The sequence below is a fragment of the Pseudomonas sp. 8BK genome (assembly GCF_902506475.1).
Taxonomy (GTDB): domain Bacteria; phylum Pseudomonadota; class Gammaproteobacteria; order Pseudomonadales; family Pseudomonadaceae; genus Aquipseudomonas; species Aquipseudomonas anguilliseptica.
In genome coordinates this window covers 3,842,937-4,064,042 of the sequence record NZ_LR733252.1, presented here as the reverse complement: position 1 = coordinate 4,064,042, position 221,106 = coordinate 3,842,937, and the positions used below count along the sequence as shown (strand labels likewise).

The following is a 221,106-nucleotide window of genomic DNA, read 5'->3' as shown; positions in this document are numbered from 1 at the left end:
TAGCAGCGGCTGCTGGTTAACCTGCAACTCCAGATCCACGCCGTTGAAATCGATGGCTCGGTCATTGGGGTTCTGTACCCGCAGTTTGATCGCGAAGCGCGCTTCCAGGCCTTCGCCAGGCAGAGGTTCGATACCGACCAGTTCGATGCGCAATGGGTCGTGTGGGGCCAGGGTGCTGCACGCAGCCAGGGTGAGCAGCAGGCTGACAAGCAGCGCGCGGGCAAGTGTGCGGTGAAGGGTGTTGGGCATGCTGGGTTTCCACTGCTGAGTAATCACAGAGTAGAAGACCCTGATACTGAGGCGATTACGCCGCAGCTGGGCAAATTAGCGCGAGAAAGGGTGTTGCGGGAGATGCCCGCCAGCCTGTAATCACTGGCGCTGGCGGGTTTTCAGCGGAATATCAGAAGTGCGCTTTTACCAGCAGGCTGGCGGTGTTCTGATCCGTCGCACCGACGAAGTTGTCGCTGACAAAACCGCTGTCTTCGATGCCGTACTTGTCCTTCCAGTAGTCATATTCGATGCCGACATACAGTTGCTTCTCGCCCCAGCTCATGGCCTTGCCCAGGTCGTACTTGATCTGTGGGTTGAAGTGCAGGTTGGCGTGGTAGCTCTTGTCGTTGTCCACCACCCAGTCCATAAAACCGTCGATCACGATATCGGATTTGCCCACTGGGATGGTGTAGCTCCACACCGGGGTGATCTGCCAGACGTTATCGCCGTCGCGCTTGCCATCGGTGGTGCGGTTGTAGAAATTCAGCGAGAAGTAGTCGAAACCGGGGATCGCCAGGTCAAACCCCGGGCCGATCAGGTAGGACTCGACATCGTCTTCACCGAATTCGTAGGTGGTGGCCAGCAGCACGTCCTTGATCGGGCCGAATTCCAGCTTGCTGTTGAACAGCTTGCCGAACGACAGGCGTGGTGAGAGCTCGCCGTAGAAGGTGTGGCCGTCGCCTGCGCCATTGGTGGCGTCGGTGTTGTACTTGATGGTGTCGACGAAGAAGAACAGGTCGCCGATAGCCCAACCACTGGCGTGCTCGAAGGTCACGGTCTGCTGGATTTCCGGGTCGATCTTGTAATCCTGGCCATATAGATAGGTCAGGCTGTTGTTCTGCCAGTGCAGCAGGTCACCCGCGACGGCCTGGCCGCCCGCCAGCAGCCCGCCCGCCAGGGCCAGAGAGGAAAGAGTACGGTTCATCGAGTGGTGCTCCCCAAAGTGCTGAATTATCGTTTTAAACCTGTCTGAGTGGTCAGGCTGTCGGAGCTTGAGCAAGAACAAGGCCAAGTCCTGCATTTGCCCACGACGCGACCACTAGAGCGCTGCGGGCGCGCACTCTAGTGCTTTCCAGGGGAATGTAAATACGCGGTATGCACTGATAACTGACCGGTTGGACAGTTTCGGCTTTAAGTTGGTGCGCCTGCTAGTTTTGTCGCGGCGTGGTGCTGATGGGGTGTTTGATCGGCTTGCGCGGTGGTTGTTTGAGCAGACGTAAGTCAGTGCTCATCAGCTACCGGTTCCAGGCTCTGCAGCACCACCTGCTCGAGCGAGTTGCTGAGTTCAGGCTGTGTGCCGGCCAGCTGACCGAGCAACTGCCACTGTTGGTCCAGCTCACTGTTGATTGCAAGCATTCGCTCGATCATCTTGTGCGCGGTGGCGTTTACGGCGCTGTCCTGGGTGTTGAGCAGTTCAAACGACATGGCGGTGATTGCGGCTGTCAAGTGGGTGAGGGTGCGCGTGGACAGGCTGAGCAACTCGGTCAATTGCGCTTCCTTGGCAGTCATGGTCATCTCCTTGTGAATCCTGTCTTGAGCTTAGCGCGACATTGTGTCGCCCGGCTATCCGCTCCGTCGCCTGAGTCCTGCCGTCGGGCTCTGTGCTCTATCTGTTTATCCCCCCGTGCCCGGTTGCGCTGATTGTCTGTGCACTCCGTCGGCCACTGCGCGGACAGTGGCCTGTTGTGCTTTGCTCAGTTAAGGCGTGAATAAGAGCCGTAGTGCAACCTTGTGTGCGTTTGGGTTGTACCTGTCGTCGGATGCTCTGTGTTTTTTAAAACGGGCGTTTTTCTGGTGCGGCAGGTGTTTTTTGCTAGAACCTTGCCAGTACTGGGTTTGCGTGAAGAAATAGCCGAATTACGGGCTGTTAGATGGCATAGATGGCCTTGGGTTTGTTTGGTTGCACCTAGTTGCACCTTGCGCCTTCTGAGGTTTACTCTCTCGCCAGATTTTTTGTGCCCCGCGACCCATGGCGGCCACCCCTCCGGGGCCGTTGCGGGCGACGTCAGAAATTGCTCCCGGCGCTTAGTTGCCGTGCTCCAGCTCATAACAGGACAAACCAATGGCCACCACTACCCTTGGCGTAAAGCTCGATGATGCAACCCGTGATCGCCTCAAGCAGGCGGCGCAGTCGATTGACCGCACGCCGCACTGGCTGATCAAGCAGGCGATCTTCAATTACCTGGAGCAGATTGAGGGTGGCCTGACCCCGGCCGAGCACTCCGGCCTGGCCGCTGTGGCGGGCGAAGAGGTGGTGGAAAACCTGACCGAGCAAGGCCTGCAGGTGTTCCTCGACTTCGCCGAAAGCATCCTTCCGCAATCGGTGTTGCGTGCGGCGATTACTGGTGCTTATCGCCGTCCGGAAACCGAAGCGGTACCAATGCTGCTGGAGCAGGCACGTCTGCCCAAGGACATGGCCGAAGCGAGCAACAAGCTGGCCATGGGCATTGCTGAGAAGCTGCGCAACCAGAAGAACGCTGGCGGCCGTCAGGGCCTGGTGCAGGGTTTGCTGCAGGAATTCTCGCTGTCGTCGCAGGAAGGTGTGGCATTGATGTGCCTGGCCGAAGCGCTGCTGCGTATCCCGGACAAGGCTACCCGTGACGCACTGATCCGCGACAAGATCAGCAACGGCAACTGGAGCCAGCACCTGGGTAACAGCCCGTCGATGTTCGTCAACGCCGCCTCCTGGGGCCTGTTGATCACCGGCAAACTGGTGGCCACGCACAACGAAGCCGGTCTGGTGACCTCGCTCAACCGCATTATCGGCAAGGGCGGCGAGCCGCTGATCCGCAAGGGCGTGGACATGTCCATGCGCCTGATGGGCGAGCAGTTCGTCACCGGCGAAACCATCGCCGAAGCCCTGGCCAATGCCACCAATATGGAAAGCAAAGGCTTCCGTTATTCCTACGACATGCTCGGTGAAGCCGCGTTGACCGATGAAGACGCCAAGCGCTACCTGGCGTCCTACGAGCAGGCCATCCACGCCATCGGCAAGGCCTCGCACGGGCGTGGCATCTACGAAGGTCCGGGTATTTCGATCAAGCTCTCCGCCCTGCATCCGCGCTACAGCCGCGCCCAGTACGAGCGGGTGATGGACGAGCTGTACCCGATCCTGCTGAGCCTGACCAAGCTGGCCAAGCAGTACGACATCGGCCTGAACATCGATGCCGAAGAAGCCGACCGTCTGGAAATCTCTCTCGATCTGCTCGAGCGTCTGTGCTTCGACCCGGCCCTGACCGGCTGGAACGGTATCGGCTTTGTCATCCAGGCCTACCAGAAGCGCTGCCCGTATGTGATCGACTACGTCATCGACCTGGCCAAGCGCAGCCGGCACCGTCTGATGATCCGTCTGGTAAAAGGCGCCTACTGGGACAGCGAGATCAAACGCGCCCAGGTCGAAGGCCTGGAAGGCTACCCGGTCTACACCCGCAAGCCGTACACCGATATTTCCTACATCGCCTGTGCGCGCAAGCTGCTGGCCGTGCCGGAGGCGATCTACCCGCAGTTCGCCACGCACAACGCCCACTCGTTGTCGGCCATTTACCAGTTGGCTGGGCAGAACTACTACCCCGGTCAGTACGAGTTCCAGTGCCTGCACGGCATGGGTGAGCCGCTTTACGAGCAGGTGGTGGGCAAGGTCGCCGATGGCAAGCTGAACCGTCCGTGCCGCATCTACGCACCGGTGGGCAGCCATGAAACCCTGCTGGCTTACCTGGTGCGTCGTCTGCTGGAAAACGGCGCGAACACCTCGTTCGTCAACCGCATCGCCGACCACAGCATCTCGATCAAGGACCTGGTGCTCGACCCCGTGCAGCAGATCGAGCAGATGGCCACCCAGGAAGGCGGCCTCGGTCTGCCGCACCCACGTATCGCTCTGCCGCGCGCCCTGTATGGCGAGGCACGGGTCAACTCCGAAGGCATCGACCTGGCCAACGAACACCGCCTGGGTTCGCTGTCTTCGGCGCTGCTGAGCAGCACCAACAGCGCTTACAAGGCCATGCCGCTGCTCGGCTGCGACACCCCTGAGCTGAGCGAAGCGCAGCCGGTACGCAACCCGGCGGATCACCGCGACATCGTTGGCCATGTGCATGAGGCCAGCGAGCAGGATGTGCGCTACGCCGTGCTTTGTGCGGTGTCCAGCGGGCAGATCTGGCAGTCGACCCTGCCGGCCGAGCGCGCCGCCGTGCTCGACCGCGCCGCCGATCAGATGGAAGCAGAAATGCAGCAGTTGATGGGCCTGCTGGTGCGTGAGTCCGGCAAGACCTTCGCCAACGCCATTGCCGAAGTGCGTGAGGCAGTGGACTTCCTGCGCTACTACGCGGCTCAGGCGCGCAATCATTTCAGCAATGACAGCCATCGCCCGCTGGGCCCGGTGGTGTGCATCAGCCCGTGGAACTTCCCGCTGGCAATCTTCAGTGGTCAGGTTGCCGCCGCGCTGGCTGCCGGTAACACCGTGTTGGCCAAGCCGGCTGAGCAGACTCCGCTGATCGCTGCGCAAGCCGTGCGCATCCTGCTTGAGGCCGGTGTGCCGAGTGGCGCCGTGCAGCTGCTACCGGGCCGTGGTGAAACCGTCGGCGCCGGCCTGATCGGCAATGAGCGAGTGCGTGGCGTGATGTTTACCGGCTCCACTGAAGTGGCCGGGATCATCCAGCGCAACCTCGCCGGGCGCCTGGATGCCCAGGGCCGCACCATTCCGCTGATCGCCGAAACCGGCGGCCTCAACAGCATGATCGTCGACTCCTCGGCGCTCACCGAGCAGGTGGTGGTCGACGTGGTCGCTTCGGCCTTCGACAGCGCCGGCCAGCGGTGCTCGGCCCTACGCGTACTGTGTGTGCAGGAGGACGTGGCGGATCGGGTGATCAACATGCTCAAGGGTGCCATGGCCGAATACAGCCTGGGCAACCCGGAGCGTTTGAGCACCGACATCGGCCCGGTGATCGACGCGGAAGCCAAGGGCAATATCGACCAGCACATCGAGAAGATGCGCGAGAAGGGTCGCAAGGTATTCCAGACTGCCCGCGCCGTGGGTGACGACATCAAACGCGGCACTTTTGTGCTGCCGACGCTGATCGAACTGGACAGCTTCGACGAGCTGCAGCGTGAGATTTTCGGTCCGGTGCTGCACGTGGTGCGCTACCCGCGTGCTGAGCTGGGCAAGTTGCTGCAGCAGATCAACGACAGCGGCTATGGTCTGACTCTCGGCGTGCACACGCGCATCGACGAAACCATCGCCCAGGTGGTCAACACCGCCAAGGTCGGCAACCTGTATGTAAACCGCAATATGGTCGGCGCTGTGGTCGGCGTGCAGCCGTTCGGCGGCGAAGGCCTGTCCGGCACCGGCCCGAAAGCCGGTGGCCCGCTGTATATGTACCGCCTGCTGGCGACGCGTCCGCAGGATGCCGTGGCCAAGCAGCTGCAGCAGGAAAGTGGCGAAATCCAGCGTCCTGCCGAACAGGCCAAGGTGATTCAGGCCCTGCAGGACTGGGCGGCCAAGCATGAGCCGAGCCTGAGTGCCCTGAGCGCGCAGTATGTTGAGCTGGCGCAGAGCGGCACCGTGCAGATGCTCAACGGCCCAACCGGTGAGCGCAACAGCTACAGCCTGCTGCCGCGTGAGCATGTGCTGTGCCTGGCGGATGAGCGCAGCGACCTGCTGGTGCAGCTGGCAGCGGCCTTGGCCGTGGGTTGCCAGGTGCTGTGGCAGGAAAGCGAGCTGACCCGCGAGCTGTTTGCTGCGCTGCCCAAGGCCGTGCAGCAACGCATCACCGTGCTTAGCCAGTGGAGCGAGAGCGACACGGTGTTCGACGCCATCCTGCATCACGGTGACTCCGATCAGCTGCGCGAAGTCTGCCAACTGGCGGCTCAGCGCCCAGGTGCAATCATTGGTGTGCATGGTCTGCACAAAGGTGAGACGGATATCCCGTTGGAGCGTCTGCTGATCGAACACGCCCTGAGCATCAACACCGCCGCAGCGGGCGGTAACGCCAGCCTGATGACCATCGGCTGACAGGTTCTACGAGCATCCCACCCTGACCGGTTCGCCGGCCGGGGGGGTTGGCAACACCGGCTCCACCCCCAGGCACCTTGCCCAGGTACCTGATGCTGCATTGCAGCGCCCGTCGTACATCCGGAAATGGAGGGTTACCCACCCGGTACGATGCGTTTCTTCCCCTCTGGCATTTCGATGCGCTGCGCTCGCCTACCCGGCGGCGCAGGAACGGAGCTACCCGCTCCGTTCCACATCGGCCGCCCGCCACATTCCCCACTCGAAATCAGGCGCGAATCCAGCGCTGCCGACTCCAGCTGCTTAATGCATCGACACCCAATACCAGCAGCAACATGGTGATGATCACCGTACTGGCTTGGGCTTCCTGAAACAGGCTGAGGCTGACATAGAGCATCTGCCCCAGGCCGCCAGCGCCGACGAAACCCAGCACGCTAGCCATGCGGATATTGTTTTCCCAGCGGTACAGGCAGTAGGCCAACAGTTGCGGCCACAGGTTGGGCAGGGTGCCGTAGCAGAACGCCGCGACCTGACTGCCGCCCTGCAGGCGAATGGCTTCGGCGGGTGCCGTGGGGGTGTTTTCCAGCGCTTCGGCAAACAGCCGGCCGAGTACCCCGGCGGTATGCAGGGCCAGGGCCAGGGTGCCGGCATTCGGCCCCAGCCCTGCGGCCAGCACCATCAGCGCGGCCCAGACCAGTTCGGGAATCGCCCGCAGGGCATTCAGCAGCAAACGCGCGGCGCTCTGCAGCGGCCAGCCGAAACGTCCGGCGGCGGGCAAGGCCAGCAGCAGGCCGAACACCGCCGCGAGCAGGGTGCCGATGGCTGACATGGCCAGGGTTTCCAGAGCGCCACGGCTGATGGCCGCCAGGTGCTCGGCGCTCAGGTCCGGGCTGAGAAAGCGCCGCACATAGCCGGCCATCTGCCCCAGGCTGTCGCCGCTGGTCAGCGTGACTAGATCAATGCCCAGGTAAATAAATGAAGCGATCACCGCTGCGCCGACACCAAGCAGCAACAACAGATTGATCAGTCGGTTCATGCCGGTCTCCCGCGCAGCACACGGCTGAGCTGGTCGGCCAGTAGCACCAGCAGCAGGAAGGTCAGCAGCATGCTGGCCACTTCACCGCCGGCGAACATGCGCAGCGACAGGTCGATCTGCTGGCCCAGGCCGCCGGCGCCGACAAAGCCCATCACCACCGAGGCGCGGATCGCGCATTCCCAGCGGTACACCGTGTAGGAGGTCAGCTCGGCCGCGGCATTTGGCAGGATGCCGTAGGCGAACGCCGCCAGCCGGCCACTGCCGGCCTGGAGCAGGGCGTGGGCTGGGCGCTGATCGACCGACTCGAAGATTTCCGCATAGACCTTGCCGAGCATGCCGCTGTAGGTAATGGCGATCGCCAGTACTCCGGCGGTGGGGCCGAGGCCGACGGCGCGGACGAACAGCAGGGCCCAGACGATTTCCGGCACGCTGCGCAGGAAGATCAGCAGGCCGCGCACCGGCCAGCGCAGCAGTTGCGCCAGTGGCTTCGGCCGCCCACCACGGGACGCGGCGGACAGCGACAGCGCGCGGCTGGCCAGCAGACTGGCTGGTATAGCCAGTAGCAGCGCCAGGGCCATGCCGGCGGTGGCGATGGCCAGGGTCTGCAGAGTGGCGTCGAGCAGTAACTGCAGAAAATCCGCGTCATGGGTCGGCGGCCAGAAGGCACCGACGAAACGGCCCATTTCGCTCTGGCTGTCAGCTTGCAGCAGCACGCCCAGGTCCAGTTCGCTGAGCTGGATGCCTGGCCATAGCAGGGCCAGCGCCAGCAGGGTGAGCAGCAGGCGGGGCAGGGCGGCCGGGTCGCGGGTGTCGCGGTTTAGCATCGCGGAATCTGCAGGCTCAGGGTCACGCTGGGCACGGGCGGCGAGAGCAGTTGCTCATTGGCATACAGGGCGTCGAGCTGCGCCTGATCGACCTCGTCGGCAGGGCGGTCGAAGAGAATCCGCCCGTCGCGCAGGCCGATGATGCGCGGGAAGTGCGCCAGGGCCAACTCCACCGCATGCAGGCTGGCGACCAGGGTTACAGCATGCTGTTCGGCATGCCGACACAACACGTTGAGGGTGTGTTCGGCCAGCACCGGATCCATGGCTGACACCGGCTCATCGGCCAGCAGCAACTCCGGTGCCTGGTACAGCACGCGGGCGATGCCGACGCGCTGCAATTGGCCGCCGGAAAGCTGCTGACACTGGGCGAACAGCTTGTCGGCCAGGTCCAGCTTGGCCAGCTCACGGCGTGCACCGGGGATATCCAGCGGGTGCAGCAGATTCAGCAGGCTTTTGCCCAACCCCCACTGGCCGAGCTTGCCGGCCAGCACCGCCGTCACGACGCGCTGGCGTGCCGGCAGTGGCGGCGCCTGATGCACCAGGCCGATGCGTGCGCGCAGGCGTTGGCGCTGGCGGCTGGACAGTTGCCACGGCTGCTCGCCGAGTACCTGCAGCTCGCCTCCACTGGGTTGCAGGGCAGTGGCCAGCAGGTTGAGCAGGCTCGACTTGCCGGCCCCGGACGGGCCGATGATGGCGACGCGCTCACCGGCGGCGATTTGCAAATCCACGCCGCTCAGGGCGTGGACTCCGTTACCGTGGCTGAGGCTGGCGCCGGACAGGCGCAGGCTCATTTCAGCAGGTCGGCGGCGCGCGCAGCGTCCTCGATGCCCTTGTAGTTCTCAGGCGAGGTTTCGATAAAGCGGCTGGCGGCCTGTAGATCGAGAATCGCCTTGTGTTCCGGGTTGGCCGGGTCGAGGGCGAGGAAGGCGGCCTTGATCTTCTCGGCCAGGTCCGGGTCGAGGGTGCCACGCACGGTCCAGTTGTAGTCGTAGTAAGTCGGGGTGGTGGCGAACACCTTGACCTTGTTGCTATCGACCTTGCCGCTGGCAACCAGCTTGTCCCACACACTGGCGTTGAGCACGCCACCATCGACCTTGCCGGCCTGCACCCAGGCGGCGGTGGCGTCATGTGCACCGGAGTAGCCGACGCGGCTGAAGTGGCTTTCCGGCTTGATACCGTCCTGCAGCATGAAATAGCGCGGCATCAGGCTGCCGGAGGTGGACGATACCGAGCCGAAAGCAAAGGTCTTGCCCTTGAGGTCGGCCAGGGAGGTCACGTCCGGGTTGGCGGTGATGAACTTGCTGGTGAACTGGGCATCCTGCTCGCGCTGTACCAGCGGAATGGCGTTGCCGGTCTTCAGGCGCACTTGCACGAAGGTGAAACCGCCGAGCCAGGCCAGGTCCAGGCGGTCGGTGGCCAGTGCTTCGACCACGGCCGGGTAGTCGGCGACCGGGGTGAACTCGACCTTCATACCCAGTTGCTGTTCCAGGTAGGCGCCCAGCGGTTTGAATTTGCGCAGCAGTTCGGTCGGTGCTTCGTCAGGAATGGCACTGACGCGGAGCACTTCGGCGGCGTGGGTCAGGTTGGTAGACAGGGAAAGGGCAAAGCCTGCGGCGAGCGCAAGGGTACGTTTGAGCATGAAGATTCTCCGGTTCAATAGCGGAAAAGGTTCGAAATGACAGGCCACGAGAACAAGTGGGCTGCGCGTAGTCAGGGTAGTCGACGTGGCGCGATTATATGGGGCGCCGTGTTAAAGGCCAGCTTTGCTAGAATCCGCGCCTGTTTCCGATTTGCCGAGAGCCTGGCCGATGAGCGAGCCGATCCGTTTGACCCAGTACAGCCACGGTGCCGGCTGCGGCTGCAAGATTTCGCCCAAGGTGCTGGAGGTGATCCTCGCCGGCAGCGGCGCGCAGAACCTCGACCCCAAGCTGTGGGTCGGCAATGCCTCGCGTGATGATGCAGCGGTGTATGCCCTGGACGGCGAGCGTGGGGTGGTGTCGACCACCGACTTCTTTATGCCGATTGTCGATGACCCCTATGACTTCGGCCGCATCGCCGCCACCAACGCGATCAGCGATATCTACGCCATGGGCGGCGATCCGCTGATGGCCATCGCAATCCTCGGCTGGCCGGTCAACCTGTTGCCGCCGGAAGTGGCTCGTGAAGTGATTCGTGGCGGTCGCGCTGTGTGCGACGAGGCCGGCATCCCGCTGGCCGGCGGGCATTCTATCGACGCCCCGGAGCCGATCTTCGGCCTGGCCGTCACCGGCGTGGTCAACAAGCAGCACATGAAGCGCAACGACAGCGCCACAGCCGGCTGCAAGTTGTACCTGAGCAAGCCGTTGGGCATCGGCATCCTCACCACCGCCGAGAAGAAGGCCAAGCTGCGTCCCGAGGATGTCGGCCTGGCGCGCGACTGGATGTGTACCCTGAACAAACCCGGTTCGCGCTTCGGCAAGATGGCCGGGGTTACCGCGATGACCGATGTCACCGGTTTCGGCTTGCTCGGCCACCTGGTTGAGATGGCCGATGGTGCCAATCTCACTGCCCAGCTCGACTACGCCGCCGTGCCGCGCCTGCCGGGGGTCGACTACTACCTGGCCGAGGGCTGCGTGCCGGGCGGCACCCTGCGCAACTTCGACAGCTACGGCGAGAAGATTGCGTCCATCAGCGACGCACAGCGTGACCTGCTGTGCGATCCGCAGACCAGCGGCGGCCTGCTGGTTGCGGTCACCCCTGAGGGCGAAGCAGAGTTTCTCGCCGTGGCCGCCGAGCTGGGCCTGAACCTGGCACCCATCGGCCGTTTGGCCCCGCGGCAGCGCTACGCGGTAGAGGTGCTCTGATGCGCGACAACACTGCCGACTACCGCGACATCTTCCTCAATGATCTGCCGATGATGGACGCCCGCGCGCCGGTCGAGTTCAGCAAGGGCGCCTTCCCCGGTGTGCTCAACCTGCCGCTGATGGATGACAGCGAGCGTCAGCGGGTCGGCACCTGCTACAAGCAGCATGGCCAGGAAGCCGCCATCACACTCGGTCATCAACTGGTCAGCGGTCAGGTCAAGGCCGAACGGGTTGCGGCCTGGGCGGCGTTTGCCAAGGCCAATCCACACGGCTATTTGTACTGCTTTCGCGGTGGCCTGCGCTCGCAGATCACCCAGCAATGGCTGGCGGAAGCCGGTATCGACTATCCACGGGTGATCGGCGGCTACAAGGCGATGCGCACCTTCCTGCTGGAAACCACCCAGCAGGCGGTGGCCGAGTGCGATTTCGTGATCCTCGGTGGCCTGACCGGCACCGGCAAGACCGACGTGTTGGTGCAGCTGGATAACAGCCTGGATCTGGAAGGCCACGCCAACCACCGTGGCTCCAGCTTCGGCAAACGCGCCAGCGGCCAGCCGGCGCAGATCGACTTCGAAAACCGTTTGGCCATTGATCTGCTCAAGCAGCGCGCCCGTGGCACCGAGCAGTTTGTGCTGGAAGACGAAGGGCGCATGGTCGGCAGTTGCACCGTGCCGCTGGCGCTGTACCAGGGCATGCAGCGATACCCGCTGGTGTGGCTGGAAGATGCCTTCGAGGACCGCGTCGAGCGCATCCTGCGCGATTACGTGGTCAACCTGTGCGCCGAATTTATCGCCCTGCACGGTGAGGAGGAGGGCTTTCGACTCTACGCCGAACGCTTGCTGCAAAGCCTGAGCAATATCCAGAAGCGCCTGGGCGGCGAGCGCTACCAGCGCCTGCTAGCCATAATGCAGACGGCGCTGGATGGACAGCGCAGCGGGGCGGTTGCACTGCACCGCGACTGGATTGCCGGATTACTGCGCGAGTACTACGACCCGATGTACGCCTACCAGCGCGAAAGCAAGGCGGCGCGCATCGAGTTTGCTGGCGACCAGGCGGCGGTCATCGCCTACCTGACGGAGCGCACGTCAGGCCGACACTGAACGGCATGCGCGGCTAGAGAGTCGGGGTTTTGCGTAACGGCAAACGGCAGCGCTCAACCTTCCACCAGGTGGGCAGTAGTTTGCGGACCGCCGGCTGGTTGAAGCGGTCATCAATCAGATAGACCACGCCCTGATCCTGGACCGTGCGAATTACTCGGCCAGCGGCCTGCACGACCTTTTGCAAACCCGGGTAGAGGTAGGTGTAGCCGTAGCCGTTGTTGCTGCCGAACATCAGCTCCATGCGCTGTTTGATTTCTTCATTGACCGGATTGATCTGCGGCAGGCCAAGGGTGGCGATAAAGGCGCCGATCAGCCGGTCGCCAGGCAGGTCGATGCCCTCGCCAAAGGCGCCGCCCAAAACGGCAAAACCGATGCCGCGACCATTACTGGAGAACCGATCGAGAAAGGCCTGGCGCTCGTTCTCATCCATCTGCCGTGACTGCTGCCAGGTCGGGATCTGCGGGTGCGCCATCTGCAGCTCCTGCAGCACGGCCTGCAGGTAGGTGTAACTGCTGAAGAAGGCCAGGTAGTTACCCGGTTTCTCCTTGTACTGGCGGGCAATCAGGGCGGCGATGGGGGCCAGCGAGAAGTCGCGATGGGCGTAGCGGGTGGACAGGTTGCTGACGGCCTGGACCTGCAGCTGCTCGGCGCTGAACGGCGACTCCACGTCGATCCAGGGTGTTTCCTCCGGCAGGCCGAGCAGGTCGGCGTAATAGTTCGCCGGGCTCAGGGTGGCGGAGAACAGCGTGCAGCTGTGCGCCTCGTCGAAGCGCGGGGCAAGAAACGGCGCAGGCACGATATTGCGGATGCACAGGGTGGACACCGGCTGACCGCTGCCCTCGTCGCGGCTGATATCGAACAGCGAGTGGGCGCCAAAGGCCTCGGCCAGGCGGCAGAACAGCATGGCATCCAGGTAGAAGTGCAGCAGCTCGGTGGCATTGCCCGCCGGCTGTTCGCTGAGGTGATCGGTGAGTGTGCTGACCGCCTTTTGCAGGGCCATGACGAACAGGTCCGGCGTGGTGGGGTACACCTGATACGCCACTTCCTGATCGCGTTCCAGCTGTCGCCAGTGCCGGCTGATACGCTCCAGCGGGGCCTTCATCACATTCGGCGCGATGCGCCGTACCGCTTCGAAACGCTGTTGATTGAGCTCGGCGGTGTACATGCCGCGCGCCCGCTCGATCAGGTTGTGCGCTTCGTCCACCAGCAGGGTGATGCGCCATTCATTGAGCAGCGTGAGGCCATACAGCAGGCCGCCCATGTCGAAGTAATAGTTGTAATCGCAGACCACCACATCGGCCCAGCGGCACAGCTCCTGGCTCAGGTAATAAGGACAGACATGATGCGCCACGGCGGTGGCGCGTACGCTGTCGTGGCTCAGCCATTGGCCTTCGAGTGCGGCCTGGCGGGCGGCGGGTAAGCGGTCGTAAAAGCCTTTGGCCAGCGGGCAGGAATCGCCATGGCAGGCTTTGTCAGGGTGTTCGCAGGCCTTGTCGCGCGCTACATGCTCCAGCACCCGTAGTGGCATCGCTTCTTCCTGGCTGCGCAGGGTGGCCAGCGCATCCAGCGCCAGGCGCCGGCCGGGTGTTTTTGCGGTAAGAAAAAACAACCGATCCAGCTGCTGCTCGGGAAAGGCCTTGAGCTGCGGAAACAGGGTGCCGAGGGTTTTACCAATGCCCGTGGTGGCCTGGGCCATCAGGCAGTGACCGTCACGCGCCGCGCGGTAGACCTGGTTGGCCAGCTGGCGTTGACCGCTGCGAAACTCGGCATGCGGAAAGCGCAGGCGCACCAGTGCCTCATCGCGCTGACGACGGTGCTCACGCTCGTACTCGGCCCAGCGGATATAGCGGCTGCATTGCTGCTCGAAAAACTCACGCAGCTCATCCGCTGTGGCGGTCAGGTGGAAGGCCGTTTCATGCTGGGTGATGACGTTGAAGTAGACCACCGCCAGATTGATCTCTGGCATGTCGCGCGCCTGGCAGAGCAGCCAGCCGTAGACTTTGGCCTGGGCCCAATGCAGCAGGCGATGGTTTTCCGGGATACGGCTGATATCGCCCCGGTGCGTCTTGATCTCCTCCAGCAGGTTTTCATCCAGGGCGTAACCGTCCGCGCGGCCGCGTACCTGCAGGCCCTGGTATACGCCACTCAATGGCAATTCGGCGCAGTAAGTCGGGCCGCGTCTGGCGACCACGATGGCGTGGCCGGTCATGCCTTCCTGAGCGGTGGGCGAGGGGGTAAAGCGCAAGTCGAGGTCGCCGACCTTGGCGGTGAACTCGCACAGCGCGCGCACCGCGACCTGATAGTTCATGCGTCTACCCATTGCACGTAGCAGACGTCCACCGGCATGCCGTGTTCGGCGCAGAAGGCCAGCCAGCGCCGCTGATTGTCCTGCAGGCGGTCGCCGGGGCCTTTTACTTCAATCATGCGGTAGCGCCGCTCGGCCGGCCAGAACTGGATCAGGTCCGGCATGCCGGTGCGGTTGGCTTTGATGTCCAGCAGCAGGCGTTTGAACCAGGCCCGCAGGTGTGCGGCGGGTAGGCAGTCGAGCGCTTGCTCCAGCAAGGTTTCGTCCAGCGCGGCCCAGAATACGAACGGCGACTGGATGCCGAATTTAGCCGCGTAGTTGTCACGGATCACCTGCTTGTATGCATCCGAGTCGAGGTGGGCCAGGCAGTTGGCAAACAACTCTTTGCGCTGGGTATGGAAGTCGGCACTGAACAGATCAACCGGGGCGGTGTGAAACGGGTGGAAGAACGCCCCTGGCACTGGCGCGAAGATGGCCTGCCAACAGAGCAGGCCGAACAGGCTGCAGATCAGGCTGTTCTCGACGTAATGCACCGGGGCGTCCGGTTCATGCAGATGGGCTTTGACGGCGAACTCGACACTCTGCGCCTCGGGACGTGGCAGGCATAGATCAATCCGCGCCGGCGCTATTGGCTTGGCTTTACCAGGCTGCGGTTGCCCAAGTTGACGGGCCAGTCGCGTTAACGCGCGTTCCACGGCCTGAGCTTCGGCATCATTTTCCGGTGCCTGGATGGCCTGCAGCGTCAGTTCATAAGCGTTTTCTGCGCGGCCCAGGCGCTCCAGTACGCGGATCTGCCGCAGGCGAGCGCCGACATAACGGCAGTCCGTGTAGAAAGCCAGCGCACCCTCCAGGTCAGCTTCACGCTCCAGCTGCTGGCCCATGCGGAATAACAGCTTGTTACGTCGCGCAGCCAGGAAGGGTGTATCGCAGTCGACTGCGCTGATCTGCTGCAGCACACTGGCAAGTGGCTCGCCGGCCTCGAACTGTTCACGGCTACGCTGCAGATGCAGGTAGCAGTCCACATCCGCACGGTGGCGGAAGGCCCGCGAGTCGGGCGTCAGCTCTACCCGCTCATAGCGAAAGATACCGAGCTCGGCGAGAACGAACTCGGACCAGTCCTGGCGTAGATTGCCGAAGAACATCAGGCGCAGACGCTCGCATAGCGCATCAATGGTCAAGGAGACAATCTGCTCCTCACTTGCAGGGCACCAGGCCGCAAAGGCGCGCGGCTCCTGGGACGTCTCGGTCAGTTGTGCCAGCAGTTCGCCTTTGTTCTGCGACTTTCTGGCGGTAGAACCTGCCAGGTGCTGGAGCACTTCATCCTTGCGTAGCAGCTTGAACAATTCCTCCAGGGAGAGTTCGGCGTCATGCCGCACCCAGCCCGCCTCAAGCAGCGACGTTGACGCCAGACGAGCACAACCGATTTCCTCGTAGCTCAACTTGCTCAGGCGAAAGTGGCTGCCCTTGCGCATGATCATGCGCACCAGTAGGGCCTGTGCGGGCGTTTCCATGGCGAAGAACTGCCGAACAAATTCATGCTCGGCTTCACTCAACAGATCGGCATAGCGCTCCTGCAGCCAGGTGAGGGCCTGACGAAAATTCGCCAGGTAGTAGAAGCGCGGATCGAGCTGCGACTGCATGGGCGTGCCGGTTGCGGTTGGCATACAGATACCTGCGTCTAACAAACAACAGGCGCGAAGGTAGGGCGCTGATGCACCGAACTTACAGAAGTTCAGGCACAAAAAAAGACGTCCGTGGACGTCTTTAGATGTTTATTTGGTGGGCCGGGGGGATTTGAACCCATTCCAAACACCACGCAATACGCCGCTGTAGTCCGCTAAACCAAGTAGATCAGAGGGTTACGAATTGCGCTATCCCGCATTGGTCGGCTTTGCCTTGCAGTGACTGTGACACTTTTGGGACTCCCTCATTTTCGCCGAGGTAATCGAACCCTCTTTTTCTGCCTGCGTTATCCCGCAAAGCCTTGCTATTCCTGGGCTCTAGCTGACTCATACCTGCTTTGATCCGCATTTCTTCGCTGTAATTTCGACACTTTTTCGACACGGTAGCTAGACAGTTCTGAGGCCGATCAGTAGCGTCTAGCCATTACGATGCCTTGGCTGGTTTGGTACGTGTCGCCTTTCGTGTTGCTTCTTCGCCTATCTGATTCGCGTTCTTCATTCGTGCATCTTTGTAAATATAGGGATTACAGCATGACACGGACCTTATCAGACACTTCCAAGTGTGGTATGCGACAGCAATGTCGTCTAATTAATAGTTAGGCACTAAAGGAAATGTATGTCACTAACCAAGGAAAATACTCTTTACGCCGTAAGTGGGCTCTCCGAAATAGAGCGCGTAACGGCACTTTCTTTCTTGCAGGGTGCCGTCTATTGCTGGTGTAAAAACCGGCCAGATGAGTGGTTCGCGTTGCGCGATCTAGTAGGAGGAGACAACACCCATTGGTCCGGTACCCCACTCATGCCGCTCTATGAGAAGCACAGCAACCTAAGTGACGCGCAAGCATTTGAGGCAGCAGCAAAGGACGTGGGATGGCTTCTCAAACACGTGGTTGTAAATGACATACGTGTCTTTGAAACAAAAAAGGCAGGTTTGGTTAGGCAATACAAATGGCAAAAATTTGTGCCAAATGCCTAACAAATGGTTCAAACCGTTCGCTTCGCTCACTGGGACGGGCTAAAGCCCGCCCCTTAACCAAACGTTATGCGTCAACCAGCGGTGTCCGTATTTGTAGTAGAATCGTCATAATTTTAATTTTAAGGATCGTTGCGTGAGTAAGAAGTCAGACTTTGAAAAAGCATTAAAAGAATTTGTAACTACCTTGCAAGGTTATATAAGCAGCGAAGATGGGCAATGGACAATAAAAGGATTTATAGACATATATAAGAATGTCTACACTATTTCCTCGGATACTAAAATTATTTCAAAAATACTTGAGATACATATCTTTCCAAAGCTCTTGGAACTTTCAGAGAAACATGGCTACAAAATAGTCCTCGCAGATCATCAGAACTACTATCCAGATATATCATTCGTTGATAATGAGAATGATTCTGTCAGGTTCGCAGTCGATTTTAAAACGTCATATCGTCTGCCAAGCAAGCCACATTTATGTAATGGATTTACATTGGGGTCTCATGGTAAATATTTTGAGGATAGGGCTAGCACAAAAAACATCCAGTTCCCCTATGGGACCTATTCTGGGCACTACTGCTTAGGGATCATATATGACAGAGTTGATTCTCGTGATATAGATGAGACTAAAATACACAATGTTGACTCACTAGCGTCTATTACGTCAGTGGTAGGCAACTTCAGCTTTTTCGTCGCTGAGAAGTGGCGAATAGCCAGCGACAAGAGTGGGAGTGGAAACACAGCAAATATTGGCAGTATAAACAATATTGCTGATATTTTCGAAGGGAAAGGAATGTTCTCCAAGCTCGGAGAACAGTGGTTTGATGATTATTGGATGAACTACAAAAAGATAACGGTTCCTGATGGTAAAGGCGGGACTAAGAAAATCACAAGTCTCAAAGAGTATGTCGCATACAGAAAAGGCGATGCATCTTTAATCGTGCCAAAACACAATGGCACACCTAAGAAGGTTAAGTAATGAAGGTTTCGGTGCCACCTATTAAATCGCAAGGAATTAAGACAAAGTTAGTTCCTTGGATCAAAAGTCTAGTTTCAGAAGAATTTAGGGGGCGGTGGATTGAGCCCTTTATGGGGACAGGCGTAGTTGCTTTCAATGTGGCGCCAGATAAAGCTTTGATGTGCGATACAAATCCTCACCTAATTAATTTCTATTCTGCTATTAAGTCAGGAGAAATTACACCTGAAATAGTCAGAAGCTATCTAGTTAAAGAGGGTGCATTGCTTCTAGAGAAGGGGGATGAGCATTATTACAGCGTTAGGGAACGATTTAATGAAAGCCACAACCCTTTAGATTTCCTTTTTGTAAATCGATCAGGCTTTAATGGGATGATTAGATTTAACCGGAAAGGAGGTTTTAATATTCCATTCTGTAAAAAGCCAAACCGTTTTGCTCAAGCATATGTCACTAAAATTGTAAATCAAGTGTCAAGTGTTGGCAAAGTAATCGCTGCTAAAGATTTTGATTTCAAGTGCCAATCTTTTGATCAGACTATTTTAGAGGCAAATGTTGGCGATATCATCTATTGCGATCCTCCGTATATAGATCGACATGTAGACTATTTTAATTCTTGGGATGAGTCACACGAAGTCTCTCTTTTTGAAGAGCTTTCTAAAGCACGTTGTGACTTTATACTATCGACATGGCATCACAATGATTATAGAAAGAATGAATATATAGAATCCCATTGGAATAAGTTTAATATTCTCACCAGGGAGCACTTTTATCATGTTGGCGGTAGTGAGAAAAATAGAAATCCAATGATGGAAGCAATAGTTACAACAATTGATACAAAGCTATATGAGTTTCCTGAGGCTGCAAAACAAGAACAGCTAACACTGCTTGAGTCAAAGTTTCACTAAAAAAGCGCATAACAAAGCGCTGCACTCGGATAAGTTTTCTGCTGCGTTCCAAATTTACCGGTGAGCGCGGCGTTACCTTCCGATCATTTCTAATCGCACTTGGCTCCATGTGCTCGGGCATACCAGCGTCTAGTCACTTCCTGGGTGATCGCTATCCCGCGTTGGGTTGGCTCAAGTTTCGGTTGGCTTCGTCGTAGTCAGGGCTGGTTTGCCCGATTTCTGGGGCGATCTGACCGCTTGATAGCCACAGTGCGTATTGCGGGTAGACCTTAACCAGCACATCTATCTCATCCGTGCTGACCCTTACCGCGCCTTTACTCACGCTCTTCCAGCGATCGTGATCGCCATTCCCCATTTCGCTGGCTTTCTTCGGCCCCAGCTTCTTAATCAATAAGCGTGCTCTATCGGCTGAGCTTGTCATATAGAAAACAATTTCACTTTGTTCGGGGGCAACTGTTGCCCTGTGGATCGCTGTGGGGATATATTTGCCCCGAGAGAAAATATTGCTCCGACTGATTCTCGGATTAATGCTGAATATAGTGGATTAAAGCTTATGGATACGGAAGGACTTGACCCTCAAAAGCTGCACGGTGCGCCACCTCTGATGCCCTGGCCAAAGTTCGCCGAGTGGATCGGCATGGGCGATGAGCCAATTGTTGTCCGCACCTGGGTGGAACGCGGCTACCTGCCTTCGAAGAAGGTGGGCAAACGCACCATGGTTAACGTCGTGCGGCTGGTGCAACAGCTGCTTGATGAGGAGTAAGGCACATGAGCCGAACAGATCCGCAATTCAAGCTGCGTGTGCCTCCCGCACTGCGCCTCCAGATCGAACAAGCCGCCCAGGCTACCCGCCGCTCTATGAACGCCGAAATGGTCGTGCGCTTGGAAGCCAGCTTTGCCAAGGAACAGCCCCTGCAGGAGAAACCTCATGATCAGTGACGACAGCCTAGACCTGTGCAGCGTGAAGACCTTCGCCGAGATGAGCGGCATATCCATCGAAGAGGCTATCGACTGGGTGGACAACGGCACCGTCCCGAGCATGCGGCTAGCCGACTTCCGCATGGTCAATCTGGCCCGCCTGCGTGACGACCTGCTCAAGGGTAAGACCACCTTCCAAGAGGGGGACTACAGCCATGTCTAGCCTCTACCCAGCTGTCGACGTAGCTACGGCGGCGTCTTATCTCGATAAGACCGTCCTGATGGAAATGTACTGGGAAGATGAGCCGGAAACGGTCTGGTACTGCGTACATATCGTCGGTGTAGTGCTGCCGATTGAGGGGTACTGTAACCAGGCTTATTTCATGGTGGTCAACTTCGCCAACGCGCGCCCCAGCCCCGATGAAATGTACTTCGCAGACATCCGCACCATTCGGGTAATACGGCACCGCGACCGGCATGGTTCCGGCAACGTACTGGGCCGTATTGCCCACCCTAACCAGGCAGGGTCAAGGGCCGCGCTCCCGGCTCGTCGGAACAGCTCCACCGTTCCGGCGAACGGAAGCACGGGCGCAGCGCACCCTTGACGCGGTGTGCCTATGAACAGCCTATCAGCGGGAGTATGGGGTAGCTTCTCCACCCCATGCTCCCGAGCCCTCGGCGGCAAGAGCGGGATGACAAGGGCAGCGCCCTTGGTGTGCTTCACCTTCGGCCATACCGCGCCCCCAGCCGCCCCGCGAAGTGCTGAGCGCCCCCACCTGCAAACTCTCCTGTTACTGATTCTGCTCACAGCCTGGTGCAGCTGGGTCGCCAGTCGTCCGCCCAACGACTCACGCCCCGTCCTGGCCATCGCCCAGGAACCCACCTGTCAGCATCTAGTAGATCAACAGCCCACAGTGCAAAGACCCAACCTGCAGAGCTGTGAAAAAAGCCTGGCGCGCGCTCGTGAGCGCCGGAGTGGCTCGGTTCAGAGCGAAGGCGCGAGCGACGCGCGCGCCTTGCGCTTTTTTGCGTATGCGCGAGGGACGAGCGCTGCGCAAAAAGCGCGGGCTGACGTCCCTGTAACACGTCAGATAACGACTTTAGAACTTCCGCAATAACTGGCATTAGGTGAAGAAATGACAATGGTAAAAGATCATCAGCGTTTGAATCTTCTGACTGCAGAGGATGACAAACACGGACGTCTGTTTGTTGATCCTGGCAACGTTACGTTCACCGACCTGTCAGGCGTTCGCCTGCTCCGTTGCGGCGTCGATACCGTGCGCCAGCTGTACAAAGGCCTGGTACGCCCGGAAGTCATGGCGCTGTTTGAAAACCCAGGCAGCATGGTTGATTTTGCCGGTCAGCGTTGGCACTCGGGCCGGGTAGGGCGCGACTCCGGGTATCAGTACAAGCTGCAGAATGCAGACCTGGGAATCATCCTTCTGGTGAAGAACTTCAACGCCAAGCTGGACTGCATCGGCCCGCATCTGAAAATCGAAGTGTCACCTCATGCAATCGACAGCCTTTCGCCTGAGCGCCTGCAGGATCGCTTAGATTTCTATGCATCACAGGTGATGACCCATCTGGAAATTAACCAGTGTGCTGTTCACCTGGCTCTCGACCTTCAAGGCTGGACGCCTCCAGATGACCTGGTTGCGCGTATGCACTGCAAAGCCAGAACGCACCGCGACATATCGGGCATAAACGAAATCAACTGGGCGTCTAAATCCAGCGTGTACGGCCGCGGTGAAACCTCGATGTTTGGCTCTGCCAGTGGCATCCAGCTGTGTATCTACAACAAGACCGAACAGGCCAAGGTGGCCGACAAGCTCGACTACTGGGAAAGCGTCTGGAAGCGCCGTGACAGCTTCGATGCTGCCGACCCAGACAACTACAACCCCGAGCAAACCGTATGGCGTGTAGAGCTGCGTTATCACCACTCGATCATCCAACAGTTCGCCAGCGGTTCCCTGGATGTGAAAACCGGGCAGATGATCGAAACCCGCTCGTTTGCAGCCTTTGCCGGGCATCTGGACGGCCTGTGGCGCTATGGGCTGGGGCAATTCAAGCTGTTGAGCCGACCGGGCTACTTTGCCCCCATCTGGACGCTTATACGCGATGACGTTCGGGTAGACCTGCCTGTCGATTCCCTGCTTGATGACACCGAATACAAGCGCTACTACAAGACTTCGCGGGGCTTCTCTGGCAAGAACGTGGAACTGTTCCTGGGAAACTTCGTAAGCCTGCTTGCAAGGGAGCGAGTGGGCGCAAAAAAGGCTTTCTTCACCCTAAAACAGTGGGACTGTTGGCCCGTTATACGGGATCACTACGCGGCAAAAGAAATGAGTGAGCGGGACCTGTTCCGGCACATCAAAAACCTGCTTGAGGAACGCCAGGTTAGATGGGGCAGGGCGGTATGAGTGTTAAACGGCGTGATGATGGCCGTTGGCTGGCAGATGTTCAGCCGATCCGTGGTCAACGCTTCCGCAAGCTCTTTGATACCAAGGGTGAAGCCCAGCGTTATGAGACCTTCATTCTGGCCAACAAAGCCAAGGATGCCGGCTGGAACCCCAAGGCATCAGATCGTCGCAAACTCTCGGAACTTGTGACGCTCTGGTATGACCTTCACGGTCACATGCTCAAGGATGGTCTACGTCGAAAGACCAGGCTCGATGCTATGTGCGTTCGGCTCCGTAACCCGGTAGCTGTCAAGCTTGATGCTTCGGTTTACGCCCATGATCGGCGTATACGCTCTGAAAACGGCACCAGTCCTAAGACCCTCAACAATGAGTTGGGCTACCTGCGTGCTGTGTTCAATGAGCTTCGCTGTCTTGGCCAGATCGATTACGCCAACCCATTGGAGCTGGTGAAGCCATTCCGCATTGATGAGCGTGAATTGTCCTGGCTCACAGATGATCAGGTAACCATTCTGCTCGATGCCATCCGCAAGCACTCGGACAACCCGCATGTCGAACCGATCACCCTGCTTTGCCTGGCAACTGGAGCGCGTTGGTCTGAGGCAGAAGGTTTAATCCCGGCTCGGTTGCGTAATGGTTCGGTGACTTACAGCAAGACCAAATCCAGCCGCGTCCGCACGGTGCCAATTGATCCGGCCCTGGAGACATTCATAAGGGAACACTGGAAGCGTTATGGCCCGTTCACTGGCTCAATCAGCTCGTTTCGTCGTGCCCTGGTTCGATCAGGAATCCAGCTACCGAAAGGCCAGGCCAGCCACGCGCTACGCCACACCTTCGCCAGCCACTTCATACAGAAGGGCGGCAACATCCTGACCCTTCAAAAGATCCTGGGTCACTCCAGCTTGGCTATGACCATGCGCTATTCGCATCTGGCTCCAGAGCATCTGGCGGAGGCGGTGAGGCTCAGCCCGTTGGTTGGGATAGGATTTGGACGTAACTCATTGGAATCCGAGGTAGACGAATAGGGCCGCGCCAATGGCGGTTATCGGGTACCTCAAACGGTACATCCTAATAAGCGATTTGATAGCTTCCCTATGTGGGTCGATAGGGCGTTTAGTAGTGAATGCGCTTAGCCGCCAAGTCATCTTCATGATTTTATAGCAATTCCTGACGTCTCTAAGAAGCAGGAAAGTAGTCAAAAGTCCTGTGGTCAATAGGGCGATTGACCTTGAAGTAGATGGCATCCAAGCAAAACTACTCTCTGTAGCGGCGAGGGCTAGCCCCACGCCAAATACCCATACGACCCATATGTTACGCGCTGGGACGAACCGCTGTATGGGCTTTAGCCAGCTATCAAGTTCTTCTAGCTTTGTTGGAAACCAGCCTCTAATTTTCGACTCGTCAACTGATAGCCGGCCATAGCTCTCCTTTTTCGATTGCCAGTGATGTGGCTGGGGTACGTCACTCATGTATTGGATGACGCGCTCGAAAATCATCGACCGATCTGTCCAGCGCTTACCGAGAATTATCCTCGTGTTGGCTGGTGCCTCTAGATGCCATCTGACTATTTGTGAGTCAGGTAGGCGAGAGCCGATAACCCTGAAGTTCAGATAGATTTTGCCCTCCCGGTAAGTGGCCCAGGACAGGAGTAGCCCATCTCTGTATTCAGGCTCGCGAGGGTCGCCATTGTCGTGAGTAACCACATAGGTTGGGTGTTCCGTCATGTTGCCGCTTCCGTTCTGGCAGGTGTGACACTTTCGGGACAGTCGACAAGTGTCGAAAGCAAAAAGCCCCGAAATTCCGAGGAAAATCAGGGCTTTAAGTGCTGCTATTTGGTGGAGCCGGGGGGATTTGAACCCCCGTCCGCCAGTTCTCCACTTTCGGTACTACATGCTTAGCCGTGTCTATTGAGTTAATCCGCAGCCGCCCGACGGGCAGGGTGCTTTGGACGAGTTGTGTAAGTTTTAGCCGCTTTGTCCACAACGTACTACGCGGCGATCCTGTTCTGCATGACAATCACTTCAGGTTTACAGGCATCCCCTAGTGATCGCTGGAGCCGAAGCTACCAGAAGGACTAGTCGCGCCGCTTACGCAGCGAGAGCGTAGCCCTCGTAGTTTTCGTCATTGGCAACTATAGAAAGTTGCAACAGTGGATTTACGACTTCTGTTACCAAGTCGGCATGCACCTAGAGCTTCGCTACCGGCGTCGAATCCTAATCGGCCCCAAAGCTTTTGCTGCTGGTACTGGGACGCGAGTTTACGCCAAAGGTTCCACAGCGTCGACCCGACAATTGCCTGGCGGACGCTGATTGAGCTTGCCGGCTATGATTGCATCCTGCACATTCGCTATGTCTTCTGGATGAGACCATCGTATGCCGCGCGCGTCGCGTTACCCTTTGCGTCAGTGGATCTGGCGCGCTTTTGTGCAGAGTGCCCTGATTCCGCTGATTCTGGTCGAGTCTGTGTTGATCACGGTGTACCTGCTGAGCAACGCGGCGATTCGCGATGCGCAGATCGAGCATTTGCAGCAGAGCGCGCTGGATGATCTGTCTGCGGCGGTGGCGCGTGAAGGTCAGGTGATTGATGGCCGCCTGCGATCGGTGGAGGTGCAGGTACAGATCTTCCGTGATGCTGCGCTCAATGCTCTGGATAACCATAGGTTTGAGCCCGACGCGCTAGAGCGCCAGCGCCATGCGCTGACTGAAGACGGCGTGTTCTACAGCCGCAGCGATGATGGCCGGGCGGCGTCCTTTTATGCCAACAGCACGCCGTTAGCCCAGCAGGATCACGCCAAGGCCCTGCGTCTGTCGCAGCTCGATCCTTTGATGCGTTCGATCCAGGCCGCCAACCCGCGCGTGGCGGCGGCCTATTTCAATACCTGGGACAGTTACAACCGCATCTACCCCTTCTTTATGACCCCCGAGCAGTATCCCCATGACATGGTGATACCCGATTACAACTTCTATTACCTGGCGGATGCCAAGCACAACCCTGAGCGCAAGGTGGCCTGGACCGATGTCTACCTTGATCCGGCAGGTATGGGCTGGATGATGTCGGCAGTGGCGCCGGTGTATCGCGGTGATTTCCTAGAAGGTGTGGTGGGCCTGGATATTACGGTCGGGCAGATGCTCGGTGAGATTGGCGAGCTGGATGTGCCCTGGCAGGGCTATGCCATGCTGGTCAGCCGCGACCACAACATCATGGCCTTGCCGGGTGCTGGCGAAGAGGATTTCGGCCTGCGTGAGCTGACCGAATACTCCTATGCCGAGGCGGTGCGCCGCGAGGTGCTCAAGCCTGAAGACTTCAGCCTGGGCAAGCGTGCCGAGATGCAGCCGCTGTTGCAGGCCATGGCGGCGGGGCAGAGCAATGTGCAGGAAGTGGTGCTGGGCGGTCGCAATCGGCTGATTGCCTGGAGTGAGATTCCGCAGACCGGCTGGCAACTGTTGCTGGTGGTGGATGAGGAGCACATCTTCAGCGAGACCAATCGCCTGGCCGAACGCTACCTGCATATCGGTTACCTGCTGATTGCTGGTCTGGCACTGTTCTATCTGCTGTTCTTTGCCCTGATGTGGCTGCGTTCGCGGCGCTTGAGTGAGCAGCTGGTACGGCCGATTGACGGGATTGTCGGGATGATGCGCGAGCTGGGTCAGGGCAACTATCAGCCCACTGCGCCGAGCAGCCAGATCCGTGAGCTGGTGAGCATGGCGGAGGCGGTGCAGCAGACCGGCGAGCAGTTGCAGGCCAGTGAAGCGCAGCGTGTGGCGGCGCAACGAATTCTCCAGCTGGTGCTGGAAAGCACTACGGAAAGCCTCTGGGAGGTCGACGCGGAGACGATGAGCATCACCCTCAGTGAGCGCTTCCTCCGGCGCTTTGGGCTGACTCACGCGAACATGAGTTTCAGTGAGTTCAACCAGCGCGTGCATCCCAATGATCTGGAGCGCATTCGCCATTTGCGTCAGCTGTTCGCCAGCAGTGGCGAGGACCGTTTCGAGGCGGAGTACCGCTACGCCGATGCGCTGGGTGACTACGTCTGGTTGCTCAGTCGCGGTAAGGTGCTGGAGCGTGATAGCGAGGGCCGCGCGCTGCGCGTGGCCGGCACCCATGTGGATATCACCCGGCTCAAGCAGGTGCAGGAAGACCTGCGCCGCGCCAGCCTGGATGCCCAGGCTGCAAGCCAGGCCAAGAGCCGCTTTCTGTCGAGCATGAGCCACGAGCTGCGCACGCCGCTCAATGCGATCTACGGCTTTGGTCAGTTGATCGAGATGGAGGCACAGGACAAGCCCGAGGCCAAGCTGGAGGCCGATTACGCCCGCGAGATCGTCAATGCCAGTCGCCATCTGACCTCGCTGGTGGACGATATTCTCGACCTGTCGAGCATCGAGAGCCGCCGTCAGCAGCTCAAGTTACAACCGGTGGAAGTCGGCGCGCTGCTGCATGGCTGCGCCGAGCTGGTACTGCCGGAAGTGCAGCAGCGTCAGTTGCAGCTGCAGGTACTGGCTGACGCCGACGCCGGTCTTTATGTGCAGGCAGATGTGCGCCGGGTGCGTCAGGTGGTGCTCAACCTGCTGTCCAACGCGATCAAGTACAACAGTCCGCAGGGGCTGATTCGCATGGGTTATGAGGTGCGCTCGAACTGTGTGCGTTTGTGGGTCGAAGACAACGGTGCGGGGATGACGGCCGAGCAGCAGGCCAATCTGTTCCAGCCGTTCCAGCGTCTGGGTCGGGAGAATTCCAGTATTCCTGGCACCGGTATTGGATTGGTGTTGTGTCGTGAACTGGCCACCTTGATGGCGGGCGAAATAGGCTTTAGCAGCAGCGCCGGTATGGGCAGCCGTTTCTGGATTGACCTGCCCGGCGCGGCGGCACCGGCAGCACCGGCTGTTGCCGATGTGCAGTCCATGTCGGCGCAGCCCAAGCAGCTGGCCGAGGTGCTGTGTGTGGAAGATCACCCGGCCTGCCTCAAGGTGGTTCAGGAAGCCTTGCGTGAGTTTGCCGAGGTGCGTGGCGCAGGTTCGGTGCAGCGGGCGCTGGCTGAACTGGAGCACTGTACGCCGACCCTGCTGTTGCTTGATCTGGATCTACCCGATGGCGACGGCATGCAGGTGCTGGATGCCATGCGCCTTAACCCTCGGTTGCAGGCGGTGCCGGTATTGGTGATCAGTGCGGCGGCAGATGAGGCGGTGTTTGCCGAAGCACGTCGGCGCGGCGCTCAGGCTTGCCTGGCCAAGCCGATTGATCTGGCTCAGGTGCGCCGAGTGGCGCTTAGTCTGTTAGGGCAGGCGCTTTAACCAGCGCCTTCTCGGCCTCTGTCTGGGCTATTCGCTGGCTTCGAGCAGTTGCAGCGCTTCGCCCAGAACCTTGACCGATTCGCTGTGGTTACCGGCCTTGTGCAGGGCTTCGCCTTCGGCGCGTAGCTGCTGCACTTGCGCGAGTACGGCGGCATCGCTCGGCGGGTCGGTTTTCAGCAAGCCATCGATCTTGGCCATATCCGCCGGGCAGTGCATGGCCCAGAGCGAAGTGCTGAGGAGTGCGGTAGCAAGGAAAGTGGCAAGACGGCGCATGGCATGGCTCCAGCGATGTAGGTAGGGCTTTCAGTATAGAAAGCCCTCACACGGCGACCGGGCCGTTGGTCACTCAAGACCTTGCGTGGCTGACCCGGTCCAGCAGATAGACCAGCCCGTGATAATCGATACCGCCGTGCTGGCTCAGACCAATTTCGCAGGTGCGGCTGGTGCTGATGCCTTCTTCGCAATATTGCACCGCTGACTTCAGGCTGCGCAGGGCGTGATCGTTCAGCTCGGGCGTGGTGAAGCCCTTATCGCCTGCGAAGCCGCAACAGTGAATGCCTTCCGGGATGACCACTTCTGAAGTGCAGCGACGGACGATATCAATCAGCCCCTGCGCCTCGCCCAGATGCTGGGTGCTGCAGGTGACATGCACGGCCACCGCTTTGTCCTGCGGAGTAATCGTCAACCTGTCGAGCAACTGCTCGCGGATAAATTTCACCGGGTCGTGCAGTTTCAGTCGGCTGTCCAGACCGTCCTGCATCAGCCGCAGGGTGCAGGGGCTGGTGTCGCAATAGATCGGGTCGAGGCCGCCACGGCTGGCCTTGAGCAGCGCGTCGATCAGCTCCTGCTTCTTGTGCTCGGCTTGTTCGGCATAGCCCTTGGAGGCAAACGGCTGGCCGCAGCAGAGGTTGTCCAGCTCATCCGGAAACACCACCTGAAAGCCGCCTTTCTCCAGCAGCGCGCGGGTCTTGTCGAGTAGCGGCATTTGCTCGGCATCGGTTGCCGCCGGGCCCATGGCGCGGGATACGCAGGCGGCCAGATAGACCACGCGTGGTCGGGTATCCGCCATTACGGCAGGCACTTGCAGGCGCTGTACCGCTTGCGGCATCGCTGGCGTCCACTGCGGTACGCGACCCTGGCTGGCCTTGCTCAGTGCCGCCGAAGTGCGACTGAGCAGGGGGGCACCCATGACCCTGCGCGCGCCGTTGGCCACGTGCAGCATCAGCCGTGCGCCCTGCAGGGCGCGGCGGAAGTTGTTGGCTAGCCAATCGGCGCTGCGCGGGCTGTTGGCGTCGCGGGCGCGCAGCTGGCGCACCAGGTCGCCGGTGTTGATGCCCACCGGGCAGCGCTGGGCGCACAGGCCGGTGGCGGCACAGGTGTCGATGCCCTGGTACTGGTAAGCCGTTTCCAGCTCAAAGGTATCGATGCCGGCGCGCTTTTTCGCCTGAATGTCGCGCCAGACCACAATGCGCTGGCGTGGGCTCAGGGTCAGCCCCTTGGACGGACAGACCGGTTCGCAGAAACCGCACTCGATGCACTTGTCGACGATCTCGTCGGCGGCCGGTAGCGGCTTGAGGTTTTTCAGGTGGATGTCGCGATCCTCGGAGAGGATCACATCCGGGTTGAGAATGCCCTGGGGGTCGAGTAGGCGCTTGATTTGCCACATCAGCTGGTAGGCATCCGCGCCCCATTCCAGCTCGACGAAGGGCGCCATATTGCGCCCGGTACCGTGCTCGGCCTTGAGCGAGCCGCCGAACTCCACCGCAACCAGTTGCGCCACGTCCTGCATAAAGGCTTCGTAGCGGGTCTTTTCGGCCTCGCTGTCAAAGCCCTGGGTGAAGACAAAGTGCAGGTTGCCCTCCAGGGCGTGGCCGAAGATGATCGCTTCGTCGTAGCCGTGTTTATCGAACAGCGCGAGCAGGCGATTGACGCCCTCGGCGAGCTGTTCGATGGGGAAGGTGACATCCTCGATAATCACCGTGGTGCCGGTCTGACGCACCGCGCCGACGGCGGGGAAGGTGTCCTTGCGGATCTTCCACAGCAGGTTGTAAACGGTCGGGTCTGCGCTGAAGTCCACCTGCTTTTCCAGGGGGAAGTCGGCGATGGACGCCATGATCAGTTGCAGCTGCTCGTGCAACAGGCTCTGGCTGGCAGCGCGGGATTCGATCAGCAGAGCGCAGGCGCTGTCCGACAGGCCCTTGACCCACTCCGGCATGCCAGGCTTGTTCTGCACCGAGCGCAGGCTGCGGCGGTCGAGTAATTCCACGGCTGACACCGGCTGCTGCTTGAGCAGCGTCACCGCACGGCAGCAGCTCTCCACATCGGGGAACACCAGCAAGGCGCTGGCCTTGTGCGGGTGGTCGGGCACGGTGTTGTAGGTTACCGCGCTGATAAAACCCAGGGTGCCTTCGGAGCCGACCAGCAGGTGGCTGAGGATATCCAGCGGCTGGTCGAAATCCACCAGGGCGTTGAGCGACAGGCCGGTGGTGTTTTTCAGCCGGTATTTGTGGCGAATCTTCGCCGCCAGCGCGCTGTTGGCGCGGGTCTGTTTGCCTAACTCGTTGAGCTGCGCGAGCAGGTCAGCATGAGTAGAAAAGAAGCGCGTGACGCTGAGCGGGTCTTCGGTGTCCAGCACCGTGCCGTCGGCCAGCACCAGGCGGATGCCGGCCAGTGTGTGGTAGCTGTTCTGCGCGGTGCCGCAGCACATGCCGCTGGCGTTGTTGGCGACGATGCCGCCGATTTTGCAGGCGTTGATCGACGCCGGGTCGGGACCGATCTTGCGCTGAAAGGGCGCCAGTACGGCATTCGCTTGAGCACCGATTACCCCCGGTTGCAGGCGGATCTGGCTGCCCTGGCCGCGGATTTCCCGGCCGTTCCAGTTATCGCCGAGCACGATCAGCAGCGAGTCGCTGATGGCCTGGCCGGACAGGCTGGTGCCGGCGGCGCGGAAGGTCACTGGCACTTGATGCGTGCTCGCCAGCTTAAGCAGATCGACCACCTCCAGTTCCGCCTCGACGCGCACCACCAGCTTGGGGATCAGCCGGTAGAAGCTGGCATCGGTGCCAAAGGCCAAGGTCGACAGCGGGTCGTCGAAACGCCGATCCGCAGGGATCAGGCGTTCGACGGCGGTGAGAAAGGCGCTAGGCAGGCTCATGCAGGCTCCATAGTTCGGTGCGGCGTCAGGGGCAGCGTCAGGACGCGGCGTGGTGCAGTTCGCGCACCAGCGAATCGGCCGTGATCTCGCTGATCGACTTGGCCCCGGTCAGCACCATGGCCACGCGCATTTCCTTCTCGATCAGCTCCAACAGGTTGCTTACCCCCGCGCCGCCGTCGGCGGCCAGGGCGTAGATAAAGGCGCGGCCGAGCATCACCGTGTCGGCGCCGAGGGCGATCATGCGCACCACGTCCAGACCGGTGCGAATGCCGGAGTCGGCGAGAATCGCCAGCTGGCCCTTCACCGCATCGGCAATCGCTGGCAGGGCGCGGGCGCTGGACATCACTCCATCCAGTTGGCGGCCGCCGTGGTTGGACACGACTATGCCGTCGGCGCCGAAGCTCACCGCGTCCTTGGCATCCTGCGGGTCGAGAATGCCCTTGATGACCATTGGGCCGTCCCAGAACTCACGAATCCATTCCAGGTCCTTCCAGCAAATCGAGGGGTCGAAGTTGTTGCCCAGCCAGCCGATATAGTCGGCCAGGCCCGTGGGGTTGCCCCGGTAGGCGGAGATATTGCCCAGGTCGTGGGGCTTGCCGAGCAGACCGACATCCCAGGCCCAGCTCGGGTGCATCATGGCTTGCAGCATTCGGCGCACAGGGGCATTCGGGCCGCTCATGCCAGAGTGGGCGTCGCGGTAGCGGGCGCCGGGTACGGGCATGTCCACGGTAAACACCAGGGTGGTCACGCCAGCAGCCTTGGCGCGCTCCAGGGCGTTTTTCATAAAGCCGCGGTCTTTCAGCACATAGAGCTGAAACCACATCGGCCGGTTGATGGCTGGCGCGACTTCTTCGATCGGGCACACCGACACGGTGGACAGGGTAAAGGGGATGCCCTTGGCGGCAGCCGCCTTGGCCGCTTGCACTTCACCGCGGCGGGCGTACATGCCGGTCAGGCCGACCGGGGCCAGGGCCACCGGCATGCTCAGGGTTTCATTGAACAGGCGGGTTTCCAGGCTCAGTTCCGACATATTGCGTAGCACACGCTGGCGCAGAGCAATGTCCGCCAGGTCGGCGACGTTGCGCTTGAGGGTGTGCTCGGCGTAGGCGCCGCCGTCGATGTAGTGAAACAGAAACGGCGGCAGCCGACGTTGGGCAGCGGCGCGGTAGTCGGTAGAGGCAGAAATGATCATGGAGTCACCCAAACAGGAAAAAGGGTTTGCAGCGAAACGCCAATGCGCGCCGCCCGAGCGGCGCGCATGCAGGCGTGTATCAACTCGCCATCAGTGGGTCGCTAACGCCCAGCACGTAAACGGCAAATAGCGCGATCAGGCCAGTAAACAGCACGTAGTACAGGGTAGGCCAGACGGTCTTGCGCAGGATGCTGCCTTCACGGCCCAGCAGGCCCACGGTGGCCGAAGCGGCGACGACGTTGTGGATCGCCACCATATTGCCGGCAGCGGCGCCGATCGCCTGCACCGCGACGATCAGCGCACTGGAGATCCCCAGGCTGCTGGCCACGCCGAACTGGAACTGACTAAACATCATGTTGCTGACGGTGTTGGAGCCGGCGATAAAGGCCCCCAGCGCGCCGACGCTCGGCGCCAGCAGCGGATAGATGCCGCCCACGCTGTCGGCTACCCAGCGCGCCATCAGGATCGGCATGCTCGACAGCTCGGCGGCGTTGACCCCGGAGTTGATCAGGATGCGCACCATCGGCACGGTAAACAGCAGCACAAAGCCGGCACTGAGCAGCACGCTGGACGATTCTTTTACCGCAGTACCCAGCTCGCGCAGTTTCATGCCGTGGAAGAAGAAGGTGGCGATGACCACGGTCACCAGAATCCCGCCCGGCAAGTACAGCGGCTGGAAGTTGGCGCCGATACCGGTTTCACCGAGCAGATCTGGGAAGTTCAGCATGACCGCTTTTAGCGCGGCGCTCACCTCGGGGAATACCCGGCTGATCACCAGCAGCACGCCAACAAGTACGTAAGGCAGCCAGGCGCGCAGGGCGCTCATCGGCTTGGCGGTGAGTTGGTCTAGCTTCATTTCTACGGTGCCCAGCCATTCGGCTGGCCATTTGTCCGCCGGGGCGAAATCCCAGGTGGTCTTGGGCAGCAGAAAGCCCATGCGCGCGGCGCTGGTGACAATCGCCAGACCAATCAAACCGCCGCCCAGCGACGGAAATTCCGGACCGAGAAATACGCCGGTCAGGGCGTAAGGGATGGTGAACGCCAGGCCGGCGAAGATGGCGAATGGCAGCACGGCAAAACCGGCTTTCCAGCTTTTTTCGGTGCCGAAGAAACGCGTCAGCATCAGCACCATCAGCAGCGGCATCACGGTGCCGACAATGGCGTGGATGATCGCCACTTCGCTGGTGATCAGCTGCAGAAACTGCGCCCAGGACGAACCCTGTTCAACCAGTTGCGCGCCTATGCTGGCCGAATCCAGGCCGGTGTTGACCCCGACGATGATCGGCGTACCCACCGCGCCGAAGGACACCGGCGTGCTTTGCACCAGCATGCCGAGCATTACTGCGGCCATGGCCGGGAAGCCGATGGCCACCAGCAGCGGCGCGGCGATGGCGGCGGGTGTGCCGAAACCGGACGCACCCTCGATAAAGCAGCCGAACAGCCAGGCGATGATGATCGCTTGGATGCGCCGGTCCGGGCTGATGGTGGCAAAACCTGCGCGAATTGCGGTGATGCCGCCGGAGTGCTTGAGGGTGTTGAGCAGCAGAATCGCGCCGAAGATGATCCACAGCAGGCCGAGGGTGATCAGCAAGCCTTGCACAGTGGAGGCGAGTACGCGGTTGAAGCTCATGTCCCAGGCAAACAGCGCGACGCCGGCGGTGAGCAGGTAGACCAGGGGCATGGCATGTTTGGCCGGCCAGCGCAGGCCGATCAGCAGAATGGCGGCCAGCAGGATGGGCGAAAACGCCAGTAGGGCAAGAAGACCTGTCGACATGCTGGTCTCTCCTTAACGCTGCGCGATGCGCATGGGTGAATGCGGGCGTGCATCGGGATGCAGCGTTGCGGCGGATATAAGCAATAGAGCCGGCATGGGGAGACCTCGTTGGATTCTTGGAATTGTTTTGTTTGGTTAATTGGTAATACCAATTTACAGGGCTGCGCGGTCAGGGTAAAAGTGCGGCCTCAGACCTGTCAATTAGCTGCCTTACGACTTTGGTCGTAAGGGTGCGCCTTGCTAGGCAGATGAGGCGGCGATAGGCTTGCCAGCAGCGGGCCGCAAAGGCCCATGGCAGGTGGTCAAACCAGTGGAGTGCGGGCTATGGAAGTGGGATCGGTGCGGCAGCGCCGTTTGTCGGACGATATCGTCAGTCAACTGGAAACCATGATCCTCGAAGGCACGCTCAAGGCTGGCGAACGCTTGCCCGCCGAGCGTGTGCTGGCCGAGCAATTCGGCGTCTCGCGGCCGTCGCTGCGTGAGGCGATCCAGAAGCTGGCGGCCAAGGGCCTGCTGGTCAGCCGGCATGGTGGCGGCAACTATGTGGCGGAAACCCTCGGCTCGACCTTTAGTGACCCGCTGCTGCATCTGCTGGAAAGCAACCCCGAAGCCCAGCGCGACCTGCTGGAGTTCCGCCACACCCTGGAAGGCTCCTGCGCCTTCTATGCCGCGCAGCGTGCCACCGAGCTGGACCGTCAGCGCCTGACCGAGGCTTTTGCCGCGCTGCAGGATTGCTACAGCCGCAGCGGCAAGGTGACCCGCGCCGAAGAGGGCGCCGCCGATGCCAACTTCCACCTGGCGATTGCCGAGGCCAGCCACAACGCCGTATTGCTGCACACCATTCGCGGGCTGTTCGACCTGCTCAAGCGCAACGTGGTGACCAATATCGGCGGCATGTACGCCCAGCGCGATGAAACCCGCGACATGCTGATCGAACAGCACCGCGCCCTGTATCAGGCGATTATCGAAGGCCGCGCCGAGGATGCCCGCGCGCTGTCCAACCGGCATATCGACTATGTGCAGGAGGTGTTGGCTGAAGTGCAGCTACAGGCGCGCCGCGAAGAGCGCGCCCTGCGTCGGGGTAGTACGCGCTAGTGTCTGGGCAGGCGCACCACGACTTCCAGGCCACCGAGGGGCGAGTCACCGAGGCTGATGCTGGCGCGGTGCAGTTCCACCACCCGTAGCACGATGGACAGGCCCAGCCCCGCGCCCTGACCGTCGCCAAGTCGATAGAAACGCTCGAAGAGTTTCTCCCGCTGCGCCTCATCCACGCCCGGGCCGCTGTCCTGCACGCGCAGGGTAATGGCGTCTGCCTGGGCGTCCAGCTGCACTTGAATGCGGCCGCCGTCTGGGGTGTATTGCACGGCATTGCTGATCAGGTTCTGCAGCAATGTGCCGAGGCTCGGGCCATCGGCGATCAGCTGATAATCCGCTGGCTCCAGAGCATCCAGATCGAGTTCCTGATGACGCGCCAGGGCCAGCGGGATCAGTTCTGCCAACTCGTTGCGCACAAACCCGAGCAGGTCCAGTTCGGCCATGGCCAGTTGCACCACGTTGGGATCCAGGCGCGCCAGGGTCAGCAGTTGCGCCACTACCCGGGTGGCGCGTTCGACACCGCTGCCGAGCTGACGCAGGGCATCGTTGCGGTCCTGCGGTTCCGGGGCTTCCAGGGCATTCTGGGCGTGGATGCGCAGCACCGCCAGCGGCGTGCGCAGCTCATGGGCGGCATCGGCGATAAAGCGCTTTTCCTGATCCAGCAGCTGGTTGACCTGCAGCAACAGGCGGTTGAGCGAGGCGCCCATGGGCTCCAGTTCCTGCGGCAGGAGGCCGAAGGTCAGTGGTGCGAGGTTGTCCGGCGCGCGTGCCTTGATCGATTCGGCCATGCGCTGCAATGGCCGCAGACCAAAACCCACGGCCAGCCAGAGCAGCAGGGCCAGTAGTGGCAGGCCGATCAGCAGTGGTTGCAGGGTGCGCCTGGCGATCTTGCCGGACAGCTCGCCGCGTACGTCTTCGCGCTCGCCCACCAGTACCCAGTGATGGTCGACGTTGTCGTGCAACACGAATACCCGCCAGCGGTGCTCACCGAGGGTCAGGGTGTGGTAGCCGCTGAGGTACTTGGCCAGGCGATTGAGGCGCTCACTCCGCGGCTGCTCGCCGGCCGGCAGGTTGAGGCCGAGCTGAGCGATCATCTCCAGCAGCAGGCCCTTGGGGGCACTGGCGGACTGGAATACCAGCTCGCCGTTGTCATCAAGCATCTGGAAGGCCAGCTTGCTTTCGTAGCTATGCCCGAGCAGGCCATCGAGGTTGCGTGGGCTGTTTTTCAGCAGCAGGGCTTCGTCCAGTGCTGCCTGCAGATCGCGACGCGAATCGGCCGACAGCTCGTGACGTACCAGGCCCATGAGCATGCGTGAGGTCTGCGCCAGCTGGGCGTCGAACAGCTCTTCCACTTCATGACTGGCATCGCTGTAGATCTTGTGGCTGATCAGCCCCAGGGAGATGCTCAGTAAGGACAGCAGCAGTACCAGCAAACGCGCGCGGATCGAGCGCAACATCTTCGGCATGTTATTTATCCACCAGGTAGCCGACGCCGCGCACGGTGCGGATCAGCTCGGGAAAGAACTTCTTGCGCAGGTGGTGCACGTGCACTTCCAGGGCGTTGCTTTCCAGCTCTTCATCCCAGCCATAGAGCGCCTGTTGCAACTTGTCGCGGGTCATCACCCGGCCCGGTTGGGCGAGTAATTCGTGCAGCAGGAGAAACTCCTTGCGCGGCAGATTGACCGGCTGGCCCTGATAGCTGACGGTCTGGCTGACCGGGTCAAGGCTGATGCCACGGTATTCCAGCGCCGGTTGCGGACGGTTGAAACTGCGCCGCAGCAGGGCACGCAGGCGCGCCTTGAGTTCGGCGACATCGAAGGGTTTGACCAGGTAATCGTCGGCACCGGCATCCAGCCCGGCGATGCGGTCACTGGTGGAGTCGCGGGCGGTCAATACCAGCACCGGCACCGGGTTGGCGGCGGCGCGCAGCTGCTTGAGCACCTGCAGGCCGTCCATGCGCGGCAGGCCAAGATCGAGGATTGTCAGCTCGAAACTCTCGCTGTTCAGGGCATGCAGCGCACTGCTGCCATCCTGCACCCAGTCGACGGTGTAACCCTCGGGTTTGAGGGCGGTGCGAATACCTTCGCCAAGTGCCTTGTCATCTTCGACCAGCAGAATGCGCATGCAGTAATTCCCGGTTTTTCCTATTCAAGCTCGCGCAGGCGAGATTAGTCCAGCTCGGCTTTGACCTTGGCCAGCAATGCTGCGATTTCCTCTTTGCGGCCGGCGTCTGCGGACAGACGAGCAGGCCGCGGCGGTGCTTGCAGGGCTTTCTCCAGTGCGGCGCGGGCTTCCTCGAAGCGTTTGGCGCGGGCCAGGTAGTCACCATAGAAGTAGTTGGGGTCGATACCATCCGGGTTGATCGCCAGCGCCTGTTTGAGCAGGGCTTCGGCTTTCTCGTCATCGCCAAAGCCCACCGGCCAGCCGGGCACCTGGTAATACAGGCTGCCGAGGCTGGTGTAGGCCGAGCCGGACAGTGCCTTGGGGTCTAGCGCCAGGCCCTGCTCCAGGCTGGCCTTGGCCTGCTTGACCAGACCCAGCGCCCCCAGGCCGCCCTTGGCGCCGGCATAGGTGCTGAGGATGATGCCGTTCCAGATCTGCAATTCGGCGGCGTTCGGCTCGGCGGCGACGGCGTGTTGCGCTTGCTCGCTGAGGCTGGCGAAGGCTTTTTCGCGTTGTTCCTTGGGCAGCTGATAGTTGATCTCGGCCCAGCGGTCTTGCAGGCTTTGCAGCTGCGCCTGGCCCTGTTCGCTGAGGGCAAAGCTGGGCAGGCTGGTGAGGCAGAGCAGGGCGCAGGTGGCGCTACGGATAAATTTCATGGGGTTTTCCTCTTAGGCTTTGCTGCGGGCAAAGCGCTGGATGATTGGCAGTTGTTTGCGCAGGGCCTGGTCGACCAGGCGCGGCAGCAGGCTGTTAAGACGTACGAAGAGCCGTTCCGGCCAGCCCAGGTAGCGCTCTTCTTCCTCGCGGCGAATGGCGGCCAGCAGTTGCTGGGCGACGCTGTGCGGGTCATCCATGGCGACGTTCAGCTCGTCATTCATGGCCACCACGTTGGCGGCGTTCATGCCGGTGCGGGTGGCGCGCGGGGCGAAGTAGAGAACCTTGACCTGGGTATCGGCCAGCTCGCGGCGCAGCGCTTCGGAGAAGCCGCGCAGGGCGAACTTGCTGGCGCAATAGGCGCTGAAGCCGGGGTAGCCGATGGAGCCGAAGGTCGAACCGAGGTTGACCACCAGCGCCCGGCCTTGTTGCTGCAGCAGCGGTAACAGACGGTGAGTCAGCTGCAGGGTGGCGGTGACGTTGAGTTCGATCAGCTCGGCGATGGCGCTTTCGTCATGCTGTTCGAGCAGGCCGAAGTGATTGACCCCGGCGGCATTGATCAGCGTATTGATGCCGCCGAAACGTTGCGCGGCAGCGACCACCGCCTCACGACCGCTGCGCTGGCGGATATCGGCAGCCACCACTGTGACCTTCCCGGTGTGGGCCTTGGCCAATGCCTGCAGGGTTTCCGGCTGGCGGCCGACCAGCAGCAGTTGGGCACCTTCGAGTAGCAGGGCGGCGACCAGTGCCTGGCCGATTCCGCCACTGGCGCCGGTGATCACGGCGCGGCATTCAGGAATGTTCATCGCTAGTCCTCAGGCACTCAGCGGCAGGCTGCGGAACATGTCGCCGTACAGGCGATAGACCACCTTGGCGGTGTGCACCACGGCCGCTTTGTCATCGTCGTTGTCGAGCTGGTTCATCAGTCTCTTGAAGAACTCGATATGTTCCAGATCCAGGCTGCCGTGGGAGCTCAGGTAGCTAAATGCCTTGTTCGGCAGCTGCAGCTTGTCCTGAATCACCCCGGCCACCTGGGTGGCCAAGGCAATGCTGGTGCCTTCCAGCACATTGACCATGCCGAAGAAACTTACCGGGTTGTGCCGCGCGATGCGGTCGTAGACGTAGCTGACCATCAGTTCGGTGGGCAGTTTGGGCGTGCCCTGGCGCACTGCTTCTTTATCGGCACCGCAGGCGGCGATGTCGTTGAGCACCCATTCCTGATGGCCCTTTTCCTCGTCGATATATTCGGCGATGGCTTCGCGCAGCCATTCCAGCCGTTCCGGCAGGCGCGCGCCACAGGCCATCAGCAGCGGTACGGTGTGTTTGACGTGGTGATAGGCCTCAGTCAGAAAAGCCACGTAGCTGTTCAGGCTGACGCTGCCAGCCATGGCCTGGGCAATGATCGGTGCGCTAAGCAGGTAATTGCGTTCAGCGCTGGTTTGTTCAAGCAGGGATTCATAGAAACTCATCAGGCATCTCCATAGCAGGATTCGCTGGCCATCAATTGCTCGATGGCATGCTGGTAGTGGTTGAGCAGGGCTGTGCGACGCAGGCGGCCATTGCTGGTGGCCAATTCATTGCTGGTGCTGAAAGGGTCTGTGGCGCGCAGCCAGTGGTGCACCCGGGCGTAGTCGGGCAGGGCCTGGTTGGCGGTGGTGACGGCCTCGGCCAGCTGCTGGTCGCTGATATGGGCGAAGCGCGGTACCAGCACGGCGACGTTGCCCGGCAGGGCCTCGCCGTGCAGCCAGGCCTGGCCGATGGGCAGTTGCTGCACCAGCTCGGCTTCGACCCATTCCGGGTTGACGTTGCGACCGAAGGCGGTGATGAACTGGTGTTTCTTGCGCCCGTGCAGGAGCAGAAACTGGCCGTCGAAATGGCCCAGGTCACCAGTGCCCAGCCACTCTGCATCAGGGCATGGTTCGCCCAGGTAACCGAGCAAGCGTGGGCCTTTGACCAGCACCTCGCCGTCTGTGCCCAGGCGTAACTGCAGGTGTGGCAATGGCTGACCGACGGTGCCGATGCGGCGGTTTTCCGGGGTGTTCAGGCATACCACCGAGGCGCACTCCGACAGGCCGTAGCCCTCGAATACCGGCAGCCCCAGAGCGTCGGCGCGTTGCAGCAACTGGCTGGCCACGCGGCCACCACCGACTGCAATAAAGCGCAGTGAGTCCGGTACGGGCAGGCCGCGTTCGGCGGCGCTGACCAGCGCCAGCAGGAGCTGCGGCAGCAGGATCAGACTGTTGGGTTGTGCCTGACCCAGCGCCGTCAGAAAGCGTGGCAGGTCAAATTGGCTGGCACCCAGCAGGCCGACTTGCGCCATCGGCATCAACTCGATCCGCGCCCCGGCCAGCAAGGGCGCATAAATCCCGGCGATATTCTCCAGCAGGGTGGCCAGCGGCAGCACGCAGAGGTGACGTTCGACTCGGCAGCTGGCGCTGGCCTGCACCAGGCTGTGGGCCACCGCCAGTTGCGTGGCGATATCCAGGCATACGCCTTTGGGTTGCCCGGTGGTGCCAGAGGTGTAGGTGATCTTGCAGGTGCCGGCATGCACGGCCGGCGGCTGTGCCACAGAGCGCAGATACAGGCCGGGCGCGGCCTGGAAAAATCCGGAATGGGCTTGGGCGCTGATCAGGCAGTCGATGCCGGCGCTGTCCAGCACATGGGCCTGCTGGCTGCTGGAGAAGAACCCGGGTAGCGGCACGCAGACCAGCCCTGCATGCAGGACGGCGAGGTCCCAGAGCACCCAGTCGATGCCGTTATCCAGGGCCAGGGCAACCCGCCGCGCGCCAAGTGCCAGCAGTTGTGTGCTGCACAGTTCGACCTCGCTGAGCAGCTGGGCGTAACTCAGTTGCCTGTCGCCTTCACGCAAAGCGATGGCGTCGCCAAGGGCTGCTAGGCGATTGAAGAGTAATTCAGCGGCAGGCCACATCGGGCATGTCCTCCAGGGCATAGAAGGCTTGGTGGGCTAGGCGCGGGTAAGCTCCCAGTTGCAGCAGGCGCTGGTGACCGGCGTAGATGTCGCCGGCCATGACCTGCGGCTGGTTGGCGTAGTAACTGCCCCAGTCCGCCTGTTCATCACCCAGGCATGCGGGGTTGGCCGGGCCCAGCGGCACGGGCGTCAGGCCCAGGCGCTGGAAGCTGTTGAGCAGAGCCAGGGTGCCGGTGAAGGTCACCCAGCGATAACCCAGCGCCACCAGCAGATCGGTCAGGGCGACGATCAGCAAACGCGCAGCGCCCGGGCTGCCGGCAGCCAGGTTGCCGACCTCGATCAGTTGCGCCCGTTGCGGCGCATGGGCCACCTTCTGAGCGGCAATCACCTGTTCTGCAGGGTGCTCAAGGTAGCGTTCCAGAAACAGCGGCCCACTGGCGGCGCTGCGCAAGCCCACCGCACCGAGCAGTTGCCCGTCGCGACCTTCCAGGCTGAGCAGGCAGGGCATAAAGTGACGGATACGCGCCTGATGCTGAGCGGCGAAGCGCTCGCCGATAAAGGCTTCAATCCCCGCACGGCGTGGACTTTCATGGTTGGCCAGGTACAGGCTGAGCGGCTGCTCGCGGCCGATCTGTGCAAGTGCAGTGTTTTGATACACCCAAGGCAGCTCCATAACCGGAACCTCATCTGAGAACTTGGGTGTGAGTTTCTGCCGCCAGGCTTAACGCTAAATTAAGAGTCTGTTTACGATCTGCTGCGCGTCGGCCCTGCTGCGTTAAAAACAGGCTCGGAATGCTCATGTACAGCTCGTACACTCTGCTTCCTCGCCTCTTTTTGCCTTGCATGGCTCTAGCTCGCGAGATCGTAAACAGACTCTACGTCGCGAAGTATTCTGTTGTGAGGTGGTTGCATGCATTTCATCGCTTGCGCTGCAGCCACCACAGCTCATAGCCTGCTAAGCCTGACTTGCCGAAGGACGGCAAGTTGATCAGCCCTGACCTTAATCGCCAAACGCTCGGAGATAGCTATGCCCCCTATGGATACTGAGCAACAACTGGCGGCCCGTCTGGCCATCCTGGAAAACCCTGACGCGCAGGGCTGCACGGTGTATCGCGCGGATGACCAGGACCCGGAAGCCGAGGAAGTGGATCTGGGTGATGCCAAGGTGCTGTTCTGCGGCCCGTTCGAAGCCCCGGCCGACTGGGATGCGGCAGAACGTGAAGATTATTTCGGCGACAGCGCGCCGGAGCTGTTCGTCAATGCGCGTATCGAATGCGAAGCCAAGCCGGGTTCCAAAGGCCATTTCAGTGTGGATATCGGTGACTACGTAGCCGCCCAGCCCGGCCTGGGTGAAGTCGTGATGTTCTATGTGCACGACTACCTGGAAGACGACACTGGCTGCACTTATGTGCTGCTGCGTGATGAGGAAGTGCTGGAATAACTCAGCTTTCCTTCGGCTATGTACAGCCTTGGTATGCATGACGCGCGCAGGTAGGTTGGTGTTGAGCGCAGCGAAGCCCAACGAGCTGTGGCATGCCTAGTTGGGCTTCGTCGCCTTGCTCCTCAACCCAACCTACTTGCTGCCTTTCGCCATTCCTCGCTGACCGTCTATCTATCGTTGGCTCTGTAGTACCGGGTTATTACCCGCGCTGGGCGGATCGGGATAACACTCTGTGCTTCTCAATTTATTGAAGGGAGCAGGCACATGGCAGCGAAGAAGATCCTCATGCTGGTCGGCGACTACGTCGAAGACTACGAAGTGATGGTGCCGTTTCAGGCATTGCTGATGGTCGGTCATCAGGTGCACGCGGTATGCCCGGACAAGACCGCCGGGCAGAGCGTACGCACCGCCATCCACGATTTTGAAGGTGAGCAGACCTACAGCGAGAAGCCGGGGCATAACTTCGCTCTTAATTTCGACTTCGCTCAGGTCCAGGCCGAAAACTACGACGCTCTGTTGATTCCCGGTGGCCGCGCCCCGGAGTACCTGCGCTTGAACGCTCAGGTGCTGGCGCTGGTGCAGGCCTTCGACAAGGCTGGCAAGCCGATTGCAGCGGTCTGCCATGGCGCGCAATTACTCGCTGCGGCGGGCGTACTCAAAGGCCGCGAGTGCAGCGCCTACCCGGCCTGTGGCCCGGAAGTGAGCCTGGCTGGCGGGCGCTATGTCGATATCGCCGTGGACCAGGCCCATGTGCAGGGCAATCTGGTCACTGCACCGGCCTGGCCGGCGCACCCCAACTGGCTGGCGGCGTTTCTCGGCCTGCTCGGTACGCAGATCACGCTATAAACTGCCGGGGCCTGTCAGGCCCCAACATTCAGGGAGGTGAGCCGTCATGTGCGAGCTGTATGTCAAAGCCGATCCGATTCTCTACGAGTCCCGCGCCCGCTCGCTGCGCATCCGTGGCGTGGTCACCACCCTGCGCCTGGAAAACCAGTTCTGGGACATCCTGCGCGAAATCGCCGAAGTCGATGGCATGACCACCAATCAGCTGATTACCAAGCTGTATGACGAGGTCATGGACTACCGCGGTGAGGTGGTGAATTTCGCCTCGTTTCTGCGCGTCAGCTGCACCCGTTTTCTCAGCCAGCGCCCCAGCAATGTGCGGGCGCTGCCGCCGCGGGTGCAATACGAGTAGTAGTGCTGCGCCCTCAACTGGCTTAGGCGAAGGCCAGCACCTCCTGCACGGGGCGGCGCACTTTCTGCGGCCAGTTGCCCTCGGCGGCATAGCCGACGGTAACCAGCAGGATGGGCGGTTCATGGGCTTCCAGCGCAAAGGCCTGTGCCACACCTTCGGCATCGAAGCCGGTCATGGCGCCACTGGCCAGGCCCATGCCCTGCGCAGCCAGTATCATGGTCATGGCCGCCAGGGACGCCGAGCGCACCGCCTCTTCACGCTGCAGCTGAGGGTTGTCGGCATGACTCTGGTTGACCATGTCCGTCCAGCTCTGCTGGACGCTGGCGGGCAGGATGCCGACATCGACCGAGGGTTGAAGGTGCTGGGCCAGGTGAGTGTGGGCCTCTAGAGTGCCGCAGACTATAAAGGTCACCGAGGCATCCAGCACCTGGCGTTGCTGGTAGGCCAGCTCGTACAGGCGCGCCTTGGCCGCTGCGGACTGTACGGCGATAAATTTCCAGTTCTGCAGGTTGAAGGCCGTGGGGGCGCGGGTGGCCAGTTGCACCAACTCGCGGATGACGGGCTCGGGCAGTTCGCGACCGCCCTGATAACGTGTGGTGGATACCCGGGATTCGATCAGGTGTTTGATAGTGGTGGTCATGGCAGGCTCCGTTATACAGGGTTGCTCAGGGAAGAATCTTTGGGCGGGCGCGAGGCCTTGGTGGCGTTGCTGGTCCACTGCACTGCGAGGATGCTGCCCAGTACGGTCAGCAGGCCGATCAGGGCCACGCCGGTGATGCGCTCATCCAGTAGCAGCCAGCCGATCAAGACGGCCACCACCGGGCTCAGCAGGCTTAGTGAAGAAACGGCCACGGGTGACAGACGGGCAATACCGCGGAACCACAGCACGTAGGCCAGTAGTGCACCGAACAGCGACAGGTAGGCATAGGCCAGACCCTGGCTGATGCTCAGGCTCTGCAAGGGCGGGTCGACCAGCACGGCCAGCGGCAACAGCATCAGCCCGCCCAGCAGCAGCTGCCAGCCGGTAAAGGGCAGCAAAGCCAGGTCGCTCTTCCAGCGTCGGGTCAGGTAAGTCCCTAGCGCCATGCAGCTCATACCGGCGAAGGCCGCGACAATCCCCAGGGTGTCCCAGCGCGAATCGGGTGACAGCAGCAGTGCCGCCATGCCGGCAACCCCCAGCAGGCTGGCACCAATGGTCACCTGAGCCGGGCGTCGACCCTCCAGGCCCCAGAGCAGGCCCATCAGCAGCAGGGGTTGCACCGCCCCGACCACGGCCGCCAGGCCACCGGGCAGGCGATAGGCCGCGACGAATAGCAGGGCCTGAAAGCAGCCGATATTCAGTGCGGCGAGTACCAGCATACGGCCCCAGTCACTGCGCGCCGGTAGCTGACGGCAGCACAGCACCAGCAACAGACCGGCCGGCAGGGCTCGCAGCATTGCGGCGACAAAGGGGCGATCAGGCGGCAACCACTCGGTGGTGACGATATAGGTGGATCCCCAGATCAAGGGAGCCAGGGCGGTGAGCAAGGTGTTGAACCAGGGGGTACGCAGCATGATGGTTATCCTGTAGATTGTCTCGCATTCAAGATAATTTCAGCCTAAGTCGAATTTGTCTTGAATTCAAGATAATTTTTGGAGAGTCCGCCATGCACCCGTCACGCCCAGCCGATGCCGTTGATCTCATCCTCCAGCAATGGGCCCAAGAGCGCCCGGATCTGGATGTCAGCCCGATGGGGGTGATCGGCCGTATTGGCCGCTGTTCGGCATTGTTGCGCCGCGAGCTGCTGCCGGTGTTTGAGCGCTTCGGCTTGAGCGCCTGGGAATTCGATGTACTGGCGACTTTGCGCCGCAGTGGCGCGCCTTACTGCTTAGCACCCACGGCCTTGTTCTCGGCGTTGATGATCACCTCCGGCACCATGACCCGGCAGCTGCAGCAGCTGGAAGCCGCCGGTAGGATCAGCCGCATCCCTAACCCCAGCGATGCTCGCAGTCTGTTGGTGCAACTCACCCCGGCAGGCCTGGAACTGATCGATCAGGCGGTGGAGGCCCATGTCGACAATGAGGCGCGCATCCTCGCGGCCTTGCCGGTCGCAATCCGCAATCAGCTGGATGATGGCCTGTCGGCACTGTTGGCTATATTGGAACCTGTGCAGAAGTGACTCGACAGACCGCCAGATTGTCTCGGCTGTGAAGGCGGCAGCCATCCCCGCGGGCGAACCAGACAAGAGAGCAGCACAGCATGAGCGATGAATTGAAGATCGAAGACATCCAGTTGGGTGACGGCAAGGAAGTGGTCAAAGGTGCGCTGATCACTACCCAATACAATGGTTTTCTAGAAGATGGCAGCAAGTTCGACTCATCCTATGATCGCGGCAAAGCCTTCCAGTGCGTGATCGGCACAGGCCGGGTGATTAAGGGCTGGGATATCGGCATGATGGGCATGCGCGTCGGTGGCAAGCGCAAGCTCTATGTGCCGTCCCACCTGGGCTATGGCGAACGCCAGTTCGGCGCGCATATCAAACCGCACTCCAATCTGATCTTCGAGATTGAGTTGCTGGAAGTGCTGACGCGGGATGATTGAGTGACTCAGCTGCTTCGACCAACTCCAGCCTTGCTCTAGACAGAGTTTGTCTCGTACCAGCACCATGTGCCTTGTTGTGGCTCAATGATTCTGGACACCCCGATAGGGCGTTAAGCTTCGCCCAGCCATGAGGTGTTTGTGTGACCAGAAGATCATTCAGTACAGATTTCAAACTCGAAGCAGCCGGTTTGGTGTTGGATCAGGGGTATTCCATTCCTGAGGCCTGCAAGTCGATGGGTGTAGCATTACGTCGATGGGTAGAGCAACTGCGCAGTGAGCGTGGCGGCACAACCCCGCCGCGCAGCAAGGCCATGACTCCCGAGCAGAAACGCATACAAGACCTTGAGGCCCAGGTTAGGCGTTTGGAGCGGGAGAAAGAGATCCTAAAAAAGGCTACCGCTCTCTTAATGTCGGACTCCCTCGATCAGTAAGCCTGATCGAGGCATTGGGCGAGCGGTATCCACGAGCCGAGCTGTGCCGTGTATTTGGCGTAAACCGCAGCAGTGTTTACTACGCCTGCACGCGACGCCGTCGGATAGATCATCGGCGGGCTGCTCTGCGTCAGCTGGCCACTGAGCTTCATCTACAAAGTCGAGGCTCAGCTGGGGCGAGAACATTGTCAGCGGCGCTGCGAATACAGGGTGTTGCTGTGGGTCGTTTCCTTGCCGGACGCCTGATGAAAGAGGCTCGGTTGTGCAGTTCGCAATCGCGTAAGCATCGTTATCGGCGAGCTGATGGTGAAAACGCTATCGCGGCGAATGAGCTGGGTCGGCAGTTCACAGTGAGCGGGCCCAACCAAGTGTGGTGCGGCGACGTGACCTACATCTGGGCGGGCAATCGCTGGATCTACCTGGCGGCGGTGATGGATTTGTATGCGCGCCGCATCGTGGGCTGGGCGTTGTCCAATCGACCAGACTCACAACTTACGACGCGCGCTTTGCGCGTGGCTTTTGAGTCCCGTGGTTGCCCGCAGCAACTGATGTTTCATTCTGACCAAGGCAGCCATTACACCAGCATCGAGTTCCGCCAGATGCTGTGGCGTTACCGGATCAAGCAGAGCATGAGCCGCCGTGGAAATTGCTGGGACAACGCCCCAATGGAGCGTTTCTTCAGAAGCCTGAAAACGGAGTGGATGCCAGAGCATGGCTATACCAGCCAAGGACAAGCTGAGGCTGATGTGCTGCGTTACCTGACGGATTACTACAACCATCAGCGGCCACACAGTTACAACGGATACAGAACGCCAGCGGAAACTGAATCACTGGCCGGATAAACCTAAACCAGTGTCCAGTTTTCGTTGACCACAACAACATGTCGTTTAAGAAAACGACAGGCTTCGCCCCTGTGTGTGCTTTATCATCGACGCAATTTGCGTCTGAGAGCACCACGAGCTGATGCACTTATGAGCGTGGCTGTTTACTACTGGCCTACCCCGTTCTGGTAGGCATCCCTTGCCTATTTTTGCTGATCTCTGCTGGTGATCAACGGTTGAACAGCTCGAAACCAACCTGTTCTCTTCACTATTTCGAAGAACAACAAACCCGGCACCAGGCCGGGTTTGTTGTTCTGCAGCAAATTTGGCTTGGCCTCAACGCCTAAGCGGCGTGGGCCACATATCTCAGATTGTCGGGACGTTTATCTAGCCAATACTCAAACCCACTGATCATTGCGCTTACGCCGTACCCGCAGCATGGTCGGCAGAATCAGCCCTGCGAGCAGTCCAGCGCCGGCGATACCGCCGCCGTAGGCCATATAGCGCATCAGTACCTGCTGGTTTTCCTCGCCCAGTTGCGCTTGCAGTTCACGTAATTCGGAGTTGGTCTGGCTTAGCTCACTATCCAGCGTCGAGCGCGCGGTTTGCAGTTCGTCGATCAGGGTTTTGCGTGAGTTGAGGGTTTCCTGCATGCCTTGCACGCGGGTTTTCCAGGTGTCGTTGATGCCTGCCAGTTCGGCGCTCAGTTCGGCCACTTGCTGTTCAAACTGCGGTAGGCGCTCGGCCTGGCCGGGCACGTCCTGCAGGTCGCGGTTGGCAATCCATACTGCACTGCCGGTTTCGCCGCGTACCTGGCTGTAGTCGCCGGAGGTTTGCAGCAGGGTGACCTTTTGCCCGGAGACCAGGGTGCCGACGATACGGTAGCCGTCGGTGGGGCCGCTGCGTACATAGGTGTGCAGGCTGTCGCTGACCCAACGGTTGTTGCTGGCATTTCCTGCAGCGTGGGAGTTGCTGGCGCTTGCCAGCAGGCAGGCTACAAGAACCAGCTTTTGCAGAGGGGGAAAGGGCGTGGCGTGATGACGGAGTAGGTGCATGGGGCAATCTTCACATGGCGATTAAACAAACCCTCAGGCGGGTGCGATAAGTGCCGGCCAGGCGCATGGCCGCAAGCTGTTAGGCGGTCGGGATGGTACGGCTGCTATGCAGCTGTGCGCTGGGCAAATGGCCATACAATCCACCCGGCGGGTCGACAGCAGACAGACACTTAGCGAGCGCGGGGAGTTCACTCGGCGGCGGGTTGCGGGATGGATGGTTGATATTTATGCCCAGCTTGCCGTGTGGTTCACAACCTGGCTGCTCACCTTGAGGCTGGATTCGTGAGTGCTGGAAACAACAAACCCGGCACGTGGCCGGGTTTGTTGGGGTTGCCGCAGGGCTTACTTGATCTCGACGGCCAGGCTGTCGTGGATCTTTTTGTTCCAGATTGCTGGGCCGGTGATGTGCACCGACTCGCCCTTGGTGTCGACCGCCACGGTAACGGGCATGTCTTTCACGTCGAACTCGTAGATGGCTTCCATACCCAGTTCGGCGAAGGCCACCACGCGCGATTTTTTAATCGCCTGGGCGACCAGATAAGCAGCGCCGCCGACGGCCATCAGGTACACGGCCTTGTTGTCCTTGATCGCTTCGATGGCAATCGGGCCGCGCTCGGACTTGCCGATCATGCCCAGCAGACCGGTACTTTCGAGGATCTGCCGGGTGAACTTGTCCATCCGCGTGGCGGTGGTCGGGCCAGCTGGGCCAACCACTTCTTCGCGCACCGGATCGACCGGGCCGACGTAGTAGATGAAGCGGCCTTTGAGGTCGACCGGCAGCTCTTCGCCTTTGTTCAGCATGTCGACCATGCGCTTGTGCGCGGCGTCGCGGCCGGTGAGCATCTTGCCGTTGAGCAGCACAGTTTCGCCCGGCTGCCAGCTCTGCACGTCTTCCGGGGTTAGGGTGTCGAGGTCGACGCGGCGCGCGCTCGGGCCGGCTTCCCAGACGATTTCCGGGTAGGCGGACAGATCAGGCGCTTCCAACTCGGCTGGGCCGGAGCCGTCGAGCACGAAGTGGGCGTGACGGGTGGCTGCGCAGTTGGGAATCATGCACACCGGTAAGGAGGCGGCGTGGGTCGGGTAATCCATGATCTTCACGTCGAGCACGGTGGTCAGGCCGCCCAGACCCTGGGCGCCGATACCCAGCTGGTTGACCTTATCGAACAGCTCGAGGCGCATTTCCTCGATCTTGTTCTGCGGGCCGCGAGCTTTCAGCTCATGGATGTCGATGTGTTCCATCAACACTTCCTTGGCCATTACCGCGGCTTTCTCGGCGGTGCCGCCGATGCCTATGCCGAGCATGCCCGGCGGGCACCAGCCAGCACCCATTTCCGGAACGGTCTTCAGTACCCAGTCAACGATCGAGTCGGACGGGTTGAGCATGGCCATCTTCGACTTGTTCTCGGAACCGCCGCCTTTGGCGGCAACGTCCACTTCCACCTTGTCGCCGGGGACGATGGAGTAGTGGATCACGGCCGGGGTGTTGTCCTTGGTGTTCTTCCGCGCACCGGCCGGGTCGGCGAGGATCGAGGCACGCAGGACGTTTTCCGGCAGGTTGTAGGCACGGCGTACGCCTTCGTTGATCATGTCGTCAACGCTCATGGTCGCGCCGGTCCACTGCACGTCCATACCGACGCGGATAAATACGGTGACGATGCCGGTGTCCTGGCAGATCGGCCGGTGGCCGGTGGCGCACATGCGCGAGTTGATCAGGATCTGCGCCATGGAGTCGCGTGCGGCTGGCGACTCTTCCTTCAGGTAGGCCTCATGCATGGCCTGGATGAAGTCGACGGGGTGGTAGTAGGAGATGAACTGCAGGGCGTCGGCGACGCTCTGGATCAGGTCGTCTTGCTTGATCACGGTCATGCTTGGCGCTCCTTTTTCTAGAGGTAGGAGTAGGGCAGGAACTTCGAACAGCGCTGGGTCATGGCCCGGCGCAGGGCTATCAAGGTCAAAGGACAAGGCCAAAGCACAAGATAAAAAGGCGCGGCAGTATACCGCGCACACCGTCAGGCGGACACCTGTGCCGGCCCAGACCATGGTCGCTGGTCGGCTGTTTGAGCCGACTAATGACGCGGCAGCGGCCTAGGCATTCGGTGATCACAGGGGTACAGTGGCGGCTAGATGCCAGCATGGGACGGAGCCCATAAACCCATGAGCCTAAGTAGCCAGCGGGTAACCCAGCGAACTCTGCAAAGCCTGCTGCTGAAGCGTTTCGGCATGGCAGTGGCCACCTATGCTCTGACTGGGCTGCTGTGCTGGATCGGCGTATTTGCTGGGCTGTTTCATGCCTCTCTCCTAACCACTTTGACCATCACTGCGCTGGCCGCACTTAGTCAGCTGGCGTTTCTCGGGCTGTTTCTGTCCCGCATCAATCTGCGTTTGGCCGACCCCAGCCTGACTGAACCCCAGGTGCTGGTGGCGTTGGCCTGGCTGACCGTGCTGCTGTCGCTGTTCAGCGAAGGCCGCGGCAGCATGCTGGTGATCTATCTGCTGATTCTGCTGTTCGGCGTGTTTCAGTTGCCGCCGCGGGTCTTCGCCCGTTGCGCGCTGTTTGCCTTCTTCGGCTTTGCCGGCTTGAACCTGTATGAAGCCTATACCCTGCAGCTGAGCGAGCCGCGCGTGGCGCTAATGCAGGCGTGCGTACTGGCGGTGGTGCTGGTCTGGCTGTGCCTGTTTGCCAGTTACGCCCAGGCCATGCGCCAGCGTATGCGCCAGCGGCGTTTTGCCTTGCAGGCGCATCAGGACACCCTGCGTGGCATGATGCGTCAGCTGGAAGACTTGGCCGCCACGGATGAGTTGACTGGGCTGTGCAACCGTCGGCACTTTCTGCGCCTGGCCAGCCGCGAGCTGGAAGGGCTGCATCATGGGCGCCAGCATGGCCTGGCGTTGCTCGATCTGGATCATTTCAAGCGGATCAACGATATTCACGGCCACGCCGCCGGGGATCGGGTTCTGCAGACGTTCGCCGCCGTCGCCCGCGCCTGCTTGCGCGATGGTGATGTGGTAGCCCGCTACGGCGGTGAGGAATTTGTGTTGTTGTTGCCCAATACCGAAGCCGATCAGTTCACCGCCTGCTGCGAGCGCCTGCGTGAGGCCTTTAGCCGCGCCGAGCCGCTGGGCGTGAAGGTGGCCAGTCTGAGCGTGTCCATCGGCATGACCCTGCTGACCGTGCACGATGATCTCGACGAAGCCCTGCAACGTGCCGACCAGGCGCTGTACCAGGCCAAACGCGACGGGCGTAACCGTTGCGCGGCGACCTGGGAGGATGTGGATGCCTGAGTTACGGGCCGCTGATCGCTGCCTTGAGGTCACCCCCGCCAGTAACCTGCTGGACAGCCTGCTGGCTGCCGGCATCGCCGTGCCCTACAGCTGCCGCGCCGGCAGTTGCCATGCTTGCCTGGTGCGCTGTGTGGGCGGCGAGCTGCTCGATTCAAAGCCGGAAGCCCTGGACGCTGCGCGGCGTGAACAGGGTTGGCGCCTGGCTTGCCAGTGCCGGGTAGTCGAGGACGTGCAGATCGAAGTGTTCGACCCGCTGCGTGATGCGGCTCCAGCCGTTATTCACAGTTGCGACTGGCTCAGCAGCGATGTGCTGCGTCTGCGCCTGGCCCCACAGCGGCCGCAGCGCTACAGCGCCGGGCAACATCTGCAACTCTGGACTGAGGACGGCATTGCCCGACCCTATTCGCTGGCCAGTGTGCCGGGTGATGACCCCTGGCTGGAATTTCATATCGACTGCCGCCAGTGCGGCGCCTTTGCCAGTGCGGCGCGGGCGTTTCAGCCGGGCGATGGTCTGCGTCTGGGCGAGTTGCGTGGCGCGGCCTTGCACTATGACCCGGACTGGCAAGCCCGTCCGCTCTGGCTGATGGCCGCCGGAACCGGCCTGGCGCCGCTGTACGGGGTGCTGCGTGAGGCGCTACGCCAGGAGCATCAGGGTGCGATCCGGGTTATTCACCTGGCCCACGATGCATCAGCGCATTACCTGGCTGAGCCCTTGCAGGCGCTGGCGGCCAGCCATCCGCAGCTGCAGGTCGAGCTGCTTGTGGCGGCCGAGTTGCCGGCTGCTTTGGCCGAACTGCGCCTTGTTTCACGGCAAACCGTCGCCTTACTCTGCGGCCACCCCGACAGCGTCGAAACCTTTGCGCGCCGCCTGTATCTGGCGGGTTTACCGCGTAGCCAGGTTTTTGCTGACGTCTTTCTGCCCCACGCGCGCTAGCCGTTCAGGTTTTCAGCGCGCAGGTGGCCTGCCGTGAGGATTGATGATGAGCGAGCACCTGCTGGTTGAGCGTGAGCAAGGCCTGCTGACCCTGCGCATGCACCGCCCCGACAAGAAGAATGCCCTGACCCGCGCCATGTACAGCGGCATGGCCGAAGTGCTGGTGCAGGCCGATCAGGATAAAAGTGTGCGCGCCGTGCTGATCACCGGCGGTGAGAGCTGCTTTACCAGCGGCAATGATGTCGCCGACTTTATCCAGGCACCGCCCACTGGCCTGGGCAGCGAAGTGTTCCAGTTTATGCAGGCGCTGTTCGAGTTCAGCAAGCCAGTGGTGGCCGCCGTCAGCGGCCCTGCAGTGGGCATCGGCACGACCATGCTGCTGCATTGCGATCTGGTGTATGTCAGCCGTGATGCCACGCTGAAGATGCCCTTCGTCAACCTTGGCCTGTGCCCCGAGTACGGATCCAGCCTGATTCTGCCGCGTTTGCTCGGCCACGCCCGTGCTGCCGAACTACTGTTGCTCGGGCAGAGCTTTACCGGTGAGCAGGCCTCAACCTGGGGCATCGCCAATCAGGCGCTGGATAGCGGTGAGGCAACCCTGGCCAAGGCCCGTGAAATGGCCCTGCGCTTTCAGCAACTGGCACCGGCAGCAGTGGCGGATAGCAAACGCCTGATGCGCGCACCGGACCGCGAGCAACTGCGCCGGGTTATCGAGGAAGAGGGCGCCTTGTTCGGCCAACGTCTGCGCTCGCCGGAAGCCATCGAGGCGCTGACGGCTTTTATGCAGCGGCGCACGCCGGACTTCAGCAAGTTCGCTTGATGCCCTGTAGGAGCGGCATTGGCCGCGATTTTCTCGTTATTGACGTCGATTCGCGGGCAAGCCCGCTCCTACACAAGGGAGAGTATCAGGTGTCGTTAATAAAAAAGGCCGCTCAATCGAGCGGCCTTTTTTATTGCAGCGAAGCAATTAAACGAGTGCTTCACCGACATGCAGCAGCTTCATGGTGTTGGTGCCGCCGATGGTGTGGTAACTGTCGCCCTTGGTCAGGATCACCCAGTCTCCGGCTTGCACCACGCCGCGCTTGAGCAGCTCGTCCACTGCGGCCTGGCTGACTTGCGCCGGTTGCAGGGCGGCTGGGTCGAACGGCACGGTGTAGACGCCGCGGAACATGGCCGCACGGGCCTGGGTTTCGCGGTGCGGGGAGAAGGCGAAGATCGGCACCGAAGAACGGATGCGTGACATGATCAGCGGCGTGTAGCCACTTTCGGTCAGGGCGATGATCGCCTTGACACCGGGGAAGTGGTTGGCCGTGTACATGGCTGCCAGGGCAATGCTTTCGTCGCAGCGCTCGAACTCGGTGCCCATGCGGTGGCTGGATTTCTTGCTGGTCGGATGCTTTTCCGCGCCCAGGCAGATGCGTGCCATGGCCTGCACGGCCTCCAGCGGGTAGGCGCCGGCGGCGCTTTCTGCCGAAAGCATCACCGCGTCGGTGTAGTCGAGTACGGCGTTGGCCACGTCGGAGACTTCCGCGCGGGTTGGCATCGGATTCTGGATCATCGACTCCATCATCTGCGTGGCCGTGATCACCGCCTTGTTGTGGCGACGCGCGTGCAGAATGATTTTCTTCTGGATGCCGCACAGTTCGGCGTCGCCGATCTCCACGCCCAGGTCGCCACGAGCCACCATCACCGCATCACTGGCGCGAATCAGGCCGTCGAGGGTTTCGTCGTCAGCCACCGCTTCGGCGCGCTCGATCTTGGCCACCAGCCAGGCAGTGCCGCCGGCTTCGTCACGCAGCTTGCGCGCGTAGTGCATGTCATCGGCATCACGCGGGAAGGACACGGCCAGGTAATCCAACTGCATCTCGGCAGCCAGTTTGATGTCGGCTTTGTCTTTCTCAGTCAGGGCTGGCGCAGTCAGGCCGCCGCCACGGCGGTTGATACCCTTATGGTCGGACAACGGGCCGCTGATGATCACTTCGCAGTGCAGGGCGTCTGCGGTTGCGGTTTCTACTCGCATCACCACACGGCCGTCGTCGAGCAACAACTCGTCACCGACGCCGCAATCTTTGACCAGATCCGGGTAGTCGATGCCGACTATGTCCTGGGTGCCCGCAGTCAGCGGATGGCTGGTAGAGAAGGTAAAGCGATCGCCAAGTTTGAGCTCGATGCGCTTGTTGGCGAATTTGGCGATGCGGATTTTCGGGCCTTGCAGGTCGCCGAGCAGGGCAACGTGGCGACCGTGCTTGGCAGCCAGCTCACGCACCAGCTTGGCGCGTGCTTTGTGCTCATCGGGCGAGCCGTGGGAGAAGTTCAGGCGGGCGACATCCAGGCCAGCGATGATCAGTTGCTCCAGAATTTCCGGCGCGTTGCTGGCTGGGCCGAGGGTGGCGACGATTTTGGTGCGGCGAAAGGTCATGCACAGACTCCTGAGTGGCAGCTGAGCACGAGGCTACTATGCCGCCACCCTGTAGTCATTGTTCCTCTGCACTACCTTGCCTGGTCTGCTAGTGATTAAGTGCCTGATCCAGATGGCGGGCGGCCTTAGTATTCAGGTCGCTATTGGGGAACTGCACCAGTAGACGACGCAGGTAGGTGATGGCCTTGTCGCGGCTGGCCTGTGGGTTATCCGGGGCTAGGTACATCAGACCGAGCTGGTACAGGGCCTTTTCCTTGATGTCGGCGGGGATACCTGGGTCGCTCAAGGCGAGTAGGTACAGCTCTTCAGCTTCACTGACACGGTTTTTCAGCACGGCGCGGCGCGACAGCAGGGTCATGTCCGTGTCGAGGCTGGGCTTGTACAGGTCAAATTGCTGGTTGGGTTTCCAGTGCGCCAGTAGTTCGCGTGAGGTCTTGTGCACGGGCTCGTCTGCGCGTTCGCGGATCATCACAATCCGCGCCTCGGCTCGTTCGGCAGCGCGGCTGGCGGGGAACTGGTTGAGCACCTGATAGAAGTAGTTGAGCGCCTTGTTGTCATCGCGCTGCTCGTTGAAACGGTTCATATAGAGCAGGCCGATCTGATAAAGCGAGATGGCGCGCACCTCATCGCTGAGCTTCTCGTCACGATAACCGGTGAGGTACAGCTGCTCGGCCTGCTCACTCTTGGCATCGCGGATGGCCTGGGCGCTGTAGGTCAGCAGGTCGCCTTCATCCTCGATGGCGGCGAGCATCCTGTTGTTCTTCAGGGTTTTGTATTCGACCACTTCGTTGGTGGTGATCTGCGCAATAAACAGTGGTGTGGTGGGCGAGCAGGCGCTCAAGAGGGCGGTACACAGTAGCACTAGCAGGCGAGAGGAAGACGACATGACAGCTCCTGGGCACAATGGCCGTTGCGCGCCAGTCTAGTCAGGCGTGCGGGCGGCAGCCAAGTGGCTGGCGGCATTACCCATCAGAGGATATGTTGCTGCAGAATTTTCCCGGGCAGTCGATACACTGCTCATCGGAGGAGAGGCTTATGCGCATACTGTTTATTGTTCTGCTGGTGGTGGGAGTAGCGGGGTGCAACCGTTACTCGTTTGATCACCACCTCAATAGTGCCTATCAGGCCTACGACCGCGGTGAGTGCGAGGCGGCCATCCTGTCGCTGTCCAAGGCCGAGCGCAACAGCCGCTCGCGGCGCTATATGCAGCCGGAAATCTCCCTGCTGCGCGGCCAGTGTCTGGAGCGTCAGGCGCTGTTTGTCGATGCCATGCAGACCTACCAGTTCATCGTCGCCCACTACCCGGCCAGTGAGTACGCCTATCGGGCCCGCGCGCGTATGGACACCCTGCGTCAGTTGGGGCATGACGGCGTCGACGTGGCCGTCAAAGTCAATCCGGTCAAGCCCTGACCGCTGGTCGTCACAGGCCATAAAAGGCTACTCTCGGCAGTAAGCTGAGACTTTACGGGAGGGAATCCATGCGCGTCTTGTTGTGCCTGTTGTTATTGCCGGGGTTGGCGGTTGCGGAAATCTATCGTTGGACCGATGCCAATGGCCAGGTGCATTTCGGTCAGCGCCCTGCGGCGGCAGGGGCTCGGCAGATTGAGGTCAAGCCGCAGGTGGTCGAGCGCGATCAGTTGACCCGTGAACGTGAAGAGCGCGCCAATCGTTTCTACGATGCTCGTCGTGAAGAGCAGGCGCAGGCTTCTGCTGTGGCGGCTGAGCGTCAGGCCAAACGGGCGGCCGAATGTCAGGAGTTGCGCCGTCGACTGGGCAATATCCCTGAGGGCTACAGCTATTACCGTACCGACGCCAATGGCGAGCGCGAGTATTACAGCGATCAGCAGGTGGATACCGCTCGTCAGCAATTGCAGAGCCAGGTGGCTGATCGCTGTTCCTGAAACTGGTTTAAGCGCAGTAGTGAGGCCATACTCAATGGCCATCTATAGCGATTTGCCACTATGCCCAAGCACATTCAGCGCAGCATCGAACGCCATCAGCTGCCCTACTACCTGAAGGTGTTCAACCGCATTACCGACAAGCCCATGGGCTATATCGGTAACGTCTCCCTGGACGGCCTGATGCTGATCAGCCAGCTGCCCCTGCTAGTGGGCGCGCGTTTTGATATGCGCCTGAAGATCCCTGGACACGACGCGCCGCACTACATCGATTTTTCCGCCACCTGCCAGTGGTCCCGCGAGGATGTCACTCCAGGCTGTTATGACTCAGGTTTTGCCCTGGTCGCGCCGCCTGGTGACTATGTCGAGATGGTCGATGCGCTGCGACATTACTTCAGCTTCCGGTCTATGGCTGCCTCGGCCTGAACACGCGGCGGACTGATTGCTGAGGACATAAAAAACCGCCCCGAGAGGCGGTTTTTTATTGCCTGCCATCCCTGGCGGCCGTCGCTGGCGCGACGTTAAAAATTGCTCCCTGCAATTTTTTATCTTCAGGCGGTTTAGGCGCTGACGGTTTGTTCCAGCTGCAGCAACGCGTCGGAGCGCGACTGCACTTCGCGGTAGCGCTCGGCATCGCTGGCGAGCACTGAACCCATGGCTGGGAAGATCTCGTTCAGCTTGCTGCTCCACTGCTCTGATTTGACCTGCGCGCCGAAGCAGCGCTGGATCAGGTCAAGCATGATCGAGACAGTCACTGAAGCACCTGGCGAGGCGCCGAGCAGGGCGGCGATGGAGCCGTCCTGGGCAGCTACCAGTTCGGTACCGAACTGCAGGATGCCGCCGTTCTTCGCGTCCTTCTTGATGATCTGCACGCGTTGGCCAGCCATCTCCAGGCGCCAATCTTCGGCTTTGGCCTCTGGATAGAAACCGCGCAGGGTTTCCAGGCGCTGTTCTTCGGACTGCAGCACTTCCTTGACCAGATAGCGGGTCAGGTCGAAGTTGTCGCGCGCCACTGCCAGCATCGGGCCGATGTTGTTCGGGCGTACCGAAAGTGGCAGGTCGAGGAAAGAGCCGTGACGCAGGAACTTGGTCGAGAAGCCGGCGTAAGGGCCGAACAGCAGCGAGGTCTTGCCATCCACAACGCGGGTGTCCAAGTGCGGTACCGACATCGGCGGCGAGCCGACTGCGGCCTGGCTGTAGACCTTGGCCTGGTGCTGTTTGACCACTTCCGAGTTGTCGCAACGCAGCCACTGGCCGCTGACCGGGAAGCCGCCAAAGCCTTTGCCTTCCGGAATGCCGGACATCTGCAGCAGCGGCAGGGCAGCGCCGCCGGCGCCGAGGAAGACGAACTTGGCCTGAATTTCACGGCTGCGGCCGTTCTGCTGGTCCTTGACGCTGACGCGCCAGCCATCTGCATTGCGCTTGAGGCCGACAACCTTCTGGCTGCAGGTCACTTTGGCGTCTGCCTGCTGGCCGAGGTGGTCGAGCAGGTGCTTGGTCAGGGTGCCGAAGTTGACGTCGGTACCGGCCATGACGCGGGTGGCGGCAATCGGCTCGTTCGGGTCGCGACCCGGCAGCATCAGCGGCATCCATTCGGCCATGGTGGCACGGTCTTCGGTGTATTCCATCTCGGCGAAGGCGTGGTGCGCGGTCAGCGCTTCGAAGCGCTTCTTCAGGTAGTCGATACCTTTCTGGCCGCGAACGAAGCTCAGGTGTGGAACCGGGTTGATAAACGACTTGGGCGAACCGAAGCGGCCTTTCTCGACCAGGTAGGCCCAGAACTGCTTGGATTCTTCGAACTGGGTGTTGATGGTCACCGACTTCTTGATGTCGATCGAACCGTCCGCCGACTCCGGCGTGTAATTCAGCTCGCACAGGCCCGCGTGGCCGGTGCCCGCGTTGTTCCAAGGGTTGGAGCTTTCGATCGCTCCGGAGGCCATCATTTCAAGCACTTCCAGTTTGATCGCCGGGTCGAGCTCTTTCAGCAGTACGGCCAGGGTCGCACTCATGATGCCGGCACCAACCAGCACCACATCCATTGTTTCGTAATCGTTTTGCGCCATTACCACTTCTCCGCAAACCAGCACTCAATAGACGTTAGTCAGCTTATGTATGCACACAGCCAATCAGCAGTCGGCGAGACGCTCAGGGTTGAAGGAAGCAGGCTTCTGGGGGCAGATGCCAACCGCGAGATCGTTCATTTTCGCCACACTCTTGTGAAGTTTTCCAAACCGTTTTTTCACGCTCTTTTGGAGTCGTGAACCTCAAAACACGTCTGCCTGGGCCGACTTTTCCACGATATGAAGCAACCACTGCAGCGACTGCATGGCATTTCACAGTGGGAAAAAGCGGCGGCCGGAAGGCAGCGCGAAGTGGGCGACTCTCTGGGGCGCGGCCGATGAATGGTGCATCAGCGTGACGGCAGGGCCCGAACAGGAGGCGTCCTTATAATCGGGGCGCGATTATAAGGGCAAAGCAGGAAAATTGATCGCCTGGCGTGACTTTTCTTCTTCCGCTGGTCAGGCTGCCAGCGTTTGTTGCAGGCGCAGGCATGGCGTGACCTGCACGGTTCTGACGCCGGCTGGCAGTGGTCGATTGAGCCAGCTCAGGCAGCTGTGTCGCACCTCAATCCAGCCGGAGCCTTGTGGCACCTGGGCTGACTGGCGCAGGGCGCGGCAAGTGCCTTGCGCATCGACCAGGGCAAATGAGCGCATTGGGCGGCGTGGGGCGAGCAGGTTGCGCAGTGAGAACATGGCGGATCACTCACAAACATAGAAGACTAAAGTCTTATGCCTGATGTGCATGACAAGGGCGTTACGGGAACCTGTGGGCGCGATAAACGTCCTAGCAAGCAGCGCTGTCAGGCATTTCCCGCGCTGGTTATACTGCGCGCCACTTCACCCCCTTATTTATGGAGAGTTGAGCATGCTGCATCGTCTGCTGTTTGGTCTGGTGGCTGTTGCCAGCCTTACTCTGGTGGGTTGCGCCCACAGCCCGCAACAACTCAGCCCACAACCCAAACTCAATAGCCCGCTGACTGCTGTTGGTCAGGGCCAGCCGGTGGTGGTGCGGGTGGCCGATGGTCGTCCTTCGCCTGTGCTGGGTACCCGTGGTGGCCTTTACCCGGAAACCAGCGCCATCAGCGTGACCGGCCAGGACATCCTGCCCAAGCTGCAGGCCCAGGCTGAAGCCGCTGTACGTCTGCTCGGCTTTACCCCAAGCGCGAATGCCTACAACGCACCACAGCTGACCCTGACCCTGGCCGAACTGAAGTACCAGTCGCCGAAAGAGGGCTTGTACGTGACCGAAGCGGACATGACCGCCACCTTCCGCGTGGATGTGCAAAACAGCAGCCGTCGTTACAGCGGTCGTTATGGTGCGTCGCTGAACCAGCGCTTCGGTATGGCGCCGAATCAGGCGACCAATACCAAGCTGATCAGCGATGTGTTGAGCGATGCCCTGACTCGTGCCTTCAAGGACCCGACCATCGGCCAGATGCTCGCGCAGTAAAGTTTGCGGCGGTAATAAAAAAGCCCGGACTATTCCGGGCTTTTTTACACCTGCGTTTTGCTGCCTTTCAGGCTGCCTCACTGTAGAACTCGGGCAAGCTCATGCCGGTGCGTGCGTCTATGTCGGGCAGGGCGTAATGCTCATGGCCGCCCATGGCGCAGTAGACCAGCCAGTGGTCGTCCTGCACATTGAAAGACAGTTCGTCGATGACAGCTTCTATGTCATCCAGCGAATCGATCAGGTAGTCACGGTCTTGCGGTTGCGCGTGCAGCATGGTGCGTTCCTCCATGGATGTTTAAGACCTGTCACCGTGCTCGAAGCCTTTTGGGCTAAGGCGTTGGGACGAGTGTTAGACCATAGCTCAGGAACATGACAGTGTTTAGACCGCTTGGTCATGGTGGCTGCGATTCGTCGGAATCGAACCGCGAGTACGGCAACCTTCGGTAGACTCCGCGGCCGTATTTGGATCGCTCGATGCTGCATCGGGTGTTTTGCTAACCAGGCGTGACGTTGACCGCATGCCTTATAGATGTAGTCGAGGTTGAGCATGTCGTTGCAAGCGCTCTGGTTGCTGATCGAAGGTCAGCCTGGGCAGTGGCTGAATGGGCTGGCGCTGTTTTTCGCCCTGGCGGGTGCCTGGCTGCTACTGGCTACCCGTCTGCGCGAGCAGCGTGCGCAGGCCCGCTTGCTGGCGGGCAATCAGTTGAATGAACTGGCGGATGAGGCCTATGCCTTTGATGAGCCGACACTGCGCCTGAATCAGTTTTTCTATCGCTTTGGTTATGCCTGCCTGGGGTCGTCATTGCTGCTGTCCTGGCTTAGCACACAGCTGTAACCTGGTTTCTCAGGCAATAAAAAACGGCAGCCATTGGCTGCCGTTTTTTCTGGCTGCGATTTACCTACAGCGGCAGACCAGCCTTGATCCGGTACTGGTTACGTACCGGATTGGCGTATTGCAGGATCAGGTAGGGCTGCTGCTCGCTCGGGCAGTTGGCCAGGCGTCGCTGCCATTCGTTCTTGGCTGCGCTGAGCTCGGCTGCTGGGAATAGCTCGGCGGCGTTGGGCACGGCCAGTTCCGGATCGCGATCTGCCCACATGGCATAGGCCAGGTAATGCACGGGAAACAGCCGATAACCGCTGAGAATCTGCCGATCCATTTCCGCTGCCAGCAGCTTGCTGTCTTCCAGGCCCTGGCTGACTGGCGCACCGAAGTGCACGTGCACGCGGCCTTTGTAGCCTGTAATGCCGAGGGCAATACTCTGGTCATCCTCGCCCGCCGCCTTGGTGTAGTTGCCAGTGCTGGCGCGGATAAACAGCTCGCGGGCCTTGGCCTGGTCGCAGGGGTCGTACTCGTAGCTGATCGATACCGGCGTCAGGCGCAGGGCATTGATCACTTCGGCGAACGGCTCATCCTTACGACTCATATGGAACATCTTGAGGATCGCCGAATCGGTGCGGTCATCACCATCCTTGGCGCGGCCTTCGGCCTGGGCGATCCAGATCGACTCGCCGTCGTTGCGGATCGAGTGATTAATATAGGCCGAGAGCAATTGGTAAGCCGCCAGCTTCTCGCGCCGTCCGCTGATCGAGCGGTGCACGATAAAGCTCTTGTTCAGGCGCATCAGGTCACTGACGAAGGGCTTCTGCAGCAGGTTGTCGCCGATGGCGATACGCGGTGTAGGCAGGCCCGCGTGGTACACCGCGTAATTGACGAACGCCGGGTCCATGACGATATCGCGGTGGTTGGCGAGGAACAGATAAGCCTTGCCGGCTTGCAGGTGCTCGATGCCGGAATAGCTCACGCCATCGGTGGCCTGCTCAATGGTGCGGTCGACATAATTCTCGATGCGCGCCTGCAATTGCGCCACCGAGCTCACGTCACGAAACTCAAGACGCAGGCGATAGGCTATAAGTGGTTTAAGCAGCCAGCCTAAAGGTGCCGCAAGGCGCGGGAAGCGGAACTGGGTGAGGATGCCAAGGAACGCATCGTCGGCCAGCAGGCGCGCCAGCACGGCAGGGACTTCGGCGTCGGCGTAAGGTCGGATGGCATCGAATTCGCCCATCATGCTCTCTTGTTGTGGTTGGCTGTGGAGATGCTTATTGCACCGCTCGTCACGCGTAGTAATGGCTCGTGCGCGACTGCAGGGCCAGCTATAGACCGGCGATTATAACGCCAAGTCACAAGGAGACAGCGATGCTGGAAAGCCAGGACTACCAATGTCCCTACTGTGGCGAGCAGGTAGAGGCGCTGCTTGACCTTTCTGCCGGCGATCAGCAGTACATCGAAGACTGTCCGGTGTGTTGCCGGCCCATCGTGTTTTCGCTGCAGACCGATGGTGAGGGCTGGAGCCTGGATGTGCGCGGAGAGAATGACTGATGCAGCGAATCTATGAGCCACAGGACCTGATGGAAGGCGAGCTGCTGCTGGGTATGCTGGCCAGTGAAGGGATCGAGGCCTATCTCACTGGGCAGCACCTGGCTGGTGCGGTGGGTGAGTTGCCCGCCTGCGGCTTGCTTGGGGTGATGGTTGAGGATGATCAGGCGTACAGCGCACAACAGCTGATCGCCGCGTACAATGCTGCGCTGCCGCTGCCCGGTGATGAGCCGGATAACTTCCAGGGTACGTTGCTCTGCTAAGAGCCTGTTACGGTCTGCGGCGCGTCGCCCCTGCTGCCTTTATTTCAAGTGTTATCGAGTTTCCCATGTGTGGACGTTATGCCCTGTTCCGTTGGACGCCTGCATTTGCGGCGACTCCCGGTTTTCCTGCTGATCAGTTGCCGCACTGGAGCATTTCGCCCAATAGCCAGGTGTTGTTGTTGCGCAACGTAGAAGGTGAGCGCCAGTTGACGCGTGCGCGCTGGGGGCTGACGCCGCCCTGGTTGACTGATCTGACCAAGACTCCGGCCCAGGCGCGTGCTGAGACTTTGGCCGAGCAGCCGATGTTTCGCGAAGCATTTCGCCTGCGTCGCGGCCTGTTGCCGGCCAACGGGTTTTACGAGTGGCGCGGCTCGGCGCGCAAGCGTCCGTACTGGCTCACCGGTGAGAGTACGCCGCTGTATTTTGCGGCCTTGTGGGAAGCCTATCCGGTTGAGGGTTGCGTTTATCTGAGTGCTGCGGTGGTGACTCAGGCAGCGGCCAGTCAGCGGCGGCCGTTGATTCTTGATGAGGCTGGCCAGGCTGCCTGGCTAGCTGCCGAGACACCGGCGGCCGAGTTGCAGGCTTTATTGGCGAGCCCGCAACCGGCGCTGCGCGAGCGGGTGCTGGCCAACCTGATCAATGATCCCAAGCTGGATGCGCCTGAGTGTCTGACTCCGGCCTAGGCCATTAACAGAGCGCAAAAGGACGTGCTGCCAGGCAGTCCGCCCTTTTTGTGGCCGGCCATCCCTGGCTGCTCCACTATGTGGCCGTTGCTGCGCAACATCAAAAATCGCTCCTGGCGATTTTTTGTTGCGGCGTGATCAGACCTTGAACTGGTTGATCAGGCGGCGTTGCTGCTCGGCCAGCTTGGTCAGCTCGGCGCTGGCCTGGCTGGCTTCGTCGGCACCGCCGGCCACTTCATTGGCCACCTGACCAATATTGGTGACGTTGCGGTTGATGTCCTCGGCCACTGCGCTCTGTTCTTCGGCGGCGCTAGCGATCTGGGTGTTCATATCGTTGATCACCGAGACCGCCTGGGTGATCGATTCCAGCGCTTCGGCGGCCTGGCTGGCCTGCTGCACGCTGATTTCAGTCTTGCTCTGGCTGTCTTCCATGACCGTGACCACATCGCGGGTGCCCTGTTGCAGTTGCTGGATCATGGTCTGGATTTCTTCGGTGGCCTTCTGGGTCTTTTGTGCCAGGTTGCGCACTTCATCGGCCACCACGGCAAAGCCACGGCCCTGTTCACCGGCACGTGCCGCCTCGATGGCCGCGTTGAGTGCCAGCAGGTTGGTTTGCTCGGCAATCCCGCGAATGGCCACCAGAATGGCGTTGATGTTCTCGCTGTCCTGGGCCAGCGTTTGCACCACAGTGACTGCACGGCCGATTTCCTGCGCCAGGGCGGCGATTGCATCGGCAGTGTGTTGCACCGTCTGCTTGCCCTGATTGGCGGCGCGGTCCGCATGATTGGCTGCCTCGGCCGCATGGGTGGCGTTGCGCGCCACGTCCTGGGCGGTGGCGGTCATTTCATGCACGGCGGTTGCGACTAGTTCGATCTCCGCCAGCTGCTTCTGTACGCCCGTGTTGGTGCGGATGGCAATGTCGGCGGTGTGTTCGGAGGAATCGCTGACTTTCTGTACCGAGCTGACTACTTGAGTAATCATGCTTTGCAGCTTGCCGAGGAAGGTATTGAAACCCTTGGCAATATCACCCAGTTCATCACTGCGGTTCACGTCCAGGCGGCGGGTCAAGTCGCCGTCGCCCTGGGCGATATCGTCGAGCATGGTCACCATCTGCCGCAGCGGGCGGGCGATGCCATAGCCGACAAACCAGATCACCAGCATGCCAATGCTGGCCACCAGCAAGCCCACCAAAGCCATGCCGAGGGTGTCAGCCTCAGCTTGCTCAGTAAGGCCGACCTGTAGCGCATTCAGGTCTGCGAATACCGCACGGGTCGGCAGCACGATGGCCAGGGTCCAGCGTGTCGAGGTACCGGCAACCTGGAACGGCAGCAGCAGTTGGAGGAGTTGGCGTTCTTCGTCGAGCTTGTTGATCGGCTGGTCGTTACTGCTCTGCTTGAGCTGACTCAGCAGCTCGGCATCAATGGCCTTGCTCGCCGGCTGGCCAATCAATGCTGCGTCCTGGGTTGCGGCGATCAGGGTGCCGTTGGAGGCAATCAGGGCCAGCTCCCCGGCGCCGTCATACAGCTCGGTTTTGGCGGTTGTGAGCAGTTCTTGAATAAAGTCCAAGGCCAGATCATTGCCGGCAATGCCGCGGAACTGGCCATTGACCATGATCGGCGCGTTGAAGGCGGCGACCAGTACCTGCTTGCCGCCAAAGTCGTAGGAGGCCGGGTCAATCACGCAGGGCTTGCCGGTTTCCTTGGGGCACAGGTAGTACTCGCCTGTGCGCACGCCGGTAGGTTGAACCTCCTCGCTTTCCATCTGTTCCACAGTCAGGCCGTCGAGCTTCAGTTGGTCGCCATCCCGATACCACCACGGCATAAAGCGACCGGTGTGGTCGTAGCCGCTTTCCTTCTGATTGACGTAGAGGTCGTCGTCCTGATCGAAAGCGTTGGCCTCCCAGCCGATGTAGAGATCAAGTAGTTCCGGGTTGGCCTTGAGGTACACACCGACCAGATTGCTCAGCTCTTCGCGGGTCAGGCTGATGCCGGGGCTGCCATCAGTGCTGCCCATCTGGCTGTTGAGGGTGGCCAGGGATTTGGCGACGGTCATGGGGTGTTCAAACTGGCGCTGCAGCTGGCCGACCTGAGCTTTGGCCAGGGCGTTGAGGCGTTGGTCGATCACACCCTCTAACAGGCTCTGGGTGCGCTCTTGAACCTGGGTCTGGGTGCGCGCTCCGGCGAATAGGGCGTAGAGCACCAGGGCGACGACGACTGCCAGGATGCTGGCCCCTGCCATAAGTGCTACGGAGGACTGGATCGACTTGAATCGCATAGGGACTCCTCAGCGTGTCAGTTGCGCCTGTCCCTGGCTTATCGGCAGCGTAACTTCAAAGCATTAGTTCGCCGCTGTATCTAGCAAAGAGCCTGGAGGGCCATAGTGCAAGTCGTGCGGGTTGTGTTGCCCTGGTGCACGGCCTAGCATACGGTCCCTGTCGTGAAGGAGAACTGACATGAATACTCCATTTCGTCTGGCCAGCCTGGTGCTCTGCAGCCTGCTGACGGCTTGCCAGGCTGTGAACACCACCAGTGGCGGCGCCGTAGGTGTTGAGCGCAAGCAATACATGTTCAGCATGCTCTCGACCCAAGAGGTCAATCAGATGTATGCGCAGTCTTACCAGCAGACCCTCGGCGAGGCGTCCAGCAAGGGCGTGCTGGATAAAACCAGCAATAACGCCAAACGTCTGCGCACCATTGCCAATCGCCTGATCAAGCATGCCCCGTTGTTCCGTCCGGATGCGGCGCAGTGGCAATGGGAGGTCAACCTGATCAAGAGCCCTGAGCTGAACGCCAACTGCGGTCCAGGCGGCAAGATCATTTTCTACAGCGGGATTATCGAGAAGCTCAAGCTCACCGACGATGAGATCGCTGCGATCATGGGCCACGAAATGGCCCACGCCCTGCGCGAGCACAGCCGTGAGGCAATGTCCAAGGCCTATGGTGTCGAGCTGGCGAAACAGGGCGCGGGTGCCTTGCTCGGCCTGGGCTCCGACAGCTTGGCCCTGGCCGATGCGGCCGTGCAGTACGGCATGATGCTGCCCAACAGTCGTGGCAATGAGAACGAGGCCGACCTGATCGGCCTGGAGCTGGCAGCCCGTGGAGGTTACAACCCTAATGCCGCGGTCAGCCTGTGGCAGAAAATGGCCGCCGCCAGCGAAGGTGCCCCGCCTGAATTTATGAGTACGCACCCTTCGTCGAGCAGCCGAATCGCTTCTCTGCAGGCGGCAATCCCCAAGGTGATGCTGTTGTATGAGAACGCGCGCTAAAACGCGGTAAACAAAAAGCCCCCGATTGGGGGCTTTTTGTTGGGGGTTATTTGTTCAGGGCAGCGCCTTGGCGGCAAAGGGTTGGGTGGCCAGGCCCAATTGCGAACGGAAGCTTTCCATGTCGAACATGGTGCAGATTTCCTGAATCTCATTGCTTGGGGTAATGGTCCAGAAGGCCATGGCCGAAATGCTCAATACTTTGTCACTGGGCGGATAGCCAAGTGCGGGTTTCTGGATGGTGCCGATCAGGGTGCTCCAGGTAACGACCTTGTTGTCCTCGGCGATGCATTCCTCGATCACCACCTGCAGATCCGGCATGGCATGGCGGATGTCCTGCACCATCTGGGCAAAGGCGGGGCTGGTCAGTGGCCGGCCGATAAACGAGCTTTTGTAGAGAAAGTCTTTGCTGTGCAGTTGTTCTGCCAGCGCGGTGCGGCCTTTGTTCCACGACAGGTCGATATGATGGCGTACCAGTTTTTTCCGATCATCCAGTGACATAGGTGTCTCCCTGACGGCTGAGTGGGCAGGATGTTGCGCACTGTAGCAGCCGTCTGGAAGCCGAGGTATTGGCCGAAACGCCAGTGTACTGGCGTCAACTTGATGTCAAATCAGCCCGCTGAATTTCAGCGCCTGATACCCCGCATACATGGCTAGCACTGCAAAGGCGCAGGCGGCCAGGCGGCGAATCAGGGTCAGTGGTAAACGTTCCGCCGCAAAGTTGCCGGCCAGAACCACCGGCACGTTGGCGATCAGCATGCCCAGAGTGGTGCCGATCACCACCAGAATGAAGTGCGGGTACTGCGCGGCCAGCATCACCGTGGCGACCTGGGTCTTGTCGCCCATCTCCGCGAGGAAGAAGGCGATCAGGGTGGTCAGAAACGGCCCGTAGCGCTTGAACTTGGAGCTTTCGTCGTCATCCAGCTTGTCCGGGATCAGCGTCCACAGCGCTACGGCAACAAAGCTTGCGGCAAGAACCCAACTCAAGGTGGCGGGAGAGAAGAAGCTGGCAACCCAGTTGCCGATAGCGCCGGCGGCGAAGTGATTAGCCAGGGTGGCGACCACAATGCCCCAAATGATCGGCCAGGGTTTGCGAAAGCGTGCGGCCAGTAGCAGTGCGAGCAGCTGCGTTTTGTCGCCGATTTCGGCCAAGGCAACGATAAAGGTGGGAACAAACAGGGATTCGAGCATCAGGCTTTCCTAAAGGGGCGGGTCGACACGGCTATGACACGTACAGCCTTCCCGCCCCGGGTAAGGTGTGCGTGTCATAGGTCTTGTCAAACCGCAGGCCCCTCTGAGTGGGCCTTGGGTCGCACGCGCCATGCTCTGCCGAGCAAGTATGTTGACGCGTGCCGGGCGAGCTGGCGCTCGCGGGAGACTACTCCCCTAGGACGCGCGCATTCTGCCCACGCATCCGTGATAGGGCAAGCCCCGTTTCAGCCTTTGCTGGCGCGGTAGATGCGAAAGCCCTTGGCGTCGGCCAGGATCTGGCAGGGGCCGAGGTGCTGTTCGATCAGCGGCGGGTATTTGAGAAAGCTGTTGGCGACCAGGCGCAATTCGCCTTTGCTGGCCAGGTGCTGACTGGCCTGACGCAGCAGGTGTTCGGTGGCCTGGTAGTGGGTGTGTACGCCCTGGTGAAAGGGCGGGTTGCTGAGGATCGCACTCAGTCCCGTGGGCGCCGCATCGATGCCGTCAGCATTGATAACATCGGCTTCAAGGCCGTTGGCAGCCAGAGTCAGGCGGCTGCTTTCGATGGCAAAGGCATCGACATCCAGCAGGGTGATCTGGCTGTCCGGGTAGCGGCGTTTCAGCGCTGCGCCGAGCACGCCGGCCCCGCAACCGAAATCCAGGATATGCCCGCTGGGTAAACCGTCGAGGTGTTCAAGCAGCAGGGCGCTGCCAACGTCCAGTCGGCCATGGCTGAATACGCCAGGCAGGCTGAGCACCTGCAGCGGCCCGTCAGCCAGGGCGAGTTCGTAGCGTTGTGCCAGGTTGTGCAGGTCCGGCGCGGCGGGTGCGTGCTCAACCCGTACCTGCCAGAGCTGGCAGTGCCGTGCGCTGTCGAGCTTGCGTGCCTGGCCGAAGGTCGCCAGCTGTTTGGCAGCGCGTTCAATGCCGGCGCGTTTTTCACCGACCAGAAACAGCTCGCGTCCGCCTAGGCGCGCCGCCAGGGTATTGAGCAGGTATTCGGTCAGCTCGCGGGATTTCGGCAGAAACAGCACGGCGGCCTGGAATGCCTTCTCCGGCGGGCTGACGCCGAAGTGGCAGCGCCCGGCAAAGCGTGCCTCGCGCAACGCGTGTTCGCCTGCATGCCAGCTCCAGCCGTAGGCTTCGGGGAATTGACCGAGTAGGTCATCCGCCGGCAAGCCGGCAAGCAGTAGTGGGCCGTTGAACAGATCGGCCTGGCGCAGCAGTACTTCGCTTCGCGGGTCCATAAGCGCTCCTGGAAAAAAGTCGCGTAGCTTAGCTCACCACACGGATGGCTGCTCCGTTGAAAAATGCCAAGGCGTTTTCACTGAGCTGGCCGACGATACGTTGCCTCGCCTCGCGGCTGCCCCAGGCGCTGTGCGGGGTGATGATCAGCCTTGGAATATCGGCGGCGAGCAAGGGGTTGCCGTCTTCCGGCGGCTCCTGGATCAGTACATCGGTGGCTGCGCCGCCCAGGTGGCCGGCGCGCAGTGCGTCAGCCAGGGCCTGTTCGTTGATCAGCCCGCCACGGGCGGTATTGATCAGAAAGGCCGTGGGCTTCATCAGGCCGAGTTCGCGGGCGCTGATCAGGTTCAGGGTGTCGTTGTTCAACGGACAGTGCAGGGTAAGCGCATCGACCTGGGGCAGCAGCTCATCCAGTGGCAGACGGTCGGCACGTGGCGGTCGACCGGGCAGCTGACCGAGCAGCACACGCATGCCAAAGGCTTCAGCCAGTTTGGCCACCGCGCCACCCAGTTCGCCATGACCGAGCAGGCCGAGGGTTTTTCCGTGCAGTTCGATGATCGGATAATCGAGCAGGCAGAACTGCTGCGCCTGCTGCCAGCGGCCGGCGCGAACATCCTGCTGGTAATCGGGCAGCCGCGTGGCCAGCGCCAGTAGCAGCATCAAGGTGTGCTGCGCCACCGATGGCGTGCCGTAGCCCTGGCAGTTGCAAACGGTTACGCCGTGAGCGCGGGCGGCGGCCAGGTCAATTGGGTTGGTGCCGGTGGCAGCCACCAGTACCAGCTTCAGTTCTGGGCAGGCGGCGAATACCTCGGCATTCAGCGGCACCTTGTTGCTGATCGCAACCTGTGCGCCCTGCAGGCGTTCGATGGTTTGCGCCTGGGGGGTGTGTGGATACAGCAGCAGGTCGGCAAAGCAGCCGCTCAGGCTGGACAGGTCAAGGTCGCCCAGGTCGAGTGAGCTGTGGTCGAGAAAGACTGCGCGGTGACTGTTACTCATCAGCTGTATCTATCCTACGGGTTTGGGCGGGGAGTAAGGTGGCGAGCCTAACAGAATCATTTCGACGTCGCGGAGCCGCCCCATGTACTGGACTGAGTTTTTAGCTGTGGCCCTGATCCACTTGCTGGCCGTGGCCAGCCCTGGCCCGGATTTCGCGATTGTGGTGCGCGAGAGTGTGGCGCACGGGCGGCGTGCCGGCATCTTCAGTGCGATGGGTGTGGGCTGCGGAATTTTTATCCATGTGGCCTATTCGCTGCTGGGGATCGGCTTGATCGTGTCGCAGTCGATTGTGCTGTTCAACGCCCTGAAGTGGTTGGCAGCGGCTTACCTGCTATATATCGGCATTCGGGCGTTGCGCGCCAAGCCGGCAAGCCCGAACGACGCCGAGCTGAGTCTGGGTGAGGGCGAGCGTTCGCCGCGTGCGGCCTTTGTCGCCGGCTTTGTGACCAATGGCCTTAACCCCAAGGCCACGCTGTTCTTTCTGTCGCTGTTTACCGTGGTGATCAATCCGCATACGCCACTTTCAGTTCAGGCCGGCTATGGCGTTTACCTGGCGGTGGCTACGGCGCTGTGGTTCTGTATGGTCGCGCAACTGTTTAGTCATCAGCGCGTACGTGCGGGTTTCGCGCGCATGGGGCACTGGTTTGATCGGCTGATGGGCGCGGTGCTGGTAGGGCTCGGGGTGAAGTTGGCCTTCAGCGAGTTGCGCTAGGCCAGGCGCTGGAATGAAAAAGCCCCGCAGTGCGGGGCTTTTTTGCGAGCGCAGAGCCGATTTACTCGTCTTTTCCTTTGCTGCGCATGGCGCGCTGCACTTCACGGTCGGCGTCGCGCTCTTTTTCGGTGTGGCGTTTGTCGAAGTCCTTCTTGCCCTTGGCCAGGGCAATTTCGCACTTGATCAGGTGCGCCTTCCAGTACAGCGACATGGCCACACAGGCATAGCCTTTCTGTTGTACGGCGCCGAACAGTTTGTCCAGCTCGCGTTTGTTGAGCAGCAGCTTGCGGGTGCGTGTCGGATCCGCGATCACATGGGTGCTTGCCGCCGTCAGAGGGGTGATGTGGCAACCCATCAGCCAGGCTTCGTCGTTTTTCAGCAGCACGTAGCTGTCAACCAACTGGGCCTTGCCGGCGCGCAGACTTTTCACTTCCCAGCCGGCCAGGACCAAGCCTGCCTCGAACCTGGATTCGACGAAGTAGTCGTGCATCGCCTTCTTGTTTTGCGCGATGGTGCCTTGCGGGTGTTTCTTTTGTTTAGCCATAGGGCGCGCATTATAGGGAGTCACTGGCGCGGGCGCTATGTGTGCGACAGGACAAAATCAGCTTTACCGGGCGCTTGGTACTGCGCGGCGTCGGCTGTGCTTGAGCCGCCTTGGCGAATCCCCGACAATGCGCGATCTTTTTCAATAGAGCAGGCTAGCCGAGCATGGCGAACGATAAGGTTTCGATACACGGCGCCTGGGCCAGTCGTTGGGTGTTTATTCTGGCGGCGACCGGTTCGGCCGTCGGCTTGGGCAATATCTGGAAGTTCCCTTATATGACCGGCATGTACGGCGGTGGGGCTTTCGTGATGATGTACCTGGTGTGCATCTTTATGGTCGGCTTGCCAATCATGCTCGCCGAAACCCTGGTCGGTCGGCGCGGCCGGCAGAGTCCGGTGAACACCTTGAAAGCCCTGGCCATCGAGTCAGGTGCTTCGCCGAAATGGTCCTGGGCAGCGCTGGTGGGGATGATTGCTGCTCTGCTTATTCTGTCGTTTTACAGTGTGGTGGCCGGCTGGTCACTGGATTACATCCTCAGCATGGGCGGCGGCCAGTTTGCCGGCGTCAGTGCCGAGGGTGCAGGCGCTGCGTTTGGCGCGTTGACGGCTGATCCATGGCGGCTGACCCTGTGGCACACGCTGTTTATGCTGTTAACCGGTTTTGTCATTGCCCGCGGCGTAGTGGCTGGTCTTGAACGCAGCTTGCGCATCATGATGCCGTTGCTGTTCGTCCTGTTACTGGTGCTGCTGGGTTACAGCATGACCACTGGGCACTTTATGCAGGGCTTCCACTTCCTCTTCGATTTTCAGCCGGATCGTGTGCTTGATGGCGTGCTGGCCGCCATGGGGCATGCATTCTTCACTCTGAGCGTCGGTGTGGGTGCGATCATGGTTTACGGCTCATATATGCCGAAAAGTGCCTCGATTGGCGGCACCATTCTCACCGTCGGCATCCTCGACACACTGGTTGCTCTCACCGCCGGAATGGCGCTGTTTCCTATCGTTTTCGCCGGTGGTTTGGAGCCTGGCGCAGGGCCGGGACTGATGTTTGTCACCCTGCCGGTGGCGTTCGGCAATATCGTCTTTGGTCAGGTAATGGGCACGCTGTTCTTTATCCTGGTGCTGATTGCGGCCTGGACCTCGTCGATCTCCATGCTGGAGCCGGCGGTGGCCTATCTGGTCGAGCGCAGCAAGCGCAGCCGGGTGCTGGTGACCAGTGTGCTGGCGTTCCTCTGCTGGGCGGTCGGTATGGGCACGGTGCTGTCCTTTAACCTGGGGGCAGAAGCGAAGTTCTTTGTCTTCGGTGAGGACGGCTTTCACCTGTTCCAGTGGGGCGCAGAAGGTGGACGGAATTTCTTCGACACCATCGATTACCTGACCAGTCGCATTCTGTTGCCGTTCGGCGGCCTAGCGTTCGCCCTATTTGCCGGCTGGGTGCTCAAGCGTGAGGCGGTGCGTGAAGAGTTGGCGATGAAAAGCCCGCTGCTCTTCAGCGTGGTGTACTGGTTGATTCGTGTGGTCGCGCCAATTGGCGTGCTGATCGTATTTGTCGCAGAGCTGAGCAAATGATCGCCTGCATCCTGTTTAGCCAAATGGTTGGGTTATGAGTACTCATATTCAGCGTTCGGCGCTCTTGCCTTATCCCGCGCGGGCGCTGTTTGATCTGGTCAATGATGTGGCCAGTTACCCGCAGTTTCTGCCCTGGTGTTCGGCCAGCGAAGTGCTTGAGGTCAGTGATACGCATATGCGCGCCAGTCTGGCGGTGGCCAAAGGTGGCTTGAGCCAGCGCTTTGTCACAGCCAACACTTTGGTACCTGGTGAGCTGATCAAGCTGACTCTGGTTGAGGGGCCGTTTACCCAGTTGTATGGGCATTGGGAGTTCAAGGCATTGGGCGACAAGGCCTGCAAGATCAGCCTGGATCTGACTTTCGACTATGCTGGGCCACTGGTACGGGCGACCCTTGGGCCGCTGTTCAATCAGGCCACCAATACCCTGGTCGATGCATTCTGCCAAAGGGCCAAGCAACTGTATGGATAAGCCAAATATCGTGGTCGAAGTGGTCTATGCCCTGGCCGACAAGCAGAAGTTGCTGCGCCTGAGTTTGCCTTATGGCACCACGGTGCGTCAGGCGGCGCTGCAGTCCGGCATGCAGGCGCATTTCCCCGATCTGGATCTGCGCAACAGCCCGCTGGGGATCTTTGGCAAGGCAGTGAGCAAGCCCGATGAGCGCGTGCTGGAAGAGGGGGAGCGGGTGGAGATTTACCGGCCGCTGATTGCCGATCCGAAAGAAGTGCGCAAGCAGCGTGCTGCCAAAGCAGCGCAAGCCAAGGCCGAGGAGGCTGGGCAATAAGTGTTGAAGGCTCGGTCAGCAGCGATGCAGGTATAAAAAAGCCCGGACATGTCCGGGCTTTTTTATCAGCAAGTATTACTGCGGTGTACTTTCCAGAGGCTCTGGAGTCGGTACCGGTACGACTTTTATGTCGTCCACTTCGCGCTGAATCTGTTCAAGCAACGAACCCGGGGCGGGCTTCTCTTCAACCTGCGGCTGCTGAGTGGTTTGCGGAGTGGTTACGCCGCTGTCCTCACCCAGAATGGCCTGGTCGCGGCTGACGCCTGGCATAAAGTCGCCAGACAGACCAATCAGTTGGTCATCAGCGTTGAAATTCACGCTGACGCGTTCTTGCAGGCGTTCACCGCCGCCAGGCTGAATACTGTAGAGGTAATCCCAACGATTGGCGTGGAAGGTGTCAGTGAGCAGGGGATTGCCCATGATAAACCGCACTTGCTTGCGGGTCATTCCTGGCCGCAACTGGTCTATCATGTCCTGCGTGACGACATTGCCCTGTTGGATGTCGATTTTATAAACCCCGGGGAATGAACAACCGGCGAGTGCGAGTAGCCCCGTAAGGGTGAGGCTGGTCAGCAGGAGTTTGGTTTTTTGCATCGGTGGGCGACTTCCACTATCTTGGCTGGGCAATATAACCCCGGATCATACCCGCAATAAAGGAAGCTGCGAAGCCGCTTCCGTGAGAAAGCAGACCATGGTTGAAAATAGCGAACTACGCAAGGCTGGCCTGAAAGTGACCCTGCCACGGGTCAAGATACTGCAAATGCTCGACCACGCCGGTCAGCGTCACATGAGTGCTGAGGATGTCTACAAAGCGCTGATGGAGGCGGGTGACGACGTAGGTTTGGCGACTGTGTACCGCGTACTGACCCAGTTTGAGGCAGCAGGTCTGGTGGTTCGTCATAACTTCGATGGCGGTCATGCGGTCTTCGAATTGGCGGATAGCGGCCATCACGACCACATGGTCTGTGTCGATTCTGGTGATGTGATCGAATTCTTCGATGCCGAGATCGAAAGACGCCAGAAAGAAATCGTCAAAGAGCACGGTTTTGAGCTGGTTGATCACAATCTCGTGCTGTATGTGCGCAAGAAAACCTGATTGATGCAGGTACAACAAAGGCGACCCTAGGGTCGCCTTTGTGCTTTCTAGGTCTGCGCAATCAAGCCTGGGCGCTACCGACCATCTGTCGGGCATGGGCCAGTGACTCCTCAGTGAGATCTACGCCGCCAAGCATGCGGGCGATTTCCTCGACCCGTTGCGCAGGGCTGAGTTTGCTCACTGCGGTGCGGGTGGCATCGCTTTCACGTACTTTGTGCACGAACAGGTGCTGGTGCCCTTGTGCGGCAACTTGCGGCAGGTGAGTGACGGTTAGTACCTGGCCACGCTCGCCGAGGCGGCGTAGTAGTTGGCCGACCACTTCGGCGGTGGGGCCGCCGATGCCGACGTCGACTTCATCGAATACCAGAGTCGGCACCCGCGAGGTCTGTGCGGTGATCACCTGAATTGCCAGGCTGATGCGCGACAGTTCACCGCCCGAGGCGACTTTGGCCAGCGCCTTCAGCGGCTGGCCAGGGTTGGCGCTGACCAGAAATTCCAGTTGCTCCAGGCCGTTGGGGTGCGGCTCGCTGTTGCTGTTGGCACTCAGCTTGATATTGAAACGCCCGCCGGGCATGCCCAGCGTTTGCATTTTCAGCTCGACCGCGCTGGCCAGCTGGCTGGCGGCGTTGTTGCGCAGGGTGCTGAGCTCGGCCGCTTTTTCCTGGTAATGCCGTTCGAATGCGCCCAGCTCATCACTCAGGCGTTCGGCGGCCTGGTCGTCGGCGTTAAGGCTTTCCAGTTCTTCGAACAGTTGCTGCTGCATGGCGCTCAGCTCTGTTGGCTGGATGCGGTGCTTGCGCGCCAGGGTGTAGATGGCGTCCAGGCGCTCTTCCATCTGTTGCAGGCGCTCAGGGTCGGCGTCGAAGTGGTCGAGAAAGCGGTTCAGTTCGCCGACCGCTTCTTCTACTTGAATCTGCGCGCTGGCCAGCAGGTTGGTGGCTTCGCTAAGCGCGCCAGGTTGACCCTGAAAGGCGCCGAGGCGATTGAGGCTGCTGGTCAGGGCGGACAGTACATTACCGGCATCATTCTCGCTGCATTGCTCGATCACTAGGCGGCAGGCGCTGAGCAGGCTTTCGGCGTTGGTCAGGTTTTTGTGTTCCTGCTCCAGGTTGTCCAGTTCGTCTTCGCCGAGTGCCAGGTTGTCGAGTTCTTCCAGCTGATAGCTGAGCAATTGATGGCGCGCACGTTGTTCGTCGCCGATGCTGGAAGCCCGCTCCAGCTCATTTTTGGTCTGCTTCCAGCGTTGTGCCGCGAGCTGCACCTGACGGGCCAGTTCCTGGCTGCCAGCGTATTCGTCGAGCAGGCGGCGGTGGGTGTCGGGCTTGAGCAGGGATTGGTGCTCATGCTGGCAGTGGATGTCGATCAGCAGCTCCCCCAGGGCCTTGAGGTCGCCTTGCGGGCACGGTGAGCCATTGATATAGCCGCGCGAGCGGCCTTCGGCAGTGATCACCCGGCGGAGGATGCATGGGCCGTCGTTGTCCAGGTCGCGCTCGGCCAGCCAGGCGCGGGCTTCGGGGATGTCATGCAGGTCGAAACTGGCGAGGATGTCCGCCTTGTCCGCACCGGGACGCACTACGCCGCTGTCGGCGCGATCACCCAGAGTCAGGCCGAGGGCGTCGAGCATGATCGACTTGCCGGCGCCAGTTTCGCCGCTGATCACGCTCATGCCTGCGTCCAGCTCTAGATCAAGGTGTTCAACGATGGCGTAGTTGTGTACGGACAGGTGCACCAGCATGGCGAGGGCCTCCCAAGTTCATGTCTGGTTATTTATACAGTGTTTTTTTGTGGGCTGACAATCCGTCTGCGGTCCTTGAAACCACATTTTTTGACCCCATATAGCGGTCAGGCACGTGAGTTGAGGCTCGCGTCGGATTTTAAGAGGAGAGACGCATGGCTGACGAACAGACCCTGGATACGCAGAACCCCGATGTACAAACAGCTGCTGAAGCGGCTGCGGGCGATGACCTGGTTGCCCGCGTGCAAGCGCTGGAAGAGCAACTGGCTGCTGCGCAGGATCAGTCGCTGCGCATGGCCGCCGATCTGCAGAACGTGCGTCGTCGCGCCGAGCAGGATGTAGAAAAGGCGCACAAATTCGCTCTGGAGAAATTCGCCAACGACCTGTTGCCGGTGGTGGATAGCCTGGAGCGCGGCCTTGAGCTGTCGAATCCGGATGATGAGGCGATCAAGGCGGTCCGTGAGGGCATGGAGCTGACGCTCAAGCTGTTCGGCGACACGCTCAAGCGTCACCAGCTGGAGGCGCTTGATCCGCATGGTGCACCGTTCAACCCTGAGCACCATCAGGCCATGGCGATGCAGGAAAGCACCAACGTCGAGCCTAATAGCGTGCTCAAGGTGTTCCAGAAGGGCTACATGCTCAACGGTCGTCTGCTGCGCCCCGCCATGGTGGTGGTCAGCAAGGCGCCGGTGGATGCGCCGCCATCGATCGATGAGCAGGCTTGAAATTCGCCGAGCCGCCCCCATTAAACAGTCAAGCGTTTTAGTGCTACCGCCGCTGACAACGATCAGCGGCGGGATTATCAAAGTTTCGGGAGAGTGAATATGGGCAAAATTATTGGTATCGACCTGGGGACCACCAACTCCTGCGTCTCTATTCTGGAAAACGGCAGCGTCAAGGTTATCGAGAACGCCGAAGGCGCGCGTACCACGCCGTCAATCATTGCATATGCCAACGATGGCGAAATTTTGGTTGGCCAGTCGGCCAAGCGCCAGGCTGTAACCAACCCGCACAACACCCTGTACGCGGTAAAGCGCCTGATCGGTCGTCGTTTTGACGAAGAGGTTGTGCAGAAAGACATTCAGATGGTGCCGTACAAAATTGTCAAAGCTGACAACAACGACGCCTGGGTGGAAGTGAACGGCCAGAAAATGGCGCCGCCACAGATTTCGGCTGAAATTCTGAAAAAGATGAAAAAGACCGCCGAAGACTACCTCGGCGAGCCAGTGACCGAAGCGGTTATCACCGTGCCGGCCTACTTCAATGACAGCCAGCGTCAGGCCACCAAAGACGCAGGCCGTATTGCCGGTCTGGACGTCAAGCGGATCATCAACGAGCCAACCGCAGCCGCTCTGGCCTACGGTATGGACAAGGCCAAGGGCGATCACACTGTGATCGTCTATGACCTGGGTGGCGGTACCTTCGACGTTTCGGTGATCGAGATCGCTGAAGTCGATGGCGAGCACCAGTTCGAAGTGTTGGCCACCAACGGTGACACTTTCCTCGGCGGTGAAGACTTCGACATTCGTCTGATCGACTACCTCGTTGACGAATTCAAGAAAGAAAGCGGCATGAACCTCAAGGGTGACCCGCTGGCCATGCAGCGCCTGAAAGAAGCCGCTGAGAAAGCCAAGATCGAGCTGTCTTCGAGTCAGTCGACCGACGTCAACCTGCCGTACATCACTGCGGATGCCAGCGGTCCGAAGCACCTGAACGTGAAAATTTCCCGCGCCAAGCTGGAATCGCTGGTTGAGGATCTGGTGCAGCGCACCATCGAGCCTTGCCGCATCGCGCTGAAAGATGCCGGTATCGAAATCGGTGCAATCAATGACGTGATTCTGGTTGGCGGTCAGACCCGCATGCCGCTGGTGCAGAAGCTGGTGACCGATTTCTTCGGTAAAGAAGCGCGTAAAGATGTTAACCCGGACGAAGCTGTGGCCATGGGTGCTGCTATTCAGGGTGCGGTACTGGCTGGCGACGTCAAAGACGTGCTGCTGCTCGACGTCAGCCCGCTGACCCTGGGTATCGAAACCATGGGCGGCGTGATGACTGCGCTGATCGAGAAGAACACCACCATTCCGACCAAGAAGTCGCAGGTGTTCTCGACTGCTGACGATAACCAGGGCGCCGTGACCATTCATGTGCTGCAGGGCGAGCGCAAGCAAGCCAGCGGTAACAAGTCTCTGGGCAAGTTCGACCTGGCCGAGATTCCGCCAGCGCCACGTGGCGTACCGCAGATCGAAGTAACCTTCGACATCGACGCCAACGGCATCCTGCACGTCGGCGCGAAAGACAAGGCGACTGGCAAGACTCAGTCCATCGTGATCAAGGCCAACTCCGGTCTGTCCGAGGAAGAGATTCAGCAGATGGTGCGTGACGCCGAGGCCAATGCCGAGGAAGACCGCAAGTTCGAGGAACTGGCTACCGCGCGCAACCAGGGTGATCAACTGGTGCACGCCACCCGCAAGATGATCACTGAGGCGGGCGACAAGGCTACTGCTGACGAGAAGGCTGCTATCGAAACTGCACTGAGCGCCCTGGAAGTGGCGATCAAGGGTGACGACAAGGCCGATATCGACGCCAAGATGACCGCGCTGTCCGAAGTCACTGCCCCGCTGGCGCAGAAGATGTACGCCGAACAGCCGCAGCCAGGTGCGCAAGCCCAGGATGCTGAGCAAGCCAAGGACGCAGGCGACGACGTGGTCGACGCTGAGTTCGAAGAGGTCAAAGACAACAAGTAAATAGGCGCAAGCTTATGCCGCTCTGGCCGGGCGCGACGCGAGTCGTGTTCGGCATGATCCGCCGCGCGGGAGCTTGCTCCCGCGTTGGCGTGTCTGGAGTAGACGATTTAAAGGTGTTGAAGACTTATGGCTAAACGCGATTTTTACGAGGTGCTCGGTGTCGAGCGCGGTGCCAGCGAAGCGGAGCTGAAAAAAGCCTACCGCCGTCTGGCCATGAAGTATCACCCGGACCGTAACCCTGACGATAAGGCCTCGGAAGAGAAGTTCAAGGAGGCCAACGAGGCTTACGAAGTGCTCTCCGATGCGGCCAAGCGTTCGGCTTACGACCAGTACGGGCACGCCGGGGTCGACCCACAGATGGGCGGCGGTGGTGGCCCGGGCGGGGCGAATTTCTCCGATATCTTCGGTGATGTATTCAGCGATTTCTTTGGCGGCGGTGGTCGCGGTGGTTCACGCGGTGGTGCACAGCGCGGCAGTGATCTGCGTTACACCCTGGAGCTGGATCTGGAAGAAGCGGTGCGTGGCACGACGGTGACCATTCGCGTACCGACGCTGGTCAATTGCAAGCCTTGCGATGGCTCGGGCGCGAAGAAGGGCACTACGCCGGTGACCTGTACCACCTGTGGCGGCATCGGTCAGGTGCGGATGCAGCAGGGCTTCTTCTCGGTGCAGCAGACCTGTCCGCGTTGCCATGGCAGCGGCAAGATGATCACTGACCCTTGCGGTTCCTGCCATGGTCATGGCCGGGTAGAAGAGCACAAGACCCTGTCGGTGAAAGTGCCGGCTGGCGTCGATACCGGCGACCGCATTCGTCTGTCTGGCGAAGGCGAGGCGGGAGCCATGGGTGGCCCGGCGGGCGACCTGTATGTGGTGGTGAATGTGCGCGAGCACGCGATCTTCCAGCGCGACGGCAAGCACCTGTACTGCGAAGTGCCAATCAGTTTTGCCGATGCGGCGCTGGGCGGCGAGCTGGAAGTGCCGACCCTGGATGGTCGGGTCAAGCTGAAGATTCCGGAAGGCACGCAGACCGGCAAGATGTTCCGTCTGCGTGGCAAGGGCGTTGCTCCAGTGCGTGGCGGTGGTGCCGGTGACCTGATGTGCAAGGTGGCGGTGGAAACCCCGGTCAACCTGGATAAGCGTCAGCGCGAACTGCTCGACGAGTTCCGTAAAACCCTGGAAGGCGACAGCTCGCATTCGCCGAAGGCCAATGGCTGGTTCGAAGGTGTTAAGCGCTTCTTTGGCGACCTGTAAATCCCGCTGACAGGCTGCGCGGTCGTTAAGCGGCGGCTGCAGCCTGGGGCGACAGCTTGGAGCTGATAGCTATGCAACGTATTGCTGTGATGGGCGCCGCCGGGCGCATGGGCAAGACCCTGATCGAGGCCGTACAGCTGGTCGATGGTGCAAGCCTGAGTGCGGCGATTGATCGTGCCGACAGCAGTTTGGTTGGCGCGGACGTCGGTGAGCTGGTGGCGCAGGGCAAGATTGGCGTCAATCTGGCGGGTGATTTGAATGCGGTGCTCGATCAGTTCGATGTGCTGATCGATTTCACTCACCCGTCGGTTACCCTGAAAAACTTGGAGATTTGCCGTCAGGCCGGCAAGGCTATGGTCATTGGCACCACCGGTTTTTCCCCGGAGGAAAAGCAGCTGCTGAGTGATGCTGGCAAGCAGATTTCCATCGTGTTCGCCGCCAACTTCAGTGTCGGCGTCAATCTGTGCCTGAAGCTGCTCGATACTGCTGCGCGGGTGCTGGGTGATGATGTGGATATCGAAATCATCGAAGCGCACCACCGTCACAAGGTCGATGCGCCGTCCGGCACCGCCTTGCGTATGGGTGAAGTCGTGGCCAATGCCCTGGGGCGCGATCTGCAGAAAGTCGCGGTGTATGGCCGTGAGGGTCAGACCGGTGCGCGCGAGCGCGAAACCATCGGCTTTGCTACGGTACGCGCCGGTGATGTGGTGGGTGATCACACTGTGCTGTTCGCCGCCGATGGCGAGCGCGTGGAAATCACTCACAAGGCATCTAGTCGCATGACCTTCGCCAAGGGCGCTGTTCGTGCGGCGCTGTGGTTGCAGGATCGTAAGCCTGGTCTATACGACATGCAGGACGTTCTGGGGCTGAATTGATGTTGGAGTGGGGCATTCTGTCGCAGGGGTGCCTTTTGCCTGGCTCTCAAGTGCAACTGGCGGTGGACCGAAAAGGCAGTTTCCTGTAAGCTTTCTGCTTTAGTGTGTCCACTAAAGTTGCGCAGAATGAATCAGATAAAAAAGCGGGGTGACGGTTGATACGTCATCCCGCTTTTTTACAATCTGCGTTTGCTTCACGTTTTGATTTCCGGAGGTTTTCTTGAGTAAGCCAGCCCTTAAACCTGCCATTTTGGCTCTTGCTGATGGCAGTATTTTTCGCGGCGAGGCCATCGGTGCCGATGGCCAAACTATTGGAGAGGTGGTTTTTAACACCGCCATGACCGGCTATCAGGAAATCCTTACCGATCCTTCCTATGCCCAGCAGATTGTCACCCTGACCTATCCGCATATCGGCAACACCGGTACCACACCGGAAGACGCCGAATCCAACCGCGTATGGGCCGCTGGCCTGATTATCCGTGACCTGCCGCTGACCTCCAGCAACTGGCGTAACAAGCAGCCACTGGATGAATACCTCAAGGAAAACGGCACCGTCGCCATTGCCGGCATCGACACCCGCCGCCTGACCCGCATCCTGCGTGAGAAAGGTTCGCAGAACGGTTGCATTCTGGTTGGTGACGACGCCACCGAAGAGAAGGCGCTGGAGCTGGCGCGTAGCTTTCCTGGCCTGAAAGGCATGGATCTGGCCAAGGTGGTCAGCTGCACCGAGCGTTACGAATGGCGCTCCAGTGTGTGGAATCTGAAAGACGACAGTCATCCGCAAATCCCGGCCAGCGAGCTGCCATACCATGTGGTGGCATACGACTACGGCGTCAAGCTGAACATCCTGCGCATGCTGGTTGAGCGCGGTTGCCGCGTGACCGTCGTGCCGGCGCAGACGCCTGCTAGCGATGTGCTGGCGCTGAATCCCGATGGCGTGTTCCTGTCCAACGGCCCAGGCGATCCCGAGCCGTGCGATTACGCGATTCGGGCGATCAAGGATGTGTTGGAAACCGAGACCCCGGTATTCGGTATCTGCCTTGGCCACCAGCTGTTGGCCCTGGCTTCCGGTGCCAAGACCCTGAAAATGGGCCACGGCCACCACGGAGCCAACCACCCGGTGCAGGACCTGAAAACCGGCGTGGTGATGATCACCAGCCAGAACCACGGTTTTGCCGTGGACGAAAGCAGCCTGCCAAGCAACGTGCGCGCCATTCACAAGTCGTTGTTCGACGGTTCCCTGCAGGGTATCGAACGGACCGACAAGGACGCCTTCAGCTTCCAGGGTCACCCCGAAGCGAGCCCCGGCCCGGCCGATGTGGCGCCGCTGTTCGACCGTTTTATCGAAGCCATGGCCAAGCGCCGTTAAGCCAGCCGACTGACCCAAGGATTCGAGAGAGAGAACATGCCAAAGCGTACAGACATTAAAAGCATCCTGATCCTCGGCGCTGGTCCGATTGTTATCGGCCAGGCCTGCGAGTTTGACTATTCCGGTGCCCAGGCGTGTAAAGCGCTGAAAGAAGAGGGTTATCGCGTCATTCTGGTCAACTCCAACCCGGCCACCATCATGACCGATCCGGCCATGGCTGACGCCACCTACATCGAGCCGATCAAGTGGGCCACCGTGGCCAAGATCATCGAGAAGGAGCGCCCCGACGCGCTGCTGCCGACCATGGGCGGCCAGACCGCACTGAACTGCGCGCTGGATCTGGAGCGCCACGGCGTGCTCGAGAAGTTCGGCGTCGAGATGATCGGTGCCAACGCCGATACCATCGACAAGGCCGAAGACCGTTCGCGCTTCGACAAGGCGATGAAAGACATCGGCCTGGCCTGCCCGGTATCCGGCATCGCCCACAGCATGGAAGATGCCTACGGTGTGCTGGAGAAGGTCGGCTTCCCGTGCATCATCCGTCCGTCCTTCACCATGGGCGGCACCGGCGGCGGCATTGCCTACAACCGTGAAGAGTTTGAAGAAATCTGCGCCCGCGGCCTGGATCTGTCGCCGACCAGCGAGCTGCTGATCGACGAGTCGCTGATCGGCTGGAAGGAATACGAGATGGAGGTGGTCCGCGACAAGAAGGACAACTGCATCATCGTCTGCGCCATCGAAAACTTCGACCCGATGGGCGTGCACACCGGCGATTCGATCACCGTGGCTCCGGCGCAAACCCTGACTGACAAGGAATACCAGATCCTGCGTAACGCCTCGCTGGCGGTACTGCGCGAGATCGGCGTGGAAACTGGCGGCTCCAACGTGCAGTTCGGCATCTGCCCGAACACTGGCCGTATGGTCGTGATCGAGATGAACCCGCGCGTGTCGCGTTCCTCGGCCCTGGCCTCCAAGGCCACTGGCTTCCCGATCGCCAAGATCGCCGCCAAGCTGGCTGTGGGTTACACCCTCGACGAGCTGAGCAACGACATCACTGGCGGGCGCACCCCGGCTTCGTTCGAGCCGGCCATCGACTACGTTGTGACCAAGATCCCGCGTTTTGCTTTCGAGAAGTTCCCCAAGGCCGACGCCCGCCTGACCACGCAGATGAAGTCGGTCGGCGAAGTCATGGCCATCGGCCGTACCTTCCAGGAGTCCCTGCAGAAAGCCCTGCGTGGCCTGGAAGTGGGTGTCTCTGGTTTTGATGAAAAGCTCGACCTGGCTGACCCTGAAGCAGAAAGCACCCTGCGCCGTGAGCTGACCGTGCCAAGCGCTGATCGTATCTGGTACATCGCCGATGCCTTCCGCGCTGGCAAGACGGTTGCGGAAATCTTCGAGCTGACCAATATCGATGAATGGTTCCTGGTGCAGATTGAAGACCTGATCAAGGACGAAGAGCGCATCAAGACCCTGGCGCTGTCGAGCATTGATCGTGACTCGATGTACAAGCTTAAGCGCAAAGGCTTCTCCGACATCCGTCTGGCCAAGCTGCTGGGCGTGACCGAGAAGACCCTGCGCAGTCAGCGCCACAAGTTGAAAGTGCTGCCGGTGTACAAGCGCGTCGACACCTGCGCCGCCGAGTTCGCCACCGACACCGCCTACATGTATTCGACCTACGAGGAAGAGTGCGAAGCCAATCCGTCGACCCGTGACAAGGTCATGATCCTTGGCGGTGGCCCTAACCGTATCGGTCAGGGCATCGAGTTCGACTACTGCTGCGTACACGCCGCACTGGCGCTGCGCGAAGACGGTTATGAGACCATCATGGTCAACTGCAACCCGGAAACCGTCTCCACCGACTACGACACCTCGGATCGCCTGTACTTTGAGCCAGTAACCCTGGAAGACGTGCTGGAAATCGTCCGCGTCGAGCAGCCGAAAGGTGTGATCGTGCAGTACGGCGGGCAGACCCCGCTGAAGATCTGCCGCGCTCTGGAAGAAGCCGGCGTGCCGATCATCGGTACCAGCCCTGACGCCATTGATCGCGCCGAAGACCGCGAGCGTTTCCAGCAGATGGTTCAGCGTCTTGGTCTGCGTCAGCCGGCCAACGCCACTGCGCGCAGCGAAGACGAAGCCCTGGCTCACTCCAAAAGCATCGGTTACCCGCTGGTGGTGCGTCCGTCCTATGTACTGGGCGGTCGGGCGATGGAAATCGTCTACCAGGAAGACGAGCTCAAACGCTATATGCGCGAAGCGGTAAAAGTCTCCAACGACAGCCCGGTGCTGCTCGATCACTTCCTCAACTGCGCCATCGAAGTGGACGTGGATGCGGTGTGTGACGGTGAAACCGTGGTGATCGGCGCGATCATGCAGCACATTGAGCAAGCTGGCGTGCACTCCGGTGACTCGGCCTGCTCGCTGCCGCCTTACTCGCTGCCGATGCATATCCAGGACGAGATCCGCGAGCAGGTCAAGAAAATGGCCCTGGAGCTCAATGTGGTCGGCCTGATGAACGTGCAGATGGCGGTGCAGGGCGAGGACATCTTCGTTATTGAAGTGAACCCTCGCGCTTCGCGTACCGTACCGTTCGTCTCCAAATGCGTCGGTGTTTCCCTGGCCAAGGTGGCTGCCCGCGTCATGGCTGGCAAGTCCCTGGCTGAGGCCGGTTACAACGCCGAGATCATCCCGCCGTATTTCAGCGTCAAGGAAGCGGTATTCCCGTTCGCCAAGTTCCCTGGTGTCGACCCGATCCTAGGCCCAGAGATGAAGTCCACTGGTGAAGTGATGGGCGTCGGCGATACCTTCGGTGAGGCTTTTGCCAAAGCGCAGATGGGTGCTAGCGAAGTGCTGCCGAACGCAGGCGTGGCCTTTATCAGTGTGCGTGATGACGATAAGCCGTTGGTGGCTGGCGTTGCCCGCGATCTGATCGGGCTTGGCTTTGAAGTGGTGGCAACTGCCGGTACTGCCAAGCTGATCGAGGCGGCTGGGTTGCCAGTGCGTCGCGTGAACAAGGTGACTGAGGGTCGTCCGCACGTGGTCGACATGATCAAGAATGACGAAGTCACGCTGATCATCAATACCACTGAAGGTCGTCAGTCCATCGCTGACTCCTACTCCATTCGTCGTAACGCTCTGCAGCACAAGATCTACTGCACCACCACTATTGCGGCGGGGCAGGCGATCTGTGAGGCGCTGAAGTTCGGTCCCGAGAAGACCGTACGCCGGCTGCAGGATCTGCATGCAGGAATCAAGGCATGACCAAATACCCCATGACCGTCCAGGGTGCTCGCGCCCTGGAAGAAGAGCTGGCACATCTGACCAAGGTGGTGCGTCCCAAGCTCAGCCAGGATATCGGCACCGCGCGCGAGCTCGGTGACCTCAAGGAAAACGCCGAATACCACGCTGCGCGCGAGCAGCAGGGTATGGTTGAGGCGCGTATCCGCGATATCGAAGGCCGTCTGCAGAATGCGGTGATCATCGACGTCACCACTATTGAGCACACCGGCAAGGTGATTTTTGGCACCACCGTGGAAATCGCTAACTGCGAGACCGATGAAAGCGTGGTCTATCAGATCGTTGGTGAAGACGAAGCGGACATCAAGCAGCGCAAGATTTCTGTCGGCTCACCTATCGCACGTGCCTTGATCGGCAAGAACGAAGGCGACGTGGTGGTGGTGCAGACGCCAAGTGGTGCGCTGGAGTATGAGATCGTCGAGGTTCGTCATCTCTAAGCCGGGCGGGCGCGATGCGGGTGCAATCAGCTGGCTGCTGGCTCAGACGCTCTGGGTTGGTGGCCTCTGGTTGCTGCATTTTCTGCTGATACCGGCAATTGCCAAGATCGGCCTGGCTTCGTTGCTGGTCGAAGAGATCAGCAATACCCTGCGGCCATTGCTGGTTGGTCTGGCGGCGGTTTGCGCTGGGTTGCAGGTGTTGGTGCTGATTCGTGCCGAGCGCCTGGTAAGCCTGTGGCGTGATGCTCGCGGGCAGTTGTTGTTGGTTGTGGTGGCGATGGCAGGCAGTTATTTCGCTGTGCGCCAACTGCTGCCTGAGGCTGAACTGTGGTTGATGTTCAGTTACCTGGTCATGGCTTTTTGCGGGTTGTTATTGGTCTTGCAGCCAGTGCCGGAAAAGCTCATGCATAGGCTCTAGGCCGTAAGATTGGGTAGGATGGTTGCAAAGGCGCTGAGCGCGCCTTGCAGCGGCCGACTAATCAGCCGTGATAACGATGAACGTTGGACAGGTTCTTGTTCACTTTCGGGTTCTTGCGGTAGATCAGCGCCATTTTACCAATCACCTGAACCAGTTCGGCTTTGCCGGCTTTGCACAGTTCATTGATGGCCGCGAGGCGGTCTTCACGCTCAGTGATGCGTAATTGCACTTTAATCAGTTCATGATCGCCCAGTGCGCGTTCCAGTTCAGTCAGCACACCTTCGGTCAGACCGTTGTCAGCCACGATCAATACAGGCTTCAAATGGTGACCGATAGATTTGAATTGTTTCTTCTGCTCTTGAGTGAGCGGCATAATCTGATTCCTGCATTTAATCTGGTAAAAAACGGCGGTTAGTTTACCCGAGCGCCTTCGGGGCCGCCCAGATATTCATGCGTTGCACATTCGAGGTATTGCGTGGCCCGTTCCAAGACCAGTCAAGGTTGGCTGAAAGAGCATTTCAACGACCCCTACGTCAAAATGGCGCAGAAGGATGGCTATCGTTCCCGTGCCAGCTACAAGCTGCTGGAGATTCAGGAGAAGGATCGCATACTGCGGCCTGGCATCACTGTAGTTGATCTAGGTGCTGCGCCGGGCGGCTGGTCGCAAGTCACCAGTCGGGTGATCGGTGACAAAGGGCGCTTGATCGCTTCAGATATCCTGGAGATGGACAGCATTCCGGACGTTGCCTTCATCAAGGGCGACTTTACCGATGATGAGGTGTTCGCGCAGATTCTCGAAGCCATCGGTGATCACCCGGTAGACCTTGTGATTTCCGATATGGCCCCCAATATGAGTGGGGTAAGGGAGTCGGATCAGCCTCGTGCGATGTACCTGTGCGAGTTGGCTCTGGATCTGTCGATCCGGGTATTGCGACCGGGTGGTGATTTTCTGATCAAGATCTTCCAGGGCGAAGGTTTCGATCTGTACCACAAGCAGGTGCGCCAGTTATTCGAAAAGGTGCAGATGCGCAAGCCGTTGTCCTCGCGTGACCGCTCCCGCGAGCAATATCTGCTGGCACGAGGCTTTCGCGGCCTCTGAAGGCGTTGGGGTTTGCGGCGAATTGTGGTGGGGCTTTGTGGTCTCACAACAAATAAAGGGTTACAGACGGCGTCTGCCAGGGGTGGGCGTTGTGTAGTAAGTTAGATCGGTACATAACTGGTCGTCATGCGAAGTGCGCTTCGACACGGGGCCTGCTTCAGAGGGTAGCTAATTGAACGACATGGCAAAGAATCTGATCCTGTGGCTGATCATCGCCGCCGTCTTGGTGACGGTGATGAACAATTTCTCCAGCCCGACTGAGTCGAACAAACTCAACTATTCGCAGTTTATCCAGCAGGTTCAGGATGGCGGCGTTAAGCGAGTAACGGTTGATGGCTTCATCATCAGCGGTACGCGTACTGATGGTTCCTCGTTCGAGACCGTGCGTCCGGCGATTCAGGATAATGGCCTGATCAAGGACCTGATGGACAACAACGTCGAGATCGTCGGCAAGCAGCCTGAGCAGCAGAGCATCTGGACTCAACTATTGGTCGCCAGCTTCCCGATTCTGGTGATCATCGCCGTGTTCATGTTCTTTATGCGTCAGATGCAAGGTGGCGCTGGCGGCAAGGGCGGGCCGATGAGCTTTGGCAAGAGTAAGGCGCGCCTGCTTTCGGAAGATCAGGTCAAGACGACCTTCGCTGACGTCGCCGGTTGCGACGAGGCCAAGGAAGAAGTCAGTGAGTTGGTTGAGTTTTTGCGTGATCCGGGCAAGTTTCAGCGCCTGGGCGGCCGCATCCCGCGTGGCGTGTTGATGGTCGGCTCGCCAGGTACCGGTAAGACTTTGCTGGCCAAGGCGGTTGCCGGTGAAGCCAAAGTGCCGTTCTTCACCATTTCCGGTTCGGATTTTGTGGAAATGTTTGTCGGTGTCGGCGCGTCCCGTGTGCGTGACATGTTCGAACAGGCCAAGAAACACGCGCCGTGCATCATCTTTATTGACGAAATCGATGCCGTGGGTCGTCATCGTGGCGCTGGCATGGGTGGCGGTCACGACGAACGTGAGCAGACTCTCAACCAGTTGCTGGTAGAGATGGACGGCTTTGAAATGAACGACGGCATCATCGTGATCGCTGCCACCAACCGTCCTGACGTACTTGACCCTGCCTTGCTGCGTCCGGGTCGTTTCGACCGCCAGGTCGTGGTGGGGCTGCCGGACATTCGTGGCCGCGAGCAGATTCTCAAAGTGCACATGCGCAAAGTACCGATGGGCGAAGATGTTGCCCCGGCGGTGATTGCGCGGGGTACTCCGGGCTTTTCCGGTGCGGATCTGGCCAATCTGGTCAACGAGGCATCGCTGTTCGCTGCCCGTGCCGGTAAGCGTCTGGTCGAAATGAAAGAGTTCGAGCTGGCCAAAGACAAGATCATGATGGGGGCTGAGCGCAAGACCATGGTCATGTCGGACAAGGAAAAACTCAACACTGCATTCCACGAAGCTGGCCATGCAATTGTCGGGCGTCTGGTGCCTGAGCATGATCCTGTCTACAAGGTGTCGATTATTCCGCGCGGTCGCGCCCTGGGCGTGACCATGTTCCTGCCTGAGGAAGACCGCTACAGCCTGAGCAAGCGTGCGCTGACCAGTCAGATCTGCTCGCTGTTCGGTGGTCGTATCGCCGAAGAAATGACCCTGGGTTTTGATGGCGTCACCACTGGTGCGTCCAACGACATCATGCGCGCCACTCAGTTGGCCAAGAACATGGTCACTAAGTGGGGTTTGTCGGAGAAGCTCGGTCCGCTGATGTATGCGGAGGAAGAGGGTGAGGTATTCCTCGGCCGCAGCATGGGCAGCAATCAGAGTAATGTCTCTGCCGACACCGCCAAGCTGATTGACCAGGAAGTGCGCAGCATCATCGACGAGTGCTACGGCACCGCCAAGCGCCTGCTGCTGGAAAATCGTGACAAGCTTGATGCGATGGCTGACGCGCTGATGAAGTACGAAACCATTGATGCCGAGCAAATCGAAGACATCATGAATGGCCTTACGCCGCGTGAGCCGAAAGGCTGGCAGGGCGGTGACGACAACAACGGCACGCCGACTGCGCCAGTTGAAGTTACCGAGTCCACAGAGAAGCCAATTGGTGGCCCAGCCGCCGAGCTTTAAGGTTTTCCATGTCTGTTGCACCAACCTTTGACCGGCTGCCCTGTGGCAGCCGGTTTCTTGATTTAAGCCGTCCGCAAGTGATGGGTATCCTCAACGTCACCCCCGACTCTTTTTCAGATGGTGGGCGCTATGGCCAGTGTGATGCGGCTTTGCGTCATGCCGAGGCGATGCTGCAGGCGGGGGCGACCCTGATTGATGTCGGTGGTGAGTCGACCCGGCCCGGTGCTCGTGCAGTTTCACCAGTCGAGGAGCTGGAGCGGGTTGCGCCGGTCGTCGAAGCCATTGCCCGTGAGCTGGATGTGATCATTTCGGTGGATACCTCAACGCCAGCGGTTATCCGCGAAACGGCGCGGCTGGGGGCGGGATTGATCAATGACGTGCGTTCACTGCAGCGTGATGGTGCGCTGGATGCGGCGGCGGATAGCGGTTTGCCTGTGTGTCTGATGCATATGCGTGGCGAGCCCACGACCATGCAGCAGAACCCTCAGTACTCTGATGTCGTGGCAGAAGTGTGCGAGTTTCTGTTTGAGCGGCTGGCCGCCTGTACGGTGGTGGGGATTGGCGCTGAGCGAGTCATTCTTGATCCGGGTTTTGGTTTTGCGAAAACCCTGGAGCACAATCTGTCGCTGTTCAAACACCTACCGGCGCTGCATGCGTTAGGGCGACCTTTGCTGGTGGGGGTGTCGCGCAAGAGTATGATCGGCAAGGTGTTGGGGCATGAAGTAGGCGAGCGGCTATATGGCAGTCTGGCCCTGGCTGCGCTGGCGTTGAGCAAAGGTGCACACATCTTGCGGGTCCACGACGTGGCACAGACGGTTGATGTTGTACGGATGATCGCTGCGGTTGAAGCGGCCGAATAAGTTAGAAGGAATTGTGGGATGGGTAGAAAATATTTTGGTACTGACGGTATTCGTGGGCGTGTCGGTGACTTCCCTATTACCCCGGAATTCATGCTCAAGCTCGGCTGGGCGGCCGGGATGGCGTTTCGCAAGCAGGGCAAGTGCCGCATTCTGATCGGCAAGGACACGCGCATCTCCGGTTATATGTTCGAGTCTGCCCTGGAGGCGGGTCTGTCTGCGGCGGGGGCTGATGTAATGCTGCTCGGGCCAATGCCGACGCCGGCGATCGCGTATCTGACTCGTACGTTCCATGCCGAGGCGGGGATCGTTATCAGTGCCTCGCACAACCCCCATCATGACAACGGCATCAAGTTCTTCTCTGGGCAAGGAACCAAGCTGCCGGACGAAATCGAGTTGATGATCGAGGAGTTGCTTGATCAGCCGATGACGGTCGTTGAGTCCGAGCAGCTGGGCAAGGTCTCGCGAATCAATGATGCCGCTGGGCGTTATATCGAGTTCTGTAAGAGCAGTGTGCCGAGCAGTACCGACTTCGCCGGGCTGAAGATTGTGGTCGACTGCGCCCATGGCGCGGCGTACAAGGTTGCACCTAGCGTATTCCGTGAGTTGGGCGCGCAGGTTACGGTGCTTTCAGCGCAGCCCAATGGCTTGAATATCAATGACAGCTGCGGCTCGACCCACGTCGAGGCGCTGCAGGCTGAAGTGCTGGCGCAGCAGGCTGATCTGGGTATTGCCTTTGATGGTGATGCGGATCGGGTGTTGATGGTCGATCACTCCGGTGCCGTAGCGGATGGCGATGAGCTGCTGTTTATCATTGCCCGTGATCTGCTGGAGCGCGGCAAGCTGCAAGGTGGCGTTGTTGGTACGCTGATGAGTAACCTCGGGCTGGAGCTGGCTCTGGCTGATCTGGGTATTCCGTTTGTGCGTGCCAAGGTCGGTGACCGTTACGTGATTGCCGAGTTGCTGTCGCGCAACTGGCAGCTGGGTGGGGAAAATTCCGGTCATCTAGTGTGTTTCCAGCACACAACTACCGGTGATGCAATTATCGCTGCGCTGCAGGTGTTGATGGCGCTCAAGCGTCGTGAGCAAACCCTGGGCGAGGCTCGCCTCGGGATGCAGAAGTGCCCGCAGGTGCTGGTGAACGTTCGCTTTGCTGGCGGTGTTGACCCTCTGGAGCACCCAGCTGTGCAGCAGGCCAGTGCGCGGGTGACCGAACAGATGGCTGGTCGTGGGCGGGTGCTGCTGCGCAAGTCCGGCACCGAACCGTTGGTGCGGGTTATGGTTGAGGGTGACGATGAAGGCCAGGTGCGCGGCTATGCCGATGAATTGGCTAAAGTTGTTGCTGGTGTATGTGCTTGATTCGGCTTGCCAGTCGGGTGGCTGTTGGGTAACATCTGCGCCCTCTTTGACCGACGAGGTAAAGCATGCGTCGCCCAATGGTTGCTGGTAACTGGAAAATGCACGGTACCCGCGCCAGCGTCGCAGAGCTGATCAACGGTCTCAATCAGCAGGTGTTGCCTGCTGATGTGGATGTAGCGGTTTTCCCGTCTTGTTTGCATCTTGGTCAGGTGGTTGAAGGTCTGGCCGGCAAGGCTGTTGCGATAGGTGCACAAGATTGTGCGGTCGAAGCGCAGCAAGGCGCTTTAACTGGCGAAGTGGCTGCGAGTCAGTTGCATGATGCGAGCTGTTCGCTGGTGTTGGTCGGTCACTCCGAGCGTAGATCGCTGCTGGGTGAGGGTGATGAGATTGTGGTGCGCAAATTTGCGGCTGCACAGTCTTCAGGTCTGCTTCCGGTGCTGTGTGTTGGTGAAACCCTCGCTCAGCGTGAAGCGGGGCAAACACTTGAAGTAGTTGCTGCGCAGTTGTCTGCGGTGGTTGATGCTCTGGGTGTTGAGGTGTTTGCCGATGCAGTCATTGCCTATGAGCCAGTTTGGGCCATTGGTACTGGTCTAACTGCATCGCCTGCGCAGGCGCAGGAGGTGCACGCAGCAATTCGTGCGCAGTTGGCGGCGAAGAGCCCTGAGTTGGCAGGTAGGGTAAGAATTCTTTATGGCGGCAGCGTCAAGGCCGCCAGTGCAGCCGAGTTATTCGGTATGCCGGATATCGATGGGGGGCTTGTAGGTGGAGCCTCTCTGAATGCGGATGAGTTCGGTGCGATCTGTCGCGCCGCAGGAAGCTAAAGAAATGCTGGAAACAGTTATTGTTGTTCTTCATCTGCTGGGTGCTATCGGTGTTGTTGTGCTGGTTTTGCTGCAGCAGGGCAAGGGTGCGGACGCGGGTGCTTCTTTTGGTGCGGGTGCCTCTTCTACCGTATTCGGTAGTCAAGGAACTACTACCTTTTTGAGTCGCGTTACTGCTATACTCGCCACCGCTTTTTTCATGACTAGCTTGGGTTTAGCGTTCTTTGCTAAAGATAAAGCTGATGGTATGGCTCAGGTTGGTTTGCCTGATCCAGTAGTCTTGGAAGTACAACAGGCTAAGCCAGCTGTTGAAGATGTACCTGTTCTTGATGCAGCTAAGCCGGCTACCGAAGCGGCGGACGTACCTCAGGCTCCTGAGCAGCAGTAATACGTAGTAGGTTGTACGCAACAAACGATTTTGCCGAGGTGGTGGAATTGGTAGACACGCTACCTTGAGGTGGTAGTGGCCATAGGCTGTAGGGGTTCGAGTCCCCTCCTCGGTACCAATTTTCAGGAAGGCCCGCTCCATGCGGGCCTTTTTGTTGCTGGAGTGTTGATTGACCCTGCTTGGGGTTCAGTCGTATAATCCGGCCCCAGCTTTGATGTGGGATTGAGCAGCAAGGTCGCTCCTCGGATGTTTAATCCGAAGCTGGCTGGGTTAAACCAGTCCCCGCATTGAGTTGCAGAGGAGCCCCTTTTAAGGGGCTTTTTGCTAGCTGGGCGACAGCTTTGCCGGCCTTTAGAGGGCGGTTTGATGATGGGCGATTCGCCCATTTTTTATTTTTACAGCATGCGCGAGGGGTTCAGGTGTCGAGCAAGCTAGAACAGTTGCAGGCCTTGGTGGCCCCGGTAGTCGAGGCTCTTGGCTACCAATGTTGGGGTGTCGAGTTCCTGTCACAAGGGCGGCATTCTCTGCTGCGGATTTATATTGATAAACAGCCTGACGGCGTGCTGATCGAGGACTGTGAAATTGTCAGTCGGCAGATCAGTGGTGTGCTCGATGTCGAGGACCCGATCAGTGCCGAGTACACCCTTGAGGTGTCCTCACCAGGTATGGATCGGCCACTGTTCACCCTTGAACAGTTTGCCAGCCATGTCGGCGAGCAAGTGAAGATCAAGCTGCGTTCGCCTTTTGAAGGTCGACGCAACTTCCAGGGCCTTCTGCGCGGTGTGGAAGAGCAGGACGTGGTAGTGCAGGTGGATGACCATGAATTCCTGTTGCCGATCGACATGATCGACAAGGCCAACATTATCCCCAGGTTTGATTGAGACGCGGATCCCCCGCAAGTGGCGCGGATAGCGCGGATCCAATGGATTGCGAAAGGCGAGGCGTACGATGAGCAAAGAAGTACTGCTGGTTGTTGAGTCGGTATCCAACGAAAAGGGCGTACCGGCGAGCGTAATTTTTGAAGCGCTGGAGCTGGCTTTGGCCACCGCTACCAAAAAGCGTTTCGAAGACGAAGTCGAGTTGCGTGTGGCGATCAATCGTCAGAGCGGCAACTACGAAACATTCCGCTGCTGGACAGTGGTTGAAGAAAGTGACTTTGATGATCCTGCACACCAGGTCACCACTGACATGCCGCGTGCAGTCGAAGCCAACGCCAAAGTTGGTGACGTGCTGGAAGAGAAGATCGAGTCCATCGAATTCGGTCGTATTGCCGCGCAAACCGCCAAACAAGTGATCGTGCAGAAAGTCCGCGAAGCCGAGCGTGCTCAGGTGGTCGAGGCTTACCGCGAGCGCCTGGGTGAAATTATCTCCGGCACCGTGAAGAAAGTGACCCGCGACAGCGTAATCGTTGATCTGGGCAACAACGCTGAAGCCATGCTGGCGCGCGAAGACATCATCTCCCGCGAAACTTTCCGTGTTGGTGTGCGCCTGCGTGCTCTGCTCAAGGAAATTCGCACCGAGAACCGCGGTCCACAGCTGATCCTGTCGCGTACCGCGCCGGAAATGCTGATTGAACTGTTCCGCATTGAAGTGCCGGAAATTGCCGAAGAGTTGATCGAAGTCATGGGCGCGTCCCGTGATCCGGGTTCGCGCGCCAAGTTGGCTGTGCGTTCCAAAGACAAGCGTATCGATCCGCAGGGTGCCTGTATCGGCATGCGCGGTTCGCGCGTGCAGGCGGTTTCCGGCGAATTGGCGGGTGAGCGTGTGGACATCGTGCTGTGGGATGACAATCCCGCGCAGTTCGTGATCAACGCCATGTCGCCGGCCGAGGTTGCCGCCATCATCGTCGACGAAGATGCCCATGCCATGGACATCGCCGTTGGCGCCGACAACCTTGCTCAGGCCATTGGCCGTGGCGGTCAGAACGTGCGTTTGGCCAGTCAGTTGACTGGCTGGACCCTGAACGTGATGACCGAAGCGGACATCCAGGCCAAGCAGCAAGCAGAAACAGGCGACATCCTGCAGCGCTTTATCGACGAGTTGGAAGTCGACGAAGAGCTGGCCCAGGTGTTGGTCGAAGAGGGCTTCACCAGCCTTGAAGAGATTGCCTACGTACCGATGGAAGAAATGCTCAGCATTGATGGCTTTGACGAGGATATCGTCAACGAGCTCCGCGCCCGTGCCAAAGATCGCTTGCTGACCAAAGCCATCGCCAACGAGGAAAAGCTGGCAGATGCCCACCCAGCCGAAGACTTGCTCTCGCTTGAGGGGATGGATAAGGCGCTTGCGCATGAACTGGCAGTGCGCGGCGTTGTTAACCGCGAAGACCTGGCCGAGCAGTCGATTGATGACCTGCTCGACATCGACGGTATCGACGCTGAGCGAGCCGGCAAGTTGATCATGGCCGCCCGAGCCCATTGGTTCGAGTAAGCAGTTGCGGCCTGAGGAGAGAAATGCATGACGCAAGTCACGGTTAAAGAACTGGCCCAAGTGGTCAATACACCGGTTGAACGCCTGCTACAGCAAATGAGTGAGGCAGGTTTGCCGCACAAGAGTGCTGAGCAAGCAGTGACTGACAGTGAGAAGCAGGCCCTGTTGGCCCACCTCAAGAGCAGTCACGGCGACAGCAAAACAGAAGAGCCGCGCAAGATTACCTTGCAGCGCAAAACTACCAGCACCCTGCGGGTTGCCGGTAGCAAGACCATCAGCGTTGAAGTGCGCAAGAAGAAAACCTTCGTCAAGCGCAGTGCTGAAGAAATCGAAGCTGAAAAGCAGCGTGAGTTGGCTGAGCAACGCGCTGTAGCTGAAGCGGCCAAGGCCAAGGCTGAAGAAGAAGCCAAGCGCCGCGCCGCAGAAGAAGCGCAGCGTCCTGCGCCTGCTGCTGAAGCGGTAGTTGAAGCAGCTCCAGCTGTCGCGGTTGAGTTGCCGGTAGTGGCTGCTCCTGTGGTTGAAGAGCGCAAGAAGGACGAGCCGCGCCGCCCAGACAAGGCGCGTAATGATGATGCCGATCGTCGTGGTGGTGAGCGCAAGACCACTCAGCATCGTCCGACCGTCAAGGAAAAGGCTCCTGCACCACGGGTTGCTCCGCGTACCATCGACGAAGAAAGCGACAGCTTCCGTCGTGGCGGTCGTGGCAAGGCCAAGCTGAAGAAGCGTAATGCGCACGGCTTCCAGAGCCCAACAGGTCCGATCGTGCGTGAAGTGAAGATCGGCGAGACCATCACTGTGGGCGATCTGGCTCAGCAGATGTCGGTCAAAGCCGCTGAAATCATCAAGTTCATGTTCAAGCTGGGCACTCCTGCGACCATCAATCAGGTGCTGGATCAGGAAACGGCCCAGCTGGTTGCTGAAGAGCTGGGTCACAAAGTTACCCTGGTCAGCGACACGGCTCTGGAAGACTCCCTGGCTGAGTCGCTGAAGTTCGAAGGTGAGACCTTTGCCCGTGCGCCGGTTGTGACCGTAATGGGTCACGTTGACCACGGTAAAACCTCGCTGCTCGACTACATTCGTCGCGCCAAGGTGGCGGCTGGCGAAGCTGGTGGTATCACCCAGCACATCGGTGCTTACCACGTAGAAACCGAGCGCGGCATGGTTACCTTCCTCGACACCCCGGGCCACGCCGCGTTTACCGCGATGCGTGCCCGTGGTGCCAAGGCGACCGATATCGTGATTCTGGTGGTTGCGGCGGACGACGGCGTGATGCCGCAGACCATTGAAGCCGTTCAGCATGCCCAGGCTGCTGGCGTGCCGCTGGTGGTTGCAGTGAACAAGATCGACAAGCCGGGCGCTGATCTTGATCGCATTCGTAGCGAACTGTCGGTGCACGGTGTGACCTCGGAAGAGTGGGGCGGTGATACGCCGTTCGTACCGGTTTCGGCGAAAGTCGGTACCGGCGTCGACGAGCTGCTCGAAGCCGTACTGCTGCAGGCCGAGATCCTCGAGCTGAAAGCCACTCCGTCGGCCCCGGGCCGTGGTGTTGTGGTTGAATCGCGTCTGGATAAAGGCCGCGGTCCGGTTGCGACCGTACTGGTTCAGGACGGTACTCTGCGCCAAGGCGACATGGTGCTGATCGGCTCCAACTACGGCCGTATCCGCGCCATGCTCGACGAGAACGGCAAGCCGATCAAAGAAGCTGGCCCGTCTATTCCGGTCGAGATTCTCGGCCTGGACGGCACTCCGGATGCCGGCGATGACATGAGCGTGCTGGCTGACGAGAAGAAGGCCCGTGAAGTTGCGTTGTTCCGTCAGGGCAAGTTCCGCGAAGTGAAACTGGCTCGTGCTCACGCCGGCAAGCTGGAAAACATCTTCGAGAACATGGGTCAGGAAGAGAAGAAGACGCTTAACATCGTCCTCAAATCCGACGTCCGTGGTTCGTTGGAAGCACTACAAGGCTCGCTCAGCGGCCTGGGTAACGATGAAGTACAGGTGCGTGTGGTCGGTGGCGGCGTCGGTGGTATCACCGAGTCCGATGCCAACCTGGCACTAGCCTCCAACGCTGTACTGTTCGGCTTCAACGTGCGTGCCGATGCCGGCGCGCGCAAGATCGTCGAGCAGGAAGGTCTGGATATGCGTTACTACAACGTGATCTACGACATCATCGAAGACGTCAAGAAAGCCTTGACCGGTATGCTCGGCAGCGATGTTCGCGAGAACATCCTGGGTATTGCCGAAGTACGTGACGTGTTCCGTTCGCCGAAGTTCGGTGCGATTGCCGGTTGTATGGTGGTCGAGGGTACGGTCTTCCGTAACCGTCCGATCCGCGTACTGCGCGATGACGTGGTGATCTTCGAAGGCGAGCTGGAATCCCTGCGTCGCTTCAAAGACGATGCCTCCGAAGTGCGTAATGGCATGGAGTGTGGTATCGGCGTGAAGAGCTACAACGACGTCAAGGTCGGCGACAAGATCGAAGTGTTCGAGAAAGTCCAAGTGGCTCGTAGCCTGTAATCATCAGGTAGCGAGTTGCGATACGCAGCGCCCGGCCCCGTTTATGCGTGGCCGGGCGTTTGCCGCTTTTAGGTCCGCTGCTTATTTAGGCGGCGTGACGAGTGAAGGTAGTAGAAATGGCCAAAGAATTTAGCCGGGCCCAGCGCATCGGCGACCAGATACAGCGCGAACTGGCGCAGTTGATCCGCCTGGAAATCAAAGATCCGCGTCTTGGCGGTCTGGTGACCGTCACGGCAGTAGAAGTCAGTCGTGATTCCAGTCATGCCAAGGTGTTCGTCACCATCATGGGTGGCGAGTCTGAAGAAGGTGTTGATCCAGTCGTGCAGAGCCTTAAGGTGCTCAACGATGCCAGCGGCTTCCTGCGCATGCAGTTGGGTAAGGCAATGAAGCTGCGCAGCGTGCCAAACCTGCGTTTCCACTACGACGAAAGCGTGATTCGCGGTGCGCAACTGTCGGCCCTGATTGAGCGTGCAGTCAGCGAAGACCGTCAGCACGCTGATGAACCCGAGGCCAAGGAGTAAGCGCGTGGCCCAGGTCAAACGTATTCGTCGTGCCGTTGATGGCATCATCCTGCTGGATAAGCCTAAAGGCTTTAGTTCCAATGCTGCGCTGCAGAAGGTGCGCTGGTTGCTGAATGCCGAGAAGGCTGGGCACACCGGTAGTCTCGATCCACTGGCCACTGGCGTGTTGCCGTTGTGCTTCGGCGAGGCGACCAAGTTCTCCCAGTACCTGCTGGATGCCGACAAAGGCTACGAAACCCTGATGCAGCTGGGTGTCACCACGACTACCGCCGATGCCGAAGGTGAAGTGCTGGAGCGTCGCCCAGTGACCGTTGGTCGCGCCGATATTGAGGCTGTTCTTCCCGGTTTTCGTGGTGAAATCAGTCAGATACCGCCGATGTACTCGGCGCTCAAGCGTGATGGTCAGCCACTGTACAAGCTGGCCCGTGCCGGTGAAGTAGTGGAGCGCGAGCCGCGTTCTGTTACTATTGCGCGCCTGGAATTACTGGGCTGCGAGGCGGAGCAGGCGCGCCTGGCGGTCGATTGCAGCAAAGGCACCTATATCCGCACCCTGGTTGAAGACATCGGCCAGCAGCTGGGTTGTGGCGCACACGTTGCAGAACTGCGTAGAACCAAAGCCGGCCCCTTCGACTTGAGCCGCACCGTAACGCTCGAAGAGCTGGAACGGGTGCATGCTGACGGTGGCTGTGAGGCGGTTGACCAGTTCCTGCAACCGGTCGACAGCGGTCTGCAACACTGGCCGCTGCTGCAGTTCTCCGAGCACAGTTCGTTCTACTGGTTGCAAGGGCAGCCGGTACGCGCCCCGGAGGCGCCGAAGTTCGGCATGGTTCGGGTGCAAGATCACAATGGTCGCTTTATCGGTATCGGTGAAGTGAGCGAAGACGGGCGCATTGCGCCGCGTCGATTGATTGCAACCCAAGCGTAGGCTGGTTGATAGAGGATTCGGTCGGCATGACCGTAGCGCAGGCAAAGGGTTTCGGCTCTGGTCTGCGTGTATCGAGGGTGGCTGTTAATAGGCGCGGTCATACCTCACTTAAAAACACGGGAAGCGATTCCCGGCCTATTGCGACTGTTTCGGCAGTTGCCTAACTGAGAGGATTGCCCCATGGCACTCAGCGTTGAAGAAAAAGCCCAGATCGTTAACGACTACAAGCAAGCTGAAGGCGACACCGGTAGCCCGGAAGTGCAAGTTGCACTGCTGTCCGCCAACATCAACAAGCTGCAAGGCCACTTCAAGGCCAACGGTAAAGATCACCACAGCCGTCGTGGTCTGATCCGTATGGTTAACCAGCGTCGTAAGCTGCTGGACTACCTGAAGGGTAAGGACACCAGTCGTTACAGCGCCCTGATCGGTCGCCTGGGTCTGCGTCGCTAAGCAATGCTTACGCGTAGCTGACTGCCGAAGCTGGAAGTGGGGTTTACCCTGCTTCCAGCTTTTGCTTTTCTGCTTTAGCTGTTTTGGACGATAGCGGGTCCGATTCCCGTAACCGCCCACTCATTCTGTAAGACCCGTCTGCTCACATGCTGAGTAACGGTTGCAAGAAACGCTTTCCCCAAGGGCAACAAAGAGAAGGAAAACACCGTGAACCCGGTAATCAAGAAGTTCCAGTTCGGTCAATCGACCGTTACCCTCGAGACAGGCCGTATCGCCCGTCAAGCCTCCGGCGCAGTGCTGGTCACCGTTGACGACGATGTCGCTGTACTGGTCGCCGTAACCGGCGCCAAGACTGCCGACCCAAGCAAAGGCTTTTTCCCGCTGTCCGTGCACTACCAGGAAAAAACCTACGCAGCCGGCAAGATCCCTGGCGGTTTCTTCAAGCGCGAAGCCCGTCCATCCGAGAAAGAAACCCTGACCTCGCGTCTGATCGACCGTCCGATCCGTCCGCTGTTCCCGGAAGGTTTCCAGAACGAAGTGCAGGTTATCTGCACCGTGATCTCCACCAGCAAGAAGACCGATCCGGACATCGCTGCGATGATCGGTACCTCGGCTGCGCTGGCCATCTCCGGTATCCCGTTCAACGGCCCGATCGGTGCCGCGCGCGTAGCCTTCCATCCGGAAACCGGTTACCTGCTGAACCCTACCTACGAACAACTCAAGGCCTCGAGCCTGGACATGGTCGTTGCCGGCACCAAAGATGCCGTGCTGATGGTTGAATCGGAAGCCAAAGAGCTGACCGAAGACCAGATGCTGGGCGCCGTGCTGTTCGCTCACGACGAATTCCAGGTGGTGATCAACGCTGTTGCCGAACTGGCCGCTGAAGCCGCCAAGCCGACCTGGGACTGGCAGCCGAAAGCGGAAAACACCGCGCTGCTCAATGCCATCCGCAGCGAGTTCGGCGACGAAATCTCCAAGGCCTACACCATCATCATCAAGCAGGACCGCTACGCGCGTCTGGGCGAGCTGAAAGATCAGGTTGTGGCCAAGTTCTCTGGCGAAGAAGGTCAGCCTTCTGCCGGTGAAGTCAAAGAGGCCTTCGGCGAAATCGAATACCGCACCGTGCGCGAGAACATCGTTAACGGCAAACCGCGTATCGACGGCCGTGACACCCGCACCGTGCGTGGCTTGAACATCGAAGTCGGCGTACTGGACAAGACCCACGGTTCGGCCTTGTTCACCCGTGGCGAAACCCAGGCCCTGGTCGTTGCCACCCTCGGTACCGCCCGTGACGCGCAGCTGCTCGACACCCTGGAAGGCGAGAAGAAAGACCCCTTCATGCTGCACTACAACTTCCCGCCGTACTCGGTCGGTGAATGTGGTCGCATGGGCGCCACCGGCCGCCGCGAAATCGGTCACGGTCGTCTGGCCCGTCGTTCGGTGCAGGCCATGCTGCCGGCCGCTGACGTGTTCCCGTACACCATTCGTGTTGTGTCGGAAATCACCGAGTCCAACGGTTCGTCCTCGATGGCATCCGTCTGCGGTGCTTCCCTGGCGCTGATGGACGCCGGTGTGCCGATGAAGGCACCGGTTGCCGGTATCGCCATGGGTCTGGTTAAAGAAGGCGAGAAATTTGCCGTTCTGACCGACATCCTCGGCGACGAAGACCACTTGGGCGACATGGACTTCAAAGTGGCCGGTACCGCCAATGGCGTGACCGCGCTGCAGATGGACATCAAGATCCAGGGCATCACCGAAGAAATCATGGAAATCGCTCTGGGCCAGGCCCTGGAAGCGCGCCTGAATATCCTCGGCCAGATGAACCAGGTGATTGCCCAGTCCCGCAGCGAACTGTCGGCCAACGCACCGACCATGATCGCGATGAAGATCGACCAGGACAAGATTCGCGACGTAATCGGCAAAGGTGGCGCGACCATCCGTGCGATCTGCGAAGAAACCAAAGCTTCGATCGACATCGAAGACGACGGCTCGATCAAGATCTTCGGCGAAACCAAGGAAGCTGCAGAAGCAGCGCGTCAGCGCGTGCTGGGCATTACTGCGGAAGCCGAGATCGGCAAGATCTACGTCGGTAAGGTTGAGCGCATCGTCGACTTCGGCGCCTTCGTCAACATCCTGCCGGGCAAGGACGGCCTGGTGCACATCTCCATGCTGAGCGACGCTCGCGTTGAGAAAGTGACCGACATTCTCAAAGAAGGTCAGGAAGTCGAAGTGCTGGTACTGGACGTGGACAACCGCGGCCGTATCAAGCTGTCGATCAAGGATGTAGCTGCTGCTAAGGCTTCGGGCGTTTAATCGCCACGTTACTTTGCACAGAGCAAGAGGGCCCTTCGGGGCCCTCTTTTTTTGTCGGTAAAAAAGTATGTGAGGCTTTGTGCCTATGCAACCGCCGCTGTCGTGCAATATGCCTTGCTCGGCTGGCTCTAACATGCAGATTGCACGGAATATGATGGCCTCTTCTTTTAGTAACTCGTTGATATTTAACAAATAAAGTATTTTAAAGAGATTGGCACAGCGCTTGCGATAGTACTGGTGAGGCTGCAGCTCGTAGTGGCTTGCAGATTGTTCAGTACACGCAGGAGGCATTTTTTATGAAGAAGCCAATCAAGCATTTCGCAGTAACCGCCATGACCGCTACCGCGCTGGGTCTGTTGCTCGCCGGGCCGGTTATGGCTGCGGACACCCCGGCCGTGCAGCCAACCCTACTGGCCGCTAGTGAGACGATGGATAAAGCAGAAGATGCGGTTTCCGACACCTGGATCACCAGCAAGGTGAAGTCGACTTTTTTGGCCGACAGCAGTTTGAGCGGTATCGACATCAAGGTCGAAACCAATAAGGGCGTTGTCACGCTTTCCGGGGTTGTTGCCAGCTCAGCCGAACGTGATCTGGCCATTGCCAAGGCAGGCGAGATCAAAGGTGTCAGTGCTGTATCCGCCGAAGCGCTGAAAACCGCTCAGTAAGCCATGGATGCGAGCCAGGCGAGATGACTCCGTCTGGCCGCCACTCAACGACGAGGACAAACAAATGAATGCTGACGTAATCAAAGGCAAATGGAAGCAAATCAATGGCCGCATCAAGGAACGTTGGGGCAACCTGACCGATGATGACCTAGACGTCGCCGAAGGCCATAGCGAGTACCTGGCCGGCAAGCTGCAAGAGCGTTACGGTTGGACCAAGGAAAAGGCTCAGAACGAGCTGCGGGATTTCAGCAGCAAGCTGTAATCAGGCGTAAAGAAGCCCCGCTGGCATAACCAGCGGGGCTTTTTTGTGGCTGTTCTGGCTGGCTCAGCTGCCGCGTTTACTTTCCACGCTCTTCAAGCGACCGCCTTCGAATCGCAGGTAGTAATTCATACCATTACGCGGGCCATAGACCCACTCTTCGACGAGGAACTCGTTATTGCCGTGGGCATCCAGGGTGTAACCCAGCATATCGCGGGCAATCGGTTCGCCACATTTGCTGGCGACCTCTGTGGTGCGGTCGCCGGTGCTGGCGATGCCTTTCTCGCAGCGAAGGGTGCTGGCCTGGGCGCTGGTTGCCAGCGCGAGCAGGGTGAGGCTGAGTGCTATCCGTTGCATGGTGCAATGTCCTTATCGTGGATGCGGGAAGTGTAGGGAGTTGCTAGTTGCCGCGTTTGCTTTCGATCTTGATCAGTCGGTTGCCTTGGAAACGCAGAAATTGGTACATGCCGTTGCGCGGTCCGTATGACCATTCTTCGACCGCGACTTCATGGTAGAAACCGTATTCATCCAGCACTTCGCGGTAGTCGAGAAAGTCACGGCTCAGTGGTTCGCCGCATTTGCTGCTGACTTCGCTGGTGGTGTCATCAAGGCTGACCAGGCCGCTGTCGCAACGCAGAGTCGATGAGGCCTGTGCACAGATGGGCACAAGTAATAGCAGGGCGCTGATCAAGGCTTTCATCGGTTAGCGGCTACGACGGCGTTCGATGGCGCGCAGGCGCGTGCCTTCGAAGGTGAGAATACTGAGCATGCCGTTATCGGGGCCGTAGACCCATTCCTCGATCTGGTATTCGCGGCGCTCGTTTGGCCCGAGTGAGTAGCCGACCAGGTCGCGAAAAGCCGGTTCGCCGCATTTCTGCAGCACCTCGAAACGCCGATCATCCAGGTTGACCAGTTGGCTGCCGCAGCGCAGCGTTTCGGCCTGGGCCAGCGACGATGCGCCGGCGCAGGCAAGGATCAGAATTGTGGCGAAAGCACGCATATTACGAAGACCTTACTCGCTACCGAGGTGCAGGGTGGTGGCGACGCGGCCATCGGCGTCAGCCTGTGCAATATTGACATCCAGCAGGTAAATACGTTCGTCGGCCAGGCCGCCGCGCTCGACCAGATAGCTCTTTATTTCTGCCGCCCGCGCCTGAGCCAGCTGACGCTGTAGCAGTTCACTTTGTGCCCAGGATTGCAGCACTCCATCGCGCATCTTCGCGCTGCGTTCCTCGTCGGGCAGTTCGGCCCACTCGGCTGGTGGCTGCTGCTTGAGGCGGGTGCGGTAGATGCCTTCGAGCAGTACGGCCTTGTCGTCATCATCCACGACCAATTCACTGGCCTCGGCGGGTACATCATCGCCACGGCGTTGCAGCATCTTGTACCAGGTGTTCTGGTATTCGCGCTCCAAGCGCGCCGCCGCGAGTGGCGCGCCGTCGCTGCTTGCAGCGCTCATGCCCTCGATCTCCAAGCGCAGGGTCGGACGTTCCTTCAAGGCGCTGGCCAGGGTGTCCAGCGCTTTCTGCGCGTCGCTGTCGAGCTCACTGCCGCCGGCCGAGAAACGTACGCTGCTGAGGTCGACATCGCTGCCGCCACTGACCAGCCCGCCGATAAACTTGAACGGTGCCTGGGCCGCGCGCAGCACCAGATTGCGCAGGGTTTGCCAGACGATCGGCATTACGCTGAATTCCGGGCTATTGAGGTTGCCCTGCACCGGTAGCTGGATTTCGATATTGCCTTGGGTGTCTTTGAGCAGGGCTACAGCCAGACGAATCGGCAGGTCCATGGCGTCCTTGCTGTCGACCTTCTCACCCAGCTGCAGATCTTCGAGCAGCAGCTTGTTCTCGGCGTTGAGGTTGCCTTTCTCGATCTGGTAATGCAGATCGAGGTTGAGGCGGCCTTTGCGGATGCGGAAACCGGCGAATTTGCCGGAATAGGGCGTCAGGGTGGTTAGTTCGACATTCTTGAAGCTGGTGGCGATATCCAGGCTGTTCAGCGGGTCAAACGGGGTGAGCTTGCCCTTGATGCTAACCGGCGCGTACTTGTCGACCTTGCCCTTGATATCGACGCTGGCCGCTTTCGGGCTCTGGTTATCCAGGGTGCCTATCTGGCCGTTGAGCTGACCAATCGCGGTGGCGAAGTTGGGGCGCAGGCTGAAGTCGGCGAAGTTAGCCGAACCATCCGCGATGTTGATGCCACCAATGCGGATCGGTAGCGGCTTCTCGGCTGATGCTTTGGCAGGTGTGGCGCTGGCCGGTTGGGGCACCAGCAGGTCGTTGATATTGGTGGTCAGGTCTTCGTTGATGATAAAGCGCACATAGGGCTGTTGCAGTTTGACCTGGCCAATCACCAGGCCCTTACCGTGCTGGTAATCGAGCCCTTCAATCACGACCTGTTGCCATTTGAGGAAGTCGCGGTCCTTGAGCGTATCGAGGGTGTGCAGCTGGTTGATCTCGGCTTGCCCGCCAATGCTGAAGGCCAGCGGTTCGACGCTCTGTAGGTCAACCGTCAGGTCGCTGCCGAGCTTGCCGCTGCGCAATTCAAGGCGGACAAAGGGGCTCAGGTAGGTCTGCGCCAGGCGCAGGTCGATATCGCGGGTGGCCACCTGTAGCTTGGCGGTGGTCGGGGTCAGTTGCACCTGGCCTTCGGCTTTGATCTGGCCTGTCTTGTTTACCCCTGTATCGAGTTTGAGGGCAAACGGCGAGGTGCCCTGGCTGTCGAAATCGCTCAGGTCGAGATTGAGCGGAGCGAGGTCGATTTTGACCTCCGCGCCGCCAGCACGGTCGGCCAGATGCACCTGATAGTCACGCAATTGCACGTCACGCAGGATCACCTGCCAGGGTTTGCTGGGTTCCTCCGGCTGGTTTGCAGTTGCGGTTTCCAGATCAGCGGATTGCTCTGCGATGGTCGGTGCGGCTGACTCGTTTGCTGGTGGGGGTTCCGTTGCTGCTGAGCCGGCGCCACCCTCATTTGGAGCTGGAGCTGGAGCTGGAGCTGGAGCTGGAGCTGGAGCTGGAGCTGGTTTGGCGGGTTGGCTGGCCAGCAACTTCTGCCAGTCGAGCTGGCCATCGGCCTCGCGCGCGGCCCAGGTTTCCAGCTTCTGGCTACGAATCTTGCCAACGATGACCTGCTGCTTGGCCAGGTCCACGCTGGTTTCGCTGATGTCCAGGCTTTCCAGGCGCAGCAAGGCTTTGTCCGCCGGGCTTTTGATGGCAAAGCTACTGACGCTGAGCTGGGTGTTGTTCAACAGCAGTTCGGTGCCTTTGGCCAGATTCAGGCTGTAGTCGCTGCTCAGGTTGACGGTGCCGTCCTCCAGAACAAGCGGCACCGCATCGCGCACGTAGGGCCAGATGGCTTTCAGCTGCCCATCGCTGATTTTCAGACTGCCGCTGGAGCTGATTGGCACCAGGCTGATGCGCCCGGTCCAATCGATGCGCCCGCCAGTGGGACCCGTGGCCACCAGGCTCATGTCGGCATTGTCGTCGGGCAGGGTGCTAAGGTTGAACAGCTCGAAATTGAGGTCGTCGTAAATAAACTCGATCGGCTCGCTGGGGCGCAGGTCCTGAAAGTGCACGTTGCCGCCGCTCAGCTTGATCCGCGAAATACGCAGCGGGAACGGCTCGCCGGCCGGTTCTTCAGTCGCAGGCTCGGTGCTAGGCGGGACGTTGAACAGCTGGGTCAGGTTAAGCTGACCATCCTTGCCGAACAGCACTTCACTGTGCGGCTTGTCCAGCTCGATATCAGCCAGGTGCAGCACACCGCTCCACAGGCTGTCGAGTTGCAGGTTGGCATACAGGCGTTCGAAGGCGATCTGCTGCTGTTCGGCTTCGCCAATCTGCAGGCCCCAGAGGCTGAGCTCCAGGCTGAACGGGTTGAGTTGCAGGCGCTGCAGTGTGGCGGGTACTTCGGCGTAGTGTGCCAGTTGCTGGTTGGCGATGCGCAGGCCGATTCCGGGCAGAATCAGAAACCCCAGCAGGCTGTAGAGGGCAACAGCGATGGCAATGGCGCTGGCTGCGCGCTTTATTCCTTTAAGCATAAAAACGTCATCTATCCCGACGAGAAGTGCCTTGGAGTATGGCACGCGTGTGCAGTTCCGCAGAGGCTCTGCGCGGGGATTTTCTTCACGCAGACTGGGGCATCAGAACTGCAGGATCAGGGTTTTCAGCGGTGGTTGGCCATCCTGCGAGGGGAAGTCGCTGGCGGGCGGCAACACTTGCCAGTCGCGCACCGGGCGGCCGAGTTTTTCCGCGCAGCGCAGCACCTGTTCACGCCAATCGGCCAGGGCAACTTTCGCCAGGTTGTTGCAGCAGATCAGCACGCCATCATCGGCGGTGGCGAGAATCGCTGGCTTGAGCAGGCTCTGATAATCGCGCAGCAGGTCGACGGTACCGAAAGCACTTTTGGCCCAGGCCGGTGGGTCGAGTAACACCAGGTCGAACTGACGTTGCTCAAGGCGTGGATAGTGCGGCAGTTTCTGCCCGCGCCGCGCATTGATCGGCAAACCGGCCAGTTGGCGAATCGCCGGGAAGTAGTCCGACTGGACAAACTGCATAGGCGCCAGCTGCGGATTGAGTGCGCCATTCTCGCGGCCGACCGCCAAGTTGCCCTCGGCAAAATCCAGATTAAGCACCTCGCTGGCACCGCCGGCAGCAGCACTCAAGCCGACGCCACAGGTGTAGGCGAACAGATTGAGCACCGACTTGCCAGTGCTGTGGGTTTTAACCCAGCCACGGGCGTTGCGCAGATCGAGAAACAGCAAGGGGTCTTGCCCGGCATGACGGCCGCGCACGCGGTAATTGAGGCCCCATTCATGGCCGATCAGGTCTTCCAGGGCGGCCGGTTCGGCTTGATAGACCGAGTCGCTGCGGTCGATACGCGAGTTGCCTTGGGAGCGATCGTTGTACACCAGCAGCAGTGGGATGCTGAGGTGGGTTTGGCACTGTTCGGCCAGTTGCAGCAGTTCGTCGCGGCTCAGGCTGTGGTGGAAGCTCTGTACCAGCAATTGCGGACCGTAACGGTCGATGGTCAAGCCGCCGGCACCTTCCTGGCTGCCATGGAACAGGCGGTAGCAATCAGTGCCTTGCTGATGCAGTTTGGCCAGCAGGTCTTGGCGATTGTTCAGTGCGGCGCGCAGCGCCTGATCGAGAGAGGGCATGCGCGGCGACTCGAAAAAGAAGGGCGCGCAGTTTATCAAGAATCACCTGCCGGGACGCGGGCTCGGCAAAAACAGCAAGGGCACCCTGAGGTGCCCTTTAATTTGCGAGTGATGATGCAATCAGGCGATGCGGTTGATGCCCGTGCGATCGGCACCATCAGCAGCGATGCGGTTGCCACCAGTACGGTCAGCGCCATCGGCAGCGATACGGTTGATGTTGGTACGGTCAGCGCCGTCAGCAGCGATACGGTTGCCACCAGTGCGGTCGGCACCATCAGCGGCTACGCGGTTGCCGCCAGTGCGGTCAGCGCCGTCAGCGGCTACACGGTTGCCGCCAGTGCGGTCAGCGCCATCTGCAGCGATACGGTTAATGCTGGTACGGTCGAAGCCATCGGCAGCGATACGGTTAGCGCCAGTACGGTCAGCGCCGTCAGCAGCTACACGGTTACCACCAGTGTGGTCAGCGCCATCGGCAGCGATACGGTTGATGCTGGTGCGGTCAAAGCCATCAGCGGCGATACGGTTGCTCAGGGTGCGTTCAGCACCGTCAGCGGCAAAAACGTTGCTGGTCAGGCTGGCGGCAAGCAGGGAAGCGATCAGGTACTTGTTCATCTGGGTGTCCTCGGAAGAGTGGGTAAGTGGTACGGGGCTAATGTTGCGCCGCAGCCCGACTCTTGAGAAACGCAGGCGGTCAATAGCAATCATCATTGCTGTCGATGGTAAATAAAAAAACCGGCCTCATGATTGATGGGGCCGGTTTTTTCTAGCTATAGCTAAGCGTTGTTATCAGGCCCGTTCGATGGCCAATGCCACGCCCTGGCCGCCACCGATGCACAGGGTTGCGAGGCCTTTCTTGGCGTCGCGCTTGATCATCTCGTGCAGCAGGGTGACTAGCACGCGGCAGCCGGAGCCGCCAATCGGGTGGCCGAGGGCGATGGCGCCGCCGTTGACGTTGACCTTGCTGGCATCCCAGCCCAATTCCTTGCCAACCGCCAGGGCTTGGGCGGCGAAGGCTTCGTTGGCTTCGATCAGGTCCAGATCACTCAGTTGCCAGCCGGCCTTGGCCAGGCAGCGCTGAGTGGCGCCGACTGGGCCGATCCCCATGATCGCCGGATCGACACCGGCATTGGCGTAGCTGGCGATCTTCGCCAGTACCGGCAGGCCCAGGATCTGGGCTTTGGCGGCGCTCATCAGCAGCACGGCGGAAGCGCCGTCGTTGAGGCTGGAGGCGTTGCCGGCGGTGACGCTGCCGTCCTTTTTGAAGGCCGGTTTGAGTTTGCCCAAGGACTCGGCTGTGGTGCCGGCGCGCGGCTGTTCGTCGGTGGCGAAGGCGATTGGGTCGCCCTTGCGCTGCGGAATCATGATCGGGGTGATTTCATCGACAAAGCGCCCGGCCTCGATAGCGGCCACGGCTTTCTGCTGCGAGGCGGCGGCGAAGGCGTCCTGCTCTTCGCGGCTGATGTTGTATTTGTCGACCAGGTTCTCGGCAGTGATGCCCATGTGGTAGTCGTTGAAGGCATCCCACAGGCCGTCAGTGATCATCGTATCGACTAGCTTGGCGTGGCCCATGCGCAGGCCGGTGCGGGCGCCGGGCATGACGTAAGGGGAGAGGCTCATGTTCTCCATACCGCCGGCGATGATCACCTCGGCGTCGCCGCAGCGAATGGCCTGAGCACCCAGGTGCAGGGCTTTGAGGCCCGAGCCGCAAACCTTGTTCAGGGTCAGGGCCGGTACGGCGTGCGGCAGGCCGGCGAGGATGGCGGCCTGCCGCGCCGGGTTCTGCCCGCTGCCTGCGGTGAGTACCTGGCCGAGGATTACTTCGTCGACCTGTGCGCCATCCAGGCCGGTCTGCTCCAGCAGGCGGCGGATCACCGCTGCGCCCAGTTCCGGTGCCGGGATATTCGCCAGTGAACCCTGAAAGCTGCCGATGGCGGTGCGGGTGGCGGCAACGATGACGACGTCTTGCATAACGCGATCCTCACAAGTGACAGGCGCGGCGGGCCGCGAGAGGCCGCTATGGTGGCACAGCGGCTTTGTTTACGGCCAGCTTGCGAACCGATCGGTCAGCGCGGTGGTAGATTCAGACGCCGGCGCGCACGGTGAATGGCGCCGCCACGTACCGCCCAGCGCAGCACGGGGGCCAGACTGTGCACGCCGCTGTGGATAATCCTGCTGCGCGCCGGGCTGATCTGCTGATCGAACATCTCCTGAGTCCAAGCCGGCAGCAGGTCAATACCGGCCTGCATCAGCAGCTTGGCCGCCGGTGCCGCCAACGCACTGGGTGCCGGCGCGTTAAGCAAAATGCGCAAAATCTCCAGCGAGCGTTCATCACAGCGTAATTCAGGGCGCACAGCCGCCAAATAGGCGGCGACCTCGGCGCGTGAACGCGGCACCTGGGTCGCGCCCAGGCGTTCGGCGATCAGCGCGATTTCCGCGTAGTAGCGGTCCTGATCGGCCTCGCTCAGCTGCGGGTTGCGGTAACGCAGGTGGGCCTGGAGGAAACTGTGCACCTCGGCCACGTGCACCCAGGTCAGCAGTGCCGGGTCACTGGCGGCATAGGCGCGGCCATCCGGAGCGGTGCCTGTGACTTTCAGGTGAATGGTTTTGACCTTGTCGATCAGCCAGTCGGCATCGGCGCGCGAACCGTAGGTGGTGCCGGAAATAAACTGCCCGGTGCGGCGCAGGCGGCCGAGCAGGTCTTCGCGAAAGTTCGAGTGATCCCACACGCCGGCTAAGGCCAGAGGGTGCAGGGCTTGCAGAAGCAGGGCGCTGATGCCGCCAATCAGCATGCTGGTGAAGTCGCCGTGTACCTGCCAGCTCACCGAATCGGGGCCGAACAGGCCGGGATCACCCTTGGGGTTTCCGAAGTCGATTTGCCCCAGGGCGATACCGCTGAGACTAAGAACTTGGCTTTCGATACGGCGGCGCAGAAATTCCATGGGGGCGAAGCTCAAGCAAATGGCACTGCAGTGGGGAAATTGGGTTGAGCCCAGTGAGCTGGTTGTCAGGCGGCACAGTGGCCTGTGCCGCTAACCGCGTTGGGCTTCAGGGCTGCGCCCCTCAATCCAACCTACCGGTTCAGGCGCTGCTCGATCAGGCCGTTGACCACCGTCGGGTCGGCCAGGGTCGAGGTGTCGCCCATGTTTTCCAGCTCGTTGCAGGCGATCTTGCGCAGGATGCGCCGCATGATCTTGCCTGAACGGGTTTTCGGCAGGCCCGGTGCCCACTGGATCAGCTCGGGTTTGGCGAAACTGCCGATTTCCTTGCCGACCAGGGCCAGCAGCTCTTTCTTCAGTGCATCGTTGATTTCCACACCGTTCATTGGCGTGACGAAGGCGTAGATGCCCTGGCCCTTGAGGTCGTGCGGGTAACCGACCACGGCGGCTTCGGCCACCGCGTCGTGCAGTACTAGGGCGCTTTCCACTTCTGCGGTGCCGATGCGGTGGCCGGAGACGTTGATCACGTCGTCTACGCGGCCGGTGATCCAGTAGTAACCATCCTCGTCGCGGCGCGCGCCGTCGCCGCTGAAGTAGTAGCCGGGGTAGGGCTTCAGGTAGGTGTCGATCATCCGCTGGTGGTCACCGTAGACGCTGCGGATCTGGCTCGGCCAGCTGTCCTTGATTGCCAGTACGCCGCTGCCTGGCCCCTCGATTTCCTTGCCCTGCTCATCCAGCAGCACCGGCTGTACGCCGAAGAACGGCCGGGTCGCCGAGCCGGGTTTGAGGTCGGTGGCACCGGGCAGCGGGGTGATCAGGATGGCACCGGTTTCGGTCTGCCACCAGGTATCGACGATCGGGCAGCGGCGTCCGCCGACCACGTTGTAATACCACTCCCAGGCTTCCGGGTTGATCGGCTCGCCGACGCTGCCGAGCAGGCGCAGGCTGGTGCGTTCGGTGCACTCGACCGGGCCGCTGCCTTCACGCATCAGTGCACGCAGGGCGGTGGGGGCGGTGTAGAAGATATTCACCTGGTGCTTGTCGATCACCTGCCAGAAGCGTGAGGCGTCCGGGTAGTTGGGCACGCCTTCGAAGATCAGACTGGTGGCGCCGTTGGCCAGTGGGCCGTAAACGATATAGCTGTGCCCGGTGACCCAGCCGACGTCGGCGGTGCACCAGTAGATATCGCCTTCGTGGTAGTCGAACACGTACTTGTGGGTCATGGCCGCCATCAGCAGATAGCCGCCGGTGCTGTGCAGCACGCCCTTGGGTTTGCCGGTGGAACCGGAGGTGTAGAGGATAAACAGCGGGTCCTCGGCATCCATCGGCTCTGGCGGGCAATCGGCGGAGGCTTCACGCAAGGCCTCGTGATACCAGATGTCGCGGCCCTCTACCCAGTCGATCTCGCCCTGGGTGCGCTCGACCACCACCACTGTGCTGACGGCCGGGCAGCTTTGCAGGGCCTTGTCGACGTTGGCCTTGAGCGCCACGTATTTGCCGCCGCGCACGCCTTCATCGGCGGTAATCACGGTGCGGCAATCGGCATCCAGGATACGGTCACGCAGGGCGTCCGGGGAGAAACCGCCGAACACCACCGAATGCACCGCGCCGATACGCGTGCAGGCGAGCATGGCGTAGGTGGCCTCGGGGATCATCGGCATATAGATGCACACCCTGTCGCCCTTTTTCACCCCACGGCTTTTCAGCACGTTGGCCAGGCGGCTGACGTTGTGGTGCAGCTTGTTATAGGTGATGTTGGCGGATTCTGCGGGGTTGTCGCCTTCCCAGATCAGTGCGATCTGCTCGCCGCGCTTTTCCAGGTGGCGGTCGATGCAGTTGTAACTGACGTTTAGTTGCCCGCCCTTGAACCACGAGCCAGAACCGCTAAGCAGGTCGCCCTGTTGCACGCTGTCCCAGGGTTTGCTCCAGTCAAGAAAGGCCTTGGCCTGCTCGGCCCAGAAGGTTTCCGGTTGCTCCACCGATTGCTGGTACAGGCGCAGGTAGTCGTCGTTGTCCAGGTGGGCGCGTTGGCGCACGGCATCGGGCACGGGGTGGCGGGTGATTTCGAACATGACGGGTCCTTGTTGTTGTGTTCCGCAATGCCCGTAAGGGTGCACCCAAGCGGGTGCTTGGTTCAAGTGCTGGCCTTGTGCTCAGGTGCCGTGGCTCAGCCGCGATGACGCTCGCGGAAGTGCTGGATCAGACCCTGTGTCGAGGCGTCACTGGCAGGTTCATCGAGCTGACCGGTGAGACGCTGGTAGACGCCCTGGCCCAGTTCCTTGCCCAGTTCGACACCCCACTGATCAAAGGCGTTGATGCCCCAGATGGCGCTCTGCACGAAGACCTTGTGCTCATACAGAGCCACCAGGGCGCCGAGGCCGAACGGGTCGATGCGGTTGAGCGCCAGGATATTGCTTGGGCGGTTGCCAGGAATCATCTTGTGCGGCGCCAGGCGCTGCACTTCTGCCTCATCCAGGCCTTTGCCGCGCAGCTCGGCCTCGGCCTCGGCGCGGGTCTTGCCGTGCATCAGTGCCTGGCTCTGCGACAGGCAGTTGGCAAACAGCCATTGGTGGTGATCGGCCAGGGGGCTGAAACTGTTGACCGGCACGATAAAGTCCGCCGGGATCAGCTCAGTGCCCTGGTGCAGCAACTGGTGGTAGGCATGCTGGCCGTTGCAGCCGACGCCACCCCAGATCACCGGCCCGGTGCTGAAGTCCACTGGCGTGCCATCCTGGCGTACGCGCTTGCCGTTGGATTCCATATCCAATTGCTGCAGGTGCTTGGTGAAGTTACGTAGATAGTGATCGTAGGGCAGGATCGCCTGGCTCTTGGCGTCCCAGAAGTTGCCGTACCAGATGCCCAGCAGGGCCATCAATACCGGCATGTTCTCGGCCAGCGGCGCCTGGGTGAAGTGCTGGTCCATGGCATAGGCGCCGGCCAGCAGCTCCTTGAAGTTGGATACGCCAATCGCCAGCGCAATAGGCAAGCCGATTGCTGACCACAGCGAATATCGCCCGCCGACCCAGTCCCACATCGGGAAGATGTTTTCCGCCTTGATACCGAACTCGATGGCGGCCTTCTGGTTGCTGGTCACCGCAATAAAGTGTTTGTGCAGTTCGTCTTCCGGACCGCCCAGGGCCAGGTACCAGTCGCGTGCGGCCAGAGCGTTTTTCAGGGTTTCCAGAGTGCCGAAGGATTTTGACGAGACGATAAACAAGGTGGTTTGCGGATTCAGGCGTGCGGTCAGCTCGCGGAATTCACTGCCGTCGATATTGGCCAGGTAATGGCAGCGCACGCCACGCTGGGTAAAGGGCCGCAGTGCTTCGGAAACCAGCTGCGGGCCGAGGAACGAACCGCCGATACCGATATTCACCACCTCGGTGATCGGTTTGTCGCTGTAGCCGCGCCACAGGCCGCTGTGCACGCGGCTGACCAGTTCGGTCATCTGGTGCAGCACGCGATGCACTTGCGGAATCAGGTCGACACCGTCGAGTTTCAGGCTGCGGCCAATTGGGCTGCGCAGGGCCGTATGCAGTGCGGCGCGGCCCTCTGAGGCATTGACCTGATCGCCCTTGAGCAGCGCTTGAATGGATTCCTGCAGCTGGGTCTGTTCGGCCAGTTGTACCAACAGTCCCAGGGTCTTTTCGTCGATCAGATTCTTCGAGTAATCCAGCAGCAGGCCGCAGCTGCTCAGAGAGAAGCGGTTAAAGCGTTGTGGATCACTGGCAAAGGCCTCACGCATGCTGAAGTCGTTCATCTGCTCGCGCTGCTCGCGCAGTGCCTGCCAGGCGGGCAGGCTGGTGACATCAAGCGGCTGCTGGTAATAGGCCATTGGCGCGTGTTCCTTGCTCTGGGTGCGACGATTTATGCAAAAAAGCCCGGTGTGATCCGGGCCTTGAGTGTAACTGGCGGGTGTTGGGCCAGCATTTACGCAGTGGATCAGCCTGGAGTATCGAGGTCGAAAGCCAGGTTGTCGATCAGTCGGGTGCTGCCAATAAAGGCGGCCACCAGAATCACCAGCTGGCGATCATCGGCGCTGGCCGGGCGCAGGCTGTTGGCTTCGCGTACTTCCAGGTAATCCGGGCGAAAACCTGCGGCGCTATGTTGCTGCTGTGCTGCGGCAACCAGCGTGGCGTAGTCGCGGTCACCGGCGCGGATCGCAGCGGCCATCTCCTGTAGGGAGCGGTACAGCACCGGTGCAACTTCACGCTGTTCGGTAGTCAGGTAACCGTTGCGCGAGGACAGCGCCAGGCCATCTTCGGCGCGTACGGTCGGCTCGCCGATAATCTGGATCGGCATATTCAGGTCGCGCACCAGGGTGCGGATCACCGCCAGTTGCTGGAAGTCCTTCTGGCCGAAAATTGCCAGATCAGGCTGCACCATATTGAACAGCTTGCTCACCACGGTGGCGACGCCTTCGAAGTGCCCTGGGCGACTGGCGCCACACAAGCCTTCGGATACGCCTGGCACGCTGACGCGGGTTTGGCCGTCCATGCCATGCGGATAGATTTCCTCGACATCGGGAGTAAACAGCAGGTGGCAACCGGCTTCGACCAGTTTTTCCTGATCGGCGAGTAGGGTGCGCGGGTATTTGTCGAGGTCTTCGCTGGGGCCGAACTGCAACGGATTGACAAAGATGCTGGCGACCACGAAGTCCGCGCGCTGGGCAGCTTTCTCCACCAGTGCGGCGTGACCGGCGTGGAGATTGCCCATGGTCGGCACGAAGGCGATCTGTTTGCCTTCGGCGCGGGCCTGGGCGACAGCGGCGCGCAACTCGCGCACGCTTTTCACTGTGTTCATGCAGAAAATCCGTGTTCGGCTGCTGGGAAGCTCTGCTCTTTGACCGCTTTGACGTAGGCGCTGATGGCGTTCTGGATGCTGCTCTGGCCGGCCATAAAGTTCTTCACGAACTTCGGCGTGCGGCCGCTCAGCGATAGCCCAAGCATGTCGTGCAGCACCAGCACCTGGCCGTCGGTGGCAACGCCGGCGCCAATGCCGATCACCGGGATTTTCACCGCCTGGGTGATTTCGGCAGCCAGCTCGCTGGGCACGCATTCGAGCAGCAACATGGCGGCGCCAGCTTGTTCCAGGGCCATGGCATCGGCACGCATCTGCCGTGCCTGGGCTTCCTGGCGGCCCTGAACTTTATAACCACCAAGGATATTCACCGCCTGCGGGGTCAAACCCAGGTGGGCGCAGACCGGTACGCCGCGCTCGGCCAACTGGCGAATCGGTTCGGCCAACCAGGCCGCACCTTCCAGCTTGACCATATGGGCGCCGGCCTGCATCAGCGCGGCGCTGTTATTCAGGGCCTGCTCAAGGGTGGCGTAGGCCATGAAGGGTAGGTCGGCGAGAATCAGCGCGCCCTGGTTGCCACGTTTGACGCTGGCGGTGTGGTACGCCATTTCGGCGACAGTGACGGGCAGCGTGCTGTCATGGCCTTGCAAGACCATGCCGAGGGAATCGCCCACCAGCAACACATCGACACCGGCCTGGCAGGCCGTCTGGGCGAACGTGGCGTCATAGCAGGTCAGCATGGCGATTTTCTCGCCGCTCTGCTTGAGGCTTTGCAGGGTGGTCAGGGTTACATCAGGCATGAAAACTGTCCTCACTCAGGCGTTCAGTCAGCAGTTGTGCTGCTTCAAGTTGGCCTGCATTGGCCTCGAATTGCACCGGTGCGGGGCAACGGGACGCCTATAGTCCTGATGGGGGGGCTCGAAGTCAATTGCAGGTGTTACCGGCCTGTTACTGGCGTTACCGCCAATGTACCGGCTTGCCGCCGGGGTTAGTGCTGCAGCGGCTGCATGACCCGGCAGTCGAGATCGCCCTGCTTTCAGGTCTGCTCTGCTGCGCTGAGGCGCTCCAGCCCTATATAAGGGCAGGCATCAAGCAGCTCAGCCAGTGTTCGGCTATCCGGTAGCTGTAGGTCGGGGGCGATCTCAGCCAGCGGGTAGAGGACAAAAGCACGGGCGTGCATATGGTAGTGCGGCACGGTCAGGCGTGGCTCATCCAGCTGGCGTTCACCGAACAGCAGGATATCCAGGTCGAGGGTACGCGGCCCCCAGCGTTCGGCCTTGCGCGTGCGGCCCTGTTCCTGCTCGATGGTTTGCAGCGCATCGAGCAGGACCAGCGGACTGAGTTCGGTATCCAGCGCAGCGACGGCATTGACGTAGCGCGGCTGGTCCGCAGGGCCCAGTGGGTCGCTGGCATAGAAGGACGACTGGGCAGCCAGGCTTGTGTGTGGCAGTGCGGCCAGGGCGGCCAGCGCGTTGCGCAGTTGTTCGAGCGGGGTGGCCAGGTTGCTGCCCAGGCCGATATACACGCGCTCCATTATTCACTCGCGGTGGGGTTGGCGGTGTCACTGGCGGGGCCGCGTTTGCGCTTGTTGTTGCTGCGCTTGCGTTTGCGCGGCGCGCCGGGGCCTTCGTCCTTGCTGCTGAGGTCGCGGATCATATTGCGCCGCTCGCTGTCGCTGACATCCTGATAGCGGGTCCACCAGTCGCCGAGGCCGCCGGTTTGCTCGCCAGCGCTTTCACGCAGCAGCAGGAAGTCGTAACCGGCGCGGAAGCGTGGATTTTCCAGCAGCATGTCGGCACGTTTGCCGCTGCGGCGTGGCAGGCGTTCCTGCATATCCCAGATTTCGCGGATCGGCATGGTGAAGCGTTTGGGTACGGCGATGCGCTGGCATTGCTCGCTGATCAGCTCGTGAGCAGCTTCCTGCATGGCTGGGATTGGCGGCATGCCTCGATCCTGCAGCTTGATCACGCGGGCCGGCAGGGCTGGCCACAGTAGCGCCGCAAGGAGGAAGGCCGGAGTAACAGTCTTGCCCTGATGAATACGTAGATCGGTGTTGTCCAGCGCGTTACGGATCAACTGGTCGGTGTAGTCCGGGTTGAGTTTCAACGCTTCGGCGCTGGCCGGGAACAGCTGGCCGAACAGCCCGTAATCCACCAGCAGCTCGTAGGTGTACACCGCGTAGCCGGCGAGAAACAGCTTGAGCACTTCATCGAACAGGCGTGCGGCGGGGATGCCGCCGAGTAGCGGAGCCAGTTTGTATATCGGTGCTGCACTGTGTTTTTCGATGTCGAAATCCAGTTTTGCGGCGAAACGCACTGCGCGCAGCATACGCACCGGGTCTTCCTGGTAGCGCTGGGTCGGGTCACCGATCAGGCGGATCAGGTGATTGCGAATGTCGTGCACGCCATTGGCGTAGTCGAGAATGCGCTCGGTGCTCGGGTCGTAATACAGCGCATTGATGGTGAAGTCGCGGCGCTGGGCATCGTCTTCCAGGCTGCCATACACGTTGTCGCGCAGGATGCGGCCGCTCTCGTTGCGCGAGGACAGGTTGCTGTTCTCTTCTTCATCACCTTCGGGGTGATTGGCGCGGAAGGTCGCGACTTCGATGATCTCGCGGCCGAAATGCACGTGGACCAGCTTGAAGCGCCGACCAATTACCCGGGCGTTTCGGAACTCGGCACGCACCTGTTCCGGTGTGGCGCTGGTGGCCACATCGAAATCCTTGGGGTCGATATCCAGCAGTAGGTCGCGCACGCAACCACCGACCAGATACGCCTGGTAGCCGGCCTGTTGCAGGCGTTCGACCACGCTGATGGCATAGCGGCTGATTTCACCGCGCTCGATAGGGTGCTGGCTGCGGCTCAACACTTCGGGCGTGCTGTGCGAGTGTTTGCCACGGCGGATGGGGGTACGAAAGGACTTGAACAGCTTTTTCAGCATGGGAGGCACTGTTTGACTAAATGACTGGCCAGAGTATATGCCGGCCGCAGGAATGGCGCGGATTCTAGCATTGAGTCGGGGTTTGATGCAGGAAACGGCGGGAGACTGCTACAGGCGGGGAGTTTGAAGCTACTGGGGGAGCCTAAGCTCCCCCCCAAATTGGTGCGTGCTCTTTTTTTATTATTATGGCGGGCTTGTTGTTTTTGTTGATTTACCCGTTCCATCCAGTCAAGGACTTTTGGAAAATTTCCCAAGCTGGGAATCAAGAGCAAACGGATTTCTTTGGATGCTGACGCTGCCATGATCACACAGTGACCCAACCAGTTCTGGCGCTGCCTTAGGGCAGTTTTATTATTCTCGGCCTGGTTTTGGGGCGAACCCCAAAGGCAATTCCTTTCCAAAAGAATCAGTTAGCTGCGCCTCCGCGTTGTTGTTTTTATTGTGCTGGAGTCGGTACGTCTTATTTTTATTAGGTTTGGAACGTGCTTGTTATTGTTGTTGTGTCAGCAATAAAGCAGAACCCGTGCCAGTTTTTGCAATTCCTTTAAAAACAAGGCCTTGAGCTGTGGTTGGAGAGGTGGGGTGGCATAAAAAAGCCGGGTTCTCGTTACCATAAGACCCGGCTTTTGTTACTAAGTGTTGAATGGGTAACAGACTGTGGAACCTCTTGCGCGTATATCTGTCACCCACGCGCAGTGCTCTAGCCTGCGGTTGCGCCCGAGGATTTGCGCCGTGGAATGCCCAGGCGCTGGCGGCGTTCCCACAAGCACTTGCGGCTGATGCCGAGTTTGCGTGCCAGTTCGGTCTCGGTCATATGGTCCTGGTGTTCCAGTACGAAGTGCTGAAAGTAGTCTTCCAGTGACAGGTCTTCGGTCGGTTCGCTCGGTTCATGCCCCAGGCCGCCGCTTTGCGCGGGCAGTCCAGTGAAATCGTCTTCCAGGTCATCCAGCTCGATATCGATGCCCAGCAGTTCGGCCGAGATGCTGTTGCCTTCGCAGAGGATTACCGCGCGCTCGATGGCATTCTCCAGTTCGCGCACGTTGCCCGGCCAGGGGTAATGGCGGATGGCCTGTTCGGCGTCGCTGGCAAAGCTCAGGTCGAGGCGACCCTGGCGAGTGCTCTGACGGATCAGGAAGGCGCGGGCGATTTCGATTACGTCCGCCCCGCGCTCACGCAGCGGTGGCAGTTTCAGGGCGATCACGTGCAGGCGGTAATACAGGTCTTCACGGAACTGGCCGATCTTCGACAGGGTTTTCAGGTCGCGGTGGGTCGCGGCGATCAGGCGTACATCGACCTTCTGCGATTGCACCGAACCAACCCGGCGAATCTCACCCTCCTGCAACACCCGTAACAGACGCGCTTGAGCTTCCAGGGGCAGCTCGCCAATTTCATCGAGGAACAGGGTACCGCCATCGGCGGCTTCCACCAGGCCAGCACGGCCGGCGCTGGCGCCGGTAAAGGCACCTTTCTCGTGGCCAAACAGTTCGGACTCGATCAGCGATTCCGGGATGGCGGCGCAGTTCACCGAAATCAGCGGCGCTTTGGCGCGACGCGAGAGGTTGTGCAGGGCGCGGGCGACCAGCTCTTTACCGGTGCCGGACTCGCCCTGAATCAGCACGTTGGAGTCAGTGGGCGCGACCTTGCGAATCTTGCTGTACATCTCCTGCATGGCAGAGCAGGAGCCGATGATGCCGATTTCGCCATTGCTGTTGTCCACCACCTTGTCGGCGCTGGCTTTTGCTGTGCTGGTTGCGGGTGCTGGCGCGCTCTTGGCCTGTTGGTGATCGCGCAGGATGCGCGCCACGGCCTGGAGCATTTCGTCGTGGTCGAAGGGTTTGGCGATGTAATCGACCGCGCCCATTTTCATCGAATCGACTGCCGAGCGCAGGCTGGCGTAGCTGGTCATGATCAGCACCGGGGTGCCTTGACCAAGCTTGATCAGCTCGGTGCCGGGCGCACCTGGCAGGCGCAGGTCACTGACAATCAGATTAAAGCTGGGGATGCTGAAGCGCTCTTGCGCTTCCTGCACCGAGCCGGCTTCGCTGACTTCGTATTGGTTACGTTCCAGCAGGCGACGCAAGGCAGAGCGGATAATGGTTTCGTCTTCGACGATCAAAATATGAGGCATCAATTCGGTCTCTCGACGGTCTCGGGGCATGTCGCTGGGCTAAGGGGCCTGGCAGGCATGCTCGCTGGTAGCTGGTTTAAGTCGCTAGGGACGTCGCCTCGACATGCCTCGGCAGGCTGACCCTAATGCGGGTGCCGCGTTGAAGCTCGGGGTCGGCCGGGCTGTCGATTGTTATCTGTCCATAATGCTCTTCCACGATCGAATAGACCAGTGCAAGGCCCAGTCCAGTACCTTTGCCCGGGTCCTTGGTGGTGAAGAAGGGTTCGAACAAACGATCGATGATCGCCTTGGGAATACCGCTGCCTTCGTCCTCGACGATCAGGTCGACGGTATGCTCGAAACGTTCGCTTTTGACCCGGATCGCACTGCCCGGCGGTGACGCATCGCGGGCATTGGACAGCAGGTTGATCAGCACCTGAGCCAGGCGTTGCGGGTCACCCACCACCCAGTGGTCGGAATCGCAGAGGTTGAAGAACTGCACTTCGACGCTGCGCCGGTTGAGGGCCAGCAGGGCGATGGCGTCCTGGGCGACCTGGGCCAGGCAGACCGGCTCTTCGCTGTTCTGGTGGCTGCCGGAGTGGGCAAAGCTCATCAGCGACTGGACGATGCGCGACACGCGTTTGGTCTGTTCGATGATCTGCTCGCTGATTTCGGTCAGCTCGGGGTCGCCTTCGCGCTCTTCGCGCAGGTTCTGCGCCAGGCAGGCGATGCCGGTGATCGGGTTGCCGATCTCATGCGCCACTCCGGCGGCCAGGCGACCGATGGAGGCCAGGCGCTCGGAATGCACCAGCTTGTCTTCCAGCATCTGGGTTTCCGTGAGGTCTTCAACCAGCAGCACCAGGCCGCTGTTACCCGGCGCCAGGGGCTCGTCGATGGCCGCCTTGTGCAGGTTGAGCCAGCGGGTCTGGCCGTCGAGGGCCAGGCGCTGTTTGTGCAAGTGCTCGTCGGGCAGTTCGATAAACCGTTCCAGCAAGCCGCGCCAGGGTTCGCCCAGGGTGTTCAGGCGTGAACCGACCACACGCTGGGCGGGGATTTCAGTGAGTTCTTCCATGGCCTTGTTCCACATCAGAATCTCCTGATCCTTGGCCAGCGAGCAGACGCCCATCGGCAACTCCTGCAGGGTCTGACGGTGGTAGCGGCGCAGGGTGTCGAGCTCGGCGGCAAGGCCGGTGAGGCGTGAGTGGTAGTCCTCCAGGCGGTTCTCGATAAAGTGAATGTCTTCGGTGACATAGGTTTCGCTGCCGGCCTTATAAGGCAGGAAGGTTTCGACGATGTCCTGGGCCACACTGGGGCCCATCAGCCCGGAGAGGTTGGCTTCGATGCGGTCACGCAGGCGACGCAGGGCGTAGGGGCGGCCTTCGTCGAACGGCAAATGCAGGTCGCGCAGGGCCTGTTCGACCTCATGCTGGGCGGTCTTGGCGCCCAAAGGTTTGGCCAATTGCGCGGCAAATTCCTGTGGCGAGGCGGCCAGCAGCTCGCGGCGTTGCGGGCGGCGCACGTTATCCACGGCGCAGGCTTCGGCGGCGCTTTTTTCTTCCGGGCTGGCTTCGGTAAATACCGACACCAGGGTGAACACCAGCACGTTGGCGGCCAGCGAGCCGATGGCTGCCAGATGCCAGCTGCTGTCATCCAGTACATAAATGACGTTGAACCAGGGCAGGTACAGCCCCTGCAGGTTGCCGAGCATTGGCAACAACATGCTTACCACCCACACGCCGATACCCGCCAGCAGACCGGCAATAAAGCCTTTGCGGTTGGCGGTCGGCCAGTACAGTACCGACAGCACGCCGGGGAGGAACTGCAGGGTGGCGACGAAGGCGACGATGCCAAGGTTGGCCAGGTCCTGTTCGGCGCCGAGTAATAGGTAGAAGCCGTAACCGGCCATGATCACCAGCAGGATCAGCGCGCGGCGCGTCCACTTCAGCCAGCGGTAGATATTGCCTTCCGAGGGCGGCTGATACAGCGGCAGCACTACATGGTTGAGCACCATGCCGGACAGCGCCAAAGTGGTGACGATGATCAACCCACTGGAGGCTGAAAGCCCACCGACATAGGCGATCAGCGCCAGAGTCTGGCTGTTGACCGCAATGCCAACGCCGAGGGTGAAGTACTCCGGGTTGGTGGTCGCACCGAGCTTGAGCCCGGCCCAGAGAATCAGCGGCACCGCCAGGCTCATCAGCAGCAGGAACAGCGGCAGACCCCAGCTGGCGCTGACCATGGCGCGCGGGTTGAGATTCTCGGTAAAGGTCATGTGGTACATGTGTGGCATGACAATGGCCGAGGCGAAAAACACCAGCAACAGGGTGCGCCACGGGCCTTCCTGCAGCGGGGTGTGCAGGCTGGTCAGCGAGGACTGGTTCTGCACCAGCCAGGATTGCAGGTCTTGCGGGCCATCGAAAACGCCGTACAGGGCATACAGGCCAATGGCGCTGATGGCCACCAGCTTGACCACCGACTCGAAGGCGATGGCGAACACCAGGCCCTCATGTTTTTCGCGAGTGGCGATATGCCGAGCGCCGAACAGGATGGTGAACAGAATGATCAGCCCGCAATAGGCCAGCGCCACGCGCTCCTGCACCGGCTCGCGGGTGAGAATGCCGATGGAGTCGGCCACCGCCTGAATCTGCAATGCCAGCAACGGCAATACCCCGACCAGCATAAATACCGTGGTCAGGGCGCCGGACCAGGTGCTGCGAAAACGGAAGGCAAACAGGTCGGCCAGCGATGACAGCTGGTAAGTGCGGGTAATGCGCAGGATCGGATAGAGCAGCACCGGCGCCAGCAGAAACGCCCCGGACACCCCCAGATAGCTGGCGAGAAAGCCATAGCCGTATTGATAGGCCAACCCCACCGTGCCGTAGAAGGCCCAGGCGCTGGCGTAGACGCCGAGCGACAGGGTGTAGGTCAGCGGGTGGCGAATCACCCAGCGCGGAATCAGGCCGTGTTCACTGATCCAGGCCACGCCGAACAGAATAAGAAGGTAGACAGCGCTGATCAGAATCAGCTGGCTCAGGCTAAAGCTCGTCAGCATCACGTTGGCTCTGAAGCGAATAGGGGTAAGGAGCGCTCAAGCAGGTCGCGCCGCAGCAGGTCAGAGCTCATCGGCATCACGCTGACTCTGCAGGATGAAGGTCACGACTATCAGGATCAGCCACAGCAGATAGGGGCGGTACCAGGCCCCATTGGGGTCGATCCACCAGTCCATGATGGCCGGGGAGAACAGGTAGATCCCCACCACCAGGATCAGCACCAATCGATAGATATACATGCCGCATCTCTTCGCTTAATTGCCGGCGATGGTAACGGATGCGTGACGCTCTGGGCTATTGGTCGGGCGGCGTGCGCAGGGCTTGGCTTTTTCTGATTAGTTGGTACTATCGTTCCACTTAATAAGAATACGCTGGAGATTGCCATGCGCCTTGCCCCGCTTTCCGTGCTTGCCCTGTCCGTGCTGCTTGCCGCCTGCAGCGAAGAACCGGCCCCAGTGGCCGATCTGGATTTCCAGAAAGACCTGCAGACCCAGCTGATCAAGGCCAAGCCCGGCAGCGTGATCGAGATTCCTGCCGGCACCTACCAGCTCGACCGCAGCCTGAGCCTGAAAGTCAGCGGCGTGACCATCAAGGGCGCGGGCATGGACAAGACCATCCTCAGTTTCAAAGGGCAGAAATCCGGTGCCGAAGGCCTGCTGGTGGATGCCTCGGACTTCACCATCGAAGACATCGCCTTTGAGGACACCCTGGGCGACTCGCTGAAAGTGGTAGGCGGTAAGAACATCATTATCCGCCGCGTGCGCACCGAGTGGACTAACGGCCCGGCCACCGAGAACGGCGCCTACGGCATCTATCCGGTGCAGACTGAAAACACCCTGATCGACGGCGCGGTGGCCATCGGCGCATCGGATGCCGGCATCTATGTCGGCCAGTCGCGCAACGTGGTGGTGCGTAACAGCCGCGCCGAGCGCAACGTCGCCGGCATCGAGATCGAGAACACCATCGACGCCGACGTATATGACAACGTCGCCACCGGCAATACCGGCGGCATTCTGGTGTTCAATATGCCCAACCTGCCGCAGGCCGGGCGGGTTACGCGGGTGTTCCGTAACAAGATCGAAGGCAACAACCACAAGAACTTCGGCCACAAGGGCACGCCGGTAGCCAGTGTGCCGGCAGGTTCCGGGGTGGTGATCAACTCCAACGATGATGTCGAGGTGTTCGACAACGACATTGGCAACCACAAGACCGCCAACGTGATCATCAGCAGCTACTTCAGTACCGGTTATACCGACCTGTCCACGGCGGAGAGTTTCGACCCCTACCCGGAAGGCATTCATATCCACGGCAACCGCTTCGGCCCCGGTGGCGAAAGCCCGGATCACCTGGAGCTGAAGGCGCTGAAGGTCAGCCAGTTTGGCTTGAATGGTCGCCTGCCGGATATCCTCTGGGATGGTTACGTCAACCTCGACATCCTGGTCGACGGCAAGCTGCCGGCTGATCGGGCGATCTGCATCAATAACGGTGAGGCGGGAATGATCAACGTCGACGGGCCGAACAACTTCCAGAATATCAGCACCGAAATGGCCGACTACCGTTGCAGCCTGCCAGCGCTGCCGGCGGTCAAGCTGGCCTCGGCCGAAGCCGGTCAGGGGGCCTGATGCGCAGGTTGCTGCTGGGTGTGCTGTTGCTCCTGGCCGGCTGTGAGCAGCAGCCGGCGCCGCTGTACCTGCCGCAAGGTGACAACTACCCGGAAACACTCAGCGAGTGGGGCATGCTGCGGCGCGCCGATGGTTTTATCGCGCCCGTTGCCGAGGCCTTGCCCTACGACCTGAATACCCCGTTGTTTACCGACTATGCACACAAACTGCGCACCGTCTGGATGCCGAGCGGGACAGCGGCGACCTACGCCGAGGCGCACTTCGATTACCCGGTCGGCACGGTGCTGAGCAAAACCTTCTACTACCCCAAGGATGCCCAGGGCCGTCTGCTGCTGAGCGAGCAGGATAACCGTGACCCGCAGCGCGGCCTTGAGCTGGCGCGGGTGCAGTTGATCGAGACACGTATCCTGCTCAAACAGCAGGACGGCTGGGTGGCGTTGCCCTACGTGTGGGATGAACAGCAGCAGGAGGCGCATCTGGAGTGGGCTGGCGACAGCCGCGAGTTGAGCCTGCTGAATGCGGAGGGCAAGACTCAGGCGGTGGCCTATCAGGTACCGGACGCCAACCAGTGTGCAGGTTGTCATGAGGAAACCGCAGGGCAGGGCGTCAATCCGCTGGGGCCGAAGGCGCGGCACCTGAACAAGGATTTTGCCTACGCCGACGGCGCGCACAATCAGTTGCAGTACTGGCAGCAGCAGGGCCGTTTGCAGGCGCTGCCGGCCGAGTTGCAGGGCGTGCCGCAGAACGCCCTATGGCCGACGCCGCGCAATGGCGAGAGCCTGGAAAAGCAGGCACGCAGTTACCTGGATGCCAACTGCAGCCACTGCCACAACCCCAAGGGGCCGGGGCGTACATCGGGGCTGTTGCTCGACCCGGCCACCGCCATTGGTATCAGCTATGGCCTGTGCAAGCAGCCAGTGGCGGCAGGCAAAGGTTCGGGTGATCGACTGGTGGATATTCACCCCGGCCAGCCGGACAAATCGGTGCTGCTGTTTCGCGTGGAAAGTGTCGACCCGAGCATCATGATGCCGGAGTTGGGCCGCTCCACCTTGCATGCCAAAGGCGTCGAGGTGCTGCAGCGGTGGGTGGCCAGCCTGCAAGGGGATTGCTGAGTTATCCCTATTACGGGCTAGGAGTTGCAGGAGGCGCTTTCGGCTTTGGCATCCTGCTTCGCTCTACCTCCTGCATCCATGCAGTCGTAGCGGCGAGCTGTTGTTGCGGCTAAAGCCCCTCCCATGGTTTTGCAGACGCCATGCGATCAAGGAGCGACCTGTTTTCGTGCGCCGCAGCAGGCGTGGGGCATGCCTGGCCCTGTTGTGGTGCGCGTCAGTGGCAGGAGAGTACGCCAGACCGCGCCAGCGCTGGCGTGGGCCACTGGCATAAGTCTTGCGCTGCTGGGTTATCGCCCAGGCTCGCAGGAGGCCCGCTGTGTCGATTCATATCGCCTTGCACCATGTCAGCCACTACCGCTACGACCGCGCAGTCAATCTTGGCCCGCAGGTTGTGCGCCTGCGCCCTGCACCGCACAGCCGTACCCGGGTGTTGTCCTACGCGTTGAAGGTTGAGCCGGGCGAGCACTTTATCAACTGGCAGCAGGACCCCCAGGGTAACTACCTGGCGCGCCTGGTGTTTCCGGAAAAGACCCGTGAGCTGAAGATCGAGGTTGATCTGGTCGCCGAGATGGCGGTGTTCAACCCCTTCGATTTCTTCCTTGAGCCTTACGCCGAGAAAATCCCCTTCGCCTACACCGAGGGCGAGCAGCTGGAGCTGGCACCTTATCTGGTCAAACTGCCAGCCGGGAAATTGTTCGCCAAATACCTGGCCAGCATCGAGCGCACGCCGCTGCCGAGCGTGGATTTTCTGGTGGCGCTCAATCAGCGCCTTTCCACTGATATCAGCTACCTGATTCGCCTGGAACCGGGCGTGCAAACCCCGGAAGAAAGCCTGCAGAAAGGCTCCGGCTCCTGCCGCGATTCGGCCTGGCTGCTGGTGCAGTTGTTCCGACATCTGGGCCTGGCGGCGCGTTTTGTCTCCGGTTACCTGATTCAGCTGAAAGCCGATGTGAAATCCCTCGATGGCCCCTCCGGCACCGAGGTGGACTTCACCGACCTGCATGCCTGGTGCGAGGTCTATTTGCCCGGCGCCGGCTGGATCGGCCTCGATCCGACGTCCGGGCTGTTCGCCGGCGAGGGCCATATTCCGCTGGCCTGCAGTCCCGAGCCGTCTTCGGCGGCGCCAATCAGCGGCGGCGTTGATGAGTGCGAATGCGAGTTCAGCCACGAGATGTGGGTCGAGCGTATCTGGGAAGCGCCGCGGGTCAGCAAGCCTTACAGCGAGGCGCAGTGGCAGGCGATTGTCGACCTCGGGCAAAAAATCGATGAGGACCTGCAGGAGCAGGACGTGCGCCTGACCATGGGCGGCGAGCCGACCTTTGTCGCCCTCGATTACCCGGATGATCCGGAGTGGAATACCGCCGCCCTGGGGCCGAACAAACGCCGCCTGGTCAGCGACCTGTTTCATCGCCTGCGCGAGCATTACGCGCCGAGTGCGCTGGTGCACTTCGGTCAGGGCAAGTGGTACCCGGGCGAGCAGCTGCCGCGCTGGTCGTTGAATGCCTACTGGCGGCGTGACGGCGAGCCGATCTGGCATAACCCGGCGCTGTATGCCGATGAACAAAAAGACTACGGCGTCGATGCGGCCAAGGCCGCCGACTTTCTTACCCTGCTCGCCGAGCGCCTGGGCGTGGACGCTAATTACTGCGTGCCGGCCTATGAGGACCGCTTCTACTACCTGTGGCGCGAGCGCAGGCTGCCAATCAACGTCAGCGCCGAAGACCCGCGTCTGGCCGATCCGCTGGAGCGCGAACGGCTGCGCAAGGTATTCGAACAGGGGCTGGATAAGGTCGTCGGGCATATCCTGCCGTTGGCCCGGCAGGCCAAGCAGCTGGGCTGGCAGAGTGGCAGCTGGTTTCTGCGCGATGAGCACTGCCGGCTGATACCGGGCGATTCGGCGATGGGCTACCGCCTGCCGCTGGATTCGCAACCCTGGGTCAGTGAGGCCGATTACCCCTACATCACTCCGGAAGACCCGAGTCAGCGCTTCGCCCCGTTGCCGGCAGCGGCGCAGATCAAACCGCAGTCGCGCGGTGTCTGGTCGGGCAGCCAGACCAACACGAACAAACGTCCGCTGCTGGGTCAGTCCGCCGCCGGTGTGGTGCGCACGGCGCTGTGCGCCGAACCGCGGGACGGCAAGCTGTACCTGTTTATGCCGCCACTGGTGCGCCTGGAGGATTACCTGGAACTGGTGGCGGCCATTGAAGCCACCGCCGCCGAGCTGAACTGCCCGGTGCTGCTGGAAGGTTACGAGCCGCCGCTGGATCCGCGTCTGCAGTTCTTCCGGGTGACTCCGGACCCTGGCGTGATCGAGGTGAATATCCACCCGGCCGCCAGTTGGGATGAGCTGGTCGAGCGCACCGAGTTTCTCTACGAGCAGGCCCGCGAGTGTCGCCTGAGTAGCGAGAAATTTATGATCGACGGCCGCCACACCGGCACCGGCGGCGGCAATCACTTCGTCCTCGGCGGCGCGACGCCGGCGGACTCGCCGTTTCTGCGCCGGCCGGATTTGCTGCGCAGCCTGATCAGCTATTGGCACAACCATCCGTCGCTGTCCTACCTGTTCAGCGGCCTGTTTATCGGTCCGACTTCCCAGGCACCACGCATCGATGAAGCGCGCAACGATGCGCTGTACGAGCTGGAAATCGCCTTTGCGCAGATGCCCGACGTGGGCCGCGACTGCCAGCCCTGGCTGGTCGACCGCCTGTTGCGCAACCTGCTGGTGGACGTGACCGGTAACACCCACCGCGCCGAGTTCTGTATCGACAAGCTGTATTCGCCGGACTCAGCCTCCGGGCGCCTCGGCCTGCTGGAGCTGCGCGCCTTCGAAATGCCGCCCCATGCGCAAATGAGCCTGGCCCAGCAGTTGCTGATTCGTGCGTTGATCGCGCGCTTCTGGCGCGAACCCTACAAACCGGCGCGGCTGGTGCGCTGGGGCACTGAGCTGCATGACCGCTACCTGCTGCCGCACTTTATCGAGCAGGATTTTGTCGACGTGCTGCAGGAGCTGGACGGCTGCGGCTATCGCCTGCACAGCGAATGGTTTGCCCCGCATTTCGAGTTCCGCTTTCCCAAATCTGGCGATTTCAACGTCAAGGGCATCGAACTGGAGCTGCGTCAGGCCCTGGAACCCTGGCATGTTCTGGGCGAGGAGGGTGGTGGCGGCGGTACGGTGCGCTATGTCGACTCCTCGCTGGAACGCATGCAGGTCAAACTCAGCGGCCTGCCGAGTGACCGCTATGTGCTGACCTGCAATGGCGTACCGGTGCCGCTGCGGCCCACCGGCAAGGTCGGCGAATTTGTCGGTGGCGTGCGTTTTCGCGCCTGGCAGCCGGCCAACTGTCTGCACCCGACCATCGAGGTACATGCGCCGCTGGTCTTCGATCTGGTGGATAGCTGGATGAGCCGCTCTCTGGGCGGTTGCCAGTACCATGTCGCCCATCCCGGCGGGCGTAACTACGACAGCCTGCCGGTAAACGCCTTTGAAGCCGAAAGCCGACGCCTGGCGCGCTTCTTTCGGCTGGGCCACAGCCCAGGCAAACGCCCGGCCCTGGCGCCCATCAACAATAATGAACTGCCCATGACTCTGGATCTGCGCCTCGTTTAATCCCCTCTCCCATAATGGGGCGAGGGGCGCGCCGCCCTTGATCGTCTTATCGAGCCTGCCATGCCCGACCTGCTTGCCGACTACCCCCTGACGCCAGGGGCTTACCACGAACTGTTCGACGCAGACGGTCAGGTGCGTCCGCACTGGCGCCTGTTGCTGGAGCGTCTGCAGCGCAGCAGCCCGGCGCAGCTGGCGCAGCGTCAGGCCCTGCTGGCCCGGCAGATTCAGGAAAATGGGGTGACCTACAACGTCTACGCCGACCCCGATGGCGCCGACCGTCCGTGGGAGCTGGACCTGCTGCCCAATCTGATTCCGGCCGAAGAATGGCAGCAGATCGCCGCCGGCGTGGCGCAGCGTGCCACTTTGCTGAACGGCGTGCTGGCCGATCTGTATGGCCCGCAGCAACTGCTGGCCGATGGCTTGTTGCCTGCCGAGCTGGTGTTTGGCCACAACAACTTCCTGTGGCCCTGCCAGGGTGTGCAGCCGGCCGGCGGCACCTTCCTGCACCTGTATGCGCTGGACTTGGCCCGCGCCCCGGATGGCCGCTGGTGGGTCACCGCCGACCGCACCCAGGCGCCGTCCGGTGCGGGTTATGCCTTGGAAAACCGGCAGATCGTCTCGCGCGCCTTTCCCGAGCTGTACCGCGACCTGCGCGTGCAATACCTGGCCGGTTTCTTCCGCACCCTGCAGGACACCCTGGCGCGGCAGGCGCCTGTTGCCGGCGGTGAGACGCCGCTTGTCGTGCTACTGACGCCTGGGCGTTTTAACGAAAGCTATTTCGAGCACCTGTACCTGGCACGTCAGCTCGGCTATCCGCTGGTGGAAGGCAGTGACCTGACCGTGCGCGACGCCAAGGTCTACCTGAAAACCCTGGCCGGCCTGCGGCGTGTGCATGCGGTGCTGCGCCGTCTGGATGATGATTTCTGCGACCCGCTGGAGTTACGCACTGACTCGGCCCTCGGCGTGCCCGGCCTGCTCGAAGCGGTGCGCCAGGGCCATGTGCTGGTGGCCAATGCCCTCGGCAGCGGTGTGCTGGAATCCCCCGGTTTGCCGGGCTTTCTGCCCGCCATCGCCGAGAAACTGCTCGGCGAAGAACTGCTACTGCCCTCAATCGCCAGTTGGTGGTGCGGCGAACCGCCGGTGCTGGACAAGGCTCTGGAGCAGCTCGACGAGTTGCTGGTGCGCGCCAGCTTTCCCTCGCAGAGTTTTGCCCCGGTGTTTGGCCGTGATCTGGATGAAGCGCAGCGCGCCGAGCTGGCCGAACGGCTCAAGGCGCGGCCCTACGCCTATGTTGCCCAGGCGCTGGCGCAGTTGTCACAGGCGCCGGTCTGGCAGCCCGAAGAAGGCCAGCTGGCGCCGCGCGCCATCGGCATGCGGGTGTTTGCCGTGGCCAGCGCCGAGGGCTATCGGGTGATGCCTGGTGGCCTGACCCGGGTCGCCGCCGAAGCCGACGCCGAAGTGGTGTCGATGCAACGCGGTGGCGCCAGCAAGGACACCTGGGTGCTCGGCGAACGGCATGCTGGCGGTGAGCCCTGGCAATGGCTGCGCCCGCTGGGCGTGGCCGATCTGGTGCGCAGCGACCCCTACCTGCCTTCGCGGGTAGTGGAAAACCTCTACTGGTTCGGCCGCTACAGCGAACGCTGCGAAGACGGTGCGCGGCTGCTGCGCATCATGCTGGCGCGCTATGTGGATGACGACGATGATCCGCAAGCGCTGCAAACCGCCCTGAACCTTGCCGAGAGCCTGGGTCTGCTGCCGGATGCCGACAGCGGCGAGCTGCAGCAGCGCCTGCTTGAAGCGCTGCTCGGCGAAGACTGGCCACACAGCCTGCGTAGCAATCTGCAGCGCCTGCAGTGGGTGGCCGGTAGCGTGCGCGGCAAGCTGTCTCAGGCCAACTGGCAGGCTCTGCTCGAACTGCAGCGTGAGGCCCAGTCACTTAGCAGCGAGCAGGCCGACTTTGGCGAGTTGCTGGATTTTCTCGACCGCCTGCTGCTGTCGCTGGCGGCGCTCTCAGGCTTTGCCCTGGACGATATGACCCGCGATGACGGCTGGCGTTTTCTGATTATTGGCCGCTGTATCGAACGTCTGCAGTTTCTTTGCGACAGCCTGGCCAACTTCCTCACCAGCAGCGCGGCGCAGGATCAATCGGCGCTGGAGTGGCTGCTGGAACTGGGCAACAGCAGCATCACCTACCGCACCCGTTACCTGGCCTCGGCGCAGTTGATTCCCGTGCTCGACCTGTTGCTGCTGGATGAGCAGAACCCGCATGCCGTGCTGTTTCAGGTGCGTACTTTACTGCGCTCGCTGGCGCGCCTGGGCGAGCGTTTCGAGCTGCCCAGCGAGCGTCGGCTGAAACACCTGGAAGGGCAATTGCTGCGCTTCAGCCTGGCCAGCCTGGAGAACCCGTTGTTCGGCGCTGGTAGCGTGCAGGAAGTGCTCGACGGTCTGGCGGCATTGCTCAGCAGCATCAGCCAGGCCAGTGCGGAGATTTCCGATCGCCTGGGGCTACGTTTCTTTGCCCATGTCGACGCCAGCCAGCGGACGCAATCCTCATGAGCAGCGCCTTCTACCAGATTCTGCATGACACCCATTACCGCTATGCCGCGCCGGTATCGCTGGCCCAGCAACTGGCGCACCTGTGGCCGCGCGCCTGCCCCTGGCAGCGTAATCATGAACAGCAGCTGTTGGTCAGCCCACAACCTTGCCAGCGTCAGGATGCCCTGGATGTATTCGGCAACCCGCTGACCCGCCTGGTGTTTGAGCGTCCGCATGATGAGCTTATGGTCAGCGCGCGCCTGCAGGTCGAAGTGCTGGCGCGACCAACGCTGGATCTGCAGGCGTCACCGCCCTGGGAAGAGGCCTGCACGGCGCTACGCTACAGCGGCCAGATGCTGCTGCCAGGTATTCTTGAGGCCACGCGTTTCCGCTTCGAGTCGCCCTATGTGCACCTCAAGCAGGTGTTCAGCGATTATGCGGCGGATTGCTTTAGCCCCGGTCGGCCGTTACTGGCGGCGGTGGACGGGCTGATGCAGAAGATTTTCAGCGAGTTCAGCTTCGATGCCGCCGCCACTCAGGTGGCGACGCCGCTGTTGCAGGTGTTGGAGGAACGCCGCGGTGTGTGCCAGGATTTTGCCCACCTGATGCTCGCCTGCCTGCGTTCGCGCGGCCTGGCGGCGCGCTATGTCAGTGGTTACCTGCTCACTCAACCGCCGCCCGACCAGCCCCGGCTGATCGGCGCGGATGCCTCGCACGCCTGGGTCTCGGTGTTCTGCCCAGAGCAGGGCTGGGTGGATTTTGACCCAACCAACAATATCCGCCCGGCCCTGGAACATATCACCCTGGCCTGGGGCCGCGATTTTGCCGACGTTTCGCCGCTGCGCGGGGTGATTCTCGGTGGCGGCAGCCACGACCCCGAGGTGCAGGTGACGGTGCTGCCGATCCCCGCCATAGAGCGTTAGGGCTTGTTGCTGTTTCGCTTGCGAACGAAACGGCAACAGGCCCTCGCGCTTATGTAACGGCGTGCTAGCTTTTTTCCAGTGAACACTCACTGGAGCTGCGCCATGGAAGAAACCAACCTGATCAATCTCGGCACCGAGAAAGTTGCCGATCTCTACAACCTGGTCGCGCAGTACGGCGCGGCGTTTGCCATCAAGATCATCTCGGCAATTGCCTTCTGGGTGATCGGTCGCTGGCTGATCGGTTTTGCCGTCGGTATGGTGCAGCGTGCCCTGGGCCAGCAGCGGGTCGATCCGACGGTGCTGCGCTATGTCGGCAACTTTATCTCGGTGACCCTCAACATCATTCTGGTCATCGGCATTCTCGGTTACTTCGGCGTGCAGACCACCAGCCTGGCGGCGCTGATTGCGGCGGTTGGCCTGGCCATTGGCATGGCCTGGTCGGGGCTTTTGGCCAACCTGGCGGCGGGCGGTTTTATCATCGTGCTGCGGCCGTTCAAGGTGGGCGACTTTATCAGCGCCGGTGGGGTGACCGGCACCGTCACCGAGATCGGCTTGTTCGTCACCGCGATCAATACCCCGGACAACGTGATGACCTTGGTGGGTAACAACAAGATCTTCTCCGACAACATCCAGAACTTCAGTCACAACGCGTTCCGCCGGGTCGATCTGCAGGCGCAGCTGTCCGGCGCGGCAGATTACAAAGCCGCTGTGGCGCTGCTCAAGGAACGTATTGCGGGTATTGCCAATGTGCTGAGCGAGCCGGCGGTGGATGTGGAAATTATCGAGTTCAATCTGGTTGGCCCGGTGCTGGCGGTACGTCCGTATTGCCACACTGACCACTACTGGCAGGTGTATTTCGATAGCAACAAGATGATCAAGGATGCCCTCGGCGAAGGCGGCTTCCCGGCGCCGATGCCAGCGCAGACGGTGATCATGCAGCAGGCGGGGTAACAGAGGAGGCCGGCCGCCAGGGGGCGGCCGGCGCTGGATCAGGCTTGCGTCTTGCTCGGTTTCACCGCTTTCCAGATGCGGGTCGCCAGGCTGACCAGCAGTAGGGCAATGGCCCCGGCGATAATCCCTGCGATGGCATTCAGCAGGGTTGGCAGCAAGGCCGCGAGCAGGCCGCTGCTGGCCGCCACGCTCTGCGCCATCTGGTCGATCCATTCCTGCGCGGCATGTACGCCGTGGGTGAGGATGCCACCGCCGACCATAAACATCGCTGCTGTGCCGAGAATCGACAGGGTTTTCATCATGTATGGCGCGGTAAACAGAATGCCGCGGCCGATGCTGCGTTGCAGGCGGCCGCCCAGGCCTTGGCTGCCACGCTGGTTGAGGTAGAGGCCGGCGTCGTCCAGCTTGACGATACCCGCCACCAGGCCGTAAACCCCAACCGTCATCACTAGGGCGATGGCGGACAGCACCGCGACCTGCTTGCCGAAACTGGCCAGGGCCACGGAGCCGAGGGTGATGGCAATGATTTCTGCCGAGAGAATAAAGTCGGTGCGAATCGCGCCTTTGATCTTGTCCTTCTCGAACGCCAGCATGTCCACTTCAGGGTCGGCCACGGCGTGCAGCAGTTCTGTATGCTGCGCCTGGTCCTCGGCTTTGCTGTGGAGGAACTTGTGCGCGAGCTTCTCGAAGCCTTCGTAGCAGAGGAAGGCGCCGCCGAACATCAGCAGCGGCGTCACCGCCCAGGGCGCGAAGGCGCTGATCAGCAGGGCGGCAGGCACCAGAATCAGTTTGTTCTTGAACGAACCCTTGGCCACCGCCCACACCACCGGCAGCTCACGTTCGGCACGTACGCCGCTGACCTGCTGGGCATTCAGCGCCAGGTCGTCACCGAGTACTCCGGCAGTTTTCTTGGCGGCGACTTTGGTCATTACGGCCACATCGTCGAGAACGGCGGCAATATCATCGAGCAGGGTTAACAGGCTAGCGCCGGCCATGGGTCGGATTCCTTTCTACGGTTTCTGGGGCGAATCATCCGGCATAACTGCAGACAGAATTGCAGGTGATAGTGCGCAGATTTATACGTGAGTCAGCACGCATCAGCCATAGGCGGCAAACCCAGGTTTGCCGCAGTGCACGAAAAAATCGGTAGCGAGTGCGATGCAGGGGCGACGGCAATGCTATTGCGGCACCGCCCCGGATATGTCGGTAGATAGGCTGGCGATATGGGAGGGGCTTTAGCCGCGATTGACCTTAATAGGGCGCTGAAAGCGTCGCGGCTGAAGCGGAACGCCGCCCGGCCCCTCCCACGGAAATGGCAGCTTTTGCGTCGTAAGACTAATCGTTACTGCTGCCGCTGGCGCCACTGGCATAGGCAGCGAGCAGGCTGCGTAACAGGTCATTGAGAGGCATGGGCATATCTCCTTGGTAGGTAGAGTGACATTACGCCTGTGCCCGGCGGCTGGGCTGTTGATTGTCTTGATGAGGGTCATAGCCGGAAGCCGCTTTGGTGTTATGTACAGCCGTTGCGGCAGAGTTTGTTCAGTTGTGCACAAAGACTGTGGAGCGAGCTGTGGATAAGGTGGGCGTAGGCGTATGCAGACCTAGTCGTGTGGCTGTTTACGGTGTTTGTACACTTTTTGATCAGTCGGTTATTTGCCATTAAAACAACAGGTTAGCCTGGTTATTCAGGGGGTTATGGGGTAGCACTGAAGTTGTCCACGACTATTGTGGGTAGAGCTGTTGATAACTCTGGTATGCCTGCCTGCAGGGGTGATAAAACCTGGCTTTGCGCCGTTTGGTTGATTTTTAAGCAGTCCGCTGGCGCCATGAAATACGTCATTTCCAGTGCCCCGAGTCAAGCAATAATCGCGCTATTTCAAGGGTTTGCTACCGTGCTGCGGTACGCGGTGGATAACTTATCCCAGGTTGCTGTGGAGTGATCTGTGGATAAGCTGCGCACGCTTGTGTTCAGGCCACAGTGGGCGTGGCCTGAACACAGTAGGTTGTTTTTTGTACAGTTGGGCTGGGGCGCAGCAGATCGTAAAAGGTTTTTAGTCTTCCAGGGCACTGATCTGCGTCGAACGTCCGAGTACCTGCAGGGCGCGATCCGGGTAGTCGGTGATCAGCGCGTGTGCACCCAGGTCGAGCAGGCGGCGCATGTCCGGCTGTTCGTTGATGGTCCACAGTTGCACGTTCAGCCCACGCTGTGCGGCGGTCTTGAGCAGGCTTGGGCTGGCAACGTGCAGGCCACCGTGGGCTTCGGGAATCTGCAGCGCCTGGTAAGAGGGCGACAGCAAGCTGCCCAGACCGACCCAGTTGAGCGCCACCAGCAGGCGCACCGAGCCGGGGCCTGCGGAGGTCGCAACACCTGGGCATTGTTCGCGGAACAGCTGCAGGCTGCGGTCATAGAAACTGCCGACAATCACCTTGTCGCGTTGCTGGTGCGCTGCAAGGGCATCACACAGCTGTGCTTCCATACCGACATCCGGCACCTTGATTTCAATCACTTTGGGGATGTTGGGGAAACGTTCGAGCACTTCGGTAAAGGTCGGGATACGCACACCCTGGCCACGGTAGGGGTAGCTTTGGCCACCATCGGCGCTCCAGCGATAACCGGCGTCCAGTGCTTGCAACTGCGCCAGGCTGAGCGCGGCAACCGGGCCTTCACCATTGGTGGTGCGCTCCAGGGTGCTGTCGTGGATCACCACCAGTTCGCCGTCGCTGGACAGGTGCAGGTCCATCTCCAGCATGTCTACGCCCAGGTCGCTGGCGCGCTCGAAGGCAAACAGGCTGTTCTCCGGCCACAGGCCTTTGCCGCCCCGGTGGGCAATCACCAGCGGTTGCTCGGCAAAGCTGCTGAGCACCGCCGCCGGTTGGGCCGGTTTGCTGGTCAGGGCCAGTACGCCGAGGGCGATGGCCAGCAACAGCAGTGGAACAGAGAGAAAGCGGGCAACGCGCAGCATGGTCAGGGTCCAGGGCAGTCAATGGGGGAGGGGCTTTAATACGCCTTGACTATGACAAAGCCATGGCGGCTGGGCGAGAGGCGAAATGCGCCAGCCTAGCGACCTTTGCGGTCAGGCATTGCTGGCGTGGAGGGTGCGGGTGGAAGCTGGTCGTCCACCCGCGCCAGCAACTCAGCCGGCCAACAGCCAGGCGCCGGTTACGGCCGAGGCGGCGCCGAGTACGCGCACCACCGGGGCAGCGGCCTGCGGTAGCAGACGCACCAGGGCATAGCCGCTGGCGTGCAGGGCCGCAGTGGCCACCACGAAACCTGCGGCATAGCCCCATGGGCTGGCCAGTTCCGGCAGCTCCAGACCGTGGGCGACGCCATGGGTCAGGGCGAACAGTGCAGTCAGGGCGATGGCGATCACCATCGGCAGGCGGATGGCGACTGCCACCAGCAGGCCGAAGGCCAATACCGAAGCGGTGATGCCGGTTTCCATCAGGGGAATCTGCAGGCCATTAAAGCCCAGCAGGCCGCCAATCAGCATGCTGCCAACGAAAGTCAGCGGCAGCGCCCAGCGCGCCGCGCCGGATTGCTGTGCAGCCCACAGGCCGACGGCGAGCATCGCCAGCAGGTGATCAAGGCCGAAGACTGGATGCGCCAGGCCGGCCATCAATCCAGAGTGATCGTGGCCCGCGTGGGCGAAGGCCACCGCTGGGCTGAGAAACAAAGCAATGGCGAACAGGGTTTTGCGCAGGTTCATGGGGTGTCTCCTTGACTGAGTAGGTTCTCAAGCGGCCGTGAGCATGCCGTGCCGTTCGATAAAGGCGATGATCTGCTCAAGGCCTTGGCCGATCTTCTGGTTGCTGAACACGAATGGCTTGTCGCCACGCATCTTCAGGGTGTCGCGTTCTATTACCTCCAGTGAGGCGCCGACCAGCGGGGCCAGGTCGACCTTGTTGATCACCAGCAGGTCGGACTTGCAGATGCCAGGGCCGCCTTTGCGCGGCAGCTTGTCGCCGGCCGATACGTCGATCACATAGATGGTCAGGTCCGACAGCTCCGGGCTGAAGGTGGCCGAGAGGTTGTCGCCGCCGGACTCGACGATGATCAGGTCCAGCCCCGGAAAGCGCCGGTTGAGCTGATCCACCGCTTCCAGGTTGATCGAGGCGTCTTCGCGGATCGCCGTGTGCGGGCAGCCGCCGGTTTCCACACCGATAATCCGCTCCGGCGCCAGGGCTTCATTGCGCACCAGAAACTGTGCGTCTTCCTGGGTGTAGATATCGTTGGTCACCACCGCCAGGTTGTAGCGCTCGCGCAGGGCCAGGCACAGGGCCAGAGTCAGGGCGGTCTTGCCGGAGCCGACCGGGCCACCGATGCCGACGCGCAGGGGTTGGCTGTTCATCTTCAAGTCTTCCTTATCATCAAGAACGGAATAAACGGCTGTATTGACGCTCGTGCGCCATGCTCGCCAGGGCCAGGCCGAAGGCGGCGCTGCCCCAGTGTTGCGGTTCCAGCTCGCTAGCCTGGCGCTGGGCCTGATCGAGCAGCGGCAGCAGTTGTGTGGTCAGACGCTGGGCGGCTTGCTGGCCCAGCGGCAGGGTTTTCATCAGCACCGCCAGCTGGTTTTCCAGCCAGCCCCAGAGCCAGGCGGCGAGGGCATCCTCTGGCACGATCTGCCAGGCTCGTGCCGCCAGCGCCCAGCCAATGGCCAGGCCGGGTTCGTCCAGTTCGCTGAACAGCAGCTGCGCCGGCTGATCCAGCTCGGGTAGGCCACTGAGCAGCTGCTGCAGGGAGTAGCCCATTTGCCGGCTTTCCAGGCGCAGTTCGCGGGTTTCACGGCTGGCGCGTTGCTGTTCGGCGAGCTGGCGCAGCTGGGCCCAGTCCTCGACGGCGGCGGCCTGGCAATGGGCGAGCAACAGCGGCGCCTCGAAGCGTGCGAGATTCAGCAACAGCTGATCGGCAATCCAGCGCTCAGCGCTTGCGGCGTCATCGACCAGACCCTGTTCGACGGCCATTTCCAGGCCCTGGGAATAGCTGTAGCCGCCAATAGGTAATTGAGGACTCGCCAGTCTCAGTAGCGCCCAGGCCTTATTCATCGGTAGGCCTTGCTGTCGAGAGCGCTGTAGCCGATTGGCTTTTCGCCAGTGGCGGGCTGGCCAGCCGCAGTAGCTGCCAGACTTTATTCACTTGCGCGCACCAAACTGATGCAGGCGCGGCGCATAGCTGAACTCGGCATCGCCGGCATGGGAGTGGTGGTGGCCTCCGCCGTAAGCGCCTTGCTCGGGTTGGTAGGGCGCCTCGATCAGTTCCACCGTGGCGCCCAGCTGTTCGAGCATGGCCTTGAGCACGTAGTCATCCGGCAGGCGCAGCCAGCCATCGCCGAGTTGCAGAGCGACGTGGCGGTTGCCCAGGTGGTAGGCGGCGCGCATCAATTCGAAAGGGCTGGCGCAGGTAACGTGCAGCAGCGGCTCGGCGCGGGCGACCACGCGGACGATGCGGCCGTCTTCGGCTTGCAGGCATTCGCCGTCGTGCAACGCCGGCTGGCCGCGTTCGAGGAACAAGCCGACATCTTCGCCGGTGCGGCTGAAGCAGCGCAGGCGGCTTTTGCTGCGGGCCTCGAAGCTCAGTTCAAGTTCGGCGTCCCAGTGTGGCTGGGCGGCAATACGGCGGTGGATCACCAACATGGGGCAGTTTCCGGCAGGGCAATACCGGTTATAGAGCAAGTGCCTTGCCAAACTGCTGTTGCGCCACGCAGAGCGGGGCGCCAGGGGCGGGTGTGGCTGAAATTAGAGCGTGATGAGGTTTGGTTTGGTGCGCTTGTTTGGGTTGTGCGTGTTTTTGGTGCGAGCTACGGGCGGTGATCAGTCGCGGGTTTGCCCGAGGCCTTGCCAGTGCTTGGCACCGATAAAGATAAAGCGCAGCTGTTCGATCATTTTGACCTCGGGCGAGGCGTGCATCGGCAGGGGCGCTGCAGGAGGGTCGATCAGTTCTGGCAGGGTGGCGAATACGGTTTTTACCACCAGGTCGGCAATCACGTTCTGCGCCGGGGCGTCGAAGTGTTGCAGTTTCGGCATGGCCGCAAGATCCGCCACCAGGTCGGCGGTGATGCGTTCGCGCAGCGCGCCCACGGCCTGGCGTACCAGCAGCGAGCCGCCGTACTGCTCGCGGGCGAGAAACAGGAATTGCGAACGGTTGGCCGCCACTGCGTCGAGGAAGATGCGCACCGAAGCGTCGATCACGCCGCCCACTTCGAACTCGTGATGGCGTACCCGGCGAATGGTTTCGCGGAAGGTTTCGCCGACCTCGGCGATCAGCGCCAGGCCCAGGGCGTCCATATCCTCGAAGTGCCGGTAGAAACCAGTCGGCACGATGCCGGCGCAGCGCGCCACTTCGCGCAGGCTCAGGCTGCCAAAGCCACGGCCGCTGTCCATCAGGCTGCGCGCTGCGTCCATCAGGGCGTGGCGGGTTTGCAGTTTTTGTTCGGCGCGCGGTTGTAGTGGTTTCAAGCGGGCATGGCTCTGCATGGCGAAATCAGCGCAGCACTCTAACAAACGCTCATTGTTTACGTCGAACCGTGCATGCGTTCCTGGCTTTGAGTGTACGACTGTTGACTGAACTGGTGCGCTCTGCCAGTCTGGTGAACAATTGTTCACTGGAGTCTTGCCATGGCCCTTCTTCCTTTTGCCTGGGTACGTGGGCTTGCCAGCCTGCTGTATCCACTGCGCATGCTGGTCGCCCACGGCTGGCTGCGGGAAAGTGATATCGATGCCGGGTTGAAGTTGCTGCACCCGGCGCTGCGGCTGAATCGGGTGTTCGCGCAGGTTACCCAGCGCCAGTGGGTGGCCGATGACATGCTCGAATTGACCCTGCAGGCCAATGGCAACTGGTACGGCGCGCAGCCGGGCCAACACCTGCAGCTGTACCTCGAGCGCGATGGCGTACGCCTGAGCCGCAGTTACAGCCTGACTGCGGTGCAGCCGAAAGGCCGTGTACAGATCGCGGTCAAGCATCAGGCCGCTGGCCGCGTCTCGCCCTACCTGCTGGAGCATCTGGAGGTGGGCGATGTGCTGGAGTTGGGGCCGGTGTATGGCGAGCTGAGCTGGCCCGAGGCGCAACAGGGGGTGTTGCTGTTGGCTGCGGGCAGTGGCATCACGCCGCTGCTGGGCATGCTGCGCGCCGCGCTGGCTCAGGGTTTCAGCGCACCGATCACGCTGCTGCATTACGTGCGTGAGCAGGGCCAGCGCGGTTTTGTCGCCGAGCTGCAGGCCCTGCAGGCGCAACACAGCAATCTGCAGGTGCGTTGGTCGCTGACCGCTGCCGGGGCTGAGCCGGGAGCCCTGACTGGGCGTTTTGCTGGCGAGCATCTGACCGAGGTCACGCAGCTGGACCAGCGCCGTGTGCTGGCCTGCGGTCCGGCGGGGTTTGTCGCCCAGGTGCAGCAGTGGTGGCAGGCCGCCAGCTTGCCAGGTGCGTTGCAGGTTGAGGCCTTCACTACGCCCGTACTGCGCGCCGATGTCAGCCTACGCGAAGTGCGCTTGGGGTTTACCCGCAGCCATCAGCAGGCGACCGCCAATAATCAGCTCAGCTTGCTGGAACAGGCCGAAGCCCATGGCCTGCAGCCGGTGCATGGCTGTCGTCAGGGTATCTGCGCCAGCTGTACCTGCACCTTGCTTAGCGGCACGGTGCGCGATTTGCGCAGTGGTGCGCTGTTTAGCGAGCCCGGGCAGCCCATACGCTTGTGCGTAAGTGCCCCTCACAGCGACGTCGAAATTGATCTTTAACTTGCGAGGGAATCCCTATGCGTCGTGACCGTGAACTCTCCATGGATGAACTGCACGCCTTCGGCAACGAGCTGGACGCCTTGCGCCAACGCACCCTGGCTGATCTGGGCGAGGCAGATGCGCGCTATATCCGTCGTATCCGCGCTGCGGTGCGCTGCTGTTGCTGGAGCGGTCGGGCCTTGCTGATGCTCGGTTGGTTTCCGCCGACCTGGTTGCTCGGCACCTTGCTGCTGGGCCTGGGCAAGATTCTGGAGAATATGGAGCTGGGCCATAACGTCATGCACGGCCAGTACGACTGGATGAATGATCCCGAGTTTGCCGGGCGCAGCTATGAGTGGGATATCGCCGGGCCTAGCGACTTCTGGCGGCACACCCATAACCATGTGCATCACACCTGGACCAATGTACTGGGCATGGATGATGACGTGGGGTATGGCGTGGTGCGGCTGTTTCCCGAACAACGCTGGAAGCCGTTCTACCGCTGGCAACCGTTGTGGGTGACGATCCAGGCGCTGTTGTTCCAGTACTCGGTGGCGATTCAGCATCTGCGCCTGGACAAGGTCTACAAGGGCAAGCTGAGCAAGGCCGAGGTGCGCCCGCTGATCAAACAGTTCAACGCCAAGATTCTGCGGCAGTGGGGTAAGGATTACCTGTTCTTCCCGTTGCTGGCGCTGCTGATCGGGGCCAATGCCTTGGCGGTGCTGGCCGGGAATGCCGTGGCCAACCTGATCCGCAATCTGTGGACCTTTACGGTGATCTTCTGCGGTCACTTTACCGAGCAGGCGGCGGTGTTCAGCAAGGAATCGGTGGTCGGCGAGAGCCGCGGTCACTGGTACCTGCGTCAGCTGCGCGGGTCCAGCAACCTGAATGGCGGGCCGCTGTTTCATATCCTCACCGGCAACCTGAGCCATCAGATCGAGCACCACCTGTTTCCCGATCTACCGGCGCGGCGCTATGCGGCGATGGCCGTGAAGGTGCGCGAGATTGCCGAGCGTTATGGCCAGGTCTACAACAACGGCAGCCTGTGGAAGCAGTTTGCGACGGTGCTTAAGCGGATCTGGATCTACCGCCGCCGTCCCGTCGAGGCTATGCCGGCTGGGCTTTGAAGTCGCCCCGAGCAAGCCGCTCTATGTAGGGTGGATGACGCTTCACCCATCCACCAACGGCAGTGGTGGATGAAAGCAGCGCCTTCCACCCTGCGTGGGGTTTGCCTGGGCGACAGTCAGCGGGTAAAAACGCAGGTCAGATAACGGTTGCTAAAGCCGTAGCGCAGCATCGAATACAGCCGGCTGAACAGGTACAGCGGGCGCTTGCGGTAATACAGCAGCACAGCATTTCCGACCCCTTCGCTGCGGTGCTGTTTCTGTTGATCGACCTGTTTCGAAAACAAACCTTTGAACTGCCACCACTGAATCTGTTCCAAGTGCTGGCTGGCATGCAGCCCCTGCTGGCGGAACAGCGCATAAAAGCTGCGTTTGCTGAAGTCATGCAGGTGGTGGGGGTTGCCGTCCAGGGTCGGGGTGATTGGCACCGAAGCGATGACCTTGCCGCCCTCGGCCAATAAGCGTGCATAGTTGGCCAGAAGCTGTTGCGGATGCGGCAGGTGCTCGATGGTTTCCAGGCTGACGATGCAATCAAAGCCCTGCTCGCTGGCGAATTGTTCGGCATCGGCACATTCATAACGCAGGTTGGACAGCTGGTAATGCGCGCGGGCGTAGGCGATGGCCGCCGGGTCGATGTCCACGCCGGTAACCTGCATGTGCGGGTTGCGCTCGGCCAGCAGGGCGGTGCCATAGCCGCAGCCACAGGCCATATCCAGTACGCGCTGGCCGCTGAGGTGCTCGGCGGCGAACTCATAGCGCTGCATATGAATCTGCAGGCTGGCCAGGTCATCCGGGTTGAGCGGGTTGAGATCCTTCGGGTAAATCCGTTCGATGGTATGCATGGTCATGGCAGCGCAAAGAGAAGCCGGGACTATATGCCAGGCGGCTCAGTTTTCCCACGAGCTGTATTGGCATACTTCGTGGTTCAGCACTTTCTTTCTCGGCGGTATGACACAAGGATGGTTTGCTATGTCGACATCTTCTGCACCCCGTTATCCCCTGGTCCTGGTGCCAGGTTTACTCGGTTTTATCAGCCTGCTCGGTTACCCCTACTGGTACGGCATCGTCACGGCGCTGCGCCGCATCGGTGCAACAGTCTTCCCGGTACTGGTGTCTTCGGTGCACTCCACTGAGGTGCGCGGCGAGCAACTGCTGCTGCGTATTGCCGATGTGTTGCAGCAGACCGGGGCAGAAAAGGTTCATTTGATCGGTCACAGTCAGGGCGCGCTGACGGCGCGCTATGCGGCCGCGCTAAAACCCGAGTGGGTGGCGTCCGTGACCTCGGTAGCCGGGCCGAATCATGGTTCGGAATTGGCGGATTTTCTCAAACGCAAAGCCCCGCATGGCAGTCTGCGTGAGCGCGTGTTGAGTGCTTTATTACGCGGCGTGGCGCGTTGCATGGCGTGGCTGGAACGTGGTTATAAAGGCGAACCCCTGCCGATCGATGTGGCAGCGGCGCAGCAGTCGCTGACCAGCGAGGGCGTGGCAGCTTTCAATGCGCAGTATCCGCAGGGCTTGCCTGAAGTCTGGGGGGGCGAAGGCGCGGCTGAGGTCAATGGCGTGCGCTATTACTCCTGGTCCGGCACCATTCAGCCAGGTATCACCAATAAAGGCGGCAACCGCTTCGACGGGCCGAATGTCGCCTGCCGACTGTTTGCCAAAACCTTTCAGCGCGAAGTTGGCCAATGCGATGGCATGGTCGGACGCTACAGCTCGCACCTGGGAACGGTGATCGGTGATCAGTACCCGCTGGATCACTTCGACATCATCAATCAGACCTTCGGCCTGGTCGGCAAGGGTGCTGAACCGGTCAAGTTGTTTGTTGAGCATGCCCAGCGCCTGCAGACTGCAGGGCTTTAGAACCTATTTACGATCTGCTGCGCGTCGGCCCTACGGCGTTAAAAGCAGGCTCGGATGCTCATTTACAGCCAGTAAACTCCGCGTCCTCGCCTGCTTTTGCCTTGTATGGCTCTAGCTCGAGAGATCGTAAACAGGTTCTTAGGCTTCGTTTAGATCAACCCAGATGCCCTGCTCATCCTCGTGGATGGCAAGCTCTTGCAGCGATTGCCCGGCGCAGGGGCCTGCGACGCATTCGCCGGACTCGATGAGAAACAGTGCGCCGTGGGTGGCGCACTGGATCAGGCTGGCGCTGTGATCGAGAAACTGGTCGGGTAGCCATTCCAGCGGGATACCACGGTGCGGGCAGCGATTGCGATAGGCATACAGCTGGCCGTCCTTGCGCACGGCAAACAGCTTCTCACCTGCAACTTCGAAGCCCCGGCTCTGGCCTTCGGCCACTTCATCCGGTGCACATAAACGCAACATAGCAACCTCCCCGACAGGCCGGCATTATGCCGCCCTGGCGTGGAAGTGAAAGAGGAGGGCGCATCCTTGCGCCAAGTGGAACGCTTTTTCGCGGCTAGTTAATCGCGCGGTAGACCTGTTGCCGGGTCAGATTTCCCAGACCAGATTGACGGCAGCGTGGCGGCCCGGCTGACTGAAGCGGCCTAGGCTTGGGCTATTTTCAGTCAGGCCGCGTACATCGCCCCACTGCCAGTACTCTTTGTCGGTCAGGTTGAACAGGCCGGCATTCACGGCGAAGGCATCAGTCATTTGCCACCAGCCGTTGAGGTCGAGTACGCCATAACCCGATGTCTCGACGTGATTGGCGGTTTGGGTCATGTCGACGCGGGTTTTCGCCGCCACCAGGGTCCAGCTCAGCTCGCCACCAAACTTGCCGCTCGGCTCGCTGTAGCCCAGACCGAACACACCTTTGAGCGGGTCGACACTGTTGATCGGCTGGCCTGTGCCTTCATCCTTGCCGCGGGCATAAGCCACGCTGCCACGGGCTTTCCAGCCAGCCGGAAGACCCAGTTGGTCGAGGAACAGCTCACCTTTGGCTTCCGCACCGCGAATGGTCACGCGATCACGGTTGACGTATTGGAACTCGCCGAAGGGGAAACCCGGCACGCTGGAGGGGCGGCTGATCTGCTCAATAAAGTCGTCGTACTGGTTGTAGAACAGCGCCGCACCAAAGCTGCCGAGGGCGTACTGGCCGCGCAGGCCCAGCTCGAAGCTGTCGCTGGTTTCCGCTTTCAGGTTGGTATTGGCCAGGGTGCGGTACATGCCCGGATTGGCAAACTCGCCAAAGATCTCGATCGCCTGGGGGGCACGGAAGCCCGCAGCGTACTGACCGTAGACACTGTGGGCGTCGTCGAGTTGGTAGGTCACGCCAAACTTGGGCGACAACGCCGAATCCTTGAAGTCGCTCGGATTGCGATCCGTTGCCTGGCTGTTGAGGTACTTGTCGGTGACGTGCGGGCTCATCTCATAGTGGTCATAGCGCAGGCCCGGCAGCAGGGTCCAGCGGCCGATGCTGATGCTGTCCTGAGCGAACAGCGCGTATTCCTTGGTGGTCGGATCGGGGAAGTCGCTGGTGGGCAGAACTGGTGTGGTCACGCCGGTGGCCAGTACGGTCTCGCCGCCTTTGCGCAGATCCGCGTTCTTCAGGTGTTTGACGTCCAGGCCATAAACCAGCGCATGTTGTGTGCTGCCGATGCTGAACGCCTTGTCCAGCTTGGTGTTGAACGCCCAGAGCTGTTCTTCGTAGTACGAGTCCCGTGTGCGGTAGCGCGGCTGTCCGCCGACCACGCGGTCCTCGAAGGTTTGCTGACGGGTCTGGCTGTCTTGGTAGCTGAGCTGACTATGAATCTGGTCAACCAGCAGGGTATCGAGTTGCTGGGTATGGGCGAGGGAGTAGCGTTCACGGTCGACGCGGTCTTCGGCATCCTGGGTACGGATGGTCGCAGTGTTGCTGTAGTTGCTCAGCACGCGGGTATCGGTGTCGTCCTGATAACGCTCGTAGGTCAGCTGCAGGCGACCGCTGTCGCTGTAATCCCAGCCGAATTTGCTCAGCAGGTTATCGGTGCGGTAATCCAGCGGGTTGGCCTGTTCGCGGGTAGCGCCGATTCCCCCCTGGCCGCCGTGGGTGTCGGTGGCCTGACCACTGCGTCGACCCAAGTGCAGCAAGCCGTCGACTTGGCCCAGGCGGGCGGCGAAGGTGGCGCTGCGCTGCCAGCTGTCATCGCTGCCGTCATAGCCGGTTTTCAGGCGGGCGTAAGCGTCATCGCCTTCGTCCAGATAGTCGCCGGCATCCTTGGTCAGGAAGCTCACCGCACCGCCAATCGCATCACTGCCGTACAGCGAGCTGGCGGGGCCACGAATGATTTCCACCTGCTTGACGGTGTCGAGGTCGACGTAATCGCGTTTGGCGCTGAGGAAGCCGCCGAAGGAGAAGGCGTCTGGCATACCAATACCATCTACCTGAGTCAGTACGCGGTTGCCGCCTATGCCACGAATGGTGAAGCCGGACAGGCCAAAGCGATCACCACTGCCGCCGACCGATACGCCGGGCTCGTAGCGCACCAGATCCTTGATGTTCTTGATGTTCTGCTGGTCGATCTGCCGTTCGGTTTGCACCGACACAGTGCTGGGCACCTGGTCGAGGGTCTGCTCGGTGCGGGTGGCCGTGACGGTCACGGTATCGAACTGGTTCGGCACTTGTTCTGCGCCAAGGGCCAGCGAGGGGCTGAGCAGCAGCAGGGCAAGCCAGGGACGGCGGGCGAATGGAGGACTTCTGTGCATGGGGACTCCAGGATCGTGCAGGTGGTTTCTGTGACCACCGGGTTGGCATCGGCGGCAAAACTAAACGACATTGACATGCGAATGCAAATAATTATCAAATAGATTTAATTCGATTTGACTGAGCTCTTGCATGCTGCGTTTGTCGCTATTTCTGCTGCTGTCGCTGGCGCTGCATATCGCCGGCTGGCTGCTGCATGGCGACGCACAACCGCCTGCTTTGAGCGCTACACAAAGCCGCGAAGCCCCTCAGGTGTTACGCCTGGCTGCAGTGCTGCAACAGGCCGCGCCGGCGCCGGTCAAGCTGTCAGAGCCTGCGCAACCGCAGCGCCAGGCGGTGGTGCCGAGCAAGGTCCCGGTCGCCAAGCCCGTCGCGCAGGTGCCAGTGGTCAAGCCGATGCCGGCGAAAGCGGTCGCGCCGGCCAGGAGCGCGCCCGCCCAGGCTTTGGCAAGCAAGGTGGCTAGCCAGCCAGCTGCGGTTGTCGGCTCAGCTCCGTCCGCGCCGACAAAACAGGTGGCAGCACAACCGGCCGCTGAAGTGCTCAGCGCTAAACCGAGCTTTCGTGAGCCGCCACGCCAGCCGAATTATCCGTCCCAGGCGCGGCGGCGCAATCAGCAGGGCGTGGTGTTGGTCGAGGTGCGCCTGGATGAACGCGGCCAGCAGCGCAGCCTGAATGTACTGCGCTCTTCTGGCGTGGACAGCCTTGATCGCGCCGCCCTGGAGGCTGTTGCCAAGTGGCGTTTTCGCCCTGAAACCAGCGGCGGCCAGGCCGTGCCTAGCCGTGTACAGATCCCTATTCAGTTCGCTTTGACGGCGAGCCGTTGATAAATCACTGAGGAGTTTTCCATGAGCACACACGCCCAATCCGTCGCGCCCAGCAATGATCTGTATCTGGCCTGGCAGGTGCTGCGCAGCGAGCAGCCACGCCTGCGCGCCCGCGATGCCGCCGAGCGCCTGGCCGTCAGCGAGGCCGAGCTGGTGGCCAGCCGCCTGGATGTCGATACCCTGCGCCTGCAGCCCGACTGGGCGCAGTTACTGCCAGCACTCGGTGAGCTGGGCTATGTGATGGCGCTGACCCGCAACGAACATTGTGTGCATGAGCGTAAAGGTTATTACCGTGAAGTGACGGTGACCGGTAATGGCCAGATGGGCCTGGTGGTCTCGGCCGATATCGACCTGCGCCTGTTCCTCGGCGGCTGGGCCAGTGTGTTTGCCATCGAAGAGCAAACCGGTAAAGGCATCCAGCGCAGCATTCAGGTGTTCGACCGTCAGGGCACTGCGGTGCACAAGGTCTTCCTCACCGAGGACAGCCAGCTAAGTGCCTGGGCACCTCTGCTGGAGCGTTTTCGTATGGCTGAGCAGAGTGTGGAGCTGGAGCTGATGCCATTGCCCCAAGCGCAACCGGTGCAAGCCGATGCTCAGGTGGATGTGAATGCCCTGCGCGTGGGCTGGTCGACCCTCAAGGACACTCACCATTTCTTTGCCCTGCTGAAAATGCATGGCACTACACGCACCCAGGCCCTGCGCCTGGCAGGGCGCGAATGGGCTGAGCCAGTGGACGTGCGCGAGCTGCCGAAACTGCTTGAACAGGCCGGTGCGCGTGAAGTGCCGATCATGGTGTTTGTGGGCAATCGCCACTGCATCCAGATTCATTCCGGCCCGGTACGCAACCTGCGCTGGATGGACACCTGGTTCAACGTACTCGACCCCGAGTTCAACCTGCACCTGCAGACCACTGGCGTGACCGAGCTGTGGCGGGTGCGCAAGCCGAGCAGCGATGGCGTGATCACCAGCTGGGAAGCCTTCGACGCTAATGGCGAGTTGGTGGTGCAGCTGTTTGGTGCACGCAAGCCGGGTATCCCGGAGCGTGAAGATTGGCGCGCCCTGGCCGAAAGCGCGCCAGCGCTGGAGTGCTGAAATGAGCCAGTGGTGGAGTGCGATGGGGCCGCTGGGTTGGCCGCTGGCACTGTGCTCGCTTGTGGCGTTGGCGCTGATACTTGAGCGCCTTAGCGTATTTCTGCGTTTGCAGCCGCTGAGCAATGCTGCCGGGCGGGCCGCAGTCAGCGCTTGCCGTACCTGTGAGCGCGAGCACTGCAAGGGCCGCGCGCGCGGTTGGCGCTATGGCCTGGCGTTGTTGCTCAAGCACAGCGCCTTGCCAGCGGTGCAGCGCGAAGAACTGCTCGGCTGCTGGTTGCTGGAAGAACGTCAGCGCCTCAATCGACAACTGCGCTTGCTGCAGCTGATCGGCATGCTGGCGCCCATGCTCGGCCTGCTCGGTACGGTGCTGGGCATGCTCGAAATGTTTGCCAATATCGCCGGGCAGAACAGCCCGGTCACCCCTGCGCTGCTCGCCGATGGTCTATGGCAGGCGCTGTACACCACGGTGTGGGGCTTGCTGATCGCCATTCCGGCGCTGGCGACAGGGCAGGGCTTTGCCTTGTGGGCCGAGCGCTACCTGGAGGGCGTGCAGGCGTTGCTCAATCGCTGCCAGCTGGCATTGGATGGCCTTGAGCTGGAACTGCCGAGTCATCAGCCGGCCGCGCAGTGGGTGTTGTCGTGATTCGTCTGCCCGCTGCCAGCAGCTCCCAGGGCAATCTGTTGCCCGATCTGACGCCGCTGCTCGACGTGATCTTTATCGTACTGGTGTTCTTTCTGCTGACCGCGCAAACGCCGTTGCTGGAGCTGCCCCTGCAGCTGCCGCAGAGCCGTGAAGCGCTGCCTACAGCAAGTGCAGGCAGCGGCGAGCGCATGCAAGTACAGCTCTCAGCCGAAGGTGCTTGGCGCTTTAACGGCGTGCAGCATGCGGATTTCAACACGCTGCGCACCGAACTGAGCGAAACCTTTGCTGCCGACAACTCTGCGGGCTTGGACCTGGCGCTGGATCGTCAGGCACCGCTGTCGGCATTTCTCGACCTGATGGCGCTGCTGCAGCAGCAGGGCATTCAGGACAGTCGCATTCTTCTAGAGGCCAATCATGAAACGCCTTAATACTCTGCTCGCCCTGGGCGCGAGCCTGTTGTCCTGTGCCTCAGTGATGGCCGCCGAGCCGTTGCCGCAACGCTGGATCAGTTCCGGCGGCTCGCTCAGTGAGTGGGTGGTGGCGCTGGGTGGCGAAAGCCGTCTGGTCGGGGTGGACAGCACCAGCCAGCATCCAGAGTCGCTGCGTGCGCTGTCGAGCATCGGTTATCAGCGCCAGCTGGCAGCCGAAGGCATGTTGACGCTGCGCCCGGATATGTTGATCGGCAGTGAGGAAATGGGCCCACCGCCGGTGCTGGCGCAATTGCGCGGCGCGGGTGTGCGGGTGGAAATGCTCTCGTCCAAGGCGGATCTGAGCAGTTTGCAGGCCAGCCTGCAGCGCATCGGCACCCTGTTAGGCGAGCCGCTGCGCGCCGATCAGGCCTTTGCGGCCTATCAACAGCGCTTGCAGCAGCAGGCCGACTGGCTGGTAGCTGCACAGCGTCAGCAGGCGGCGCCAGGTGTGCTGCTGTTGCTCGGGCATGCCGGTGGTAGCCCGATGGCGGGCGGCAAGGACACCTCGGCCGACTGGCTGATCGAGCGCGCCGGCGGGCGCAACCTGGCCAGCCACAGCGGTTTCAAGGCAATGTCCACCGAAGCCCTGCTGGCGCTTGATCCGGAGGTGGTGATCATTGCTGATCGCAGTCTTTCTGGTGACGCCGCGCGTGAGGCATTGCTGCAGCAGAACCCGGCGCTGGCGGCGACCCGGGCGGCGCGTAACCAGCGTTTGCTGATGCTTGACCCGACGCTGCTGGTCGGTGGCCTTGGCCCGCGTTTGCCGGATGGGCTGGCGGCCTTGTCCGCAGCCTTTTATCCTGCCAGCCAACCTCTGGTCGCCGAAGCTAAGCCCACGCCATGAATCCTGTTATTCGACCGCGCTCACTGTTTATCGCACTGAGCCTGTTGCTGGCGCTCGCGCTCTGGTTATCTCTGGCGCTGGGGCCGGTCAGCCTGCCGCTGCTGGATACCCTCAAGGCAGCGCTACGCCTGTTGGGTCTGGCGCAAGCGGGTGATGACCTGGCTCAGGCCGAGCTGATCCTCGGGCAGATCCGCCTGCCGCGCACCCTGCTCGGGCTGCTGGTCGGCGCGGTGCTGGCGCTGTGTGGGGTGGCGATGCAGGGCTTGTTTCGTAACCCGCTGGCTGACCCCGGGTTGATTGGGGTATCCAGCGGCGCGGCGCTCGGGGCGTCGATTGCGATTGTTGGTGGTGCGGCATTGGGTGGTTTGCCGGAAGCGTTCGCGCCCTATCTATTGTCGTTGTTCGCCTTTATCGGCGGCCTGGGCGTGACCGCACTGGTCTACCGTCTGGGTCGGCGTGATGGTGAAACCCATGTGGCGACTATGCTGCTGGCGGGTATTGCGCTGACCGCATTGGCCGGTGCGGCCATCGGCCTGTTTACCTACCTGGCCGATGACGCCACCTTGCGCACCCTGACGTTCTGGAACCTGGGCAGTCTCAATGGCGCCAGTTACGCACGTCTGTGGCCGCTGCTGCTGGTCACGGCGGCGGTGGCGCTGTGGTTGCCGCGTCGAGCCAAGGCACTGAACGCCTTGCTCTTGGGCGAATCCGAGGCGCGTCACCTGGGCTTTGCGGTTGAACGGATCAAGGCCGAACTGGTGTTCTGCACGGCCCTGGGCGTCGGCGCAGCGGTGGCGGCGGCGGGGATGATCGGCTTTATCGGCCTGGTCGTACCGCATCTGGTGCGTCTGCTGGTCGGGCCGGATCATCGCGTGCTGTTGCCGGCTTCGGCCCTGGCCGGCGCCAGCCTGCTGCTGCTGGCGGATCTGGCGGCGCGGCTGGCGCTGGCCCCGGCGGAACTGCCGATCGGTATTGTCACGGCGCTGATTGGCGCGCCGTTCTTCCTTTATCTGTTGTTGCGGGGGCGTACCTGATGCTGCGCGCGGAAAATCTGGCGGTACAGCGCGGCCCGTGTACGGTGTTGGCGGATATCAACCTGGAACTGCGTCCGGGCGAAGTACTCGGCGTACTGGGGCCCAATGGCGCCGGTAAGAGCACCTTGTTGGGTGCTTTGTGTGGCGAGCTGCAGCCGAGCCACGGCGATGTCTGGCTGGATCAGCGGCGGCTGCAGGACTGGCCGGGCAGCGAGCGTGCGCAGCGTTTGGCGGTATTGCCGCAAACCTCGACGCTGAACTTTGCCTTTCGTGTGGAAGAAGTGGTCGGCATGGGCCGTCTACCTCACGCCAGCGGGCGTGTGCGTGATGCGCAGATCATTCATCAGGCGCTGGAAGCGGCCGATGCCTTGCATTTGGCCGGCCGCAGTTACCTGGCGTTATCCGGCGGCGAGCGCCAGCGCGTACACCTGGCGCGGGTGCTGGCGCAGCTCTGGCCGGGTGGTGAAGGGCAGATGCTGCTGCTCGATGAGCCGACCTCGATGCTCGACCCGCTGCATCAGCACACCACATTGCAGGCCACCCGCGCCTTCGTCGAGCAGGGTGCAGCAGTGCTGGTGATCCTGCACGACCTCAATCTGGCTGCGCGTTACTGCGACCGTCTTTTGCTGCTGGAGCGCGGCCGGCCCCATGCGCTCGGTAGCCCTGAGGACGTGCTGCGCGCCGAGCCGCTGCAGGCCGTGTTCGGTCTCGAAGTGCTGGTGCAGCAGCATCCAGAACGGGGGCATCCTTTAATTGTTGCTCGCTAAGGTTGTGTCTATGCGTATTGCATTACTGCTGGTGGCGGCGCTGCTGAGCGCCTGTCAGGCTTCATTACCTGTGTTGCCTGCCTGGCAGAGTCCGGAAGGCTTGCAGCATCCTGAACTGGGGCAGATTGTCGAGTTGCGCACGGGCGCGCGGCTGACGCCTGAGCAACTGCTGACACGTCTGGCTGCAGCCCCCAAGGTGCTGGTCGGCGAGCGGCATGACAATCCCGATCACCATGCGTTGCAGCTCTGGTTGTTGCGCGCGCTTGCAGCGCAGCGGCCACAGGGCAGCCTGCTGCTGGAAATGCTGACGCCGGATCAGCAGGCCAAGGTCGATCAGGTGCGCGCTGCCACCGCTGCCGGGCTGGCGCCGCAGGACATGCTTGGTGCTTTGAACTGGCAGCCGGGCTGGGCTTGGTCTCTGTACGGGCCGCTGGTGCAGCATGCGCTGCGTCAGCCGTATCCGTTGCTGGCAGCCAACCTTGAGCGCCGTGAAGTCATGCAGATTTACGCCCAGGTGCCGCAACTGCAAGGTCAGGTCTCCACGGCAGCGCCGGTGCGCGAGGCGCTGTTCAAGCAAATTCGCCAGTCGCACTGCAACTTGCTACCGGAAAGTCAGTTGCCGGCGATGCTCGCCGTGCAGCAACAACGGGATCGGCGTATGGCCGAAGCGCTGCCGGCTGCGCCGGAGCCAAGTCTGCTGTTTGCTGGTGCTTTCCATGTGCGCCGGGAGTTGGGTGTACCGCTGCATCTGCAGGATTTAGGGGCTGCTGAAGCTGTGCAGGTGCTGATTCTGGCGGAGGTCGGCAGCCAGGTAGCCGCTGAGTCTGCCGATTACGTCTGGTACACGCCAGCGCAGCCTGAGCAGGATCACTGCGCAAAACTGCGACCCTAGCCCGATTTGCCTGCGGCTGAGCAGGTAGTCTGCGGTTTTTACCGGAGACCGCTGATGCCAGCCGCTACCCATGCCCTGCTGACCCGCTATTTCAACGCCCTCAACGAACGTGATAGCCGCGCCTGTCTGGCTCTGCTCAGCGACGATGTGTTGCTGGATATCAACCAGGGCCCGCGTGAGCAGGGTGTACAAGCCTTTGCTGACTACCTGGAGCGCACCCAGCGCTGCTACCGCGAAAGCATCGACAATCTGCAAATCCTTACCGAACCGAGCGGGCAGCGCGCCGCGTGTGAGTTCACTCTGAGCGGCGAATACCTGAGCACCGATGATGGCCTGCCGGATGCCTGTGGTCAGAGCTATCAGCTGACGGCAGCAAGTTTCTTCGAGATTCGCGACGGCAAGATCTGTCGCGTAAGCCAGCACTTCAATCTGCCGGAGTGGTTGGCGCAGGTCGACTTCTAGAGACTGTTAAGCGTACTTTTCGACAGGTAAAAAAAGACCCGGCAAGAGCCGGGTCAATAACCGTGATTAGCCTGATGAGGAGATAATCTGAAGAGGCCGACTGAAGGTCTCTTAAGCTTATCGGCTGATCTCGCGACCAGTTGTGCTAATAATAACAATTCTCATTTTCAAGTCAACACCCTTAACCCAACTTTTTTATCAGCCTGCCAAATGTTTGTTCGGGCCATAAACAAACAACCCGACACAGGGTCGGGTTGTTGAGGTAGCCAGCGGGTTCAGGATGCTTCGGCCGGTAGGCGCAGCTGGGTGACTTCCTTGTTCAGCAGGTCGATGCGCTTGGCCATGCTCTCAATCAGGCTGTGGGCAATCCGCGGGTTGCTCTGCATCAGGCTGAGGAATTGCTCTTTGGGAATGACCATCACGGTGCAGGGCTCACTGGCCAATACGGTGGCGCTGCGTTTCTCGCGGGTGAATACCGCCATGGCACCGAAGATTTCATCCTTCTGTACGTCACCGACCTTGTGTCCGTCGACGTACGCTTCGGCATGACCTTCGATGATGATAAATACGTTATCGGCGACATCACCCTGATGGATCAGCTCTTCACCCGCAGCAAAATGCTGGAAGCCGGTGGATGGGCGAATTTCGGGTTGTTTCAAGCGTGCCAGGGCATCGGAAAGCAGGGCGGTATGGCCGATCAGGTACTGGATAAACAGTTCCTGGCGCTGTTCGCTGGCATAGATGTGCTTGAACACGTCGCTGCGTGAGTAGGGAATCAGGCTCAGCTGTTCTTCACTGCTGTAGCGGCAGCTGGGCATGTCCAGGCCCTGGCGCAGGCCAACCAAGTCGCCTTCCTGTAGATAAAACAGTGGGCGTTCATCGACCACGGCATGCAGCAGGCCATTTTCAATGATGAACAACTGATTGCCCGGCAGCATCTTGGCCAGGTCTTCCGCGCGTTCAAGCTGTAGTGGTGATCCAGCAGGTGCAAGCCCATCGAGCAATTGAGTGGGGATGCTTTGTAGTCGGTTGATCAGCTGATCGGCGTAAGCCGGTTGCTCCCCGAGTAAATACATGAGCGAATTTCCTTGAACTGGCTGGGCATACTAAACCGCACGAACGTCCCTAAAACAATAGTTGCCAGCGCGCCTCAGGTAAATCAAAAGCCTGAGAGGTTGTGAGCTAGCTCTTGTTGTGGGGTGAAGTTTCATCGAGCTGACCATTCAGTTCGGCCTTATGCCCGGGCGGCAGCTCGTTCCAGTGCACGTCCAGCAGTGCGCCTTCAATCGCATACAACAGCACTTTGGATGCCCTGAAGCCCCGCGCACGTACCGCTCGATAAGCACTGACCGCACCCAGCCGACGCAGGTCATTGGCGCTGTGGATGCCAACCGCGTGTAACCACTGGGCTGAGGTTTTGCCGAGGTTTTTCAGATGTTGCAGTTCATCGTTCATCAAGCCTCCTTGCGCTGCTGGGCAGTCATGCGGTGGAGTCAGTTTGGCGTGCCTGCCAGAAAGTGTAGCGGCCAGTGGACAAAACGTGGCTGTTTGGCATCACCCCAGGCCTGGCGCAGTGTTGGTTGCAGTTGCAGCAGTGGGTCGACGCCGTTTTTCTGCTCGTAACGTTGCACTGCAGACCAGGTGCGCAGATAGCCCAACAGTTGTTCGAGTGTCCAGTTGGCTTCGATAGCCGAGGCGGGTGGGGCGAGCGTGCTAAAGGGATTGTTGATATCGCTGTAGCCGGCATCGACACTGGCACGGCCTACTGGCCAATAGCCGCCGAGGGTATTCCAGTAAAGATCGTCGATCAGTGCGTCCAGCTTATTGTCAATGCGCATCAGGCTGTAACACCAGGCACAGAACCCGGCGCCAGGCTTGAGCAGGCGGCGCACTTCGCTGAAGAACGCTGGCGTGGCGAACCAGTGCAGGGCCTGCGCCACCACGATCAGATCCAGGCTATGGCTGGGTAGCGGTTGTGTCTGCGCTTCAGCGACGAACAGGTGCAGTCCTGTCTGATCTGCGCCAGCCTGCAACTGCTCAAGACTGGCATCGCAGGCCAGTACCTGCTTGAAGTGTTGAAGCAGTGGGTAGCTGGCCTGACCATTGCCGCAGGCGATATCCAGCGCCCGCAGACGCTCTGGACATTGTGCGGCCAGCCAGGCAAACAGGCTTTCTGGGTAATGCGGGCGGAAGCTGGCGTAGGCATTTGCTCGGGCGCCGAACAGTCGGCTGACGTGATTGCTTCTCAACGGGTGTTGTAGCGCAGGCGGGTGCCGAAATTCACCGACATAAGAATCTCGTCAGCTGTCAGTTCGACCGGGAAGTAGGCGCCGGAAATCTGCGCATGGGCCAAGCTGGCGCCTTCGAGCTTGGCGTTACGCAGGTCAAGGCCGCGCAGGTCAGTGCCGCGAAAGTAGGCGTTGGTGAAGTTGATGCCTTGGGCATCCAGGGCGCGCAGGTCAATGCCGCGAAAATCACCGTCGCTCAGGTCGACGACTGTGTCTTTGGGTTTTTGCGCATTAAAAGCGGAGATTTGTTCGTTGCGGATCAGGACATACAGCGGGTTATCCAGTTGTCGGGGCTGGCTCATGGGGCATCTCCATATGGACTCACCGCCAGTATAGAAGCAGCGGCGCGCTCTGCTCGCGCCGCAACGTCGTTAGCCGTTTTCTGGTTACAGGCCTGGCAGGCGCTGGCGAATGCGCGCGATCAGGGTGTCCAGGCTGGCGCTTTCGTGGGTGTCGACGCGCTTGCTGTGCAGCAGCTCATCGTCACTCAATGCTTCGCGGTTGGCCTGCTGGGCGCGCACAACGTCCATGGTGGCATCGGACGGATCGCTGCCGGCGGATTTGCGCTGTTCCAGCCAGCTGGCGATCACTTCATCGGGAGCGCTGCACTCCAGAATGATGAAGGGAGCGCCGCAGGCTTCGGCCACCTGGCTGGCTGCCTCGCGCTGAGCCTGCTTGAGGTAAGTGGCGTCGATGACTACCGGAAAGCCGGCGTGCAGGGCCGCTTCGGCGAGCTGGTGCAGGCGCTGGTAAGTGGCGGCACTGGCGTCCTGGGTGTAGATGCCGGCGCTGAGTTTGCCGAGGTTGGCAGCCTGCTGCTCACCGAACAGACGCTTGCGCTCCACATCCGACCGCAGGCGAATAGCGCCCAGTGCCTCAACCAGGCGCATGGCCACATGGCTTTTACCCACTGCAGAAACACCGTGGGTAATGGCCAGGAAGTTCGACGGGATGGCGCTGTAGCTTTCCGCCAGATTGGCGTAGTTGCGGTACTGGCGCAGGGTCACGGCTTTCTGCACTGCATCGGTCTGATGGGCCAGGCTGAACAACGCGACCTTGGCGCGTACCAGGGCGCGGTAGGCTTTGTAGAAATTCAGCAGTTCCAGAGCGGCGTAATCGCCTGTGTGCTCCAGCCAGCCATTGACGAAGCGCCAGGCGTGAGCCTTGAGGCCGCGGTCTTCCAAGTCCATGGCAAGGAATGCAGCGTCCGAGGCAATATCGATCAGGCGGAACGGCTCGTTGAATTCGATACAGTCGAACAGCACCACTTGGCCGTCGAGCAGGGTGGCATTGCCCAGGTGGATGTCGCCGTGGCATTCGCGAATTGAGCCATTGGCTGCGCGCGAGGCCAGCAGTGGTTCAAGGCGCGCGCAGTTAGCTTCAGTCCAGGCCTCCAGGGCTTCCAGCTGCTGCAGGTCGGCCGCGTCATTAAGCATCGGGCGGATCTGTTCGAAGTTCTGTCGCATCGGCGCGACGATTGCTTCAGGTGTGCACAGTACATGGTTGGTTGCGACGACTGGGGTCGAGGCGTGGAAGTCGGCGATTTGTTTGGCCAGGGCATCGATATGCGCCTCGCTCAGTTCGCCGCGTGCCTGCACGTCACTGAGTAGCTGGCTTTGCGGGAATTGGCGCATTTTCAGTGCATATTCGATGGCCGGGCCGCTGCCGCCGAGCTGTGGCGTATCGGTGCTGCCACTGATCGGCAGTACTTCCAGATAAAGGCCCTGAGTCAGGCGCTGGTTGAGACGCAGCTCTTCCTTGCAGAAGTGCTCGCGGGCGCTCAGCTCGGTGAAGTCGAGAAAGCCGAAGTTCATCGGTTTCTTGATCTTGTAGGCAAAGGGGCCGGTAAGCACCACCCAGGAAATATGGGTTTCGATAACCTGAAACTGCTCCACGGGATGAGGGTAGAGGGCCGGGTTCTGCAGTGCGGCGATCAGAGCTTGGCTCACGGGCGATCCTTGGCGTTGTACTGAAATAAGAAGCGGCCATTATGGCCGCTCAATGTCCGTCTGCAAACCGCTGTGCTGGCCTGCTGGCAAGTGGGCAAAGTGCGTATAATGCCGCGCCATGACTCGTACCCGATCTTCCCGTCCCCGTTCTAAACGCCGCTCTGGTGGTATGCGCCCCTGGTTGGGCTGGGCTATCAAGCTCGGTCTGGTCGGTCTGGTGGTGCTCGCCGTGTTTGCGGTTTATCTCGACGCAGTGGTGCAGGAGAAATTCTCCGGCAAACGCTGGACTGTGCCCGCCAAGGTGTATGCCAGACCGCTGGAGTTGTTCGTTGGACAGAAACTGGCCAAGGATGACTTCCTCAAGGAGCTGGATGCCCTGGGCTATCGCCGCGAAAACGCGGTGGCCGGCCCCGGTGGGGTGTCGGTTGCGGGCAACAATATCGAGCTGCATTCACGCGGTTTTCAATTCTATGAAAGTACCGAGCCGTCGCAGCGCGTGCGTGTGCGTTTTTCCGGTGATTACGTTGCCGGGCTGACTCAGGCGGGTGGTGGCAACCTGGCAGTAGCGCGACTGGAGCCGTTACTGATAGGTGGGTTGTACCCGGCGCACCAGGAAGATCGTGTGCTGATCAAGTTGGAGCAGGTGCCGCCTTATCTGGTGGAAACCCTGGTAGCGATTGAAGATCGCGAGTTCTTCAATCACTTCGGTGTGTCGCCCAAGGGCATTGCCCGTGCGGTGTGGATCAATGCCACCGCCGGTCAGCTGCGCCAGGGCGGCAGTACCCTGACTCAGCAGTTGGTGAAGAACTTCTACCTGACCAATGAGCGCAGCCTCTCGCGCAAGGCCACCGAAGCCATGATGGCGGTGCTGCTGGAGCTGCATTACGACAAGAAAGAAATCCTTGAGGCTTACCTCAATGAAGTGTTCCTAGGTCAGGACGGCCAGCGCGCGGTGCATGGCTTTGGTCTGGCCAGCCAGTATTTCTTCAGTCAGCCGCTGTCCGAACTGAAGCTTGATCAGGTCGCTCTGCTGGTCGGTATGGTCAAGGGGCCGACTTACTACAATCCGCGGCGTAACCCTGAGCGCGCGCTGGAGCGGCGTAACCTAGTGCTGGATGTGCTGGCAGAGCAGGGCGTAGCCAGTGTCGAAGAGGTAGAGGCGGCGAAACAGAAGCCGCTGGGCATCACCCGTCGCGGTAGTCTGGCGGACAGTTCTTTCCCGGCTTTTCTCGATCTGGTCAAACGCCAGTTGCGCGAGGATTACCAGGAGCAAGACCTGACCGAAGAAGGTCTGCGCATTTTCACCAGCTTTGATCCGATTCTGCAGCTCAAGGCAGAAAGCGCCTTGGCGGACACGCTCAAGCGCCTGTCTGGGCGCAAAGGGGTTGATCAGGTTGAGGCGGGCATGGTGGTGACCAGTCCTGAAAGTGGTGAAGTGCAGGCGATCATCGGCAGTCGTCAGCCGCGCTTTGCTGGCTTCAACCGGGCATTGGATGCGGTACGGCCGATTGGCTCGCTGATCAAACCGGCGATCTATCTGACGGCGCTCGAACGACCGAGTCAGTACACCCTGACCAGCCTGCTGGAGGATCAGCCGTTCTCCATCAAGGGTGCCAATGGCCAGGTGTGGAGTCCGCAGAACTACGACCGCAAGGCCCACGGCACGATTTACCTGTATCAGGGATTGGTCAACTCTTACAACCTGTCCACCGCGAAGCTGGGGCTGGAAATCGGTGTGCCGGAAGTGCTGAAGACCCTTAACCGTTTGGGTGTCGAGCAGCAATGGCCGGCCTATCCGTCGATGCTGTTGGGCGCGGGTGGGCTGAGCCCGATGGGCGTGGCGAATATGTACCAGACCCTGGCCAATGGCGGTTTCAACACACCGTTGCGCGGTATTCGTGCGGTATTGACGGCAGAGGGGGAGCCGCTCAAACGCTACCCGTACCAGATTCAGCAGCGCTTCGACAGCGGTGCCATCTACCTACTGCAGAACGCCATGCAGCGCACGATGTCTGAAGGCACAGGCCGCTCGGTGTACAGTCAACTGCCGCGCTCTCTGGCCTTGGCCGGCAAGACCGGCACCAGTAACGACTCGCGCGACAGCTGGTTTGCCGGCTTCAGTCAGGATGTTCTGGCGGTGGTCTGGTTGGGGCGTGATGACAACGGGCCGACGCCGTTGACCGGGGCTACCGGTGCGCTGCAGGTGTGGACGGACTTTATGCGCAAGGCCGATCCGCTGCCGTTGGATATGCCTGTGCCGGATAATGTGGTGCAGGCCTGGGTGGATGCCAGTAGCGGCCAGGGCACTGACCCCAGTTGTCCGAATGCAGTACAGATGCCGTATATTCGCGGCAGCCAGCCTGTTGCCGGGCCGGCCTGTGGTATTCAGGCACCAGTCAACGAAGTGATGGATTGGGTACGCGGCTGGTTGGATTAAGCGAGAGGGTTTGATGTGAATAAGTGGTTGATTCCAGCTGTAACGGTGTCACTGGTGCTGGCTGGTTGCAGCAGTGTTCCGCGCGGCTCAATTCCTGTTGTTGAAGGCGGCAGTGCGGTAGCCGGCGCCCAGTCGGGCACACCTGGTGGCTATGGTGCTCCAGTTACACAGCCTCAGGCCTTGCCGGAAGACTCCGGCGTGGTGGTGATGGTGCCTGGCGGTGGTAGTTCCGCGCCGATTCAGTCGTTCCCTGCTGGTAGTGCTCCGCTGGATACAACGCAGCCGTGGAGCGCTACGCCGCCAGCAGCTACTCAGGGCGGTTATGCCGCGCCGGCGCCCAGTGGCATTCCAAGCGGTAGTTTGGCCATGGATGAGCAGCTGGATGGTCCGGTTCTGGCCTTGTTGACTACGGCTCAGCAACAGCAGGGTGGTGGTGATCTGAATGGCGCTGCCTCCAGCTTGGAGCGTGCTCAGCGTATTGCTCCACGTGAACCGCAGGTGCTGTACCGTTTGGCTGAGGTTCGCCTGGCTCAGGGTGATGCTGCGCAGGCCGAGCAGTTCGCCCGTCGCGGCCTGAGTTATGCCAGTGGTCGCCCTGCTCTGCAGGCCAGTCTGTGGAACCTTATTGCCCAGGCCCGTGAGCGCCAGGGTGATGCCGCGGGTGCCGCTCAGGCCCGTGAACAGGCGCGAGTCAGTCTCTGATGGATGCGCGTGTGCTTGCCGTGGCAGAACAGTTGCTGCTGATCGAACGTGAACTGCGTCTGCTCGGCTGGTGGGAGATGCAGTCGCCCAGTGCGCAGGCGTTATCCAGTCAGCAGCCGTTCTGTGTCGATACGCTGGCGTTCGAGCAGTGGCTGCAGTGGATATTTCTACCTAGGATGAAACAAATGCTGGAGGCCGGGGTGGCATTGCCCAGCGTGTCCGGGATTCAGCCGATGGCCGAGCAGGTGTATGGTGGTCAGGCCAAAAAGGCTAGAGAGCTGATCAAGCTGTTGGGTGAGTTCGATCAGCTGATTGTTGGCGCGAGCTGAGTCGCGCCAACTGGCTTACTTGCAGTTTTCGGCAATTGCCTTCTGTGCCTCGCTGATACGGCTCTGGCGCTCTTCTTCGCTTAGGCGCCGCAGTTCACCGTCAACTTCCATACGTAGGCGGGGGGTGTTCTGCAGTTGCGCGAGATTGGTACGCACATCTTCGCAGTATTTCTTGCGCTCTACTTCCTTGGCGGCAACCTCTTGCTTAACCTTCTCATCAATGGCTGCCTGCTCGGGGTCGGCGATGCTCTCGAAGGTCGGCGCAGCTTTCTTTTCTTCCGCAACAGCAGGCTTTGGCGGCGGTGTTGCGGTGTTGATGCTGGTTGCGTCTTGGCCTTGTGGCGGCTGTGCGCTGAAGTGCGTCACGCCTTGAGCGTCGACCCACTTGTAAACCTGGCTGGCCATGGCGGTGGCGCTCATGGCGAGCAGCAAGCTGCTGGTGATCATCATGCGGCGCATGCGGTTTCCTTATGTTGAGCTGCGGTGCCTGCCCACTACTATAACCAAAATGTTCGAATCGTCATCCTGCGCTGCGTCACAGCAGAAGATTGCAGATTCAATCACGGATTGCTTGACTTGGTAGCGCCGAATCCGAACAATTCCACGCTCGCTGTAGTGGAGTCCGCCGCAAGCAGGCTTTAGCTCAGTAGACATGAGGTGCACACCCGCGCCGACCTGTTACACCCGCAACGCGTTACCTCGCGCTGGGTGGGAAAACCCCGCAACACTTTGGGGCATTCCCAATACTTGCTCAGTAGTAGCTGACGTAGTCGGCGACCACCGTCGCTCATGCTCTGCTGGCAGTAAACCTATCTTAGGCCGTCCTCCTTGTTGGGCGGTTTTCTGGCGTTTTAGAGGTGAACAACGTGGAGCTTTTATCCGGCGCTGAAATGGTCGTCCGCTTTTTGCGTGACGAAGGCGTTAAGAACATCTATGGGTACCCGGGCGGTGCTCTTCTACACATCTACGATGCCTTGTTCAAAGAGCCGGAAGTGCAGCACATCCTGGTTCGTCATGAGCAAGCGGCAACCCATATGGCAGACGGCTATGCCCGTGCCACCGGTAAAGCCGGCGTGGTGCTGGTAACGTCCGGCCCTGGCGCAACCAATGCCATTACCGGCATTGCTACTGCCTACATGGACTCCATCCCGATGGTGGTGTTGTCCGGTCAGGTGCCGAGCACCATGGTCGGCACCGATGCCTTCCAGGAAACCGACATGATCGGTATCTCCCGGCCGATCGTGAAGCACAGCTTTATGATCAAGCATGCCTCGGAAATCCCGGAAGTCCTGAAGAAAGCTTTCTATCTGGCGCAATCCGGCCGTCCAGGCCCAGTGGTTGTAGATATTCCCAAGGACATGACCAACCCGGCTGAGAAGTTCGAGTACGTCTATCCGAAGAAGGTCAAGCTGCGCTCCTACAGCCCGGCTCTTCGCGGTCACTCCGGGCAGATCCGCAAGGCGGCTGAATTGCTGCTGACAGCCAAGCGGCCAGTCATCTACTCCGGTGGTGGCGTGATCATGGGCGGTGCTGCAGCGCCGCTGACTGAGCTGGCGCAGATGCTCAACCTGCCAGTTACCAACACCCTGATGGGCTTGGGTGGCTATCCCGGTACCGATCGCCAGTTCCTCGGCATGCTCGGCATGCACGGCAGCTACACCGCCAACCTGGCAATGCACCACGCCGATGTGATTCTGGCGGTTGGTGCACGCTTCGATGATCGGGTGATCAACGGCGCGAGCAAGTTCTGCCCGAATGCCAAGATCATCCACGTCGATATCGATCCGGCCTCCATCTCCAAGACGATCAAGGCCGATATCCCCATCGTTGGCCCGGTTGATAGTGTGATGACCGAAATGGTCGCCATCCTTAAAGAGATCGGCGAGCAGCTGAACAAGGATGCGCTGGCGAGCTGGTGGAAGCAGATCGAAGAGTGGCGCGGTGGTCGCATCATGTTCCCTTATGACAAGGGCGACGGCAGCATCATCAAGCCGCAGACGGTGATTGAGACTCTGTCCGAAGTCACCGGTGGCGATGCTTTCGTGACCTCCGACGTGGGTCAGCACCAGATGTTTGCGGCCCAGTACTATCGCTTCAACAAGCCGAACCGTTGGATCAACTCCGGCGGCCTGGGCACCATGGGCTTTGGTTTCCCTGCTGCTATGGGCGTCAAACTGAGCTTCCCGGATGACGAGGTTGCCTGCGTTACCGGTGAAGGCAGTATCCAGATGAACATTCAGGAACTGTCGACCTGCCTGCAGTACGGCTTGCCGGTGAAGATCGTCAACTTGAACAACGGTGCGCTGGGTATGGTGCGCCAGTGGCAGGACATGAACTACGGTAGCCGTCATTCGCATTCCTATATGGAATCGTTGCCGGACTTCGTCAAGCTGGCCGAGGCCTATGGCCATGTTGGCATACGCATCACTGATCTGAAGGATCTAAAACCGAAAATGGAGGAAGCCTTCGCGATGAAAGATCGCCTGGTGTTCCTCGATATCCAGGTTGATACCAGTGAGCACGTCTACCCGATGCAGATCAAAGACGGTGCAATGCGCGATATGTGGCTGAGCAAGACGGAGCGTACCTAATCATGCGACACATTATTTCCCTGCTGCTGGAAAACGAACCCGGCGCATTGTCCCGCGTGGTTGGTCTGTTCTCGCAACGCAACTACAACATCGAAAGCCTGACTGTCGCGCCGACTGAAGACCCGACTTTGTCGCGTCTGACGCTAACCACTGTTGGTCATGATGAAGTCATCGAGCAGATCACCAAAAACCTCAACAAGCTGGTTGAGGTGGTCAAACTGGTCGACCTATCGGAAAGCGCTCACGTCGAGCGCGAACTGATGCTGGTCAAGGTCAAGGCGACTGGCGCTCAGCGTGCTGAAGTCAAGCGTACTACCGACATCTTCCGTGGGCAGATCGTCGATGTGACCAGCAGCGTGTACACCATTCAGCTGGCTGGCACTAGCGATAAGCTGGACAGCTTTATTCAGGCCATCGGCACTGCGTCGATTCTGGAAACCGTGCGCAGTGGCGTTACCGGCATTGCTCGTGGCGACAAGGTGCTGAGCATCTGATTGCGTTGTACTGATAAAACGAAAAGCCCTCAGAGAGAGATCCCTGAGGGCTTTTGCGTTTCTGGGCTTTCGCTTAATCCGCCAGCAGATTAAGTAAGCGTCTCGCGCAAGGCGGGTGTTGTTAAACAAGCTTAGCGTTGGCGATTCCAGAAGGCGCTGATCAACGGATCTTTAAGGCGCTTCTCCAGCGCGAACAGGCCAATGTCGTATGCGGTTAACGGTGGCTGAATATCGTAGGTGCGGATGTGTGCGGTCAGTGGGCTGTTGTCGAGGACGATTTGCGGCACTACGCCAATACCGAAACCCAGGCTCACCATGCTGACGATGGCCTCATTGCCACTCACCTGGGCGTAAATCCGCGGTTTGATATTGTGGTGTTTTAGCCATCTATCGGTGCGAGTCCTGGCAAGGCCTTCTTCTGAGAGAATCATCGGTACGTCTTTCCAGGTATCTGTGCCGGGGCGCTTCACTTGCTCCTCGGTTAGCAGCTGGGGAAACAGTGGGCCGATAAAGCAAAGGGCGGAACGGGCAATCGATTGAAATGCGATACCGCTTGGTAAGTTGTCGGGGCGGGCGCCGATGGCCAGGTCCTCCAGTCCTTCCTGTACGCGCTCGACAGCTTTTGCGGGGTCGCCGGTGTGCAGTTTCATTTCAATGCGCGGGTAGTCCTGGCGAAAGTTGCTCAAGATGTCATAGAGGAAGCTGTAGCTAGCGGTTACCGAGCAATATAGGGAGAGCTCGCCGTGTAGGATCAACTGGTCCTGCTTGAAGGTCTGGCGGATGGCTTGCCAGCCGTTCATGACCTCATTCGCATACTCGCGGAACTGTTGCCCCTCGCGGGTCAGGCGGACGGAGCGGTTGTCTCGCAGAAACAGTGGTGCGCCCAGTTCGTCCTCGAGTTGCTTGATGCTTCGGCTGAGTGCCGAGGGGCTGACGTGTTGCTCGCGACTGGTTTTGCCGAAGTGCAGGTTGTCGGCCAGGGAGAGAAAGAGTCTGAGTGCGTGACTATCCATAATTGTTTCAAATATCGGCATGTTGTGTTGCAAATATATCATTTTACGCAATGGGGCGGATCACTTAAGGTGTCTTCGTCGCGGTGCATGCACCCCATCCCTTTTCGATTAAAAGAGCCAAGAACATGAAAGTTTATTACGACAAAGACTGTGACCTCTCGATCATCCAGGGTAAGAAAGTTGCCATCATCGGTTACGGTTCCCAGGGCCACGCTCAAGCGTGCAACCTGAAAGATTCCGGTGTTGACGTGACTGTTGGCCTGCGCAAAGGCTCCGCCACTGTTGCCAAGGCTGAAGCCCACGGCCTGAAAGTGACTGACGTTGCTTCCGCCGTTGCTGCTGCCGACTTGGTCATGATCCTGACCCCGGACGAGTTCCAGTCCCAGCTGTACAAGAACGAGATCGAGCCAAACATCAAAAAGGGCGCGACCCTGGCGTTCTCCCACGGCTTCGCCATTCACTACAACCAGGTTGTGCCACGCAGCGACCTCGACGTGATCATGATCGCACCGAAGGCTCCAGGTCACACCGTGCGTTCCGAGTTCGTCAAGGGCGGCGGTATCCCTGATCTGATCGCTATCTATCAGGACGCTTCCGGCAACGCCAAGAATGTTGCCCTGTCGTACGCTTCGGGTGTAGGCGGCGGCCGCACCGGTATCATCGAAACCACCTTTAAGGATGAGACTGAAACCGACCTGTTCGGCGAGCAGGCTGTTCTTTGTGGTGGTACCGTTGAACTGGTCAAAGCCGGTTTCGAAACTCTGGTTGAAGCTGGCTACGCGCCGGAAATGGCCTACTTCGAGTGCTTGCACGAACTGAAGCTGATCGTCGACCTCATGTACGAAGGCGGTATCGCCAACATGAACTACTCGATCTCCAACAACGCCGAGTACGGCGAGTACGTGACCGGCCCGGAAGTCATCAACGCCGAGTCCCGTCAGGCCATGCGCAATGCTCTGAAGCGCATCCAAGATGGCGAATACGCCAAGATGTTCATCAGCGAAGGCGCGACCGGCTACCCTTCGATGACCGCCAAGCGTCGTAACAACGCTGCTCACGGTATCGAAATCATCGGTGAGCAACTGCGCTCCATGATGCCGTGGATCGGTGCCAACAAAATCGTCGACAAAGCCAAGAACTAAGGTTTTATGACGTAAGAAAAAACGCGGCCAAGGCCGCGTTTTTTCATGGTGCGGCAAGGCTTCTGGTATAAAGCCTGAGTGTTGCATGGGCGCTGCTATGAACCGTTGTTGTCAGCGCTTGTCGAAATTCTCCAAATCTGTTGCAAGGTGTTGTTCATGAATGAACGTCAAGATGAGCCGCAGTCTCCCGTCGATGCCGAAAGTTTGCTGCCAATCGATGAGCATATAGAAGAGGGGCATGACGCCGAAGGGCGCAAGGTCCGTCATCGCGGTATTTATCTGCTGCCCAACCTGTTTACTACGGCCAACCTGTTTGCTGGCTTCTACGCCATCATCAATGCCATGAACGGCAACTTCTATGTGGCGGCTGCTGCGGTGTTTGTTGCCATGGTGCTGGATGGTCTGGATGGGCGTGTTGCGCGCCTAACTAATACTCAGAGTGCTTTCGGCGCCGAGTATGACTCGCTGTCCGATATGGTTGCCTTTGGTGTGGCGCCTGCCTTGCTCGCATTTGAGTGGGCGCTGGGTAGCATGGGTAAGGTCGGTTGGATGGTCGCCTTCATCTATGTAGCGGGTGCGGCGTTGCGTCTGGCGCGCTTCAATACGCAGATCGGCAGTGTCGACAAGCGCTACTTTATCGGCCTGGCCAGCCCTGCTGCGGCGGGTGTAGTGGCGGGTACGGTGTGGGCCTTCAGTGATTTCGGCATTAAGGGTTCGAATATGGCCTTTGTGGTTGCCATCCTGGTGGCGGCTGCCGGTATGCTGATGGTCAGCAATATCAAGTACAACAGCTTCAAGGATCTAGATCTGAAAGGTCGTGTGCCGTTCGTGGCTATTCTTGCGGTGGTGTTGGTGTTCGCGGTGGTGTTCAGTGATCCGCCGCGGATTCTGCTGATCATTTTCTTGGCCTACGCGGCCTCGGGGCCGGTTCAGTACCTGCTGCGCCTTCGTCGCGGTAAGGACGCCTAGTTACTATGCGTGTGGTTCTACAAAGCCGTTGAAGCGTCAGCTTCAGCGGCTTTGTCGTTTCTGCGGTCGGCGCATGGGTGTGGAGTCGTCGTGACTCTTGAGTTCGCGGCTTTTGAAACAAAAGCATAACAATCGATTGACCTTCGTTCGGCAGTCCCTATAATGCGCAGCTCCAACACCAAACCGGCTGCTTCGAGTTTGAAATCTGTACTGAATGATCTTCTGGTCACACAAACACCTCATGGCTGGGCGAAGCTTAACGCCCTATCGGGGTGTCCAGAATCATTGAGCCACAACAGTCTGGAGTATTGCTCTTTTGTAAACGACACAGAAAAGAAACAGTTCCACTTCATTAGCGTCACCTGTCGTATCGCTTGCCGCCTGTCGATACGAGGTAGAGCCCGTCCATGTATGGGAGTCTGAGTAAAATAGTCGTGTTTTTCACGACCGCGCCCATAATCATGCCTCTGCACAACAGGCTCACCCCGCCTTGAATGCGTTCACACATGGCGTCCGGGCTGTCGATGAAATTGGTTTTGTTGAGTCGGAGCATGATCGCCGTCCTTCCTTCGGGCAAGGCGCCGATCGGTGGTACGACAAAGACTGTGATCTGGCTGTAAATGATGCCAACTACGACGAAGATTACGCAGGCCCAAGCGAACTTCCTCATTGCTCATTCCTTCCTTGGCTCTTCAGTGAGTGCTTCTTGCTTCTGGAAATAGTTATTGATGTTGCTTCGGTGTTGACGCTTTCACCGGAGTTGAAATCTAGAATCTGTCTGTAGGCATTCTGCCACCATAGAGTAGCAGTTGAGCAACGTGAATAGGCGAGGCTGCCAGCCGCTAGATGTGCGTGGATGAAATCAAAAGCACGGAGATATGCGCCGTCAGGTGGCGTAAGTTATCCGCGACAACGTGACAGGCCAGGGGCCATGCGGCCTCTTGCGCTTTTTTATCCGCGACACTGACCCGTTGTGTCGCGGATTGAAAAACGCTACAGCCCAGCAATGCCAAGGGTTGTCGCGTTGTCACGGATGAAACACACCTGAGGCTTAGCCATGGTGGGTACCGGGTGAGTCTGATTCAGCTCTCGCGGTAAGGCACTGAGTTGGCATTTTGCGGATACTGGTTTTTCGAACAGTGATGGCATAGCAGCTATATCTGTTTATGCTGCGGCAAAGTTCCAGCCAGGCACAGCCGATCAGTCAGCCCCGGGGGCAGCCAGGACGCACGCTGCAGAAGGACACCGCAAAGCACATGACGACCGTTATTCACCGTTCGATCAACGAGCCAGAGCGCACCGATCTAGACTGGTGCGCCGCATGGCAAGGCCCAGATCGTGGGCTAATCAAGAGTTGGGAGACCGGCCGCAAACTCGCTATTCAGAAGCCCGAACTGGCTGAGTCCTGTAAAGCCGGCGAACTGCCGCCGCTCAACTGGAAAGGTGGTGTCGCTCGTACTCTGAAGAAGAAGGACAAGATTGGTGCTCTACACTACCTCGCCCAGTGGCAGGGCTTGCGCGGCGATGATCTCAATGTCGACCTGGATGCCGAAGTAACTCTTACCTGCGTGAATACAGGCATGGTCATCACCTTTACCGGGGATATCACCAAGCTAGCTGTTCAGCAAAGCGATACTGACAACGAGGAAGGAGACTCGAATGGTCGACCTGCACCAGGAGTTCCAGAACAGCCGCTTTTTTCATGAGGCTCGGATCGACAGGCGCTCAGCTGATGCGCTGGTAGGTCTGGCCGCCGGCATCACTGCGGATGGAATGATCAACCAGCAGGAGGCCGAGTTTCTCGAAAGTTGGATAGCCACCAATCTCGTCCACCTTGATGATCCGGTAGTGAACCTGCTCTATCGCAGGCTGGCTGACATGCTCGCCGACGGTGTGCTCGATGCTGAGGAATCAGTGGAGCTGCTAAGTATGCTGCGTAGCTTCACTGGCCTGAGCGTGGGGAAGCCGCTGCCCAGCGATAACGTCTTCACAGCACCCAACGATTTGCCCTTGTGCAAGCCTGCTCCGGAACTGGAGTGGAACGGCCGGCTATTTGTTTTTACCGGTGTTATGGCATACGGCCCGCGCAAGGAATGCGAGGCTCTTGTGCTTGAACGGCAGGGGCAGATTGGCTCCGGCGTGAGTAAGAAGATCCACTACCTGGTGGTTGGCAGTATTGGAAATGACCAATGGCTGCACAGTACCTACGGGACCAAGATCAAGAAGGCCGTTGAGCTACGGGAAGCGGGTGCTCAACTCGCCATTGTGAGCGAGGAGCACTGGCAGAACGCAATTTTCGGGTAGTAGGGGGGGGCGCACGTGGGCAGGTACCGTCGACAAACTTCGTTTACCCGCTGGGCCCTCGGCTTGGCAGGTGCAATCCTTATGGCCGTAGTCGTTTATCAACTGCGCGTGAATCTTGCGGAAAGCCGGTTGGAGAATCGTCTTGTGCATATCCAGCAGCTTCAACAAGCCTTACAGCCGCAGCCTAAAGCATATCGTCAGCCTTCCCCTGAAGAAGTCGCAGCTCACCAGCGGAGGCTGAAAGAGCAGGCTGAGGAAAACCAGCGAATAGCAGCAGCGCACGCAATCGCCGCTGCCGAGGGGCGCCGTAAGGAGGAGGCTTGGAGCAGGTACTTCACTCCGACCAGAGCCTGCATGCTGCCTGAGTCGAATGCTCGTCAGCAGGTCTGCGAGGCGAACCGATCCAAGCATAGAGCTCGGTTTGAAGAAAACTGGGTTGCCAATAAAAAGACATGATTTAGGCCCAAACTACCAAAGAAGAAGCCTTGGCCGGCCAGCTCGTACAGCGCCAGGCGTGTTGTCACCCCGCAAATCCAGGGTGCTTGTTGTACAGGGCTCGCATCGCTATGTATGCCATTCGCTGCCCCGCCAGGAGGTCCAATATCCCGGTAGGTTGGCCGTTCCAGCTGGTGGATAGCCCGTTTTTAGGCTGGCCGAGTAATCACTAGGCCTTCCGCTTGATGCTCACCACATTACCGCCAGCGCGTAGTGCGTCGATCGAGTCGGCCCACGCCTGCATCATCTCTCTGCGTTGCTCCAAATAGACGGCGTGGTTGTAGGTGTCGCGAATCTCATCCTGATCCCCGTGGGCGAGTTGGCGCTCGATCCAGTCGCGGTTGTAGCCACGGCCGTTCAGTTCTGTGCTCAGTAGGTGGCGGAAGCCATGGCCGGTTTGACGGTCTTTGTAACCGATCGCCTGCAGTGCCAGGTTTACCGTGTTTTCGCTCATCGGGCGGCTGGTGTCGTGCCGGCCGGCGAAGACCAGCGGGTATTTGCCGGTGATTTCGTGGAGCTGGCGCAGAATGGTTAAGGCCTGGAGGGGTAGGGGGACTACATGCGCCCGGCGGGCCTTCATCCGTGCCGCGGGAATAGTCCAGGTGGCTGCATCGAGGTCGAACTCGGCCCAGGGGGCGGCGCGTAGCTCGCCCGGGCGAACTGCCGTCAGGACCAGCAGCTGGATCGCGCCCCTGGTCAGGGTGTGAGTTTTGGCTGTCTCGACCTTACCAAGAAGCTCGGGGAGCTCAGCGAAGGTAACGTGTGGGTGATGCTTCGTCGGCGGTGGAAGTGCTGCGATCACATCAAGGTCGGTGGCCGGGTTGTGCTCAATCACGCCACGGGCAAGGCCGTAGCGGAAGATCTGGTTCGGCCACTGACGGGTTTTCTTGGCGATGTTGTGCGCGCCCCGGCTTTCAATCTTGCGGATCAGCGCCACCAGGTCGGGGCGGGTTACCGACTCGAATGGCTTCTTGCCCAGAGCTGGGAGCAGATCCGACTCAAGGTAAGCAAGCGCCTTGGCTGCCGTGGAAGGCGCCCAGCGCGGCGTCCGATACTGATGCCACTCTCTGGCCAGAGCCTCGAAGGTAAGCGCTTCGACTTTCTGCGCCTGCTTGTCTGCCTTTTTCAGTTCCCCTGGGTCGATACCCTCGGCTAGTTGCTGGCGCGCTTCGTCTCTGCGGCGACGGGCCAGTTGTAGGGGCACGGTTGGATATGCCCCAAAGGCCAGGCGTTTTTCTTTGCCGGCATAGCTGTACTTGAGGCGCCAGAGCTTTGAGCCGTTGGGCATTACTTCCAGATAGAGGCCCTGGCCATCGGCAAGCTTGTAGGGCTTTTCCTTGGGCTTGGCGACTTTTATGGCTGAGTCGGTCAGGGGGTGGCTTGTCGAGGCATGGAGGGCTCCTGCGTAGGGGCATGAAACATGACCTAACTGGATATGCCCCCAACGATGCCCCTAAAAGTTTGGGCTTGCAAGGGAGGTGTCGGGAATTTTGGGCAATAAAAAAACGGCTCAAAGGCCGGTTTTAATGGGTTCCTGGTATTTCTTGGTACTACCTGAACCTTGTAAATGGTGCCCGGGGGAGACTCGAACCAAGCGCTATAGGCTATGTAATAGAAGGGTTGTGGTTTCATGTGGCTTTTAATCTACTCACAAATCTACTCACTTTTTTGTTTGTTGCCCTGCTTTTTGATCGTTTTCTAGTGTGTGATTCCGTCGATCCTTATCCCGAGTTTTTGCATTGCCGTGACCGTATCAGCCATGGCTTTTTCTTCGATGCGTGCGAGCTTTTCGATGCGCTTGGCAAAGGTCGTTCGGTGCATGCCTTTGGGGCGGCTTATGTACTGGGCCGGGAAATCGAAGGGCCCGGCATCGCAGCCTAATTTGTGCCGGAGCGTCCAGGCTTGATTGAGTGCCCTATCGCCTTTGTTGGCCTGTTGGCTGGGGTAGTTCAACCGCATGCAGTGGCGGCACGCAAATACCCCGCCGTTGTACAGCTTCGCCACACGCCGGCCACAGCTCGGGCAGAGGAACCACGGACGTTCCCCGCCAAGGTGGCAGGGTGTCCAGGTAATAGTCACCGGGTAGTCATGTTGCACCGGCTCACTGTTATATCTGCTGCTGCGATAGCGCAGGCGCATGCCGTGCCGGTTTTCGATGGCAATGCCGATGCTCGCCACCTTTTCGCCCCGTCGCCACCATTCCCACTGAAAAGATGCGCCCGCCCGTAAAAGGCCTTTGCGATTTAGGGCGCTGATATTCAGCGTGCGGTAATCGTCTGTGCTGTTTTTTTCGCGTTGTCTGGCCATCGGTGTGAACCTAAATCAATTGGAAAAATGGCAGTGACCTTAGTTTCAGCGTTCTGCTGAATCGCACAATTTGCGCAACTTGCCGCGAGCGCGCCATTTTCTTGCCCGTTATCACGCCGAAATACTCAAGCCTTAACAGCATCTAAGAGGGTGCCCCCTTGGTAGATATATAAGGGGCTTCGGAAATCGAACGTGGTGGCGCGCTCCATCGCTTCGGTAATCGAACTGATAGCCCTTGAATTGTGTCGGTTTCGGTCATTTTTAGACCTTCCTACGTTCGATTTCCGAACCGTATCAGTTTGAAAATCAAACAGGGTTTTTTGCTCTTTCAAGGCTAAGAGCTCTAAGTGGTGCGGCCGTTGGTGGGTGTTCCAGCTCTTTGCCCTGGCAATCATCGACAGCCCTCCAGGTTATTGCGTACAGGGCGCAACGCCCGCCTGGCTTCATAAACCGACCGGCCCGCGTGCATCTGATTAGGTTCTTCTGCTGTAGCTCCACGATGGCGGCGGCAAGTGTTGACGATGACCGCACGCCCGAGGCGCGAACGTCCCCGAGCGTTGCGGATAGGTCGCCATTGTTCTTGCCGTTAAACTGGGTCGCCAAATGAATCAGAACCTTCAAAGCCGAACCGCTCAAGCTGGTGAAATCCTCACATTTGATAAGCGTGTGAGGCAGCAGAAGAAAGGCCCCACTGTCACGCCTGCCTTTTGATTTCTCGCGTGTTCTAGCCATGCTCAGCCACCAGCAAGCGGTTGTTCGGCAACAGCAGTAAAGGTGCCCCCAGCGCTTAGGCTGCCGAAGCAGCCTTCACGCCCGTCTAGTGACAGCAGATACCAAGCGTTAAGGCTGCCTGGTTTGTCGCAGGGCGCGCGGAAGCGGTGAACCTTGCCATCTTGTATGGGTAGCCACTCAAGTGGGCCGAAAGCCCCCTCCAGGGCTTGGCGGAATTGGTTTACAGACTCCATCGCATCACCTCCAGCGAAAGCAGAAGCAGTAGATCAGGGCCGGCGGGTTGCAACGCCAGCACTAATGCGCGGCTTTTTTCCAGGCAAACCGATCCCGTTGCCGCCAAGTGGCAGCGTTGAAAATTAGCCATGGTTATTCCCCGGTCTGGGTCAGGTAATACAGTGCGATGCCGTGGTGGGTGCGACCCTGTTCGTCGGTCATGCTGATGCTCTGTTTACTTATCGGATTGCCGCGCTCTTTAAGCTCTTTGATCCTGGCTGCGGGCATAAGGATATTTAGTTCGCGCCTGGCGGTCAGGGTATCTATGGGGCCGAGTTGCAGGCGTGCCAGTAGGCGTGCACGTTGGGCGCTGGAGCTGCTGCTTTGAATGGTCGTTGTCATTGCATGGCCTCCCGTTGGGCGGCCAATGCGTCGCACCATGCGATCACTTCGGCTTCAATCCAGGCCACAGACTTGGGGCCGAGCGTTATTTGTACGGGGAAGGTGCCGGCTGCAATGCGCCGGTATATTTCGGAAGTTGAAAGACTGGTGTAGTCCTTCACTGCAGGTAGCTTGATAAAGCGGCGCAGTGTTTGGGTTTTTTCAGTATGTGCTGCCATGGTCGTGTGCCTCTTGGGCTTTGTTGAACACGATTGGCATTTCATACCGCAGCGGCACAGCCTGGCAGTCCGGTCTACCCGTAAACTGTGCAGTCTGCGCGTAGACTGTAAGGGCTAAATTTTAGTCTTGCGGTGTGTTTGAACCCAGCTGTACAGAGTGCGTTCAGTCACCTCGTATATCTTGTGGCGGTGCCGCGCAAAAGCGGCCATGCCGCTATATCTGCTCCCTTCTCTATCCCACTCGGCCAGGGCTTTTTCCTTTAACGCGTTGGTGCTCCTGTGACGCTCATCGGCAGAACGTCTGCCATTAGCGCTAACTGCTGTTTTCGCGGCATCAATAGTTTCTCGATAGAGTTTGGCTGAAGCGATGTTGGTCGCGACTAATTCGAAAGCGATGTCTGCGCCGCGCGCTAATTGTTTGGCGATGATGTAGTCATCGACGTACGGGACAGCCGCAGCTAGGAGCAGGCTCTCGAAGTCTGGTGCTTCGGCTTCTGCAATTACCCCAGAAACCACACAAGGAATAATGATTCTCATATAAACCTCGGTAAGCCAGCCGTCCGGAGCGTCTGCGATGTCGTTTAAGTCTCCTAAAGCAGGTGAGTCCCTGTCCTCGTGCAGCGCCAATTGCCCGCGCTCAATAAGTGTTTGGATTGTTGGGAGTAGTTCTTTCTCAAGTGCTCTGATTTCAGTCGCTGTGGCTTCAAAAAACTCGGCTGAAGGTTGTTCGCCCAGCTTGCGTGCAATCGTGGCATACGCGTCCCTGCCGAGCCGCCAGATAGTCGATAAGTAGTCCTTTCCGTCTAGGTTTTTGCCATGCCAGGACTCGCAGGGCGATCCATCGGATCGAAGAAAAACTTTGTCCTGAAATCCCTGCTGGCCCTCCGCGAAGCTCAAATATGGGTCGTACGATAGAAATTTGTGAAAACTCATCTTGTCCCCTTTCTGACCCGTCGGGCGAGGCCAGCCAAAACCGTTAAGCCTTGCGCTTGATGCTCACTACGTTGGCCCCTGAACACAAAGCATCTATCGAGTCTGCCCATGCCTGCATCATGTCCCGGCGCTGCTCCAAATAGGTGGCGTGGTTGTAGGTGTCGCGTATTTCGTCGTCGTCACCATGGGCTAGCTGGCGTTCGATCCAATCCCGGTTGTAGCCGCGCCCGTTTAATTCTGTGCTCAGCAGGTGGCGGAAGCCGTGGCCGGTTTGCCTGCCTTTATAGCCAACGTCTGCCAGTGCCTTGTTGATGGTGTTTTCACTCATTGGGCGGTTGGTGTTGTTGCGTCCGGCAAATACCAAGGCATAGCCCCCGGTGACTTCTTGGAGCTGGCGCAGGATGGCAACGGCCTGGCGTGGCAGTGGTACTGAGTGATCGCGCCGGGCTTTCATCCGTTCTTTCGGGATTGTCCAGGTAGCGGCGTCTAGATTGAACTCGGCCCAAGGCGCGGCGCGCAATTCGCCAGGGCGCACGGCCGTCAGCACCAGCAGGCGTATAGCGTGGCGGGTCAGAGTGTTGATCTTGGCCGCTTCTACCTTGCCCAGCAGCTCGGGTAGCTCTGCAAAGGTGACGTGCGGATGGTGGCGGGTTGCTGGTGCGTGGGCGGCGATCACGTCGAGGTCGGTTGCCGGGTTGGCTTCTACTGCCCCCTGTGCCAAACCGAAGCGGAAAATCTGGCTTAGCCATTGGCGGGCTTTCTTGGCCACATTGTGCGCGCCGCGTGATTCGATCTTACGTATTAGTGCCACCAGCTCGGGGCGAGTAATGGCTTTGGCCGGGAGGTGGCCAAGGGTGGGCAGTAAATCCGACTCCATATAAGAAGCGGTTTTGTCGGCGGTTGACTTCGCCCAGCGTGGCGAACGGTAGGCGTGCCACTCTCGCGCCAGCTTCTCGAATGTAAATGCTTCAAGCGCCTTGGCTTGCTTGGTGGCCTGGCGGTCTGCGCCTGGGTCTATGCCTTCGTCTAGCAGAAGGCGGGCGTCATCACGTTTGCGGCGGGCCATGGCCAGCAGCACGGCGGGATAAGCGCCCAGGGACAACATTTTAGCTTTGCCGTTGAAGCGGTAGCGGTAGCGCCATAATTTGGAGCCGGTCGGGGCGACCTCCAGACACAGGCCGTTTTTGTCCGCCAGGCGATACAGCTTGTCTTTGGGTTTGGCTGTTTTTATGGCGGAATCGGTCAGCGGCATGGTGCCCCCGTGTGAGCCGCGCCGGGTGGCGTTTAGCGGCTCAGGTGTGAGTAGATTTTTAGACCAAACTCGATCTACTCACAAATCTACTCACAATCCTATGGGCTTACAAGGAAAGGGTAGGGAACTACGGGCAATAAAAAACCGGCTCAGAGGCCGGTTTTCTATGGGTTTCAGGTCGTTTCGGTACGTCCTGATAAAATCTAATGGTGCCCCGGGGGAGACTCGAACTCCCACTTCTTTCGAAAACGGATTTTGAATCCGCCGCGTCTACCGGTTCCGCCACCGGGGCACAATGGCGGCGCAGTATAGGGATGGTGTTGGGGTTGGTCAATCCACTTGCGTGGTCAGCATGCACGATTTCCGGTAAGCTTTGCCGCCCTGCTAGACGACCCCCTTCCGACCATGCGTGTTGCCGACTTCAATTTCGAGCTGCCTGACGCTCTGATTGCCCGCCACCCCCTTGCTGAACGCCGTGCCAGCCGTTTGCTGGTGCTCGATGGGCCGACGGGTGAGCTGGCGCATAAACAGTTCAGTGATCTGCTGGATTACCTGCGCCCCGGCGATCTGATGGTGTTCAACAATACCCGAGTGATTCCGGCGCGGTTGTTCGGCCAGAAGGCCTCGGGCGGCAAGCTGGAGATTCTGGTCGAGCGCGTGCTGGACGCTCACAGCGTGTTGGCTCATGTGCGTTCGAGCAAGTCACCCAAGCCGGGTTCGAGCATCCTGATTGACGGTGGTGGCGAGGCCGAGATGGTTGCTCGTCACGATGCGCTGTTCGAGCTGCGCTTTAGCGAAGAAGTGCTGCCGCTGCTGGAGCGGGTCGGGCATATGCCCTTGCCGCCCTATATTGATCGGCCGGATGAGCAGGCCGACCGCGAGCGCTACCAGACTGTATATGCCGACCGTGCTGGCGCTGTCGCGGCGCCGACCGCCGGGCTGCATTTTGATCAGCAGCTGCTCGCGGCGATTGCCGAGAAAGGTGTTGAGCAGGCTTTCGTGACCTTGCACGTCGGGGCTGGCACTTTCCAGCCGGTGCGGGTTGAGCGCATCGAAGATCACCATATGCACAGTGAATGGCTGGAGGTCGGTCAGGATGTGGTCGATGCCGTGGCGGCCTGTCGTGCGCGTGGCGGTCGAGTGATTGCGGTTGGTACCACCAGCGTGCGTTCGCTGGAAAGCGCCGCGCGCGATGGCGTGCTCAAGGCCTTCAGCGGTGACACCGATATCTTTATCTACCCCGGCCGACCGCTGCATGTGGTTGACGCGCTGGTGACCAACTTCCATTTGCCGGAGTCGACGCTGCTGATGCTGGTGTCGGCGTTTGCCGGTTATCCGGAAACCATGGCGGCCTATCAGGCGGCGATTGCCGGCGAATATCGTTTTTTCAGTTACGGTGATGCCATGTTTATCACCCGCAATCCCGCGCCGCGCGGGCCAGAGGAACAGCTATGACGCGCACGTGCCGGATGTCTTTCGAATTGTTGGCGACCGAGGGCAAGGCGCGCCGTGGTCGGCTGACCTTCCCGCGTGGCGTGGTGGAGACCCCGGCGTTTATGCCAGTGGGTACCTATGGCACGGTCAAGGGCATGCTGCCGCGTGATATCGAGGCGATTGGTGCGCAGATCATCCTTGGCAATACCTTCCACCTGTGGTTGCGGCCTGGCACCGAGGTGATCAAGAAGCACGGTGACCTGCATGACTTTATGCAATGGCAGGGGCCGATCCTCACCGACTCTGGCGGCTTCCAGGTGTTCAGCCTGGGTGCGATGCGCAAGATCAAGGAAGAGGGCGTGTACTTCGCTTCACCGGTCGATGGCGCCAAGGTATTTATGGGGCCGGAAGAGTCGATGCAGGTGCAGCGCGACCTGGGCTCGGACATCGTGATGATTTTCGACGAATGCACGCCGTATCCGGCCGAGTTCGATGTGGCCAAGCGTTCGATGGAGTTGTCGCTGCGTTGGGCCAAGCGCTCGAAAGAGGCGCATGGCGAGAGCACGGCAGCGCTGTTCGGCATCGTTCAGGGCGGCATGCACGAGGAGTTGCGTAAAGTCTCGCTGGATGGTCTGGAGCAGATCGGCTTTGACGGTTACGCCATTGGCGGTCTGTCGGTCGGCGAGCCGAAAGAGGAAATGATCAAGGTGCTGGATTACCTGCCGCCGCAGTTGCCGGCCGATAAGCCGCGCTACCTGATGGGCGTCGGCAAGCCTGAGGATCTGGTTGAAGGTGTGCGCCGTGGCGTGGATATGTTCGACTGCGTAATGCCGACCCGTAACGCACGCAACGGCCACCTGTTTGTCGATACCGGTGTGCTGAAGATCCGCAATGCTTTCCATAAGCATGACGAGTCGCCGCTGGATCCGACCTGCGACTGTTACACCTGCAAACATTTCTCCCGCGCCTATCTGCATCATCTGGATAAATGCGGCGAAATGCTGGGTAGCATGCTCAATACAATCCACAACTTACGGCATTATCAGGTGCTTATGGCTGGTTTGCGTGAGGCTATTCAACAGGGTACATTGGCCGCCTTTGTCGATGCCTTCTATGCCAAGCGCGGGCTGCCAACGCCGCCTCTGGATTGATTCCCAACTTTTTAAAGACCCTTGCAACAGGAGTGTTACATGAGCTTTTTTATCCCCGCTGCTTTCGCTGAAGGCGCCGCACCGGCTGCCGGTCCTGCTGGTAGTGGTTTTGAGTGGGTGTTTCTGGTTGGCTTTCTGGTCATCTTCTATCTGATGATCTGGCGTCCGCAGGCCAAACGTGCCAAGGAGCACAAGAACCTGATCGGTGGCCTGCAGAAGGGTGATGAAGTGGTAACCAGCGGCGGTATCGCTGGCAAGGTGTCGAAGGTTTCCGATGACTTCGTGGTTATCGAAGTGTCCGACACCGTTGAGCTGAAGATTCAGAAAGTGGCTATCGCCGCTTCGCTGCCCAAGGGCACGCTGAAAGCGATCTAAGCAACACACCTTTACCATTCGACGGGGCGCTTCATGCGCCCCGCGTCATAACGGGCGGCGTCATGCTCAACAAATTCCCTGTCTGGAAATACCTGCTGATTCTGGCTGTGCTGGCAATCGGCGCTCTTTATTCCCTGCCCAATCTGTACCCGGATGATCCGGCGATCCAGATCAGTGGCAACAGCTCCGCCATGCGCGTCGAGCAGGCTGATCTGGATCGCGCCAGTCGTACTCTGGAAGCGGCCGGTATCAGCGTAAAAGCCGCCAGCCTGGCCAATCAGGGGCGTGCCGGCTTGCTGCGTTTGAACCATGCTGAAGACCAGCTGCCGGCCAAAGAGCTGGTGCGCAAAGCATTGAGCGATGAATTCGTAGTAGCCCTCAACCTGGCGCAAACCACGCCAGACTGGCTGCGTAACCTGGGCGGCAGCCCGATGAAGCTGGGTCTGGACTTGTCTGGTGGTGTGCACTTCCTGATGGAAGTGGACATGGACAAGGCCCTGGATGCGCGTCGCAAGGTTTACGAGGGAGAGGTCAAGAGCCTGCTGCGCAAAGAGCGCGTGCGTTATCGCAGTCTGCCTGAGCTCAATGGTGCTATTCAGCTGGGTTTTGCCGATGAGGCAGCGCTGGAGAAGGCTCAGCAGCTGATTCGCAAAGACTTTACCGATTTTGATATGACCACCGTGCAGCGCAGTGAGCAGCAGGTACTGCGTCTGGCGCTGACTCAGGCCAAGCTGGTTGAGATTCGTGAGTACTCGATCAAGCAGAACTTGACCACCGTGCGTAACCGGGTCAACGAGCTGGGTGTGGCTGAGCCGCTGGTCCAGCGTCAGGGTGCCAACCGTATTGTGGTTGAGCTGCCAGGCGTGCAGGACACCGCCGAAGCCAAGCGTATTCTCGGCAAGACCGCCAACCTGGAATTCCGTCTTGCTGCTGAGCCGGACGCTGCCAAGGCTGCGACCGAGAGTTTCGAGTTCCGCCAGGAAGGTCGTCCGCCAGCTCAGTTGGAGCGTGATCTGATCATCACCGGTGACCAGGTCACCGATGCTCAGGCCAGTTTCGATGAGAACGGCAGTCCGCAGGTCAATATCCGCCTGGATGGCCGTGGCGGCGATCTGATGAACCGCGCGACCCGTAACAACGTTGGTCGCAGCATGGCGGTGATCTTTATCGAACAGAAGCCGGTAACCCGCTACGTGCGCCAGGTGGTTGATGGTGTCGAGAAGGAAGTCGAGCTGCAGACCTTCGTCGAAGAGAAAAAGATCATCAGCCTGGCCACTATTCAGTCGCCACTGGGCAGTCAGTTCCGCATCACCGGCCTGGATGGTCAGGGTGAGTCGTCCGAGCTGGCTCTGCTGCTGCGCGCTGGTGGTCTGGCAGCGCCGATGTACTTCGCTGAAGAGCGCACCATCGGTCCAAGTCTGGGTGCCGACAACATTGCCAAGGGCGTCAATGCGTCGCTGTGGGCGATGCTGTTTGTGTCGCTGTTTATTATCGCCATCTACCGCTTCTTCGGCGTGCTGGCGACCGTTGCTCTGGGTCTGAACATGGTGCTGCTGCTGGCTCTGATGTCGCTGCTCAGTGCCACCCTGACCTTGCCGGGTATCGCCGGTATCGTGCTGACCATGGGTATGGCGGTGGACGCCAACGTGCTGATCTTCTCGCGTATTCGCGAAGAGATTGCCAATGGCATGTCGATCCAGCGGGCCATCCATGAGGGTTTTGATCGGGCCTACTCGGCGATTGTTGACGCCAACCTGACCACTCTGCTGGTCGGCGGCATCCTGTTCGCCATGGGTACCGGGCCGGTCAAGGGCTTCGCCGTGACGCTGTCGCTGGGTATTCTCACCTCGATGTTTACCGCCATTCTGGTGACGCGCTGCATGGTCAACCTGACGTGCGGCGGGCGTGACTTCAAGAAGTTGTGGATTTAAGGGGCTGTGATGAATCGTACGATCAACTTCATGGGGGTGCGCAATATTGCGTTCGCCTTCACCCTGGTGCTGACGTTGCTGGCACTGGTTAGCCTGTTTACCAAGGGGCTGAACCTGGGGCTGGATTTTACTGGCGGTACGCAGATCGAGCTGAGCTATGAGCAGCCTGCAGATCTCGGCAACATCCGTGAGCAGTTGGCCGGCGCTGGTTATGCCGACGCCGTGGTGCAGAGCTTTGGTGCGACCACCGATGTGGTGGTGCGCATGCAGGGTAATGATCCGGAATTGGGTAATAAAGTGGCCACGGCGCTGCGTCAGGCTGGCGAGCAGCTTGAAGTGAAAAAGGTCGAATTCGTCGGCCCGCAGGTAGGTGAAGAGCTGCGCGATCAGGGCGGGCTGGGTCTGTTGCTGGCGCTGGCTGGGGTGATGCTTTACCTGGCCTTCCGCTTTCAGTGGAAGTTCGGCGCGGGGGCGATTGTTTCGCTGATCCACGACGTGATTGTCACGCTCGGTGTCCTGTCGTTCTTCCAGATCACTTTCGACCTGACTGTGTTGGCGGCGCTGCTGGCGATCATCGGCTACTCGCTGAACGATACCATCGTGGTATTCGATCGGGTGCGGGAGAACTTCCGTGTGCTGCGCAAGGCGACGTTGATCGAGAACATCAACATCTCCACCACTCAGACTCTGCTGCGTACTCTGGCAACGTCCATTTCTACCTTGATGGCGATTGCCGCGTTGCTGCTGTTTGCGGGTGACAACCTATTTGCCTTCTCGGTCGCGCTGTTTGTCGGTGTGAGCGCGGGTACTTACTCGTCGGTCTATATCGCCAACGTGGTGCTGGTGTGGCTCGATCTGACGGTCGATGACCTGATTCCGCCGGTGGTGGAAGAAGAGGTCGATGAGCGTCCCTGAATCTGTGCGTCTTGTCGCAAACAGCTGAATGAACCGGGCCGGTGTTGAACTTGCCCGGTTTTTTTATGCTCCAAGGCTGGGAGTAAGGTGCGTTAAGCGCCAAGCAGCGGCTTCAAGGAGGCATGTATGAATAAGTCAATGTTGGTAGGCGCGGTACTGGGTGCGGTGGGTGTGACGGCAGGCGGAGCGGTGGCCACTTACAGCATCGTCAGTGCGCCGGAATATGCTGAAGTGCTCGCAGTTAAGCCGGTCAAGGAAACCATCAAAACCCCGCGCGAGGTCTGCAAGGATGTGGCGGTCACCCGCCAGGCGCCGGTTAAGGATGAGCACCAGATAGCCGGTACTGCGATTGGTGCGGTGGTGGGTGGTTTGCTGGGTAATCAGGTGGGTGGCGGTAATGGCAAGAAGCTGGCGACAGTTGCCGGTGCGGTTGGCGGCGGCTATGCCGGCAACAAGGCGCAAGAGCATTTGCAGAGTCGTGATACCTATACCACTACCGAAACCCGTTGCAGTACGGTAACTGATACCAGTGAGAAGCTGGTGGGCTATGACGTCAAATATGAGCTGGATGGCAAGGTGAGCCAGGTGCGTATGGCCAGTGATCCGGGCCGGCAGATTCCGGTCAAGGATGGCCAGTTGGTATTGGTCGATCAGGCCAACTGATCGAAAGATTTCAGCGGATACAAAAAAGCGCCCCGTGGGGCGCTTTTTTATTGCGGCTTGATCAGCGCTTCAGGGAGGCTGACAAGTGCGGCTGAATGGCCGTGAGCACGGCTTTGAAGCACTTGGTGTTGCCTGCAACGATCTGGCCCTTTTCCAGGAAGTCGTGGCCGCCGCTGAAGTCGCTGACCAGGCCGCCTGCTTCTTGGATCAGCAGTGCGCCGGCGGCCATGTCCCACTCGGACAGACCGAACTCCCAGAAGGCATCAAAGCGACCGGCCGCTACATAGGCGAGGTCCAGGCTCGCTGCGCCTGCGCGGCGTACGCCAGCAGTTTGGCCGACCAGGCTGCGGAACATACCGATGTAGTTTTCCAGATTTTCCATCTGGCTGTCGCGGAACGGGAAGCCGGTGCCGAGCAGCGCGCCTTCCAGGCTCTTGCGATTGCCGACGCGCAGGCGGCGGCCGTTAAGGGCAGCGCCACGGCCGCGGCTGGCAGTGAATTCTTCCTGGCGTACCGGGTCGATGATTACGGCGTGCTCAAGGCGGCCACGGTATTTGCAGGCGATGCTGACGGCGTAATGCGGGATGCCGCGGATAAAGTTGGTGGTGCCGTCCAGCGGATCGATGATCCACAGGTAATCGGCGCCGTCGCCGCTGCCTTCGCTCAGGCCGCTTTCCTCGCCGAGGATGCCGTGGTTCGGGAAAGCTTTGCGCAGGGCCTGAATGATCAGCTGCTCGGCAGAGCGATCAATTTCGGTCACATAGTCCTTGGCTTCTTTCTCGTCGACCGAGATGACGTCCAAGCGTTCGGTCGAGCGGAAGATCATTTCGCCGGCGCTACGGGCTGCGCGCAGCGCGATATTCAGCATGGGCTGCATGGATGTTCACCTGGGTCGTTAAAGAAAGCCGGCCATTCTAGCAGAAAAGCCCGGCGGTTGAAGTGCAACCTGCGCCTTGCGTGGCGCAAGGCGGGTGGCTTCTGTAAGATTTGCCCCTCTAAGCCTTGTCTGTGAGCGTTTGCGTTGCTGGAAAATATTCGCGTTGTGTTGGTCGGTACCAGTCATCCGGGCAATATCGGTGGCGCGGCGCGGGCCATGAAAAACATGGGGTTGTCGCAGTTGGTGCTGGTTGATCCGCGGGATTTTCCGAGCGAAGACGCGGTGGCTAGGGCCTCTGGCGCTACTGATATTCTCGATGCGGCGCAGGTGGTGGCCACGCTTGAGGCAGCGCTGGTCGGTTGCCGTCTGGTAATGGGCACCAGTGCGCGGGATCGGCATATTCCCTGGCCGATGCTCGAGCCGCGTGAATGTGGTGTGGCGGCGTGCGAGCTGGCGCAGCAAGGTGCGCAGGTTGCCTTGGTGTTTGGGCGCGAGTATGCCGGTCTGACCAATGAGGAGCTGCAGCGCTGTCACTATCATGTGCATATTCCCTCCGATCCGGCGTTCAGTTCGTTGAATTTGGCGGCGGCGGTACAGGTGCTGGCTTACGAAGTGCGTATGGCCTGGCTGGCAGCTGAGGGGCAGCCAGTCAAGCAGTCTGCGGTCGTCGATCCGGATGAAGAGCCGGTTGCTGCGGATGAGCTGGAATCGTTTTATCGTCACCTTGAGCAGGCGCTGGTTGAGATCAGGTTTCTTGATCCTGCCAAGCCGCGGCATCTGATGAGTCGCCTGCGTCGCTTGTATGGGCGTAGTGCAGTGAGCAAGCTGGAAATGAATATCTTGCGCGGTATCTTGACGGAAACCATCAAGGCGGCGCGTGGCGAGCACCCTAGGCAGGAGAAGGCAGATGTTTGAGCGCATGCAAGAGGATATCCAGAGCGTATTTCATCGCGACCCGGCGGCGCGTAATGCCTTTGAGGTGGTCACTTGCTATCCGGGGTTGCATGCGGTCTGGCTGCATCGCGTGGCGCATGCGCTGTGGGGCAGTGGCTGGAAGTGGCTGGCGCGCGTGGTGTCTAACTTTGGGCGCTGGATGACCGGCATCGAAATCCATCCTGGCGCGAAAATCGGTCGACGCTTCTTTATCGACCACGGTATGGGCATTGTCATTGGTGAAACCGCCGAAATCGGCAATGACGTCACCCTTTATCAAGGAGTGACCCTGGGCGGAACTAGCTGGAACAAGGGTAAGCGCCATCCAACGTTGGAAGATGGTGTGGTGGTGGGCGCTGGTGCCAAGGTGCTGGGGCCGTTCACGGTCGGTGCGGGCGCGAAGATCGGCTCCAATGCTGTGGTGACCAAAGAGGTGCCGGCGGGTGCTACGGCGGTCGGTATTCCTGGGCGGGTCATTGTCAAAACCGATGATGAGCAGGAGGCCAAGCGTCAGGCGATTGCCGAGAAGCTTGGTTTCGATGCCTATGGCGTGAGTCAGGACATGCCGGATCCGGTAGCGCGTGCCATTGGTCAGCTGCTTGATCACCTGCATGCGGTGGATGGGCGCCTGGAAGGCATGTGCGGCGCGCTCAAATCCTTGGGCAGTGACTACTGCGCCAAGGATTTGCCGCAGCTGCGTGACGAGGACTTCGCTGGCGTGGTCAAAGACGCAGACAAGCCTGCGGCTTGATGGTGCGGGGGCGCGCATTTTGCTATGCTGCGCGCCCTCCAGCCTGACTAATCCCGACTAAAGCGCTAGGTCTTATAGTTGACTTAAATGCTCGGGAATTGCATACTCGCGGCATATTGCGATCATGCGGTAAACCCTTATGCGATTAACCACCAAAGGCCGTTACGCCGTCACCGCCATGCTTGATCTGGCGTTGCACGCTCAGCGTGGGCCGGTGTCTTTGGCTGATATCTCCGAGCGGCAGGGGATTTCCCTTTCCTACCTGGAGCAGCTATTTGCCAAGTTGCGTCGTGGCAATCTGGTGTCCAGCGTGCGTGGGCCTGGGGGCGGTTACCAGCTGTCGCGTGATATGCAGGGGATTCAGGTGGCTGAGGTGATCGATGCGGTCAATGAGTCGGTCGATGCTACTCGCTGCCAGGGGCAGGGTGATTGTCATGCGGGTGATACCTGTCTGACTCACCACTTGTGGTGTGACCTCAGCCAGCAGATACACGAATTTCTAAGTGGCATCAGTCTCGCTGACTTGGTGACCCGTCGTGAAGTGCAGGAAGTTGCCCAGCGCCAGGATCAGCGCCGCTGCAATGGCAGGACGCCGTACCCGGATAAGATCGAAACGTCCGCCGTCGATTGAGCGCAAGGCGCTGGCTAGCTGGCCTGATACCTGATTAGGAGAAAGTTGATGAAGTTGCCGATTTACCTCGATTATTCCGCCACCACGCCGGTTGATCCGCGTGTTGCGCAAAAAATGAGCGAATGCCTGCTGGTCGACGGTAACTTCGGCAACCCGGCGTCACGCTCCCACGTGTTTGGCTGGAAGGCCGAAGAGGCTGTTGAGAATGCTCGCCGCCAAGTGGCTGAGCTGGTCAATGCCGACCCGCGTGAGATTGTCTGGACCTCCGGTGCGACCGAGTCCAACAACCTGGCAATCAAAGGCATCGCCGACTTCTACAAGAGCAAAGGTAAGCACCTGATCACCTCGAAGATCGAGCACAAAGCCGTGCTGGATACCATGCGCCAGCTTGAGCGCGAAGGCTTCGAAGTGACCTATATCGAACCTGGTGAAGATGGCCTGATTACTCCTGCCATGATCGAGGCGGCGCTGCGTGAGGACACCATTCTGGTGTCGGTCATGCACGTGAACAATGAAATCGGAACCATCAATGACATCGCGGCAATCGGCGAGCTGACCCGCTCGCGCGGCGTGTTCCTGCATGTTGATGCGGCGCAGTCCACCGGCAAAGTGGCGATCGACCTGGAGTCGCTCAAGGTCGATCTGATGTCCTTCTCCGCGCACAAAACCTATGGTCCGAAAGGCGTTGGTGCGCTGTTTGTGCGTCGCAAGCCGCGTGTGCGCCTGGAAGCCCAGACCCATGGTGGTGGTCATGAGCGTGGTATGCGTTCCGGCACCCTGGCGACTCACCAGTGCGTCGGTATGGGTGAAGCGTTCCGTATCGCCAAGGAAGAAATGGCCCAGGAAAACCAGCGCATCCTGGCCCTGCGTGAGCGTTTCTTCAAGCAGGTCGATGGCCTGGAAGAGCTGTACATCAATGGCAGCATGAGCGCTCGTGTACCGCACAACCTCAATCTCAGCTTCAACTACGTTGAGGGAGAGTCGCTGATCATGGCACTCAAGGATCTGGCGGTTTCGTCCGGTTCGGCCTGCACCTCGGCTTCGCTGGAACCGTCCTACGTGTTGCGCGCCCTGGGCCGCAATGACGAGCTGGCACACAGTTCCATTCGTTTTACCTTCGGCCGTTTCACCACTGATGAAGAGGTCGATTACGCCGCGCAGAAGGTTTGCGAGGCGGTCACCAAGCTGCGCGAATTGTCGCCGCTGTGGGATATGTACAAAGACGGTGTCGACATCTCCAAGATCGAGTGGGCGGCGCACTAAGTAGTCGCCGAGCAAGAGCGACTCTCTGATGAGGAAGGAATACCAGCATGGCTTACAGTGAAAAGGTCATTGACCATTACGAAAACCCGCGCAATGTCGGCAAGATGGATGCGGAAGACCCGGACGTTGGCACCGGCATGGTCGGCGCACCGGCTTGCGGCGATGTGATGCGCCTGCAGATCAAGGTCAACGAGCAGGGCGTGATTGAAGACGCCAAGTTCAAGACCTATGGCTGCGGTTCGGCAATCGCCTCCAGTTCCCTCGCTACTGAGTGGATGAAGGGTAAGACCCTGGACGAGGCTGAAACCATCAAGAACACCCAGTTGGCCGAGGAGTTGGCTCTGCCACCGGTGAAAATTCACTGCTCGGTACTCGCCGAAGACGCTATCAAGGCTGCTGTGCGCGATTACAAGCAGAAGAAAGGCTTGCTTTAAGGAGGTTTGTCGATGGCTATCAGCATGACCGAAGCTGCCGCTCAGCACGTGCGTCGCTCTCTTGAGGGTCGCGGTAAGGGCGAAGGTATTCGCCTGGGTGTGCGCACCACGGGCTGCTCCGGCTTGGCCTATGTGCTGGAGTTTGTCGATGAGGCCGCCAGCGAAGATCAGGTGTTCGAGAATCATGGCGTCAAGGTGATCATCGATCCCAAGAGCCTGGTCTACCTCGATGGCACCGAGCTCGACTTCGTCAAAGAAGGGTTGAACGAAGGCTTCAAGTTCAACAACCCGAACGTGCGCGGCGAATGTGGCTGCGGCGAAAGCTTCAATATCTGAGGCGTGTGTGGGCAGTCCTTGTCACTTTGCTTTGTTTGACCTGCAGCCAGGCTTCCGCCTGGATCTTGATCAGCTAGCCGTGCGTTATCGCGAGCTGGCGCGCAATGTCCATCCGGACCGCTTTGCTGATGCTTCCGAGCGCGAGCAGCGCCTGGCTCTGGAACAGTCCGCTAGTCTCAATGAGGCTTACAGTACACTCAAGAGCGCGTCGCGGCGAGCGCGTTATCTGCTGGCGCTGCGCGGCCCTGAGCTACCGCTTGAGGTGACGGTGCAGGATCCGGATTTCCTGCTACAGCAGATGCAGCTGCGCGAAGAGCTGGAGGATCTGCACGACAGTGCCGACCTGGCTGGCGTGGCGCAGTTCAAGCGGCGTTTGAAAGTGGCTCAGGATGAGCTCAACGACAGTTTTGCCGTTTGTTGGGATGATGCCTCGCGGCGCGAAGAGGCCGAGCGCCTGATGCGTCGCATGCAGTTTCTCGACAAGCTCTCTCACGAGGTTCGCCAGCTGGAAGAGCGCCTCGACGATTAACGCTGGGGTGCCTGCATGGCGCTCCTGATACCTAAGCACTGATTAATCATGGCCTTACTGCAGATCGCTGAGCCCGGACAAAGCCCCCAGCCACACCAGCGTCGACTGGCGGTGGGGATTGATCTGGGTACTACCAATTCGCTGGTCGCTGCCGTGCGTAGCGGTCTTTCCGAGCCGCTGGCCGATGCTGTCGGGCAGGTCATTCTGCCGTCCGCCGTGCGCTATCACGCTGATCGGGTTGAAGTGGGCGAAGTCGCCAAAGCGGCAGCGTCGGGCGATCCATTGAATACTGTGCTGTCGGTCAAGCGTCTGATGGGGCGCGGCCTGGCGGACGTGAAGCAGCTCGGTGAGCAGCTGCCGTATTGCTTTGTCGGCGGTGAGTCGCATATGCCGTTTATCGAGACCGTGCAGGGGCCGAAAAGCCCGGTTGAAGTCTCGGCGGATATTCTCAAGGTGTTGCGTCAGCGCGCTGAAGCGACCCTCGGTGGTGAGCTGGTCGGTGCGGTGATCACGGTGCCAGCCTATTTCGATGATTCGCAGCGGCAGGCCACCAAGGATGCCGCGCGTCTGGCCGGGCTGAATGTGCTTCGCTTGCTCAACGAGCCGACGGCTGCAGCTGTCGCCTATGGCCTGGATCAGCATGCCGAGGGTGTGGTTGCTATTTATGATCTGGGTGGCGGTACCTTCGATATTTCCGTGCTGCGCCTGACTGGCGGTGTGTTTGAAGTGCTGGCGACCGGCGGCGACAGCGCTCTGGGCGGTGATGACTTCGACCACGCCATTGCCGGCTGGATAGTTGAGCAGGCTGGGATTTCCTCTGACCTCGATCCAACACAGCAGCGCCTTTTGCTGGAAGTCGCGTGTGCCGCTAAAGAGGCGCTGACCGACAGCGCTTCGGCAAGTCTCAGCTATGCCGGCTGGGCAGGGCAGTTGAGTCGTGAGCAGTTCGATGCGCTGATCGAGCCCATGCTGGCGCGCAGCCTCAAGGCCTGCCGCCGTGCGGTGCGTGATGCCGGTATTGAGCTGGATGAAGTTGAAGCGGTGGTTATGGTTGGTGGTTCTACCCGTGTGCCGCGTGTGCGTCAGGCAGTTGCTGAATTGTTTGCTCGTGAGCCGCTGACCGATATCGACCCCGATCAGGTGGTCGCCATTGGGGCGGCGATTCAGGCCGATGCTCTGGCCGGTAACAAACGCGGTGATGGCGAAGAGTTGCTGCTGCTGGATGTGATTCCGCTGTCGCTCGGCCTGGAAACCATGGGCGGTCTGATGGAGAAGGTGATTCCGCGCAATACCACGATCCCGGTTGCTCGTGCTCAGGACTTCACCACTTATAAAGATGGCCAGACGGCCATGATGGTTCATGTTCTGCAGGGTGAGCGTGAGCTGATTAGTGATTGCCGCTCGTTGGCACGCTTCGAATTGCGTGGCATTCCACCGATGGTGGCGGGTGCGGCGAAGATTCGCGTGACCTTCCAGGTTGATGCCGATGGCCTGCTTAGCGTCGCTGCGCGTGAGCTGGCTTCGGGGGTCGAGGCGAGTATCCAAGTCAAGCCGTCCTATGGACTGACGGATGGCGAAGTCGCCCGCATGCTGCAGGATTCCTTCAAGAACGCTGGTGATGACAAAGTTGCCCGCGTACTGCGCGAGCAGCAGGTCGATGCCCAGCGTCTGCTGGAAGCTGTTGAGGCCGCGTTGCTGGCCGATGGTGAGCGCTTGCTGGATGCCGATGAGCGCCTGGCAATCGATGCACAGATAGACCAGTTGCGTGACTTGATGACCGGCACTGATGGCTTGGCGATTGAGCAGCAAACCAAACGTTTGACCCAGGTGACTGACGCTTTTGCCGCGCGTCGTCTGGATGCCACGGTCAAGGCCGCACTGGCGGGCCGTAGTCTTGATGAGATTGAGGAATAAGCATGCCGCAGATCATTTTTCTGCCTCACGCGGTGCTGTGTCCGGAAGGGCTGGTGGTCGACGTCGCGCCAGGCACGTCGGTGCTTGAAGTGGCGCACGAGCACCATATTGAGATCGAAAGCGCCTGTGGCGGTGTATGCGCCTGCACGACCTGTCACTGCATCATTCGTGAAGGTTTTGATTCTCTGGCTGAGGCCGATGAGCTGGAAGAGGACATGCTCGACAAGGCTTGGGGGCTTGAGGCTCAGTCGCGCTTGTCCTGTCAGGCGGTTGTCGGTGATGAAGACCTGACTGTGGAAATACCCAAGTACTCGCTCAACCACGCCGCCGAAGCGCCGCACTGATTCAAGGAGTTGTTATGAGTCTGAAGTGGGTTGATGTTCTGGAAATCGCCATTCAGTTGGCGGAATCAAAGCCTGAGGTAGACCCTCGTTACGTAAACTTTGTCGATCTGCATAAGTGGATTCTGGCGTTGCCGGAGTTCAGCGACGATCCTCAGCGCGGCGGCGAGAAGGTGCTTGAAGCCATTCAGGCAGCTTGGATCGACGAGGCGGATTAACTGGCCTTTTGGCCTGGCCTACGCATTTAACCGGAACCCGCGTATAATTCGCGGGTTTAATTTTTCGCTTTAATCATTGTTTCTGGAGTTTCACATGGCTGTTCAACGCACTTTCTCCATCATCAAGCCTGATGCCGTTGCTAAAAACGTTGTTGGCGAGATCACTACTCGTTTCGAAAAGGCCGGCCTGCGCGTCGTTGCCTCGAAAATGGTTCAACTGTCCGAGCGCGAAGCAGCTGGCTTCTACGCTGAGCACAGCGAGCGCGGCTTCTTCAAGGACCTGGTTGCTTTCATGACCTCCGGTCCGGTTATCGTTCAGGTTCTGGAAGGCGAAAACGCTGTTCTGGCTAACCGTGAGCTGATGGGCGCTACCAACCCTAAAGAAGCAGCTGCCGGCACCATTCGTGCTGATTTCGCCGTTTCCATCGACGAAAACGCTGTTCACGGTTCCGACTCGGAAGCCTCCGCTGCCCGCGAAATTGCTTACTTCTTCGCTGCCACCGAAGTTTGCGCACGTATTCGCTAAGCGAATCGGGTGAGGGTGAAGCCATGACTGAAGCTACCGGTAAAATCAATCTGCTGGGTATGACCTTGGCAGAAATGGAACAATTCTTCGAAAGCATCGGGGAAAAGCGTTTCCGTGCCGGGCAGATGATGAAATGGATTCACCACTTTGGCATCGATGATTTTGATGCCATGAGTAACGTCAGCAAGGTCTTGCGCGAAAAGCTCAAGGCCTGTGCTGAAATCCGCGGCCCGGAAGTGGTCAGCGAAGATATTTCTACTGATGGCACGCGCAAGTGGGTTGTGCGGGTGGCGTCAGGCAGTTGCGTAGAAACCGTGTATATCCCTCAGGGCACGCGAGGCACCTTGTGTGTGTCGTCGCAGGCCGGATGCGCACTGGATTGCAGTTTCTGCTCGACTGGCAAGCAAGGTTTTAACAGCGATCTGAGCGCCGCCGAAGTGATCGGTCAGGTGTGGATCGCCAACAAGTCGTTCGGCAGCGTGCCGGCGAAGATCGACCGTGCCATCACCAACGTAGTGATGATGGGTATGGGTGAGCCGCTACTGAACTTCGACAACGTTGTCGCCGCCATGAAAATCATGATGGACGACCTCGGTTATGGCATTTCCAAACGCAAGGTGACGTTGTCAACCTCGGGCGTAGTGCCGATGATCGACAAACTCGGCGAAGTGATCGATGTGTCCCTGGCTCTGTCACTGCATGCGCCAAATGATGCACTGCGCAATCAGCTGGTACCGATCAACAAGAAGTACCCGCTGGAAATGCTGCTGGCGGCGTGCAAGCGTTATGTCTCGCGCCTCGGCGAGAAACGCGTGCTGACAATCGAATACACCCTGCTCAAGGATGTAAACGATAAGACCGAGCACGCTGAGGAAATGATCGCACTTCTCAAAGATGTGCCTTGCAAGATCAACCTGATTCCGTTTAATCCCTTCCCCCACTCCGGCTACGAGCGGCCGAGCAACAATGCCATTCGCCGTTTCCAGGACCTGCTGCACAAAGCCGGGCACAATGTCACCGTGCGCACCACCCGTGGTGAGGACATTGATGCGGCTTGTGGCCAGTTGGTCGGCCAGGTTATGGACCGCACCCGCCGTAGTGAACGCTATATTGCTGTGCGTGAATTGAGTAGCGAGGCCGAAGTGCCGAGTTCCGCCGCCAATCGAACCTGAGGGGAGGATACCCATGACCTTGCGTCCCGCTTTATTGCTGTTGGCCGCCAGTCTGTTAGTCGGTTGCGTTACAACCGGTAATGTCGATCCGATGAAAACCGGAAAGGGTCGCGACGAAGCACGCGATGCTTATACCAAACTAGGCATTGGTTATCTGCAGCAAGGCGAAACCGAGCGCGCCAAAATACCGTTGAAAAAAGCTCTGGAACTCGACTCTTCAGACGCTGATGCCCACGCGGCTTTGGCCTTGGTGTTCCAGATTGAAATGGAGCCCAAGCTGGCTGACGATCACTACCGCAAAGCTCTATCGCAACGCAGTGACGATGCCCGTTTGTTGAATAACTACGGCAGTTTTCTGTTCGAACAGCGGCGTTATCCGGAAGCGCTCAAGCACTATACCCAGGCTGCTCAGGACACTCTTTACCCGGAGCGTTCGCGGGTGTTTGAAAACCTCGGATTGACCTCATTACAACTCAAGCAACGTGAGCAGGCTAAGGCCTACTTTGAGCGTTCGCTACGGTTGAATAGTCGGCGGCCTCGCGCCTTGATTGAAATGGCACAGCTGTCCTATGAGGATAAGCAGTACGTTCCCGCGCGCGGCTATTACGAAAGCTATATGGTGCTGGCCCAGCCAGATGCTCGCAGCCTGCTCTTGGGGGTGCGTTTGGCGAAGATTTTCGAGGAGCGCGACAATGCCGCGAGCCTGGGTTTGCAGTTGAAGCGACTTTATCCGGGCACGCCGGAATATCAGCAATACCTGTCGGAGCAATGATGAAAGCGGCGCATCCAGAAGTGCTAGCAGTTCCCCGCATTAATCCGGGTGAGACTTTGCGCAAGGCTCGTGAGAGCCGCGGTTGGACCATTGCCGAGGTTGCTGCGCAGTTGAATCTGACCCCGCAGCGCTTGAGTCAGGTTGAACAAGGTGCTTTCGACAAACTGCCTGGGCACACTTTTGCCCGAGGTTATGTACGGGCGTACGCCAAGTTGCTGGAGGTTGATCAGAACCGCCTGGTGCTGGAGTTTGATCAGTTCACTGGCAGCGATGCTGCCGGCAGCAGCGTGCACAGCCTGGGGCGTATCGAGGAGCCTGTGAGCTACTCGCAGCGCATTTTGCGCATGGTCAGTTTTGTTCTGTTGCTGGCCCTGGCCGGCTTGAGCTTCTTTTGGTGGCAGGAGCAGGCCGAGCGCCGTGCCGAAGACCTGGCTTCAACCAGCCTTGAGCACGTCGAGGTGGACGGCGCTGACGGCACTACGCAGATCCATCCGCTGGATGAACCGGAAGATCAGGCTGTGGAAGCTGCCCAGTTGGATGCGGAAGCCGCGTTGCCGCTGCTGTCTGAGGGGGCTGCGGCTGTTCCAAATTCTGCCGTTAGCGAGGTCACAGCCTTGGCCTCGCAATCTGAGCAGCCATCAGCGCTTGGCGCAACTGCCAGTGCACCGGTTGCGGCCGCCGTGCCGGTCACTGCTGAGCCCGCTGCTGCCGAGGCCGTCCCTGCTACACCAGCTGAGAGTGCGCCGGTACAAGCTGCCGCAGGCGAAGCTGTTGTCAGCCTCAATTTCACTGCCGATTGCTGGACACAACTGACCGATGCCAATGGCAAGGTGTTGTTCAGCGCTCTCAAGCGTAAAGGCGATAGGCTGCAACTGGCAGGTAAGGCTCCGCTGGAGCTGCGTCTGGGTTATGCCCGTGGCGTGCAGGTCAGCCTGAATGGCAATCCAGTCGATGTTGCGCCCTTTATTTCCGGTGAGACCGCACGTCTGAAGTTAGGTGGGCAGTAACATGCATTGCGAATCACCGATCAAGCGCCGTATTTCACGCAAAATCTGGGTTGGCTCCGTGCCGGTGGGTGGTGATGCTCCCATCGCCGTGCAGAGCATGACCAACAGCGATACCAATGATGTAGCTGCCACCGTGGCGCAGATTCGTCGCCTGGAAGATGCCGGCGCCGATATCGTGCGGGTTTCCGTGCCGGATATGGATGCAGCCGAAGCCTTCGGCAAGATCAAACAGCAGGTGCGTGTGCCGCTGGTGGCCGATATTCACTTTGACTACCAGATCGCCTTGCGCGTAGCCGAGCTTGGCGTCGATTGCTTGCGTATCAATCCAGGCAATATTGGTCGCGAAGACCGTGTGCGCGCGGTGGTTGAAGCTGCGCGTGACAAAGGTATTCCGATTCGTATCGGGGTAAATGCCGGTTCGCTGGAAAAGGATTTGCAGAAGAAATATGGCGAGCCGACCCCGGCGGCGCTAGTCGAATCCGCGCTACGACATGTTGAGCACCTGGATCGTTTGAATTTCCCAGACTTCAAAGTCAGCGTAAAAGCTTCCGACGTATTTATGGCCGTCGAAGCCTATCGTCTGCTGGCCAAGCAGATCGAGCAGCCTCTGCACCTGGGCATTACCGAAGCGGGTGGCCTGCGTTCGGGTACCGTGAAATCAGCGGTCGGGCTGGGCATGCTGCTGGCTGAAGGCATTGGCGACACTATTCGCATCTCCCTTGCCGCTGACCCGGTGGAAGAGATCAAGGTCGGTTTCGATATCCTCAAATCCCTGCGCCTGCGTTCGCGTGGTATCAACTTTATTGCCTGCCCGAGCTGCTCGCGGCAGAACTTCGATGTGGTGAAAACCATGAACGAGCTGGAGCAGCGCGTTGAAGACCTGCTGGTGCCGTTGGATGTCGCAGTGATCGGTTGTGTGGTCAATGGTCCGGGCGAAGCCAAGGAAGCCCATATCGGGCTGACCGGTGGTTCGCCCAACCTGATCTATATCGATGGCAAACCGGCGCTTAAGCTGGGCAATGACAACCTGGTCGATGAGTTGGAAAAACTGATCCGCCAGAAAGCGGCTGACAAGGTCGCTGCTGACGCCGCTCTGATTGCGCGCAGCTAACACCGTTAAGGAATTGAATTGAGTAAGTCCCTGCAAGCCATTCGTGGCATGAACGACATCCTGCCCGAGCAGACTCCGCTTTGGCGTTATTTTGAAGGTACCGTCGCCAGCCTGTTGGACGGTTACGGCTATCGGCAGATTCGTATGCCGATCGTCGAGTTCACCGAGCTGTTCAAGCGCTCGATTGGTGAAGTCACCGATATCGTTGAAAAAGAGATGTACACCTTCGAGGACCGCAACGGTGACTCTCTGACCCTGCGTCCGGAAGGTACTGCCGCCTGCGTGCGTGCTGTGCTTGAGCATGGCCTGGTGGGTGGTGGGCAGCCGCAGAAGCTCTGGTACATCGGTCCGATGTTCCGTCACGAGCGTCCACAGAAAGGCCGCTATCGTCAGTTTCACCAGATCGGCGTGGAAGCATTCAATATCGACGGTCCGGATATTGATGCCGAGTTGATCGTGCTGACCTGGCGCCTGTGGGGCCTGCTGGGCATCCGCGATGCTGTGAAGCTTGAGCTCAACAGCCTGGGCACCAGTGCCGCGCGTGCGGTGTATCGCGATGCGCTGGTTGAGTTTCTGACTGCTCACGCCGATCAGCTGGACGAAGACAGCCGCCGCCGTATGGGTAGCAACCCGCTGCGCGTACTGGACAGCAAAGTGCCGGAAACTCAGGCCCTGCTGGTTAATGCGCCGAAACTGGCGGATTACCTGGATGAAGAGTCACGCGTACATTTCGAAGGGCTCAAGGCCCGTCTGGATGCGGCTGGTGTGCCTTACGTAATCAATCCCAAACTGGTGCGCGGCCTGGATTACTACAGCAAGACAGTCTTCGAGTGGGTCACCGACCAACTCGGCTCCCAGGGCACGGTTTGCGCCGGCGGCCGCTACGACGGTCTGGTTGAGCAGATGGGCGGCAAGCCTGCGCCAGGCGTAGGTTTTGCCATGGGCATCGAACGTTTGGTGCTGTTGCTCGAAACTCTAGGTAAAGTACCGGCTGAAATCGCCCGTACGGTCGACGTTTACCTGTGCGCCTTTGGCGAGCCGGCTGAACTGGCAGCGCTGGCTTTAAGCGAGCGTCTGCGTGAGCAGTTACCAAACCTGCGTCTGCAGGTGAATGCCGGGGCGGGTAGCTTCAAGAGTCAGTTCAAGAAGGCCGACAAGAGTGGCGCCTTGTACGCCTTGATCTTGGGTGAAGACGAATTGGCCCAGCAAGTGGTAGGTTGCAAGCCGCTGCGCGGTCAGGGCGAACAACAAAGTATTGCGTGGTCGGCATTGGCCGATCATCTGGCGACCTGCGCCGATCAGGCCTGAGCGCCTGTTGAGTGATTTAGCGAATAGGAGTGTTGGGGTGGTTTCGCGTACTGATGATGAAGAGCTGGCGGTAATCAAGGATTGGTGGCAGCGCAATGGCATGCCATTGCTGACCGGTGTTGCGCTGGCGTTGGTGGTGGTGTTCGGCTGGCAGGGCTGGCAGAAATATCAGGCTAATCAGTCCCAGGGTGCTTCGCTGGTGTATCAGCAGCTGCTCGAAGCTGCGCTTGATCCGAGCGGCAAGCCTGACGCCAGCAAGGTCGCTGAACTGGCCAATACGCTGAAAAAAGATTATGCCGGTACCCATTACGCCCAGTACGGCAGTCTGTTTGTGGCCAAAGTTGCGGTAGAGGCTGGCAAGCTGGACGACGCTGTCAGCGAGCTGCAGGCGATTGTCGACAAGCCGGCCGACGACAGTTTGGCTGAGTTGGCCCGTCAGCGTCTGGCGCGCGTGCTGGCTGCGCAGGACAAGGCCGAAGATGCCCTGAAACTGTTGGATGCCAAGGTTGCGCCGGCCTTTGCCGCCAGCCGTGAAGAACTCAAAGGTGACCTGCTGGTGCAACTCGGCCGTGCTGACGATGCGCACGCCGCCTACAAAAAAGCCAAGGCTGCGCTGTCTGAAGATGCCGCTGTCGGTGGTCTGCAAATGAAGCTGGATGATCTGGCAAAAGGGGATGCGTGACGTGATGCGCTGGAAGAATGCCGCACTGCTGGCCTTGGCCGTTCTGGCTGTAGGTTGCAGCAGCAATAGCAAGAAGGAACTGCCGCCGGCCGATCTGCCCAAGTTTGAGGAAGAGGTTAGCCTGCAGAAAGAATGGAGTCGTTCTATTGGCGATGGCCAGGGCGAGTCCTTCAACATGCTGGTACCGGCGATTGATGGCGAGCAGATCTATGCCGCCGACGTCGAAGGCCTGGTTGTGGCCATGGACCGCATGACCGGCAAGGTGATCTGGAAGGCTGACCTGGAGCTTCCAGTGTCCGGCGCAGTCGGTGCAGGCTATGGCCTGGTTGTAGTGGGCACGCTGAAAGGCGAGATTATCGCTCTCGATACCGCAAGCGGTGAAGAAAAGTGGCGCGCCCGCGTGACCAGTGAAGTGTTGGCGCCGCCTGCGCTGAACGGCGACGTGGTGCTGGTACAGACTCAGGATGACCGCCTGATTGCTCTGGATATGAACACCGGCGAGCAGCGCTGGATCTTCGAGAACACTCCGGCGGTACTGACCCTGCGCGGCACTGGCAGCCCGGTGCTGACCAATCGTCTGGCGATTGCCGGCCTGTCCACCGGTAAGGTGATTGCGCTGGACGCTCAGCGCGGTATTCCGGTCTGGGAGCAGCGCGTAGCCGTTCCGCAAGGTCGCTCGGAACTGGATCGCGTGGTCGATATCGACGGCGGACTGCTGCTTTCGGCGGGTACCCTATACGCCGTCAGCTACCAGGGCCGTGTTGCCGCGCTGGATCTGGAAAGCGGTCGTATCCTCTGGCAGCGTGAAGCGTCCAGTTCGGTCGGTGTGGCCCAGGGTTACGGCAGTGTTTACGTAAGCCTGGCCAGCGGCACCGTTGAAGGTATCGACGAGCGTTCGGCTTCGGCGCTGTGGAGCAACGATGCCCTGGCTCGCCGCCAGTTGTCGGCACCGGAAGTGTTCTCCAGCTATATCGCGTTCGGTGATCTCGAGGGCTACCTGCATCTGGTCAGCCAGGTGGACGGTCGTTTTGTCGGCCGTACCCGCATCGACAGTGACGGCCTGCGTGCCCGTCCGCTGGTTGTAGGTGATTGGCTGTATGCCTACGGCAACGGCGGCAATCTGGTGGCCCTGACCATCAAGTGATCGCTCGCTGACGCTTTGGCTATGCTGCACAGCACCTAGGGCTGTGCAGCATAGCCAGTGCAATGAATTCCGGCCGCTGCCTCTGCAGCGGCTTTTGTATTTTCTGAAATAACGAAGTGGAGAGCCTAATGGTTCCCGTAATTGCCCTGGTGGGCCGCCCTAACGTTGGCAAGTCCACCCTGTTTAACCGCTTGACCAAGTCCCGTGACGCGATTGTCGGCGACCTGTCTGGTCTGACCCGTGATCGCCAGTACGGCGAGGCCAAGTGGCAGGGGCGAACCTATATCGTCATCGACACCGGTGGTATTTCCGGTGACGAGGAAGGCATTGACGCGAAGATGGCCGAGCAATCGCTGCAGGCGATCGAAGAGGCTGATGCAGTGCTGTTCCTGGTGGATGCTCGCGCTGGGCTGTCTGCTTCCGATCAGATGATTGGGGAGCATTTGCGTCGCCGTAACAAACGCAGCTTCCTGGTCATCAACAAGGTCGACAACATCGACGCCGACCTGGCGCGCGCCGAGTTTTCCAGTATGGGCATGGGCGAGTCCCTGCCGATTGCCGGTGCTCACGGTCGTGGCATTACCCAGATGCTCGAAGCCGTGCTGGGTTCCTTTCCCAAGGATGCCACCGAGCCGGAAGAGGGCGAGGAAGAAGAAGTCGTTCTCGAAGGTCAGGAAGCCAAACGCATTCCCGGCCCGAGTGAGAAGGATGGCATCAAGCTGGCGATCATCGGCCGACCCAACGTCGGCAAGTCGACCCTGGTCAACCGCATGCTCGGTGAAGAACGGGTCATCGTGTATGACCAGGCTGGCACCACCCGCGACAGCATCTACATTCCATTCGAGCGTGATGACGAGAAGTACACCCTGATCGACACCGCCGGCGTGCGCCGCCGCGGCAAGATCTTCGAGGCGGTTGAAAAGTTCTCGGTGGTGAAAACCCTGCAGGCGATTCAGGACTCCAACGTCGTGGTGTTTGTCATGGATGCCCGTGAAGGGGTGGTCGACCATGACCTCAACCTGCTTGGCTTCGTCCTGGAAAGCGGCCGTGCTCTGGTAATTGCCCTGAACAAGTGGGACGGCATGGAGCCGAGCGAACGTGATTACGTGAAGACCGAGCTGCAACGTCGGCTGTTCTTCGTCGACTTCGCCGATATCCACTTTATCTCGGCGTTGCATGGCACCGGCGTGGGTAATCTGTACAAGTCGGTGCAGGCCTCGTTCAAGTCGGCGATCACCCGCTGGCCAACCAACCGCCTGACGCAGATTCTTGAAGACGCCGTCAGCGACCACGCGCCGCCCATGGTCAACAACCGCCGCATCAAGCTGCGCTACGCCCACCTGGGTGGTGCCAACCCGCCATTGATCGTGATCCACGGCAACCAGGTCGATGCGGTGCCCAAGTCCTATATCCGCTACCTGGAAAACACCTACCGCCGCGTGCTCAAGTTGGTCGGTACGCCGATCCGCATCGAGTTCAAGGGTGGTGAGAACCCGTACGAGGGCAACAAGAACACCCTCACGGATCGTCAGGTGAACAAGAAACGCCGTCTGATGAGCCACCACAAGAAGGCCGAGAAGAAGCGCAAAGACAAGCGCTAAGCTTGGACTGAAACGCTCTATAAAGGCACCCTCGGGTGCCTTTTGCGTCTCTGGGGTATCGGCTATCCTGCGCCATAACTCCCGGGCTGATGAAAAACTACCTGCGTTGACAATACTGCGTTAAAAACAGGCTCGGAATGCTCATTTACAGCTCGTAAACTCCGCTTCCTCGCCTGTTTTTGCCTTGTCTTGCCTACCTCGGCTACGTCTTTCAACAGCCTGCTAGCACTCAAGCCGGATGCTGTATCGATGATCATCAGCAAGCTGCCGAATGTCGGCATCACGATTTTTACCCGCATGTCGCAGCTCGCTGCAGAAACCGGGGCGCTCAATCTGTCTCAGGGCTTCCCGGATTTTGATGGCCCGCAGGCCTTACGTGATGCAGTCAGTCGGCATGTCGCGGCCGGGCATAACCAGTACGCGCCGATGACTGGCCTGCCAGCCCTGCGTGAGCAGGTGGCGGCGAAGATTGCGCGCTGTTATGGCCGCAGTGTCAGCGCTGACAGCGAAATCACCATCGTTCCCGGGGCTACCCAAGGCATCTTTTGCGCTATCCAGGCGCTGGTCCGCCCTGGCGATGAAGTGATTGTCTTCGACCCCAGCTATGACAGCTACGAGCCCTCGGTCGAGCTGGCCGGCGGGCAGTGCGTACATGTATCACTGGCGTTGCCGGGGTTCACCATCGACTGGCAGCGTCTGCAGGATGCCTTGAGCAACCGAACCCGGCTGATCATCCTCAACACGCCGCACAATCCTAGCGGAGCGCTGATTTCCCGCGCCGAGCTGGATCAGCTAGCGGCGCTGATTCGTGGGCGCGACATCTACCTGATCAGCGACGAGGTGTATGAGCACTTGGTGTTCGATGGGGTGGCCCACGTTAGCGTGGTGGCCCATGACGAGCTGTATCAGCGCGCCTTGGTGGTCAGCTCGTTCGGCAAGACCTACCACGTCACCGGCTGGAAGACCGGTTATGTGGTGGCCCCGCCAGCCCTGAGCGCCGAATTACGCAAGGTGCATCAGTACGTCAGCTTTTGCGGGGTCACACCGCTGCAATGGGCGCTGGCCGACTATATGGCCGAGCATCCTGAGCATGTGGACGAGCTGCCCGCGTTCTATCAGGCCAAGCGAGATCTGTTCTGTGATCTGCTGGCGGCCTCGCGCTTTCACTTTACCCGCGCTGCCGGCACGTTTTTCCAGCTGGTCGACTATTCGGCCATTCGCCCTGATCTGGATGATGTGGCCATGGCCGAGTGGCTGACCCGCGAGCAAGGTGTCGCGGCAATTCCGATTTCGGTGTTCTACCAGGCGCCACCCAAGGACTTGCGTTTGGTGCGCTTCTGCTTTGCCAAGCGGGAAGAAACCCTGCGCCAAGCGGCGGATAAACTATGCGCAATCTAAGCCTGTTGCCTGATCTTGAACTGGCGCTGATCCAGACCCACCTAGTCTGGCAGGACCCTGCCGCTAATCGTGCGCATTTCGCCTCCCTGCTGGAGCAGGCCCGCGGTGCGGACCTGATCGTGCTGCCGGAGATGTTCAGTACGGGTTTCTCCATGGACTCCGCCGACCTGGCTGAGCCGGAAAATGGTCCGACCAGTCAGTGGCTGCGCGAGCAAGCCCAGGCGCTGCAGGCGGTGGTTACCGGCAGTTTGATTATCCAGGCGGCCGATGACTCGTACCGCAACCGTCTGCTCTGGGCGCGCCCGGATGGCACGGTGGCGCATTACGACAAGCGCCATCTGTTCCGCATGGCCGGCGAACACAAGCACTACAGCGCGGGTGAACAGCAGGTGTTGCTGGAGGTGAAGGGTTGGCAAGTGCGCCCGCTGATCTGCTACGACCTGCGTTTCCCGGTGTGGAGCCGTGACCCGCGGAGTACTGACCTGCTGCTCTACACCGCCAATTGGCCCGCCGCACGGCGCAATCACTGGAACCGCTTGTTGCCGGCTCGGGCCATTGAGAACCTCTGCTATGTCGCGGCAGTGAACCGCGTCGGCGAGGACGGTAAAGGTCACGCCTACAGTGGCGATAGTCAGGTGTTGGATTTTCAGGGCGAGCCGTTGCTGGAGCCAGGCGCGGCGGATGGGGTGTTCCGTGTCAGCCTCAAAGCAGCCGAGCTGGTGGCTTATAGGCAACGTTTTCCTGCTCATCTGGATGCCGACGAGTTCATGCTGGGCGCTTCCTGCTAGCGTGCGCGATTTTTGATCAAGGCCGCCTGTTCGGCCGTACTGGCCTCCAGGCGCAGTTTCTCGCTGCGCAGAAAATTGCCCAGCTGCTGTAGATCGGCAATCTTCTGCTCCACCTCGGCCAGTTTGCGGCTGACCAGGGCTGCACCCTGGGCGCAGTCGAGTTGTTGCTCGCGCCGTGCGCTAAGGATTTCGCCTATCTCACCGAGGGAGAAGCCCATGCTCTGCGCCTGCTGGATAAAGCCCAGATCATGCAACGTCTGCAGGCTGTATTCGCGGTAATTATTGTCGCGGCGCAGGGCGCTGATCAGCCCCAGGCTCTCGTAGTAACGCAGGGTATGGCGGCTGGCTCCGCTGCGTTTTTCCAGTTCACCGATGCGCATGCAAATCTCGCTTGACTGTAGAGTGTGCTCGACAGTTTAGCCTGCTTGGGTCATCAACGACTCAGGAGGATTGGCGATGAATCAGCCATGTTTTGTCACCGGCGGCAGCGGTTTTATCGGTCAGCATCTGCTGGCCTTACTCACTAGCAAAGGTCATTCGGTCAGCGTGCTGATGCGTCGACCGCACAGCCTGCCAGCCCTGCGCGAGCAGATCGAGCAACTGGGCGGGCGCGGCGATCTGCTTACGGCGGTTGCCGGTGACCTGGGCTTGCCAGGGCTGGGGTTGGATGCCACAGCCCGTGAACAGGTGCGTCATGCGGCGGTGGTGTTTCACCTGGGTGTGCAGTTCGCCTGGGGGCTGTCGCAGGCGCAGGCGCGTCAGGTCAATGTCGAGGGTGCGATCCAGGTGGCGGAGTTGGCGGCGCAGCAAGGCAGTCGGTTGCTGATGGTGGGCGGTTTTATGCTGGCCAATCATGGGCATTTGCAGCGTATTGGGGTGAACCTGCAGCACCCCGAACAGACCGACTGGGATCGCCTCTATCGTCGCTCAGGGGCGTATGAAGGCAGCAAGCTGGAGGCGCATTTTCGTGTACGCGCGCGAATGGCTGAGTTGCAGGCACCGCTGACGCTGGTACACCCGGCCACCGTCTGTGGTCATAGCCGTAGCGGGCATATCCTGCCGGCGCAGCCGCTGGCGGAGTTGATCGACAATCTGGCCGAGGGGCGACTTGGTGCAATTCCCGGTTCGGCAGCGCACTGGCTACCCTTGGTCAGCGTGGATTTTCTTGCCGAATTGATGCTGGCTGCGGCCTTTGATGAGCAGCAGGTCGGTCAGGAAATCCTCGCCCTGGATGCCGCGACGCCCAACCTGCAGGGCATGCTGCAGCAATTGGCCCGCACCTTGAGTGTGCAGGCGCCGAGCCGGCATCTGCCGATACCACTGCTGCGGGTGTTGCTGAAAATTCCGGGTGTGCCGCGCCTGCTGCATACCGATGCCGAGTCGCTGGATTTTATCCAGACCACCCGCTTTGATACTGCCGCGACCCAGGCCCTGGTGCAGCGCCATCAACTGCACTGGCCGGATATCGGCCAAGCCTTGCAGGCCACAGCGCGCTACCTGGTGAACGAACCGTCAGCCGTTCAGGGCTGACGGTTCACTTGGCGATCAGGCCGCTTGTTCGGCGGCCTGGCCGAGCACCCGGTTCAGCGCGCTGAACAGCGCGCGGAAGCTCGCCGTGGTGAGGTTTTCATCGATGCCCACGCCGTGCAGGGCGCGGCCGCCGTTGACGCGCAGCTCGATATAGGCCGCTGCTTTGGCGTTGGTGCCGGCGCCGATGGCGTGTTCGCTGTAGTCCATGATTTCCACGTCTACCGGCAGGCCGGCAACCAGAGCTTCCAGCGGGCCTTTGCCGATCCCGCGCCAGTGCTGGGTTTCGCCGGCGTTGATAACTTCGACATCGACCGCGCTGGTGCCGTTTTCTTCCTGCAGGCGATGGCCTTTCAGGGCGTAAGGCGCAGTAGCGTGCAGGTACTCGGTTTCGAGCAGCTGGTAAATTTGCGCAGCAGTCATTTCCAGGCCGAGGCGGTCGGTTTCCTTCTGCACCACCTGGCTGAACTCGATCTGCATACGACGCGGCAGGTTGATGCCGTATTCCTGCTCCAGCAGGAAGGTGATGCCGCCCTTGCCGGACTGGCTGTTCACGCGGATCACCGCCTCGTAATCGCGGCCGATATCGGCCGGGTCGATCGGCAGGTACGGCACTTCCCAGAGGGCATCTTGCTTCTGCTGGGCGAAGCCCTTGCGGATGGCATCCTGGTGCGAGCCGGAGAAGGCGGTGTGCACCAGGTCACCCACGTACGGATGACGCGGATGCACGGGGATCTGGTTGCAGTCCTCGACCACCTTGCGCACGGCGTCGATGTCGGAGAAGTCCAACTGTGGGTCGACGCCCTGGGTGTAGAGGTTCAGCGCCAGGGTCACCAGGCAGACGTTGCCGGTGCGCTCGCCGTTGCCAAACAGGCAGCCTTCGACGCGGTCAGCACCGGCCATCACGGCCAGCTCCGAAGCGGCGACGCCGGTGCCGCGGTCATTGTGGGTGTGCACGCTGATCAGCACGCTGTCGCGGCGGTCGACATGGCGGCCGAACCACTCGATCTGGTCGGCGTAGTTGTTCGGCGTGGCGCACTCGATGGTGGCGGGCAGGTTGAGGATCAGCTTGTTCGCCGGGGTAGGCTGGAACACGCCGATCACCGCGTTGCACACCTCGACGGCGAAATCGATTTCGGTGCTGCTGAACACTTCCGGCGAATACTCGAAGCCCCACTGGGTTTCCGGCGCGGCGTCGGCCAGGCGCTTGATGGTGGTGCCAGCGGCCACGGCGATGGCTTTGACGCCGGCCTTGTCCTGGTTGAAGACGATCTTGCGGAAGCTTGGCGCGCAGGCGTTGTAGTAGTGGACGATGGCCTTCTTCGCGCCCTTGAGGGACTCGAAAGTGCGCTCGATCAGGTCGTCACGGGCCTGGGTCAGCACTTGGATGGTGACGTCATCCGGGATATGGCCGCCCTCGATCAGCTCGCGGACGAAGTCGAAGTCGGTCTGCGAGGCGGACGGGAAGCCCACTTCGATTTCCTTCAAACCCACGGCCAGCAGGCACTTGAAGAAGCGCATCTTCTTCTCGGCATCCATCGGCTCGATCAGCGACTGGTTGCCGTCACGCAGGTCGGTGGACAGCCAGATCGGCGCCTGGTCGATGATCTTGTCCGGCCAGGTACGATCCGGAATGCGGATCGGGGTGAATGGACGGTACTTGCTGGACGGGTCTTTGAGCATGCTCATGGTGTTGATCCTTGTGGCGCGGCTGCAGGCGGCGAGCCGGGTAAAAACTGAGAAAACAGGGCAGGGCGTGGGCGTGAAAATTCAGCCACGCAGTCGCTGGCTCACCAGGCAGAGGTTGGCGTGTTGGCGCAGCAGGATAAGGGTGTGATGGGTATTCATAGCGCCAACCCTAATCTTTGAGGTCAAAGCTGGCAAGCAATGCTAGAAAATTGGTGCTTGAGTGCGTCGCTGGCGTTGTTTGACGATTAATTTTGCGTAAAAGCTCGTAGGTGTGCGTTTGAATTGCGGGCGGCGTCAGGTGCTTAGGTCGCCCGCTGCGGCATCAGGGCTAAGCGCCAGGCAGCAAGCTATGTTTCAGTTCGCGCATATCCGCCCCGCTAGGGTGCTGGAACACCCGCAAGCCGAACTCGGGAAGTATCGCCAGCAGATGGTCGAAGATATCCGACTGAATGGCTTCATAGCGTGCCCAGGCGATGGTGTTGGTGAAGCAGTAGAGTTCCAGCGGCAGGCCGTCTGCGGTCGGGTTCATCTGCCTGACCAGCTGGGTCATCTCCTGGTGGATGCCTGGGTGTTGACGCAGGTAGTGTTCGACGTAAGCGCGGAAGGTGCCGATGTTGGTAACCCGCCGAGTGTTTGCCGGCTCCTGGCTGGCCTCGGCCAGGGCGCTGTTCCAGCTGAGCAGTTCGCTCTGCTTGCTGTTCAGGTATTGGCCAAGCAGCAGAAAACGCTGCAGGCGGGTGATCTGCTCCGGACTGAGGAAGCTGATGCTGGTTTGATCAAGCAGCAGGCTGCGCTTGATCCGCCGCCCGCCGGACTCCTGCATGCCACGCCAGTTCTTGAACGGGTCGCTGATAAAGCGTTTGGTCGGGATGGTGGTGATGGTCTTGTCCCAGTTCTGCACCTTGACCGTGTGCAGGGCGATATCGATGACATCGCCGTCGGCGTTCAGCTGCGGCATCTCGATCCAGTCGCCGACACGCACGATATCGCTGGAGGAAATCTGCACGCTGGCGACCAGGGACAGCAGGGTGTCCTGAAAAATCAGCATCAGTACGGCGGCCATGGCCCCCAGGCCCGACAGCAGGATCAGCGGCGAGCGGTCGATCAGCGTGGCGATCATGAGTATTGCGGCGACGGCGAACAGGCCGATTTTCAGCACCTGCAGGTAGCCCTTGATCGGCCGCAGGTGCGCGTCATCGCGCAGGTTGTAGAGGGTGTTGGCAATATCCAGCAGGAGGCTCAAGGCCAGCGCAACGGTTAGCACGATAAAGGCGCTGCAGACATTGCGTGTCACGCTGACCAGGCTTTCCGGAAGGCCGGGAACCAGCCCGATGCCCGCGCTGATCAGCAGTGCCGGGACAATGTTGGCCATGCGCTTGATCAGCTCGTTATCCAGGTTCTGTGCGTTACGCCCCAGGGCGGTGGCGTCGATCATGTGGCACACGGCGCGCACGAGTATTCGTTTGACCAGCCAGTTGCTTAGCCAGGCGCTCAGCAGGAGCAGGCTGGCGCTAATCAGGGTAAAAATCTCGGCGTGTTGTTGCAGCCAGTCAAGCCATGAGGCAAGCGCTTGCGGCATATCAAGCTCCCTAGTTCGGACGGTGAAGACGGGCGTTCAGCACGGGCCCCTCGATTGCGCACGGGCAGACCATAACAAAGCGGCGGCTGTGAACCCAGGCGCAATCCCTTCAGGGCTTGAAGGCACCGATAAAGATTGTCGGGTCGACTCGCGCATCGTTCAGGCTGACGTTCCAGTGCAAGTGCGGGCCTGTGGCGCGGCCGGTGGCGCCGACTTTGCCGAGTACGCTGCCGCGTGGCAGCTCATCGCCGACCTTTACGTCGATGACTGAGAGGTGGCAGAACATGCTGATCAGGCCCTGGCCGTGATCGACAAACACCGTCTTGCCGTTAAAGAAATAGTCACCAGTCAGGATCACCTTGCCTGCGGCCGGGGCCTTGATCGGTGTGCCGCTATTGGCGGCGAAATCCAGGCCCGAGTGCGGGTTGCGCTCCTCGCCATTGAAGAAGCGGCGCAGGCCGAAGGGGCTCGACAGCGGGCCGTTGATCGGCCTGTCGAACAGCAGGTTGCTCGGTTGGCGCGTACTGAACTGCTGGTAGGCACGGGTCTGCTCGGCCAGTTCGCGCTCGATGCGTGCAAGGTTCTTGGCGTTCGGATTGACCTGCTGCTGATTCTTGAGCGTGATGCGCTGCTCGACGTACTGCTTGCTGCCGACCTGAAAACTCAGCGTCTGGCTGCCGTTGACGCTGATCTGCTGGCCGCCGGGTTTCACGCTCAGTGGGATGCCGACGATGGCGATCCAGCGCTGCTGATCTTCATGGATCACCAGCACTGGTTTGTTTTGATAACGAACCTTAGGCGCGCTGGTTGCTGGTCCCAGATCGACTACCGCCACGCCGCCGGGTACCGGTTTATTGAGTAGGCGGCTGATAAAACCTTCGGCGTGGACGGGCAGGGCGAGGCAGAGCAGGGTGAACATAGTGAATAGACGCATTGAATATCCGTAGGGTGGATAACGCGAAGCGTATCCACCTGTATAAAAAGGTCAGTCGAGCAGCGACAGGGTAACCGGCTGCACATGGTTATCTTCGACCCGCACATCCAGCACCCCGGTGCCCAGGCGCGCCTTCAAGCGCTGGCCTGGCTGGGTGTCAGCGGCATTGCGGATGGCGCGGCCGCGCTCATCCAGCAGGATGCTGTAACCACGACCGAGGGTCGCCAGTGGGCTGACCGCGTGCAGCGTCTGCACCTGGCTATGAAGCTGCAGGCGACGTGCTTTGAGGCCTTCACGCATGCTGCGTTGCAGGCGTTCTGCCAGGGCCTGCAGGCGCTGATCCAACAGCTTGAGGTTACGTTCCGGGTGCAGGCTGAGCAGGCGGGTTTGCAGATGGGTCAGGCGTTCGCGGCGGCTACTCAGCTGGCGCTCGAAGGCGCGGGTCAAGCGCATCTCCAGGTCATCCACGCGCTGGGCGTGCTGGCGCAGGCGTTCGCCGGGGTGGCGCAAGCGCCGTTGCAAACCGTCCAGGCGCATGCGTTCGCGCTCCAGACGGTGCTGCATGCGCAGGTTCAGGCGGCGCTTGAGATTGTGCAGGCGCTGCACCAACTCACTGCTGTCGGGGGCCAACAGTTCGGCGGCGGCCGAGGGTGTGGGCGCGCGCACGTCGGCGACAAAATCGGCGATGGATATATCGGTTTCATGGCCCACGGCGCTGACGATGGGCGTGATGCAGGCGGCAATGGCGCGGGCCACCGGCTCTTCGTTAAAGCACCAGAGGTCTTCCAACGAGCCGCCGCCACGGGCCAGGATCAGCGCGTCAAAGCCTTTTGCATCGGCAATGCCAAGGGCGCGAACAATCTGCGCAGTGGCTTCACGGCCCTGAACGGCGGTGGGGATCAGGGTCAGTTCGACCTGCGGAGCGCGGCGGCGGAATACGCTGATAATGTCGCGGATTACCGCGCCGGTCGGCGAGCTGATAATGCCAATACGTTTCGGGTGCGCCGGCAGGTCGACTTTAGCTTCGGCGGCAAATAGCCCTTCGGCGTTAAGCTTTTCTTTCAGCGCTTCGAAGGCCAGACGCAGTGCGCCGTCGCCGGCCGGCTCCACCGCATCGAGAATCAGCTGATAATCGCCGCGCCCCTCAAACAGCGAGACCTTGCCGCGCACCTTCACCGCCAGGCCGTCGCGCAACGCCTGGCGCACCTTGGCGGCGTTCTGCCGGAACAGCGCGCAACGCACCTGGGCCTGACTATCTTTAAGAGTGAAATAGATATGCCCGGACGCCGGCTTGGCCAGGTTGGAGATTTCTCCCTCGACCCAGATGCCGCCAAATACATCTTCCAGCAGCAGGCGTGCGCGGTTGTTCAGTTGGCTGACGCTGAGCACCTCGCGGTCGAGGTTCAGGCGTTGGAAAGGATCTTTGATCATGGCCGGCATAGTAAAGGCTTTGCCCGGTCGGCCATAGAGGATTGGCCTTGACCGGCGTTCTGTGGTCATTAAGCTGCGCGCCTTCAATGCAAACCGAGTTCCGATATGAGTGAGCAGCAGGCGATCATCGTTCCGCAGATTTCCAGCTTCCCCGGCCACGAGGCGCGGGCGCGGTTGATCGTGCGCTGGCTGGTCAAGCAGAACATCATCGAAGAACAGCTGACCACTTGCGGGCGTACCTTCAAACATATGGGTTACGGTATCGCCGAGGGCGCGCGGCGGGTGGTCGAACGGCCGGAGCTGTTGCCCTTTGGGCAGGCGGTGCATGGTCTGGAGATCATCTACAAACGCTGCATCTATACCCCAACTACGGGTTTTCTTGAGGAAGCCGGTTGTCCTGAGTGCCGACGCGAGGTGGGTGAAAGGTTGTTTGACAGCCTGGAAGACTGGATGCCGGGGCAGACCGATAACTTTATCTGCCCGCTGTGTGGCCATGAAGATGACATCAACGGCTTTCTGTTTCTGCAGCCCTGCGGTTTTTCCAACCTGGGATTTATCTTCAATAACTGGGCGGATGCCGGTTTCAAGCCGAGTTTTCTCGACGAATTTGCTGCGCGTTTGGGCTATCCGGTCTCGCTGGTAAGAGTTGACTTTTGAGTCAGTTCGGCGACGTTGTCGACGCGCCTCTCAACGATCAGCACTCCTAGGCGATTGTTTGCATTGAGTGCAGGGGGGCGTCTGAGTATAATGGCGCGCTTCCAATTTTCCCGTCCGGGAGCCCCCGCCATGCTGCGTATCAGTCAAGAAGCTCTTACCTTCGACGACGTTCTACTTATTCCAGGTTATTCCGAAGTTCTGCCGAAGGATGTCAGCCTCAAAACGCGCCTGACCCGTGGCATCGAACTGAATATTCCGTTGCTCTCTGCTGCCATGGATACCGTGACTGAAGCCCGTCTGGCGATTGCCATGGCTCAGGAAGGTGGCATCGGCATCATCCACAAGAACATGACCGTCGAGCAGCAAGCTGCCGAAGTGCGCAAGGTCAAACGCTACGAAGCGGGCGTGGTCAAGGACCCGATTACAATCGAAGCCGACGCTACCGTACGTGATCTGTTCGATCTGACCCGCATGCACAACATCTCCGGCGTACCGGTGCTGAGCGATGGCGACCTGGTCGGCATCGTTACCTCCCGTGACGTGCGTTTCGAGAACCGCCTGGACGCCACCGTGCGTGAAGTAATGACGCCGAAAGAGCGTCTGGTCACCGTCCCGGAAGGTGCCGACAAAGACGTGGTGCGCGAGCTGCTGCACAAGCACCGCATCGAGAAAGTCCTGATCGTCGACGATGCCTTCCGCTTGAAGGGCATGATGACCGTTAAGGACATCGAGAAAGCCAAGGCCTATCCGCTGGCCAGCAAGGACGACCAGGGTCGTCTGCGTGTTGGCGCGGCCGTCGGCACTGGTGCCGACACCGCTGACCGCGTCGCGGCACTGGCTAACGCCGGCGTTGACGTGATTATCGTCGACACCGCCCACGGTCACTCCAAAGGCGTGATCGACCGCGTGCGTTGGGTCAAGCAGAACTTCCCGGACGTGCAGGTGATCGGCGGCAACATCGCCACTGGCGAAGCCGCCAAGGCGTTGGCCGAGGCTGGCGCCGATGCTGTCAAGGTCGGCATCGGCCCTGGCTCGATCTGCACCACGCGCATCGTCGCGGGTGTTGGCGTGCCGCAAATCTCCGCCGTGGCCAACGTTGCTGCCGCTCTGGCTGGCACCGGTGTGCCGCTGATCGCCGATGGCGGTATCCGTTTCTCCGGTGACCTGTCCAAGGCCATCGTTGCCGGCGCGTCTTGCGTGATGATCGGCTCGATGCTCGCCGGTACCGAAGAAGCACCAGGTGAGGTCGAGCTGTTCCAGGGCCGTTCCTACAAGGCCTATCGCGGCATGGGCTCGCTGGGTGCGATGGCGCAGGCGCAGGGCTCCTCGGATCGTTATTTCCAGGACTCCTCGGCCGGTGCTGAGAAACTGGTGCCGGAAGGCATCGAAGGTCGTGTGCCGTACAAGGGCGCGATGGCCGCCATCGTGCACCAGCTGATGGGCGGCCTGCGTGCCTCCATGGGCTACACCGGTTGTGCCACGGTCGAAGAGATGCGCAGCAAGCCTGAGTTTGTGCGCATCACCGGCGCCGGCATGGCCGAATCCCATGTACACGATGTGCAGATCACCAAGGAAGCGCCGAACTATCGCGTCGGCTAAAAAATCGATTTGACGCTGCTGTGCTTGGCCATGCTGCGTTGAAAAGAAACTCGAAATGCTCATTGGCTACAGCCAACTCCGCTTTCTCGCTTCTTTTCGCGATCCCCATGGATGGGGTGAGTGCAGCGAGCCCGAAGGGATCGGGCGCTGCCTTGCCTGACCTGCACTCGCGACGCGGCAAATCGATTTTTGGAAAAATTAGGAAAGCACGGGGCTGTTGCTGTTGAGAAAAACGGGCAGCCCCGAGTTATTTGTGAATTCCGCTACGAGAGACGGCCATGGCTCATCAAGACATCCACGCTCACCGCATCCTGATTCTGGATTTCGGCTCCCAGTACACCCAGCTGATCGCCCGCCGCGTACGCGAGATCGGCGTGTATTGCGAGTTGCACCCGTTCGACATGAGCGACGAGGATATCCGTGCCTTCGCCCCGCGCGGCATCATCCTCGCCGGTGGCCCGGAGTCGGTGCATGAAGCCGGCAGCCCGCGCGCGCCGAAAGCCGTGTTCGACCTCGGTGTGCCGGTGTTCGGCATCTGCTACGGCATGCAGACCATGGCCGAGCAGCTGGGTGGCAAGGTTGAAGGTTCCGAGTTGCGCGAGTTCGGTTACGCCCGCGTGGATATCGTCGGCAAAGCCCGCCTGCTCAATGGCATCGAAGACCACGTCGATGACGACGGCGTGTTCGGCCTCGATGTGTGGATGAGCCATGGCGACAAAGTCACCGCCATGCCAGCCGGCTTCCATATTCTCGCCAGCACCCCGAGCTGCCCGATCGCCGCCATGGCCGACGACAGCCGCGGCTACTACGGCGTGCAGTTCCACCCGGAAGTGACCCACACCAAGCAGGGAGGTCGCATCCTCTCGCGTTTCATTCTGGAAATCTGCGGCTGCGAAGCGCTGTGGACTGCCTCCAACATCGTTGAAGACGCCATCGCCAATGTGCGTGCTCAGGTTGGCAGCGCCAACGTGTTGCTCGGTCTGTCCGGCGGTGTCGATTCCTCGGTGGTCGCCGCGCTGCTGCACAAGGCTATTGGCGATCAGCTGACCTGCGTCTTCGTCGACAACGGCCTGCTGCGCCTGCACGAAGGCGAGCAGGTGATGGCCATGTTCGCCGAGAACATGGGGGTCAAGGTGATCCGTGCCAATGCTGAAGAACAGTTCCTCAGCAATCTGGCCGGCGAAGCCGATCCGGAAAAGAAGCGCAAGATCATCGGTCGCACCTTTATCGACGTATTCGATGCCGAGTCCTGCAAGCTGGACAACATCAAGTTCCTCGCCCAGGGCACCATCTACCCGGACGTGATCGAGTCGGCTGGCGCGAAAAGTGGCAAGGCCCACGTGATCAAATCGCACCACAACGTCGGCGGCCTGCCGGAAGAAATGAACCTGAAACTGGTCGAGCCACTGCGCGAACTGTTCAAGGATGAAGTGCGTCGCCTGGGTCTGGAACTCGGCCTGCCTTACGACATGGTGTACCGTCACCCATTCCCAGGCCCGGGCCTGGGTGTGCGCATCCTCGGTGAAGTGAAGAAGGAATACGCCGACCTGCTGCGTCGTGCTGACCATATCTTTATCGAAGAGCTGCGCAAGGCCGACTGGTACCACAAGGTCAGTCAGGCCTTTGTGGTGTTCCAGCCAGTGAAGTCGGTGGGTGTAGTCGGCGATGGCCGTCGTTACGCCTGGGTCGTCGCCCTGCGCGCGGTGGAAACCATCGACTTTATGACAGCACGTTGGGCGCACCTGCCTTACGAACTGCTGGAAACCGTCAGCGGCCGCATCATCAATGAAATCGAAGGCATCTCCCGCGTCACCTACGACGTGTCGAGCAAGCCACCTGCCACCATCGAGTGGGAGTGATGTCGGGTCCTTCTGGGGCCATTGAGATGTATCGATATCCAATTGCAACGTGTTGATTTAAAAGAAAATTAGTTGTAATGGTTATCGAGGCCTATCGCCGATTAGCAGAACGGATTGGCGGTAGCGGGGACGGTAGTAAACAGCGGTCGGATTAAGACCGTTCTGTTTACTATCCGGTCAAAACCGGTCTTTGACGGTAAATCGCTCCTAGGGAAAGCTTGCCCCGTGCGGCTTTCCCGGCATCAACAGGTCTCCTGACCCTTGACGGTAAAAGCCGTCATGAACAGGAGTAAAAACCTCGATGCTTACTGATACCAAACTGCGCAATCTCAAGCCCAAATCCAAGCTGTACAAGGCCTCCGACCGCGATGGTATGTACGTGACGGTATCGCCTACCGGTACCGTCACCTTTCGCTATGACTACCGTCTCAATGGACGCCGAGAAACGCTGACTATCGGGCGCTATGGACCAACTGGCATTTCCCTGGCCATGGCTCGCGAGAAGCTGTTCGATGCCAAGCGCATGGTCGCTCTGGGCAAGTCTCCCTCCCTGGAGAAGCAGCGTGCTAAGCGGCGCTTGAACGCTGCCAAGAATTTCGGTGAAACGCTGACGAAGTGGTTGGCCGGCGCACGCATGGCCGACAGCACGCGCGCGATGCGAAAAAGCATCATCGATCGCGACATCCTGCCGGTCTTCGAGAATCGGTTGCTGACCGAAATCACCCCTGATGATCTGCGAGCCCTGTGTGCCAAAGTGAAGGCTCGAGGGGCGCCTGCAACTGCCGTCCATATTCGCGACATCGTGAAACAGATCTATGCGTTCGCGATCCTGCATGGTGAGAAAGTCGAGAATCCGGCTGACGATGTTAAGGCGTCCTCCATCGCCACTTTCGTGCCGAAGGATCGGGCACTGAGCCCGACCGAAATTCGGCTGGCCTTCCATCAACTGGAGTCCATCGCCGCGTATCCCACGATCAAGCTGGCCTTGCGGCTGGTGCTGCTGACCTTGGTTCGCAAGAGCGAGCTGATCGAGGCAAGCTGGAGCGAGGTGGACTTCGAGAACGCCACTTGGACGATCTCTAGGGAGCGGATGAAGGGGCGTAACCCACACGTTGTCTACCTGTCGCGCCAGGCCCTAGACATCTTCGTGGCGCTGCACACCTGTGCGGCTGGTTCCCGGTATGTGTTGCCCTCACGCTATGACATCTACCGCTGTATGTCGCACGCCACCCTGAACCGTATCACTCAGCTCATCGCCTCCCGTGCGAAGGATGCAGGCCTGCCGTTAGAACCGTTCACCGTCCACGACCTGCGCCGGACTGGTTCCACGCTGCTCAATGAGGTGGGCTTCAACGGCGACTGGATCGAGAAATGCTTGGCTCACGAGGATGGCCGCTCCTCTCGTTCGGTCTACAACAAGGCCGAATACGCGGAGCAGCGCCGGCACATGCTGCAGGAGTGGGCGGACATGATCGACGCTTGGATCGATGGCCGCACTCATGCTCCCCAACTGCTGCCGGACAGCGTTGCGGTGCCGGTGTTGAGTGCCACGGTTTAAGGAAAGTGCAGGGTTGTCAGTTGACAACTATGCCGGTCATGCGAATACTGGAGATCACTTATGACCCGTCCTTCACACTCGAAGAAAGAGGTCGAAGAAGCACTCAGGCATGCCGAAGAACAGGGCTGGCGCATAGAGCTTGGAGGTAGCCACGCTTGGGGGCGAATCTACTGCCCCTACAACGATGAAGAGTGTCGCTGCGGCGAATTCTGCATCACCAGCGTGTGGAGCACACCGAAGAACCCAGGCAACCATGCGCGTGCCCTTAGGCGCGTCGTCGACAACTGCACCACGCACCGTAAACAGCGGCAGACCGCTGAGGGTGCAGAGGAGTAGCGCTATGGAATACACCTTCACACTGAAATACCAACTGGCCGACGATGACCGTGACCCGGAAGCGTTGGTCGAGCGCCTCGGTGAGGCCAGATGCGACGATGCCCTGATCGGCATTGGTCAACCAGGTCGTCTGGCGCTGGAGTTCACCCGTGAAGCGGAGAGCGCTGAGGAGGCTGTGCGCAGTGCCCTTGCTGACGTACGCGGTGCCGTACCTTTGGCAAGGCTGATCGAGGTGGCACCGGATCTGGTCGGTCTCACTGATGTGGCTGAGATCGTCGGCGTGTCGCGCCAGAACATGCGCAAGCTGATGTTGGCTTATCCGAGTAGCTTCCCTACGCCGGTACATGAGGGCAGCGCATCGATCTGGCACCTGGCAGACGTGCTGACCTGGCTGCAGTCCAAAGGCAGTTATTTGCTGCCTAGCGGTGTCTTGGACGTGGCTCAGGTGGCCCTGCAGGCCAATCTAGCCAAGGAAGAACGGCGCCTAACGCGGCCCGCCTCCAAGGAACTGCAAGCCCTTGTCGGATGAGGACTGCGCCGACTTCATGCTTGGTTTGAGCCCGCTCGGACAGGGCGGGTTTTCCTTAGGTAAACATCCGGCTTGCTGATATTGACCCGAGGAGCCCGCTTGCGCTCCTCTATCCAGGCCTCCACCTCGGCCAGATCCCAGACCACGCAACGTGGTGTCAGGTTGAATCGCCTTGGGAACTCGCCACGGCGCTCCATTTCGTAGATCGTTGATTCAGCCAGGGGGACGATCTGCCTCAGCTCATGCTTGCGAATTGTTCGCCGGAAGGGCAGAGGAGTGCCCTGAGGGAACTGCGGAAGCGACTCGTAGGCTTCCGTGCCCGGTAAGGGGAGGGGCTGCCCGGACGCAGTGTCGAGAGCATCATTTGTACGCGCAGAAGTATCCATCTCTATCTCCATGATTACGCTCCATGGGGAGATGGTGGATTTCAATACCAGGTGAGGCAACTTGCTGTGGCGTAGTCTGGCATGGCTACTTCCGGCCCAGGCTGTGTTGAAGTTCCTGCTCAGTTCTGGGGCGTGTTGCGAACCGTGGACCAAAGGATTATGAGTTGCCTAGAAACGCTGCAAACCCAGTAAAATCGTGCGTAGCTTAGCGCAGGTACAGTGAGCTGAAAGTATTGTGGTTATTAGTGTTGAGCATAATTTAGCGAAATTTCTAGAAGCTGGTCACTGTACCGCTAGCGTACTGTTTTTTGTACCGTGAAACGGTCAGTTTTTGCTTTTCCATATGACCGCATTCGTACTGAATTCTAGACCCTCTCCAAACTCTGGAAATAGCGTTTTTCAAACTCCGCTGGCGATAGCTGCATAGCGCTGCTGTGCCGGCGTTTGGAGTTGTAGAACATCTCGATGTAATCGAGCACGTCACTGCGGGCTTCTCGCGGGTGAGCAGCGATAAGGGTTTCAGAATAAATCCTTATACGGAGCCACGTCCCCTTCCGGCTTTTCTGCATCAGCAGTAAGCAATTTGACCGTGAACTGATTCACGCCTCGCTCTCTAAGGAGGCTGGCAGCGCGCCCGAGGTCTTTGAAGAGTCGCCACGGCCCTCTCTGGGTGCGCAGCACAGCTAAGCGTCTACGGTTGCCCTCTATCACTAAGATAAAGCCTCGAGCGCCATCCAGGTCGATCTCCCTGAATTCAGCCTTCGCGACATCACGACTCAGCATCATGGATAGGTGCTGCTCATCGAAAGTTTCCATCCGCCGCCTTCAATATTGCTGTCTTGATAATCAATATAGCATTCTCTGAGCTCACTCAGTTTTACTATAATTTTTTTGACAATTCAGCTCTAAAACGGGGGTTGTAGGCGATTTTAAGCACACGCCTATATCTAGATATATTCTCACAGGGTCAGTCATTGTTCGTGCCGTTGATGGCTTATTAGGACGGCTAAACAATGAAAACCATCGTTACTCTAGTTACCAGCGTTCTGAATGCAGATCCGCTTACGCTAGCGCTTTGCTGTGTGCTGGTGCTTAGCATTGGCTTGTTCATTACTGTCTGGAAGATCCACAAATGAGTGAGCAGCGAATTCCTGAGTGGAGCAAGGTTCCTATCGTGTGGATTCAGAAGGGCGGTTTGACCAGCTTTAGCGCTCGAAATCCTAAGGTGCCTTTCGCTAGTGATGAGAAAGGCCTCATCAACTCCAGCATTGCTGCTCTCAGGCTTTACCTGGTGATCTGCTGTTCTGCGGATTTCAGAACGGGCTTGGCGCAGGTGACATACGACAGACTGGTCAAACTGGCTCACCTGTCCCGACCAATCGTTTCAAAGGGTCTCAAGCGCCTTGAGGCTGAGGGGTTGATTCGTCGGATCGCGCAGCCCCTGAAGAAGGGCACCATGATCAGCATCACAGGCTGGCTTGATGACGATTACTACGGGCGCATTCCCAAGCGCTGGCTCTTTGATGGAAGCCCAGGAATCAAAATGCTGCGCTTGACGGAGTTCGTCTTTAGCAAGGCCTCCTTGAGCTCACTCAAGGTCTATATGACCCTATTGGCCTACCGCGATGGGAATCGAGGCGGTTTAGCAATCCTGTCCTATGATCGCCTGTCTCAACTCACTGGAGTGGGGCGCCATCAGATCGCCGATGCAATCACCATGCTCTATCACATGGACCTCATCTCATTCCGCCAGGCGGACTACTCGGAAACCAAGGACAGGACAAACCGGTATTTGGTCAGGGGAATCGGAAGCTATTGGGATGCTCTGAGTGATGCAACGGTTGCTGGGAAAATCGAGAAGAAGGTAGCGGCAAGACCATCAAAGGCGGCTGTCGCTGCAGCCAATCAATTTCGGGAGCGGACACCCAAGTAGATGGATTATCTACATACTCGCTAGGGGTTGCCCCTCACCTGACCCTGTTTTGGGGCCGAATTGAAGGCCAGAATTGAATTCAAAGCGATAGGCTGGTTTTTTCTAATCAGGAGACGTCGCTATGAACAAGCACCATACAATGTTGTGGCTCAATGATTCTGGACACCCCGATAGGGCGTTAAGCTTCGCCCAGCAATGAGGTGTTTACGTGACCAGAAGATCATTCAGTACAGATTTCAAACTCGAAGCAGCAGGCCTGGTTTTGGATCAAGGCTATTC

The 221,106-nt window shown here is 60.0% G+C and carries 212 protein-coding genes, 2 tRNA genes, 1 other RNA gene, 2 pseudogenes and 1 riboswitch (1 of these 218 cut by a window edge); of the genes and pseudogenes, 124 read left to right on the top strand and 93 right to left on the bottom strand.

Annotated elements, in window-relative coordinates; genetic code table 11:
* From ACIN8IBEIGE_RS18975 to ACIN8IBEIGE_RS18965, 3 genes are all read right to left on the bottom strand, one after another.
* A protein-coding gene (locus tag ACIN8IBEIGE_RS18975) for an LEA type 2 family protein (RefSeq protein WP_160016010.1) crosses the window boundary here: on the bottom strand, positions 1–249 show its 5' portion. Its footprint begins 246 nt before the window's first position; 249 of the gene's 495 nt are visible here — the first part of the coding sequence; it begins with the start codon at positions 247–249; its stop codon lies beyond the left edge, outside the window.
* A gap of 151 nt (positions 250–400) precedes the next feature.
* Positions 401–1,195 (bottom strand): outer membrane protein OmpK, encoded by a 795-nt coding sequence (locus ACIN8IBEIGE_RS18970; RefSeq protein WP_160016009.1) that lies wholly within the window; start codon positions 1,193–1,195, stop codon positions 401–403.
* Positions 1,196–1,491: 296 nt separating this feature from the next.
* The gene (locus ACIN8IBEIGE_RS18965; protein ID WP_090376384.1) at positions 1,492–1,779 is read right to left on the bottom strand and encodes a hypothetical protein; all 288 of its coding nucleotides are present in this window, start codon (positions 1,777–1,779) and stop codon (positions 1,492–1,494) included.
* A 553-nt stretch (positions 1,780–2,332) separates the two neighbouring features.
* Here ACIN8IBEIGE_RS18965 and putA point away from each other — a divergent pair.
* Positions 2,333–6,274 carry a trifunctional transcriptional regulator/proline dehydrogenase/L-glutamate gamma-semialdehyde dehydrogenase gene (gene putA, locus ACIN8IBEIGE_RS18960; protein ID WP_160016008.1) on the top strand — a complete coding sequence of 1,314 codons (3,942 nt, stop codon included), beginning with the start codon at positions 2,333–2,335 and terminating at the stop codon, positions 6,272–6,274.
* A gap of 265 nt (positions 6,275–6,539) precedes the next feature.
* On the opposite strand, the gene phnE is transcribed toward putA, so the two are convergent.
* From phnE to ACIN8IBEIGE_RS18940, 4 genes are read right to left on the bottom strand one after another with little or no spacing between them, the layout of a single operon-like run.
* Positions 6,540–7,307, bottom strand: coding sequence for a phosphonate ABC transporter, permease protein PhnE (phnE, locus tag ACIN8IBEIGE_RS18955; RefSeq protein ID WP_160016007.1), 768 nt, complete (start codon positions 7,305–7,307; stop codon positions 6,540–6,542).
* Positions 7,304–8,131, bottom strand: a complete 828-nt coding sequence (locus ACIN8IBEIGE_RS18950) for an ABC transporter permease (protein ID WP_160016006.1) — start codon at positions 8,129–8,131, stop codon at positions 7,304–7,306. Before ACIN8IBEIGE_RS18950 ends, phnE begins: the two co-directional genes overlap by 4 nt.
* Positions 8,125–8,922, bottom strand: coding sequence for a phosphonate ABC transporter ATP-binding protein (locus ACIN8IBEIGE_RS18945; protein WP_160016005.1), 798 nt, complete (start codon positions 8,920–8,922; stop codon positions 8,125–8,127). The genes ACIN8IBEIGE_RS18950 and ACIN8IBEIGE_RS18945 overlap by 7 nt, the downstream gene beginning before the upstream one ends.
* A complete protein-coding gene (locus ACIN8IBEIGE_RS18940) occupies positions 8,919–9,770 on the bottom strand; it encodes a putative selenate ABC transporter substrate-binding protein (protein WP_160016004.1) in 852 nt (283 codons plus the stop codon). The genes ACIN8IBEIGE_RS18945 and ACIN8IBEIGE_RS18940 overlap by 4 nt, the downstream gene beginning before the upstream one ends.
* 169 nt (positions 9,771–9,939) lie before the next feature.
* Here ACIN8IBEIGE_RS18940 and selD point away from each other — a divergent pair, with 169 nt between their 5' ends.
* Entirely contained in the window at positions 9,940–10,974 is a 1,035-nt protein-coding gene (selD, locus tag ACIN8IBEIGE_RS18935) for a selenide, water dikinase SelD (protein ID WP_160016003.1), read from the top strand.
* Positions 10,974–12,074, top strand: a complete 1,101-nt coding sequence (gene mnmH, locus ACIN8IBEIGE_RS18930) for a tRNA 2-selenouridine(34) synthase MnmH (protein ID WP_160016002.1) — start codon at positions 10,974–10,976, stop codon at positions 12,072–12,074. Before selD ends, mnmH begins: the two co-directional genes overlap by 1 nt.
* Positions 12,075–12,087: 13 nt before the next feature.
* On the opposite strand, the gene ACIN8IBEIGE_RS18925 is transcribed toward mnmH, so the two are convergent.
* Together ACIN8IBEIGE_RS18925 and ACIN8IBEIGE_RS18920 are read right to left on the bottom strand one after the other, a co-directional pair.
* Positions 12,088–14,382 carry an ATP-dependent DNA helicase gene (locus tag ACIN8IBEIGE_RS18925; protein ID WP_160016001.1) on the bottom strand — a complete coding sequence of 765 codons (2,295 nt, stop codon included), beginning with the start codon at positions 14,380–14,382 and terminating at the stop codon, positions 12,088–12,090.
* A complete protein-coding gene (locus tag ACIN8IBEIGE_RS18920) occupies positions 14,379–16,043 on the bottom strand; it encodes a VRR-NUC domain-containing protein (protein ID WP_160016000.1) in 1,665 nt (554 codons plus the stop codon). Before ACIN8IBEIGE_RS18920 ends, ACIN8IBEIGE_RS18925 begins: the two co-directional genes overlap by 4 nt.
* Before the next feature lie 634 nt (positions 16,044–16,677).
* Here ACIN8IBEIGE_RS18920 and ACIN8IBEIGE_RS18915 point away from each other — a divergent pair.
* The 3 genes from ACIN8IBEIGE_RS18915 (at position 16,678) to ACIN8IBEIGE_RS18905 (ending at position 18,915) form a co-directional block, all read left to right on the top strand.
* Positions 16,678–17,037 carry a hypothetical protein gene (locus ACIN8IBEIGE_RS18915; RefSeq protein ID WP_160015999.1) on the top strand — a complete coding sequence of 120 codons (360 nt, stop codon included), beginning with the start codon at positions 16,678–16,680 and terminating at the stop codon, positions 17,035–17,037.
* A 133-nt stretch (positions 17,038–17,170) separates the two neighbouring features.
* Positions 17,171–18,013, top strand: coding sequence for an EcoRV family type II restriction endonuclease (locus tag ACIN8IBEIGE_RS18910; RefSeq protein ID WP_160015998.1), 843 nt, complete (start codon positions 17,171–17,173; stop codon positions 18,011–18,013).
* Entirely contained in the window at positions 18,013–18,915 is a 903-nt protein-coding gene (locus ACIN8IBEIGE_RS18905; protein ID WP_160015997.1) for a Dam family site-specific DNA-(adenine-N6)-methyltransferase, read from the top strand. Before ACIN8IBEIGE_RS18910 ends, ACIN8IBEIGE_RS18905 begins: the two co-directional genes overlap by 1 nt.
* A 151-nt stretch (positions 18,916–19,066) precedes the next feature.
* Here the strand turns inward: ACIN8IBEIGE_RS18905 and ACIN8IBEIGE_RS18900 are convergent, their stop codons facing one another.
* Complete coding sequence (locus ACIN8IBEIGE_RS18900; protein ID WP_256665232.1) at positions 19,067–19,306, bottom strand: DNA-binding protein; 240 nt, start codon at positions 19,304–19,306, stop codon at positions 19,067–19,069.
* A gap of 162 nt (positions 19,307–19,468) precedes the next feature.
* Here ACIN8IBEIGE_RS18900 and ACIN8IBEIGE_RS18895 point away from each other — a divergent pair, with 162 nt between their 5' ends.
* The 6 genes from ACIN8IBEIGE_RS18895 to ACIN8IBEIGE_RS18870 all read left to right on the top strand — a co-directional run bounded on the left by ACIN8IBEIGE_RS18895 (position 19,469) and on the right by ACIN8IBEIGE_RS18870 (position 23,275).
* Positions 19,469–19,678, top strand: coding sequence for a hypothetical protein (locus ACIN8IBEIGE_RS18895; protein ID WP_090255323.1), 210 nt, complete (start codon positions 19,469–19,471; stop codon positions 19,676–19,678).
* A gap of 5 nt (positions 19,679–19,683) precedes the next feature.
* Positions 19,684–19,854: an Arc family DNA-binding protein gene (locus ACIN8IBEIGE_RS18890; RefSeq protein WP_160015995.1), complete on the top strand. Its 171-nt coding sequence runs from the start codon at positions 19,684–19,686 to the stop codon at positions 19,852–19,854.
* Positions 19,844–20,056: a hypothetical protein gene (locus tag ACIN8IBEIGE_RS18885; RefSeq protein ID WP_160015994.1), complete on the top strand. Its 213-nt coding sequence runs from the start codon at positions 19,844–19,846 to the stop codon at positions 20,054–20,056. Before ACIN8IBEIGE_RS18890 ends, ACIN8IBEIGE_RS18885 begins: the two co-directional genes overlap by 11 nt.
* Positions 20,049–20,438 (top strand): hypothetical protein, encoded by a 390-nt coding sequence (locus ACIN8IBEIGE_RS18880; RefSeq protein ID WP_160015993.1) that lies wholly within the window; start codon positions 20,049–20,051, stop codon positions 20,436–20,438. The genes ACIN8IBEIGE_RS18885 and ACIN8IBEIGE_RS18880 overlap by 8 nt, the downstream gene beginning before the upstream one ends.
* A gap of 531 nt (positions 20,439–20,969) precedes the next feature.
* Positions 20,970–22,253, top strand: coding sequence for a hypothetical protein (locus ACIN8IBEIGE_RS18875; protein WP_160015992.1), 1,284 nt, complete (start codon positions 20,970–20,972; stop codon positions 22,251–22,253).
* Positions 22,250–23,275 (top strand): tyrosine-type recombinase/integrase, encoded by a 1,026-nt coding sequence (locus ACIN8IBEIGE_RS18870; protein WP_160015991.1) that lies wholly within the window; start codon positions 22,250–22,252, stop codon positions 23,273–23,275. The genes ACIN8IBEIGE_RS18875 and ACIN8IBEIGE_RS18870 overlap by 4 nt, the downstream gene beginning before the upstream one ends.
* A gap of 808 nt (positions 23,276–24,083) precedes the next feature.
* On the opposite strand, the gene ssrA is transcribed toward ACIN8IBEIGE_RS18870, so the two are convergent.
* Positions 24,084–24,475: a transfer-messenger RNA gene (ssrA, locus tag ACIN8IBEIGE_RS18865) on the bottom strand.
* 147 nt (positions 24,476–24,622) lie between these two features.
* Between ssrA and ACIN8IBEIGE_RS18860 the strand changes: the two genes are divergently transcribed.
* The gene (locus tag ACIN8IBEIGE_RS18860; RefSeq protein ID WP_160015990.1) at positions 24,623–27,538 is read left to right on the top strand and encodes an ATP-binding protein; all 2,916 of its coding nucleotides are present in this window, start codon (positions 24,623–24,625) and stop codon (positions 27,536–27,538) included.
* Between the two features lie 27 nt (positions 27,539–27,565).
* Here ACIN8IBEIGE_RS18860 and ACIN8IBEIGE_RS18855 read toward each other — a convergent pair whose 3' ends face one another.
* The 4 genes from ACIN8IBEIGE_RS18855 to ACIN8IBEIGE_RS18840 form a co-directional block, all read right to left on the bottom strand.
* Positions 27,566–27,811, bottom strand: a complete 246-nt coding sequence (locus ACIN8IBEIGE_RS18855) for a hypothetical protein (protein ID WP_090376326.1) — start codon at positions 27,809–27,811, stop codon at positions 27,566–27,568.
* A gap of 73 nt (positions 27,812–27,884) precedes the next feature.
* Entirely contained in the window at positions 27,885–30,692 is a 2,808-nt protein-coding gene (locus ACIN8IBEIGE_RS18850; protein WP_160015989.1) for an FAD-binding and (Fe-S)-binding domain-containing protein, read from the bottom strand.
* Between the two features lie 37 nt (positions 30,693–30,729).
* The gene (lldD, locus tag ACIN8IBEIGE_RS18845; RefSeq protein ID WP_160015988.1) at positions 30,730–31,884 is read right to left on the bottom strand and encodes an FMN-dependent L-lactate dehydrogenase LldD; all 1,155 of its coding nucleotides are present in this window, start codon (positions 31,882–31,884) and stop codon (positions 30,730–30,732) included.
* Between the two features lie 79 nt (positions 31,885–31,963).
* Positions 31,964–33,658: an L-lactate permease gene (locus tag ACIN8IBEIGE_RS18840; RefSeq protein WP_160015987.1), complete on the bottom strand. Its 1,695-nt coding sequence runs from the start codon at positions 33,656–33,658 to the stop codon at positions 31,964–31,966.
* A 324-nt stretch (positions 33,659–33,982) separates the two neighbouring features.
* Here ACIN8IBEIGE_RS18840 and ACIN8IBEIGE_RS18835 point away from each other — a divergent pair, with 324 nt between their 5' ends.
* Positions 33,983–34,753, top strand: coding sequence for an FCD domain-containing protein (locus ACIN8IBEIGE_RS18835; protein WP_160015986.1), 771 nt, complete (start codon positions 33,983–33,985; stop codon positions 34,751–34,753).
* Here ACIN8IBEIGE_RS18835 and ACIN8IBEIGE_RS18830 read toward each other — a convergent pair.
* Genes ACIN8IBEIGE_RS18830 through ACIN8IBEIGE_RS18800 form a run of 7 tightly spaced genes read right to left on the bottom strand, consistent with a single transcriptional unit; the run spans position 34,750 to position 41,172 of the window.
* A complete protein-coding gene (locus ACIN8IBEIGE_RS18830) occupies positions 34,750–36,219 on the bottom strand; it encodes an ATP-binding protein (RefSeq protein WP_372239998.1) in 1,470 nt (489 codons plus the stop codon). The genes ACIN8IBEIGE_RS18835 and ACIN8IBEIGE_RS18830 overlap by 4 nt on opposite strands.
* Position 36,220: 1 nt before the next feature.
* The gene (locus tag ACIN8IBEIGE_RS18825; protein ID WP_160015985.1) at positions 36,221–36,877 is read right to left on the bottom strand and encodes a response regulator transcription factor; all 657 of its coding nucleotides are present in this window, start codon (positions 36,875–36,877) and stop codon (positions 36,221–36,223) included.
* A 44-nt stretch (positions 36,878–36,921) separates the two neighbouring features.
* On the bottom strand, positions 36,922–37,572 hold the full coding sequence (locus ACIN8IBEIGE_RS18820; RefSeq protein ID WP_160015984.1) for a tetratricopeptide repeat protein: 651 nt from the start codon (positions 37,570–37,572) through the stop codon (positions 36,922–36,924).
* 12 nt (positions 37,573–37,584) lie between these two features.
* A complete protein-coding gene (locus ACIN8IBEIGE_RS18815) occupies positions 37,585–38,376 on the bottom strand; it encodes an SDR family oxidoreductase (protein ID WP_160015983.1) in 792 nt (263 codons plus the stop codon).
* A gap of 9 nt (positions 38,377–38,385) precedes the next feature.
* Complete coding sequence (locus ACIN8IBEIGE_RS18810; RefSeq protein WP_160015982.1) at positions 38,386–39,039, bottom strand: TenA family transcriptional regulator; 654 nt, start codon at positions 39,037–39,039, stop codon at positions 38,386–38,388.
* Positions 39,039–40,499, bottom strand: a complete 1,461-nt coding sequence (locus ACIN8IBEIGE_RS18805) for an AMP-binding protein (RefSeq protein ID WP_160015981.1) — start codon at positions 40,497–40,499, stop codon at positions 39,039–39,041. Before ACIN8IBEIGE_RS18805 ends, ACIN8IBEIGE_RS18810 begins: the two co-directional genes overlap by 1 nt.
* Complete coding sequence (locus ACIN8IBEIGE_RS18800) at positions 40,483–41,172, bottom strand: thermostable hemolysin (protein ID WP_160015980.1); 690 nt, start codon at positions 41,170–41,172, stop codon at positions 40,483–40,485. Before ACIN8IBEIGE_RS18800 ends, ACIN8IBEIGE_RS18805 begins: the two co-directional genes overlap by 17 nt.
* Before the next feature lie 354 nt (positions 41,173–41,526).
* Between ACIN8IBEIGE_RS18800 and ACIN8IBEIGE_RS18795 the strand changes: the two genes are divergently transcribed.
* From ACIN8IBEIGE_RS18795 to ACIN8IBEIGE_RS18785, 3 genes are all read left to right on the top strand, one after another.
* Positions 41,527–41,940, top strand: coding sequence for a hypothetical protein (locus ACIN8IBEIGE_RS18795; protein ID WP_160015979.1), 414 nt, complete (start codon positions 41,527–41,529; stop codon positions 41,938–41,940).
* A 264-nt stretch (positions 41,941–42,204) separates the two neighbouring features.
* Complete coding sequence (locus ACIN8IBEIGE_RS18790) at positions 42,205–42,786, top strand: DJ-1/PfpI family protein (RefSeq protein WP_160015978.1); 582 nt, start codon at positions 42,205–42,207, stop codon at positions 42,784–42,786.
* A 46-nt stretch (positions 42,787–42,832) separates the two neighbouring features.
* Positions 42,833–43,135, top strand: a complete 303-nt coding sequence (locus ACIN8IBEIGE_RS18785) for a ribbon-helix-helix domain-containing protein (RefSeq protein WP_160015977.1) — start codon at positions 42,833–42,835, stop codon at positions 43,133–43,135.
* 22 nt (positions 43,136–43,157) lie between these two features.
* On the opposite strand, the gene ACIN8IBEIGE_RS18780 is transcribed toward ACIN8IBEIGE_RS18785, so the two are convergent.
* The gene (locus ACIN8IBEIGE_RS18780; RefSeq protein ID WP_160015976.1) at positions 43,158–43,775 is read right to left on the bottom strand and encodes a nitroreductase family protein; all 618 of its coding nucleotides are present in this window, start codon (positions 43,773–43,775) and stop codon (positions 43,158–43,160) included.
* Positions 43,776–43,786: 11 nt separating this feature from the next.
* Complete coding sequence (locus tag ACIN8IBEIGE_RS18775) at positions 43,787–44,689, bottom strand: EamA family transporter (RefSeq protein WP_160015975.1); 903 nt, start codon at positions 44,687–44,689, stop codon at positions 43,787–43,789.
* A gap of 92 nt (positions 44,690–44,781) precedes the next feature.
* Between ACIN8IBEIGE_RS18775 and ACIN8IBEIGE_RS18770 the strand changes: the two genes are divergently transcribed.
* The 3 genes from ACIN8IBEIGE_RS18770 to ACIN8IBEIGE_RS18760 all read left to right on the top strand — a co-directional run bounded on the left by ACIN8IBEIGE_RS18770 (position 44,782) and on the right by ACIN8IBEIGE_RS18760 (position 46,989).
* A complete protein-coding gene (locus ACIN8IBEIGE_RS18770) occupies positions 44,782–45,294 on the top strand; it encodes a MarR family winged helix-turn-helix transcriptional regulator (protein WP_160015974.1) in 513 nt (170 codons plus the stop codon).
* A gap of 80 nt (positions 45,295–45,374) precedes the next feature.
* Complete coding sequence (locus ACIN8IBEIGE_RS18765) at positions 45,375–45,716, top strand: FKBP-type peptidyl-prolyl cis-trans isomerase (RefSeq protein ID WP_160015973.1); 342 nt, start codon at positions 45,375–45,377, stop codon at positions 45,714–45,716.
* Between the two features lie 140 nt (positions 45,717–45,856).
* Positions 45,857–46,989 (top strand): IS3 family transposase gene (locus ACIN8IBEIGE_RS18760; RefSeq protein WP_160015972.1). Its coding sequence is split into 2 segments (ribosomal slippage): positions 45,857–46,100 and positions 46,100–46,989, totalling 1,134 coding nucleotides; the frame shifts between segments, so codons are not numbered across the junction.
* 377 nt (positions 46,990–47,366) lie between these two features.
* Here the strand turns inward: ACIN8IBEIGE_RS18760 and ACIN8IBEIGE_RS18755 are convergent.
* Positions 47,367–48,023, bottom strand: a complete 657-nt coding sequence (locus tag ACIN8IBEIGE_RS18755; RefSeq protein WP_160015971.1) for a TIGR04211 family SH3 domain-containing protein — start codon at positions 48,021–48,023, stop codon at positions 47,367–47,369.
* 342 nt (positions 48,024–48,365) lie between these two features.
* Entirely contained in the window at positions 48,366–49,889 is a 1,524-nt protein-coding gene (locus ACIN8IBEIGE_RS18750) for a fumarate hydratase (protein ID WP_160015970.1), read from the bottom strand.
* Positions 49,890–50,177: 288 nt separating this feature from the next.
* Between ACIN8IBEIGE_RS18750 and ACIN8IBEIGE_RS18745 the strand changes: the two genes are divergently transcribed.
* The 3 genes from ACIN8IBEIGE_RS18745 to ACIN8IBEIGE_RS18735 are packed head-to-tail and all read left to right on the top strand — an operon-like array spanning position 50,178 to position 53,059.
* Positions 50,178–51,305, top strand: coding sequence for a diguanylate cyclase (locus ACIN8IBEIGE_RS18745; protein WP_160015969.1), 1,128 nt, complete (start codon positions 50,178–50,180; stop codon positions 51,303–51,305).
* Positions 51,298–52,239, top strand: coding sequence for an iron-sulfur-binding ferredoxin reductase (locus tag ACIN8IBEIGE_RS18740; RefSeq protein WP_160015968.1), 942 nt, complete (start codon positions 51,298–51,300; stop codon positions 52,237–52,239). The genes ACIN8IBEIGE_RS18745 and ACIN8IBEIGE_RS18740 overlap by 8 nt, the downstream gene beginning before the upstream one ends.
* Before the next feature lie 46 nt (positions 52,240–52,285).
* Positions 52,286–53,059: an enoyl-CoA hydratase gene (locus ACIN8IBEIGE_RS18735; protein WP_160015967.1), complete on the top strand. Its 774-nt coding sequence runs from the start codon at positions 52,286–52,288 to the stop codon at positions 53,057–53,059.
* Positions 53,060–53,206: 147 nt separating this feature from the next.
* On the opposite strand, the gene pyk is transcribed toward ACIN8IBEIGE_RS18735, so the two are convergent.
* Positions 53,207–54,658 carry a pyruvate kinase gene (gene pyk / locus ACIN8IBEIGE_RS18730; protein ID WP_160015966.1) on the bottom strand — a complete coding sequence of 484 codons (1,452 nt, stop codon included), beginning with the start codon at positions 54,656–54,658 and terminating at the stop codon, positions 53,207–53,209.
* An 88-nt stretch (positions 54,659–54,746) separates the two neighbouring features.
* The gene (locus ACIN8IBEIGE_RS18725) at positions 54,747–55,544 is read right to left on the bottom strand and encodes a tetratricopeptide repeat protein (protein ID WP_160015965.1); all 798 of its coding nucleotides are present in this window, start codon (positions 55,542–55,544) and stop codon (positions 54,747–54,749) included.
* Between the two features lie 149 nt (positions 55,545–55,693).
* On the opposite strand from ACIN8IBEIGE_RS18725, the gene ACIN8IBEIGE_RS18720 reads away from it, so the two are divergent.
* The 3 genes from ACIN8IBEIGE_RS18720 to ACIN8IBEIGE_RS18710 all read left to right on the top strand — a co-directional run bounded on the left by ACIN8IBEIGE_RS18720 (position 55,694) and on the right by ACIN8IBEIGE_RS18710 (position 56,982).
* The gene (locus ACIN8IBEIGE_RS18720) at positions 55,694–56,068 is read left to right on the top strand and encodes a tol-pal system YbgF family protein (RefSeq protein WP_160015964.1); all 375 of its coding nucleotides are present in this window, start codon (positions 55,694–55,696) and stop codon (positions 56,066–56,068) included.
* 68 nt (positions 56,069–56,136) lie between these two features.
* Positions 56,137–56,559: a DUF4124 domain-containing protein gene (locus ACIN8IBEIGE_RS18715; RefSeq protein ID WP_160015963.1), complete on the top strand. Its 423-nt coding sequence runs from the start codon at positions 56,137–56,139 to the stop codon at positions 56,557–56,559.
* 60 nt (positions 56,560–56,619) lie between these two features.
* A complete protein-coding gene (locus tag ACIN8IBEIGE_RS18710) occupies positions 56,620–56,982 on the top strand; it encodes a PilZ domain-containing protein (protein ID WP_160015962.1) in 363 nt (120 codons plus the stop codon).
* Between the two features lie 134 nt (positions 56,983–57,116).
* On the opposite strand, the gene mqo is transcribed toward ACIN8IBEIGE_RS18710, so the two are convergent.
* On the bottom strand, positions 57,117–58,619 hold the full coding sequence (gene mqo / locus ACIN8IBEIGE_RS18705; RefSeq protein WP_160015961.1) for a malate dehydrogenase (quinone): 1,503 nt from the start codon (positions 58,617–58,619) through the stop codon (positions 57,117–57,119).
* Between the two features lie 456 nt (positions 58,620–59,075).
* Positions 59,076–59,309, bottom strand: a complete 234-nt coding sequence (locus ACIN8IBEIGE_RS18700; protein WP_160015960.1) for a hypothetical protein — start codon at positions 59,307–59,309, stop codon at positions 59,076–59,078.
* Positions 59,310–59,481: 172 nt separating this feature from the next.
* On the opposite strand from ACIN8IBEIGE_RS18700, the gene ACIN8IBEIGE_RS18695 reads away from it, so the two are divergent.
* Positions 59,482–60,066, top strand: coding sequence for a YajG family lipoprotein (locus ACIN8IBEIGE_RS18695; RefSeq protein WP_090375928.1), 585 nt, complete (start codon positions 59,482–59,484; stop codon positions 60,064–60,066).
* A 67-nt stretch (positions 60,067–60,133) separates the two neighbouring features.
* Here ACIN8IBEIGE_RS18695 and ACIN8IBEIGE_RS18690 read toward each other — a convergent pair whose 3' ends face one another.
* Positions 60,134–60,340, bottom strand: coding sequence for a hypothetical protein (locus ACIN8IBEIGE_RS18690; RefSeq protein ID WP_160015959.1), 207 nt, complete (start codon positions 60,338–60,340; stop codon positions 60,134–60,136).
* A gap of 273 nt (positions 60,341–60,613) precedes the next feature.
* On the opposite strand from ACIN8IBEIGE_RS18690, the gene ACIN8IBEIGE_RS18685 reads away from it, so the two are divergent.
* On the top strand, positions 60,614–60,901 hold the full coding sequence (locus ACIN8IBEIGE_RS18685) for a hypothetical protein (RefSeq protein ID WP_160015958.1): 288 nt from the start codon (positions 60,614–60,616) through the stop codon (positions 60,899–60,901).
* Positions 60,902–60,965: 64 nt separating this feature from the next.
* Here the strand turns inward: ACIN8IBEIGE_RS18685 and ACIN8IBEIGE_RS18680 are convergent, their stop codons facing one another.
* Positions 60,966–62,132: a 1-acyl-sn-glycerol-3-phosphate acyltransferase gene (locus ACIN8IBEIGE_RS18680; protein WP_178124375.1), complete on the bottom strand. Its 1,167-nt coding sequence runs from the start codon at positions 62,130–62,132 to the stop codon at positions 60,966–60,968.
* A gap of 128 nt (positions 62,133–62,260) precedes the next feature.
* Between ACIN8IBEIGE_RS18680 and ACIN8IBEIGE_RS18675 the strand changes: the two genes are divergently transcribed.
* The 3 genes from ACIN8IBEIGE_RS18675 (at position 62,261) to ACIN8IBEIGE_RS18665 (ending at position 63,386) form a co-directional block, all read left to right on the top strand.
* A complete protein-coding gene (locus tag ACIN8IBEIGE_RS18675) occupies positions 62,261–62,443 on the top strand; it encodes a CPXCG motif-containing cysteine-rich protein (RefSeq protein ID WP_160015956.1) in 183 nt (60 codons plus the stop codon).
* Entirely contained in the window at positions 62,443–62,703 is a 261-nt protein-coding gene (locus ACIN8IBEIGE_RS18670; RefSeq protein WP_090375913.1) for a putative signal transducing protein, read from the top strand. The genes ACIN8IBEIGE_RS18675 and ACIN8IBEIGE_RS18670 overlap by 1 nt, the downstream gene beginning before the upstream one ends.
* Before the next feature lie 65 nt (positions 62,704–62,768).
* On the top strand, positions 62,769–63,386 hold the full coding sequence (locus tag ACIN8IBEIGE_RS18665) for an SOS response-associated peptidase (RefSeq protein ID WP_160015955.1): 618 nt from the start codon (positions 62,769–62,771) through the stop codon (positions 63,384–63,386).
* A gap of 138 nt (positions 63,387–63,524) precedes the next feature.
* Here ACIN8IBEIGE_RS18665 and ACIN8IBEIGE_RS21290 read toward each other — a convergent pair whose 3' ends face one another.
* Positions 63,525–64,367 carry a methyl-accepting chemotaxis protein gene (locus ACIN8IBEIGE_RS21290; protein ID WP_372240026.1) on the bottom strand — a complete coding sequence of 281 codons (843 nt, stop codon included), beginning with the start codon at positions 64,365–64,367 and terminating at the stop codon, positions 63,525–63,527.
* 15 nt (positions 64,368–64,382) lie between these two features.
* Positions 64,383–64,547 (bottom strand): annotated as a pseudogene (locus tag ACIN8IBEIGE_RS21285) (HAMP domain-containing protein); the annotation flags it as partial.
* A gap of 1,291 nt (positions 64,548–65,838) precedes the next feature.
* Between ACIN8IBEIGE_RS21285 and ACIN8IBEIGE_RS18655 the strand changes: the two are divergent.
* On the top strand, positions 65,839–66,651 hold the full coding sequence (locus ACIN8IBEIGE_RS18655; RefSeq protein WP_160015953.1) for a M48 family metallopeptidase: 813 nt from the start codon (positions 65,839–65,841) through the stop codon (positions 66,649–66,651).
* Between the two features lie 54 nt (positions 66,652–66,705).
* On the opposite strand, the gene ACIN8IBEIGE_RS18650 is transcribed toward ACIN8IBEIGE_RS18655, so the two are convergent.
* From ACIN8IBEIGE_RS18650 to ACIN8IBEIGE_RS18635, 4 genes are all read right to left on the bottom strand, one after another.
* Positions 66,706–67,149: a ketosteroid isomerase-related protein gene (locus ACIN8IBEIGE_RS18650; protein ID WP_090375907.1), complete on the bottom strand. Its 444-nt coding sequence runs from the start codon at positions 67,147–67,149 to the stop codon at positions 66,706–66,708.
* Between the two features lie 105 nt (positions 67,150–67,254).
* The gene (locus tag ACIN8IBEIGE_RS18645) at positions 67,255–67,839 is read right to left on the bottom strand and encodes a TMEM165/GDT1 family protein (protein ID WP_160015952.1); all 585 of its coding nucleotides are present in this window, start codon (positions 67,837–67,839) and stop codon (positions 67,255–67,257) included.
* A gap of 8 nt (positions 67,840–67,847) precedes the next feature.
* Positions 67,848–68,050, bottom strand: a riboswitch (yybP-ykoY riboswitch).
* Positions 68,051–68,084: 34 nt separating this feature from the next.
* Positions 68,085–69,083, bottom strand: coding sequence for a class I SAM-dependent methyltransferase (locus ACIN8IBEIGE_RS18640; RefSeq protein ID WP_160015951.1), 999 nt, complete (start codon positions 69,081–69,083; stop codon positions 68,085–68,087).
* A 28-nt stretch (positions 69,084–69,111) separates the two neighbouring features.
* A complete protein-coding gene (locus tag ACIN8IBEIGE_RS18635; RefSeq protein WP_160015950.1) occupies positions 69,112–70,077 on the bottom strand; it encodes a 2-hydroxyacid dehydrogenase in 966 nt (321 codons plus the stop codon).
* 82 nt (positions 70,078–70,159) lie between these two features.
* Between ACIN8IBEIGE_RS18635 and ACIN8IBEIGE_RS18630 the strand changes: the two genes are divergently transcribed.
* Positions 70,160–70,789: a LysE family translocator gene (locus tag ACIN8IBEIGE_RS18630; RefSeq protein WP_160015949.1), complete on the top strand. Its 630-nt coding sequence runs from the start codon at positions 70,160–70,162 to the stop codon at positions 70,787–70,789.
* 61 nt (positions 70,790–70,850) lie between these two features.
* Here ACIN8IBEIGE_RS18630 and smpB read toward each other — a convergent pair whose 3' ends face one another.
* Positions 70,851–71,333, bottom strand: coding sequence for an SsrA-binding protein SmpB (smpB, locus tag ACIN8IBEIGE_RS18625; RefSeq protein ID WP_090375895.1), 483 nt, complete (start codon positions 71,331–71,333; stop codon positions 70,851–70,853).
* A gap of 164 nt (positions 71,334–71,497) precedes the next feature.
* On the opposite strand from smpB, the gene ACIN8IBEIGE_RS18620 reads away from it, so the two are divergent.
* Genes ACIN8IBEIGE_RS18620 through ACIN8IBEIGE_RS18610 form a run of 3 tightly spaced genes read left to right on the top strand, consistent with a single transcriptional unit; the run spans position 71,498 to position 73,683 of the window.
* Complete coding sequence (locus ACIN8IBEIGE_RS18620) at positions 71,498–72,901, top strand: sodium-dependent transporter (RefSeq protein ID WP_160015948.1); 1,404 nt, start codon at positions 71,498–71,500, stop codon at positions 72,899–72,901.
* Positions 72,902–72,935: 34 nt separating this feature from the next.
* Positions 72,936–73,370, top strand: coding sequence for a type II toxin-antitoxin system RatA family toxin (locus ACIN8IBEIGE_RS18615; RefSeq protein WP_160015947.1), 435 nt, complete (start codon positions 72,936–72,938; stop codon positions 73,368–73,370).
* Entirely contained in the window at positions 73,363–73,683 is a 321-nt protein-coding gene (locus tag ACIN8IBEIGE_RS18610) for an RnfH family protein (RefSeq protein ID WP_160015946.1), read from the top strand. The genes ACIN8IBEIGE_RS18615 and ACIN8IBEIGE_RS18610 overlap by 8 nt, the downstream gene beginning before the upstream one ends.
* A gap of 75 nt (positions 73,684–73,758) precedes the next feature.
* On the opposite strand, the gene ACIN8IBEIGE_RS18605 is transcribed toward ACIN8IBEIGE_RS18610, so the two are convergent.
* Complete coding sequence (locus ACIN8IBEIGE_RS18605) at positions 73,759–74,277, bottom strand: outer membrane protein assembly factor BamE (RefSeq protein ID WP_160015945.1); 519 nt, start codon at positions 74,275–74,277, stop codon at positions 73,759–73,761.
* 97 nt (positions 74,278–74,374) lie between these two features.
* Between ACIN8IBEIGE_RS18605 and fur the strand changes: the two genes are divergently transcribed.
* Positions 74,375–74,779 carry a ferric iron uptake transcriptional regulator gene (fur, locus tag ACIN8IBEIGE_RS18600; protein ID WP_090375878.1) on the top strand — a complete coding sequence of 135 codons (405 nt, stop codon included), beginning with the start codon at positions 74,375–74,377 and terminating at the stop codon, positions 74,777–74,779.
* Between the two features lie 61 nt (positions 74,780–74,840).
* Here fur and recN read toward each other — a convergent pair whose 3' ends face one another.
* Entirely contained in the window at positions 74,841–76,514 is a 1,674-nt protein-coding gene (recN, locus tag ACIN8IBEIGE_RS18595) for a DNA repair protein RecN (protein WP_160015944.1), read from the bottom strand.
* A 155-nt stretch (positions 76,515–76,669) separates the two neighbouring features.
* Between recN and grpE the strand changes: the two genes are divergently transcribed.
* The 8 genes from grpE to ACIN8IBEIGE_RS18555 all read left to right on the top strand — a co-directional run bounded on the left by grpE (position 76,670) and on the right by ACIN8IBEIGE_RS18555 (position 86,899).
* Positions 76,670–77,239, top strand: coding sequence for a nucleotide exchange factor GrpE (grpE, locus tag ACIN8IBEIGE_RS18590; RefSeq protein ID WP_090375871.1), 570 nt, complete (start codon positions 76,670–76,672; stop codon positions 77,237–77,239).
* 99 nt (positions 77,240–77,338) lie between these two features.
* Positions 77,339–79,255, top strand: a complete 1,917-nt coding sequence (dnaK, locus tag ACIN8IBEIGE_RS18585) for a molecular chaperone DnaK (protein ID WP_090375868.1) — start codon at positions 77,339–77,341, stop codon at positions 79,253–79,255.
* A 126-nt stretch (positions 79,256–79,381) separates the two neighbouring features.
* Positions 79,382–80,506: a molecular chaperone DnaJ gene (dnaJ, locus tag ACIN8IBEIGE_RS18580; RefSeq protein ID WP_160015943.1), complete on the top strand. Its 1,125-nt coding sequence runs from the start codon at positions 79,382–79,384 to the stop codon at positions 80,504–80,506.
* A 71-nt stretch (positions 80,507–80,577) separates the two neighbouring features.
* Positions 80,578–81,381, top strand: coding sequence for a 4-hydroxy-tetrahydrodipicolinate reductase (dapB, locus tag ACIN8IBEIGE_RS18575; RefSeq protein ID WP_160015942.1), 804 nt, complete (start codon positions 80,578–80,580; stop codon positions 81,379–81,381).
* 220 nt (positions 81,382–81,601) lie between these two features.
* Positions 81,602–82,750: a glutamine-hydrolyzing carbamoyl-phosphate synthase small subunit gene (gene carA / locus ACIN8IBEIGE_RS18570; protein ID WP_160015941.1), complete on the top strand. Its 1,149-nt coding sequence runs from the start codon at positions 81,602–81,604 to the stop codon at positions 82,748–82,750.
* A gap of 36 nt (positions 82,751–82,786) precedes the next feature.
* On the top strand, positions 82,787–86,008 hold the full coding sequence (carB, locus tag ACIN8IBEIGE_RS18565) for a carbamoyl-phosphate synthase large subunit (protein WP_160015940.1): 3,222 nt from the start codon (positions 82,787–82,789) through the stop codon (positions 86,006–86,008).
* On the top strand, positions 86,005–86,481 hold the full coding sequence (greA, locus tag ACIN8IBEIGE_RS18560; RefSeq protein WP_108490542.1) for a transcription elongation factor GreA: 477 nt from the start codon (positions 86,005–86,007) through the stop codon (positions 86,479–86,481). The genes carB and greA overlap by 4 nt, the downstream gene beginning before the upstream one ends.
* Positions 86,453–86,899: a DUF4149 domain-containing protein gene (locus ACIN8IBEIGE_RS18555; RefSeq protein WP_160015939.1), complete on the top strand. Its 447-nt coding sequence runs from the start codon at positions 86,453–86,455 to the stop codon at positions 86,897–86,899. Before greA ends, ACIN8IBEIGE_RS18555 begins: the two co-directional genes overlap by 29 nt.
* Positions 86,900–86,960: 61 nt before the next feature.
* Here the strand turns inward: ACIN8IBEIGE_RS18555 and yhbY are convergent, their stop codons facing one another.
* A complete protein-coding gene (gene yhbY / locus ACIN8IBEIGE_RS18550; RefSeq protein ID WP_090375842.1) occupies positions 86,961–87,272 on the bottom strand; it encodes a ribosome assembly RNA-binding protein YhbY in 312 nt (103 codons plus the stop codon).
* Positions 87,273–87,374: 102 nt separating this feature from the next.
* Between yhbY and rlmE the strand changes: the two genes are divergently transcribed.
* The 16 genes from rlmE (at position 87,375) to ACIN8IBEIGE_RS18470 (ending at position 103,601) form a co-directional block, all read left to right on the top strand.
* Positions 87,375–87,998: a 23S rRNA (uridine(2552)-2'-O)-methyltransferase RlmE gene (gene rlmE / locus ACIN8IBEIGE_RS18545; RefSeq protein WP_160015938.1), complete on the top strand. Its 624-nt coding sequence runs from the start codon at positions 87,375–87,377 to the stop codon at positions 87,996–87,998.
* A 181-nt stretch (positions 87,999–88,179) separates the two neighbouring features.
* Complete coding sequence (gene ftsH / locus ACIN8IBEIGE_RS18540) at positions 88,180–90,096, top strand: ATP-dependent zinc metalloprotease FtsH (RefSeq protein WP_160015937.1); 1,917 nt, start codon at positions 88,180–88,182, stop codon at positions 90,094–90,096.
* A gap of 8 nt (positions 90,097–90,104) precedes the next feature.
* Entirely contained in the window at positions 90,105–90,956 is an 852-nt protein-coding gene (gene folP, locus ACIN8IBEIGE_RS18535) for a dihydropteroate synthase (RefSeq protein ID WP_160015936.1), read from the top strand.
* A gap of 18 nt (positions 90,957–90,974) precedes the next feature.
* Entirely contained in the window at positions 90,975–92,312 is a 1,338-nt protein-coding gene (gene glmM / locus ACIN8IBEIGE_RS18530; protein WP_160015935.1) for a phosphoglucosamine mutase, read from the top strand.
* A gap of 65 nt (positions 92,313–92,377) precedes the next feature.
* Positions 92,378–93,133 (top strand): triose-phosphate isomerase, encoded by a 756-nt coding sequence (tpiA, locus tag ACIN8IBEIGE_RS18525; RefSeq protein ID WP_160015934.1) that lies wholly within the window; start codon positions 92,378–92,380, stop codon positions 93,131–93,133.
* Between the two features lie 4 nt (positions 93,134–93,137).
* A complete protein-coding gene (gene secG / locus ACIN8IBEIGE_RS18520) occupies positions 93,138–93,521 on the top strand; it encodes a preprotein translocase subunit SecG (protein WP_160015933.1) in 384 nt (127 codons plus the stop codon).
* Between the two features lie 32 nt (positions 93,522–93,553).
* Positions 93,554–93,639, top strand: a tRNA-Leu gene (locus ACIN8IBEIGE_RS18515).
* 301 nt (positions 93,640–93,940) lie between these two features.
* Complete coding sequence (rimP, locus tag ACIN8IBEIGE_RS18510; protein WP_160015932.1) at positions 93,941–94,402, top strand: ribosome maturation factor RimP; 462 nt, start codon at positions 93,941–93,943, stop codon at positions 94,400–94,402.
* Positions 94,403–94,469: 67 nt separating this feature from the next.
* Positions 94,470–95,951, top strand: coding sequence for a transcription termination factor NusA (nusA, locus tag ACIN8IBEIGE_RS18505; protein WP_160015931.1), 1,482 nt, complete (start codon positions 94,470–94,472; stop codon positions 95,949–95,951).
* 27 nt (positions 95,952–95,978) lie between these two features.
* Positions 95,979–98,465: a translation initiation factor IF-2 gene (gene infB, locus ACIN8IBEIGE_RS18500; RefSeq protein ID WP_090376245.1), complete on the top strand. Its 2,487-nt coding sequence runs from the start codon at positions 95,979–95,981 to the stop codon at positions 98,463–98,465.
* Between the two features lie 116 nt (positions 98,466–98,581).
* Positions 98,582–98,986 carry a 30S ribosome-binding factor RbfA gene (gene rbfA, locus ACIN8IBEIGE_RS18495; RefSeq protein ID WP_090376241.1) on the top strand — a complete coding sequence of 135 codons (405 nt, stop codon included), beginning with the start codon at positions 98,582–98,584 and terminating at the stop codon, positions 98,984–98,986.
* Positions 98,987–98,990: 4 nt separating this feature from the next.
* The gene (truB, locus tag ACIN8IBEIGE_RS18490; protein ID WP_160015930.1) at positions 98,991–99,911 is read left to right on the top strand and encodes a tRNA pseudouridine(55) synthase TruB; all 921 of its coding nucleotides are present in this window, start codon (positions 98,991–98,993) and stop codon (positions 99,909–99,911) included.
* Positions 99,912–100,091: 180 nt separating this feature from the next.
* Positions 100,092–100,361: a 30S ribosomal protein S15 gene (gene rpsO, locus ACIN8IBEIGE_RS18485; RefSeq protein WP_042554902.1), complete on the top strand. Its 270-nt coding sequence runs from the start codon at positions 100,092–100,094 to the stop codon at positions 100,359–100,361.
* A gap of 207 nt (positions 100,362–100,568) precedes the next feature.
* Positions 100,569–102,674, top strand: a complete 2,106-nt coding sequence (pnp, locus tag ACIN8IBEIGE_RS18480) for a polyribonucleotide nucleotidyltransferase (RefSeq protein ID WP_160015929.1) — start codon at positions 100,569–100,571, stop codon at positions 102,672–102,674.
* 296 nt (positions 102,675–102,970) lie between these two features.
* Positions 102,971–103,339: a BON domain-containing protein gene (locus tag ACIN8IBEIGE_RS18475; RefSeq protein WP_090376228.1), complete on the top strand. Its 369-nt coding sequence runs from the start codon at positions 102,971–102,973 to the stop codon at positions 103,337–103,339.
* Positions 103,340–103,403: 64 nt separating this feature from the next.
* Positions 103,404–103,601, top strand: coding sequence for a CsbD family protein (locus tag ACIN8IBEIGE_RS18470; RefSeq protein WP_160015928.1), 198 nt, complete (start codon positions 103,404–103,406; stop codon positions 103,599–103,601).
* 63 nt (positions 103,602–103,664) lie between these two features.
* On the opposite strand, the gene ACIN8IBEIGE_RS18465 is transcribed toward ACIN8IBEIGE_RS18470, so the two are convergent.
* The 17 genes from ACIN8IBEIGE_RS18465 to ACIN8IBEIGE_RS18385 all read right to left on the bottom strand — a co-directional run bounded on the left by ACIN8IBEIGE_RS18465 (position 103,665) and on the right by ACIN8IBEIGE_RS18385 (position 124,822).
* On the bottom strand, positions 103,665–103,955 hold the full coding sequence (locus ACIN8IBEIGE_RS18465; protein WP_160015927.1) for a DUF2845 domain-containing protein: 291 nt from the start codon (positions 103,953–103,955) through the stop codon (positions 103,665–103,667).
* 43 nt (positions 103,956–103,998) lie between these two features.
* On the bottom strand, positions 103,999–104,298 hold the full coding sequence (locus ACIN8IBEIGE_RS18460; RefSeq protein WP_160015926.1) for a DUF2845 domain-containing protein: 300 nt from the start codon (positions 104,296–104,298) through the stop codon (positions 103,999–104,001).
* Between the two features lie 3 nt (positions 104,299–104,301).
* Positions 104,302–104,598, bottom strand: coding sequence for a DUF2845 domain-containing protein (locus ACIN8IBEIGE_RS18455; RefSeq protein WP_160015925.1), 297 nt, complete (start codon positions 104,596–104,598; stop codon positions 104,302–104,304).
* Positions 104,599–104,610: 12 nt separating this feature from the next.
* Entirely contained in the window at positions 104,611–107,634 is a 3,024-nt protein-coding gene (locus tag ACIN8IBEIGE_RS18450; protein ID WP_160015924.1) for a DUF748 domain-containing protein, read from the bottom strand.
* 102 nt (positions 107,635–107,736) lie between these two features.
* Positions 107,737–108,753 carry a class I SAM-dependent rRNA methyltransferase gene (locus ACIN8IBEIGE_RS18445; protein ID WP_160015923.1) on the bottom strand — a complete coding sequence of 339 codons (1,017 nt, stop codon included), beginning with the start codon at positions 108,751–108,753 and terminating at the stop codon, positions 107,737–107,739.
* 120 nt (positions 108,754–108,873) lie between these two features.
* Positions 108,874–109,365 (bottom strand): phage infection protein, encoded by a 492-nt coding sequence (locus ACIN8IBEIGE_RS18440; protein WP_160015922.1) that lies wholly within the window; start codon positions 109,363–109,365, stop codon positions 108,874–108,876.
* A gap of 174 nt (positions 109,366–109,539) precedes the next feature.
* Positions 109,540–110,721, bottom strand: a complete 1,182-nt coding sequence (locus tag ACIN8IBEIGE_RS18435) for an acetyl-CoA C-acetyltransferase (protein ID WP_160015921.1) — start codon at positions 110,719–110,721, stop codon at positions 109,540–109,542.
* A gap of 95 nt (positions 110,722–110,816) precedes the next feature.
* Positions 110,817–111,692 (bottom strand): oxygenase MpaB family protein, encoded by an 876-nt coding sequence (locus tag ACIN8IBEIGE_RS18430; protein WP_160015920.1) that lies wholly within the window; start codon positions 111,690–111,692, stop codon positions 110,817–110,819.
* Between the two features lie 131 nt (positions 111,693–111,823).
* A complete protein-coding gene (gene acs, locus ACIN8IBEIGE_RS18425; RefSeq protein ID WP_160015919.1) occupies positions 111,824–113,761 on the bottom strand; it encodes an acetate--CoA ligase in 1,938 nt (645 codons plus the stop codon).
* 95 nt (positions 113,762–113,856) lie between these two features.
* Positions 113,857–115,521 carry a glucose-6-phosphate isomerase gene (pgi, locus tag ACIN8IBEIGE_RS18420; protein WP_160015918.1) on the bottom strand — a complete coding sequence of 555 codons (1,665 nt, stop codon included), beginning with the start codon at positions 115,519–115,521 and terminating at the stop codon, positions 113,857–113,859.
* Between the two features lie 107 nt (positions 115,522–115,628).
* Entirely contained in the window at positions 115,629–116,489 is an 861-nt protein-coding gene (gene panC, locus ACIN8IBEIGE_RS18415; protein ID WP_160015917.1) for a pantoate--beta-alanine ligase, read from the bottom strand.
* On the bottom strand, positions 116,486–117,286 hold the full coding sequence (gene panB, locus ACIN8IBEIGE_RS18410; RefSeq protein WP_160015916.1) for a 3-methyl-2-oxobutanoate hydroxymethyltransferase: 801 nt from the start codon (positions 117,284–117,286) through the stop codon (positions 116,486–116,488). The genes panC and panB overlap by 4 nt, the downstream gene beginning before the upstream one ends.
* A 236-nt stretch (positions 117,287–117,522) precedes the next feature.
* The gene (gene folK / locus ACIN8IBEIGE_RS18405; protein ID WP_178124374.1) at positions 117,523–118,020 is read right to left on the bottom strand and encodes a 2-amino-4-hydroxy-6-hydroxymethyldihydropteridine diphosphokinase; all 498 of its coding nucleotides are present in this window, start codon (positions 118,018–118,020) and stop codon (positions 117,523–117,525) included.
* The gene (locus ACIN8IBEIGE_RS18400) at positions 118,020–119,426 is read right to left on the bottom strand and encodes a polynucleotide adenylyltransferase PcnB (RefSeq protein ID WP_160015915.1); all 1,407 of its coding nucleotides are present in this window, start codon (positions 119,424–119,426) and stop codon (positions 118,020–118,022) included. Before ACIN8IBEIGE_RS18400 ends, folK begins: the two co-directional genes overlap by 1 nt.
* 700 nt (positions 119,427–120,126) lie before the next feature.
* On the bottom strand, positions 120,127–121,554 hold the full coding sequence (locus tag ACIN8IBEIGE_RS18395) for a sigma-54 dependent transcriptional regulator (RefSeq protein ID WP_160015914.1): 1,428 nt from the start codon (positions 121,552–121,554) through the stop codon (positions 120,127–120,129).
* Positions 121,555–121,630: 76 nt separating this feature from the next.
* Positions 121,631–124,585, bottom strand: a complete 2,955-nt coding sequence (locus tag ACIN8IBEIGE_RS18390; RefSeq protein ID WP_160015913.1) for a sensor histidine kinase — start codon at positions 124,583–124,585, stop codon at positions 121,631–121,633.
* 60 nt (positions 124,586–124,645) lie between these two features.
* Positions 124,646–124,822, bottom strand: a complete 177-nt coding sequence (locus ACIN8IBEIGE_RS18385; RefSeq protein ID WP_003244646.1) for a hypothetical protein — start codon at positions 124,820–124,822, stop codon at positions 124,646–124,648.
* A gap of 144 nt (positions 124,823–124,966) precedes the next feature.
* Here ACIN8IBEIGE_RS18385 and ACIN8IBEIGE_RS18380 point away from each other — a divergent pair, with 144 nt between their 5' ends.
* From ACIN8IBEIGE_RS18380 to ACIN8IBEIGE_RS18355, 6 genes are all read left to right on the top strand, one after another.
* Positions 124,967–126,205 (top strand): parallel beta-helix domain-containing protein, encoded by a 1,239-nt coding sequence (locus tag ACIN8IBEIGE_RS18380; protein ID WP_090376172.1) that lies wholly within the window; start codon positions 124,967–124,969, stop codon positions 126,203–126,205.
* Entirely contained in the window at positions 126,205–127,317 is a 1,113-nt protein-coding gene (locus tag ACIN8IBEIGE_RS18375; protein ID WP_160015912.1) for an SO2930 family diheme c-type cytochrome, read from the top strand. The genes ACIN8IBEIGE_RS18380 and ACIN8IBEIGE_RS18375 overlap by 1 nt, the downstream gene beginning before the upstream one ends.
* Positions 127,318–127,633: 316 nt before the next feature.
* A complete protein-coding gene (locus tag ACIN8IBEIGE_RS18370) occupies positions 127,634–130,924 on the top strand; it encodes a DUF2126 domain-containing protein (RefSeq protein ID WP_160015911.1) in 3,291 nt (1,096 codons plus the stop codon).
* 60 nt (positions 130,925–130,984) lie between these two features.
* Complete coding sequence (locus tag ACIN8IBEIGE_RS18365; protein WP_160015910.1) at positions 130,985–133,480, top strand: circularly permuted type 2 ATP-grasp protein; 2,496 nt, start codon at positions 130,985–130,987, stop codon at positions 133,478–133,480.
* Complete coding sequence (locus tag ACIN8IBEIGE_RS18360; protein ID WP_160015909.1) at positions 133,477–134,382, top strand: transglutaminase family protein; 906 nt, start codon at positions 133,477–133,479, stop codon at positions 134,380–134,382. Before ACIN8IBEIGE_RS18365 ends, ACIN8IBEIGE_RS18360 begins: the two co-directional genes overlap by 4 nt.
* A 102-nt stretch (positions 134,383–134,484) precedes the next feature.
* Entirely contained in the window at positions 134,485–135,333 is an 849-nt protein-coding gene (locus tag ACIN8IBEIGE_RS18355; protein WP_160015908.1) for a mechanosensitive ion channel family protein, read from the top strand.
* 38 nt (positions 135,334–135,371) lie between these two features.
* On the opposite strand, the gene ACIN8IBEIGE_RS18350 is transcribed toward ACIN8IBEIGE_RS18355, so the two are convergent.
* The 7 genes from ACIN8IBEIGE_RS18350 to ACIN8IBEIGE_RS18320 form a co-directional block, all read right to left on the bottom strand.
* Complete coding sequence (locus ACIN8IBEIGE_RS18350; RefSeq protein WP_160015907.1) at positions 135,372–136,328, bottom strand: DUF808 domain-containing protein; 957 nt, start codon at positions 136,326–136,328, stop codon at positions 135,372–135,374.
* Between the two features lie 1,056 nt (positions 136,329–137,384).
* Positions 137,385–138,296 (bottom strand): glycerophosphodiester phosphodiesterase, encoded by a 912-nt coding sequence (locus tag ACIN8IBEIGE_RS18345; protein WP_160015906.1) that lies wholly within the window; start codon positions 138,294–138,296, stop codon positions 137,385–137,387.
* Between the two features lie 171 nt (positions 138,297–138,467).
* Positions 138,468–139,040, bottom strand: coding sequence for a HupE/UreJ family protein (locus tag ACIN8IBEIGE_RS18340; RefSeq protein WP_160015905.1), 573 nt, complete (start codon positions 139,038–139,040; stop codon positions 138,468–138,470).
* A gap of 27 nt (positions 139,041–139,067) precedes the next feature.
* A complete protein-coding gene (gene ureG / locus ACIN8IBEIGE_RS18335; RefSeq protein ID WP_160015904.1) occupies positions 139,068–139,682 on the bottom strand; it encodes an urease accessory protein UreG in 615 nt (204 codons plus the stop codon).
* Positions 139,683–139,701: 19 nt separating this feature from the next.
* Entirely contained in the window at positions 139,702–140,376 is a 675-nt protein-coding gene (locus tag ACIN8IBEIGE_RS18330; RefSeq protein WP_160015903.1) for an urease accessory protein UreF, read from the bottom strand.
* Positions 140,377–140,463: 87 nt separating this feature from the next.
* A complete protein-coding gene (gene ureE / locus ACIN8IBEIGE_RS18325; protein ID WP_160015902.1) occupies positions 140,464–140,964 on the bottom strand; it encodes an urease accessory protein UreE in 501 nt (166 codons plus the stop codon).
* 177 nt (positions 140,965–141,141) lie between these two features.
* Positions 141,142–141,804, bottom strand: coding sequence for a TetR family transcriptional regulator (locus ACIN8IBEIGE_RS18320; RefSeq protein WP_160015901.1), 663 nt, complete (start codon positions 141,802–141,804; stop codon positions 141,142–141,144).
* Between the two features lie 141 nt (positions 141,805–141,945).
* Here ACIN8IBEIGE_RS18320 and ACIN8IBEIGE_RS18315 point away from each other — a divergent pair, with 141 nt between their 5' ends.
* On the top strand, positions 141,946–143,061 hold the full coding sequence (locus tag ACIN8IBEIGE_RS18315) for a ferredoxin reductase (RefSeq protein WP_160015900.1): 1,116 nt from the start codon (positions 141,946–141,948) through the stop codon (positions 143,059–143,061).
* Between the two features lie 17 nt (positions 143,062–143,078).
* Positions 143,079–144,167: a fatty acid desaturase gene (locus tag ACIN8IBEIGE_RS18310; protein ID WP_160015899.1), complete on the top strand. Its 1,089-nt coding sequence runs from the start codon at positions 143,079–143,081 to the stop codon at positions 144,165–144,167.
* A gap of 116 nt (positions 144,168–144,283) precedes the next feature.
* Here ACIN8IBEIGE_RS18310 and ACIN8IBEIGE_RS18305 read toward each other — a convergent pair whose 3' ends face one another.
* The gene (locus ACIN8IBEIGE_RS18305; protein WP_256665224.1) at positions 144,284–145,012 is read right to left on the bottom strand and encodes a bifunctional 2-polyprenyl-6-hydroxyphenol methylase/3-demethylubiquinol 3-O-methyltransferase UbiG; all 729 of its coding nucleotides are present in this window, start codon (positions 145,010–145,012) and stop codon (positions 144,284–144,286) included.
* A 121-nt stretch (positions 145,013–145,133) separates the two neighbouring features.
* On the opposite strand from ACIN8IBEIGE_RS18305, the gene ACIN8IBEIGE_RS18300 reads away from it, so the two are divergent.
* On the top strand, positions 145,134–146,024 hold the full coding sequence (locus ACIN8IBEIGE_RS18300) for a triacylglycerol lipase (protein ID WP_160015898.1): 891 nt from the start codon (positions 145,134–145,136) through the stop codon (positions 146,022–146,024).
* Between the two features lie 138 nt (positions 146,025–146,162).
* Here ACIN8IBEIGE_RS18300 and ACIN8IBEIGE_RS18295 read toward each other — a convergent pair whose 3' ends face one another.
* The gene (locus ACIN8IBEIGE_RS18295; RefSeq protein ID WP_160015897.1) at positions 146,163–146,489 is read right to left on the bottom strand and encodes a Rieske (2Fe-2S) protein; all 327 of its coding nucleotides are present in this window, start codon (positions 146,487–146,489) and stop codon (positions 146,163–146,165) included.
* Between the two features lie 126 nt (positions 146,490–146,615).
* Entirely contained in the window at positions 146,616–148,808 is a 2,193-nt protein-coding gene (locus ACIN8IBEIGE_RS18290; RefSeq protein WP_160015896.1) for a TonB-dependent hemoglobin/transferrin/lactoferrin family receptor, read from the bottom strand.
* Positions 148,809–148,938: 130 nt separating this feature from the next.
* On the opposite strand from ACIN8IBEIGE_RS18290, the gene ACIN8IBEIGE_RS18285 reads away from it, so the two are divergent.
* From ACIN8IBEIGE_RS18285 to ACIN8IBEIGE_RS18245, 9 genes are read left to right on the top strand one after another with little or no spacing between them, the layout of a single operon-like run.
* Complete coding sequence (locus ACIN8IBEIGE_RS18285) at positions 148,939–149,631, top strand: energy transducer TonB (protein ID WP_160015895.1); 693 nt, start codon at positions 148,939–148,941, stop codon at positions 149,629–149,631.
* Between the two features lie 21 nt (positions 149,632–149,652).
* Positions 149,653–150,723: a hemin-degrading factor gene (locus ACIN8IBEIGE_RS18280; RefSeq protein WP_160015894.1), complete on the top strand. Its 1,071-nt coding sequence runs from the start codon at positions 149,653–149,655 to the stop codon at positions 150,721–150,723.
* A gap of 1 nt (position 150,724) precedes the next feature.
* The gene (locus ACIN8IBEIGE_RS18275) at positions 150,725–151,366 is read left to right on the top strand and encodes a MotA/TolQ/ExbB proton channel family protein (RefSeq protein WP_160015893.1); all 642 of its coding nucleotides are present in this window, start codon (positions 150,725–150,727) and stop codon (positions 151,364–151,366) included.
* Entirely contained in the window at positions 151,363–151,794 is a 432-nt protein-coding gene (locus tag ACIN8IBEIGE_RS18270) for a biopolymer transporter ExbD (RefSeq protein WP_160015892.1), read from the top strand. Before ACIN8IBEIGE_RS18275 ends, ACIN8IBEIGE_RS18270 begins: the two co-directional genes overlap by 4 nt.
* Positions 151,781–152,680, top strand: a complete 900-nt coding sequence (locus ACIN8IBEIGE_RS18265; protein ID WP_160015891.1) for a hemin ABC transporter substrate-binding protein — start codon at positions 151,781–151,783, stop codon at positions 152,678–152,680. The genes ACIN8IBEIGE_RS18270 and ACIN8IBEIGE_RS18265 overlap by 14 nt, the downstream gene beginning before the upstream one ends.
* Positions 152,677–153,714 carry an iron ABC transporter permease gene (locus ACIN8IBEIGE_RS18260; protein ID WP_160015890.1) on the top strand — a complete coding sequence of 346 codons (1,038 nt, stop codon included), beginning with the start codon at positions 152,677–152,679 and terminating at the stop codon, positions 153,712–153,714. Before ACIN8IBEIGE_RS18265 ends, ACIN8IBEIGE_RS18260 begins: the two co-directional genes overlap by 4 nt.
* Complete coding sequence (locus ACIN8IBEIGE_RS18255; protein WP_160015889.1) at positions 153,714–154,481, top strand: heme ABC transporter ATP-binding protein; 768 nt, start codon at positions 153,714–153,716, stop codon at positions 154,479–154,481. Before ACIN8IBEIGE_RS18260 ends, ACIN8IBEIGE_RS18255 begins: the two co-directional genes overlap by 1 nt.
* A gap of 10 nt (positions 154,482–154,491) precedes the next feature.
* Positions 154,492–155,373, top strand: coding sequence for a ChaN family lipoprotein (locus tag ACIN8IBEIGE_RS18250; RefSeq protein ID WP_160015888.1), 882 nt, complete (start codon positions 154,492–154,494; stop codon positions 155,371–155,373).
* 54 nt (positions 155,374–155,427) lie between these two features.
* Positions 155,428–155,835: a nuclear transport factor 2 family protein gene (locus ACIN8IBEIGE_RS18245; RefSeq protein WP_090376095.1), complete on the top strand. Its 408-nt coding sequence runs from the start codon at positions 155,428–155,430 to the stop codon at positions 155,833–155,835.
* Between the two features lie 275 nt (positions 155,836–156,110).
* Here ACIN8IBEIGE_RS18245 and ACIN8IBEIGE_RS18240 read toward each other — a convergent pair whose 3' ends face one another.
* The 5 genes from ACIN8IBEIGE_RS18240 to ACIN8IBEIGE_RS18220 all read right to left on the bottom strand — a co-directional run bounded on the left by ACIN8IBEIGE_RS18240 (position 156,111) and on the right by ACIN8IBEIGE_RS18220 (position 160,072).
* Positions 156,111–156,911 carry a cyclic nucleotide-binding domain-containing protein gene (locus ACIN8IBEIGE_RS18240; RefSeq protein WP_160015887.1) on the bottom strand — a complete coding sequence of 267 codons (801 nt, stop codon included), beginning with the start codon at positions 156,909–156,911 and terminating at the stop codon, positions 156,111–156,113.
* A gap of 106 nt (positions 156,912–157,017) precedes the next feature.
* Positions 157,018–157,290: a TfoX/Sxy family protein gene (locus ACIN8IBEIGE_RS18235; RefSeq protein WP_160015886.1), complete on the bottom strand. Its 273-nt coding sequence runs from the start codon at positions 157,288–157,290 to the stop codon at positions 157,018–157,020.
* Between the two features lie 38 nt (positions 157,291–157,328).
* Positions 157,329–158,084 (bottom strand): bifunctional 2-polyprenyl-6-hydroxyphenol methylase/3-demethylubiquinol 3-O-methyltransferase UbiG, encoded by a 756-nt coding sequence (locus ACIN8IBEIGE_RS18230; protein ID WP_160015885.1) that lies wholly within the window; start codon positions 158,082–158,084, stop codon positions 157,329–157,331.
* Positions 158,081–158,425 (bottom strand): pentapeptide repeat-containing protein, encoded by a 345-nt coding sequence (locus ACIN8IBEIGE_RS18225; protein WP_160015884.1) that lies wholly within the window; start codon positions 158,423–158,425, stop codon positions 158,081–158,083. Before ACIN8IBEIGE_RS18225 ends, ACIN8IBEIGE_RS18230 begins: the two co-directional genes overlap by 4 nt.
* Positions 158,426–158,509: 84 nt before the next feature.
* On the bottom strand, positions 158,510–160,072 hold the full coding sequence (locus ACIN8IBEIGE_RS18220) for a bifunctional aminoglycoside phosphotransferase/ATP-binding protein (protein WP_160015883.1): 1,563 nt from the start codon (positions 160,070–160,072) through the stop codon (positions 158,510–158,512).
* Positions 160,073–160,190: 118 nt separating this feature from the next.
* Here ACIN8IBEIGE_RS18220 and mrcB point away from each other — a divergent pair, with 118 nt between their 5' ends.
* The 3 genes from mrcB to ACIN8IBEIGE_RS18205 are packed head-to-tail and all read left to right on the top strand — an operon-like array spanning position 160,191 to position 163,540.
* Entirely contained in the window at positions 160,191–162,509 is a 2,319-nt protein-coding gene (gene mrcB, locus ACIN8IBEIGE_RS18215; protein ID WP_160015882.1) for a penicillin-binding protein 1B, read from the top strand.
* Positions 162,510–162,524: 15 nt separating this feature from the next.
* Complete coding sequence (locus tag ACIN8IBEIGE_RS18210) at positions 162,525–163,211, top strand: M48 family metallopeptidase (RefSeq protein ID WP_160015881.1); 687 nt, start codon at positions 162,525–162,527, stop codon at positions 163,209–163,211.
* Positions 163,211–163,540, top strand: coding sequence for a YqcC family protein (locus tag ACIN8IBEIGE_RS18205; protein ID WP_090376067.1), 330 nt, complete (start codon positions 163,211–163,213; stop codon positions 163,538–163,540). The genes ACIN8IBEIGE_RS18210 and ACIN8IBEIGE_RS18205 overlap by 1 nt, the downstream gene beginning before the upstream one ends.
* Before the next feature lie 15 nt (positions 163,541–163,555).
* Here ACIN8IBEIGE_RS18205 and ACIN8IBEIGE_RS18200 read toward each other — a convergent pair whose 3' ends face one another.
* On the bottom strand, positions 163,556–163,999 hold the full coding sequence (locus ACIN8IBEIGE_RS18200) for a DUF4124 domain-containing protein (RefSeq protein WP_160015880.1): 444 nt from the start codon (positions 163,997–163,999) through the stop codon (positions 163,556–163,558).
* 407 nt (positions 164,000–164,406) lie between these two features.
* On the opposite strand from ACIN8IBEIGE_RS18200, the gene ACIN8IBEIGE_RS18195 reads away from it, so the two are divergent.
* On the top strand, positions 164,407–166,131 hold the full coding sequence (locus tag ACIN8IBEIGE_RS18195) for an acetolactate synthase 3 large subunit (protein ID WP_160015879.1): 1,725 nt from the start codon (positions 164,407–164,409) through the stop codon (positions 166,129–166,131).
* Between the two features lie 2 nt (positions 166,132–166,133).
* Entirely contained in the window at positions 166,134–166,625 is a 492-nt protein-coding gene (ilvN, locus tag ACIN8IBEIGE_RS18190) for an acetolactate synthase small subunit (protein ID WP_090256033.1), read from the top strand.
* Positions 166,626–166,756: 131 nt separating this feature from the next.
* On the opposite strand, the gene ilvY is transcribed toward ilvN, so the two are convergent.
* Positions 166,757–167,638 (bottom strand): HTH-type transcriptional activator IlvY, encoded by an 882-nt coding sequence (ilvY, locus tag ACIN8IBEIGE_RS18185; RefSeq protein WP_160015878.1) that lies wholly within the window; start codon positions 167,636–167,638, stop codon positions 166,757–166,759.
* A gap of 125 nt (positions 167,639–167,763) precedes the next feature.
* On the opposite strand from ilvY, the gene ilvC reads away from it, so the two are divergent.
* Positions 167,764–168,780 carry a ketol-acid reductoisomerase gene (ilvC, locus tag ACIN8IBEIGE_RS18180; RefSeq protein ID WP_160015877.1) on the top strand — a complete coding sequence of 339 codons (1,017 nt, stop codon included), beginning with the start codon at positions 167,764–167,766 and terminating at the stop codon, positions 168,778–168,780.
* 156 nt (positions 168,781–168,936) lie between these two features.
* Positions 168,937–169,749 (top strand): CDP-diacylglycerol--serine O-phosphatidyltransferase, encoded by an 813-nt coding sequence (pssA, locus tag ACIN8IBEIGE_RS18175; protein WP_160015876.1) that lies wholly within the window; start codon positions 168,937–168,939, stop codon positions 169,747–169,749.
* Positions 169,750–170,107: 358 nt separating this feature from the next.
* Here the strand turns inward: pssA and ACIN8IBEIGE_RS18170 are convergent, their stop codons facing one another.
* A complete protein-coding gene (locus tag ACIN8IBEIGE_RS18170) occupies positions 170,108–170,419 on the bottom strand; it encodes a hypothetical protein (protein WP_160015875.1) in 312 nt (103 codons plus the stop codon).
* A 586-nt stretch (positions 170,420–171,005) separates the two neighbouring features.
* On the opposite strand from ACIN8IBEIGE_RS18170, the gene ACIN8IBEIGE_RS18165 reads away from it, so the two are divergent.
* The 3 genes from ACIN8IBEIGE_RS18165 (at position 171,006) to ACIN8IBEIGE_RS18155 (ending at position 172,509) form a co-directional block, all read left to right on the top strand.
* Positions 171,006–171,455, top strand: a complete 450-nt coding sequence (locus tag ACIN8IBEIGE_RS18165) for a hypothetical protein (RefSeq protein WP_160015874.1) — start codon at positions 171,006–171,008, stop codon at positions 171,453–171,455.
* Complete coding sequence (locus ACIN8IBEIGE_RS18160; RefSeq protein ID WP_160015873.1) at positions 171,409–172,053, top strand: BRCT domain-containing protein; 645 nt, start codon at positions 171,409–171,411, stop codon at positions 172,051–172,053. Before ACIN8IBEIGE_RS18165 ends, ACIN8IBEIGE_RS18160 begins: the two co-directional genes overlap by 47 nt.
* Before the next feature lie 81 nt (positions 172,054–172,134).
* Complete coding sequence (locus tag ACIN8IBEIGE_RS18155; protein WP_160015872.1) at positions 172,135–172,509, top strand: hypothetical protein; 375 nt, start codon at positions 172,135–172,137, stop codon at positions 172,507–172,509.
* A gap of 208 nt (positions 172,510–172,717) precedes the next feature.
* Here ACIN8IBEIGE_RS18155 and ACIN8IBEIGE_RS18150 read toward each other — a convergent pair whose 3' ends face one another.
* From ACIN8IBEIGE_RS18150 to ACIN8IBEIGE_RS18120, 7 genes are all read right to left on the bottom strand, one after another.
* The gene (locus ACIN8IBEIGE_RS18150; RefSeq protein ID WP_256665288.1) at positions 172,718–173,920 is read right to left on the bottom strand and encodes an integrase arm-type DNA-binding domain-containing protein; all 1,203 of its coding nucleotides are present in this window, start codon (positions 173,918–173,920) and stop codon (positions 172,718–172,720) included.
* Positions 173,921–174,246: 326 nt separating this feature from the next.
* Entirely contained in the window at positions 174,247–174,855 is a 609-nt protein-coding gene (locus ACIN8IBEIGE_RS21015; protein WP_160015871.1) for a hypothetical protein, read from the bottom strand.
* Positions 174,856–175,953: 1,098 nt separating this feature from the next.
* Entirely contained in the window at positions 175,954–176,202 is a 249-nt protein-coding gene (locus ACIN8IBEIGE_RS18140) for a helix-turn-helix domain-containing protein (protein WP_256665223.1), read from the bottom strand.
* Positions 176,199–176,420 carry an AlpA family transcriptional regulator gene (locus ACIN8IBEIGE_RS18135; RefSeq protein ID WP_160015869.1) on the bottom strand — a complete coding sequence of 74 codons (222 nt, stop codon included), beginning with the start codon at positions 176,418–176,420 and terminating at the stop codon, positions 176,199–176,201. The genes ACIN8IBEIGE_RS18140 and ACIN8IBEIGE_RS18135 overlap by 4 nt, the downstream gene beginning before the upstream one ends.
* Positions 176,421–176,534: 114 nt before the next feature.
* Complete coding sequence (locus ACIN8IBEIGE_RS18130; RefSeq protein ID WP_160015868.1) at positions 176,535–177,353, bottom strand: hypothetical protein; 819 nt, start codon at positions 177,351–177,353, stop codon at positions 176,535–176,537.
* A gap of 43 nt (positions 177,354–177,396) precedes the next feature.
* Positions 177,397–178,605, bottom strand: a complete 1,209-nt coding sequence (locus ACIN8IBEIGE_RS18125; RefSeq protein ID WP_160015867.1) for an integrase arm-type DNA-binding domain-containing protein — start codon at positions 178,603–178,605, stop codon at positions 177,397–177,399.
* 207 nt (positions 178,606–178,812) lie between these two features.
* A tRNA-Leu gene (locus tag ACIN8IBEIGE_RS18120) sits at positions 178,813–178,897 on the bottom strand.
* Between the two features lie 113 nt (positions 178,898–179,010).
* Here ACIN8IBEIGE_RS18120 and queA point away from each other — a divergent pair.
* The 6 genes from queA (at position 179,011) to ACIN8IBEIGE_RS18090 (ending at position 185,074) form a co-directional block, all read left to right on the top strand.
* Positions 179,011–180,060 carry a tRNA preQ1(34) S-adenosylmethionine ribosyltransferase-isomerase QueA gene (queA, locus tag ACIN8IBEIGE_RS18115; protein ID WP_160015866.1) on the top strand — a complete coding sequence of 350 codons (1,050 nt, stop codon included), beginning with the start codon at positions 179,011–179,013 and terminating at the stop codon, positions 180,058–180,060.
* 14 nt (positions 180,061–180,074) lie between these two features.
* Entirely contained in the window at positions 180,075–181,190 is a 1,116-nt protein-coding gene (tgt, locus tag ACIN8IBEIGE_RS18110; RefSeq protein WP_178124402.1) for a tRNA guanosine(34) transglycosylase Tgt, read from the top strand.
* Between the two features lie 39 nt (positions 181,191–181,229).
* The gene (gene yajC, locus ACIN8IBEIGE_RS18105; protein ID WP_090375534.1) at positions 181,230–181,565 is read left to right on the top strand and encodes a preprotein translocase subunit YajC; all 336 of its coding nucleotides are present in this window, start codon (positions 181,230–181,232) and stop codon (positions 181,563–181,565) included.
* Positions 181,566–181,627: 62 nt separating this feature from the next.
* Positions 181,628–183,496, top strand: a complete 1,869-nt coding sequence (gene secD / locus ACIN8IBEIGE_RS18100; RefSeq protein WP_160015864.1) for a protein translocase subunit SecD — start codon at positions 181,628–181,630, stop codon at positions 183,494–183,496.
* Positions 183,497–183,505: 9 nt separating this feature from the next.
* On the top strand, positions 183,506–184,411 hold the full coding sequence (gene secF / locus ACIN8IBEIGE_RS18095) for a protein translocase subunit SecF (protein WP_160015863.1): 906 nt from the start codon (positions 183,506–183,508) through the stop codon (positions 184,409–184,411).
* A gap of 126 nt (positions 184,412–184,537) precedes the next feature.
* Complete coding sequence (locus ACIN8IBEIGE_RS18090; RefSeq protein WP_160015862.1) at positions 184,538–185,074, top strand: glycine zipper 2TM domain-containing protein; 537 nt, start codon at positions 184,538–184,540, stop codon at positions 185,072–185,074.
* Between the two features lie 61 nt (positions 185,075–185,135).
* On the opposite strand, the gene suhB is transcribed toward ACIN8IBEIGE_RS18090, so the two are convergent.
* Positions 185,136–185,951 carry an inositol-phosphate phosphatase gene (suhB, locus tag ACIN8IBEIGE_RS18085; RefSeq protein WP_090375523.1) on the bottom strand — a complete coding sequence of 272 codons (816 nt, stop codon included), beginning with the start codon at positions 185,949–185,951 and terminating at the stop codon, positions 185,136–185,138.
* Positions 185,952–186,095: 144 nt separating this feature from the next.
* Here suhB and trmJ point away from each other — a divergent pair, with 144 nt between their 5' ends.
* The 21 genes from trmJ to ACIN8IBEIGE_RS17980 all read left to right on the top strand — a co-directional run bounded on the left by trmJ (position 186,096) and on the right by ACIN8IBEIGE_RS17980 (position 204,810).
* Positions 186,096–186,866, top strand: a complete 771-nt coding sequence (gene trmJ, locus ACIN8IBEIGE_RS18080) for a tRNA (cytosine(32)/uridine(32)-2'-O)-methyltransferase TrmJ (RefSeq protein ID WP_160015861.1) — start codon at positions 186,096–186,098, stop codon at positions 186,864–186,866.
* Positions 186,859–187,635, top strand: a complete 777-nt coding sequence (cysE, locus tag ACIN8IBEIGE_RS18075) for a serine O-acetyltransferase (protein ID WP_160015860.1) — start codon at positions 186,859–186,861, stop codon at positions 187,633–187,635. Before trmJ ends, cysE begins: the two co-directional genes overlap by 8 nt.
* Positions 187,636–187,774: 139 nt before the next feature.
* Positions 187,775–188,266, top strand: coding sequence for a Fe-S cluster assembly transcriptional regulator IscR (gene iscR, locus ACIN8IBEIGE_RS18070; RefSeq protein ID WP_160015859.1), 492 nt, complete (start codon positions 187,775–187,777; stop codon positions 188,264–188,266).
* 48 nt (positions 188,267–188,314) lie between these two features.
* Positions 188,315–189,529 (top strand): IscS subfamily cysteine desulfurase, encoded by a 1,215-nt coding sequence (locus ACIN8IBEIGE_RS18065; protein WP_160015858.1) that lies wholly within the window; start codon positions 188,315–188,317, stop codon positions 189,527–189,529.
* Between the two features lie 47 nt (positions 189,530–189,576).
* Positions 189,577–189,963, top strand: coding sequence for a Fe-S cluster assembly scaffold IscU (gene iscU, locus ACIN8IBEIGE_RS18060; RefSeq protein ID WP_040261926.1), 387 nt, complete (start codon positions 189,577–189,579; stop codon positions 189,961–189,963).
* Between the two features lie 12 nt (positions 189,964–189,975).
* Entirely contained in the window at positions 189,976–190,299 is a 324-nt protein-coding gene (gene iscA, locus ACIN8IBEIGE_RS18055; protein WP_090248639.1) for an iron-sulfur cluster assembly protein IscA, read from the top strand.
* Positions 190,300–190,306: 7 nt separating this feature from the next.
* Positions 190,307–190,828, top strand: a complete 522-nt coding sequence (gene hscB, locus ACIN8IBEIGE_RS18050) for a co-chaperone HscB (RefSeq protein WP_160015857.1) — start codon at positions 190,307–190,309, stop codon at positions 190,826–190,828.
* 48 nt (positions 190,829–190,876) lie between these two features.
* Entirely contained in the window at positions 190,877–192,742 is a 1,866-nt protein-coding gene (hscA, locus tag ACIN8IBEIGE_RS18045) for a Fe-S protein assembly chaperone HscA (protein WP_160015856.1), read from the top strand.
* Positions 192,743–192,744: 2 nt separating this feature from the next.
* Positions 192,745–193,086: an ISC system 2Fe-2S type ferredoxin gene (fdx, locus tag ACIN8IBEIGE_RS18040; protein WP_160015855.1), complete on the top strand. Its 342-nt coding sequence runs from the start codon at positions 192,745–192,747 to the stop codon at positions 193,084–193,086.
* Between the two features lie 14 nt (positions 193,087–193,100).
* Positions 193,101–193,301: a Fe-S cluster assembly protein IscX gene (iscX, locus tag ACIN8IBEIGE_RS18035; protein WP_160015854.1), complete on the top strand. Its 201-nt coding sequence runs from the start codon at positions 193,101–193,103 to the stop codon at positions 193,299–193,301.
* Between the two features lie 94 nt (positions 193,302–193,395).
* Entirely contained in the window at positions 193,396–193,827 is a 432-nt protein-coding gene (ndk, locus tag ACIN8IBEIGE_RS18030; RefSeq protein WP_090248631.1) for a nucleoside-diphosphate kinase, read from the top strand.
* A 23-nt stretch (positions 193,828–193,850) separates the two neighbouring features.
* Positions 193,851–194,999 (top strand): 23S rRNA (adenine(2503)-C(2))-methyltransferase RlmN, encoded by a 1,149-nt coding sequence (rlmN, locus tag ACIN8IBEIGE_RS18025; protein ID WP_160015853.1) that lies wholly within the window; start codon positions 193,851–193,853, stop codon positions 194,997–194,999.
* 13 nt (positions 195,000–195,012) lie between these two features.
* Positions 195,013–195,771 carry a type IV pilus biogenesis/stability protein PilW gene (gene pilW, locus ACIN8IBEIGE_RS18020; protein ID WP_160015852.1) on the top strand — a complete coding sequence of 253 codons (759 nt, stop codon included), beginning with the start codon at positions 195,013–195,015 and terminating at the stop codon, positions 195,769–195,771.
* Positions 195,771–196,778 (top strand): RodZ family helix-turn-helix domain-containing protein, encoded by a 1,008-nt coding sequence (locus ACIN8IBEIGE_RS18015; RefSeq protein ID WP_160015851.1) that lies wholly within the window; start codon positions 195,771–195,773, stop codon positions 196,776–196,778. Before pilW ends, ACIN8IBEIGE_RS18015 begins: the two co-directional genes overlap by 1 nt.
* A 1-nt stretch (position 196,779) precedes the next feature.
* The gene (ispG, locus tag ACIN8IBEIGE_RS18010; RefSeq protein ID WP_090375496.1) at positions 196,780–197,889 is read left to right on the top strand and encodes a flavodoxin-dependent (E)-4-hydroxy-3-methylbut-2-enyl-diphosphate synthase; all 1,110 of its coding nucleotides are present in this window, start codon (positions 196,780–196,782) and stop codon (positions 197,887–197,889) included.
* A gap of 18 nt (positions 197,890–197,907) precedes the next feature.
* Entirely contained in the window at positions 197,908–199,197 is a 1,290-nt protein-coding gene (hisS, locus tag ACIN8IBEIGE_RS18005; protein ID WP_160015850.1) for a histidine--tRNA ligase, read from the top strand.
* Between the two features lie 100 nt (positions 199,198–199,297).
* Positions 199,298–199,879 carry a tetratricopeptide repeat protein gene (locus ACIN8IBEIGE_RS18000; RefSeq protein ID WP_372240025.1) on the top strand — a complete coding sequence of 194 codons (582 nt, stop codon included), beginning with the start codon at positions 199,298–199,300 and terminating at the stop codon, positions 199,877–199,879.
* On the top strand, positions 199,872–201,023 hold the full coding sequence (bamB, locus tag ACIN8IBEIGE_RS17995; RefSeq protein ID WP_160016427.1) for an outer membrane protein assembly factor BamB: 1,152 nt from the start codon (positions 199,872–199,874) through the stop codon (positions 201,021–201,023). Before ACIN8IBEIGE_RS18000 ends, bamB begins: the two co-directional genes overlap by 8 nt.
* Positions 201,024–201,151: 128 nt before the next feature.
* Positions 201,152–202,624: a ribosome biogenesis GTPase Der gene (gene der / locus ACIN8IBEIGE_RS17990; RefSeq protein WP_160015849.1), complete on the top strand. Its 1,473-nt coding sequence runs from the start codon at positions 201,152–201,154 to the stop codon at positions 202,622–202,624.
* Positions 202,625–202,873: 249 nt separating this feature from the next.
* Entirely contained in the window at positions 202,874–204,022 is a 1,149-nt protein-coding gene (locus ACIN8IBEIGE_RS17985) for a pyridoxal phosphate-dependent aminotransferase (protein ID WP_160015848.1), read from the top strand.
* The gene (locus ACIN8IBEIGE_RS17980; RefSeq protein ID WP_160015847.1) at positions 204,010–204,810 is read left to right on the top strand and encodes an amidohydrolase; all 801 of its coding nucleotides are present in this window, start codon (positions 204,010–204,012) and stop codon (positions 204,808–204,810) included. Before ACIN8IBEIGE_RS17985 ends, ACIN8IBEIGE_RS17980 begins: the two co-directional genes overlap by 13 nt.
* Here ACIN8IBEIGE_RS17980 and ACIN8IBEIGE_RS17975 read toward each other — a convergent pair.
* Positions 204,807–205,190, bottom strand: coding sequence for a MerR family DNA-binding protein (locus tag ACIN8IBEIGE_RS17975; RefSeq protein WP_160015846.1), 384 nt, complete (start codon positions 205,188–205,190; stop codon positions 204,807–204,809). The genes ACIN8IBEIGE_RS17980 and ACIN8IBEIGE_RS17975 overlap by 4 nt on opposite strands.
* Before the next feature lie 76 nt (positions 205,191–205,266).
* On the opposite strand from ACIN8IBEIGE_RS17975, the gene ACIN8IBEIGE_RS17970 reads away from it, so the two are divergent.
* Complete coding sequence (locus ACIN8IBEIGE_RS17970) at positions 205,267–206,340, top strand: SDR family oxidoreductase (RefSeq protein WP_160015845.1); 1,074 nt, start codon at positions 205,267–205,269, stop codon at positions 206,338–206,340.
* Between the two features lie 15 nt (positions 206,341–206,355).
* Here ACIN8IBEIGE_RS17970 and leuA read toward each other — a convergent pair whose 3' ends face one another.
* The 4 genes from leuA to xseA all read right to left on the bottom strand — a co-directional run bounded on the left by leuA (position 206,356) and on the right by xseA (position 211,970).
* Positions 206,356–208,026, bottom strand: a complete 1,671-nt coding sequence (gene leuA / locus ACIN8IBEIGE_RS17965; protein WP_160015844.1) for a 2-isopropylmalate synthase — start codon at positions 208,024–208,026, stop codon at positions 206,356–206,358.
* A gap of 328 nt (positions 208,027–208,354) precedes the next feature.
* Positions 208,355–209,605: a mechanosensitive ion channel family protein gene (locus tag ACIN8IBEIGE_RS17960; protein ID WP_160015843.1), complete on the bottom strand. Its 1,251-nt coding sequence runs from the start codon at positions 209,603–209,605 to the stop codon at positions 208,355–208,357.
* Positions 209,606–209,714: 109 nt separating this feature from the next.
* On the bottom strand, positions 209,715–210,539 hold the full coding sequence (locus tag ACIN8IBEIGE_RS17955) for a peptidoglycan DD-metalloendopeptidase family protein (protein WP_160015842.1): 825 nt from the start codon (positions 210,537–210,539) through the stop codon (positions 209,715–209,717).
* Between the two features lie 51 nt (positions 210,540–210,590).
* Positions 210,591–211,970, bottom strand: a complete 1,380-nt coding sequence (xseA, locus tag ACIN8IBEIGE_RS17950) for an exodeoxyribonuclease VII large subunit (protein ID WP_160015841.1) — start codon at positions 211,968–211,970, stop codon at positions 210,591–210,593.
* Between the two features lie 105 nt (positions 211,971–212,075).
* Here xseA and ACIN8IBEIGE_RS17945 point away from each other — a divergent pair, with 105 nt between their 5' ends.
* The 6 genes from ACIN8IBEIGE_RS17945 to ACIN8IBEIGE_RS17920 all read left to right on the top strand — a co-directional run bounded on the left by ACIN8IBEIGE_RS17945 (position 212,076) and on the right by ACIN8IBEIGE_RS17920 (position 218,508).
* Positions 212,076–212,627 (top strand): sugar ABC transporter ATPase, encoded by a 552-nt coding sequence (locus ACIN8IBEIGE_RS17945; protein WP_160015840.1) that lies wholly within the window; start codon positions 212,076–212,078, stop codon positions 212,625–212,627.
* 129 nt (positions 212,628–212,756) lie between these two features.
* The gene (guaB, locus tag ACIN8IBEIGE_RS17940; protein ID WP_090376031.1) at positions 212,757–214,226 is read left to right on the top strand and encodes an IMP dehydrogenase; all 1,470 of its coding nucleotides are present in this window, start codon (positions 212,757–212,759) and stop codon (positions 214,224–214,226) included.
* A 278-nt stretch (positions 214,227–214,504) separates the two neighbouring features.
* Positions 214,505–216,085 carry a glutamine-hydrolyzing GMP synthase gene (guaA, locus tag ACIN8IBEIGE_RS17935; RefSeq protein ID WP_160015839.1) on the top strand — a complete coding sequence of 527 codons (1,581 nt, stop codon included), beginning with the start codon at positions 214,505–214,507 and terminating at the stop codon, positions 216,083–216,085.
* Between the two features lie 301 nt (positions 216,086–216,386).
* Positions 216,387–217,643 carry a site-specific integrase gene (locus ACIN8IBEIGE_RS17930; protein ID WP_160015838.1) on the top strand — a complete coding sequence of 419 codons (1,257 nt, stop codon included), beginning with the start codon at positions 216,387–216,389 and terminating at the stop codon, positions 217,641–217,643.
* Positions 217,644–217,703: 60 nt separating this feature from the next.
* Positions 217,704–217,979 (top strand): hypothetical protein, encoded by a 276-nt coding sequence (locus ACIN8IBEIGE_RS17925; RefSeq protein ID WP_012019489.1) that lies wholly within the window; start codon positions 217,704–217,706, stop codon positions 217,977–217,979.
* A gap of 4 nt (positions 217,980–217,983) precedes the next feature.
* Positions 217,984–218,508 carry an AlpA family transcriptional regulator gene (locus tag ACIN8IBEIGE_RS17920; protein WP_160015837.1) on the top strand — a complete coding sequence of 175 codons (525 nt, stop codon included), beginning with the start codon at positions 217,984–217,986 and terminating at the stop codon, positions 218,506–218,508.
* Positions 218,509–218,522: 14 nt separating this feature from the next.
* Here the strand turns inward: ACIN8IBEIGE_RS17920 and ACIN8IBEIGE_RS17915 are convergent, their stop codons facing one another.
* The 3 genes and pseudogenes from ACIN8IBEIGE_RS17915 to ACIN8IBEIGE_RS17905 all read right to left on the bottom strand — a co-directional run bounded on the left by ACIN8IBEIGE_RS17915 (position 218,523) and on the right by ACIN8IBEIGE_RS17905 (position 219,710).
* The gene (locus tag ACIN8IBEIGE_RS17915) at positions 218,523–218,906 is read right to left on the bottom strand and encodes an AlpA family transcriptional regulator (protein ID WP_160015836.1); all 384 of its coding nucleotides are present in this window, start codon (positions 218,904–218,906) and stop codon (positions 218,523–218,525) included.
* Positions 218,907–219,259: 353 nt separating this feature from the next.
* Positions 219,260–219,388, bottom strand: a pseudogene (locus ACIN8IBEIGE_RS17910) (IS3 family transposase); the annotation flags it as partial.
* Between the two features lie 25 nt (positions 219,389–219,413).
* Complete coding sequence (locus ACIN8IBEIGE_RS17905; protein WP_178124313.1) at positions 219,414–219,710, bottom strand: hypothetical protein; 297 nt, start codon at positions 219,708–219,710, stop codon at positions 219,414–219,416.
* A gap of 316 nt (positions 219,711–220,026) precedes the next feature.
* Here ACIN8IBEIGE_RS17905 and ACIN8IBEIGE_RS17900 point away from each other — a divergent pair, with 316 nt between their 5' ends.
* Positions 220,027–220,827 (top strand): MarR family transcriptional regulator, encoded by an 801-nt coding sequence (locus ACIN8IBEIGE_RS17900; protein WP_160015835.1) that lies wholly within the window; start codon positions 220,027–220,029, stop codon positions 220,825–220,827.
* The last annotated feature ends 279 nt before the right edge of the window (positions 220,828–221,106 follow it).

Bases quoted from the DNA above. Each gene is read 5' to 3' on its own strand.
- pssA (WP_160015876.1), top strand. From the start codon at position 168,937: ATGAATGAACGTCAAGATGAGCCGCAGTCTCCCGTCGATGCCGAAAGT.
- ACIN8IBEIGE_RS18630 (WP_160015949.1), top strand. From the start codon at position 70,160: ATGTACTGGACTGAGTTTTTAGCTGTGGCCCTGATCCACTTGCTGGCC.
- dnaK (WP_090375868.1), top strand. From the start codon at position 77,339: ATGGGCAAAATTATTGGTATCGACCTGGGGACCACCAACTCCTGCGTC.
- acs (WP_160015919.1), bottom strand. From the start codon at position 113,761: ATGTTCGAAATCACCCGCCACCCCGTGCCCGATGCCGTGCGCCAACGC.
- secG (WP_160015933.1), top strand. From the start codon at position 93,138: ATGCTGGAAACAGTTATTGTTGTTCTTCATCTGCTGGGTGCTATCGGT.
- ACIN8IBEIGE_RS18820 (WP_160015984.1), bottom strand. From the start codon at position 37,572: ATGAAATTTATCCGTAGCGCCACCTGCGCCCTGCTCTGCCTCACCAGC.
- ACIN8IBEIGE_RS18650 (WP_090375907.1), bottom strand. From the start codon at position 67,149: ATGTCACTGGATGATCGGAAAAAACTGGTACGCCATCATATCGACCTG.
- ACIN8IBEIGE_RS18945 (WP_160016005.1), bottom strand. From the start codon at position 8,922: ATGAGCCTGCGCCTGTCCGGCGCCAGCCTCAGCCACGGTAACGGAGTC.
- tgt (WP_178124402.1), top strand. From the start codon at position 180,075: ATGTCTTTCGAATTGTTGGCGACCGAGGGCAAGGCGCGCCGTGGTCGG.
- ACIN8IBEIGE_RS18555 (WP_160015939.1), top strand. From the start codon at position 86,453: ATGAGATCGTCGAGGTTCGTCATCTCTAAGCCGGGCGGGCGCGATGCG.
- ACIN8IBEIGE_RS18835 (WP_160015986.1), top strand. From the start codon at position 33,983: ATGGAAGTGGGATCGGTGCGGCAGCGCCGTTTGTCGGACGATATCGTC.
- panC (WP_160015917.1), bottom strand. From the start codon at position 116,489: ATGAACACAGTGAAAAGCGTGCGCGAGTTGCGCGCCGCTGTCGCCCAG.
- ACIN8IBEIGE_RS18830 (WP_372239998.1), bottom strand. From the start codon at position 36,219: ATGCCGAAGATGTTGCGCTCGATCCGCGCGCGTTTGCTGGTACTGCTG.
- ACIN8IBEIGE_RS18635 (WP_160015950.1), bottom strand. From the start codon at position 70,077: ATGAGTAACAGTCACCGCGCAGTCTTTCTCGACCACAGCTCACTCGAC.
- ACIN8IBEIGE_RS18665 (WP_160015955.1), top strand. From the start codon at position 62,769: ATGTGTGGACGTTATGCCCTGTTCCGTTGGACGCCTGCATTTGCGGCG.
- ACIN8IBEIGE_RS18350 (WP_160015907.1), bottom strand. From the start codon at position 136,328: ATGGCCGGCGCTAGCCTGTTAACCCTGCTCGATGATATTGCCGCCGTT.
- ACIN8IBEIGE_RS18640 (WP_160015951.1), bottom strand. From the start codon at position 69,083: ATGGACCCGCGAAGCGAAGTACTGCTGCGCCAGGCCGATCTGTTCAAC.
- ACIN8IBEIGE_RS18390 (WP_160015913.1), bottom strand. From the start codon at position 124,585: ATGCTGACGAGCTTTAGCCTGAGCCAGCTGATTCTGATCAGCGCTGTC.
- ACIN8IBEIGE_RS18915 (WP_160015999.1), top strand. From the start codon at position 16,678: ATGTCACTAACCAAGGAAAATACTCTTTACGCCGTAAGTGGGCTCTCC.
- ACIN8IBEIGE_RS18815 (WP_160015983.1), bottom strand. From the start codon at position 38,376: ATGAACATTCCTGAATGCCGCGCCGTGATCACCGGCGCCAGTGGCGGA.
- ACIN8IBEIGE_RS18385 (WP_003244646.1), bottom strand. From the start codon at position 124,822: ATGTATATCTATCGATTGGTGCTGATCCTGGTGGTGGGGATCTACCTG.
- dnaJ (WP_160015943.1), top strand. From the start codon at position 79,382: ATGGCTAAACGCGATTTTTACGAGGTGCTCGGTGTCGAGCGCGGTGCC.
- fdx (WP_160015855.1), top strand. From the start codon at position 192,745: ATGCCGCAGATCATTTTTCTGCCTCACGCGGTGCTGTGTCCGGAAGGG.
- ilvC (WP_160015877.1), top strand. From the start codon at position 167,764: ATGAAAGTTTATTACGACAAAGACTGTGACCTCTCGATCATCCAGGGT.
- xseA (WP_160015841.1), bottom strand. From the start codon at position 211,970: ATGATCAAAGATCCTTTCCAACGCCTGAACCTCGACCGCGAGGTGCTC.
- ispG (WP_090375496.1), top strand. From the start codon at position 196,780: ATGCATTGCGAATCACCGATCAAGCGCCGTATTTCACGCAAAATCTGG.
- rpsO (WP_042554902.1), top strand. From the start codon at position 100,092: ATGGCACTCAGCGTTGAAGAAAAAGCCCAGATCGTTAACGACTACAAG.
- ACIN8IBEIGE_RS18300 (WP_160015898.1), top strand. From the start codon at position 145,134: ATGTCGACATCTTCTGCACCCCGTTATCCCCTGGTCCTGGTGCCAGGT.
- folP (WP_160015936.1), top strand. From the start codon at position 90,105: ATGTCTGTTGCACCAACCTTTGACCGGCTGCCCTGTGGCAGCCGGTTT.
- ACIN8IBEIGE_RS18645 (WP_160015952.1), bottom strand. From the start codon at position 67,839: ATGCTCGAATCCCTGTTTGTTCCCACCTTTATCGTTGCCTTGGCCGAA.
- folK (WP_178124374.1), bottom strand. From the start codon at position 118,020: ATGGAGCGCGTGTATATCGGCCTGGGCAGCAACCTGGCCACCCCGCTC.
- ACIN8IBEIGE_RS18885 (WP_160015994.1), top strand. From the start codon at position 19,844: ATGATCAGTGACGACAGCCTAGACCTGTGCAGCGTGAAGACCTTCGCC.
- ACIN8IBEIGE_RS18850 (WP_160015989.1), bottom strand. From the start codon at position 30,692: ATGAGCCTGCCTAGCGCCTTTCTCACCGCCGTCGAACGCCTGATCCCT.
- selD (WP_160016003.1), top strand. From the start codon at position 9,940: ATGAGCGAGCCGATCCGTTTGACCCAGTACAGCCACGGTGCCGGCTGC.
- ACIN8IBEIGE_RS18340 (WP_160015905.1), bottom strand. From the start codon at position 139,040: ATGAACCTGCGCAAAACCCTGTTCGCCATTGCTTTGTTTCTCAGCCCA.
- ACIN8IBEIGE_RS18620 (WP_160015948.1), top strand. From the start codon at position 71,498: ATGGCGAACGATAAGGTTTCGATACACGGCGCCTGGGCCAGTCGTTGG.
- ACIN8IBEIGE_RS18710 (WP_160015962.1), top strand. From the start codon at position 56,620: ATGCCCAAGCACATTCAGCGCAGCATCGAACGCCATCAGCTGCCCTAC.
- ACIN8IBEIGE_RS18320 (WP_160015901.1), bottom strand. From the start codon at position 141,804: ATGCAGAGCCATGCCCGCTTGAAACCACTACAACCGCGCGCCGAACAA.
- ACIN8IBEIGE_RS18840 (WP_160015987.1), bottom strand. From the start codon at position 33,658: ATGTCGACAGGTCTTCTTGCCCTACTGGCGTTTTCGCCCATCCTGCTG.
- ACIN8IBEIGE_RS18795 (WP_160015979.1), top strand. From the start codon at position 41,527: ATGCCCCCTATGGATACTGAGCAACAACTGGCGGCCCGTCTGGCCATC.
- ACIN8IBEIGE_RS18675 (WP_160015956.1), top strand. From the start codon at position 62,261: ATGCTGGAAAGCCAGGACTACCAATGTCCCTACTGTGGCGAGCAGGTA.
- ACIN8IBEIGE_RS18690 (WP_160015959.1), bottom strand. From the start codon at position 60,340: ATGCTGCACGCGCAACCGCAAGACCGTGACTACCTGATCGATTCGCTG.
- ACIN8IBEIGE_RS18670 (WP_090375913.1), top strand. From the start codon at position 62,443: ATGCAGCGAATCTATGAGCCACAGGACCTGATGGAAGGCGAGCTGCTG.
- pilW (WP_160015852.1), top strand. From the start codon at position 195,013: ATGACCTTGCGTCCCGCTTTATTGCTGTTGGCCGCCAGTCTGTTAGTC.
- ACIN8IBEIGE_RS18700 (WP_160015960.1), bottom strand. From the start codon at position 59,309: ATGTTCTCACTGCGCAACCTGCTCGCCCCACGCCGCCCAATGCGCTCA.
- ACIN8IBEIGE_RS17960 (WP_160015843.1), bottom strand. From the start codon at position 209,605: ATGCCGCAAGCGCTTGCCTCATGGCTTGACTGGCTGCAACAACACGCC.
- ACIN8IBEIGE_RS18775 (WP_160015975.1), bottom strand. From the start codon at position 44,689: ATGCTGCGTACCCCCTGGTTCAACACCTTGCTCACCGCCCTGGCTCCC.
- ACIN8IBEIGE_RS18615 (WP_160015947.1), top strand. From the start codon at position 72,936: ATGAGTACTCATATTCAGCGTTCGGCGCTCTTGCCTTATCCCGCGCGG.
- tpiA (WP_160015934.1), top strand. From the start codon at position 92,378: ATGCGTCGCCCAATGGTTGCTGGTAACTGGAAAATGCACGGTACCCGC.
- ACIN8IBEIGE_RS18610 (WP_160015946.1), top strand. From the start codon at position 73,363: ATGGATAAGCCAAATATCGTGGTCGAAGTGGTCTATGCCCTGGCCGAC.
- ACIN8IBEIGE_RS18905 (WP_160015997.1), top strand. From the start codon at position 18,013: ATGAAGGTTTCGGTGCCACCTATTAAATCGCAAGGAATTAAGACAAAG.
- ACIN8IBEIGE_RS18130 (WP_160015868.1), bottom strand. From the start codon at position 177,353: ATGAGTTTTCACAAATTTCTATCGTACGACCCATATTTGAGCTTCGCG.
- ilvN (WP_090256033.1), top strand. From the start codon at position 166,134: ATGCGACACATTATTTCCCTGCTGCTGGAAAACGAACCCGGCGCATTG.
- ACIN8IBEIGE_RS18725 (WP_160015965.1), bottom strand. From the start codon at position 55,544: ATGTCGTCTTCCTCTCGCCTGCTAGTGCTACTGTGTACCGCCCTCTTG.
- ACIN8IBEIGE_RS18365 (WP_160015910.1), top strand. From the start codon at position 130,985: ATGCCCGACCTGCTTGCCGACTACCCCCTGACGCCAGGGGCTTACCAC.
- nusA (WP_160015931.1), top strand. From the start codon at position 94,470: ATGAGCAAAGAAGTACTGCTGGTTGTTGAGTCGGTATCCAACGAAAAG.
- ACIN8IBEIGE_RS17970 (WP_160015845.1), top strand. From the start codon at position 205,267: ATGAATCAGCCATGTTTTGTCACCGGCGGCAGCGGTTTTATCGGTCAG.
- rlmN (WP_160015853.1), top strand. From the start codon at position 193,851: ATGACTGAAGCTACCGGTAAAATCAATCTGCTGGGTATGACCTTGGCA.
- ACIN8IBEIGE_RS18880 (WP_160015993.1), top strand. From the start codon at position 20,049: ATGTCTAGCCTCTACCCAGCTGTCGACGTAGCTACGGCGGCGTCTTAT.
- hscA (WP_160015856.1), top strand. From the start codon at position 190,877: ATGGCCTTACTGCAGATCGCTGAGCCCGGACAAAGCCCCCAGCCACAC.
- iscX (WP_160015854.1), top strand. From the start codon at position 193,101: ATGAGTCTGAAGTGGGTTGATGTTCTGGAAATCGCCATTCAGTTGGCG.
- ACIN8IBEIGE_RS18170 (WP_160015875.1), bottom strand. From the start codon at position 170,419: ATGAGGAAGTTCGCTTGGGCCTGCGTAATCTTCGTCGTAGTTGGCATC.
- ACIN8IBEIGE_RS18125 (WP_160015867.1), bottom strand. From the start codon at position 178,605: ATGCCGCTGACCGATTCCGCCATAAAAACAGCCAAACCCAAAGACAAG.
- infB (WP_090376245.1), top strand. From the start codon at position 95,979: ATGACGCAAGTCACGGTTAAAGAACTGGCCCAAGTGGTCAATACACCG.
- ilvY (WP_160015878.1), bottom strand. From the start codon at position 167,638: ATGGATAGTCACGCACTCAGACTCTTTCTCTCCCTGGCCGACAACCTG.
- ACIN8IBEIGE_RS18430 (WP_160015920.1), bottom strand. From the start codon at position 111,692: ATGGAATTTCTGCGCCGCCGTATCGAAAGCCAAGTTCTTAGTCTCAGC.
- ACIN8IBEIGE_RS17905 (WP_178124313.1), bottom strand. From the start codon at position 219,710: ATGGAAACTTTCGATGAGCAGCACCTATCCATGATGCTGAGTCGTGAT.
- ACIN8IBEIGE_RS18860 (WP_160015990.1), top strand. From the start codon at position 24,623: ATGCCGCGCGCGTCGCGTTACCCTTTGCGTCAGTGGATCTGGCGCGCT.
- ACIN8IBEIGE_RS18400 (WP_160015915.1), bottom strand. From the start codon at position 119,426: ATGCTGAAAAAGCTGTTCAAGTCCTTTCGTACCCCCATCCGCCGTGGC.
- ACIN8IBEIGE_RS18785 (WP_160015977.1), top strand. From the start codon at position 42,833: ATGTGCGAGCTGTATGTCAAAGCCGATCCGATTCTCTACGAGTCCCGC.
- panB (WP_160015916.1), bottom strand. From the start codon at position 117,286: ATGCCTGATGTAACCCTGACCACCCTGCAAAGCCTCAAGCAGAGCGGC.
- ACIN8IBEIGE_RS18155 (WP_160015872.1), top strand. From the start codon at position 172,135: ATGGCCGTAGTCGTTTATCAACTGCGCGTGAATCTTGCGGAAAGCCGG.
- ACIN8IBEIGE_RS18305 (WP_256665224.1), bottom strand. From the start codon at position 145,012: ATGACCATGCATACCATCGAACGGATTTACCCGAAGGATCTCAACCCG.
- ACIN8IBEIGE_RS18265 (WP_160015891.1), top strand. From the start codon at position 151,781: ATGAAACGCCTTAATACTCTGCTCGCCCTGGGCGCGAGCCTGTTGTCC.
- suhB (WP_090375523.1), bottom strand. From the start codon at position 185,951: ATGCAGCCCATGCTGAATATCGCGCTGCGCGCAGCCCGTAGCGCCGGC.
- ACIN8IBEIGE_RS18685 (WP_160015958.1), top strand. From the start codon at position 60,614: ATGTCGTTGCAAGCGCTCTGGTTGCTGATCGAAGGTCAGCCTGGGCAG.
- ACIN8IBEIGE_RS18260 (WP_160015890.1), top strand. From the start codon at position 152,677: ATGAATCCTGTTATTCGACCGCGCTCACTGTTTATCGCACTGAGCCTG.
- ACIN8IBEIGE_RS18965 (WP_090376384.1), bottom strand. From the start codon at position 1,779: ATGACTGCCAAGGAAGCGCAATTGACCGAGTTGCTCAGCCTGTCCACG.
- ACIN8IBEIGE_RS18920 (WP_160016000.1), bottom strand. From the start codon at position 16,043: ATGCCAACCGCAACCGGCACGCCCATGCAGTCGCAGCTCGATCCGCGC.
- ACIN8IBEIGE_RS18315 (WP_160015900.1), top strand. From the start codon at position 141,946: ATGGCCCTTCTTCCTTTTGCCTGGGTACGTGGGCTTGCCAGCCTGCTG.
- iscR (WP_160015859.1), top strand. From the start codon at position 187,775: ATGCGATTAACCACCAAAGGCCGTTACGCCGTCACCGCCATGCTTGAT.
- guaA (WP_160015839.1), top strand. From the start codon at position 214,505: ATGGCTCATCAAGACATCCACGCTCACCGCATCCTGATTCTGGATTTC.
- carB (WP_160015940.1), top strand. From the start codon at position 82,787: ATGCCAAAGCGTACAGACATTAAAAGCATCCTGATCCTCGGCGCTGGT.
- ACIN8IBEIGE_RS18720 (WP_160015964.1), top strand. From the start codon at position 55,694: ATGCGCATACTGTTTATTGTTCTGCTGGTGGTGGGAGTAGCGGGGTGC.
- guaB (WP_090376031.1), top strand. From the start codon at position 212,757: ATGCTGCGTATCAGTCAAGAAGCTCTTACCTTCGACGACGTTCTACTT.
- ACIN8IBEIGE_RS18355 (WP_160015908.1), top strand. From the start codon at position 134,485: ATGGAAGAAACCAACCTGATCAATCTCGGCACCGAGAAAGTTGCCGAT.
- ACIN8IBEIGE_RS17945 (WP_160015840.1), top strand. From the start codon at position 212,076: ATGAGTGAGCAGCAGGCGATCATCGTTCCGCAGATTTCCAGCTTCCCC.
- ACIN8IBEIGE_RS18240 (WP_160015887.1), bottom strand. From the start codon at position 156,911: ATGTATTTACTCGGGGAGCAACCGGCTTACGCCGATCAGCTGATCAAC.
- rbfA (WP_090376241.1), top strand. From the start codon at position 98,582: ATGGCCAAAGAATTTAGCCGGGCCCAGCGCATCGGCGACCAGATACAG.
- ACIN8IBEIGE_RS18295 (WP_160015897.1), bottom strand. From the start codon at position 146,489: ATGTTGCGTTTATGTGCACCGGATGAAGTGGCCGAAGGCCAGAGCCGG.
- ACIN8IBEIGE_RS18605 (WP_160015945.1), bottom strand. From the start codon at position 74,277: ATGCAAAAAACCAAACTCCTGCTGACCAGCCTCACCCTTACGGGGCTA.
- ACIN8IBEIGE_RS18280 (WP_160015894.1), top strand. From the start codon at position 149,653: ATGAGCACACACGCCCAATCCGTCGCGCCCAGCAATGATCTGTATCTG.
- ACIN8IBEIGE_RS17920 (WP_160015837.1), top strand. From the start codon at position 217,984: ATGGAATACACCTTCACACTGAAATACCAACTGGCCGACGATGACCGT.
- ACIN8IBEIGE_RS18225 (WP_160015884.1), bottom strand. From the start codon at position 158,425: ATGAGCCAGCCCCGACAACTGGATAACCCGCTGTATGTCCTGATCCGC.
- ACIN8IBEIGE_RS18755 (WP_160015971.1), bottom strand. From the start codon at position 48,023: ATGCACCTACTCCGTCATCACGCCACGCCCTTTCCCCCTCTGCAAAAG.
- iscU (WP_040261926.1), top strand. From the start codon at position 189,577: ATGGCTTACAGTGAAAAGGTCATTGACCATTACGAAAACCCGCGCAAT.
- ACIN8IBEIGE_RS18855 (WP_090376326.1), bottom strand. From the start codon at position 27,811: ATGCGCCGTCTTGCCACTTTCCTTGCTACCGCACTCCTCAGCACTTCG.
- ACIN8IBEIGE_RS17915 (WP_160015836.1), bottom strand. From the start codon at position 218,906: ATGGAGATAGAGATGGATACTTCTGCGCGTACAAATGATGCTCTCGAC.
- ACIN8IBEIGE_RS18440 (WP_160015922.1), bottom strand. From the start codon at position 109,365: ATGAACAAGTACCTGATCGCTTCCCTGCTTGCCGCCAGCCTGACCAGC.
- ACIN8IBEIGE_RS18165 (WP_160015874.1), top strand. From the start codon at position 171,006: ATGACGACCGTTATTCACCGTTCGATCAACGAGCCAGAGCGCACCGAT.
- ACIN8IBEIGE_RS18435 (WP_160015921.1), bottom strand. From the start codon at position 110,721: ATGCAAGACGTCGTCATCGTTGCCGCCACCCGCACCGCCATCGGCAGC.
- recN (WP_160015944.1), bottom strand. From the start codon at position 76,514: ATGCTGGTGCACCTGTCCGTACACAACTACGCCATCGTTGAACACCTT.
- ACIN8IBEIGE_RS17975 (WP_160015846.1), bottom strand. From the start codon at position 205,190: ATGCGCATCGGTGAACTGGAAAAACGCAGCGGAGCCAGCCGCCATACC.
- iscA (WP_090248639.1), top strand. From the start codon at position 189,976: ATGGCTATCAGCATGACCGAAGCTGCCGCTCAGCACGTGCGTCGCTCT.
- ACIN8IBEIGE_RS18940 (WP_160016004.1), bottom strand. From the start codon at position 9,770: ATGCTCAAACGTACCCTTGCGCTCGCCGCAGGCTTTGCCCTTTCCCTG.
- ACIN8IBEIGE_RS18715 (WP_160015963.1), top strand. From the start codon at position 56,137: ATGCGCGTCTTGTTGTGCCTGTTGTTATTGCCGGGGTTGGCGGTTGCG.
- ACIN8IBEIGE_RS18740 (WP_160015968.1), top strand. From the start codon at position 51,298: ATGCCTGAGTTACGGGCCGCTGATCGCTGCCTTGAGGTCACCCCCGCC.
- yajC (WP_090375534.1), top strand. From the start codon at position 181,230: ATGAGCTTTTTTATCCCCGCTGCTTTCGCTGAAGGCGCCGCACCGGCT.
- ACIN8IBEIGE_RS18330 (WP_160015903.1), bottom strand. From the start codon at position 140,376: ATGAATAAGGCCTGGGCGCTACTGAGACTGGCGAGTCCTCAATTACCT.
- ACIN8IBEIGE_RS18015 (WP_160015851.1), top strand. From the start codon at position 195,771: ATGAAAGCGGCGCATCCAGAAGTGCTAGCAGTTCCCCGCATTAATCCG.
- ureG (WP_160015904.1), bottom strand. From the start codon at position 139,682: ATGAACAGCCAACCCCTGCGCGTCGGCATCGGTGGCCCGGTCGGCTCC.
- ACIN8IBEIGE_RS18970 (WP_160016009.1), bottom strand. From the start codon at position 1,195: ATGAACCGTACTCTTTCCTCTCTGGCCCTGGCGGGCGGGCTGCTGGCG.
- ACIN8IBEIGE_RS18290 (WP_160015896.1), bottom strand. From the start codon at position 148,808: ATGCACAGAAGTCCTCCATTCGCCCGCCGTCCCTGGCTTGCCCTGCTG.
- ACIN8IBEIGE_RS18090 (WP_160015862.1), top strand. From the start codon at position 184,538: ATGAATAAGTCAATGTTGGTAGGCGCGGTACTGGGTGCGGTGGGTGTG.
- ACIN8IBEIGE_RS18135 (WP_160015869.1), bottom strand. From the start codon at position 176,420: ATGGCAGCACATACTGAAAAAACCCAAACACTGCGCCGCTTTATCAAG.
- ACIN8IBEIGE_RS18465 (WP_160015927.1), bottom strand. From the start codon at position 103,955: ATGCAACGGATAGCACTCAGCCTCACCCTGCTCGCGCTGGCAACCAGC.
- ftsH (WP_160015937.1), top strand. From the start codon at position 88,180: ATGGCAAAGAATCTGATCCTGTGGCTGATCATCGCCGCCGTCTTGGTG.
- ACIN8IBEIGE_RS18360 (WP_160015909.1), top strand. From the start codon at position 133,477: ATGAGCAGCGCCTTCTACCAGATTCTGCATGACACCCATTACCGCTAT.
- ACIN8IBEIGE_RS18065 (WP_160015858.1), top strand. From the start codon at position 188,315: ATGAAGTTGCCGATTTACCTCGATTATTCCGCCACCACGCCGGTTGAT.
- ACIN8IBEIGE_RS18950 (WP_160016006.1), bottom strand. From the start codon at position 8,131: ATGCTAAACCGCGACACCCGCGACCCGGCCGCCCTGCCCCGCCTGCTG.
- ACIN8IBEIGE_RS18460 (WP_160015926.1), bottom strand. From the start codon at position 104,298: ATGAAAGCCTTGATCAGCGCCCTGCTATTACTTGTGCCCATCTGTGCA.
- ACIN8IBEIGE_RS21015 (WP_160015871.1), bottom strand. From the start codon at position 174,855: ATGGCCAGACAACGCGAAAAAAACAGCACAGACGATTACCGCACGCTG.
- secD (WP_160015864.1), top strand. From the start codon at position 181,628: ATGCTCAACAAATTCCCTGTCTGGAAATACCTGCTGATTCTGGCTGTG.
- mnmH (WP_160016002.1), top strand. From the start codon at position 10,974: ATGCGCGACAACACTGCCGACTACCGCGACATCTTCCTCAATGATCTG.
- mrcB (WP_160015882.1), top strand. From the start codon at position 160,191: ATGACTCGTACCCGATCTTCCCGTCCCCGTTCTAAACGCCGCTCTGGT.
- ACIN8IBEIGE_RS18200 (WP_160015880.1), bottom strand. From the start codon at position 163,999: ATGCGCCGCATGATGATCACCAGCAGCTTGCTGCTCGCCATGAGCGCC.
- ACIN8IBEIGE_RS18380 (WP_090376172.1), top strand. From the start codon at position 124,967: ATGCGCCTTGCCCCGCTTTCCGTGCTTGCCCTGTCCGTGCTGCTTGCC.
- phnE (WP_160016007.1), bottom strand. From the start codon at position 7,307: ATGAACCGACTGATCAATCTGTTGTTGCTGCTTGGTGTCGGCGCAGCG.
- ACIN8IBEIGE_RS18250 (WP_160015888.1), top strand. From the start codon at position 154,492: ATGCGTATTGCATTACTGCTGGTGGCGGCGCTGCTGAGCGCCTGTCAG.
- ACIN8IBEIGE_RS17980 (WP_160015847.1), top strand. From the start codon at position 204,010: ATGCGCAATCTAAGCCTGTTGCCTGATCTTGAACTGGCGCTGATCCAG.
- ACIN8IBEIGE_RS17925 (WP_012019489.1), top strand. From the start codon at position 217,704: ATGACCCGTCCTTCACACTCGAAGAAAGAGGTCGAAGAAGCACTCAGG.
- ACIN8IBEIGE_RS17985 (WP_160015848.1), top strand. From the start codon at position 202,874: ATGATCATCAGCAAGCTGCCGAATGTCGGCATCACGATTTTTACCCGC.
- ACIN8IBEIGE_RS17900 (WP_160015835.1), top strand. From the start codon at position 220,027: ATGAGTGAGCAGCGAATTCCTGAGTGGAGCAAGGTTCCTATCGTGTGG.
- glmM (WP_160015935.1), top strand. From the start codon at position 90,975: ATGGGTAGAAAATATTTTGGTACTGACGGTATTCGTGGGCGTGTCGGT.
- ACIN8IBEIGE_RS18735 (WP_160015967.1), top strand. From the start codon at position 52,286: ATGAGCGAGCACCTGCTGGTTGAGCGTGAGCAAGGCCTGCTGACCCTG.
- smpB (WP_090375895.1), bottom strand. From the start codon at position 71,333: ATGGCTAAACAAAAGAAACACCCGCAAGGCACCATCGCGCAAAACAAG.
- ACIN8IBEIGE_RS18765 (WP_160015973.1), top strand. From the start codon at position 45,375: ATGAGCGATGAATTGAAGATCGAAGACATCCAGTTGGGTGACGGCAAG.
- greA (WP_108490542.1), top strand. From the start codon at position 86,005: ATGACCAAATACCCCATGACCGTCCAGGGTGCTCGCGCCCTGGAAGAA.
- ACIN8IBEIGE_RS17930 (WP_160015838.1), top strand. From the start codon at position 216,387: ATGCTTACTGATACCAAACTGCGCAATCTCAAGCCCAAATCCAAGCTG.
- fur (WP_090375878.1), top strand. From the start codon at position 74,375: ATGGTTGAAAATAGCGAACTACGCAAGGCTGGCCTGAAAGTGACCCTG.
- ACIN8IBEIGE_RS18810 (WP_160015982.1), bottom strand. From the start codon at position 39,039: ATGAGTTTCTATGAATCCCTGCTTGAACAAACCAGCGCTGAACGCAAT.
- dapB (WP_160015942.1), top strand. From the start codon at position 80,578: ATGCAACGTATTGCTGTGATGGGCGCCGCCGGGCGCATGGGCAAGACC.
- ACIN8IBEIGE_RS18870 (WP_160015991.1), top strand. From the start codon at position 22,250: ATGAGTGTTAAACGGCGTGATGATGGCCGTTGGCTGGCAGATGTTCAG.
- ACIN8IBEIGE_RS18000 (WP_372240025.1), top strand. From the start codon at position 199,298: ATGCCATTGCTGACCGGTGTTGCGCTGGCGTTGGTGGTGGTGTTCGGC.
- ACIN8IBEIGE_RS18275 (WP_160015893.1), top strand. From the start codon at position 150,725: ATGAGCCAGTGGTGGAGTGCGATGGGGCCGCTGGGTTGGCCGCTGGCA.
- ACIN8IBEIGE_RS18245 (WP_090376095.1), top strand. From the start codon at position 155,428: ATGCCAGCCGCTACCCATGCCCTGCTGACCCGCTATTTCAACGCCCTC.
- ACIN8IBEIGE_RS18375 (WP_160015912.1), top strand. From the start codon at position 126,205: ATGCGCAGGTTGCTGCTGGGTGTGCTGTTGCTCCTGGCCGGCTGTGAG.
- ACIN8IBEIGE_RS18805 (WP_160015981.1), bottom strand. From the start codon at position 40,499: ATGTGGCCTGCCGCTGAATTACTCTTCAATCGCCTAGCAGCCCTTGGC.
- ACIN8IBEIGE_RS18450 (WP_160015924.1), bottom strand. From the start codon at position 107,634: ATGCTTAAAGGAATAAAGCGCGCAGCCAGCGCCATTGCCATCGCTGTT.
- ACIN8IBEIGE_RS18695 (WP_090375928.1), top strand. From the start codon at position 59,482: ATGCTGCATCGTCTGCTGTTTGGTCTGGTGGCTGTTGCCAGCCTTACT.
- ACIN8IBEIGE_RS18140 (WP_256665223.1), bottom strand. From the start codon at position 176,202: ATGACAACGACCATTCAAAGCAGCAGCTCCAGCGCCCAACGTGCACGC.
- ACIN8IBEIGE_RS18680 (WP_178124375.1), bottom strand. From the start codon at position 62,132: ATGATGGGCGAATTCGATGCCATCCGACCTTACGCCGACGCCGAAGTC.
- pyk (WP_160015966.1), bottom strand. From the start codon at position 54,658: ATGACCTTTCGCCGCACCAAAATCGTCGCCACCCTCGGCCCAGCCAGC.
- ACIN8IBEIGE_RS18310 (WP_160015899.1), top strand. From the start codon at position 143,079: ATGCGTCGTGACCGTGAACTCTCCATGGATGAACTGCACGCCTTCGGC.
- ACIN8IBEIGE_RS18875 (WP_160015992.1), top strand. From the start codon at position 20,970: ATGACAATGGTAAAAGATCATCAGCGTTTGAATCTTCTGACTGCAGAG.
- ACIN8IBEIGE_RS18455 (WP_160015925.1), bottom strand. From the start codon at position 104,598: ATGCGTGCTTTCGCCACAATTCTGATCCTTGCCTGCGCCGGCGCATCG.
- ACIN8IBEIGE_RS18745 (WP_160015969.1), top strand. From the start codon at position 50,178: ATGAGCCTAAGTAGCCAGCGGGTAACCCAGCGAACTCTGCAAAGCCTG.
- ACIN8IBEIGE_RS18205 (WP_090376067.1), top strand. From the start codon at position 163,211: ATGGATGCGCGTGTGCTTGCCGTGGCAGAACAGTTGCTGCTGATCGAA.
- ACIN8IBEIGE_RS18890 (WP_160015995.1), top strand. From the start codon at position 19,684: ATGAGCCGAACAGATCCGCAATTCAAGCTGCGTGTGCCTCCCGCACTG.
- ACIN8IBEIGE_RS18780 (WP_160015976.1), bottom strand. From the start codon at position 43,775: ATGACCACCACTATCAAACACCTGATCGAATCCCGGGTATCCACCACA.
- ACIN8IBEIGE_RS18160 (WP_160015873.1), top strand. From the start codon at position 171,409: ATGGTCGACCTGCACCAGGAGTTCCAGAACAGCCGCTTTTTTCATGAG.
- ACIN8IBEIGE_RS18235 (WP_160015886.1), bottom strand. From the start codon at position 157,290: ATGAACGATGAACTGCAACATCTGAAAAACCTCGGCAAAACCTCAGCC.
- cysE (WP_160015860.1), top strand. From the start codon at position 186,859: ATGTTTGAGCGCATGCAAGAGGATATCCAGAGCGTATTTCATCGCGAC.
- ACIN8IBEIGE_RS18790 (WP_160015978.1), top strand. From the start codon at position 42,205: ATGGCAGCGAAGAAGATCCTCATGCTGGTCGGCGACTACGTCGAAGAC.
- ACIN8IBEIGE_RS18345 (WP_160015906.1), bottom strand. From the start codon at position 138,296: ATGCTGCGCGTTGCCCGCTTTCTCTCTGTTCCACTGCTGTTGCTGGCC.
- ACIN8IBEIGE_RS18750 (WP_160015970.1), bottom strand. From the start codon at position 49,889: ATGACCGTGATCAAGCAAGACGACCTGATCCAGAGCGTCGCCGACGCC.
- ACIN8IBEIGE_RS18285 (WP_160015895.1), top strand. From the start codon at position 148,939: ATGCTGCGTTTGTCGCTATTTCTGCTGCTGTCGCTGGCGCTGCATATC.
- bamB (WP_160016427.1), top strand. From the start codon at position 199,872: ATGCGTGACGTGATGCGCTGGAAGAATGCCGCACTGCTGGCCTTGGCC.
- ACIN8IBEIGE_RS18825 (WP_160015985.1), bottom strand. From the start codon at position 36,877: ATGCGCATTCTGCTGGTCGAAGATGACAAGGCACTTGGCGAAGGTATT.
- secF (WP_160015863.1), top strand. From the start codon at position 183,506: ATGAATCGTACGATCAACTTCATGGGGGTGCGCAATATTGCGTTCGCC.
- pgi (WP_160015918.1), bottom strand. From the start codon at position 115,521: ATGGCCTATTACCAGCAGCCGCTTGATGTCACCAGCCTGCCCGCCTGG.
- ACIN8IBEIGE_RS18255 (WP_160015889.1), top strand. From the start codon at position 153,714: ATGCTGCGCGCGGAAAATCTGGCGGTACAGCGCGGCCCGTGTACGGTG.
- grpE (WP_090375871.1), top strand. From the start codon at position 76,670: ATGGCTGACGAACAGACCCTGGATACGCAGAACCCCGATGTACAAACA.
- putA (WP_160016008.1), top strand. From the start codon at position 2,333: ATGGCCACCACTACCCTTGGCGTAAAGCTCGATGATGCAACCCGTGAT.
- ndk (WP_090248631.1), top strand. From the start codon at position 193,396: ATGGCTGTTCAACGCACTTTCTCCATCATCAAGCCTGATGCCGTTGCT.
- ACIN8IBEIGE_RS18925 (WP_160016001.1), bottom strand. From the start codon at position 14,382: ATGAACTATCAGGTCGCGGTGCGCGCGCTGTGCGAGTTCACCGCCAAG.
- ACIN8IBEIGE_RS21290 (WP_372240026.1), bottom strand. From the start codon at position 64,367: ATGATTACTCAAGTAGTCAGCTCGGTACAGAAAGTCAGCGATTCCTCC.
- yhbY (WP_090375842.1), bottom strand. From the start codon at position 87,272: ATGCCGCTCACTCAAGAGCAGAAGAAACAATTCAAATCTATCGGTCAC.
- ACIN8IBEIGE_RS18800 (WP_160015980.1), bottom strand. From the start codon at position 41,172: ATGGAGCTGCCTTGGGTGTATCAAAACACTGCACTTGCACAGATCGGC.
- ACIN8IBEIGE_RS18445 (WP_160015923.1), bottom strand. From the start codon at position 108,753: ATGCCCTCTCTCGATCAGGCGCTGCGCGCCGCACTGAACAATCGCCAA.
- der (WP_160015849.1), top strand. From the start codon at position 201,152: ATGGTTCCCGTAATTGCCCTGGTGGGCCGCCCTAACGTTGGCAAGTCC.
- leuA (WP_160015844.1), bottom strand. From the start codon at position 208,026: ATGAGCATGCTCAAAGACCCGTCCAGCAAGTACCGTCCATTCACCCCG.
- mqo (WP_160015961.1), bottom strand. From the start codon at position 58,619: ATGGCGCAAAACGATTACGAAACAATGGATGTGGTGCTGGTTGGTGCC.
- ACIN8IBEIGE_RS18475 (WP_090376228.1), top strand. From the start codon at position 102,971: ATGAAGAAGCCAATCAAGCATTTCGCAGTAACCGCCATGACCGCTACC.
- ACIN8IBEIGE_RS17955 (WP_160015842.1), bottom strand. From the start codon at position 210,539: ATGCGTCTATTCACTATGTTCACCCTGCTCTGCCTCGCCCTGCCCGTC.
- lldD (WP_160015988.1), bottom strand. From the start codon at position 31,884: ATGATCATTTCTGCCTCTACCGACTACCGCGCCGCTGCCCAACGTCGG.
- ACIN8IBEIGE_RS18470 (WP_160015928.1), top strand. From the start codon at position 103,404: ATGAATGCTGACGTAATCAAAGGCAAATGGAAGCAAATCAATGGCCGC.
- ureE (WP_160015902.1), bottom strand. From the start codon at position 140,964: ATGTTGGTGATCCACCGCCGTATTGCCGCCCAGCCACACTGGGACGCC.
- ACIN8IBEIGE_RS18895 (WP_090255323.1), top strand. From the start codon at position 19,469: ATGGATACGGAAGGACTTGACCCTCAAAAGCTGCACGGTGCGCCACCT.
- ACIN8IBEIGE_RS18395 (WP_160015914.1), bottom strand. From the start codon at position 121,554: ATGCCTCATATTTTGATCGTCGAAGACGAAACCATTATCCGCTCTGCC.
- ACIN8IBEIGE_RS18655 (WP_160015953.1), top strand. From the start codon at position 65,839: ATGAATACTCCATTTCGTCTGGCCAGCCTGGTGCTCTGCAGCCTGCTG.
- queA (WP_160015866.1), top strand. From the start codon at position 179,011: ATGCGTGTTGCCGACTTCAATTTCGAGCTGCCTGACGCTCTGATTGCC.
- ACIN8IBEIGE_RS18770 (WP_160015974.1), top strand. From the start codon at position 44,782: ATGCACCCGTCACGCCCAGCCGATGCCGTTGATCTCATCCTCCAGCAA.